The 227926-nt window shown below is 66.0% G+C and carries 203 protein-coding genes, 3 tRNA genes and 3 rRNA genes (2 of these 209 cut by a window edge); 77 read left to right on the top strand and 132 right to left on the bottom strand.

Features of this window, described 5'->3' with window-relative positions; all coding sequences use genetic code 11:
• Together NFH66_RS11200 and rlmKL are read right to left on the bottom strand one after the other, a co-directional pair.
• A protein-coding gene (locus tag NFH66_RS11200; RefSeq protein ID WP_349610377.1) for a glutaredoxin family protein crosses the window boundary here: on the bottom strand, positions 1 to 311 show its 5' portion. Its footprint begins 52 nt before the window's first position; the window shows 311 of its 363 coding nt (coding positions 1-311); it begins with the start codon at positions 309 to 311; the stop codon falls past the left edge of the window.
• On the bottom strand, positions 308 to 2509 hold the full coding sequence (gene rlmKL, locus NFH66_RS11205) for a bifunctional 23S rRNA (guanine(2069)-N(7))-methyltransferase RlmK/23S rRNA (guanine(2445)-N(2))-methyltransferase RlmL (protein ID WP_349610378.1): 2202 nt from the start codon (positions 2507 to 2509) through the stop codon (positions 308 to 310). The genes NFH66_RS11200 and rlmKL overlap by 4 nt, the downstream gene beginning before the upstream one ends.
• 244 nt (positions 2510 to 2753) lie before the next feature.
• Here rlmKL and rmf point away from each other — a divergent pair, with 244 nt between their 5' ends.
• Positions 2754 to 2960 (top strand): ribosome modulation factor, encoded by a 207-nt coding sequence (rmf, locus tag NFH66_RS11210; RefSeq protein ID WP_349610379.1) that lies wholly within the window; start codon positions 2754 to 2756, stop codon positions 2958 to 2960.
• An 81-nt stretch (positions 2961 to 3041) separates the two neighbouring features.
• Here the strand turns inward: rmf and NFH66_RS11215 are convergent, their stop codons facing one another.
• Entirely contained in the window at positions 3042 to 4058 is a 1017-nt protein-coding gene (locus NFH66_RS11215) for a quinone-dependent dihydroorotate dehydrogenase (protein WP_349610380.1), read from the bottom strand.
• A gap of 194 nt (positions 4059 to 4252) precedes the next feature.
• Between NFH66_RS11215 and mgtE the strand changes: the two genes are divergently transcribed.
• On the top strand, positions 4253 to 5605 hold the full coding sequence (mgtE, locus tag NFH66_RS11220; protein ID WP_349610381.1) for a magnesium transporter: 1353 nt from the start codon (positions 4253 to 4255) through the stop codon (positions 5603 to 5605).
• 82 nt (positions 5606 to 5687) lie between these two features.
• Here the strand turns inward: mgtE and NFH66_RS11225 are convergent, their stop codons facing one another.
• From NFH66_RS11225 to NFH66_RS11240, 4 genes are all read right to left on the bottom strand, one after another.
• A complete protein-coding gene (locus NFH66_RS11225) occupies positions 5688 to 10526 on the bottom strand; it encodes an NAD-glutamate dehydrogenase (RefSeq protein ID WP_349610382.1) in 4839 nt (1612 codons plus the stop codon).
• Positions 10527 to 10693: 167 nt separating this feature from the next.
• Positions 10694 to 11821: a tRNA (uridine(54)-C5)-methyltransferase TrmA gene (gene trmA / locus NFH66_RS11230; RefSeq protein ID WP_349610383.1), complete on the bottom strand. Its 1128-nt coding sequence runs from the start codon at positions 11819 to 11821 to the stop codon at positions 10694 to 10696.
• Between the two features lie 58 nt (positions 11822 to 11879).
• On the bottom strand, positions 11880 to 12656 hold the full coding sequence (gene murI / locus NFH66_RS11235) for a glutamate racemase (RefSeq protein WP_349610384.1): 777 nt from the start codon (positions 12654 to 12656) through the stop codon (positions 11880 to 11882).
• 167 nt (positions 12657 to 12823) lie between these two features.
• On the bottom strand, positions 12824 to 13369 hold the full coding sequence (locus NFH66_RS11240) for a hemerythrin domain-containing protein (RefSeq protein ID WP_349611721.1): 546 nt from the start codon (positions 13367 to 13369) through the stop codon (positions 12824 to 12826).
• Positions 13370 to 13535: 166 nt separating this feature from the next.
• Between NFH66_RS11240 and NFH66_RS11245 the strand changes: the two genes are divergently transcribed.
• A complete protein-coding gene (locus NFH66_RS11245; RefSeq protein WP_349610385.1) occupies positions 13536 to 14876 on the top strand; it encodes a replication-associated recombination protein A in 1341 nt (446 codons plus the stop codon).
• Positions 14877 to 15012: 136 nt separating this feature from the next.
• On the opposite strand, the gene lolA is transcribed toward NFH66_RS11245, so the two are convergent.
• A complete protein-coding gene (gene lolA, locus NFH66_RS11250) occupies positions 15013 to 15642 on the bottom strand; it encodes an outer membrane lipoprotein periplasmic chaperone LolA (RefSeq protein WP_349610386.1) in 630 nt (209 codons plus the stop codon).
• Positions 15643 to 15774: 132 nt separating this feature from the next.
• Positions 15775 to 18969 (bottom strand): DNA translocase FtsK 4TM domain-containing protein, encoded by a 3195-nt coding sequence (locus NFH66_RS11255; RefSeq protein WP_349610387.1) that lies wholly within the window; start codon positions 18967 to 18969, stop codon positions 15775 to 15777.
• A gap of 150 nt (positions 18970 to 19119) precedes the next feature.
• Here NFH66_RS11255 and aat point away from each other — a divergent pair, with 150 nt between their 5' ends.
• The 3 genes from aat to infA all read left to right on the top strand — a co-directional run bounded on the left by aat (position 19120) and on the right by infA (position 21150).
• Positions 19120 to 19863 (top strand): leucyl/phenylalanyl-tRNA--protein transferase, encoded by a 744-nt coding sequence (gene aat, locus NFH66_RS11260; protein ID WP_349610388.1) that lies wholly within the window; start codon positions 19120 to 19122, stop codon positions 19861 to 19863.
• A gap of 25 nt (positions 19864 to 19888) precedes the next feature.
• A complete protein-coding gene (locus NFH66_RS11265; RefSeq protein ID WP_349610389.1) occupies positions 19889 to 20626 on the top strand; it encodes an arginyltransferase in 738 nt (245 codons plus the stop codon).
• 305 nt (positions 20627 to 20931) lie between these two features.
• Positions 20932 to 21150 carry a translation initiation factor IF-1 gene (infA, locus tag NFH66_RS11270; protein WP_027961652.1) on the top strand — a complete coding sequence of 73 codons (219 nt, stop codon included), beginning with the start codon at positions 20932 to 20934 and terminating at the stop codon, positions 21148 to 21150.
• 107 nt (positions 21151 to 21257) lie between these two features.
• Here infA and clpA read toward each other — a convergent pair whose 3' ends face one another.
• From clpA to NFH66_RS11290, 4 genes are all read right to left on the bottom strand, one after another.
• Positions 21258 to 23534, bottom strand: coding sequence for an ATP-dependent Clp protease ATP-binding subunit ClpA (clpA, locus tag NFH66_RS11275; protein WP_349610390.1), 2277 nt, complete (start codon positions 23532 to 23534; stop codon positions 21258 to 21260).
• 143 nt (positions 23535 to 23677) lie between these two features.
• A complete protein-coding gene (gene clpS / locus NFH66_RS11280; protein WP_349610391.1) occupies positions 23678 to 24004 on the bottom strand; it encodes an ATP-dependent Clp protease adapter ClpS in 327 nt (108 codons plus the stop codon).
• A 197-nt stretch (positions 24005 to 24201) separates the two neighbouring features.
• Entirely contained in the window at positions 24202 to 25458 is a 1257-nt protein-coding gene (gene icd / locus NFH66_RS11285; RefSeq protein ID WP_349610392.1) for an NADP-dependent isocitrate dehydrogenase, read from the bottom strand.
• Positions 25459 to 25635: 177 nt separating this feature from the next.
• The gene (locus NFH66_RS11290; protein WP_349610393.1) at positions 25636 to 27873 is read right to left on the bottom strand and encodes an NADP-dependent isocitrate dehydrogenase; all 2238 of its coding nucleotides are present in this window, start codon (positions 27871 to 27873) and stop codon (positions 25636 to 25638) included.
• A 285-nt stretch (positions 27874 to 28158) separates the two neighbouring features.
• Between NFH66_RS11290 and NFH66_RS11295 the strand changes: the two genes are divergently transcribed.
• The 9 genes from NFH66_RS11295 (at position 28159) to NFH66_RS11335 (ending at position 36800) form a co-directional block, all read left to right on the top strand.
• Positions 28159 to 28779 carry a pseudouridine synthase gene (locus NFH66_RS11295; protein WP_349610394.1) on the top strand — a complete coding sequence of 207 codons (621 nt, stop codon included), beginning with the start codon at positions 28159 to 28161 and terminating at the stop codon, positions 28777 to 28779.
• The gene (locus tag NFH66_RS11300) at positions 28776 to 29225 is read left to right on the top strand and encodes an NUDIX hydrolase (RefSeq protein ID WP_349610395.1); all 450 of its coding nucleotides are present in this window, start codon (positions 28776 to 28778) and stop codon (positions 29223 to 29225) included. Before NFH66_RS11295 ends, NFH66_RS11300 begins: the two co-directional genes overlap by 4 nt.
• Positions 29226 to 29297: 72 nt before the next feature.
• On the top strand, positions 29298 to 30410 hold the full coding sequence (gene mnmA / locus NFH66_RS11305; RefSeq protein ID WP_349610396.1) for a tRNA 2-thiouridine(34) synthase MnmA: 1113 nt from the start codon (positions 29298 to 29300) through the stop codon (positions 30408 to 30410).
• Positions 30407 to 31048, top strand: coding sequence for a high frequency lysogenization protein HflD (gene hflD / locus NFH66_RS11310; RefSeq protein ID WP_349610397.1), 642 nt, complete (start codon positions 30407 to 30409; stop codon positions 31046 to 31048). The genes mnmA and hflD overlap by 4 nt, the downstream gene beginning before the upstream one ends.
• Positions 31049 to 31094: 46 nt before the next feature.
• Complete coding sequence (gene purB / locus NFH66_RS11315; RefSeq protein WP_349610398.1) at positions 31095 to 32483, top strand: adenylosuccinate lyase; 1389 nt, start codon at positions 31095 to 31097, stop codon at positions 32481 to 32483.
• Positions 32480 to 33655 carry a JmjC domain-containing protein gene (locus NFH66_RS11320; protein WP_349610399.1) on the top strand — a complete coding sequence of 392 codons (1176 nt, stop codon included), beginning with the start codon at positions 32480 to 32482 and terminating at the stop codon, positions 33653 to 33655. The genes purB and NFH66_RS11320 overlap by 4 nt, the downstream gene beginning before the upstream one ends.
• A 42-nt stretch (positions 33656 to 33697) precedes the next feature.
• The gene (locus tag NFH66_RS11325; protein WP_349610400.1) at positions 33698 to 34135 is read left to right on the top strand and encodes a GNAT family N-acetyltransferase; all 438 of its coding nucleotides are present in this window, start codon (positions 33698 to 33700) and stop codon (positions 34133 to 34135) included.
• Between the two features lie 339 nt (positions 34136 to 34474).
• Entirely contained in the window at positions 34475 to 36067 is a 1593-nt protein-coding gene (locus tag NFH66_RS11330; RefSeq protein ID WP_349610401.1) for an isocitrate lyase, read from the top strand.
• A gap of 265 nt (positions 36068 to 36332) precedes the next feature.
• Positions 36333 to 36800, top strand: coding sequence for an outer membrane lipoprotein (locus NFH66_RS11335; protein ID WP_349611722.1), 468 nt, complete (start codon positions 36333 to 36335; stop codon positions 36798 to 36800).
• A 147-nt stretch (positions 36801 to 36947) separates the two neighbouring features.
• On the opposite strand, the gene NFH66_RS11340 is transcribed toward NFH66_RS11335, so the two are convergent.
• On the bottom strand, positions 36948 to 37229 hold the full coding sequence (locus NFH66_RS11340) for a hypothetical protein (RefSeq protein WP_349610402.1): 282 nt from the start codon (positions 37227 to 37229) through the stop codon (positions 36948 to 36950).
• Between the two features lie 222 nt (positions 37230 to 37451).
• Here NFH66_RS11340 and NFH66_RS11345 point away from each other — a divergent pair, with 222 nt between their 5' ends.
• Complete coding sequence (locus NFH66_RS11345) at positions 37452 to 37934, top strand: FKBP-type peptidyl-prolyl cis-trans isomerase (protein WP_349610403.1); 483 nt, start codon at positions 37452 to 37454, stop codon at positions 37932 to 37934.
• Positions 37935 to 38029: 95 nt separating this feature from the next.
• Here the strand turns inward: NFH66_RS11345 and NFH66_RS11350 are convergent, their stop codons facing one another.
• From NFH66_RS11350 to NFH66_RS11360, 3 genes are all read right to left on the bottom strand, one after another.
• Complete coding sequence (locus NFH66_RS11350; protein ID WP_349610404.1) at positions 38030 to 39223, bottom strand: MFS transporter; 1194 nt, start codon at positions 39221 to 39223, stop codon at positions 38030 to 38032.
• Positions 39224 to 39255: 32 nt separating this feature from the next.
• Positions 39256 to 39885, bottom strand: a complete 630-nt coding sequence (locus NFH66_RS11355; RefSeq protein ID WP_349610405.1) for a C40 family peptidase — start codon at positions 39883 to 39885, stop codon at positions 39256 to 39258.
• A gap of 216 nt (positions 39886 to 40101) precedes the next feature.
• Positions 40102 to 42567: a DUF1266 domain-containing protein gene (locus tag NFH66_RS11360; protein WP_349610406.1), complete on the bottom strand. Its 2466-nt coding sequence runs from the start codon at positions 42565 to 42567 to the stop codon at positions 40102 to 40104.
• Between the two features lie 278 nt (positions 42568 to 42845).
• Between NFH66_RS11360 and NFH66_RS11365 the strand changes: the two genes are divergently transcribed.
• The 5 genes from NFH66_RS11365 (at position 42846) to NFH66_RS11385 (ending at position 47561) form a co-directional block, all read left to right on the top strand.
• A complete protein-coding gene (locus NFH66_RS11365) occupies positions 42846 to 44291 on the top strand; it encodes an NAD-dependent succinate-semialdehyde dehydrogenase (protein ID WP_349610407.1) in 1446 nt (481 codons plus the stop codon).
• A 31-nt stretch (positions 44292 to 44322) separates the two neighbouring features.
• Complete coding sequence (gene gabT / locus NFH66_RS11370) at positions 44323 to 45609, top strand: 4-aminobutyrate--2-oxoglutarate transaminase (protein WP_349610408.1); 1287 nt, start codon at positions 44323 to 44325, stop codon at positions 45607 to 45609.
• Positions 45610 to 45726: 117 nt separating this feature from the next.
• Entirely contained in the window at positions 45727 to 46329 is a 603-nt protein-coding gene (locus tag NFH66_RS11375; RefSeq protein WP_349610409.1) for a hypothetical protein, read from the top strand.
• 140 nt (positions 46330 to 46469) lie between these two features.
• A complete protein-coding gene (locus NFH66_RS11380; RefSeq protein ID WP_349611724.1) occupies positions 46470 to 47162 on the top strand; it encodes a molybdopterin-dependent oxidoreductase in 693 nt (230 codons plus the stop codon).
• Positions 47163 to 47171: 9 nt separating this feature from the next.
• Positions 47172 to 47561, top strand: a complete 390-nt coding sequence (locus NFH66_RS11385) for a hypothetical protein (RefSeq protein WP_349610410.1) — start codon at positions 47172 to 47174, stop codon at positions 47559 to 47561.
• Positions 47562 to 47665: 104 nt separating this feature from the next.
• On the opposite strand, the gene NFH66_RS11390 is transcribed toward NFH66_RS11385, so the two are convergent.
• The 7 genes from NFH66_RS11390 to NFH66_RS11420 form a co-directional block, all read right to left on the bottom strand.
• Positions 47666 to 48466, bottom strand: a complete 801-nt coding sequence (locus NFH66_RS11390) for a DUF2797 domain-containing protein (RefSeq protein ID WP_349611725.1) — start codon at positions 48464 to 48466, stop codon at positions 47666 to 47668.
• 43 nt (positions 48467 to 48509) lie between these two features.
• Positions 48510 to 48794 (bottom strand): YeaC family protein, encoded by a 285-nt coding sequence (locus NFH66_RS11395; RefSeq protein WP_349610411.1) that lies wholly within the window; start codon positions 48792 to 48794, stop codon positions 48510 to 48512.
• Between the two features lie 27 nt (positions 48795 to 48821).
• Positions 48822 to 49676 (bottom strand): rhomboid family intramembrane serine protease, encoded by an 855-nt coding sequence (locus tag NFH66_RS11400; RefSeq protein ID WP_349610412.1) that lies wholly within the window; start codon positions 49674 to 49676, stop codon positions 48822 to 48824.
• Positions 49677 to 49853: 177 nt separating this feature from the next.
• Entirely contained in the window at positions 49854 to 50858 is a 1005-nt protein-coding gene (locus NFH66_RS11405) for a metallophosphoesterase (protein WP_349610413.1), read from the bottom strand.
• 1 nt (position 50859) lies between these two features.
• Positions 50860 to 51777, bottom strand: a complete 918-nt coding sequence (locus NFH66_RS11410; protein ID WP_349610414.1) for an NAD(+) kinase — start codon at positions 51775 to 51777, stop codon at positions 50860 to 50862.
• A gap of 65 nt (positions 51778 to 51842) precedes the next feature.
• Positions 51843 to 52712, bottom strand: coding sequence for a carboxylate/amino acid/amine transporter (locus tag NFH66_RS11415; RefSeq protein ID WP_349610415.1), 870 nt, complete (start codon positions 52710 to 52712; stop codon positions 51843 to 51845).
• A gap of 36 nt (positions 52713 to 52748) precedes the next feature.
• Positions 52749 to 53303: a YqaE/Pmp3 family membrane protein gene (locus tag NFH66_RS11420; RefSeq protein ID WP_349610416.1), complete on the bottom strand. Its 555-nt coding sequence runs from the start codon at positions 53301 to 53303 to the stop codon at positions 52749 to 52751.
• A gap of 161 nt (positions 53304 to 53464) precedes the next feature.
• Here NFH66_RS11420 and NFH66_RS11425 point away from each other — a divergent pair, with 161 nt between their 5' ends.
• From NFH66_RS11425 to NFH66_RS11435, 3 genes are all read left to right on the top strand, one after another.
• A complete protein-coding gene (locus tag NFH66_RS11425; RefSeq protein ID WP_349610417.1) occupies positions 53465 to 53872 on the top strand; it encodes a CBS domain-containing protein in 408 nt (135 codons plus the stop codon).
• 359 nt (positions 53873 to 54231) lie between these two features.
• Positions 54232 to 54305, top strand: a tRNA-Gly gene (locus NFH66_RS11430).
• Positions 54306 to 54543: 238 nt separating this feature from the next.
• Positions 54544 to 56397: a tyrosine-type recombinase/integrase gene (locus NFH66_RS11435; protein WP_200587030.1), complete on the top strand. Its 1854-nt coding sequence runs from the start codon at positions 54544 to 54546 to the stop codon at positions 56395 to 56397.
• Positions 56398 to 56444: 47 nt separating this feature from the next.
• Here the strand turns inward: NFH66_RS11435 and NFH66_RS11440 are convergent, their stop codons facing one another.
• A complete protein-coding gene (locus NFH66_RS11440; RefSeq protein WP_349610418.1) occupies positions 56445 to 57038 on the bottom strand; it encodes a LysR substrate-binding domain-containing protein in 594 nt (197 codons plus the stop codon).
• Positions 57039 to 57133: 95 nt separating this feature from the next.
• Between NFH66_RS11440 and istA the strand changes: the two genes are divergently transcribed.
• The 3 genes from istA to NFH66_RS11455 all read left to right on the top strand — a co-directional run bounded on the left by istA (position 57134) and on the right by NFH66_RS11455 (position 59933).
• A complete protein-coding gene (gene istA, locus NFH66_RS11445; RefSeq protein WP_502878638.1) occupies positions 57134 to 58657 on the top strand; it encodes an IS21 family transposase in 1524 nt (507 codons plus the stop codon).
• A complete protein-coding gene (istB, locus tag NFH66_RS11450) occupies positions 58650 to 59423 on the top strand; it encodes an IS21-like element helper ATPase IstB (protein WP_133483961.1) in 774 nt (257 codons plus the stop codon). The genes istA and istB overlap by 8 nt, the downstream gene beginning before the upstream one ends.
• Positions 59424 to 59633: 210 nt before the next feature.
• Positions 59634 to 59933 carry a helix-turn-helix domain-containing protein gene (locus tag NFH66_RS11455; protein WP_003282197.1) on the top strand — a complete coding sequence of 100 codons (300 nt, stop codon included), beginning with the start codon at positions 59634 to 59636 and terminating at the stop codon, positions 59931 to 59933.
• Between the two features lie 26 nt (positions 59934 to 59959).
• Here NFH66_RS11455 and mobH read toward each other — a convergent pair whose 3' ends face one another.
• The 3 genes from mobH to NFH66_RS11470 all read right to left on the bottom strand — a co-directional run bounded on the left by mobH (position 59960) and on the right by NFH66_RS11470 (position 63679).
• A complete protein-coding gene (gene mobH, locus NFH66_RS11460) occupies positions 59960 to 61804 on the bottom strand; it encodes a MobH family relaxase (protein WP_349610419.1) in 1845 nt (614 codons plus the stop codon).
• 203 nt (positions 61805 to 62007) lie between these two features.
• Complete coding sequence (locus NFH66_RS11465; protein ID WP_003292111.1) at positions 62008 to 62928, bottom strand: nucleotidyl transferase AbiEii/AbiGii toxin family protein; 921 nt, start codon at positions 62926 to 62928, stop codon at positions 62008 to 62010.
• Positions 62921 to 63679 carry a type IV toxin-antitoxin system AbiEi family antitoxin domain-containing protein gene (locus tag NFH66_RS11470; protein ID WP_349610420.1) on the bottom strand — a complete coding sequence of 253 codons (759 nt, stop codon included), beginning with the start codon at positions 63677 to 63679 and terminating at the stop codon, positions 62921 to 62923. Before NFH66_RS11470 ends, NFH66_RS11465 begins: the two co-directional genes overlap by 8 nt.
• 229 nt (positions 63680 to 63908) lie before the next feature.
• On the opposite strand from NFH66_RS11470, the gene NFH66_RS11475 reads away from it, so the two are divergent.
• On the top strand, positions 63909 to 64274 hold the full coding sequence (locus tag NFH66_RS11475; protein ID WP_502878650.1) for a DUF3742 family protein: 366 nt from the start codon (positions 63909 to 63911) through the stop codon (positions 64272 to 64274).
• 7 nt (positions 64275 to 64281) lie between these two features.
• On the opposite strand, the gene NFH66_RS11480 is transcribed toward NFH66_RS11475, so the two are convergent.
• The 19 genes from NFH66_RS11480 to NFH66_RS11570 all read right to left on the bottom strand — a co-directional run bounded on the left by NFH66_RS11480 (position 64282) and on the right by NFH66_RS11570 (position 82590).
• A complete protein-coding gene (locus tag NFH66_RS11480; RefSeq protein WP_349610422.1) occupies positions 64282 to 65805 on the bottom strand; it encodes a conjugal transfer protein TraG N-terminal domain-containing protein in 1524 nt (507 codons plus the stop codon).
• A 15-nt stretch (positions 65806 to 65820) separates the two neighbouring features.
• The gene (locus NFH66_RS11485; RefSeq protein WP_003292115.1) at positions 65821 to 66174 is read right to left on the bottom strand and encodes a hypothetical protein; all 354 of its coding nucleotides are present in this window, start codon (positions 66172 to 66174) and stop codon (positions 65821 to 65823) included.
• Complete coding sequence (locus tag NFH66_RS11490; RefSeq protein WP_009397196.1) at positions 66171 to 67577, bottom strand: integrating conjugative element protein; 1407 nt, start codon at positions 67575 to 67577, stop codon at positions 66171 to 66173. The genes NFH66_RS11485 and NFH66_RS11490 overlap by 4 nt, the downstream gene beginning before the upstream one ends.
• A gap of 10 nt (positions 67578 to 67587) precedes the next feature.
• The gene (locus NFH66_RS11495) at positions 67588 to 68532 is read right to left on the bottom strand and encodes a TIGR03756 family integrating conjugative element protein (RefSeq protein ID WP_031688110.1); all 945 of its coding nucleotides are present in this window, start codon (positions 68530 to 68532) and stop codon (positions 67588 to 67590) included.
• Positions 68529 to 68972, bottom strand: coding sequence for a TIGR03757 family integrating conjugative element protein (locus NFH66_RS11500; RefSeq protein ID WP_016446147.1), 444 nt, complete (start codon positions 68970 to 68972; stop codon positions 68529 to 68531). Before NFH66_RS11500 ends, NFH66_RS11495 begins: the two co-directional genes overlap by 4 nt.
• Positions 68973 to 69115: 143 nt before the next feature.
• On the bottom strand, positions 69116 to 69634 hold the full coding sequence (locus NFH66_RS11505; RefSeq protein ID WP_017462901.1) for a hypothetical protein: 519 nt from the start codon (positions 69632 to 69634) through the stop codon (positions 69116 to 69118).
• Between the two features lie 149 nt (positions 69635 to 69783).
• Positions 69784 to 72747 (bottom strand): HsdM family class I SAM-dependent methyltransferase, encoded by a 2964-nt coding sequence (locus tag NFH66_RS11510; protein ID WP_031688111.1) that lies wholly within the window; start codon positions 72745 to 72747, stop codon positions 69784 to 69786.
• Entirely contained in the window at positions 72744 to 73220 is a 477-nt protein-coding gene (locus NFH66_RS11515; RefSeq protein WP_016446149.1) for a MerR family transcriptional regulator, read from the bottom strand. The genes NFH66_RS11510 and NFH66_RS11515 overlap by 4 nt, the downstream gene beginning before the upstream one ends.
• A 190-nt stretch (positions 73221 to 73410) precedes the next feature.
• Positions 73411 to 73905, bottom strand: a complete 495-nt coding sequence (gene radC / locus NFH66_RS11520) for a RadC family protein (RefSeq protein ID WP_003140985.1) — start codon at positions 73903 to 73905, stop codon at positions 73411 to 73413.
• Between the two features lie 195 nt (positions 73906 to 74100).
• Positions 74101 to 74844: a DsbA family protein gene (locus NFH66_RS11525; RefSeq protein WP_016446150.1), complete on the bottom strand. Its 744-nt coding sequence runs from the start codon at positions 74842 to 74844 to the stop codon at positions 74101 to 74103.
• Between the two features lie 13 nt (positions 74845 to 74857).
• Positions 74858 to 77737, bottom strand: a complete 2880-nt coding sequence (locus NFH66_RS11530) for a conjugative transfer ATPase (protein ID WP_349610423.1) — start codon at positions 77735 to 77737, stop codon at positions 74858 to 74860.
• Complete coding sequence (locus tag NFH66_RS11535) at positions 77737 to 78171, bottom strand: TIGR03751 family conjugal transfer lipoprotein (protein WP_016446152.1); 435 nt, start codon at positions 78169 to 78171, stop codon at positions 77737 to 77739. The genes NFH66_RS11530 and NFH66_RS11535 overlap by 1 nt, the downstream gene beginning before the upstream one ends.
• Positions 78152 to 79585: a TIGR03752 family integrating conjugative element protein gene (locus NFH66_RS11540; RefSeq protein WP_349610424.1), complete on the bottom strand. Its 1434-nt coding sequence runs from the start codon at positions 79583 to 79585 to the stop codon at positions 78152 to 78154. The genes NFH66_RS11535 and NFH66_RS11540 overlap by 20 nt, the downstream gene beginning before the upstream one ends.
• Positions 79575 to 80489, bottom strand: a complete 915-nt coding sequence (locus NFH66_RS11545; RefSeq protein WP_033955504.1) for a TIGR03749 family integrating conjugative element protein — start codon at positions 80487 to 80489, stop codon at positions 79575 to 79577. Before NFH66_RS11545 ends, NFH66_RS11540 begins: the two co-directional genes overlap by 11 nt.
• The gene (locus tag NFH66_RS11550; RefSeq protein ID WP_013721889.1) at positions 80486 to 81178 is read right to left on the bottom strand and encodes a PFL_4703 family integrating conjugative element protein; all 693 of its coding nucleotides are present in this window, start codon (positions 81176 to 81178) and stop codon (positions 80486 to 80488) included. Before NFH66_RS11550 ends, NFH66_RS11545 begins: the two co-directional genes overlap by 4 nt.
• On the bottom strand, positions 81175 to 81585 hold the full coding sequence (locus NFH66_RS11555; protein ID WP_023109301.1) for a TIGR03750 family conjugal transfer protein: 411 nt from the start codon (positions 81583 to 81585) through the stop codon (positions 81175 to 81177). Before NFH66_RS11555 ends, NFH66_RS11550 begins: the two co-directional genes overlap by 4 nt.
• A gap of 12 nt (positions 81586 to 81597) precedes the next feature.
• Entirely contained in the window at positions 81598 to 81966 is a 369-nt protein-coding gene (locus NFH66_RS11560; protein WP_003294215.1) for a TIGR03745 family integrating conjugative element membrane protein, read from the bottom strand.
• 22 nt (positions 81967 to 81988) lie between these two features.
• A complete protein-coding gene (locus NFH66_RS11565) occupies positions 81989 to 82228 on the bottom strand; it encodes a TIGR03758 family integrating conjugative element protein (RefSeq protein ID WP_010792128.1) in 240 nt (79 codons plus the stop codon).
• Positions 82225 to 82590 (bottom strand): integrative conjugative element protein, RAQPRD family, encoded by a 366-nt coding sequence (locus NFH66_RS11570; RefSeq protein WP_013721885.1) that lies wholly within the window; start codon positions 82588 to 82590, stop codon positions 82225 to 82227. The genes NFH66_RS11565 and NFH66_RS11570 overlap by 4 nt, the downstream gene beginning before the upstream one ends.
• A gap of 31 nt (positions 82591 to 82621) precedes the next feature.
• Between NFH66_RS11570 and NFH66_RS17755 the strand changes: the two genes are divergently transcribed.
• From NFH66_RS17755 to NFH66_RS11615, 9 genes are all read left to right on the top strand, one after another.
• Positions 82622 to 83014 carry a helix-turn-helix domain-containing protein gene (locus NFH66_RS17755; RefSeq protein WP_434799961.1) on the top strand — a complete coding sequence of 131 codons (393 nt, stop codon included), beginning with the start codon at positions 82622 to 82624 and terminating at the stop codon, positions 83012 to 83014.
• A gap of 58 nt (positions 83015 to 83072) precedes the next feature.
• Positions 83073 to 85952, top strand: a complete 2880-nt coding sequence (locus NFH66_RS11580; RefSeq protein WP_013721884.1) for an SNF2-related protein — start codon at positions 83073 to 83075, stop codon at positions 85950 to 85952.
• Positions 85953 to 86032: 80 nt separating this feature from the next.
• The gene (locus NFH66_RS11585) at positions 86033 to 87019 is read left to right on the top strand and encodes an AAA family ATPase (protein WP_003141003.1); all 987 of its coding nucleotides are present in this window, start codon (positions 86033 to 86035) and stop codon (positions 87017 to 87019) included.
• A 17-nt stretch (positions 87020 to 87036) separates the two neighbouring features.
• The gene (locus NFH66_RS11590; protein WP_349610425.1) at positions 87037 to 89382 is read left to right on the top strand and encodes a S8 family peptidase; all 2346 of its coding nucleotides are present in this window, start codon (positions 87037 to 87039) and stop codon (positions 89380 to 89382) included.
• The gene (locus NFH66_RS11595) at positions 89382 to 91172 is read left to right on the top strand and encodes an AIPR family protein (protein ID WP_013721882.1); all 1791 of its coding nucleotides are present in this window, start codon (positions 89382 to 89384) and stop codon (positions 91170 to 91172) included. The genes NFH66_RS11590 and NFH66_RS11595 overlap by 1 nt, the downstream gene beginning before the upstream one ends.
• A gap of 10 nt (positions 91173 to 91182) precedes the next feature.
• On the top strand, positions 91183 to 92916 hold the full coding sequence (locus NFH66_RS11600; RefSeq protein WP_050378109.1) for a site-specific DNA-methyltransferase: 1734 nt from the start codon (positions 91183 to 91185) through the stop codon (positions 92914 to 92916).
• Positions 92916 to 95654 carry a DEAD/DEAH box helicase gene (locus NFH66_RS11605; protein WP_025297734.1) on the top strand — a complete coding sequence of 913 codons (2739 nt, stop codon included), beginning with the start codon at positions 92916 to 92918 and terminating at the stop codon, positions 95652 to 95654. Before NFH66_RS11600 ends, NFH66_RS11605 begins: the two co-directional genes overlap by 1 nt.
• A gap of 135 nt (positions 95655 to 95789) precedes the next feature.
• A complete protein-coding gene (locus NFH66_RS11610) occupies positions 95790 to 97523 on the top strand; it encodes an ATP-dependent nuclease (protein WP_077566024.1) in 1734 nt (577 codons plus the stop codon).
• On the top strand, positions 97510 to 98928 hold the full coding sequence (locus NFH66_RS11615) for a UvrD-helicase domain-containing protein (RefSeq protein WP_349610426.1): 1419 nt from the start codon (positions 97510 to 97512) through the stop codon (positions 98926 to 98928). Before NFH66_RS11610 ends, NFH66_RS11615 begins: the two co-directional genes overlap by 14 nt.
• Here the strand turns inward: NFH66_RS11615 and NFH66_RS11620 are convergent.
• Genes NFH66_RS11620 through NFH66_RS11645 form a run of 6 tightly spaced genes read right to left on the bottom strand, consistent with a single transcriptional unit; the run spans position 98925 to position 103660 of the window.
• Positions 98925 to 99185: a TIGR03747 family integrating conjugative element membrane protein gene (locus NFH66_RS11620; protein ID WP_502878651.1), complete on the bottom strand. Its 261-nt coding sequence runs from the start codon at positions 99183 to 99185 to the stop codon at positions 98925 to 98927. The genes NFH66_RS11615 and NFH66_RS11620 overlap by 4 nt on opposite strands.
• Positions 99186 to 99199: 14 nt before the next feature.
• Positions 99200 to 99676 carry a Mov34/MPN/PAD-1 family protein gene (locus NFH66_RS11625; protein ID WP_050411167.1) on the bottom strand — a complete coding sequence of 159 codons (477 nt, stop codon included), beginning with the start codon at positions 99674 to 99676 and terminating at the stop codon, positions 99200 to 99202.
• Positions 99664 to 101295, bottom strand: a complete 1632-nt coding sequence (locus tag NFH66_RS11630; protein ID WP_077566026.1) for a ThiF family adenylyltransferase — start codon at positions 101293 to 101295, stop codon at positions 99664 to 99666. The genes NFH66_RS11625 and NFH66_RS11630 overlap by 13 nt, the downstream gene beginning before the upstream one ends.
• Positions 101292 to 102434 carry a CBASS cGAMP synthase gene (locus tag NFH66_RS11635; protein WP_023094209.1) on the bottom strand — a complete coding sequence of 381 codons (1143 nt, stop codon included), beginning with the start codon at positions 102432 to 102434 and terminating at the stop codon, positions 101292 to 101294. The genes NFH66_RS11630 and NFH66_RS11635 overlap by 4 nt, the downstream gene beginning before the upstream one ends.
• Complete coding sequence (locus tag NFH66_RS11640) at positions 102428 to 103429, bottom strand: CBASS cGAMP-activated phospholipase (RefSeq protein ID WP_349610427.1); 1002 nt, start codon at positions 103427 to 103429, stop codon at positions 102428 to 102430. The genes NFH66_RS11635 and NFH66_RS11640 overlap by 7 nt, the downstream gene beginning before the upstream one ends.
• Before the next feature lie 6 nt (positions 103430 to 103435).
• Positions 103436 to 103660: a DUF2188 domain-containing protein gene (locus tag NFH66_RS11645; RefSeq protein ID WP_023093135.1), complete on the bottom strand. Its 225-nt coding sequence runs from the start codon at positions 103658 to 103660 to the stop codon at positions 103436 to 103438.
• 287 nt (positions 103661 to 103947) lie between these two features.
• Here NFH66_RS11645 and NFH66_RS11650 point away from each other — a divergent pair, with 287 nt between their 5' ends.
• Positions 103948 to 104337, top strand: a complete 390-nt coding sequence (locus tag NFH66_RS11650; protein ID WP_034037680.1) for a helix-turn-helix domain-containing protein — start codon at positions 103948 to 103950, stop codon at positions 104335 to 104337.
• Positions 104338 to 104339: 2 nt separating this feature from the next.
• Positions 104340 to 105209, top strand: coding sequence for an ImmA/IrrE family metallo-endopeptidase (locus tag NFH66_RS11655; protein ID WP_349610428.1), 870 nt, complete (start codon positions 104340 to 104342; stop codon positions 105207 to 105209).
• Positions 105210 to 105266: 57 nt separating this feature from the next.
• Here NFH66_RS11655 and NFH66_RS11660 read toward each other — a convergent pair whose 3' ends face one another.
• The 8 genes from NFH66_RS11660 to pilL2 form a co-directional block, all read right to left on the bottom strand.
• Complete coding sequence (locus NFH66_RS11660; RefSeq protein WP_003141008.1) at positions 105267 to 106016, bottom strand: TIGR03747 family integrating conjugative element membrane protein; 750 nt, start codon at positions 106014 to 106016, stop codon at positions 105267 to 105269.
• Positions 106013 to 108169, bottom strand: a complete 2157-nt coding sequence (gene traD / locus NFH66_RS11665; RefSeq protein ID WP_016851988.1) for a type IV conjugative transfer system coupling protein TraD — start codon at positions 108167 to 108169, stop codon at positions 106013 to 106015. Before traD ends, NFH66_RS11660 begins: the two co-directional genes overlap by 4 nt.
• 8 nt (positions 108170 to 108177) lie before the next feature.
• Positions 108178 to 108711, bottom strand: a complete 534-nt coding sequence (locus tag NFH66_RS11670; protein WP_003141015.1) for an integrating conjugative element protein — start codon at positions 108709 to 108711, stop codon at positions 108178 to 108180.
• The gene (locus NFH66_RS11675; protein ID WP_349610429.1) at positions 108708 to 109328 is read right to left on the bottom strand and encodes a lysozyme family protein; all 621 of its coding nucleotides are present in this window, start codon (positions 109326 to 109328) and stop codon (positions 108708 to 108710) included. The genes NFH66_RS11670 and NFH66_RS11675 overlap by 4 nt, the downstream gene beginning before the upstream one ends.
• Positions 109313 to 110032: a TIGR03759 family integrating conjugative element protein gene (locus NFH66_RS11680; protein ID WP_323714599.1), complete on the bottom strand. Its 720-nt coding sequence runs from the start codon at positions 110030 to 110032 to the stop codon at positions 109313 to 109315. Before NFH66_RS11680 ends, NFH66_RS11675 begins: the two co-directional genes overlap by 16 nt.
• A 9-nt stretch (positions 110033 to 110041) precedes the next feature.
• Positions 110042 to 110689: a hypothetical protein gene (locus NFH66_RS11685; protein WP_323714598.1), complete on the bottom strand. Its 648-nt coding sequence runs from the start codon at positions 110687 to 110689 to the stop codon at positions 110042 to 110044.
• A gap of 310 nt (positions 110690 to 110999) precedes the next feature.
• The gene (locus NFH66_RS11690; RefSeq protein WP_349610430.1) at positions 111000 to 112076 is read right to left on the bottom strand and encodes an IS110 family RNA-guided transposase; all 1077 of its coding nucleotides are present in this window, start codon (positions 112074 to 112076) and stop codon (positions 111000 to 111002) included.
• Between the two features lie 178 nt (positions 112077 to 112254).
• Positions 112255 to 112821: a PFGI-1 class ICE element type IV pilus protein PilL2 gene (gene pilL2, locus NFH66_RS11695; RefSeq protein WP_349610431.1), complete on the bottom strand. Its 567-nt coding sequence runs from the start codon at positions 112819 to 112821 to the stop codon at positions 112255 to 112257.
• Positions 112822 to 113040: 219 nt separating this feature from the next.
• Between pilL2 and NFH66_RS11700 the strand changes: the two genes are divergently transcribed.
• From NFH66_RS11700 to NFH66_RS11715, 4 genes are all read left to right on the top strand, one after another.
• Positions 113041 to 113856, top strand: coding sequence for a type IV toxin-antitoxin system AbiEi family antitoxin domain-containing protein (locus NFH66_RS11700; RefSeq protein ID WP_012584753.1), 816 nt, complete (start codon positions 113041 to 113043; stop codon positions 113854 to 113856).
• A complete protein-coding gene (locus tag NFH66_RS11705) occupies positions 113853 to 114710 on the top strand; it encodes a nucleotidyl transferase AbiEii/AbiGii toxin family protein (protein WP_012584754.1) in 858 nt (285 codons plus the stop codon). Before NFH66_RS11700 ends, NFH66_RS11705 begins: the two co-directional genes overlap by 4 nt.
• A 97-nt stretch (positions 114711 to 114807) precedes the next feature.
• Positions 114808 to 115038, top strand: a complete 231-nt coding sequence (locus NFH66_RS11710) for a hypothetical protein (protein ID WP_349610432.1) — start codon at positions 114808 to 114810, stop codon at positions 115036 to 115038.
• A gap of 2 nt (positions 115039 to 115040) precedes the next feature.
• Positions 115041 to 121619 (top strand): hypothetical protein, encoded by a 6579-nt coding sequence (locus NFH66_RS11715; protein ID WP_349610433.1) that lies wholly within the window; start codon positions 115041 to 115043, stop codon positions 121617 to 121619.
• A gap of 187 nt (positions 121620 to 121806) precedes the next feature.
• Here NFH66_RS11715 and NFH66_RS11720 read toward each other — a convergent pair whose 3' ends face one another.
• The 25 genes from NFH66_RS11720 to NFH66_RS11840 all read right to left on the bottom strand — a co-directional run bounded on the left by NFH66_RS11720 (position 121807) and on the right by NFH66_RS11840 (position 144643).
• Entirely contained in the window at positions 121807 to 124077 is a 2271-nt protein-coding gene (locus tag NFH66_RS11720) for a helicase-related protein (RefSeq protein WP_349610434.1), read from the bottom strand.
• Between the two features lie 100 nt (positions 124078 to 124177).
• Positions 124178 to 124483: a hypothetical protein gene (locus NFH66_RS11725; RefSeq protein WP_023124349.1), complete on the bottom strand. Its 306-nt coding sequence runs from the start codon at positions 124481 to 124483 to the stop codon at positions 124178 to 124180.
• 101 nt (positions 124484 to 124584) lie between these two features.
• Complete coding sequence (locus tag NFH66_RS11730) at positions 124585 to 125694, bottom strand: DUF6094 domain-containing protein (RefSeq protein ID WP_031754999.1); 1110 nt, start codon at positions 125692 to 125694, stop codon at positions 124585 to 124587.
• A gap of 65 nt (positions 125695 to 125759) precedes the next feature.
• Positions 125760 to 126410, bottom strand: coding sequence for a hypothetical protein (locus tag NFH66_RS11735; RefSeq protein ID WP_034031706.1), 651 nt, complete (start codon positions 126408 to 126410; stop codon positions 125760 to 125762).
• An 84-nt stretch (positions 126411 to 126494) separates the two neighbouring features.
• Positions 126495 to 126860 carry a hypothetical protein gene (locus tag NFH66_RS11740; protein WP_023434578.1) on the bottom strand — a complete coding sequence of 122 codons (366 nt, stop codon included), beginning with the start codon at positions 126858 to 126860 and terminating at the stop codon, positions 126495 to 126497.
• A gap of 89 nt (positions 126861 to 126949) precedes the next feature.
• A complete protein-coding gene (locus NFH66_RS11745) occupies positions 126950 to 127561 on the bottom strand; it encodes a DUF3275 family protein (RefSeq protein ID WP_053461227.1) in 612 nt (203 codons plus the stop codon).
• 55 nt (positions 127562 to 127616) lie between these two features.
• Entirely contained in the window at positions 127617 to 128168 is a 552-nt protein-coding gene (locus NFH66_RS11750; RefSeq protein WP_023124352.1) for an STY4534 family ICE replication protein, read from the bottom strand.
• A 344-nt stretch (positions 128169 to 128512) separates the two neighbouring features.
• Positions 128513 to 128878 (bottom strand): DUF3085 domain-containing protein, encoded by a 366-nt coding sequence (locus NFH66_RS11755; protein WP_164926434.1) that lies wholly within the window; start codon positions 128876 to 128878, stop codon positions 128513 to 128515.
• Between the two features lie 65 nt (positions 128879 to 128943).
• Positions 128944 to 129741 (bottom strand): GTPase, encoded by a 798-nt coding sequence (locus tag NFH66_RS11760; protein WP_349610435.1) that lies wholly within the window; start codon positions 129739 to 129741, stop codon positions 128944 to 128946.
• 291 nt (positions 129742 to 130032) lie between these two features.
• Positions 130033 to 130749 carry a DUF5983 family protein gene (locus tag NFH66_RS11765; protein ID WP_211926046.1) on the bottom strand — a complete coding sequence of 239 codons (717 nt, stop codon included), beginning with the start codon at positions 130747 to 130749 and terminating at the stop codon, positions 130033 to 130035.
• A gap of 250 nt (positions 130750 to 130999) precedes the next feature.
• Positions 131000 to 131392 (bottom strand): hypothetical protein, encoded by a 393-nt coding sequence (locus NFH66_RS11770; RefSeq protein ID WP_003141051.1) that lies wholly within the window; start codon positions 131390 to 131392, stop codon positions 131000 to 131002.
• Between the two features lie 25 nt (positions 131393 to 131417).
• Positions 131418 to 131654 carry a hypothetical protein gene (locus tag NFH66_RS11775; RefSeq protein WP_010792170.1) on the bottom strand — a complete coding sequence of 79 codons (237 nt, stop codon included), beginning with the start codon at positions 131652 to 131654 and terminating at the stop codon, positions 131418 to 131420.
• Between the two features lie 779 nt (positions 131655 to 132433).
• Positions 132434 to 134449, bottom strand: a complete 2016-nt coding sequence (locus NFH66_RS11780) for a DNA topoisomerase III (protein WP_349610436.1) — start codon at positions 134447 to 134449, stop codon at positions 132434 to 132436.
• Between the two features lie 294 nt (positions 134450 to 134743).
• On the bottom strand, positions 134744 to 135127 hold the full coding sequence (locus tag NFH66_RS11785; protein WP_013721963.1) for a single-stranded DNA-binding protein: 384 nt from the start codon (positions 135125 to 135127) through the stop codon (positions 134744 to 134746).
• Positions 135124 to 135672, bottom strand: a complete 549-nt coding sequence (locus tag NFH66_RS11790) for a DUF3158 family protein (RefSeq protein ID WP_034021438.1) — start codon at positions 135670 to 135672, stop codon at positions 135124 to 135126. Before NFH66_RS11790 ends, NFH66_RS11785 begins: the two co-directional genes overlap by 4 nt.
• On the bottom strand, positions 135669 to 136457 hold the full coding sequence (locus NFH66_RS11795; protein ID WP_015038897.1) for a PFL_4669 family integrating conjugative element protein: 789 nt from the start codon (positions 136455 to 136457) through the stop codon (positions 135669 to 135671). Before NFH66_RS11795 ends, NFH66_RS11790 begins: the two co-directional genes overlap by 4 nt.
• A 188-nt stretch (positions 136458 to 136645) precedes the next feature.
• A complete protein-coding gene (locus NFH66_RS11800; RefSeq protein WP_023101518.1) occupies positions 136646 to 137398 on the bottom strand; it encodes an OST-HTH/LOTUS domain-containing protein in 753 nt (250 codons plus the stop codon).
• A 238-nt stretch (positions 137399 to 137636) separates the two neighbouring features.
• On the bottom strand, positions 137637 to 138830 hold the full coding sequence (locus NFH66_RS11805; RefSeq protein WP_209939216.1) for an STY4528 family pathogenicity island replication protein: 1194 nt from the start codon (positions 138828 to 138830) through the stop codon (positions 137637 to 137639).
• A gap of 2 nt (positions 138831 to 138832) precedes the next feature.
• Positions 138833 to 139393, bottom strand: a complete 561-nt coding sequence (locus NFH66_RS11810; protein ID WP_016446180.1) for a DUF2857 domain-containing protein — start codon at positions 139391 to 139393, stop codon at positions 138833 to 138835.
• A 17-nt stretch (positions 139394 to 139410) separates the two neighbouring features.
• Positions 139411 to 141069, bottom strand: a complete 1659-nt coding sequence (locus NFH66_RS11815; protein ID WP_349610437.1) for a ParB family protein — start codon at positions 141067 to 141069, stop codon at positions 139411 to 139413.
• Positions 141062 to 141298, bottom strand: coding sequence for a hypothetical protein (locus NFH66_RS11820; protein WP_012584779.1), 237 nt, complete (start codon positions 141296 to 141298; stop codon positions 141062 to 141064). The genes NFH66_RS11815 and NFH66_RS11820 overlap by 8 nt, the downstream gene beginning before the upstream one ends.
• Positions 141282 to 142148: a ParA family protein gene (locus NFH66_RS11825; protein ID WP_023093165.1), complete on the bottom strand. Its 867-nt coding sequence runs from the start codon at positions 142146 to 142148 to the stop codon at positions 141282 to 141284. Before NFH66_RS11825 ends, NFH66_RS11820 begins: the two co-directional genes overlap by 17 nt.
• A gap of 40 nt (positions 142149 to 142188) precedes the next feature.
• Positions 142189 to 142407 (bottom strand): AlpA family transcriptional regulator, encoded by a 219-nt coding sequence (locus tag NFH66_RS11830; protein WP_016446183.1) that lies wholly within the window; start codon positions 142405 to 142407, stop codon positions 142189 to 142191.
• A gap of 118 nt (positions 142408 to 142525) precedes the next feature.
• Positions 142526 to 143287 (bottom strand): ATP-binding protein, encoded by a 762-nt coding sequence (locus NFH66_RS11835; RefSeq protein WP_349610438.1) that lies wholly within the window; start codon positions 143285 to 143287, stop codon positions 142526 to 142528.
• Between the two features lie 531 nt (positions 143288 to 143818).
• A complete protein-coding gene (locus NFH66_RS11840; protein ID WP_349610439.1) occupies positions 143819 to 144643 on the bottom strand; it encodes a LysR family transcriptional regulator in 825 nt (274 codons plus the stop codon).
• Between the two features lie 254 nt (positions 144644 to 144897).
• On the opposite strand from NFH66_RS11840, the gene NFH66_RS11845 reads away from it, so the two are divergent.
• From NFH66_RS11845 to putA, 6 genes are all read left to right on the top strand, one after another.
• Positions 144898 to 145155, top strand: a complete 258-nt coding sequence (locus NFH66_RS11845) for an ExbD/TolR family protein (protein WP_280059662.1) — start codon at positions 144898 to 144900, stop codon at positions 145153 to 145155.
• A gap of 397 nt (positions 145156 to 145552) precedes the next feature.
• Positions 145553 to 146461 carry a LysR family transcriptional regulator gene (locus tag NFH66_RS11850; RefSeq protein ID WP_018077868.1) on the top strand — a complete coding sequence of 303 codons (909 nt, stop codon included), beginning with the start codon at positions 145553 to 145555 and terminating at the stop codon, positions 146459 to 146461.
• A gap of 299 nt (positions 146462 to 146760) precedes the next feature.
• Entirely contained in the window at positions 146761 to 147135 is a 375-nt protein-coding gene (locus tag NFH66_RS11855; RefSeq protein WP_349610440.1) for a hypothetical protein, read from the top strand.
• Between the two features lie 58 nt (positions 147136 to 147193).
• The gene (locus tag NFH66_RS11860; protein WP_349610441.1) at positions 147194 to 148009 is read left to right on the top strand and encodes a helix-turn-helix domain-containing protein; all 816 of its coding nucleotides are present in this window, start codon (positions 147194 to 147196) and stop codon (positions 148007 to 148009) included.
• A gap of 364 nt (positions 148010 to 148373) precedes the next feature.
• Positions 148374 to 149864, top strand: a complete 1491-nt coding sequence (putP, locus tag NFH66_RS11865) for a sodium/proline symporter PutP (protein ID WP_349610442.1) — start codon at positions 148374 to 148376, stop codon at positions 149862 to 149864.
• A 79-nt stretch (positions 149865 to 149943) separates the two neighbouring features.
• A complete protein-coding gene (gene putA / locus NFH66_RS11870) occupies positions 149944 to 153609 on the top strand; it encodes a bifunctional proline dehydrogenase/L-glutamate gamma-semialdehyde dehydrogenase PutA (protein WP_349610443.1) in 3666 nt (1221 codons plus the stop codon).
• Positions 153610 to 153702: 93 nt separating this feature from the next.
• Here the strand turns inward: putA and NFH66_RS11875 are convergent, their stop codons facing one another.
• Positions 153703 to 153984, bottom strand: a complete 282-nt coding sequence (locus NFH66_RS11875) for a hypothetical protein (RefSeq protein ID WP_349610444.1) — start codon at positions 153982 to 153984, stop codon at positions 153703 to 153705.
• 247 nt (positions 153985 to 154231) lie between these two features.
• On the opposite strand from NFH66_RS11875, the gene NFH66_RS11880 reads away from it, so the two are divergent.
• Complete coding sequence (locus tag NFH66_RS11880; RefSeq protein WP_349610445.1) at positions 154232 to 154870, top strand: OmpW/AlkL family protein; 639 nt, start codon at positions 154232 to 154234, stop codon at positions 154868 to 154870.
• A 95-nt stretch (positions 154871 to 154965) separates the two neighbouring features.
• On the opposite strand, the gene NFH66_RS11885 is transcribed toward NFH66_RS11880, so the two are convergent.
• On the bottom strand, positions 154966 to 155298 hold the full coding sequence (locus NFH66_RS11885) for a YqcC family protein (protein ID WP_349610446.1): 333 nt from the start codon (positions 155296 to 155298) through the stop codon (positions 154966 to 154968).
• Positions 155299 to 155555: 257 nt separating this feature from the next.
• Between NFH66_RS11885 and NFH66_RS11890 the strand changes: the two genes are divergently transcribed.
• The 4 genes from NFH66_RS11890 to NFH66_RS11905 all read left to right on the top strand — a co-directional run bounded on the left by NFH66_RS11890 (position 155556) and on the right by NFH66_RS11905 (position 158538).
• Positions 155556 to 156575, top strand: coding sequence for a DUF3549 family protein (locus tag NFH66_RS11890; RefSeq protein WP_349610447.1), 1020 nt, complete (start codon positions 155556 to 155558; stop codon positions 156573 to 156575).
• A 24-nt stretch (positions 156576 to 156599) separates the two neighbouring features.
• Positions 156600 to 157037, top strand: coding sequence for an ATP-dependent zinc protease family protein (locus NFH66_RS11895; RefSeq protein ID WP_349611728.1), 438 nt, complete (start codon positions 156600 to 156602; stop codon positions 157035 to 157037).
• 30 nt (positions 157038 to 157067) lie between these two features.
• On the top strand, positions 157068 to 157976 hold the full coding sequence (gene rimK / locus NFH66_RS11900; RefSeq protein ID WP_349610448.1) for a 30S ribosomal protein S6--L-glutamate ligase: 909 nt from the start codon (positions 157068 to 157070) through the stop codon (positions 157974 to 157976).
• A 112-nt stretch (positions 157977 to 158088) separates the two neighbouring features.
• Positions 158089 to 158538, top strand: coding sequence for a hypothetical protein (locus tag NFH66_RS11905; RefSeq protein ID WP_349610449.1), 450 nt, complete (start codon positions 158089 to 158091; stop codon positions 158536 to 158538).
• Between the two features lie 10 nt (positions 158539 to 158548).
• Here NFH66_RS11905 and NFH66_RS11910 read toward each other — a convergent pair whose 3' ends face one another.
• The 8 genes from NFH66_RS11910 to NFH66_RS11945 form a co-directional block, all read right to left on the bottom strand.
• Entirely contained in the window at positions 158549 to 159274 is a 726-nt protein-coding gene (locus NFH66_RS11910) for a SanA/YdcF family protein (RefSeq protein ID WP_349610450.1), read from the bottom strand.
• A gap of 71 nt (positions 159275 to 159345) precedes the next feature.
• Complete coding sequence (gene sufT, locus NFH66_RS11915; protein ID WP_349610451.1) at positions 159346 to 159918, bottom strand: putative Fe-S cluster assembly protein SufT; 573 nt, start codon at positions 159916 to 159918, stop codon at positions 159346 to 159348.
• Between the two features lie 51 nt (positions 159919 to 159969).
• On the bottom strand, positions 159970 to 161226 hold the full coding sequence (locus NFH66_RS11920; protein WP_349610452.1) for a cysteine desulfurase: 1257 nt from the start codon (positions 161224 to 161226) through the stop codon (positions 159970 to 159972).
• Between the two features lie 52 nt (positions 161227 to 161278).
• Positions 161279 to 162640, bottom strand: a complete 1362-nt coding sequence (sufD, locus tag NFH66_RS11925; protein WP_349610453.1) for a Fe-S cluster assembly protein SufD — start codon at positions 162638 to 162640, stop codon at positions 161279 to 161281.
• Positions 162637 to 163389: a Fe-S cluster assembly ATPase SufC gene (gene sufC, locus NFH66_RS11930; RefSeq protein ID WP_349610454.1), complete on the bottom strand. Its 753-nt coding sequence runs from the start codon at positions 163387 to 163389 to the stop codon at positions 162637 to 162639. The genes sufD and sufC overlap by 4 nt, the downstream gene beginning before the upstream one ends.
• Before the next feature lie 73 nt (positions 163390 to 163462).
• A complete protein-coding gene (sufB, locus tag NFH66_RS11935; protein ID WP_349610455.1) occupies positions 163463 to 164905 on the bottom strand; it encodes a Fe-S cluster assembly protein SufB in 1443 nt (480 codons plus the stop codon).
• 72 nt (positions 164906 to 164977) lie between these two features.
• Positions 164978 to 165442 (bottom strand): SUF system Fe-S cluster assembly regulator, encoded by a 465-nt coding sequence (locus NFH66_RS11940; RefSeq protein ID WP_349610456.1) that lies wholly within the window; start codon positions 165440 to 165442, stop codon positions 164978 to 164980.
• Positions 165443 to 165658: 216 nt separating this feature from the next.
• The gene (locus NFH66_RS11945; RefSeq protein WP_349610457.1) at positions 165659 to 166000 is read right to left on the bottom strand and encodes a zinc ribbon domain-containing protein YjdM; all 342 of its coding nucleotides are present in this window, start codon (positions 165998 to 166000) and stop codon (positions 165659 to 165661) included.
• Between the two features lie 131 nt (positions 166001 to 166131).
• On the opposite strand from NFH66_RS11945, the gene NFH66_RS11950 reads away from it, so the two are divergent.
• Positions 166132 to 167040, top strand: coding sequence for a complex I NDUFA9 subunit family protein (locus tag NFH66_RS11950; RefSeq protein ID WP_349610458.1), 909 nt, complete (start codon positions 166132 to 166134; stop codon positions 167038 to 167040).
• 21 nt (positions 167041 to 167061) lie between these two features.
• On the opposite strand, the gene gloA is transcribed toward NFH66_RS11950, so the two are convergent.
• The 3 genes from gloA to NFH66_RS11965 form a co-directional block, all read right to left on the bottom strand.
• Entirely contained in the window at positions 167062 to 167595 is a 534-nt protein-coding gene (gene gloA / locus NFH66_RS11955; protein WP_089681080.1) for a lactoylglutathione lyase, read from the bottom strand.
• Between the two features lie 91 nt (positions 167596 to 167686).
• Positions 167687 to 169270, bottom strand: coding sequence for a GMC family oxidoreductase (locus NFH66_RS11960; RefSeq protein WP_349610459.1), 1584 nt, complete (start codon positions 169268 to 169270; stop codon positions 167687 to 167689).
• Between the two features lie 42 nt (positions 169271 to 169312).
• Positions 169313 to 169882 (bottom strand): twin-arginine translocation signal domain-containing protein, encoded by a 570-nt coding sequence (locus NFH66_RS11965; RefSeq protein WP_349610460.1) that lies wholly within the window; start codon positions 169880 to 169882, stop codon positions 169313 to 169315.
• A 261-nt stretch (positions 169883 to 170143) separates the two neighbouring features.
• Here NFH66_RS11965 and NFH66_RS11970 point away from each other — a divergent pair, with 261 nt between their 5' ends.
• Positions 170144 to 170479: a ribbon-helix-helix domain-containing protein gene (locus NFH66_RS11970; protein WP_349610461.1), complete on the top strand. Its 336-nt coding sequence runs from the start codon at positions 170144 to 170146 to the stop codon at positions 170477 to 170479.
• Positions 170480 to 170663: 184 nt separating this feature from the next.
• On the opposite strand, the gene NFH66_RS11975 is transcribed toward NFH66_RS11970, so the two are convergent.
• Positions 170664 to 171422, bottom strand: a complete 759-nt coding sequence (locus NFH66_RS11975; protein ID WP_349610462.1) for a VIT1/CCC1 transporter family protein — start codon at positions 171420 to 171422, stop codon at positions 170664 to 170666.
• A gap of 197 nt (positions 171423 to 171619) precedes the next feature.
• Between NFH66_RS11975 and NFH66_RS11980 the strand changes: the two genes are divergently transcribed.
• The gene (locus tag NFH66_RS11980; protein ID WP_349610463.1) at positions 171620 to 172864 is read left to right on the top strand and encodes a M20/M25/M40 family metallo-hydrolase; all 1245 of its coding nucleotides are present in this window, start codon (positions 171620 to 171622) and stop codon (positions 172862 to 172864) included.
• Positions 172865 to 173067: 203 nt separating this feature from the next.
• Entirely contained in the window at positions 173068 to 173316 is a 249-nt protein-coding gene (locus tag NFH66_RS11985) for a hypothetical protein (RefSeq protein ID WP_349610464.1), read from the top strand.
• Between the two features lie 62 nt (positions 173317 to 173378).
• Here NFH66_RS11985 and NFH66_RS11990 read toward each other — a convergent pair whose 3' ends face one another.
• Together NFH66_RS11990 and NFH66_RS11995 are read right to left on the bottom strand one after the other, a co-directional pair.
• Entirely contained in the window at positions 173379 to 174320 is a 942-nt protein-coding gene (locus NFH66_RS11990; protein WP_349610465.1) for a ribose-phosphate diphosphokinase, read from the bottom strand.
• Between the two features lie 4 nt (positions 174321 to 174324).
• Entirely contained in the window at positions 174325 to 175905 is a 1581-nt protein-coding gene (locus NFH66_RS11995) for a thymidine phosphorylase family protein (RefSeq protein ID WP_349610466.1), read from the bottom strand.
• 236 nt (positions 175906 to 176141) lie between these two features.
• Between NFH66_RS11995 and NFH66_RS12000 the strand changes: the two genes are divergently transcribed.
• Positions 176142 to 177086 (top strand): 2-dehydropantoate 2-reductase, encoded by a 945-nt coding sequence (locus NFH66_RS12000; RefSeq protein ID WP_349610467.1) that lies wholly within the window; start codon positions 176142 to 176144, stop codon positions 177084 to 177086.
• A 168-nt stretch (positions 177087 to 177254) separates the two neighbouring features.
• Here NFH66_RS12000 and NFH66_RS12005 read toward each other — a convergent pair whose 3' ends face one another.
• The gene (locus NFH66_RS12005; RefSeq protein ID WP_349610468.1) at positions 177255 to 178148 is read right to left on the bottom strand and encodes an MBL fold metallo-hydrolase; all 894 of its coding nucleotides are present in this window, start codon (positions 178146 to 178148) and stop codon (positions 177255 to 177257) included.
• 202 nt (positions 178149 to 178350) lie between these two features.
• On the opposite strand from NFH66_RS12005, the gene NFH66_RS12010 reads away from it, so the two are divergent.
• Entirely contained in the window at positions 178351 to 179325 is a 975-nt protein-coding gene (locus NFH66_RS12010) for a GlxA family transcriptional regulator (protein ID WP_349610469.1), read from the top strand.
• 91 nt (positions 179326 to 179416) lie between these two features.
• Here the strand turns inward: NFH66_RS12010 and NFH66_RS12015 are convergent, their stop codons facing one another.
• Together NFH66_RS12015 and NFH66_RS12020 are read right to left on the bottom strand one after the other, a co-directional pair.
• Positions 179417 to 179794: a thiol-disulfide oxidoreductase DCC family protein gene (locus NFH66_RS12015; protein WP_349610470.1), complete on the bottom strand. Its 378-nt coding sequence runs from the start codon at positions 179792 to 179794 to the stop codon at positions 179417 to 179419.
• A gap of 241 nt (positions 179795 to 180035) precedes the next feature.
• Positions 180036 to 180515, bottom strand: a complete 480-nt coding sequence (locus NFH66_RS12020; RefSeq protein ID WP_349610471.1) for a YbhB/YbcL family Raf kinase inhibitor-like protein — start codon at positions 180513 to 180515, stop codon at positions 180036 to 180038.
• A 68-nt stretch (positions 180516 to 180583) separates the two neighbouring features.
• Here NFH66_RS12020 and NFH66_RS12025 point away from each other — a divergent pair, with 68 nt between their 5' ends.
• Together NFH66_RS12025 and NFH66_RS12030 are read left to right on the top strand one after the other, a co-directional pair.
• Positions 180584 to 181048, top strand: a complete 465-nt coding sequence (locus NFH66_RS12025) for a flavodoxin family protein (RefSeq protein ID WP_349610472.1) — start codon at positions 180584 to 180586, stop codon at positions 181046 to 181048.
• A 243-nt stretch (positions 181049 to 181291) separates the two neighbouring features.
• Positions 181292 to 182305 (top strand): TAXI family TRAP transporter solute-binding subunit, encoded by a 1014-nt coding sequence (locus NFH66_RS12030; protein WP_349610473.1) that lies wholly within the window; start codon positions 181292 to 181294, stop codon positions 182303 to 182305.
• An 88-nt stretch (positions 182306 to 182393) separates the two neighbouring features.
• Here NFH66_RS12030 and fadA read toward each other — a convergent pair whose 3' ends face one another.
• Both fadA and fadB read right to left on the bottom strand, forming a co-directional pair.
• Positions 182394 to 183572 (bottom strand): acetyl-CoA C-acyltransferase FadA, encoded by a 1179-nt coding sequence (gene fadA, locus NFH66_RS12035; protein WP_349610474.1) that lies wholly within the window; start codon positions 183570 to 183572, stop codon positions 182394 to 182396.
• A 29-nt stretch (positions 183573 to 183601) separates the two neighbouring features.
• The gene (fadB, locus tag NFH66_RS12040) at positions 183602 to 185785 is read right to left on the bottom strand and encodes a fatty acid oxidation complex subunit alpha FadB (RefSeq protein ID WP_349610475.1); all 2184 of its coding nucleotides are present in this window, start codon (positions 185783 to 185785) and stop codon (positions 183602 to 183604) included.
• Between the two features lie 353 nt (positions 185786 to 186138).
• On the opposite strand from fadB, the gene NFH66_RS12045 reads away from it, so the two are divergent.
• Complete coding sequence (locus tag NFH66_RS12045) at positions 186139 to 187428, top strand: DUF5924 family protein (RefSeq protein WP_349610476.1); 1290 nt, start codon at positions 186139 to 186141, stop codon at positions 187426 to 187428.
• A 74-nt stretch (positions 187429 to 187502) separates the two neighbouring features.
• Entirely contained in the window at positions 187503 to 187952 is a 450-nt protein-coding gene (slyA, locus tag NFH66_RS12050; protein WP_349610477.1) for a transcriptional regulator SlyA, read from the top strand.
• On the opposite strand, the gene NFH66_RS12055 is transcribed toward slyA, so the two are convergent.
• Positions 187949 to 188479: a preprotein translocase subunit YajC gene (locus NFH66_RS12055; protein WP_349610478.1), complete on the bottom strand. Its 531-nt coding sequence runs from the start codon at positions 188477 to 188479 to the stop codon at positions 187949 to 187951. The two genes, slyA and NFH66_RS12055, sit on opposite strands and share 4 nt — an antisense overlap.
• A 124-nt stretch (positions 188480 to 188603) precedes the next feature.
• Here NFH66_RS12055 and NFH66_RS12060 point away from each other — a divergent pair, with 124 nt between their 5' ends.
• Entirely contained in the window at positions 188604 to 189050 is a 447-nt protein-coding gene (locus tag NFH66_RS12060; RefSeq protein ID WP_349610479.1) for a universal stress protein, read from the top strand.
• Positions 189051 to 189101: 51 nt separating this feature from the next.
• On the opposite strand, the gene NFH66_RS12065 is transcribed toward NFH66_RS12060, so the two are convergent.
• Positions 189102 to 191081, bottom strand: coding sequence for an ATP-binding cassette domain-containing protein (locus NFH66_RS12065; RefSeq protein WP_349610480.1), 1980 nt, complete (start codon positions 191079 to 191081; stop codon positions 189102 to 189104).
• A 123-nt stretch (positions 191082 to 191204) separates the two neighbouring features.
• Between NFH66_RS12065 and NFH66_RS12070 the strand changes: the two genes are divergently transcribed.
• Positions 191205 to 192098 (top strand): TatD family hydrolase, encoded by an 894-nt coding sequence (locus NFH66_RS12070; RefSeq protein WP_349610481.1) that lies wholly within the window; start codon positions 191205 to 191207, stop codon positions 192096 to 192098.
• A gap of 11 nt (positions 192099 to 192109) precedes the next feature.
• Positions 192110 to 192613, top strand: a complete 504-nt coding sequence (locus NFH66_RS12075; protein WP_349610482.1) for a hypothetical protein — start codon at positions 192110 to 192112, stop codon at positions 192611 to 192613.
• Between the two features lie 9 nt (positions 192614 to 192622).
• Here NFH66_RS12075 and NFH66_RS12080 read toward each other — a convergent pair whose 3' ends face one another.
• Both NFH66_RS12080 and NFH66_RS12085 read right to left on the bottom strand, forming a co-directional pair.
• Positions 192623 to 194788, bottom strand: a complete 2166-nt coding sequence (locus tag NFH66_RS12080) for a dehydrogenase E1 component subunit alpha/beta (RefSeq protein ID WP_349610483.1) — start codon at positions 194786 to 194788, stop codon at positions 192623 to 192625.
• An 89-nt stretch (positions 194789 to 194877) separates the two neighbouring features.
• Positions 194878 to 195435 carry an elongation factor P hydroxylase gene (locus NFH66_RS12085; protein ID WP_349610484.1) on the bottom strand — a complete coding sequence of 186 codons (558 nt, stop codon included), beginning with the start codon at positions 195433 to 195435 and terminating at the stop codon, positions 194878 to 194880.
• A 110-nt stretch (positions 195436 to 195545) separates the two neighbouring features.
• Here NFH66_RS12085 and NFH66_RS12090 point away from each other — a divergent pair, with 110 nt between their 5' ends.
• The 3 genes from NFH66_RS12090 to NFH66_RS12100 all read left to right on the top strand — a co-directional run bounded on the left by NFH66_RS12090 (position 195546) and on the right by NFH66_RS12100 (position 198882).
• On the top strand, positions 195546 to 196994 hold the full coding sequence (locus NFH66_RS12090; protein ID WP_349610485.1) for an MATE family efflux transporter: 1449 nt from the start codon (positions 195546 to 195548) through the stop codon (positions 196992 to 196994).
• Positions 196966 to 198018 carry a DUF3080 family protein gene (locus tag NFH66_RS12095; RefSeq protein WP_349610486.1) on the top strand — a complete coding sequence of 351 codons (1053 nt, stop codon included), beginning with the start codon at positions 196966 to 196968 and terminating at the stop codon, positions 198016 to 198018. Before NFH66_RS12090 ends, NFH66_RS12095 begins: the two co-directional genes overlap by 29 nt.
• A 156-nt stretch (positions 198019 to 198174) precedes the next feature.
• Positions 198175 to 198882, top strand: a complete 708-nt coding sequence (locus NFH66_RS12100; protein ID WP_349610487.1) for a hypothetical protein — start codon at positions 198175 to 198177, stop codon at positions 198880 to 198882.
• Between the two features lie 20 nt (positions 198883 to 198902).
• On the opposite strand, the gene tusA is transcribed toward NFH66_RS12100, so the two are convergent.
• The gene (tusA, locus tag NFH66_RS12105) at positions 198903 to 199142 is read right to left on the bottom strand and encodes a sulfurtransferase TusA (RefSeq protein ID WP_349610488.1); all 240 of its coding nucleotides are present in this window, start codon (positions 199140 to 199142) and stop codon (positions 198903 to 198905) included.
• A gap of 45 nt (positions 199143 to 199187) precedes the next feature.
• On the opposite strand from tusA, the gene NFH66_RS12110 reads away from it, so the two are divergent.
• On the top strand, positions 199188 to 199478 hold the full coding sequence (locus NFH66_RS12110) for an antibiotic biosynthesis monooxygenase family protein (RefSeq protein WP_349610489.1): 291 nt from the start codon (positions 199188 to 199190) through the stop codon (positions 199476 to 199478).
• Between the two features lie 3 nt (positions 199479 to 199481).
• Here NFH66_RS12110 and rlmM read toward each other — a convergent pair whose 3' ends face one another.
• Positions 199482 to 200549: a 23S rRNA (cytidine(2498)-2'-O)-methyltransferase RlmM gene (gene rlmM, locus NFH66_RS12115; RefSeq protein WP_349610490.1), complete on the bottom strand. Its 1068-nt coding sequence runs from the start codon at positions 200547 to 200549 to the stop codon at positions 199482 to 199484.
• A 352-nt stretch (positions 200550 to 200901) separates the two neighbouring features.
• Here rlmM and gdhA point away from each other — a divergent pair, with 352 nt between their 5' ends.
• A complete protein-coding gene (gdhA, locus tag NFH66_RS12120; RefSeq protein WP_349610491.1) occupies positions 200902 to 202254 on the top strand; it encodes an NADP-specific glutamate dehydrogenase in 1353 nt (450 codons plus the stop codon).
• A gap of 442 nt (positions 202255 to 202696) precedes the next feature.
• On the opposite strand, the gene rrf is transcribed toward gdhA, so the two are convergent.
• From rrf to NFH66_RS12210, 18 genes are all read right to left on the bottom strand, one after another.
• A 5S ribosomal RNA gene (gene rrf, locus NFH66_RS12125) occupies positions 202697 to 202812 on the bottom strand.
• 81 nt (positions 202813 to 202893) lie between these two features.
• Positions 202894 to 205780, bottom strand: a 23S ribosomal RNA gene (locus NFH66_RS12130).
• Between the two features lie 214 nt (positions 205781 to 205994).
• Positions 205995 to 206070, bottom strand: a tRNA-Ala gene (locus NFH66_RS12135).
• Positions 206071 to 206178: 108 nt separating this feature from the next.
• Positions 206179 to 206255: transfer RNA gene (locus NFH66_RS12140), tRNA-Ile, on the bottom strand.
• A gap of 195 nt (positions 206256 to 206450) precedes the next feature.
• A 16S ribosomal RNA gene (locus NFH66_RS12145) occupies positions 206451 to 207988 on the bottom strand.
• The 16S, 23S and 5S rRNA genes sit together here with 2 tRNA genes alongside, the layout of an rRNA operon.
• Before the next feature lie 601 nt (positions 207989 to 208589).
• Positions 208590 to 210071, bottom strand: coding sequence for a bifunctional 2-methylcitrate dehydratase/aconitate hydratase (locus NFH66_RS12150; RefSeq protein WP_349610492.1), 1482 nt, complete (start codon positions 210069 to 210071; stop codon positions 208590 to 208592).
• Between the two features lie 174 nt (positions 210072 to 210245).
• Positions 210246 to 211145, bottom strand: coding sequence for an LpxL/LpxP family Kdo(2)-lipid IV(A) lauroyl/palmitoleoyl acyltransferase (lpxL, locus tag NFH66_RS12155; protein ID WP_349610493.1), 900 nt, complete (start codon positions 211143 to 211145; stop codon positions 210246 to 210248).
• A gap of 55 nt (positions 211146 to 211200) precedes the next feature.
• The gene (alr, locus tag NFH66_RS12160; RefSeq protein ID WP_349610494.1) at positions 211201 to 212334 is read right to left on the bottom strand and encodes an alanine racemase; all 1134 of its coding nucleotides are present in this window, start codon (positions 212332 to 212334) and stop codon (positions 211201 to 211203) included.
• A 164-nt stretch (positions 212335 to 212498) separates the two neighbouring features.
• Positions 212499 to 213476, bottom strand: coding sequence for an RNA polymerase sigma factor RpoS (gene rpoS / locus NFH66_RS12165; RefSeq protein ID WP_502878674.1), 978 nt, complete (start codon positions 213474 to 213476; stop codon positions 212499 to 212501).
• Positions 213477 to 213590: 114 nt separating this feature from the next.
• A complete protein-coding gene (locus tag NFH66_RS12170) occupies positions 213591 to 214727 on the bottom strand; it encodes a peptidoglycan DD-metalloendopeptidase family protein (RefSeq protein WP_349610496.1) in 1137 nt (378 codons plus the stop codon).
• Positions 214720 to 215706 (bottom strand): DUF368 domain-containing protein, encoded by a 987-nt coding sequence (locus NFH66_RS12175; RefSeq protein ID WP_502878675.1) that lies wholly within the window; start codon positions 215704 to 215706, stop codon positions 214720 to 214722. Before NFH66_RS12175 ends, NFH66_RS12170 begins: the two co-directional genes overlap by 8 nt.
• 52 nt (positions 215707 to 215758) lie before the next feature.
• A complete protein-coding gene (locus NFH66_RS12180; protein WP_349610497.1) occupies positions 215759 to 216439 on the bottom strand; it encodes a protein-L-isoaspartate(D-aspartate) O-methyltransferase in 681 nt (226 codons plus the stop codon).
• On the bottom strand, positions 216426 to 217172 hold the full coding sequence (surE, locus tag NFH66_RS12185) for a 5'/3'-nucleotidase SurE (RefSeq protein ID WP_349610498.1): 747 nt from the start codon (positions 217170 to 217172) through the stop codon (positions 216426 to 216428). Before surE ends, NFH66_RS12180 begins: the two co-directional genes overlap by 14 nt.
• Before the next feature lie 26 nt (positions 217173 to 217198).
• On the bottom strand, positions 217199 to 218275 hold the full coding sequence (truD, locus tag NFH66_RS12190; protein ID WP_349610499.1) for a tRNA pseudouridine(13) synthase TruD: 1077 nt from the start codon (positions 218273 to 218275) through the stop codon (positions 217199 to 217201).
• On the bottom strand, positions 218272 to 218781 hold the full coding sequence (gene ispF / locus NFH66_RS12195; protein ID WP_349610500.1) for a 2-C-methyl-D-erythritol 2,4-cyclodiphosphate synthase: 510 nt from the start codon (positions 218779 to 218781) through the stop codon (positions 218272 to 218274). Before ispF ends, truD begins: the two co-directional genes overlap by 4 nt.
• Positions 218781 to 219515, bottom strand: coding sequence for a 2-C-methyl-D-erythritol 4-phosphate cytidylyltransferase (gene ispD, locus NFH66_RS12200; RefSeq protein WP_349610501.1), 735 nt, complete (start codon positions 219513 to 219515; stop codon positions 218781 to 218783). Before ispD ends, ispF begins: the two co-directional genes overlap by 1 nt.
• Positions 219512 to 219847 (bottom strand): cell division protein FtsB, encoded by a 336-nt coding sequence (ftsB, locus tag NFH66_RS12205; protein ID WP_349610502.1) that lies wholly within the window; start codon positions 219845 to 219847, stop codon positions 219512 to 219514. Before ftsB ends, ispD begins: the two co-directional genes overlap by 4 nt.
• Positions 219848 to 219893: 46 nt before the next feature.
• Positions 219894 to 221075 carry a GNAT family N-acetyltransferase gene (locus NFH66_RS12210; RefSeq protein ID WP_349610503.1) on the bottom strand — a complete coding sequence of 394 codons (1182 nt, stop codon included), beginning with the start codon at positions 221073 to 221075 and terminating at the stop codon, positions 219894 to 219896.
• A 111-nt stretch (positions 221076 to 221186) separates the two neighbouring features.
• Here NFH66_RS12210 and NFH66_RS12215 point away from each other — a divergent pair, with 111 nt between their 5' ends.
• From NFH66_RS12215 to NFH66_RS12235, 5 genes are all read left to right on the top strand, one after another.
• Positions 221187 to 222584 (top strand): coniferyl aldehyde dehydrogenase, encoded by a 1398-nt coding sequence (locus NFH66_RS12215; protein WP_349610504.1) that lies wholly within the window; start codon positions 221187 to 221189, stop codon positions 222582 to 222584.
• 133 nt (positions 222585 to 222717) lie between these two features.
• Positions 222718 to 224604 (top strand): phosphogluconate dehydratase, encoded by a 1887-nt coding sequence (edd, locus tag NFH66_RS12220; RefSeq protein WP_349610505.1) that lies wholly within the window; start codon positions 222718 to 222720, stop codon positions 224602 to 224604.
• Between the two features lie 12 nt (positions 224605 to 224616).
• Positions 224617 to 225582, top strand: a complete 966-nt coding sequence (gene glk / locus NFH66_RS12225; protein ID WP_349610506.1) for a glucokinase — start codon at positions 224617 to 224619, stop codon at positions 225580 to 225582.
• Positions 225583 to 225625: 43 nt separating this feature from the next.
• Positions 225626 to 226510 (top strand): D-hexose-6-phosphate mutarotase, encoded by an 885-nt coding sequence (locus tag NFH66_RS12230; RefSeq protein ID WP_349611731.1) that lies wholly within the window; start codon positions 225626 to 225628, stop codon positions 226508 to 226510.
• A complete protein-coding gene (locus tag NFH66_RS12235; protein ID WP_349610507.1) occupies positions 226507 to 227481 on the top strand; it encodes a carbohydrate kinase family protein in 975 nt (324 codons plus the stop codon). The genes NFH66_RS12230 and NFH66_RS12235 overlap by 4 nt, the downstream gene beginning before the upstream one ends.
• A 7-nt stretch (positions 227482 to 227488) precedes the next feature.
• Here the strand turns inward: NFH66_RS12235 and cra are convergent, their stop codons facing one another.
• On the bottom strand, positions 227489 to 227926 hold the final stretch of the coding sequence (cra, locus tag NFH66_RS12240) for a catabolite repressor/activator (RefSeq protein WP_349610508.1). The gene runs 564 nt beyond the window's last position; the window shows 438 of its 1002 coding nt (coding positions 565-1002); the start codon falls outside the window, past its right edge; it ends in the stop codon at positions 227489 to 227491.

Below are 227926 nucleotides of genomic sequence, written 5' to 3' on the forward strand. Positions count from 1 at the left end.
TCACTAACCTCACTGTCCTTGTCCTCCTCGCTGAGCCGGCACTGAATCTGCTGCCAGGCCTTATCATTCAGCCAGCCACGCGCCTCGAGCCAGGCGGCCAGGCGCTCGGGTTCGAAGCCGCGGTCGAGCTCTCTGCCCGCGGCATCCATCAGCACCGGGATGCGCACCCCGTAACGCGCCATCAAGGCGTCATCCTCGCTGATCTCGATCCTCTCGAGGGTCACCGGCGCGTTTCCAAGCCGCGCCAGCAGGCCTTCCAGCTGCTGGCAGAGGTGGCAGCCCAGGGTGGTATAGAGGGTCAGCCGAATCATGCATCGCTCCCTTCTCGAGGCTCCCGATGGCAGATCAGGAACACATGGTGCAGGTCGGGCTTCCTTGAAAAATCCGGGTCGAAGGTCCGCGCTGAGATCTCCTCTACGGCATAGTGATCCGCCAGGTCGACATCCAGCGTGAAGCGTCGCTGGTTGTTGGAGAACACCAGGGTGCCGCCGGGGGCCAGGCGCGCCATGGCCAGGCGCACCAGCCGGCCGTGGTCGCGCTGGATGTCCAGGGTGTCCTTCATCTTCTTCGAGTTGGAGAAGGTCGGCGGGTCCATGAAGATCAGGTCGAACTCGGCGCGGGCACTCTGCAGCCAGCGCAGGCAGTCACTGCGCACCACGCGGTGCCGCTCGGGGTCGAGGCGGTTGAGGGCGAAGTTGTCCAGGGCCCACTGCAGGTAGGTATTGGAGAGGTCGACGCTGACGCTCTCCACCGCCCCTCCCGCATCGCCGCGGCCCAGGGCCGCCTGCACGGTGGCCGCCCCGGTATAGCAGAACAGGTTGAGGAAGCGCTTGCCCGCGGCCATCTCACCGAGCATCCGGCGCACCGGGCGGTGGTCGAGAAAGAGCCCGGTGTCCAGATAGTCGCGCAGGTTGACCCACAGCCTGGCCGGCCCCTCGTGCACCTCGAAGCGCTCGCCGGTGGCGGCCTGCTTCTGGTACTGGTCCCGCCCGCTCTGGCGCTGGCGTCGCTTGACCACGACCCGCACCGGGTCCACCTCGAGCACCTCGGGGATCACCGCCAGCGCCTCGAAGAGCCGCTTCTGGGCGTGACCGGCATCCACCGACTTCGGAGCCGCGTACTCCTGCACATGCACCCAGCCGGCGTAGACGTCCACCGCCATCGAATACTCCGGCATGTCGGCATCATAGAGGCGGTAGCAGCTCTCGCCGCTCTTCTTGAGCCACTTCTTCAGTCGCTTGCGGTTCTTCTCCAGCCGGTTGGCGAACATCTGTGCCCCCTCCGAGCGTGACGGCCGAGCGGCCGGCGCGTCGTCCTCCGGCTCAGGTACCGCCATCAGCAGCAGCTTCGTCTCCAGGGGGCCGTTGCGCAGCGCGTACTGCTTGTGGGCCCGCAGGCCGATGCGGTGGCCGAGGTCGGGATTACCGGTGAATACCGCCAGGCGCCAGCCTGGGAAGGCGGTGCGCACTCGCTCGCCCAGGCGGGCATAGAGGGTGACCAGCTCCGGCAATTCGCCGAGGCGCTCGCCGTAGGGCGGGTTGGTGATCACCAGGCCCGGCGGCGCCTCAGCGAGACCCAGGGGGCGTACCAGCCCCGCCAGCCCCGCCCCCTGGAGCTCGATCAGTGCCGGGATGCCGGCGCGCATGGCGTTGGCCTTGGCCGCGGCAAGCGCCGCCGGGCTCTGGTCGAAGCCAAAGAGGCGTGAGCGGCAGCGCTTGCGGCCGATGCTGGCCCGCGCCTCGGCCTCGCGCCTGAGCTCACGCCAGGCCGCCTCGTCGTGCCCCGCCCAGCCGTGGAAGCCGAAGCGCTCCCGGGCCAGGTTGGGCGCCATGTCGGCGGCCATCAGTGCCGCCTCGATCAGCAGGGTCCCGGCACCACACAGCGGGTCCACCAGCGGCGCGCCCTGGCGTGCCAGCTCGGGCCAGCCGGCACGCAACAGCAGGGCCGCGGCCAGGTTCTCCTTGAGCGGCGCATGCCCCACGTCGCGACGATAGCCGCGACGGTGCAGGCTCTCGCCGGAGAAATCGATCCCCACCACCAGGCGACCGCGATGAAGGTTGGCGTAGAGGCGCAGGTCGGGCTGCTTGAGTTCCACCATGGGACGCGGCAACCCCCTGCCCTGCAGGCGATCCACCACGCCGTCCTTGACCGTCTGGGCGCCGAAGCGGGTATGGCGTATCTCCTCGCTACGACCGTGGAAGTCCACCGCCAGGCTGGCGGCGAGCGCCAGGTGCTGCTCCCAGGGTATGGCGGCCACCGCCTCCCGCAACTGCGCGGGAGTGCTCACGCTCTGCTCGCGGGTCAAGCACAGGATGACCCGGTTGGCCAGGCGCGACCACAGGCAGAGCCGATAGGCCGTGGCCAGGTCGGCCCGGGCATTCACCGCCCCCACGGTGCTCTTGCCGGGCGTGGCGCCAAGGGCTGACAGCTCCTCGGCCAGCAGCTCCTCGAGGCCGCGGGGACAGGTCACCAACAGATCGAGGGCGGACGTGGATAGGGTCGGATTCATCGGCAATCACCGCGGGGGAAGTAGGGTAAATGTGTGCCATGTCAGGCAAGTGAACGAGCTGTTACAAATCGATGGTCGACAACCCGGATCGAGATGGGCTATCAATAGGGCAGTAGCTACTAAGAACACGCATGCGTTTCCTGTCATCGGGTCTGCCCTTTCCAGATACTGGGCCCGAGGCACGTTACGGCTCGGGCCGCTTCACTCTCCGAGCCAGTCAGATACCTTATCAAGAGGTAGTCCAATGAAACGACAGAAACGTGATCGCTTCCAGCGTGCCTATACGCATGGCTACAAGGCAGGTGTCTCAGGTCGCTCCCGCGATGAGTGTCCCAGCCAGGACATCAATCTTCGCGAATACTGGATGAGCGGTTGGCGTGAAGGTCGTGGGGATCATTGGGCCGGCATGACCGGTGTCTCCGGCATTCACAAGAACCCCATGGTGGTGTGAACCCGCAACCCAATCCTACCGAGGTTCACGCCTCCTCAAGCCCGCGGCACGCCGCGGGCTTTTTGCGTGCGGCCGCCTGGATCAGCCGGCGTCACGCAGGGCCCGCACGCATTCGCCTACCAACGCCGGGCCGCGGTAGATGAAGCCCGAGTAGAGCTGCACCAGATCGGCCCCGGCGGCGCGCTTGGCCACGGCCGCCGCGCCGCTGTCGATGCCGCCCACGCCGACGATCGGCATCTCCGGCAGGCGGCGGCGCAACTCGCGAATGACCCGGTTGGAGGACTCGAATACCGGTCGCCCAGAGAGGCCACCCGCCTCATCGGCGTGGGCCAGGCCCGCCACCGCCTCGCGAGCGATCGTCGTATTGGTCGCGATCACCGCATCGATCGCATTGGCCGCCAGACAGCCGGCCACCAGCCCCACCTCCTCGGCCTCCATATCCGGCGCGATCTTCACCGCCAGGGGCACCCGGCGACCGCTGTCGCGATCGAGGCGCGACCCCACCTCGCGCAACGCCGAGAGCAGGCCGTCGAGGTGCTCGCCGAACTGCAGGTTGCGCAGCCCCGGGGTGTTGGGCGAGGAGATGTTCACGGTGATGTAGTGGGCGTGGGCATGAACCTTCTCGAGGCAGGCCAGATAGTCATCCACCGCCTTCTCCACCGGGGTCGTCAGGTTCTTGCCGATATTGATGCCGATCACACCGTCGAAACGGCTGGCCCTGACCTTCGCCACCAGGTGGTCGACCCCGGCATTGTTGAAGCCCATGCGGTTGATGATGGCACCCGCCTCAGGCAGCCGGAATAGCCGCGGCCGCGGGTTGCCGGGCTGAGGCCTGGGGGTCACGGTGCCGACCTCCACGAAACCGAAGCCCAGCGCGCCCAGGGCATCCAGATGATCGGCGTTCTTGTCGAGCCCGGCGGCGAGCCCCACCCGGTTGGGGAAACGCAGCCCCATCAGTTCCACCGGATCCGCCACCCGCCCGCCTCCCAGGCGAGGCGCCAGCCCCACTCGATCGGCCAGGTCCAGCCCCCGCAGGGCCAGGCCATGGGCGGTCTCGGCGTCAAGGCGGAATAGCAGCGAGCGGGCGAGGGAATACATGGCATCTCCTGGCGGTGGGGCGGATATGGCGAGGGTGGCGGTCACCGGCGGGGCGAGAGTATAGCAGCGCCTCCCCCCGGAAACGACGCCGCAGGGAACAGCCGACGCCGATTTTGTGATCTACTGTAGATCATCAAGAGACACAGGGGTGTGGGGGGTCGGGACCACACTGCCGCGGAGCCAGGGAGATGCTTATGGCCGAGACCACCGAGACCCTAGAGGACCGTCTTTCGCGGATACACCGTGCGCTCGGGGATGGACATCTCGATGCCGTGGATGCCGTGCTGGCCGACCTGGAGCCCGCCGAGATCGCCCTGCTGCTGGAGTCGCTGCCTCCCGCCGCGCGTATCCGCCTGTGGCAGCGGGTACCGGGCGAGGTCGACGGCGAGGTGCTGTTGCATGTGCACGACGAGGTGCGCAGCACCCTGCTCGAGTACATGGATCACGAGGAGATCGTGGCCGCCGCCGCCGGCATGGATACCGCCGACCTGGCGGATATCTTCGAGGACCTGCCCCAGCAGGTGGCCGAGGACATGCTGCGCTCCATGGACGCCCTGCAGCGCGAGCGCCTGGAGGAGACCCTCTCCTTCGAGGAGGACAGCGCCGGCCGCCTGATGCGCACCGACACCATCACGGTGCGCAGCGACGTCAGCCTGGAGACGGTGTGTCGCTTCCTGCGCTGGAAGGAGTCGATCCCGGACAACACTCACCTGCTCATGGTGGTCGACCGCGACGGCCTCTTCCAAGGCACCCTGCCGGTGGCCCGGCTGATCAGCCATCCCCCGGAGATGGCGGTGGCCGACCTGATGGACCACGAGGTGGACAGCATCCGCGTCGACATGAAGTCCCGCGACGTGGCCACCCTGTTCCAGACCCACGACCTGGTCTCGGCGCCGGTGGTGGACGAGTCGGGCCTGCTGCTCGGGCGTATCGTCATCGACGACATCGTCGATGTCATCCGCGAGGACTCCGAGCAGGCGCTGATGAACATGGCCGGCCTCGACGAGGAGGAGGACCTGTTCGCCCCGGTGCTGCCCAGCGCCAAGCGGCGCGCCGTGTGGCTGGGCATCAACCTGATCACCGCCTTCCTGGCCGCCTGGGTGATCGGCCGCTTCGAGGATGCTCTGGACCAGATCGTGGCCCTGGCAGTGCTGATGCCCATCGTCGCCAGCATGGGCGGCATCGCCGGCAGCCAGACCTTGACCCTGGCGATACGCGGCCTGGCCCTGAGCCAGATCAGCAGCACCAATAGCGCCTGGCTGCTGCGCAAGGAGGTCGGCATCGCCATTCTCAACGGCGTGCTGTGGGCCCTGATCGTGGCGGTACTGGCTCTGCTGTGGTTCAAGAGCCTCTCCATCGGCGTCATCATCGGTGCCGCCCTGGTGATCAACATGCTGGCGGCGGGCATCGCCGGCATCATCATCCCCCTGCTGCTCAAGCGGGCGGGCATCGACCCGGCGCTGTCGGGCTCGGTGATTCTCACCACCGTCACCGACGTGGTGGGCTTCATGTCCTTCCTGGGCCTGGCCACCTACTTCCTGCTCTGATCCACCCCCCCACCCCGCTCGCCACCGCAACGAGAAACCCCGCCGATCGGCGGGGTTTCTCGTTGCGGTGGGTGACAATCGCTCAGGAGTCGCGACTGCTCTCGGCCAGGTCGACCAGCTCGCGCACGGCCACGGCGAAGAGGGGGAAGCCGCCCTGGCCACCGCTGCCCACCTGCTCGAGCAGGCGGCGCCAACGCGCATGCATGGCATCATGGCGCTCCAGCCACTCGGCGACCCGCGCCTCCGCGTCGCTGGCCCCCCCCTCCATCTGCAACACGCTGACCGTCAGCGCCAGTTGCTGGCGGTCGATGTCGTCACGGAAGGTCTCACGGGCCTGGGATTGCCAGCTGTCGCGCACCTCCAGCTCGTTGATCCGGCGGATCATCCACGGCAGCTCCAGGCGGTTGCCGACCTCGTAGAAGACCTCGGCCACCCGCTCCGGCGCCACATCCGCCTGGCGCGCGGCCTGGATGATGCCCAGCCCGGCATAGAGGCTGCCGGCCGCCGCCACGCTGACCGCCAGCGGCTCGGGCACGCCGGCCTCCATCCATTCATCACGCTGCGCCTCCCAGGCGGCTCGCTCCTCGCCGCTGAGGCGCTCGCCGATACCCTCGCGGATCGCCGCCAGGCGCGGGGCGAAGTAGTCGATGCACTGGGCAGTATCAGCGCCGGCGCGGCCGCGCAGGAACCAGCGAGTGGCGCGCCGGATCAGCCGCATCAGGTCGAGCATCATGGCGTACTGCACCGCGCTCGGCACCCGATTGTCCAGCGCCTCGATCTGTGACCAGGTCTCGCCCAGCCCGAACACCTCCCGGGCAATGACATAGGCGCGGGCGATCTCGGCTCGGCCGGCCCCGGTGGAATCGATCAGGCGCCGCACGAAGACGATACCCATGTGATCGACCAGGTCGTTGGCCACCTGGGTGGCAACGATCTCGCGCTTGAGGCGATGCTCGTACATCTCGTCGCGGTAACGCTCCACCAGCACCCGCGGGAAGATACGCTCCACATGACACACGATCACCGGGTCGTCGGGCACGTCGGAGACGATCAGGTCACCCTTGAGTACGCTCTTGGCATAGGAGATCAGCATCGCCAGCTCCGGCAGCAGCATGCCCGGCTGGTTGGCGGCACGCTCCTGGAGCTCATCATCCGCGGGCAGGAACTCCAGCTCGCGGTCGAGCTGGCCGGCAGCCTCCAGTTCGCTGATGAAGCGCCGGAAGGGGCCGACCCCCTGCTTCGAGAGCAGCTCCGCCAGGTCGAGCGCCTGGGTCTGGCGGTAATTGTCGAGCAGCACCAGGTCGCGGACCTCACCGGTCATCTCGGCGAGCAGCCGGTTGCGCTGCTTGTCGGTCATGTCGCCACGCTTGACCACCTCATCGATGAGGATCTTGATGTTGACCTCATGGTCGGAGCAGTTCACCCCGCCGGCGTTATCGATGAAGTCGGTATTGACGCGCACGCCACGGGCGGCGGCCTCCATGCGGCCACGCTGGGTCAGGCCGAGGTTGCCGCCTTCGCCCACCACCCGGCAGTTGAGCTCGCGGCCGTCGATGCGCAGGCCATCGTTGGCCTTGTCGCCTACCTGGGCATCGCTCTCTTCGCTGCCCTTGACGTAGGTGCCGATGCCGCCGTTCCAGATCAGGTCCACCTCGGACTTGAGCATGGTGCTGATCAGTTCGTTGGGTGACAGCTTGTCCGCGCGGATGCCGAAGCGCCGCTTCATCTGGGCCGATACCGGGATCGACTTGGCACTGCGCTTGAATACCCCGCCACCCTCGGAGATCAGCGTGGCATCGAAGTCTTCCCAGCTGGAGCGCGGCATCTCGAACAGGCGCTTGCGCTCGGCGAACGTGGCCGCAGCATCGGGCTCTGGGTCGACGAAGATATGCAGGTGGTTGAAGGCCCCCACCAGGCGAATCCGGTCGGAGAGCAGCATGCCATTGCCGAAGACATCACCCCCCATGTCACCGATGCCCACCACGCTGAACTCGTCCTCCTGGGTGTTCACCCCCAGGCCACGGAAGTGGCGCTTGACCGACTCCCAGGCCCCCTTGGCGGTGATGCCCATCTTCTTGTGGTCGTAGCCGTTGGCACCGCCCGAGGCGAAGGCGTCGCCCAGCCAGTGGTCATACTCGGCGGAGATCTCGTTGGCGATATCGGAGAAGGTCGCGGTGCCCTTGTCGGCGGCCACCACCAGGTAGGCGTCATCCTCGTCGTGGCGCACCACGTCGCGCGGGGGGACCACCTCGCCGCCCTTGAGGTTGTCGGTCACGTCGAGCAGGGCGCGGATGAAGGTCTTGTAGCACTCGACCCCCTCACGCTGAAATGCCTCGCGATCGCCCTCGGGTAGCCGCTTGCAGACGAAGCCGCCCTTGGCGCCCACCGGCACGATCACCGAGTTCTTGACCTGCTGCGCCTTGACCAGGCCCAGTACCTCGGTGCGGAAGTCCTCGTGGCGGTCGGACCAGCGCAGCCCTCCCCGGGCCACCTTGCCACCGCGCAGGTGTACGCCCTCGATCCGCGGCGAACAGACGAAGATCTCGAAGGCCGGGCGTGGCTTGGGCATGCCGGTGACCCTGGAGGGTTCCAGCTTGAAGGCGATGTAGTCCTTGACGCTACCGTCCTCACGACGCTGATAGTAGTTGGTGCGCAGGGTCGCCAGGATCAGCTCCATATAGCGGCGCAGCAGCTGGTCGTCGTTGAGGCTGGCCACGTCATCCAGCAGCCGCTGGATGCGCTCCACGCAGGCCTCCACCTCGCCCTCGGCGGGACGCTCGGCGGGGTCGAAGCGCAGCTCGAACAGCGTCACCAGCTCGCGCGTGATCTCCGGATGGCTGGCCAGGGTATTGGCCATGTAGTCCTGGGAGACCCCGAAGCGGATCTGCTTGAGGTAGCGGGCGTAGGCGCGCAGCATCGCCACCTCGCGCCAGTCGAGGTTGGCGCCGATGATCAGGCGGTTGAAGGCGTCGTTGTCCGCCTCGCCGGCCCAGATGCGCTGGAAGGCCTCGATGAAGGGGCCGCGCATCTCCTGGAGATTGACCTCGGTGCTGGTGTGGTGCTCGAGATAGAAGTCGTGGATCCAGTAGCTGGCATCGGTGGCGTTGATCTCGTAGGGACGCTCGCCGAGCACCCTCAGCCCGAGGTTCTCCATCATCGGCAGCACGTCGGAGAGCGGAATCGACGAGTCACGGTGGAACAGCTTGAGGTTGACCCCGCTGCCCTCCTCCTCTACCAGCCGGTAGAGCAACAGCGACAGCGCATCACCGTCATCCAGCTCGCCGATATGGTGCAGGTCATAGACGGCGGTGCGAGCGCTGAAGTCATCGCGGTAGCTGGCCGGGAAGGCATCTCGGAAGCGGTCCATCAGGCGGTTGGCTTGCTCCTCGCCGAAGCCTTCGACACAGGCGGCCTGGAGGTCGTCACGCCAGTTGCGTGCCAGCTTGGCCAGCTTGGCCTCGAGACGCTTGAGGTCATACTCGACCGGGCGCTCCCCCTTGAAGCGCAGGATGAACTGGATGCGCGCCAACACCGACTCCGAGAGGTAGGTGTTGAAGTCACCGAAGCTGGCGTCGAGCTCCTCGCAGAGCATCTCCTGGATGCGCAGGCGCAGCTCGGTGGAGAAGACGTCCCGCGGCACGAAGGCCAGGCAGGAGTAAAAGCGTCCCGGGTGATCCTCGCGCACGAAGAGGCGCACACGGCGGCGCTCGCGGATGCTGAGAATGCCCAGCGCGGTCTGCGCCAGCTCCTGGGTATCGATCTGGAAGAGGTCGTCACGGGGGTAGACCTCGAGGGCCTGCAGAAGCTGCTTGCCGTTGTGCCCCTTGGGATTGAAGCCGGCGATCTCCATCACCGACTTGAGCTTGCGGCGCAGGATCGGCACGTTGCGCGGCGACTCGTTGTAGACGGTGGCGGTAAACAGCCCCAGGAAGCGATGCTCGCCGATCAGCTGCCCACGCTCGTCATAGCGGTCGATGGAGATATAGTCGGGATAGGTGGGGCGGTGAACCCGAGCGTGGTGGGCACTCTTGGAGAAGCTCAGGAGCTCAGGCACCAGCACGTAATGGCCATCCTCGACGCCAAGTTCGGTGCGGATACGCTCCCGGTAGCGGGGCTGATCGAGGCGGAACACCCCGAGTTCGCTGCCCTTGACCTTGTCGAGCGTTTCCTTGCCGCCCTTCTTCTTCACCGCATAGGCGTCATACCCCAGGAAGGTGAAGTTGTCCTGACGCATCCACTCGATGAAGGTGATCGCCTCGGCATGGTCGTCCGGGTTGGTCTGCGGCGGACAGCCGGCACGCAGCTCCTGGAGGGCCTCCTCGACCTTGGCGCACATGGGGTCGAAGTCGGCCACCGCGGTACGCACATCGACCAGTACCTCCTCGAGGCTGGCCTGCATCTCCTGCAGCACCTCGACATCGGAGCAGCGGTCGATCTCGATAACGATCAACGACTCGCGCTGGGCCGGGGCGGTGGCATCCTTCGGCGAGGTCAGCTGCTGCAGGCGATGGCCACGGCCCCGCTCGGTAGCCAGAACGGCATTGTGGATGGCGTGCACGGTGATGCCGCGCCGGTTGAGCTCGATACGCACCGAGTCGACCAGGAACGGCATGTCCTCGTGCAGCACCGCCACGAAGGTGTGGGGCGACTGCCAGCCGTGCTCCTCGAAGTCCGGATTGAAGACCCGCACCTTGGGGTCGCTCGGATCGAACTGCTGCAGGAAGTGCCACACCGAGAGGGTGGCACCGTAGACGTCGTCGAGCCGACGATTCTCCAGGTCATCCAGCGGCACGGCGGCATAGAAGTAGTCGGCGAAGGCGCCGACAGCCTCCGCCTTGGCGGCGTCCAGCTTGGCGCTCAGCCTCTCATGAAGCTGCTTGAGCAGATCTTGTCTGGCTTCGTCATTCGCAACGTGCTGCATCCATCACCTCGGCTACCGGCGGCCGCTGCTGCGACCGGAAGTGTTCGACACGGCCCCGGCGGGACCCTGTCGCCAGCTTACGCGACTCCCGAAGCACGACCCAGCCACTTGACGATCTGCTCATGGAGCATGTTGGTTGCGCATCGCCACTCGCGGGAAAGGCGCCGTCACTCGCATCGCTCGAGCAGGACGCCGCACTCGCAGTGGTGGGTCCAGGGAAACTGGTCGAACAGCGCGAAGCGGGTGATCCGGTGGGTCGCGGTCAGCCGCTCCAGATTGTTCGCCAATGTCTCCGGGTTGCATGAAATATAGACGATACGCGAATAGTCACTCAGTTGGCGGCAGCTGGCCTCGTCGAGACCGGCGCGCGGCGGGTCCACCAGCACGGTGGTGAAGTCATAGGCGTCCAGGGCCCACTCGGCCACCCGGCGCCCGCTCTTCTCGCCCTTGAGCGCCGCGGCGAACTCCTCGGCGGACATGCGCCCCACGGTGACGTTGTCGATGTGGTTGGCAGCCAGGTTCTCCCGGGCGCTGGCCACCGAGGTGCGCGAAATCTCGGTGGCCAGCACACGACGGAAGTTCTCGGCCAGGGCCACGGTGAAGTTGCCGTTGCCGCAGTAGAGCTCCACCAGATCGCCGTCCTGGCTACCCCGGGTGACCTCCCGCGCCCAGGTCAGCATGGAGCGGCAGATCTCGGCGTTGGGCTGGGTGAAGCTGTTCTCCACCTGCTGATAGACGAACTCGCGCCCCTCCACCTCGAGACGCTCCCAGACATGATCCCGCTCGAGCACCCGGCGCTGCTTGCGGGCACGGCCGATGATCATCGCCCCGAGGTGCTCCTGCAGGCGGCGGGCCTCGGCCTCCCAGGCCTCATCCAGCGGACGGTGGTAGACCAGGGTGACCAGCGCCTCGCCGGCGAGGGTGGTCAGGAATTCGACCTGGAAGAGCCGGCGACGCAGCAGGTCGTTGTCGCGGATGGCATCGAGCAGCGCCGGCATCAGCGCGTTGATGCGACGGCTGGCCACCGGAAAGTGGTCCAGGCGGATCACCGTCTTCTTCTTTTTCTTCGGGTCCGCGGGGTCCCCCTCGGACTCGTGTATTTCAAACATGGCGTAGAAGAGCTCATCCCCCTCGTGCCAGATCCGAAACTCGCAGCGCTGGCGATAGTGGCTGGGGGGCGAGGGATAAACCTCCAGGGCAGGCGGGGCGAAGCGCGCGAAGTCGCGGCGGATACGCTCGGCCTTGGCCTCGAGTTGCTGGTCATAGCGGTCGGGGTCGACGACGGGAATGGCCAAGAAGCCTCCAGGAGTTCCAGTGAACGGTAGTAGGGTGTAGAAAGCGGGGCTCGGTCGTTCAGTCCAGGCTCAGCGGCTGCGGACGGGCGAAGCCGAACCGCGCCAGGGCCCTGGCCAGCACTGCGTCGGGGGCGGTGGCAAGGCTAGCCCCGGGGCCCGTCGAGGTAGCCACGCCGGCCACCACCTGAGCCGTGCGCCGGGCGATGGCGTCGCTGGAGTCCACCCAGGCCACCTCGCGGGGAGCGGCGGTCGCCAGTGCGTCGCGCAGCAGCGGGAAGTGAGTGCAGCCGAGTACCACGGTGTCGAGTGCGGGGTCCTTCCACAGTGGCGCCAGGGCCGCCTCGATCACGGCAACATCGGGCGGCTCGCCGGCCAGCTGTCGTTCCGCCTCGCGCACCAGGGAATCCGCCGCGACCCGCCGTACCGTGCAGTGCGCGGCGAAGGCCTCGATCAGACGCAGCGTATAGGGGCGCGCCACCGTGGCGCTGGTGGCCAACAGGCCAATATGGCCACTGCGGCTGAGGGCGGCGGCGGGCTTGATCGCCGGCACCGTGCCCACCACCGGGACCCGCAGCCGCTCGCGCAAGGCGTCCAGGGCCAGCGTGCTCGCGGTATTGCAGGCCACCACCAGCGCCACGCAGCCGCTGGTGCGCACGGCGGCCTCGCACACCGCGAGGATACGCCGCACCAGCCAGGCATCCTCACGTCGCCCGTAGGGCAGCATGGCATTGTCGCAGGCATAGGCCAGGGCCGCCCGAGGCAGCCGCTCGCGCAGGGCCGCCACCACCGAGAGGCCGCCCACACCGGAGTCGAAGACCAGGATCGGACCCGCCATCAGCCTGCCTCCCGGCGCCTCGAGGACGGGGCGGGAAGGCAGGATGTTGACGGGGCTAGAAGGATCGGAGGGAGCATGACGAGACGCTGGCCGCTGAGATAGCCGCCCATTCTACCCCACACTTGGCGGCAAGCCGAGGCCCGCACCCGGCGTCTGGCCGGAGGCGCTCAGGTCACCGGCTCGGGGGCATCGCGCAGCTCGGCATAGAGTTCGGGGTAGGCCTCCTGCAGCCGTTCGAGCTGCGCCTGGGCACCCTCGGGCAGCGCTGCCGCCAGGGCCTTGAGGTCCTCTTCATTGAAGTTCTCGCGAATCAGCGGAAACAGCAGCTCGCGCTCGTCGCGCAGGTAAGCGCGGTGGCTGTCCAGGTAGGCCCTGAGGTCCTCGGCGAAATGATCCATGGGCACCACGGCATCCATCAGGATCATGTCGAGGTCGTTGGACAGGCGCTTGAGCCGGACCTGCAGCGCCCGATAGTCCTGTGACAGACGCTCGGTCACCTCGGCGCTGGAGGGGTCCAGCTCCGTGAGTCGCTCCGTGCAAACCTTCTCGAGCGGCTGGGTGAAGCCTTCCTGATAGTCGAGGATGTAGTCGACAACCTCGCGGACCAGTTGGAAATTGGGACGCTCGCCGTCGGCCAGGGTCTTCTGCTTGAGCTGCAGAACGTGCAACATGCGCGCCATATTGGCATGATCCTGACGCAGCTGAGTCAGCATGGGCATGTCGGGCCCTCCTGTATGGTACATGGGAGAAGGCACTCTCCATTGGATGCGCCATCCGGGACAGGGTTCACCGTGAAGCCCATTCGGCCCCTCGACGCCCCCCCACTCTAGCAGCCCGGCCACCGGCCTGCCGCTTTTCGATCAACGCAAGGAGTCGCCCTTGGATCTCTTCGCAAGCGACCGTGACGACGACGCCCCGCTCGCCTGGCGCATGCGGCCGCGCCGGCTGGACGACTATGTGGGACAACAGGCGCTGGTCGGCCCCGGCAAGCCACTGCGGCGCATGGTCGAGAGCGGCGTGGTGCGCTCGATGATCCTGTGGGGGCCGCCGGGCACCGGCAAGACCACCCTGGCCGAGATCCTGGCCGCCGAGTCCGGCGCTCACCTCGAGCACCTCTCCGCGGTGATGGCCGGCGTCAAGGAGATCCGTGCCGCCGTGGAGCGCGCCAGGGCCCAGCAGTCCCTAGGGATGGCGACCCTGCTGTTCCTCGACGAGATCCATCGCCTCAACAAGAGCCAGCAGGACGCCCTGCTGCCCCATGTGGAATCAGGCCTGCTGACCCTGATCGGCGCCACCACCGAGAACCCCTCCTTCGAGGTCAACTCGGCACTGCTCTCCCGTGCCCGGGTGCATGTGCTGACATCGCTCTCCGAGGAGGAGCTGGTGGAGGTGCTGCAACGTGCGCTGGCCGACGCGGCGCGCGGCCTGGGTGCGCGGCATATCCGGGCCGAGGCGGAGGTGCTTGGGGTGCTGGCCCGGGCCGCCGCCGGCGATGCGCGCCGCGCCCTGGGGCTGCTGGAGAGCGCCTGTGACTTCGCCGATGCCAGCCCCGAGGGCGGCGAGACGCTGCGCCGGGAAGCCCTGGAGGCGGTGCTGGGCCACCAGACCAGCGCCTTCGACAAGCAGGGCGACCACTTCTATGACCTGCTGTCGGCGATCCACAAGTCGGTGCGCTCCTCGCGCCCGGACGCCGCCCTGCTCTACATGGCCCGCTTCCTCCAGGGCGGAGGCGATCCACTGGATGTGATTCGGCGCCTGACCGCCATCGCCTCCGAAGACGTGGGCAATGCCGACCCCCGCGCCCTGCCCCTGGTGATCGCCGCCTGGGACGCCTACCTGCGCCTGGGTGACTACGAGGGACAGCGCGCCATCGCCCACGCCGCCATCCACCTGGCGGTGGCTCCCAAGAGCAACGCCGTCGACCAGGCCTGGCATCAGGCCAAGGCCTTCGCGGCCGGCCAGCCACAACTAGAGGTGCCGACCTACCTGCGCAATGCCCCCACCAAGCTGATGGAATCGCTGGGCCACGGCCAGGGCTACCGCTATGCGCATCACGAGCCTCATGGCTACCCCGCCGGCAGCGGCCACGACTGCTGGCCGGAGGCGCTTCCGCGCGAAAGGTTCTACCGCCCCACCGAGTTCGGTCAGGAGAAGCGCTACGGCCAGCTGATGGCCTGGCGCGAGCAGCTCGACGCCGAGGCGGATGAGGGCGAGACATAGCGACAAGCGGCCAAGCAGAATAGCGTTGCCGCAAGAAAGAACCCCTGCCGGAACGGGAATCCGACAGGGGCTCTCACTCATTGCCTCAACGCCTACCCCACGCCGCCGACCTGCTCGGCGCTTGCAGCCTGGCGCTTTAGTAGGTCTCGCGAATCACGTCGGTGCCATCCGGGATCACAAGGTCGAAGCGCGCCTCCTCGATATCCTGGTTCATCTGCACGTCGTGGAAGGCGATGGCCGTGCGCTGGCCGGTGCTGTCGAGCATCTCCAGGCCGACCAGGCGTTCGCCGCGGAAGGTCATCTCCAGCGCCTCGAAGAGGGTGTCGGGGTCCTTCGGCAGCAGGCTGAAGCGCTCGGCGCTGCCCTGCTGGCTGCGCGTGACATCGAAGCTCTCGACCAGCTCATCGGCGCTGCCGGAGAGCAGCAGGGCCGGCGTATGCGTCACGCGCTGATCCAGCGCCTGCACCGTTGCCTGTTCAAGGTCAGGGTCGTAGAGCACGACCTCCTCGCCATCGGAGACCACCAGCTGCTGATAGGGCGCATCCACCTCCCAGCGGAATTTTCCGGGCCGCGACAGCCACATGCTGCCGTGCGCCGCCTGCAACCGCTCACCGCTGGCATCGAGTATCTGCTGCTCGAAGGTGGCCTCGTATGTCTGCATCGGTTCCAGTATGCGACTGAGGCGCTCCGCACCTTCGCTCGCCAGGGCCGATAGCGGCATGGCGAGGCCAACGACGAGGGTGGCGAGTGTCTTCTTCACTGTCATGTCTGTCTCCCTGGACGGTGCCGATGGAATCCTGTCACTCGGACCCCGCATGCGCCGGCGGGTTGCGTCTCCAGCGGCGCGTTCATGATAGCTGCATGGTCGGAGGCCGATGTCGCCAGACGGCGACATCGACTAACCGCCGGCCGGCGGCGGCGCCAGCACCTCGCGGGCGCCATTGGAGCCCATGGTGGAGACCACCCCGGCCATCTCCATCGCCTCCACCAGGCGTGCGGCTCGGTTGTAGCCGATCTTGAAGCGGCGCTGTACCGCCGAGATGGAGGCGCGCCGCGACTCGGTGACGAAGGCCACCGCCTCGTCATAGAGCGCATCCTGCTCGGCGTCGTCACCATCCACCCCCTCGGCTTCCAGCCCGGTGAGGGCCTCGGCGGAGACACCGCCGGAGAGGATCTCCTCGATATATTCGGGCTCGCCGCGACGCTTCCAGTCCTCCACGACCCGGTGTACCTCATCGTCGTCGACGAAGGCACCATGGACCCGGGACGGCATGCCGGAACCCGCGGGTAGATACAGCATGTCGCCGTGGCCCAGCAGGTTCTCGGCGCCCCCCTGATCGAGGATGGTGCGCGAGTCGATCCGCGAGGAGACCTGGAAGGCCATGCGGGTGGGAATGTTGGCCTTGATCAGGCCGGTCACCACGTCCACCGAGGGACGCTGGGTGGCGAGTATCAGGTGGATGCCGGCGGCGCGGGCCTTCTGGGCCAGGCGGGCGATCAGCTCCTCGACTTTCTTGCCGACGATCATGAACATGTCGGCAAACTCGTCGATCACCACCACGATGTAGGGCAGCTTCTCGAGCACCGGCGGGGTCTGGTGCATCTCCCAGGGCTGCGGCTCCCACAGCGGGTCGGCCACCTGGGCGCCGGCCCGCTCGGCCTCGTCGAGCTTGGCGTTGAAGCCGGCGATATTGCGCACCCCCATGGCCGCCATCAGCTTGTAGCGCCGCTCCATCTCGGCCACGCACCAGCGCAGAGCGTTGGCGGCCTCCTTCATGTCGGTGACCACCGGCGCCAACAGGTGCGGGATGCCGTCGTAGACGGAGAGCTCGAGCATCTTGGGGTCGACCATGATCAATCGCAGCTCGTCGGGCGTGGCCTTGAGCAGCATGGAGATCAGCATGGCGTTGACCCCCACCGACTTGCCCGAGCCGGTGGTACCGGCGACCAGCAGATGGGGCATCTTGCCGAGGTTGGCCACCACCGGGCCACCACCGATGTCCTGGCCCAGCGCTAGGGTCAGCGCCGAGGCCTCCTGCTGGTAGCGGTCCGAGTCGATCACCTCGCGCAGGCGAATCATCGCCCGATGCGGATTGGGGATCTCGATACCCACCGTGGGTCGCCCCGGAATCACCTCCACCACGCGCACGCTCTTGACCATCAGCGAGCGCGCCAGGTCCTTGGCCAGGTTGCTGATCTTGGAGACCTTCACACCCGCGGCGGGCTTGATCTCGAAGCGCGTGATCACCGGGCCCGGCCAGGTGTCCACCACCTCGGCCTTGACCCCGTACTCGCGCAGCCTCACCTCGAGGAGCTCGGCCATCTCGGCCAGCTGATCGACGGAGTAGTTCTGCTTCTGGGGTTCCGGTGGAGTGAGCAGGCGCAGGCTGGGCAGGTCGCCATCGGGCTCGGGCAGATCATCCAGCACCGGGCGCTGGCTCTGCAGGTGCTCCACGGTCCACAGCCGCATGCCCTCCTCCTCGGCGGCCTCCCTGGCCTGATCGGCGGTGGCCAGATGGGGCGTATCCGGATCATCGGCATCGAGCGGCGGCTCGGGCTCGGGGGTTTGCAACTGCGCGATGGGGGCGGGTGTCGGCATCACCGGCGCCGCGTCCTCTTCGGCCTCCTCGGCCACCGCCGGCTCATCCCAGCTGAGCCTCGGCTCATCAGCGTCCGTGCCGTCATCATCGAGGTGATCGCTGCCCAGGGCCGGCTCGCGGCGCTGGTGACTGCCCGACTCCGGCCGCTGGCTCGAAGCCGCCGAGGAGACGGACTCGGCGGGCGGTTGCTCGTCCACCCGGTTGCGGTCGACCAGCGGGGCCTCCTCCTCGCGGCTGGCCCTCAGGGCCGGTCCGTGCCAGGCCGTCGCCGGCTCATCATCATCGGGCAGCATGGGCTCGGGAACACTCTCCGGCGCCCGCCCCTGCGACTCCTGCTCGCTCTCGGGAGTCCGGGCAGCGAAAGGTCCCGCGGCGGCAATGCCCGCGGAGATACCGGCGGCCGAGCCTGCGCCGTCAGTCGCACCACGCTGCGCAGGGATAGCGGAGGCGGATGCTGCCGACGGTGCAGCAGGAGCAGGCGCCACAGGCGCAGAAGACGCAACAGGCGCAGAAGACGCAGCAGGCGCAGAAGACGCAGCAGGCGCGGATTCACGCGCTGCATAAGCGGCGCCGGGCTGCTTGGCCGACGGTGTCCGCTCGGGCACTTCCCAGGGAATCTCGGTATTGCCGTCATCGCCGAAACCGGGCTCACGACGCGGCGCGGGGGCAGCCGTCGGCTCGGGCTGTCCGGCGTGCCGCCCTGGCAGCAGGCACTGCCACCAGCGCGCTCGCACAGCGACGTCTTCCGACGCCGCCGGATCCGCGCCGCTCGCCGAGGCGGCGGCGTCACCGGCCACCTCGCCCTCGGCAAGCGGCGCGGCCGCCTGGCGGGTGAAGGCGAAGCGACTCGCCACCCAGCCCCACAGGCGCAGCGCACCGCGGCCCAGCTCATCCATCACGCTGAACCAGGAGATCCCACTGAACAGGGGGGAGCCACAGAGCAGGGCCGCCAACGCCAGCAGACCGCTGCCGCCCACGCCCACCATGGGCAGCAGGGCCCCTACCAGGCCTTCGCCGAGAATGCCGCCCGTGGAGTAGGGCAAGGGACCTTCCGGGTGATAGAAGTACAGCGCACCGAGGGTGGTAGTCCCCAGCAGCAGCAGGATCAGTCCGCCGCCACGCACCGCCAGCGCCGTGGCATCCCAGACCAGCCGTACCTGCCGGGAGCGCAGCAGCCGCCAGGCGGCAAAGCCCAGCATGCCCGGCCACCACAGGGCACTGACGCCGAACAGCGAATAAAGGACATCGGCCAGCCAGGCGCCCACCGGCCCCATCCAGTTGGCCACCTCGGTCTCGGGGCCACTGCGCGACCAGCCGGGGTCGGCCCCCTCATAGCTGAACAGGGCCAGCAGCAGGAACACGCAGGCCGCCAGCAGCACGATCACCACACCCTCGCGCGCCGCACCCTGCAGCTTCACCCCGAAGCGTTTTGCCGATTCCCTGGCGTTGGTCGCTCGATCTCGCCGCGATGCGGTCTGCTTGTCGACACTCAACTGGTCATCTCCCTTGCGCCACGCCTGGCGCCTTGCGAATGCGTGGCGCCAATCATACCCGAGCGAAGGCACCGCATCACAGTCGCCACGCCTTGAGCGATGGGGCCGCGGACGGCACACTGCTTCCTCTCCCTCAAGGATGCCGACGCGATGCTGCCCTGGCTGCCCCCCTCACCCGTGCATTCCCCCCCCGTGAGCGAGGCACTGCGCGATCCCGGTGGCCTGTTGGCGGCCGGCGGAACACTCGCCCCCGAGTGGCTGCTGGCCGCCTACCGGCGGGGCATCTTTCCCTGGTTCAGCGACAACCAGCCGATCCTGTGGTGGAGCCCGGATCCGCGCATGGTGCTGTTCCCGGACGAGATCCGGATACGCCGCAGCCTGGCCAAGCGCCTGCGTAACGGCGGCTTCACGGTCACCGCCAATCGCGCCTTCGAGGCCGTGATGGCGGCCTGTGCGGCGCCCCGTGCAGAGCAGCCGGGCACCTGGATCGGCGACGAGATGCGTGCCGCCTACGCGCGCCTGCACACCATCGGCGCGGCCCATTCGGTCGAGGTCTGGCGGGGCGGCGCCCTGGTCGGCGGACTCTACGGCGTCGCCCTGGGGCCGGTGTTCTTCGGCGAGTCGATGTTCTCGCGGGTTGCCGACGCCTCCAAGATCGCCCTGGTGCGGCTGGCCGGTGCGATGTCCGCGGGCGGCGGCCAGCTGATCGACTGCCAGATGCATACCCGCCACCTGGCCAGCCTGGGCGCCCGGGATATCGCCCGACAAAGGTTCATCGACTATCTTGAAGAGTGGCTGGGCAGCCCCGCTGGCGATCCCTCATCGGGCGATCTGTGGGTACCCGCCTGCTGGTCCTTCGCGCCCCTCGCCGGGCCTGCCAGCCATTCCGACTGACCGCCCAGAGCCAGGGAGAGCCACCGTGAGCAGCAACACCCCCCGCCAGCCGACCCGGGACCTGCGTTTCTTTCTCACCGTGCCCCACGCCTGCAGCTACCTGGAGGGGCGTGAAGCGACCACGCTGTTCCTGGACCCCCAGGAGTCCCCCGGCCAAGGGGTCTATGATGCCCTGGCCCTGCTTGGCTTCCGACGCAGCGGCCGACACCTCTATCGTCCCCACTGCGAAGGCTGCAGTGCCTGTATCTCGGTGCGCATCCCGGTGGCGGAGTTCTCGCCCAGCCGCACGCAACGGCGCCTGCTGCGGCGCAACGCCGACCTCACCCTCCACCTGCGACCGGCGATCTTCGACCCCGAACACTACGCCCTCTACGCGCATTACATCCGCACCCGCCATGCCGACGGCGACATGTATCCGCCGAGCCACGAGCAGTATCGCACCTTCCTGACCCTCGACCAGCCCTATGCCCGGCTGCTCGAACTCCGCCTGGAGGGTCGCCTGGTGGCGGTGGCGGCCTTCGACCAGCTCGAGCACGGCATCTCGGCGATCTACACCTTCTTCGCCCCCGAGCAGAGCCTGGAGCGACGCTCCCTGGGCACCTATGCGGTCCTCTGCCTTATCGACCTGGCGCGGCGTCGCGAGCTGCCCCATGTCTACCTGGGCTACTGGATCCGCGAATGCCGCAAGATGGCCTACAAGCAGGCCTTCCAGCCACTCGAGCGCCTGGAGGGTCGCCACTGGCGGCGGCTGATACCCGCATGACTGCAACCGCATGGCTATCGCAGATGGCGACACCGCTCAAGGCTTCTCCGGCGACAGGCCTTCGAGGGGGCGCTGTAAATACCTCCCTGTACGCTACCTCGGCCGTCCCTGGTCCTCGGACCCCCTCTCCGACCTGTCCCCGGCGCCTTTCGCTATCGCAGCATAGCTAACTGCGACTGCCCTGACTGCAACCGCCCTTTCTTTGCCTTGCAGGCCGGCATGCGGCACAATACCGCGCTATTCTTTTACCCAGGGGCCACGCTCGCCCCTCGGTCGTGTTTCACCCACAGCGAGGAATCGCCTATATGGCACGTGAAGACCATATCGAGATGGAAGGCGTCATCGTCGATACCCTCCCCAACACCACCTTCCGCGTCGAGCTCGAGAACGGCCACGTAGTGACCGCGCATATCTCCGGCAAGATGCGCAAGAACTACATCCGCATCCTCACCGGCGACAAGGTCAAGGTAGAGCTGACTCCCTACGACCTGACCAAGGGTCGCATCGTCTACCGCTCCCGCTGAGCCCGGCGGTCGAGCGACTCGCTCCCTCCCTGCCGCCGACACGACAACGCCCCGTCTCTCGACAGGGCGTTGTGTCGTGAGTGAACGGCGGGCTGACGCCCGCCCGATCACGGCGCGTCGGCCATTTCCGATTCTGTCTCGAGGTGCAACTCGCCCTCCTCCACACTGACGTGGACCAGCCCCCCGCGCTCTGACAGCACGCCGAACAGGATCATCTCCGCCAGCGGCTTCTTGAGCTTCTCCTGGATCAGGCGTGCCATGGGCCGCGCCCCCATGTCCGGATCATAGCCCTGCTCCGCCAGCCAGGCGCGCGCCTCGTCGTCCACGTCGAGCTGGACACGCTTCTCGTCCAGCTGTGCCTGCAACTCCACCAGGAACTTGTCGACTACGCTGCGCACCACCGAGGTCGGCAGGGAGTGGAACTGGATGATGCCGTCCAGGCGGTTGCGGAATTCCGGCGAGAAGGTCTTGCGGATCACCTCCATAGCGTCGGTGGAGTGATCCTGGGTCTGGAAGCCGATGGAGCGCCGCGAGGCCTGCTCGACCCCCGCGTTGGAGGTCATGATCAGGATCACGTGGCGGAAGTCCGCCTCCCGGCCGTTGTTGTCGGTGAGCCGACCGTGGTCCATCACCTGCAGCAGCAAGTTGAAGACCTCGGGGTGCGCCTTCTCGATCTCGTCGAGCAGCAGCACGCAGTGCGGCTGCTTGGTGATCGCCTCGGTCAGCAGGCCGCCCTGATCGTAGCCGACATAGCCGGGGGGCGCACCGATCAGCCGTGACACGGTGTGGCGCTCCATGTACTCCGACATGTCGAAACGCACCAGCTCGATGCCCATGATATGGGCGAGCTGCCGAGCCACCTCGGTCTTGCCCACCCCGGTGGGGCCGGCGAACAGGAAGCTGCCCACCGGCTTGTCCGGCGCCTTGAGCCCCGCCCGCGACAACTTGATCGCCGCCGACAGGCTGTCGATCGCCTCATCCTGGCCGAACACCAGCATCTTGAGGTCACGATCGATGTTGGCCAGTAACTTGCGATCGGAGCTCGACACGCTCTTCGGCGGGATCCGCGCGATGGAGGCCACCACCGCCTCGACCTGATCGGTATCGATGGTGTCGACGCGTATCTCCGGCGGCAGCAGGCGCTGGTGGGCTCCCGCCTCGTCGATCACGTCGATGGCCTTGTCGGGCAGGTGGCGGTCGTTGATATAGCGATCCGCCAGGCGCGCCGCGCTCTCCAGGGCACCATCGGTGTACTTCAGCTGGTGGTGCTCCTCGAAGCGCGAGCGCAGCCCCTTGAGGATGCGGATGGTGTCATCCACCGAGGGCGCCGGCACGTCGACCTTCTGGAAGCGCCGGGCCAGGGCACGGTCCTTCTCGAAGATGCCGCGGTACTCCTGGAAGGTGGTGGAGCCGATGCAACGCAGCTCGCCGGAGGAGAGCATTGGCTTGAGCAGGTTGGAGGCGTCCATCACCCCACCGGAGGCGGCCCCGGCACCGATCACGGTATGGATCTCGTCGATGAAGAGGACGGCGTTGGGCTGCTTGCGCAGCTCGGCCAGCAGCGCCTTGAGGCGTTTCTCGAAGTCGCCTCGATACTTGGTGCCGGCCAGCAGCGCCCCCATGTCCAGGGAGTAGACCACCGCGTCGCCGATCACCTCTGGCACATCCTCCTCGACGATGCGCTTGGCCAGGCCCTCGGCGATGGCGGTCTTGCCCACGCCGGCCTCCCCCACCAGCAGCGGGTTGTTCTTGCGGCGCCGGGCCAGGATCTGCACCACCCGTTCCAGCTCGTGCTCACGGCCGATCAGCGGGTCGATCTTGCCCATGCGGGCCTGTTCGTTGAGGTTGGTGGCGTAACCAGTCAACGGGTTGGAAGCGGCCTCGCCCCCCTCCTCGGCCTCGTCGGACTCGGACGCCGACGACGACGAGGGCGCCTGGTCATGGCCCGACACCTTGGAAATGCCGTGGGCGATATAGTTGACGGCGTCGACACGCGCCACGTTCTGCTGCTTGAGGAAGTAGACGGCCTGGCTCTCCTGTTCGGAGAAGATCGCCACCAGCACGTTGGCACCGGTCACCTCGCTCTTGCCGGATGACTGCACGTGGAACACCGCACGCTGCAGCACGCGCTGGAAGCCCAGGGTCGGCTGGGTCTCGCGGTCGGCGTGATCCTCGGGAATCAGCGGCGTGGTGGAGTTGATGAAGTCCTGCAGGTCGGACCGCAGCTTGTCGAGGTTGGCCCCGCAGGCACGCAGCACATCGGCCGCCGACGCGTTGTCGAGCAGCGCCAGCAGCAGGTGCTCCACGGTCATGAACTCGTGGCGCTTGGAGCGCGCCACGGTGAAGGCCGTGTTCAGGGTCAGTTCAAGTTCTTTGCTCAGCATGGCAGTCCCCTTCTTGCCGCCCAGGGCATTGCGTCGGATCTTTCTCGGTCCGGCATCATCAACATCGGGTACAAACGCCACCGTTGCAAGCTCGCTCACCAACGGCAGCCGATGTCACACCCGTCGCGACCATGTCCGGGGGGTCAGTCCGCCGCCTCGATATCCGACAACAGCGGATGCTGACACTCTCTAGCATATTGATTGACCTGATGACTTTTGGTTTCCGCGATATCACGGGTAAAGATGCCACAGGTCGCCTTGCCCTGGGTATGCACCGTCAGCATCACCTGCACTGCGGTCTCGCTATCCAGGTGGAAGAACGACTGCAGCACCTCCACCACGAACTCCATGGGGGTAAAGTCATCGTTATGCAACACCACCTTGTACATCGGCGGCGTCGCCAGCTGAGGCTCGGCGCTCTGCACCGCCAGGTCGCCGTCCTCCTCCCCCGGCACAGGGGGGCGCGTCATGCCACACACCACATCTTTCATGAACATAGGGGCCACTATCCATCTCGACAAGCCGGCAGTCAGCGATCATCTCGACCATGGTTGGACGTCGCGCCTCCGGCAGGGTTCACCGCCTGGCTCCATGCCAGGCCGTCTCAACGCAGGGGCCCCCGCCCGCCTGGCAGCGGACAGGGGCCCGGGTCCAGCGTCATCGCGACTCACATATTGTCGGCCACGGCCTGGCCAAACTCGGAGCACTTGAGGAGCCTGGCACCGTCCATCAGGCGATGGAAGTCATAGGTGACCTCGCCCCTGGAGATCGCCTTCTCCATGCCCTTGAGCACCAGGTCGGCGGCTTCGACCCACCCCATGTGGCGCAGCATCATCTCGGCGGAGAGAATCAGCGAGCCCGGGTTGACCTTGTCCTGGCCGGCATACTTCGGCGCGGTGCCGTGGGTCGCCTCGAACATCGCGGTGGTATCGGAGAGGTTGGCGCCCGGCGCGATGCCGATGCCACCCACCTCGGCCGCCAGGGCGTCGGAGAGGTAGTCGCCGTTGAGGTTCAGGGTCGCGATCACGTCGTACTCGGCCGGGCGCAGCAGGATCTGCTGCAGCATGGCGTCGGCGATCACATCCTTGATGACGATCTCCTTGCCGGTCCTGGGGTTCTTCATGGTCATCCAGGGACCACCGCCCAGCGGTTCGGCGCCGAACTCCTCCCTGGCGAGCTCGTAGCCCCAGTCCTTGAAGGCCCCCTCGGTGAACTTCATGATGTTGCCCTTGTGCACCAGGGTCAGCGACTCGCGATCGTTGTCGATGGTGTACTGCAGGGCCTGACGCACCAGACGCTTGGTGCCCTCGACGGACACCGGCTTGACGCCGATACCGCAGTTCTCGGGGAAACGGATATTGGTGACGCCCATCTCCTCGCGAAAGAACCGGATGACCTTGTCGGCCTCCGGTGTACCGGCCTTCCACTCGATGCCGGCATAGATGTCCTCGGAGTTCTCGCGGAAGATGACCATGTCGACGTCGCCGGGCGCCTTCACCGGGCTCGGCACGCCCTCGAACCAGCGCACCGGGCGCTGGCAGACATAGAGGTCCAGCTTCTGGCGCAGGGCCACGTTCAGGGAGCGGATGCCACCGCCCACCGGCGTGGTCAGGGGGCCCTTGATGGAGACGACGTAGTCCTTGACGGCTTCCAGGGTCTCGTCCGGCAGCCAGGTGTCGGCATCATAGACCTGGGTGGCCTTCTCGCCGGCATAGACCTCCATCCAGTGGATCTTGCGCTCGCCGCCGTAGGCCTTCTGCACGGCGGCGTCGATGGCGATCCGCATGGCCGGGGTGACATCGACGCCGATGCCATCGCCCTCGATGAACGGGATGACCGGCTCGTTCGGCACGTTCAGGCTGTTGTCGGCGTTGGCGGTGATCTTCTGACCGCCTTCGGGAACGACAATCTTCTGGAATCCCATTGAGAACTCCCCCTGTAGTAGGTCTGCTCATTGGAGGGCGGAGTATAGCATCGCCCTCCCCACCCGGCCCATGACACCCCCTTCGATATAACGCGAACGGCCCCCGCCCACCTGGTGGTGGACGGGGGCCGAAGGAACCCTCCCGGGGGAGGGGCCAGCGCCCTGGGGCGCGATACCTCAGCCCTTGGCGACCAGCGCCAGGGCGTCGTTCAGGGTCTTGCTGGGACGCATGACCGCACGCGCCAGCTCGGAGTCGGCATGGTAGTATCCCTTGATATCCACCGGCTGTCCCTGAACGCCATTCAGCTCCTCGAGGATGGTCGCCTCATTGGCCTCCAGGGTCTCGGTCAGGCGGGCGAACAGCGTCTTGAGCTCGGCATCCTCGTCCTGGGCGGCCAGCGCCTGGGCCCAGTACAGCGCCAGATAGAAGTGGCTGCCGCGGTTGTCGATCTCGCCGACCTTGCGCGACGGCGACTTGTTGTTCTCGAGGAAGCGGCCGGTGGCCTTGTCCAGCGCATCCGCCAGCAGGGTCGCGCGGGCGTTGCCGAAGGTCTTGGCGAGGTGCTCCAGGGAGGCGGTCAGGGCCAGGAACTCGCCGAGGCTGTCCCAGCGCAGGTGGTTCTCCTCGAGTAACTGCTGAACGTGCTTGGGCGCCGAGCCGCCGGCTCCCGTCTCGAACATGCCGCCACCTGCCATCAGAGGCACGATGGAGAGCATCTTGGCGCTGGTGCCGAGCTCGAGGATCGGGAACAGGTCGGTGAGGTAGTCACGCAGGATGTTGCCGGTCACCGAGATGGTATCCAGGCCACGGATCACACGCTCCAGGGTGTAGCGCATGGCACGCACCTGGGACATGATCTGGATATCCAGGCCCTCGGTGTCGTGCTCCGCGAGATAGGCCCTGACCTTCTTGATCAGCTCGTTCTCGTGGGGGCGGTAGGGGTCGAGCCAGAAGACCGCCGGCATGCCGGAGTCGCGGCAGCGGTTCACGGCGAGTTTCACCCAGTCGCGGATCGGCGCGTCCTTGACCTGGCACATCCGCCAGATGTCGCCCTCCTCGACGTTCTGGGTGAGCAGCACCTCGCCGGTCTCCAGGTCGGTGATGTTGGCCACGCCCGCTTCCGGCACCTCGAAGGTCTTGTCGTGGGAGCCGTACTCCTCGGCCTTCTGCGCCATCAGGCCGACGTTGGGCACGGTGCCCATGGTGGCGGGGTCGAAGGCGCCATGCCACTTGCAGAAGTTGATCATCTCCTGGTAGATGCGGGCGAAGGTGGACTCCGGCATCACCGCCTTGACGTCCTTCATGCGGCCATCGGCGCCGTACATCTTGCCGCCGGCGCGGATCATGGCCGGCATCGAGGCGTCGACGATCACGTCGCTGGGCGAGTGGAAGTTGGTGATGCCGCGTGCCGAGTCGACCATGGCCAGCTCCGGACGCTCATCGTGGCAGGCGTGCAGGTCGCGGACGATCTCGTCGCGCTGGGCCTCGGGCAGGGTGTCGATCTTGTCGTAGAGGTTGGCGATGCCGTTGTTGACGTCGACGCCCAGTTCGTCGAACAGTGCGCCGTGCTTCTCGAAGGCCTCCTTGTAGAAGATCCTGACGCAATGGCCAAACACGATGGGGTGGGAGACCTTCATCATCGTGGCCTTGACGTGCAGTGAGAACATCACTCCCGTCTTCCGCGCGTCCTCGATCTCCCGCTCGTAGAAGTCCAGCAGTGCCTTCTTGCTCATGAACATGCTGTCGATGACTTCGCCTTCCTGCAGCTCGACACGGGGCTTGAGCACCCGGGCCTCGCCGCTGGCGGTGATCAGCTCCATCTTCACGCTGCGGGCGCGGTCCAGGGTCATCGACTTCTCGCCATCGTAGAAGTCGCCCTCATGCATGTGGGAGACGTGGCTGCGCGAGGCCTGGCTCCACTCCCCCATGTGATGGGGATACTTGCGGGCATACTCCTTGACGGCCCGCGGCGCACGGCGGTCGGAGTTACCCTCGCGCAGCACCGGGTTCACGGCGCTACCCATGACCTTGCCGTAGCGCGCCTTGATGTCCTGCTCCTTCTCGCTGCCGGGCTCATCCGGGTAGTCCGGCAGCGGGTAACCCTGGCCCTGCAGCTCCTTGATGGCGGCTCGCAGCTGCGGCATGGACGCACTGATGTTGGGCAGCTTGATGATGTTGGCTTCCGGCGTCTTGGCCAGAGCGCCCAGCTCGGCCAGATGATCCTCGACGCGCTGCTCGTCGCTCAGATAATCGGGAAACTGGGAGAGAATACGGGCCGCCAGGGAGATGTCTCGAGTCTCGACCTCGACGCCGGCGGCATCGGTGAAGGCGTCGATGATCGGCAGCAGCGAGTGGGTCGCCAGCGCAGGCGCTTCGTCGGTGAACGTGTAGATAATCTTCGGCGTTTTTGACATGTTTGCGTTGATCTCTCTGGTCTCTGCGGTAGCAAGAAACGGGTTCGCTAGCGCGCTCACGATGGCTGGAACGGGGGACCCCGGCATGCTCTCCCCAGGTTGTGATCCGGCAGGGATGCGTCGGCACCGACCCGCGGGCGGAGTCTCGGCAGGCCCCGGAACGACGGGGGCACTCCCGGCGAGCGCGAGCATTATACCAGCGAGCCCGCGTCGGCGTATGCGCCATAAGGGTGACTCGCCGAGCGCCCCCTGCCATCCCGGCCGGCTTGCCGGTAAACTTGCCCCATGAGCACTCTCTATCTGCTGCACAAGCCCTACCGCATGCTGTCCCAGTTCACCGACCGTAAGGACGGCGACACAGGGCCGCGTGCCACCCTGGCCGACATCATCGACGTGCCGGGCATCTACCCCGCCGGCCGCCTCGACCACGATTCAGAAGGATTGCTGCTGCTCAGTGACGACGGCGAGCTGATCCACCGTATCACCCACCCCCGCCACAAGCAGCCCAAGACCTATCGGGTGCAGGTAGAGGGGTCCCCCACGGATGATGCCCTGCGGGCACTGCGCGACGGCGTCAGACTCGGCGACGGCATGACCCTGCCGGCGAAGGTGCGCCGCCTGGCGCAGAGCGACCTGCCCGAGCGCAACCCGCCACTGGACCCCAGGCGCCACCCCGTGACCACCTGGCTGGAACTGACCATCGGCGAGGGACGCAACCGCCAGGTCCGGCGCATGACCGCCCACGTGGGCCATCCGACCCTGCGCCTGGTGCGGGTGGCCATCGGCCCCTGGCGGCTGGAAGGGCTGGCCCCAGGGGAGTGGCGCCGCGAGACGCTACATGCCCCGCGCAGGCCCCGGGCGAGGGGTCGCCAACACCCGGGAAGAGCGAAAGGAGGCAGGCAATGAGCCGCTGGCACCCCTATGTGACCGTAGCCTGCGTGGTGGAGCGCGCCGGCGCCTTCTTGATGGTGGAAGAGGATCGCGGCGGCTCGCAGACCCTGTTCAACCAACCCGCCGGCCACCTGGAACCCGGCGAGCGCATCCGCGATGCCGTCCTGCGCGAGGTGGAGGAGGAGACCGCCTGGCGGGTCGGCATCAGCGACTACCTGGGCATCTATGTCTACCAGGCCCCGGACGGCAAGACCTTCCACAGCCACGCCTTCCTCGGCATGGCCCTGGCCCATATGGGCAACGACCTGGACCCGGCCATCCACGCCGTGCACTGGCTGACCCTCGAGCAGATCGAGGCGCTGGAGCGCGCCGGACGCCTGCGCAGCCCCCTGGTGCTGCGCCGCATCCGCGACGCCCTGGCCGGACGTTTCTACCCCATGGACGTGATCCACGAACGCTGAGCTCTCGGCGCCCGGCGCCATCTTCGGGTATAATCCCGCCCCATTTATGTCACACCGATTCCGAGGGCGCCCATGACCGCCACCCCAGGCAAGGTGATCGTCGGCATGTCCGGCGGCGTCGATTCCTCCGTCTCCGCCCTGCTGCTGCTCGAGCAGGGCTACGACGTCGAAGGCCTGTTCATGAAGAACTGGGACGAGGACGACGGCACCGAATACTGTACCGCCAAGGAGGACCTGGCCGACGCCGAGGCCGTGTGCGCGAAGCTCGGCATCCGGCTGCACACCGCCAACTTCGCCGCCGAGTACTGGGACAACGTCTTCGAGCACTTCCTGGCCGAGTACCAGTCCGGGCGCACGCCGAACCCGGACATCCTCTGCAACCGCGAGATCAAGTTCAAGGTGTTCCTGGAGTACGCCGAGATGCTGGGTGCCGAGAAGATCGCTACCGGCCACTATGTCCGGACCGGCATCCACCAAGGCCGCCCGCGGCTACTCAAGGGCCTCGATGCCAACAAGGACCAGAGCTACTTTCTTCACGCCGTGCCCGAGGCCGCCATCGCCCGCACCCTCTTCCCGGTGGGCGAGCTCGCGAAGCCCGAGGTACGCGCCATCGCCGAACGCCACGACCTGATCACGGCACGCAAGAAGGATTCGACTGGAATCTGCTTTATCGGCGAGCGACGCTTCCGCGACTTCCTCAGGCAGTACCTGCCGGCCCAACCGGGGGTGATCGAGACCCCCGAGGGCGAGGTGATCGGCGAGCACATGGGGCTGATGTACTACACCCTGGGCCAGCGCCAGGGCCTGGGGATCGGCGGGCTCGCCCACCACCCCGAGGCGCCCTGGTACGTGGCCGCCAAGGACCTCGAGCGCAACGTGCTCATCGCCGTACAGGGCAAGCACCACCCGCTGCTCTATACCGACTCGCTGGCCACCGAGGCCATGGACTGGGTGGCCGGCGCGCCGCCGCTGAGCGAAGGACGGCTTACCGCCAAGACCCGCTACCGCCAGGCCGACGTGCCCTGTGTCTTCCGGACGCGGGAGGATGGCGGCGTGGAGGTGGTCTTCGATGATCCCCAGCGCGCCGTCACCCCGGGGCAGTCGCTGGTGCTCTACGACGGCCCGATCTGCCTGGGCGGCGGCGTCATCCGCGAGACCTGGAACGCCGTGGAGGTCGCCGCATGAGCGCCTCCACGCCGATCCACCGCGCCCCCGACGACCCCACCACCCGCCAGGCCCTGGCGCTGGCCGGCGTCTTCCAGGCCGCCAGCCTGGTCGACGAACTGGCCCGCACCGGCCAGGTCGATACCCGCGCCTGGGACACCCTGATCCGCGCCACCCTGGACACCAGCCCGGAGAGCTTCGAGGCGACCTACGGCGGTCACCCCAACAACCTGCGCCGCGGCCTGAAGGTGCTCGAGGAAGTGATCGGCCGCCAGCAGGCCAACCCGGTGGTGCTGCGCTACGGCTTCACCCTGCTGCTGCTGATGAACAAGCTGCGGCGCAATACGGCCATGATGGATGCCCTGGGCGAGAAACTGACCCGTATCCAGGGCCAGGCCGAGCATTTCGGCGCGACCCACGAGAACGTCATCGCCAGTCTCGGTGAGGCCTATCAGGAGACGCTCTCCACCTTCAAGACCCGACTCGTGGTCCAGGGCGACCCCTCGCTGCTGCAGAGTCGCATGATGCCCGAGCGGGTGCGCGCCATCCTGCTGGCCGGCATCCGCTTCGCCCTGCTCTGGCACCAGCAGGGTGGCCGGCGCTGGAAGCTGATCGCCCAGCGCGGTGCCCTGAAGAAGTCCCTGGACCGGCTCGCCTGAGCCGCCCCCTACGTTGCACAACGCCTTCACGAACCGGAACACGCCCATGCAAGCCCTGTCGCACTCTTCGCTCCCCCTGTCCGCCCTGACCGCCCTCTCCCCCGTCGACGGCCGCTACGGCGCCAAGGCCGAACGCCTGCGCGAGCACTTCAGCGAGTTCGGCCTGATCCGCGCCCGGGTCATCGTCGAGATCCGCTGGCTGCAGCGCCTGGCAGAACTGCCAGGCATCACCGAGGTGCCACCGCTCTCCGCCGCGGCCACCGCCTTCCTGGAAACGCTGGTCCGCGACTTCTCGGTGGAGGATGCCGAACGCATCAAGACCATCGAGCGCACCACCAACCACGACGTCAAGGCGGTGGAGTACTTCCTCAAGGAGCGCATCGCCGAGGTGCCGGAGCTCCACGCCATCGGCGAGTTCGTGCACTTCGCCTGCACCAGCGAGGATATCAACAACCTCTCCCACGGCGTGATGCTCGCCGACGGTCTCAAGACCCTGCTGCCGGTGATGCACGAGGTGGCCGACCAGGTCACCCGCCTGGCCCATGAGCACGCCGAGCTGCCGATGCTCTCGCGCACCCACGGCCAGACGGCGAGCCCCACCACCCTGGGCAAGGAGATGGCCAACGTCGCCTACCGCCTGCGTCGCCAGCTCACGCTGATCGAGGGCGTGGAGATACTGGGCAAGATCAACGGCGCGGTGGGCAACTACAACGCCCACCTGACCACCTATCCCGAAGTGGACTGGCAGGCCAACGCCCGCACCTTCGTCGAGGGACTGGGGCTGACCTTCAACCCCTACACCACCCAGATCGAGCCCCACGACTACATCGCCGAACTGTTCGATGCGGTGTGCCGCTTCAACACCATCCTCATCGACTTCGACCGCGACATCTGGGGCTACATCTCGCTGGGCTACTTCAAGCAGAAGACCGTCGAGGGCGAGATCGGCTCCTCGACCATGCCCCATAAGGTCAACCCCATCGACTTCGAGAACTCCGAGGGCAACCTGGGGCTCGCCAACGCGATCCTCGGTCACCTGGCCCAGAAGCTGCCGATCTCCCGCTGGCAGCGCGACCTCACCGACTCCACGGTGCTCAGGAACCTGGGTGTCGGCCTGGCCTACGGCCTGATCGCCTACGAGGCCGCGCTCAAGGGCATCGGCAAGCTCGAGGCCAATCCGGCGCGCATCGCCGAGGACCTCGACGCCAGCTGGGAGGTGCTCGCCGAGCCGATCCAGACGGTGATGCGTCGCTACGGCATCGAAAAGCCCTACGAGAAGCTCAAGGAGCTGACCCGCGGCAAGCGCATCGACCAGGCCGGCTTTGCCGCCTTCATCGACACCCTGGCGCTGCCCGCTGCGGTCAAGACCGAGCTCAAGGCGCTGACCCCGGGTACCTATATCGGCAACGCCGCCGAGCAGGCGAGGGGCCTATGAACCCCGAGACCCCGCTCACCATGCTCGGCGGCCTCTCCGCCGCCGAGTTCCTGCGCGACTACTGGCAGCAGAAGCCGGTGCTGATTCGCGGGGCCTTCCCCGATTTCCAGTGCCCGCTCTCCCCCGACGAGCTGGCCGGACTCGCCTGCGAGGAGGGGGTCGAGGCACGCCTGGTCGAGGAGCACGGCAAGCAGGGCCCCTGGCAGGTCAGCCACGGTCCCTTCAACGACGCGACCTTTGCCGCCCTCCCCGACCGCGACTGGAGTCTGCTGGTGCAGGCGGTGGACCACTATGTGCCCGAGGTCGCCGAGCTGCTCGAGCGCTTCGCCTTCCTGCCCCGCTGGCGGCTGGACGACGTCATGATCAGCTATGCCCCCCCGGGGGGCAGCGTCGGCCCCCACGTCGACCAGTACGACGTCTTCCTGCTTCAGGGCATGGGGAGCCGCCGCTGGCAGCTGGGCGGCCGGGTCGCCGACGACGCCCCCATCATTCCCGGCATCGACCTGCGCATCCTCGAGCGCTTCACGCTGGAGCCGGGCGATGACTGGGTGCTGGAGCCCGGCGACATGCTCTACCTGCCACCGGGCTGGGCCCACCACGGCGTCAGCCAGTCCGACGACTGCCTGACCCTCTCGGTGGGCTTCCGCGCCCCCTCGGCCGACGAGTCGCTGGCCTCCTTCGCCGATTTCCTGGGCGCCAAGCTCCCTGACTCGCTGCGCTACTCCGACGCCGGCATGACGCCGCCCGCCGACCCCGGCGAGCTCGACGATGCCGCCATCGAGCGCATGCGCCGCCTGATCCTCGACACCCTCGACGATCCGGCCCGACTGGCCCAGTGGTTCGGCCGGGTGATGACTCAGCCCAAGTACGCCGACCAACTGGTAGCCAATGAAGCGCCCACCGCCCCGGCCGAGCTTGTCGCCACACTACAACAGGGCGAGGAACTGGTGCGCACCCCGGGCTCCCGTTTCGCCTGGCATGCCCTGGACGAGGGTCGCGCCACCCTGTTCGCCGATGGCGATGGCGCCGAGTGTACGCTGCCGCTGGCCCGGCTGATCGCCTCCCAGGCGACACTGGATGCCGAACTGCTGGCCCACCAAGGCGCCGAGGTGCTGCTCGCCGCGCTGCTCGATGCCGGCAGCCTGGCCTGGGCGAGTGAGCTCGAGGAGTAGCAAGGCGCAAGGAAATTTTGGTCCAACCGGGATGTGTTCATCATGCCAAGGGAAACCGTGGAGATTCATGAAGGGAGCTGGGACCAGCTGGGTGCCGCAGCCACCGCAATACGCCGGATCGTCTTCATCGAGGAGCAGGGCGTCTCACAGCAGGAGGAGTGGGACGGTCGTGATGGCGAGTGCCAGCACTTCCTGGCCCTGCTGGAGGGGCAGCCGGTGGGCACCGCCCGCCTGCTACCCGATGCGCATATCGGCCGGGTCGCGGTACTCGCCCAGGCTCGCGGCCACGGCATCGGGGGCGCGCTAATGCGCGCCGTCATCGAGGCCGCCCGCCGCCGCGGCCATGCCGCCGTGGCGCTCGCCTCCCAGACCCACGCCCTCGAGTTCTACGCCCGGCTGGGCTTCGAGGCCCATGGCCCGGAGTTCCTCGACGCCGGTATACCGCATCGCAATATGCAGCTGCTGCTAGGTGACCGCTGAGTCGCCTCCCCCCGCCTTCAAGCGAAAAATCACTACAGGAAGCCTCCCCAGGGCGGCTTCCTGTAGTCGAGTTACAACCCTCCCTTACCCTAACGGGCGATTGTTGTGGCGCGCCGCCATGGGTCATAGTGCTGATCAAGGCGAATGAGCAAACACCTGTTTAAGGCGCTTTTCAGGTCGGCTTCATACAGGCGTTTCGAGTCCGCCGGTGTTCGACCAAGGCAGCAGAGACAGACCGCCTTCGATCGCGGACCCTGATCTCACTTCGCAGGTGCAGCATCGGCATACACCGGCAAGCAACCCACACCCCGAACGATTACCCTGAGAGAGGATGGCCCCATGTCATACCAGGAAGATATCAAGGCACTGTCCCAGCTTCGTGAAGCCATGCAGGGCAAGTGGGCAGACATCAGCCCCGAGAGCGCCGCCCGCATGCGTGCCCAGAACCGCTTCAAGACCGGCCTGGACATCGCCAAGTACACCGCCAAGATCATGCGCGACGACATGGCGGCCTACGACGCCGACAGCGCCAGGTACACCCAGTCTCTGGGCTGCTGGCACGGCTTCATCGGCCAGCAGAAGATGATCTCCATCAAGAAGCACTTCGGCACCACCAAGAGCCGCTACCTCTACCTCTCCGGCTGGATGGTCGCCGCCCTGCGCTCCGAGTTCGGCCCGCTGCCCGACCAGTCCATGCATGAGAAGACCGCCGTTTCGGGTCTGATCGAGGAGCTCTACACCTTCCTGCGCCAGGCCGATGCCTGGGAGCTCAACCACCTGTTCCGTGGCCTGGAGGAGGCCCGTCAGGCGGGTGACAACGCCAGGGCAGCCGAGCTCGAGAAGGCGATCGACAACCACGAGACCCACGTGGTGCCGATCATCGCCGATATCGACGCCGGTTTCGGTAATGCCGAGGCCACCTACCTGCTGGCCAAGCAGATGATCGAGGCGGGTGCCTGCTGCATCCAGATCGAGAACCAGGTCTCCGACGAGAAGCAGTGCGGCCACCAGGACGGCAAGGTCACCGTGCCCCATGAAGACTTCCTGGCCAAGATCAACGCCGTGCGTTACGCCTTCCTGGAACTCGGTATCGACGACGGCGTGATCGTCGCCCGCACCGACTCGCTGGGCGCCGGCCTGACCCAGAAGATCGCCGTGACCAACGAGCCGGGCGACCTGGGCGACCAGTACAACAGCTTCCTCGACGGTGACATCATCGAGAAGGCCGAGGACATCAACAACGGTGACGTGGTCATCAAGCAGAACGGCAAGCTGGTCAAGATCAAGCGCCTTGCCTCGGGCCTCTTCCAGTTCAAGCCGGGTACCGGCGAGGACCGCGTGGTGCTGGACTGCATCACCAGCCTGCAAAACGGTGCCGACCTGATCTGGATCGAGACCGAGAAGCCCCACGTCGGCCAGATCGCCGGCATGGTGAACCGCATCCGCCAGGCGGTGCCCGATGCCAAGCTGGTCTACAACAACAGCCCGTCCTTCAACTGGACGCTGAACTTCCGTCAACAGGTGTTCGACGCCTGGCAGGAAGAGGGCAAGGATGTCTCCGCCTACGATCGCGCCAAGCTGATGAGCCCGGAGTACGACGACACCGGCCTGGCCAAGCTGGCCGACGAATGGACCCGCAACTTCCAGCGCGATGCCTCACGCGATGCCGGCATCTTCCACCACCTGATCACGCTGCCGACCTACCACACCGCAGCGCTCTCCACCGACAGCCTGGCCAAGGGCTACTTCGGCGACGAGGGCATGCTGGCCTACGTGGCCGGGGTACAGCGCCGCGAGATCCGCGAGGGCATCGCCACCGTCCGCCACCAGGACATGGCCGGCTCCAACATCGGCGACGACCACAAGGAGTTCTTCCACGGCGATGCGGCCCTCAAGGCCGGTGGCAAGGACAACACCATGAACCAGTTCTGAACATGGTGACACACTAGACGACTGGAACCCTGGGGAGGCTCACGCCTCCCCTTTTTTACGTGCTCACTGCTGCGGCCAACGGTGAATATCCCCTTTTCTTGTCATCTTATCGGGCTAGAATGAACGGCAGTTGGCTGCCCGGCGCTGGCCAAGCCTGGTGGCCCAGGGTAGACTCGAATTAACCGAACAGTGTTCGCTCACTCGACAGAAAGTCATCGAAGCCATGGCTCTCGTTGAACGCTCCAGGAGGTCAAGCATGATTCCCATGAAACGTTTTCTCCCCGTGCTCGCCATCGGCGCCCTGACGCTGGCCGGCTGCGCCAACACCTCGACCATGGGCGGCAACGTCTATAGCAGCAACCAGGTCGGTGCGGAACAGACCGTGCGCTTCGGCACCATCCAGGCCCTGCGCCAGGTGCAGGTGCAGGCCGACAGCCGCGCCGGTGGCATCATCGGCACCGGCGGCGGCGCAGTGATCGGTGGGCTGCTGGGCAACCAGGTGGGTGGTGGCTCCGGGCGCACCCTCGCCACCGCCGCAGGCGTCATCGCCGGCAGCGTGGCGGGCAGCAAGATCGAGGAGTCCGCCAACCGGGTCAGCGCCTGGGAGATGGAGATTCGCCGTGACGATGGCTTGAACGTCGTCGTGGTGCAGAAGGCCGACCAGGCCTTCCAGGTCGGTCAGCGGGTACGCCTGATCGGCAGCGGCAGCAATATCACCGTCGCCCCCTACTGAGGGATGGTGGCCATCGCGCCCTGAGCGGGGCGAGGGCCGACAGTCACGACAAGGCCCGCGGAGTGATCCGCGGGCCTTGTCGTCTCGCTTTCCTTTGCGGCTTTCCGGGGGCGTTGAAGGGCCTGGCCGGCCGGCCAGGCCAACGGCTCAGTGGAAATCGACCTTGCTCATCGCCCAGCCACCCAGCTTCACGGCGACCAGCACCAGGATGCCGACCACGATGGCGGTCATCAGAACGTCCACCGGACGCACCAAGGTAGTGGCACCGATCACGGCCAGCGCCAGGCTCCAGACCACCGCGTTGTCGCCGCCGGTCTTCATCGCCCCGGGCAGGAGGCAGTCCAGCGAGGCACTCAGCGAGGGCCAGCGCTTGAAGGAGAGAACGAGGATCGCGGCGAAGGCGATCAACCAGATCACGACTTGGGCCATGGAGGTCTCCAGGATTCGAGTGAGTGTCGTTGGAAGATTCGGGCGGTCGCTAGGTTAGCCCCGGCACCGAGGCGACGCAACCATCCGAAGGTCGCCGCCGGTGCGAGTGAACACGGCTCAGGATGGTGGCGCCGATCCTGAAAATGCCCCATCGCCCCTGACAGGATGTGCCCATCGCGTTACCATGCCCCCGACATGCACTCACCGAAAGGTTCTTCAATAATGCAGATTGCGCAGAACTCCGTTGTCGCGTTCCACTACACCCTGACCAACAACGCAGGTGAAGTGCTGGACAGCTCGGAAGGCCGCGAGCCGCTGACCTACCTCCATGGCGCCGGCAACATCATTCCCGGCCTCGAGAAGGAGCTTGAGGGCCGCACCGCCGGCGACAAGCTCAATGCCACCGTGGCGCCCGCCGAGGGCTACGGCGAGAAGCAGGAGCAGCTGGTGCAGGAAGTGCCGCGTGATGCCTTCCAGGGCGTCGAGAACATCGAGCCCGGCATGCAGTTCCAGGCCCAGACCCAGGGTGGTCCGCTGATGGTCACCGTGACCCAGGTCAGCGGCGACACCGTCACCGTCGATGGCAACCACCCGCTGGCCGGCCAGACCCTGAACTTCGATGTCGAGATCGCCTCGGTGCGCGAAGCCAGCGAGGAAGAGATCGAGCACGGTCACGTGCACGGCGAAGGCGGCCACGAGCACTAAGCGACTCACCCAGTGAGCAGCAGCGTATCATGAAGGGGCAGCCGTAGAGGCTGCCCCTTTTGCATGGCGGATGGCGGTTGCATGGCGGATGGCGGTCAGCCGCCGGCGATACGCCCCGGGCGCCGCCGCCACAGCCAGGTGGCGATGGACAGCGTCACGCCCAGCACCAGCCAGGAGCCCAGCGCCACGCCCCTCCAGCCCTCCAGTCTCCAGAACGGCTCCAGCCAGAACACCCCGAGGCTGGCGCCGGTGTAGTAGAAGACCAGATAGAGCGCCGAGGCGCTGCCCCGGGCATGGCGGGCATGGCGCCCCACCCAGCTCGAGGCCATGGAGTGGGCAACGAAGAAGCCGAAGGCGTTGATGGTCAGCCCCACCAGGATCAGCGGCAGGCTGTCGAAAAGCGTGACCAGGGTGCCCGCCATGAAGATGGCGATGCCCAGCATCATGCAGGCCGGCTGGGAGAGATGGCGCACCAGCCGCCCCGAGAGGGATGAGCCGAGGGTGCCACCCAGATAGGTGAGGAAGATCAGCCCCAGCAGGGTGGCGCCGAGATCGAACGGCGGCGCAGCCAGACGGAAGGTGATGTAGCTGTACTGGTTGATGAAGATCAGGAAGTTGAGCCCACCGAGCAGGTATGCCGAGAGCAGGGTCGGATTGCGCAGATGGGCGCCGAGATCCGCGACCGCGCCGGCCAGCTCGAAGCGGCGCGGGGTGAAGCCCCGCGACGGCGGCAGCAGTTTCCAGAACACCGCCACCCCTGCCAGGGTGATCAGCCCCACCGTCAGGAAGCCGGCCGCACTGCCAGCCAGCTCGCCCATGCCTCCGCCCACCACGCGTCCGCTGATCCCCCCCAGCGTATTGGCGCCGATATAGAGTCCCACGGCCGCCAGCATGGCATCCGGCTCAAACTCGTCCCCCATCCAGGCGATGGCCACCGCGGGCAGGCCGCCAAGCGCGAAGCCCTGCAGCGCGCGCAGGACCAACAGGGCCTCGAAGCTGGGCGCCACGGCCAGGGCCAGGGAGAGCAGCCCCGCCGCCAGCAGGCTGAGTCGCATGATGCCGGCTCGACCGATGGCATCCGACAACGGGCCGAATACCAGCAACGAGGCCGCCAGCGACAGCGTGGCCACCGACATGACCAGCCCCACCACCAGCGTCGATACGCCATAGGCCTCGCGCAGGTCGGGCAGCAGCGGCTGCGGCGCGTAGAGGTTGATGAAGACCAGCAGCGAAGCCAGGCTCAATGCCAGGGTGGCTCGCCACCAGTCGGCGCTGCGTATGCCAATCATGAGGAACCCTGGATACCGGGAGCCCGGCCCTCTCAGGCGTCGACGTCGGCCGGCAAGCGCTGGGCCAGGTTGGCCGGCTCCAGGGCACGCCGCGCCTGCCAGAAGTGCCGACGCCAGTAGCTGTTGTCGAGTTTCGAGATCATCACGCCTCGCGATGAGGAGGCGTGCAGGAAGCGCCCCTCGCCGACGTAGATGCCGACGTGGCGGTAGGTGCCTGGCGGCCGGAAGAACACCAGATCGCCCGGGACCAACTCGTCGCGTGCGATCGGGCGCCCCTGGCTCACCTGCTCACCGGTGGTGCGTGGCAGCGTGATTCGGAAGGTCTCCTCGAAGACATTCTGCACCAGCGCCGAACAGTCGACCCCTCCCCGGGAGGTACCGCCCAGGCGATAGGGAGTGCCCACCCAGCGCTCGTGCTGGGCCAGCAGTGCCCGACGCACCAGCGCCGGTGGCGGATTGCCGAGACGGCGCGCCTCGAGGATGGGGTTATCCACCGGCGACATCATGGGATCCCAGCCGCCGGGAAGGCCCGGCAGGTCACGGGCAAAGTAGGGCTGCTCGGCGTCGCGAGAAGCACTCTCCCGCGACGTCGAGGCACAGCCGGCCAGCACGGCCAGCGACACGACAACCAGCAGGGTACGGCACAAGGGGTTGACGACCATCCTGCAGCGACCTCTTCCTTGAGCCACGCCCGCCGGTATCGTGGATCCGGGATGGGGAGCAACGCTGTGGCAGTGACGCCGGCCGAGGCCGGTAGCACTGCCGAAGCGGCCTGTCGGCGGCTCGATTGATACGGGGCTCCCGACAGGTGAAGCCACGACATATTCGGAAACGACTATAAACCAGCATTGCGGAGCTGGCGAGCCTCGCGAAGTGCCTCAGTGCAGCAGGCGGGCATCGCCCGGCAGGGTATCGATATGCATCGGCGCCCAATGACGCGGCCGCGCACCGGGAAAATCCAGGCTCGCCCAGGGTCCCGCCAGCGGTGGAGCGGCGCTGAGCCAGGCCACCAGAGCCTGACGCAGGCCCGCCAGGAAACTCTCGCGCTCCGGGGTCTCCCCCATGAAGAACGAGAAGCCGGCATAGAAGCCCCGGGCGTAGGCACTCCAGCCCGAGTAGTGAGCCGCGGCCAGGCCGTGGGCGCGCTCCAGCACGCTGTCGAAGGCCGCGGCCGGAAGCCAGCCAAGCTGCCGTGCGGCGACCGCCAGATCCACCGCCTGCGCCAGGTCCCAGGCGGTGAGGTCGGTATCGTTGCAGCCATCTTCGTTGTCGCGAACCCGCTGCAGGCGCAACAGATGGGTGCGCTCCTCGTCGCTGCACTCACCGCTCTCCAGGGTGGCGATCTCCGAGGCGAGACGAGCCGGGTTGAGCGTATAGGGGGCGTAGTTGACCTGGTACTCCTGACGGTCTCCATTCTCCAGCAGGAAGTCCAGGAACTCGCTGAGCTCCTCGGCGGAGTGCAGGCCGTAGTGGCCATCGACCCACTCGCGGATGGCCACCGCCTCACGCTCGCTCTCGCGGTGCGGCACGCTCCAGGGCGGACTGTTCAGCGGGCCCACCAGAGACAGCGCGGTAAACTGCGAGAGCCGCGGCCGGGGGCCGGGCTCGCGCCACTCATCGACCCGCCAGTCGAGCCAGTGGAACAGGCTCCCGGGGTCCTCCAGGTGCCAGCGGATCTCCTGGGCGAGAGTCGGCTGGTCCTCCTCCGGCAGCAACGAGTCCCAACTGGCCCAGGCCTCCAGCAGACGACGGGAATCGGGGTAGAAACGGCACAGCGAGCCGCGCAGCGCCTCCGCCAGGGCCGCCAGCCCATCGCTGTCAAAGGCCTCGCTATCCAGAGCCATCTGCAGATAGAAGCCGTACTTCTCGGCCATATGGATGGTCGCCGCATGACGGCTGGCCCGGCGTAGGCCATCGCGCTGGGCCAGCGCGGCGGGGTCCGCCATCCCGAAGGGCGTCTCGGCAGGCGGCAGGGCCCCGTGGGCGGCATCGGCGGCCAACTGGTTCAGGTGGTGGGCCTGGGCCGGCAACCAATAGCGCACCAGCGCCGCGACACCCTCATCGGGATGCAGGTCAAGGTTCTCGGCCAGGAAGCCCAGCGCATCATCGCGGCGGGCCGCGCTCACCGCCATCGGCGGCCCCTGGCGCACGGCCAGTTCCGGCTCGCGCACCGAGGCCAGCGCCAGCACCCAGTGGCGCGGGTCCGCCCGCCAGGCGCGCATCGCTTGGCGCGCCGGCGCCAGCCGCTCCTCGTCGACCAGCCCCTGCAGTGGCACCCGCCAGGGGCTCAACGGCGACTGCAGCAGCAGGCGCCAGTCGCTCTCGAACGCTCCCAGCAGGTCGCGCCCCTCGAACAGGCTGCGGCCCCGCTGATAGGCCCTCGCCAGGGCCGACCAGTCGCTGTAGCGGCGCTGGATCAGGTCGGCGGCGTGCAGGGCGAAGGCCTCGGCCTCCCCGGCCTCCAGCCAGCCCAGGCAGGCCCCCGCCCAGGCCAGGTCCACCAGGCGTAGCCAGTCCCAGGCGGCCCACTCCAGCGGCTCGCCCTGCTCCAGGAAGGCCAGCAAGGTGCGACCGTAGCGGCGCTCACCCGCCTCCAGTCCAGCGCACCAGGCACTCTGGGCGTCGCGATCGAGGGCCAGCAACCGAGTGGCGTCCAGGTCCCAGCCCTGCCGGTCTCCCTGGGCCCCCAACCAGAGCAGGACCCGGATCAGGTCCTCCCGCCCCTGCACCCACCAGTCCTCGTCGAGCCACTCGGCCAGGCCCGCCCAGTCGTGCTCGCCGGCGGGCAAGGCCAGCACCGGGGCAAAGCCGGCACGCAGCCGCCAGGCCGCGGCGCCACCGCTGTCGGGCCAGGGCGCCTCGGGACGATCATGCACCGCCAGCCACTCGCCGAGACGCTCCCAGGTGATGCCCGCCCCCTCGTGCTCGAGCACCGCCAGCGCCTCGCAGGCCTCGGCGAAGTCATCATCGCCGCGCACCCAGCCATCGGCACTGCGTGCGCGGCGCAGCGCTTCCAGCCAGGCATCCAGGTCGCGATGGTGGGCCACGATCTCGCCGGCCAGCCAGTGGGCCCAGGCGCGCGCCTGGGTCTCGTCCAGCCAGCCCGCGGCCGCGCCCAGGGCGGCCAGTTCGAGAGCCGCCAGCAGCCTGGCCGGGTCGGCATCGGCACCACCGGTACCCAGTGACTCCAGCAACCGCCAGCCAAGCTCACCGCGATCGGGCACCGCCAGGATCGACAGGCGAGCACGGGCGTCTTCCGGCTCCACGCTGAGTGGGTCGGGGTCGAAGGCCCAGTCACAGAGCACCAGCTGCTGGGCCCACCAGGCGTTCAGGAGATCGATCAAGGCTCACCTCGAAGTCGGGTCGCAAGGGCCGCCCGCGGCGGCCGGGGGATTTCGACGTGGGAGTCGTTCGGCGTCAGTGTACCGGGCGCCGTGCTGCCAGACGCCATGATGCCAGGCGTCATGTTTTTAGGCGCCATAGTGTAGCGGAAAGCGCCGCCGGCGCCGATGGTTGGCACGATCTTTCATCCGCTACCGCTGCCGGCCGTCATCTGCTTGGCGAAGCGTTTCAAATAATGCACACTGCGTAAATTATGCCAACACACTCATCCGGAGGACCCATGCCAGAGCTGCCCGATATCCTGATTCCCAAGGCTTTCATCGCCGGTGAGTGGCGCGATGCCGAGACGCACTTCGCCGTCACCGACCCGGCCAGCGGCGAGCTGCTGGCCGAAGTGCCCGACCTCGGTGCCGACGCCACCCGCGACGCCGTGGCCGCCGCCGAGGCCGCCTGGCCGGCCTGGAAGAAGCGCACCGCCAAGGAGCGTGCCAACCTGCTGCGTGGCTGGTACGACGCCATCATGGCCCATCAGGAAGCGCTCGCCCGGCTGATGACCCTGGAGCAGGGCAAGCCGCTGGCCGAGGCCCGCGGCGAGGTGGCCTATGGCGCCTCCTTCGTGGAGTTCTACGCCGAGGAGGCCAAGCGCGTGGCCGGCGAGACCCTGCCCAGCCACGGCGCCGACAAGCGTATCCTGGTGTTCCGCGAGCCGATCGGCGTGGTCGCCGCCATCACGCCCTGGAACTTCCCGCTGGCGATGATCACCCGCAAGTGCGCCCCGGCGCTGGCCGCCGGCTGCCCCGTGGTGATCAAGCCCGCCGAGGCCACGCCCCTCACCGCCCTGGCCGTGGTACGCCTGGCCGAGCTGGCCGGCTTCCCGGCCGGGGTGATCAACGTGGTCACCGCCAGCCGCCCGGCCGAAGTCGGCGAGGTGCTGACCAGCGACTCGCGGGTACGCAAGATCTCCTTCACCGGCTCCACCCCGGTGGGCAAGCGCCTGTTGGCCCAATGCGCCGGCACGGTCAAGAAGGCCTCCATGGAGCTGGGCGGCAACGCCCCCTTCATCGTCTTCGACGATGCCGACCTGGATGCCGCCGTCGAAGGTGCGGTTGCCTCCAAGTACCGCAACTCCGGGCAGACCTGTGTGTGTACCAACCGCTTCCTGGTCCAGGACGGGGTCTACGAGGCCTTCGTCGAGAAGCTGGCCAAGCGCGTGGGCGAGCTGAAGGTGGGGAGTGGCCTCGAGGATGGCGTGGTCCAGGGCCCGCTGATCAACGCCGCGGCGGTGGAGAAGGTCGAGGCGCATATCGCCGACGCCCTGACCAAGGGCGGACGCCTGGTCTGCGGCGGCAAGGCCCACGCACTGGGCGGCACCTTCTTCGAACCGACCGTCATCGCCGATGTCAGCGAGGAGATGCGGGTCGCCCGCGAGGAGACCTTCGGGCCCCTGGCGCCGGTGTTCCGCTTCGACACCGAGGAGCAAGCGATCGCCATGGCCAACGCCACCGAATTCGGCCTGGCCGCCTACTTCTATGCCAGCGACTATCGCCGCATCTGGCATGTCATGGAAGGCCTGGAATACGGAATGGTCGCGGTGAACGAGGGCATCCTCTCTACCGAACTGGCCCCCTTCGGCGGTGTCAAGGAGTCAGGGCTCGGGCGTGAAGGGTCCCACCACGGCCTGGATGAATTCACTGAACTAAAATACGTCTGTGTCGGCGGCCTGTGACGGCCCGCCCAACCAACTTTCAGGAGGCAACATGACCAACGCTGAACTCAACGACCTGAAGAAGCGCTACGTCGCCAACGGTGCTGCCAGCCCCTCCGAGCAGTTCGCCGACCGCGCCAAGAACGCCGAACTGTGGGATGCCGACGGCAACCGTTTCATCGACTTCGCCGGCGGCATCGGCGTGCTCAACATCGGTCACTGCCACCCCAAGGTGGTGCAGGCGGTCAAGGACCAGCTCGACAAGGTCATGCACACCTGTCAGACCGTGATGCCCTACGAGGGCTATGTGAAGGTGGCCGAAAAGCTCGCCGCCATCACTCCGGTACGGGGTGAGGCCAAGGTGATGCTGGCCAACTCCGGCGCCGAGGCGCTGGAGAATGCCGTCAAGATCGCGCGTGCCGCCACCGGTCGCAACAACGTCATCTGCTTCGATGGCGGCTACCACGGCCGTACCTTCATGACCATGGCGATGAACGGCAAGGTCGCCCCCTACGCCACCGACTTCGGCACCATGCCGGGCTGCGTATTCCGCGCCGGTTACCCGGTGGCTGAGCACGGCATCAGCGAGGAAGAGGCGGTGCGTCGCCTCAAGATGGTGCTGAAGACCGACGCCAACCCCAAGGACACCGCCGCCATCGTGCTCGAGCCGGTGCTGGGCGAGGGCGGCTTCTACCCCGCCCCGCGGAGCTTCCTCGAGAAGGTCCGCGAGATCTGTGACGAGCACGGCATCCTGATGATCGTCGACGAGGTCCAGAGTGGCTTCGGACGTACCGGCAAGATGTTCGCCATCGAGCACAGCGGCGTGAAGCCGGACCTGATGACCATGGCCAAGAGCATGGCCGCAGGCATGCCGATCTCCGCCGTGGTAGGCACCGCCGAACACATGGACGCCTCCGGTGGCAACTCATTGGGCGGCACCTACTCCGGCAGCCCGGTGTCCTGCGCCGCCACCCTGGCGGTCATGGAAGTGTTCGAGGAAGAGGACATCCTGGCCAAGAGCCAGGCGCTGGGCGACAAGCTGGCCAAGCGCTTTGCCCAGTGGACCAGCGAGTTCGACGCCGTGGTGCACCCACGCAACCTGGGCTCCATGGCCGCCTTCGAACTCAACGACAAGGGTGGCCAGCCGGCTCCCGATCTCGCCGCGGCCCTCTGCAAGAAGGCCAAGGAGAAGGGCCTGATCCTGCTCTCCTGCGGCATGTTCGGCAACACCATCCGCTTCCTGATGCCGGTCACCATCGAGGACGAACTGCTCGAGGAGGGCCTGGATATCGTCGAGGCCTCCCTCAAGGAGCTGGTGGGCCAGCCCGCGACTGCCTGATCGGCGCCTCACTCGTCCGCCATCACCGCCCGGCCTTGAGCCGGGCGGTGTTCGTTCGGGCCTTGTCTTCAGTCGCGCCCCCCGGGAAGATGGCAGCGTCAACCACGAGGCATGACCGTGATTCTGCGAACCCTTTCCCTGTTACGCTCCCTGCAGGGCGCCAGCCAGACCGCCGACGAGGCCCGTGGCCACGTGCAGCAGGCCAGCGACTACCGCTGGTTGCGCCATGAGCTCCGCCACGGCGTGCTCAAGCGCCCCGATGCACGCCTCGCCGATGGCACGCCGGCACTGGCCATCGCCCTCGCCTACCCGGCCACACCACAGCGCCTGTCCGGGGGCAACTGGCCCGCGACGACCGAGGCCCGGGAGCGCTGCCATGTGGCCGGCACCCACGCCTGCCGCGCCGCCGGCGCACCGGCCTACCGCACCCTGGAGAGCCTCTCCCGCGGGGTCGCGGAAGGCGCCATCGCCGTGCTACGCGACGCCGCACGTTTCCAGTACCTGCTCGACCGCGATGCCCTGGGACTCGCCTGGCGCCGACCCGAGGGCTTGCCGGCAGCCCTGTCGGCACGCCTGGTCGAGCCCGGTACCGATACCGGCTGGTTCCTGCTCACGCTGCGCGTGCCCGGCACCACGCCGCCGCCCCACCTCACCGGGGCCTGGCTCGACGAGCGCCTCGACCGCTACCGGCGGATCCTGCCCCGCTCGGCACCGCAGTGACGTAAGCGGGAGGCGTCGAATCGCCCTTGAGCGAAGCAGCCAACGCGATACCTCCAGGAGGCCGCCCCCCCATGCGGCAAACCGTCACCGTCCTGCTACGCTGGAATAACCTAAGACGCGAGTGACGGACGACTCCAGCAATACAACGACAACAATGGCGCGGCGCCGACCGTCACGCCAGCGGCGACCCCAACAAGGAGGCGATCTCGCGCGGCGTGCCCATGGAGAAGGCGCTGGAGGACGAGTCGCTGATCGCCTGGGCGATGAATGGCGAGGACATCCCCTACCTCAACGGCTACCCCCTGCGGGTGGTGTGTGGCGGCTGGCCGGGGTCGGTCTCCGGGAAGTGGCTCACGCGCATCGTGATCCGCAACCAGAAGCACGACGGCGCCAAGATGGGCGCCCCCTCCTACAGCGTGCCCAGGCATCCCGTGGCACCCGGCAGCGTGGTGCCCAACGAAGACTTCGTGACCATCGAGTCGATGCCGGTGAAATCGCTGGTGACCTTCCCTCGCTCGGGCATCGATCACGCCTTGGGAGAGACGATGACGGTGCGCGGCCACGCCTGGGCCGGCGACCTGGCCGTCAGCGAGGTGCATGTCTCCATCGACTTCGGCACCACCTGGCAGAAGGCCGAGCTCAAGGCGGCGCCCAACCGCCTGGCCTGGCAACGCTTCACCACCAGCGTGGAGTTTCCCGAGCCCGGCTACTACGAGGTATGGGCCAGGGCCACCGACGAGGAGGGGCGCGCCCAGCCCATGGTAGTGCCGGGCTGGAACCCCAAGGGCTACCTCAACAACGCCTGTCACCGCATCGCGGTCCAGGTGGCCTAGGAGGTTCCCATGACGCCGTTACAAACGCTCGCCACGCCGTCCCTGGCGCTGGCTCTGCTGGCCCTGCCGCTGGCGGGGATGGCGCAGGAAACGCCGGAGAGCGACCCAGGGACCGGCCTGGTGATGGCCGAGGGGTGGGAGACGGTGCGCAGCAACTGCACCGCCTGCCATTCGGCCAACCTGGTGACCCAGAACAGCGGGACCCGCAATCACTGGGAGAACCTGATCCGCTGGATGCAGGAGACCCAGGGGCTCTGGGCATTCCAGGAGGAGACCGAGGCGACCATCCTGGACTACCTCGCCGAGCACTACGGCCCCAAGGAGGACACCCGGCGCCCGGCGCTGCCCCGCACCCTGATGCCGGACAACCCCTACCCCACCGTCGCCGACTCGGGCTGAACTCGCCCATGACACAACAGGCCCCTCGCGAGGGGCCTGTTGATCTTCGGAGCCCGGACGAGGCTTGGAGTATCCACACCGGCGGCAAAAATACCTACCGGGAGTCAGACAACGACCTTGACCTCGTATCCGGTGTACTTACGCAGGTTGATCACACCGCTGTCGAGGATCAGGTACTGCCCCTTGAGGCCGAGCAGGATGCCCGACAGCTCCGGCGTCTTGTCGAGGTTATGCGAGACCACCTTGGTAGGATACTCGAGCACCGGATAGTCAAGGGCTACCGGCGCCTCGTCCAGCACGCGGATGGCGTCTGTGCCGAAGCGCTCCCGCAGGTTGGCGAGCCCCCCCTCGAGGCGCGCCAGCAGGCGGTCGCGCTCGGCGGGCAGGTCCAACGCCGCGTTGTCGCCCTTGAGCATGGCCCGCCAGTTGGTGCGATCGGAGACCTCCTCCTTGAACAGCATCTCCACGAGGCCGGACTGCTGGCGGGTCTGCACCGCCAGTATCGGCAGCGCCTGGACGGCGCCCTGGTCGAGCCAGCGGGTCGGCACCTGGGTGCCGCGGGTGATGCCCACCTTGAGGCCCGAGGCATTGGCCAGGTAGACGACATGCGGCTGGAAACAGTGTCGCTCGGCCCACTCGGGCTCTCGGCAGGTGCCCTCGAAGAAGTGGCAGGTCTCCGGCTTGACGATGCAGGTATCGCACTGGGCGAGGCGCTTGAAACAGGGATAGCAGTAGCCCTGGGCGAAGCTCTTCTTCGTCGCCCGCCCGCAATGCGTGCAGGCAATGGCACCGCTCCAGGCAAGCGTCAGCGGCCGTCCCAGGCGCGCGTTCAGCTCGAGGCGCTGCTCCCCGGCGCGCAGGGTATAGCGGGCCGGGGAGCCCCCCTGCCCCGGGACGATGGCCATCTTGGTCAGTTGGCCCTGCACTTCACTGGCCACGACCATCGACTCAGTCACGACCGGCGTCCTTGGCCAGACCGGCAAGCGCGGGGTCGACATTCGCCCCGCTGCTGGCGCCGCCGCAGGTGCGCCGCTCGAGGTAGCCCACCCGCTCGCTCTCGGGAACGCTGTTCTCCACCTCGTAACGCATCACCGCTTCCAGGCACAGCTCGGTCTGCTCGCGGGTCAGCATCCGGCCATCGGGCCACTTGCGCAGGGAGACTGCCTGCTTGAGGCTCTCGTAGATGGCAGGGGTCATCTGCTGAATCATGCGCTCGAAGGTCATGTCACTCATCGTCAATATCTCCACGGGGTCGGGGCGTCAGCGCTGGCGGCGGGCGCGCCCGGAATGGTACCAGCCCAGCGCCAGGCCCACGACCAGGCCACCCAGGTGTGCCTCGTTGGCCACATTGCCAAAGCCCACGGCGCCGGCCATGTCGGTCATGGTGAAGACCATCCAGCCAAGCATGAACACCACCAGCATCTGGGGCACGAAGAAGCCGCTGCCGGGGGCGCGCCGCGACATCAGCCAGACGTAGCCCAGCAGCGCGAAGTCCACGCCAGACATGCCTCCGAACAGCGCGGTACCGGCAGCGTACTGGGCCAGGTTGGCACCGATGCCGGCGGCGAGCAGGATCGTCAGCATGCGCCGGCTGCCCTGCAGCGTCTCCACCTGGCGGCCGAAGTACCACAGCCAGAGCATGTTGAAAATAAGGTGCATCCAGCCGAAATGCAGGAAGGCCGGCGACAGCAGCCGCCACACCTGGCCCGTCGACAGCGCCTCCGCGAGGCTACCTACCGAGAGGGTGCCGGCCGGACTGACTCCCAGGGGCACGATGGCAAGCAGCGCGATCACCAGATCGCCGAACACCGCCATGGCGGCAAACACCGCGAGGCACAGGCCCAGGGTCGCCGCGGTGAGCGGCACCTGGCGCAGCACCGACAGCAGCGAGCCAGCACTACCGGGGCGCAGCGGCGGCGTCTCGACCGGCAGCGGCTCACCGCGCTGCCAGCGCCCCACCACCTCCAGCAGCGAGGCGTGCTGGGCCGGGTCGGCCAGCCACAGCAGCTGGCCATCCGCCTCCTCGGTAATGCGATGGCCGATGCGCGCCGCCCACAGGGCGCGGCGCAGTTCACGGGTATCGGCATCGGCGGGCAGCAGCATCACGCGGTACATGTCATCACCTCGAACGGCGAGCCACGTCGGCCGTGGGTGACAGACGGACGTGCATAAAAAATCCGGCGGAGGGGGCCGCCGGACAAGAGCAAGGGATCATTCAAGGGAACACCTACTCAGATGGCGGATGGGCTCGGGAGTTCAGCCCCTGGCCCAGGAATTTTGTAACAGTTTGTATCAAATGAGATCGATCTCCCACGGCTGGGGACGCACTCGCTCTTCCCGAGGCACTCCCAGCCACACGAAGTGGTCGGCATCCAGCTGCGACTCGCCGCTCCATCGATAGGCCACCAGACGCCCGAACTTCACCGCGCTGTAGTCCAGGCAGGCAATATTGGGGGCCGGCAGCGCCGGGACGCCCTCGCACCAGTAGTGTCCGATGAACAGCGGCGGCTCGTCGAGGGCGTAGTGGCTGAGACGGGCACGCTCCTCTGCCCTCAAGGGCCGCTGCTCGAGGTTCCCCGGCAGGTTATCGGGCTGGAACACCACGTCGCCCCAGGTCTCGGGGGACCGCGCCCAGAAGTGGGCGCGGAAACTGCGCCGGGTGAAGCCATCCCCGGAATGGATATCCACCCCCAGCGGCAGGGGAATCTGGGTACCACGCGTGAGGCGATCGAGGATCTGGAAGGCCCGGGTGCCGGGCGCCGTGGACTCGATCAGGAAGGCCTCGTCCATGCGGCCATCGGGCCGGCGCCGGCGGAGCTCATCGATCAGCGCCTGGTCCCAGCAGGCATGCACCACGCGCAGGCCGTCGAGTTCCAGACACAGCGGGATCTCCAGAAACCAGGCCAGGGCATCCTCCCACTCCTGGGGATGATCGCGGTACTGGTCGAGGGTCTCGCGAATGATCCGGTTGTTACGCGGGTTATGCTCGCGCAGCCAGTCGCGCCCCAGCCCGGCGGGGGCACGCTGGCAGTAGGTCAGGGCATTGTACTCGTGGTTGCCCATCACGATATGCGCCTCGCCCTCCTCCACCATGCGCCGGGCGATCTGCACCGCCAGACGGATACGCGGCCCCCTGTCGACCAGGTCGCCGAGGAAGATCACCCTGCGCCGCGGGTGACGGTAGACCCCGCCGCGCTGGTGGTAGCCCAGCTTCTCCAGCAGCGCGGCCAGGGTCGCGCCACAGCCGTGCACGTCGCCGATCAGGTCATAGCCTTCGAGCCTCGCCCGCTTGTTCACATCAATCTCCCAGGCGGTGGCTCCAGCCCAGCTTGCTGCGCAGGACCTCGTAGAAGTTGTGCCCCACCGGATGCACCAGATGCACCGTCTGGGGCTTGCGGCGAATCACCAGGACATCATCGGGCTTGGCCACCGCCCGGGTCTGGCCATCGCAGCTGATATGCGGGTAGGTCTGGTTGGTCTCGCCGATATGGATGCGAATCACGCTTCCGGCATCCACCACGATGGGACGGCTCGACAGGGTGTGCGGAAACATCGGCACCAGGGTCAGCACGTCCAGTCGCGGGTGCATGATGGGGCCGCCGCCGGAGAGCGAGTAGGCCGTGGAGCCAGTGGGAGTAGCGATGATCAGTCCGTCGCTGCGCTGGCTGTAGACGAACTGGCCGTCGAGGAACAGCTCGAACTCGATCATGCGCACCGCCTTGCCGGGATGCAGTACCACCTCGTTGAGGGCGTCACCGCTGCCCATCAGGGTATCGCCACGGTAGAGTTCGGCATCGAGCAGGAAGCGCTCCTCTACCTCATAGCGCCCCTCGAGCACCTCACCCACCCGTTCCTCCAGCTCGTCGGGGGAGATATCGGTCAAGAATCCCAGCCGGCCGCGATTGACCCCAAGCACCAGAGTGCCGCTGTGACAGAGGGTGCGTGCCGCGCCCAGCAGGCTGCCGTCGCCGCCGACCACGATCACCAGATCACACAGCTCGCCGAGCATGCGTCGACTGACCTCGGGGTGGCCATGGTCGAGCAGCACCGTGGCGGTGCGGTCCTCGACGATCACATGCAGGCCGCGCTCATCGAGGAAGCGCATCAACCGCTTGAGGGTCTCGACCACCTTGGCGCTGCCCAGGCGGCCGATCAGGCCGATATTGCGGAAGGGTGGCGTCTCGCGCCCCACCGGGGTTCTCTGTTGGGATGGCATTCGCGGGCCTCTCGCATCGCAGCGGCTCATTATGGCGAGCGACCCGGCCCCGGGCAAACCCGACCTCAGGCCGCAGCAGCCGAGCGCCGGCGCACCCACCACTCGTTGAGCAGCAGGGCCGCCAGGATGATGCCACCGCCGAGTCCCAGGCGGGCAAGGTCGGCATCGCGGTTCCAGATCACCAGGTTGACCACCAGCCCGGCCGGGATCAGCGCATTGTTCATGATCGCCAGCGCACCGGCATCCACCCGCACGGCGCCGAGGTTCCACAGGAAGTAGCCCAGGCCGGAGGCCACCAGACCCAACCACAGCAATACCCCCCACTGCACGCCGGTGGTGGGCAGCGCGGCGGCATTGCCGAGCAGGACGAAGGCGGGCACCGCCACCATCAGGGCCCCGAGATAGAACCAGGCGAACACACTATGGCGCGGCAGCGAATCGGGAAGCTCGGCCGACAGTCGCCGGTAGCCCACCTGTCCGAGGGCGAAGCAGAGGTTGGCGCCCTGCACCACGATAAAGCCCAGCCAGAAACCGCTGTCCACATCGGCGTAGCGGATCACCGCAGCACCCAGCACCGCCAGCGCCGCGGTCACCAGGTAGAAGGGAGTGAAGCGGCCGAACAGCACATCGTCGAGCAGGGTGATATAGATCGGCGTGAAGATGGTGAACAGCAGCACCTCCGGCACCGACAGCAGCAGGAACGAATGATAGAAGAACAGGTACATCACGCCTAGCTGGACCGCCCCCAGCCCCATCAGCAGCCAGCGCTGCCGTCCCTTCAGCAACCGCGGACGCAGGAAGGGCAGGAAGACCAGCACCGCCAGCCCGACACGCATCAGCACCGCAAAGTAACTGTCCACCTGGCCGGCCAGGTAAGCGCCGATCAGCGAGAAGGAGAAGGCCCAGAGAACGGTGACGCCGACCAGCAAGCCCATTGGTAAACCTCGGTCATGAAATCAGGTTGACCAATGCTACCCCGCGTCCCCGCCGCTGCCAAGCGCACCGTGCGCGAGGCGCCCCTGCACCCGCCGCCAGGCATAGATCGCCCCGGGAAGCCAGCCCAGCAGGGTCAGCGCCAGACCCAGTGTCACCCGCCGCGGCGGCTCCCCGGCCAACGCCAGGGCCAGCGGCGGCAGTAGCACCGCCAGCGCCAGCTGCGTGCGGCGCAGGGCCGGCGGTGCCTCGCGGGGCGACTCGGGAGGAACGGCGGCGGACCGGTCGCCGCCGGTGGGCTGCGCGGGCGGCGTGACGATGCCCACGGCATCATCGCCGGCGCTGCGCGCCGTGTGCTCCAGGGCACGCCGATGGGCCTCACGGTCGATCTTCTGGGCGATCGACTCGGCGCCCTTGGCCAGGTCATCATGGTAGCGCTCCCACTCCTCCCAGTCGTGGGGCGTGCCGGCCCGAGGGCGGTGGTCACCGGCCTCCCGGGCGCGGGCCCAGGCCTTCTCCTCCAGGGTGTTGGGGCGTTCACGATCGCGCTCGCCGTCGATTCCCTGCCTGGCGAGGTATTCGCGTGCATCCATGAGTGGTCTCCAGAAGATAAACACTGGTGGAATCTTTGAGAGGAGTGACGCGCGCCGGGTTCCACAGGCGTCACCAAGCGTTGAAGCCGCCCACCGGGGCGAGGCGGACAAGCCGCCATGGTCGGCTATGCTAAGGGCAAACCGGCACAAGGAGACCCGCCATGCCCAACAAGGCACCCACCATCGTGCGTGAGATCATGTCCCGCGACTGCTACCGGGTCACCGGCAAGACCTCGGTCTCGACACTGGCCGAAGGCCTCTCGCGACACCGGCTGCCCGGCGTGCCGGTGGTCGACGACCACGATCACCTCATCGGCTTCATCTCCGAGCAGGATGTGATGGGCAAGGTGCTGGAGAGCGCCTACCTCAACGACCAGCCGCCGCTGGTCAGCGACCTGATGCGCCACGAGGTGCTCTCGGTTGCCCCCACCAAGAGCATCACCGACCTGGCCCAGGAGATGCTAGGCAACAAGCCCAAGGTCTATCCGGTCGTCGAGCAGGGGCGGCTGGTGGGCATCGTCACCCGCCGCGATGTGCTCAACGCCATCCTGCGCATGCGCCACCCCTGAAGCCGCTTCCCGCACTCACCCGCCCGCGGCCCCGCTAGCCACGGGGCATCGGGGGCGGGTGAGTGCGTCACGCTGATCTGCGCAGAATCAAAAAAAGAAGGCCGCCTGCGAAGAGACGGCCAAGATGCGATCGAAACTGCCAGCGAGGCAACAGTGTTAGCGACTGCTATCGCGACTGGCGGTACACGATCAGACAACGGCTGCAGAAAAAGTTCGCGACAGGACCGAATTTTTCTTGTCTCGCCGCAAAGAGAGCCTGGTAAAACAGCCGCTTGGCACCGCCACACGGCCTGGCCGGAAAAATCCAGCAGACCGGACTTGCAAGGCTAAGCAGTTGGTTTTATTATCGAAACCGCCTCGCGGGTGTAGCTCAATGGTAGAGCAGAAGCTTCCCAAGCTTAAGACGAGGGTTCGATTCCCTTCACCCGCTCCACTGCATCATTCTGCGGACTTCCGCAGAAGTCCAAGAGAGTCTGCAAGTCATTGCTCCACAAAGACTTTTCCTCTCTTTGACGTTCTGCCGTGGTCCACTGCGATCCGCCTACAGCCGGGACTTTTAAGTCCACAAACAAGTCCATTTTTGCGGGCGCGGCTGATTCCGGATTGTTGATGGAGGGGCGAGGTCGACGTGACCAGCATCTGGTTCCTGACTCATGTTCAGGAGCAAGAGCATGGCACTCTCAGACCTGGCCGTTCGGCAGGCCAAGGCAACTGGCAAGGCATACACCCTCCCTGACTTGGATGGCCTCTCCCTGGCCGTCACGGCTGCAGGGGGCAGGACTTGGCACTTCCGCTACTACTGGGCGGGCAAGCAGAAGCGGATGTCGCTCGGCACCTACCCGGAGGTGACGCTTCGCGAGGCCCGCAGCCTGCGCGACGAAGCGCGCGCCCTGCTGGCCAAAGGCACCAATCCTCGCGTTCACCGCAAGCAGAAGCGCACCGCTGTCCGGCTCGCCGACGAAAACACCTTCGAGGCGGTGTATCGCAAGTGGCTCAAGCATCGCGGGCTCAGCCTCAAGGAAGGCCGGCAGACGACCCTTTCGATACTTCCGCGCATCTTCGACAAGGATGTGCTGCCCGCCTTGGGCAAGCGGTCGGTCTATGAGATCAAGCGTCCCGACCTCTTGGACGTGATTGCCAAGATCGAGAAGCGCAGGGCGCTCTCCGTCGCCGAGAAAGTCAGGACGTGGTTCAACCAACTGTTCCGCTACGCGCTGGTGATCGTGCCGGGCCTGGAGCAGAACCCTGCCTCCGATCTCGATGTGGTGGCGCTGCCGCTGCCACCCGTCAACCACAACCCGTTCCTGCGCATGGCCGAGCTGCCGAAGCTGTTGCAGCGGCTGCGCAGCTATCGCGGCAGGCGGCAGACCCAGCTCGGGCTGCGGCTGTTGCTGCTGACCGGCGTGCGAACCGGCGAGCTGCGACAGGCGATGCCGGATCAATTCGATCTGGACCGTGGGTTGTGGATCATCCCGCCCGACGTCGTGAAGCAACTCCAGTTGGATATGCGCAAGAAGCGGCAGCAGCCGAAGGACATCCCGCCCTACATCGTGCCTTTGTCGATTCAGGCCATGGAGATCGTCCGGCACCTGCTTGATGAGTTCAAGCCGGCCCAGCGCTACCTGTTCCGGCACGACAGCGACTTGAAGAAGCGCATCAGCGAGAACACGCTCAATGGTGCCCTCAAGCGCATGGGCTATCAGGAACGCCTGACCGGACACGGCATCCGCGGCACGATGTCCACTGCGCTCAACGAGATCGGCTACCCGAAGGTCTGGGTGGATGCACAGCTCTCGCATGTCGATCCCAACAAGGTCAGCGCGACCTACAACCATGCCGAGTACGTGGAGCAGCGTCGCCGCATGATGCAGGACTGGGCCGATCGGCTCGACCTCTTCGAGCAGAACCAGGTCGAGGCGGCCAGCATGCCGCTCACCGTGCATCTGGAAGGCGTGCCCGCGTTCCCGAATGAGCAAACCGCAAGCGCACCCTCCACGCCGGTTGCCGCTTCGCCAATCCTGCTCGTGACGAAGCCGGGTGACGCCATGCCGTTGGTTTCTGCCGCCGCACATCGGCTACCGGCGGTTCCGCCCCCTCGATCGGCCGCGCCGCTGGTGCCTTCGGACATTCAGCGCGAGAGGATGGAGCTGTTCGATGTCTTCGAAGCGCCGCACAACCTTCCCGTCGCGGCGTTTGCCAAGATGGCGGGTAAATCCCGCAGGTGGATCAGCTACGAGATCAAGGCGGGCAACTTGCTGGCGTTGAACGTAGGCAATCGCGGCCAGCGTGTACCGGACTGGCACCTCGACCCACTCAAGCACGAGCTGATCCAGTCCGTCCTGAAGCTGACCAGGGGTGCGGACCCTTGGCAGATCTACCATGCACTGCTGCAACCGCGCTCGATGCTGCGGGGGCATTCGGCACTGGAGGGCGTGACGGCCAGCAATCTCGACAAGCTCGTCATGGCAGTGAGCGCAGCCGTAAAGGAAAGCGAATGGACCCCGCTGCGAGTCGGAGTCGCCTAGCAGCAGGAATGCGGGATCGTGGCGAAACCCCGATCCCCGCGCCTCTGTCAGGACACCAAGCGCGCGCGGCGGGCGAATCTGGCCTGGGTGTCCGACAAGGAAGCGTCGCGGCGGAGCAGGTAAGCCATCACGATCGTTGGTGCGCCGGCCAGCGGCCGCACGGCGATGCCTCGGCGTAAGTAGCTCGCCAGTCTCGCGGCAGGTGCAATGGCGATCCCGTACCCGGCGGCAACCAGCGTCATCGCCAGATCGAATGTCTCCACCGTTTGCTCTCGCTCTTGCAGCGCGTTTTCGAACACACGCTGCACGGTCATGCGCCATGGTTCATCGGCCGTGGACTGCGAGCAGATCAAGGGCTGCTTGAGCACTTCACCGCACGGCACTTCACGGTAGGCCAGCAGGTGGGAGCGCTTGGCCACGGCGACCGCCAGCGTGTCATGCCACAGCGGTTCGCATACCCAGCCAGGCCACTGCCGGGAAACCGCAGACAAGGCGAAGTCGAAGCCGTCGTCCGGCAGCTCCGCGCCTCGACCGGGATCTGTCCAGCCGGCCAGGACGGCATGAGTCTCCGGCTCTTCGGCACGCTGCAGGGCGAGCACGTCGGCGAGCTGGGGAGGCACCCATTCGCCGAGGACGGCCATGTATAGAGCGACAATTACTCTGGCCGGCCGACGACAACTACTGTGACCGGTTGCCCTAAGCTTGACCGCTTGTCCCGACCCACCAGGGAGCCGGTATGGCGGTCACCAGCCAACAGGTCACGCTCTATATGTCGCAACGTCAACAAGGCCAGACCCAGGAGGTAGCCGCCGCCAAGGCCGGCCTCTCCGTTAGAACCGCTCGCCGCCTCGAACGCCGGGCCGAGTCCTCCGAGCCGCAGGCATCACGACACTGGCGAACCCGGCCCGACCCCTTCGCCGATGTGTGGGAGACCACGCTCGTCCCCCAGCTGGCCGCCGCCCCGGGCTTGCAGGCACTGACCCTGCTGGAGTGGTTGCAGGAGCAGCACCCCGGCCAGTACCCGGACAGCCTGCTGCGAACCCTGCAGCGCCGGGTCAAGGGCTGGCGAGCCGCGCACGGCCCGGAGAAAGAGGTAATGTTCCCGCAAACCCATGGCCCCGGGCTGCGCGGCCTCTCCGACTTCACCGAGCTCAAGGGGATTGTCATTACCGTGGCAGGGGAGCTGCTTGATCACCGGCTCTACCACTTCCGCCTGGCCTACAGCGGCTGGTGTTATGTCCGGGTGGTGCTCGGTGGCGAGAGCTACCCGGCGCTGGCTGAAGGCCTGACCCGTGCGCTGGAGCGGCTTGGCGGTGTCCCCGCGGAGCACCGCACCGACAGCTTGTCGGCGGCCTTCCGCAACCTCGGCCGGGAGGCGGAAGCCGACCTCACCGAGCGTTATGCTGCCCTGTGCGCTCACTACGGCATGACGGCCACCCGTAATAACCCAGGGCGCGGCCATGAAAACGCCAGCATCGAGTCGCCACATGGCCACTTCAAGCGGCGCCTGCAACAGCGCCTGACGCTGCGCGGCTCCCAGGACTTCGCTAGCCTCGATGACTACCAGGCCTTCCTCGATGAGGTGACCACCGCGATCAACCGCCGCAACGCGGCCCGGATCACCGTCGAGCGTGGCGCGCTGCAGCCACTGCCCAGCCGGCCCGGTACCGACTACAGCGAGGTGACGGTGCGCGTCACTACCTCCAGCACCATCCAGGTGCGCAAGGTGCTCTACTCGGTGCCGTCCCGGCTGATCGGCGAGAACCTGCGGGTGCACCTTTACGATGATCGCTTGGTGCTGCATCACGCACAGCAAGCATTGCTGACGCTGAGGCGGCTGCATGCCACGCCGGAAAGCGGCCGGTTGCGGGTCATCGATTACCGCCATGTGATCGGCTGGCTGGTCCGCAAGCCCCGGGCGCTGGCGGGGCTGACGTTCCGCGACGACCTGTTGCCGAGTGCGGAGTGGCGCGAGCTGTACGCCCGGCTGACCGCCGCCTTGCCGGTCGCCGAGGCCTGCAAGCGCATCGTTGGCGCTCTGGCGTTGGCCGCCGAGCAGGACCAGGCCGAGGCGATCGCCAGTTACTGGCTGGGCGCCCTGGCGCGCGGGAAGAGCCCGACGCTGGCCGAGCTCCAGGCCCGCTTCGCCGCCACGCCGAGCGCCACGCTGGTTTTCCCCCAGGTGACTCAGCATGACATCGCCAGCTACAACCATCTGGTGCCCAGCGTGCCGACCACAGAGGTGGGCTGCCATGCCTGATGCCCAGACGCTGCCGCTGCTACTGCGACAGCTCCGCCTGCCCACCATGGCCGCCTGCTGGCCCCAGCTGGAAACCCGCGCCCGAGCCGAAAACTGGAGCCTGCCACAAACACTGGCCGCCCTATGCGAGCACGAGCTGGCCGAGCGTGAGCGACGCCGGCTGGCCCGGCACCTCAAGGAGGCCCGGCTGCCGGTGGGCAAGACGCTGGAGTCCTTCGAGTTCGACGCCATCGCGGCCGAGCAGCGCCGGCAACTGAGCGCCTTGGCCGGCGACACGCAGTGGGTCGACCAGGCTCACAACCTGCTGCTGTTTGGGCCCTCCGGCGTCGGCAAGAGCCACGTGGCGGCCGGGCTCGGGCATACGCTGGTCGACCAGGGTTACCGGGTGCGCTACGCCACCGCCTCAAGCCTGGTCCAGGAGCTCCAGGCTGCCAAGCAGGCACTGCGCCTGAGCGACGCCCTGATCAAGCTCGACAAGTACGCCGTGCTGGTGATCGACGATATCGGCTACGTCCAACGCAGCGAGGCCGAGACGTCAGTGCTGTTCGAGCTGATCGCCCATCGCTACGAGTCGGCCAGCCTGATCATCACCGCCAACCAGCCGTTCAGCGCCTGGGACAGTATCTTCCCCGACAGCATGATGGCAGTGGCTGCCATCGACCGGTTGGTGCACCACGCCACGCTGATGGAGCTGAGCGGGGAGAGCTACCGTAAGCGTGCTTATCAACGACAATTACAAGGAGGAAAAGCTGGGTCGTCGGACTGACGACAACTACCCACCCAACCGGCCATTTTAATTGTCGCCAAGCGGCCAAAGTAGTTGACGTCGCATAGCCATGCGAATTTCGGCGGTGATGTCACTCGATTCCACGTCCAGCTCCCCCAGGCGGTGAACTCGTGGCAACTGATCTCGAAGCCGTTGAATGAGTTAAGTTTAACGTGGTTTAAATCGTGACCGTGTTCGACGCTCTTGGCAATGCCAAAGCGTTCGATCCAAAGGGGCCGCCCCACCGGCACCACTACCTACGAAGCGGAACCAGCCATCGCGTTTGGGGCTGCCGTGCGGGAAGAAAGAACCAACCAGGGCATCGCTCAGGAAACGCTGGCCCACATGGCCGGCATCGAACGGTCGCACATGGGCAAGATCGAGCGCGGCGAGCACGTCCCCACGCTCCCTCTCATCCTCAAGATCGCCCGTGCGCTGAAATGCAGTTCCGCCCACTTGATGACTCTGACCGAAGCCAAGCTGGCGGAGTCGGCCCCATCCGCAGATTGAAGCCGGCCCGCACAGCGGTCGCATGCCTACGCCTGATCGTCGTCCTTGGCCCCAAGGGCTGAATCTTCGCGCTTTGCGGCCTCGTTGAGGAGCCGCAGGTATGGGTTGTCTGGCGGCGTCTCCTGGAACAGCGCATCCGGGCTGACGAGCAGGTAGCCGTGCAGCCGGCGCGACTTGCGCGGCCCCGTGACTTCGCAGGTCCAGATGTTCAGCCCGCTCGGCTGCTTGCGGTGCTGTCCCAACTTCTCGAAGCGCTTCTGCACCCACTGCCACCCCTCCAGCTTCTCCTGCTTGGCCAGCGCGGCGACTTGAAGGTACTCCTGCGCGTAGCGCTGGAACACGCCGGGGCTGACGAGGTAGGTCGTACCGGCGACGGTATGCACCAGGGCCTTGGCGTCGTTGATGATGAGCTTGCGCGTCTGGATGCTCTGACGCAGCCAGGCCATGAAGTGCGCCCCGGAGGGCTCCGCGCGATCCTGGGAAGACGCGAGGCTCATCTGCGGCGGGGGCATGGTCGAAGGGGCCGGCTCGGGCTCGGCAACAGGGGAACTCGGGATCTCCGGTGTCGCGGGTGGAGCGGTGTCGCCCAGCAGGTCGAGCAGCGCGGCCACGCCGGCATCCGTGGCTGTGGATGCGATCGGCACCGCGCTCGCGGATGCAGCTTCGATGCCTTCGGCGCGCGGCCCATCGGCCACCGCCGGCGCCTGCGGCTCCGCCTGTTCCTCCTCGACCTGCACACGGCCTGCGAACGGCGCCGGCCGGTCAGCGGCATCCCAGATCATCGCCGGCGAGAGTTTCAGGAAGGTGAAGGCGTGCGACCAGCCGGCGTCGCTGGTGACGGTAGCCTTCCAGATCGCCTTGCCATCCGGCGTCGGTTGCACGATGCCGTGATCCTGCAGCACGTTGAACACCGCCGTGTTGCTCGCCGGGATGCCGTCGATGCCCTGCGACAGCAGATGGGCGCGCAGCTTGTCGGAGACGGTCTTGCTCACCAGCCACAGAGCGTCCTGGGTCAGCCAACCGTCCGCCGGACCGGCCTGGTTCAACTTGAATTCTTCCTTGAGCAGGTAGCGCAAGCCGTCGAGCAATTTGCGTTGCAGCGCATGCTTGGGCGCCGCCAGCGCCTTGCTGGGATCGCCGCCGAGTTCCTGGGCGACCGATGCCTGGTCGGCCTGCACGACCAGTTCGCCGAGCGTGCCGGCGTGCTCGTACTGGCCGGCCAGCACGTACAGCAGCGCGGCCCAGAGGTCGGGATAGCCGCTGAGCCAGTCGAAGATGTCCCGATCGAGAAGGCGCGCGTAGAGCAGCCCGGTGGCGGCGCTGTGCAGGCGGTACTCGCGCTCCTTTCGGTAACGGAAGCGGTAGGGCTTTCGCAGCGGGCCGTGCCAGGGATGCCAGACGCTGCCGTCGGCATGTTCGACGTGCAGATCGACCGCAATCTTGCCGATGTCGTGCAGCAGGGCCGCGTAGGCCGTGCCTGCGGTCCAGGCTTCGGCCTGGGCCGCCTGTGCCTCCGGCGTGACGCCCGCAGGCAGCAGGTATGACTGCCGCAGCTTCAGCGCATAGGCGACGATCTCCAGACCGTGGTCCAGCATGCCGCCCGGATAGGCGTGGTGGTGGTTCTCGGAGGCCGGGAACTGCTGGACCAGCTCGGCGTAGCGCTCCAGTGGGGCGAGGTAGAGCGCGGCGAACTGTCGGCGTGAGAGCGATGTGCGCTGCCAGATGTGTTCCAGTAGTTTCTGCCGGCGCGGCGTGGCCAGCAGCGATGCGGCCGACTCCGGCCGCATCGACCCTTTTGGAGTTTCGATGCCGGAGGTGGGCGGTGTGCCGGCGGTGGGTGGCACCCGTTTGCGCTGGAACAGCGAGAGCATGGCGAACCCCGGATGACGGGCTGCTCAGGGGCGCCTTTTGGCCTTTTCAGGATAGGGCCTTTCCCCTTGGCGCCCTTCCTTTGCCCCTTCTCAGCCCTTTGGCCTTTGTCGGAAGCCTTTGGGTATAGGGCCGCTGCTGCGCGGGTGCCACGATGAATGCGGCATGGGGCAATCCCGGCAAGTGGGGCGCTGCGGGATGTTCGTCAGCTCTGGCCCAAGCCGGTGTCGAGGGCGGCGGATTGCGCTGCGAAGTCGTCGGGACGGCGCTTGCGGAAGGTTTCGAGATTGGCGAGCTTCCAGCGCAGTGCCGGCAGTTGCGCGGCGTGCTGGCACTGCACCAACGACCAGTCCGGTTCTGCGCGCGCCAGCCCGCTCAGAAACTGCTTGTGCGCGGTGCTCAGTCGCTGTGGCAGCTCGCGCCGCATCCTGGCGCGAGCGTCGAGCAGTGTCTCCAGGGAGCAGTCCACTTCGGTCATGCCGACAAAGGCCCGCTCGTACTCGCCGGCGATGTCCTTGTCGTTGCCGAACAGCACTTCGTGGGGCGGCCGGTTGTGGCCCGCCAGATAGATCACGAAGCACTCGACCATGCCGTCGCTGATGCCGCCCGACTCAAAGAGCTGCCACACGTCGAACAGGTCGCGGGGGTGCTGCCGATCCAGCGCGGCCACCAGCTTGCTGGCGTACAGCTCGTCCGGTGCCAGAACCGGCAGCTCGAACTCGACGCCGAACAGATCGCTGGTCCTGGCGCTCAGCGGCCGCCGCTCGACGGGCAGCACACTGCCTCGGAACACGACGTTGACCTCGATCTTCACCTGGTGGGCGTCGTTCTCGACGATCAGCTTGGTGTCCCCCAGGTCCTTGGCGCGAACCAGGCGTGTCTGCACGCCCAGCGGTACAACACGCGTGGCGATGGCGGCCAGCTCCTGGTTGATGGCTTGCAGCGCTTCGTCGCGCGGCGTCTGCCACGGGAGGTACACCACGTCGATGTCCACCGACAGGCGCGGCATGTCCCGCACGAAGAGGTTGATGGCCGTGCCGCCCTTCATGGCGAAGATGTGGTTGGCGAACACGTCGGGCGCGACGGCCAGCAGCAGGCGAACGGTGTCCGCGTAGGTCTTATCCATGAGGTCTCAGGCTTAGCAAGGTGCCGTCATCGAGCCGGCTCATCCAGCGCGTGTTGCTGCCGGTGCGAACCGGGTACTGCTCCAGCAGGGCATCGACATCCACGAGGCTGGTCTCGCGCGCCCAGGTGAGGAACAGGCGCACGGCCTTCACGCTGGCGCAGCAGGACAGCAGTTGTCCGAGCAAGTCCTTGCGGGGGGAACGCAGTCCATCGAAGAGGTTGCGGGCCTCTTCGAGGCTCTGCTTGACGCCGGCTTCGTACAGCAGCTCCAGAACGGCACGCTCGGAGGCAGCCACCCGCAGATCCTCGGGCAGGCCAGGCGGCGTGGTCAGGGTCTTGCTGGCCAGCGTCGTGTCCGGCCAGTCGAACAGGCGGGCGTGGACGTAGCGGGCCGGAAAGCGCGAGGTGAACCAGGCCGGCAACACGAAACGACCGTCGCCCCACAGCACCAGCGTCTCCCGGCTGCCCAGGTTGTGCCGCACACCCTGCAGGGCCAGGGCGCTCTTGCCGCCGACGTGCAGGCCGGGCACACGCTGTTGCAGGAACTTCAGCGCACCGTAGACCCCGAACTCATCGTTCGGGAAGGCATAGACGCCATGGGCCAGGCGCACGAGCCACCCGCCGTCGGCATAGTGGGCGGCGAGCTGGGGCGACACCCCGAACTGGCTCAGGGTGGCAAGGTCGAACGGCGCCCCACGGGAGAGTCCCGCCTGCAGTCGCTTGATTACCTGGTGCCGAGAATTTCGATCCATGTTATAAAAATAACACAGAATCCAATCGACCCCTAGAGCCATTGCAAGAACGTGCATGGAAAGTAGCATAAGGTTTGATTTGTTGTGCATAATCTAATCGACCTACGACCCGAGCCAACCCGGCTCTGCCGGGCGCAACCCGCCCTCCTGATCGCGGTCTATGTTGGAGGGCAGGCCACGACCGGCCGCTCCGCGAGGTGAGGCACCACTGAAGCCGAGGCATATGAGCATGACCGCCAACACGCACAACGGGCGCTGGAGCCACCGGCTGGGCCGGGGGGCTGGCCGTGCCTGGCGTGGATACCTGCGCCGCGAGCAGCGTGTCGCCGGCTGGCTGGTGACGCGCGAGGTGCCTGCGGGCGCGGCGACGGCGGTGCTCTGGATCGTCAAGCTCGCCGTGCTCGGTGCGCTGCTCTACTCCGCGTTCTGGCTGGCCCTGCTGCTCGCCTTTGCGGTGACTGCTGCATGGCTCGTGCAGCACGACGACCCTGATCAAGAGGAACCGCAACCCGAGTGGAGGGAAGGCCCCAACGGCTTCGGGCTTTATGACAAGAGCGACTGGCGCATCGACCCGCATGTGACCGACGACGACTGAACGGCGGTCACTTCTTCGATACGGCGCTCATTGCCATACCAGCGCCACGCCCCCCAGCGCCCTTGGCGTCCGAGGTGGCGGTGGACAACCCCTGCACGATATTTCCCGTGCGAACGCCTGCCCAAGCCAATGCCATGACCCAAAACGTCGGCAGCACGATGAACATCATCGCCATGACGAAGTTCAGCAACATGTCGCCAAAGGCGTTGTTCAAACCGATCAACGGATCGAAGTTCGTGTGAGGCCTGTCCGCGCCAAACCCCCAGCCGTAGAGCGCATCCAGGATCGTGCTGTCGATCCAGCGCGCGAGCTGGAACCAGAAGTCCACGAAGAACAGCGCGAACTGGACGCAGCTCACCGTCACCACCGTCTTCAGGTCGTAGGTGCCGATCAGCAGCACCAGCGGGATGCAGATGACGAGCGCCATCTTGAGCATGGTCAGCACCATCGGCAGCGCCTGGCGCACCACGTCCATCGCAGGAAAGAAGCCCAGCGAACCGACGGTCAGACCCAGGTCGCTCGCGCCGCGCGTGACGATGTTCGGCAGCGTCTTGTCGATCTGGCCGCCGTAGTCGGTGTAGACGGCGCCCTGGTTCATCTTCTGCTGCCTCGGCGCGACCACGGCGCGGATCACCGAGTCATTGACCTCGCTCTGCGACAGGAAGCCCACCCAGCGCCCGATGCGAGTCAGCAGGTCCGGGTCGACCTGTGCCAGCAGCCGGCTGCGCAGTCCCTGGCCGCCATCGGCCCACCACTGCCGGCAGGATGGATAGCCGCCGCCGCTGTCCACCTGTGCCAGACCCGCATCGCGGGTCGCGTCGTAGGGCCAGGCCGTGCGTGGGGTCTTGGCGCGATAGGTGTCATAGAAGCCGGGCGTGTCGAGGAAGTAACTCGACCCGATCCAGGTGACGTCGTTCATCTGCTCGTCGGAGAGCGTCGGCCGGTTCATGAACAGCTTGGCGCGCGACGGCCCGTAGCAGTCGTGCGTGAAGTCGGCGACCTCCTGTGCCAGCACCGGATCGTCGATGCGCGTGGCATCCACATCCATGCGAATCTGACGCAGGTCCGTGCCGCAGGGAATCGCCGCCACCGCGGAGCCCGTCACGGCTTTCGACAGCGCGTGCATGAAGAACCACCACACCGGCACCAGCGCGCTCTGGTCGTTGAGCGCCGTGTAGACGTTGGACCAGCCCGTGTCGTTGGGCAGCGGGACGTTGACCTGGCATTGCGCGGAGCGCGTGGTGTCGAACCTGATCGTGGCGAGATCCACCGGGATGAACGGGATGCCCGCGAACATGATGACCACGATCGCCACCCACACCCGGTTCTCGATGCGCATCGTCGACAGCACACCCTTGTTGCCCTCGTCCGCACCTTCGCTGCGGGCCTTGAGCCATTCCTGGATCACGATGGCCACGAACGGCAGCGCGAACACGCCGCTGGCCACGAGGATGCTCCAGATGCCGTTGTTGACCACCCAAGCCACCAGGGTCAGGTAATACTCCAAGTAGTCCGTGGTGTAGAGCGTCATGCCTGCCTCCCGGTCTCAGCCGTGCCGCAGCAGCTGGCTGGCTTCCAGCGCGACCACGGCGATGACGGCCGCGATCTCCGTGCGCAGCAGGCGCTGATGCGTTTCGCGGGACGGCTCCCGCCGCAACAGGCGCCGACGCATCCACCACCAGCCGTAAGCCGTCGCTCCGTAGAGGCACAGACGCCACACGAAGAAGTGGCCGGCGTGCGCCTGCAGCCAGTGCTGCCAGCCCTCGACGCCGCCGACCACGTGGATGCCGGCGATGTTCACCGCCACCGCGGCAGCGACCACCAGCAAGGTCCACAGCAGCGCCACGCCGACGCGGCGGTTGAACAGCCATGGCAGCCGCAGCCAGGCCAGCCGGCTCATGGCGTACCGCTCCGCGGCTTCTGGATTTCCCGCAGACGGTCGCGCGTGGTGTCGCCCTCGAAGACGCCGCGCGAGCCGGCAGCGCGGGTGCTGTGGCGCTGGATGATCGCCATCGCCGAGTTGCCGGCCAGCGTGCGCCGCAGTTCCAGCTCGGTCTTGAGGTTGTTGATCTCCTGCTCCAGCGCGCTGTTCTCCTGGTCGACCGCCTGCACGGCCAGCTCGTTGGCAGCGACGTTCGGCTCCTTCTTGCCGGTCAGCAACGTGCGTTGCAGCAGCAGGGCCTTCTCCAGCACGCTGGACAGCGCAGCCTCGGACGCGAGGCGCCGGCCCAGCACGTCCTGGTCGGGTTCGTCACGCAGGGCCTCGATCACGCCGCGGGTGATCGGCAGCGAGCTGCTGCCGGCTGCGTCGAGATTGGCCAGCGTCGTCGGCCGGGCGCCCGTCACCAGTTCCTGCAGCGCCTGCAGCTTGGTCTCGTACTCTTCCTGGATCATTGGCGTCAGCCCGACGCCAGGCGTGGTCTGGGTCTTCGTGCAGTTTTCGCAGGTGCGCTGCTCGCGTTCGCCCAACACGCGGGTCGCCCAGTCGGCGGCCGCCTGGGGCGAGGACCAGGTTTGGCAGGTCAGGCGGTTGCCGCAGGCGCTGCGCGCGATCGACGAGGTATCGGTGGCGTTGCGCCCGTTGAGCAGGTTGTAGCCCGCGCGCGTCACGTCGCCGACCACCTTGATCGAACTCTGGCCGGAGCCGCCCGCGTTGCCGCCGCCGACCCAGGGCACGCCGTTGTTCCCTTTGTTGGACTCGGCCTGCTCGATGGCGGAGACGGCATCGGTGCTGCTGACCGCATCCCGCAGCGCCATCCCCTCGGCGAGCTGGTCCCAGCCGGCTTGGCCGCCGGCCATGTCCGCCATCCGATTGGCGATGGCCCGGCAGGTCATCTTCGAGCGGTCGAAGTCCAGGCGCGCCTGGAGGATGCCGTTGGTCAGCAGGTTGTAGAGACCCGGGTCGGCGCGCTGGATGATCAGGGCCGGCAGCGAGGCCACGGCGCTGGTGGCATTCTGGATCACGTTGCTCATGATCGTCTGGAAGCCGTTGGTGATGCCGTTGAGCTGGTTCTGCAGCGTCGTGGTGATGCTCATGTCGCCGCAGATCAGGTTGCTGTTCCAGCCGACGCCGACGCCGATGCTCTGCATGTTGCCGGCACCACCCATCGACACGGCCCGGCCGCCGCCGATGCTGTAGAGCACGTCGTCGCCGATCACGCTGCCGCTGACGTTCACGCCATTGGGGTCGATGCGGGTCTGCGCCCAGGCGACGCCGACGACCAGCGTGATGGCCGCCACGAGCAGCGTGGCCCGCAGGGGCGACTTCGCGCGGTGCAGGAAGTCAGGGAGGGAGGCGTTCATCGTGGGTTCCTCACATGAAATCGACGCTGCCGAGGAAGACCTGGCCACGGCGCCGGCAGCAGGAGTAAGGCCGCCACAGGGCCCAGGCGTAGTCGCCTTGCTGGGCCTGCACGCGGGTGCGGCTGTGCGGGAAGACCACGCAACTGTTCGAGAGCGTGGGCGTCAGCTCCTGCCACTTGCCCGTCGATGCGTCGGTCTCCATCAGCGCGCCGGCCGGCCAGTAGCCGTCGCGGGCGTTGGCCAGCAGGGGCTGATACACGTGAATCTGGTTGCGGCGCGTCACGATGTCGCCCGCGCGCTGCGCGACCACGGCGCCGCTCTTGTGGTCGTCGGTCTGGTGCAGGAAGCCACCGCGGGGATACACGTTGCCCCAGAGGTTCAGGCCGGTGCGCGTACCGATTTCGCGCCGGCCGGGGATGAGCGCTTCGGGGTAGAACGCTTCCGGGATGTTGTAGCGCCAGGCGATCGTGTCGAGCGTGCTCAATAGATACGGCATGAAGGCCGTGCCAGCGCCTTCGCAGGTGTAGCCGGAGGCGCTGGCGAACTGGCTGAACACCATCCCGGCCGGATGGCCGATGACATCGGCGTTCTTGAACTTGGCGAGGTTGTTCTCGTTGTCGTGATTGGTCGTGCCGTCACCGCCAGCCTTGGCACTTGGGTTGGGCATGCTCATCGCCCTGACTTCCAGCCACGGGTTTTCGCCAGTGTTCGAGTAGCTCGACACCACCGCATCGGGGACGTAGTGGCGCACCTTGACGGAAGTGCGAACCGAGCAGCCGAAGGGCGTGCAGTACAGCCAGTAGCAGATACCGACCACGCGGTATTCGAGGCAGTCGGGGGACAGCGCCGACGAGACGATGGTGGCGGTGTCCAGGGCGAACGTCGACGTGGCCGTGCTCAGCAGCAGCGAGGCGACGGTGGCGCGCAGGCGCCGGGATGCCAGCAGGAGGCTCATGGCTGCGTGCTCCGGTAGGCGTTGATGCGCGCGACGGCGCGGGGCACGTCGGGCTCGCCGTAGACCACGTAGCGTCGATCGACCACCACGGCGGGAATCTTGGCGATGCCCAGTCCCCAGGCATCCGCGACACCTTGGTAGGCGTGGCCGATGCGGCGTTGAAGGGCCTCGCCGCCGTCATGCAACCGCTGCCGCACCAGGGCTGCAGCCTGTTGCGGGTCGGCCGGTAGGTGCGCGGCGAGTTCGACCTCGATGCGCGTGGCCTGGTCCAGCTCGATGATCCGCACGCCGGCTGGAGCCTGCACCGGATGACGGCTGTCGGTGACGACGAGCACGTCGGCTGCTGCAGTCTGGGTAAACATGAACAGCACTGCCCACAGTCCGGGCGCAATGCTGATGGTCGGCAGCCGGGGCGAAGCCTTGAAGACGGGGGCCGGCATATCGGGCGTCCTTGGAGTCGATCAAAGTCACAGTCGACTTCAAGTGCCGATCTAGCGCGACAAAGAAACCGCATCCGGCCCCTGCCGGTTTCATACCCTATGCCGTTGTGAGCGTTGTGATTGCCTCCTGTCGGAGGCGGAGATCAGGTGCGGGACGCTGAGGTGCCCGCGAACCCAAGAAACGCATGCTGTAAGCGAATCGGCATCGACGGCTTGGAGCGTGCATGTAGGCTCTGCCAAGTCCCGTCACTGATGTCGCTCGGGGCGAGGCGATCTACCGAGCGCGAAACTCTTCTCAAGTAAGCGTTGACGCCATCCGCGGATTCCGAAGGAGCGCCGGCAAGAACGTACCCCACCATGAAGCCGATAGCATGGTTCTCGCCGTACTTCTCCTGGATGAATCGATCCATGCCCTCGACGACGTACTCTCGACACAAGTGAGTGTCCGACCCGGCGATTCGTTTGCATTCGATGATCGCGTGCGGATCATGCTCCTGCGTGCGCAAGAAAATTTCGACGAACGCCAGCGGGATGTCGGTACGTCCGTCTGGCAGCATCACGTTGCTTTTGGATCGCGATTCCGTGCCAGGCAGCACCATGATCTGCTTCCACGGGGAGTTCTTCAGCGCAATGCGCATCCCGTCCCGCAGGCGCTCGGTCATGATTACCTCTCCAGCGTTGGCATTCACGTCCTCGGCTGCGCATGCTCGCTGCCAACCTGCGGCCAGTGTCAGCAGAATGACCGCCACAACCTCGGGCTCAAGTTCAATGAACTCTCTGCCCAGTGCAGGAGGTGCCTCATAGGGGATCCTCAAACTTTGCCCCCTGAAAAGCTCTCCGCGACCACTGCATCGGCATCTTCCAGTGCCGCTATGCCCATCCAGTAGCGCCGCGCTGCTGGCTTGATGATCACGACTTCGTTGCGTCCGTGTACTCGCAATTCCCGCTCTGCACTGAGCGCGGTCGCAATCTTGACTTTCAGGCGCCTGCCGATACGTGCCAGTACTTCACCCAATTCGCCTTGTGGTGCCACGACGCTCACGCTCGCATTACCCGGCCCTTCTTCCAAGACAAAGCGCACGACGCGCAAGGCCGAACTGCTTGGCAAGTCGAGCACTTCGGCGCGCATGTGCCGCTTATTGCGAACGGAAAGCCAATCCTCGATAACGGACAGGAACGTCTTGGCATACGCCGTGACCTCAGTACGACTGTCCGATGGCTCCACGGATGATTCGCGGCCGGTTTCCCATTGCCACCCGGCGCGAAGGAGGCCGTCTCGAATGACAGTTCGGTCGGCATCGTTCAGTTCGTACAGATCGAAGACAGCTTCGTCCAGTTCAGCCCATCCCCTCTCGTCGGTGCCGTTGGCGCGCAGATTCTTCTCAATCTGCAGCAGGCGCTGGCCAGCCTCAGATTTCACTGCGCTCGTGAAATTAGGCACCGGTAGGAAGCTGAGGTCGCGAGCCAGCAGCTTCCTCTTGTAGATTCCAAACTCTGCAGCGGTCAGATAGAAGAACCATGTCGCAAAAGCAGAACTCAACACGGTGGCAAGCAAATGTGCCGTCCGCGTGTGCCCTCTCGGAAGAGACACTGCGAAGTATGAGTTCGTGAAGACGAGATCCCGCTCGGAGACGGCCGCCAAGACGCGTGGACTCCCCAGAAGCATTTCCTTCACGATGAGAAGCGGGGCTTGATATATCTCCCGCGATCGTGGCCATTGTGCCTTCGATTGGCTGAAAGTCGGCAAATCATCGGGAATGTTGAAGTGCTGCATGTCTTTGACTTGCAGTACATCCAATCCTTTTAGCGGGCGAGCATCGCGCGTCTGATTCTCTGGGGCCCCGCGAATCAATCCAACCTGGAAGGTAGTGTCGAGTAATGAGAGTTGCTCGCCCAGATTTCTGTGGGCCGAAGTCAAGTCATCCAGCAATAGGAGGTCACGGCGCCGGCCAACGGCTGCTGCCTTGAGCTTCAACGGCTGTTCTTGGATTTCGTCGAGTGTCAAAGTGATGACGTCACTCGGCGCCACCTCGAACGAATGAGTCCTTGCACCGCTGGGCGTCCACGGGATCTGAACGACCGTGACCTGATCCGTTCGCTGCTTCGGTCGATGACGGGCAAAGAGAACCACTGCGGGCATGGCCGCTGTCGCGAAGAGCCAACTGCACAAATTGGACAGATTTACCAAGGTGATCGGAGCCACGGCTCGCATCACATGCTGAGCTGCTGCCATGCCGGTGCCGCTGCGGCTGAAGAACGGCATCGCGCTAAGAATGATGCCGAAACGGGTCTTCTCATGTGAGAACTCCGCCGCTCGCAACACGAAATCCAAGCCTTCACCGCGCGGTTGCGCAGGTACGCCCGCAACCCTGGTCTTGCGCCGCGCTTCGGTTCCTGTCTGCCCCCTAAAGCTCCAAGGGGGATTGCCCACGATAAGGTCGAACTGCTTCAGCCCTGTCGGCGTCGCCAGCACGGCCTTGCCATCTCCATCACGTTCGACAGTACGAGCGTCACCGACGAGCAATGTCCTGCCGATCAATGGCTGGAACTTCAGGGACTGCGGTGGTTGCGGGTCAGGGTCCAGCTCAAGCGCAGCCAGGTACAGGCTGAACGCAGCGACGCGAATCGCGGCTTCGCTAATGTCTACGCCATACACCTGCCCGTAGAGCGTCGAGCGGATCAGCTCCCTCGTGGGCGGCTGACCTTGCGAGCGAAGATGAACCAAGCGCCGCAGCGCTTCGACCAGGAAGACACCGGAGCCGCACGTCAAATCCAGCACCGACTCCCGTCCAGATAGACCATCCATGACCTCATCGAGGACCAGCGAGACGACGGACAGTCGCGTGTAGTGCACGCCGTTTCGCAACGCTTCTGTGCGCTTTCCTCCAGTCTGCGGCTCAGCATGTGCAAACTGCTCGTAGATCGAGCTGATGAGCTCGACCGGAATCACGTCGAACTGGTACGGGAAGAAGCTGAGTTGCCCGCTTTCAGGATCGACAGCCTCCAGGAACTCCGCAACCCGCGTCAAATGGTGAGCTGCTGGTGTCGTTTTCACCGACGAGGGCGGAAACATATCGCCGTTGAAGGTCTGGGCCAGCCATGCGAACAGCTTGCTGGTCGCTGGCCGGTCGCGCAGGATCGCCGGCAACGCCGTGCGGCCGCATACCCGCTTCAACCGCGCCGCACTGACGATCTCGCGGTCAATCAGGTACTGGGTGAAGATCACGCGCCCAATCAAGGCCTGCGCCGCATCGCGCGCGAGATTGCCTGCGACCAAATCGCGTTCGAGACATCCAAGGTCAGACAGGAGCTTCTGATCGACGCTGGTCTTGCGATCGATGGCCGGCACCTGGGCCCAGAATTGGCCCGTCTCGATCGCCAGTCGGCCGGCCAACTCGTCCAGTTCATGAAGCGAACCTTCGATGTTCTCGAAACGCCGAATCAAATGTCTCTGGGCATCGCCTTCTTTCGCGGGTGTGCCGAAACCGTTGTACAGGTCGATACGCTGCGGCGAGATCACCCACAGCAACGGCGCGAACCCCTCGTTCCAGACCTCTCGTCGCCACTGGCTGACCAGATCGTCTGCAGGCGCGCTTTGCTCAAACTTGAAGTAGACGGTCAACGACGACGCGCTGCGCCACAATGCGTCCGGAACAAAAACGCGGCCGTGGCGCGAGGACTGCGCCTCGGCCCCCAACCGAAGACCGGGCGCGGGTTGCCCGTCCGGCAGGTAGCCGGTTGCGGCGAGCACCTGTTCCAGCGTGGCAGTGTTCACGCCCTACTCCGGATAGCTTCGGGTGGAAACGGCAACGCTGCCTGGCTCGGCGTCGGGACGATCGGCAGCATGTGCTGCTGAAGCCGCATGATCAACGGATCGAGCGGGATGACGAGAGTCGGTTGCGTCGGCGCCGGTCCAATCCCCTCGGGGCCGATATCGCACAGGGTCGCCGAAGTGGCCGTCACGAACGCCACGGACCCATTCAGCGCCAATGCGCTACTCGTGCCCAGCAACCGAAAGAGCGCGTCAACGCCGACGCTGACGGTGGCGATGTGCACTCCCAACGAGCTGACCAACTCATTGGTAACGGCCAAGCCTAGGAGATCCGCGAAGGTGAATCGGGCAGCCTTCCCGGTCTTGGACGCCAAGTAGGGCACGGTCTTGCGCCAATGCCGCACCGTTTCGACGGACACGCCGGTTAGCGTGCGCATCTGGTCCTGAGTGTACTGGATGGCGGTGACGGCAGACATTCGCGTTGCTGGCAACTAGAAAATATGCAGATTCTGCCATGCAAAGGTGTGCTTCTCAACAGGTAAAGGCCGGTTCAGCCGCCTATCCCACAAGCCTTCCAAGCTTCCGAAAGTCGCGACCATCAGAGCGCATCGCGAACGTGTGGATAGGGGCAAGACGCAAGGCGCCCCCGGAAGGGGCGCCTGCGGACTACAACAAGCCGGCTTCGGCGAACGAGTACGGGCTGCCCTTGCCGACGATGAAGTGATCCAGCACCCGGACATCGACGGTGGCCAGGGCGCTCTTCAGCCGCTCGGTGATCACACGATCAGCGGCCGAGGGCTCGGTGTTCCCCGAGGGATGCTGATGCGCCAGGATCAGCGCCGAAGCGTTGAGCGCCAGCGCACGCTGGACCACCACCCTCGGATACACCGAAGTCTGGTCGACCGTGCCCTTGAACAGCGGCTCGTAGGCGAGCACCTGGTGCTGGTTGTCGAGAAACACGACGGCGAAGATTTCGTTCGGCTCCGCGACCAGTTTCAGGCGCAGGTAGTCGCGCACGGCGGCGGGACTGCCCAGCGCCGGACCGGCCTTGAACACGCGGTTCTCCAGCAGGGTGATGGCCTGCTGGATGATCCAGTCTTCGTGCTGGGCGGCGATCAGGGTGAGCGACTCCGGGCGGGAGTCGGCGATGGCAAGAGACATGGCGAACCTCCAATGGATGAGATCGGAGGGCGCCTGCCCCAGGAGGGCAAACCCTCCGGGGGACGATGGGGATGGAACAGGTGACGAGCGGGCATCCACCACCGCGGATGCGGTGGCTGTTCGCGTCAAGGGATGCGATGCGAACGGGTTTCGATCAACGCGGACGAGCCGCGCCGCAGCCTTGAAGATCGATGGCTACCTGGGCATGTCACCGGCGACGCCGGCGGGCATGTCTGGGGAATGGGCGGGTTCGGCCGCGGTCGTGCTGCCGGCGGCGAGCAGGTCGATGGCCGACAGCAAGGCATCGCCTTCGACGGGACCGTGCAGCAGGAGGGTCTTGCCGGACTCGCGGTCGCGCAGTTGCAGGGCCGGCGTGGCCGCGATGCCCTGCTGTGCTGCTTCCGCCGCCTGGGCACGGATGACGGCATCGGGGCGCTCGCTGTCGAGACAACCCTGCATGGCCGGCGTGAGGTCGGGATAGCGCAGGCCCTCCGGCAGGCCCTGGCCGTCGCCACGGGTGTTTGCGTAGAGCCAGGCCACTGCCTGCCAAAGCGCGGCGTGTCCGCCCGTCTCGCCCGCGCACTCGGCCAGGCGTGCCCCGGCAGTCGCGGCCGGCTCGTGCATGGACAGCGGCAGGTGGTGCCACTGCCAGTTCACCTCGGGATGGGCGTCGATCCAGCGCTTGAGTTCGGGGAAGTAGGCCCGGCAGTACGGACACTCCAGGTCGGCGTAGCCGACCACCGTGAAGCGCGCATCGGCACGGCCATACAGCCAGGGCGGGCCAGCCGGTTTCGGCCCCTCGGACCCGGCGGCGGCCAGGGGCATGGACTCGGTTGCCGGATGCGGCGCGCGCAGCAGCATCCACGAGGCAACCGCAATCGTCACCACGATCAGCAGACCGATCCAGGGATGACGGCGGGCGAATGAGGGCAGGCGCATCGTGTCGCTCCCGTCAGGCCAACGTATCCAGCGCCAGCGGTTCGATGCCCCGCGCACGGTCGATCTTCTCGGCCACGCGGAAGGCGGCGTCCAGCTCGCTGATGCCGTGCTGCTGCATCAACTGGAAGCGTTCGGCCTTCTCTTCGGGCTCGGTCATCGCCATCGCCAGGTAGAGGCTGGGCGGCACGGCGCGGAACAGCACTTCCATCGACTTGGACAGGATGACGCCCTCGCTGAACTTGCCGGCCTCCTTGCGGGCCGAGAGCATCAGCGCCTTCTGCGAAGCGTTGAGTTCGCGGAAGCGCGCGATCTTCTCGACTTCATCGGGCGGCATCGACAGGCAGATCCACCACTCGATCATGTTGAGCATGGGCTCGGCCGCTTTCGGCAGGTCGTCCAGGTTCTGCGTGGCGAGCCAGAACCAGGCGCCGAGCTTGCGCCACATCTTGGTGATCTTGACCACGTAGGGCGCGAGCAGCGGGTTCTTCGTGATGATGTGGCCTTCGTCCGACACGTTGATGATCGGGCGGCCCAGGAACTGGTCGCGCTCGGCGATGTTGTTGACGGTGTTGATGAGCGAGATGTAGGCAATCGAGAGTTGGGCGTTGTAGCCCTCGCGCGCGAAGGTGGCGAGATCCACGATGGTGATGTCCGCCTCGGGCCACGGCGTGCCGGACCGGTCGAACATCTCGCCGTCCACGCCTTGGCAGAACATGTCCATGGCGTCGGCCATCTCCAGCAGCCGTGCGCGCCGCATCTCAGGCAGCGTGGCGTCGCGGGCGCGCTCGCGCAGCGCCTCGCGCACGTCGCGGGTCAGTACCGTGCGCTTCTCCGCTACGCAGCGCTGGGCCGCATCGAGGATGCACTGGCGGATCAGGCTGCGGTCGGCGCGCGTCATGCGCGCTTCTTCCTTGTCCTCGCCGCCGGTGATCATCAGCCGTGCAGTGATCTCCAGTTCGCCGAGCACGTCACGCTGCTCATCGCCTTCCACGGCCATGCCGGCATCGGTCTGGTCTTCGTCGAGCGCATCAGCGTCCAGCGTCTGTACCTGGCTCGGCGTATCGACCAGGCGCCAGGCGTCGGCGAACGGAGCCAGACTGACGCCCGCGCCGGGCGCGAGCTTCACCCGATGCACGGTGAGACCCAGCCGTGCGGCGAAGTCGCCGAACAGGCCGAAGCTGTTGCCCGCCTCGACGATGAACAGGCGCGGCCGATAGATCGCCGTCACCTGATTCAGGATGTTGTTGAGCGTCGCGCTCTTGCCCGAACCCGTGGGGCCGAACAGGAACAGATGCGCGTTCATCTGCCGGTCGAGGCGGTTCAACGGATCGAAGGTGATCGGCCCGCCGCCGCGGTTGAAGAACGTGATGCCCGGATGCCCCGTGCCCTGGCTGCGGCCCCAGACCGGCGCCAGGTTCGCCGTATGTTGCGCGAACATGAGCTGGGTGTACCACTGGCGCTTGTCGGCAGCCGGATCGAACACGCACGGCAGCCAGCGCAGATAGCTGTTCAGCGGCGCCACCTCGTCTTCCTCGCGCACCGGCTGCAGGCCGGCGTTGAGCATCACGTTGACGAGCTGCAGGCCGCGCGCATCGAGCTGGGCCAGGTCGCGGCCGCGCAGGTAGAACGCCAGCGCGCCGCGGTAGAGCTTGTGCGCACTGCCGATCAGGCCGCGCGCCTGCTGCACGTCCTGCCGGGTCTGCTCCGAGGCCAGGGTCTCGCCGACGGCCTTCCTGGCGAGGTGGTTGAGGTGTGCCTCCAGCACGTCCTGGGGCGTGGCGACCAGCGTCAGGCACATCACCGTGTCCTCGGGCATCTGGTCGAACAGCGCGTTCATGGCGTCGCCGCCCTTGCGCGTCTCGCCCGTCAGATGGCCCGTCACGGGTGGCGTGCGCAGGCGATCCATCACGATCACCCGATGCGGCATGCCGTCGAAGAACCACAGGCCGTTCGGCACGTCCGAGCGTGGCTGGCCGAAGAACAGGCGCTGCGCGAAGTCGGTGCCGCTGGCGAGTTCGATCTCGCCCTCCTCCCGCTCTTCCGGGTAGCGGGTCAGCGCGTAGAAGCGTTCCCGGTCTTCGGCAGTGGCGCCGAGCAAGGTCGGGTTCGGGTTGAACCAGCGCAGCAGCCAGGCGTGGATGTCCGCCGCGCCGAGACGCCGGGCCTTCACGCCGGCATTCGCCAGCCCGCCGACGAGGCGGTCGCAGATCGTGGTCAGCGCCTGCTCGGGCGACTGGCCGCGCCGCGAGGCCGGGGCGGCGGACGTGCGGCGGTAGACCACCATGCGCACGCGCCGGACCTGGCCGCGCCACGGCAGGCGCGTCACCGTGGTGTCCTCGAACAGGCCACCCGGCTTGGCGATGGCCCGCAGGTGATGGGCGAAGAAGCGCAGGTAGAAGTCGCTGAACGCGCTGCCCTGCGCACGCGGCTGCAGGTAGTTCGCCAGGGAGCGCAGATAGTTGTCCCAGTCGGCCTCGTCCTGGGCGTAGAGCTGCACCACCCAAGGGTTGTCGTCCAACTCGTCGAAGGAGTCCTGCAGGGCGTTCTCCAGCGCATCGCGCGCCTGCCATAGCCAGGCCATCTCGCGGCCCTCGGTGCCGACCGGCGCCAGTTCGAAGAAGGCCGCCACCGACTGGCCGTCTTCCAGCAACATGCACTTGCTGCCGGGCAGGTACTCGACCCAGGGCAGCAAGTCCGCGAACGACGGCGCGACGCCATAGAGCGCATCGTGGTCGGCCTGGGTGGCCGGTCTGCGCCGGCCCCGGCCGAGCGCGCTGCCCGGCTCGGCGACACCCTGTGCCGCCAAGGCCGTTACGTGCCGTGCCCAGGCATCATCGGTCGCATCCGCGGCGTCAGCAGGCGATGCGCCGGGCTTGCGTGACCACCAGGCCATCAGTAGTCCTCCACGCGCTCGCCCGGCATCGCGTACTGCACGCGCTGGTAGAGCGGGAACACTGTGCTGTAGCCGGGCACCGGCACCGGGTCGGTGCCCGCCAGGTGCGGGAATACGTACATCACCAGGTCGGGGTTCGGCAGGCGGTGGAACTGGCGGTAAATCTCGTTCTGCGCGGTACGGGTGTAGCGCGCCTGCATGCCGGGCGTTGCCTGCACAGCGGCCTCGGTCAGCGGCCGGCGCAGGCCCTGGCGCGCATCGAGCAGTTGCCGCGCGGCCTGGCCGCCGCCCGCGCTGCCGCCGGTCTCCCGATGCCAGATGTCGAGCATGGTGCTGTCGCCGTGCGGCAGCAGCTTCTCCTTGCTGGTAGCGCAGCCGCCGAGCAGGGTGGCCGCCAGCAGCACGGCGGCCGCGTCAATCCAGATCCGAGGCATGGGCTTCTCCGGTGCGGTGGTGGACCCGACGCCCCTTGGCGTCGTAGTCGATGTCGAGCGGCTGCTCCAGATGCACGGCCACCTTGGCGCCGGGCTGCACGTAGACCGCCGCGAAGGCCTGGCCGTAGAGCTTGTTGACCCAATCGGCCATGTCGCGCACGCCGCCCGCGAGGATGCGGCCCATCGCTTCGTTGCCGCTGATGCCGACGGTGCCCAGCGAGCCGTTGCTGTTGGCGACCACGGCCACGCTGCCGTTGTCGGACTTGATGAGCGAGGCCGCGCCGGCGCCGGCCGCGGTGATGAGCGCCTGACTGCCCAGGTACTGCTGGGCGTTGCTGCGCCGCTCGCCGCTGACGCAGGGAATGCCGTAGGGGTCGCTGATCCAGCCCAGGCCGCCTTGGATGCTGGCGCCGTTGTGACCCGAGTTGCCGCCGCTGCTGCCGCCCTTGCCGCTGTCCTCCGGCACCGTGCGGATGGTGCCGTCCTGGAACACGAACGTGACCGAGCGGATTTGCCCGCGCACGCACGAGAGCGTCCAGTCGCCCGAGGCCGTGCCGCTGACCACGGCGCCGGCCACGTCGGGGATGTCGATGCCGTTGGCCGTGAGGTTATCCGGGCCGATCAGCACCTTGAACGGGTACGGGTCGTTGACCGTTCCATCGATCGGCACGCGCCCGATCAGCGCCGTCATGGCAATCGACCCCATGAGCGTCGAGTTCGACGGCACGGTGTAGACCGCCTTCGTGGAGGCACCCACCGCGCGGCTGCCGACGTCGGCGACGGATTCCACTGCGGCCGACAGACTTTTCTGGGCCGACCCGAAGCTCAGGGGAAAGCTCGGCTCCTTGCTGCCGTTCTTGGCGTCGACCTTGGCATCGTCGGGCTCGACCCACTGCGTGCCACCGACGCTGCGGTCGAAGCGCTGGCCGTCACCCTCTTCCAGCCCCAGCCCGACGGGCAGGTCGGACGGGCCACCCTTGCCGGAAAGGCCGTCCAGTTGCCGCTGCAGATCCTGCAGCAGCCCCTGGGTCTGCTGCCTGTCGCTGGCCACCTGATTGCGCTCCTGCTCCAGGCGGTTGCGTTCGCCTTCCAGCGCGCTCTGGATGCGTTGGTCGATCGCGCTTTCCCGCGCACGCAGGCGCTCGTTCTCGGCCTTGTGCTGCTTGTTGTCGCCGAGCGCGCTCTGCAGCTCGGTGCGCAACTGCTTCACTTGGGCCACCAGCGTGGCAACGGTATCGCGCGGCGTGTCGCCTGCGATGCCCAGGGCTTTCATCTCCTCGGGCGTGAGCGCACTGGCCGCGCCCTTGGGGGCGGGCTGGCCGCCGGGGGCGCCGGAGAACAGCTTGATGCCGACGAACACCAGCAGCAGCGCCATCGGGATCAGCAGCCACTTGAGCAGCGGATTACTCTTCATCGCGTGCTCCTCCGGTCGAGCCGGCCGCGGCGGCCGGCGGCAGGTTCACGCTGGCGTCGATCGGGCTCAGCGCCGGCAGCAGCGACTCAGCCAGGCCGTGGCCGCGCGTGACCAGGTAGAGCACCGTGGTGTCGGACGGAGTGCCGGCCGGACCCAGGTTCGGATGCTGGAAGGTCGCCGCCACGAAGTTCCCCTGCAGGGCGCGCGGGTCGAGGTCGAGCCAACGCGCGGCGGTGTTGGTGAGTCGCACGGCCGTCACCCACTGGTCTTCCAGGCGCCACGCGGCCAGTGCCCGCGCCTGCACCGGCAGCGTCGGCAGCAAGGTGTCCAGCGCGAGGCCGCGGCGCAGGTTTGCGCGCCCGATGCCGGCGACCGGCTCGACGGTGCGCAGCGGCGCGTACAAGTTCTGCGCGGCATGGCGCGTCAGCACGACCGATACCGGCGTTTCGCGCCGGGGAACGGATTTGTCTGCGGGCGCATCGGCCTGCTCGTCCGCGCCACTTGCTGCACCGCCGCCGTAGCGCTTCGCGGGGGCCTCCGCTTCCACGATGCGCACCGGCTCCAGCGGCGCCTGGCCGTCCTTCGCCGGCTCGGCGGCGATGTCGAGCAGGATCAGCGCGCCGGATTCCACGTCCTGCAGTTGCAGCCGCGTGGGCGGAATCGGCTCGCTCGCCCGCAGGTAGATCGCGCCGCCCGCACTCTGCACGCGCAGATGGTCGCCGACGCTGGCCGGTACGCCGACGCGCACATTGCGGTCGATGAAGACCACGCGCTCCTGGCCGACCACCAGCGGCACCGGCAGGGGCAGCCGCTCCCAGCGCAGGATTTCCACGGCCTGGCTGGCCGGCACGACACCGAGGATCAGCAGGACGCCGGCCAGGGCCGACAAGGCAACGGGCTTCATGGGGAGTCTCCCTGCAGGTGGCCGGGGGCGTTGGCGGGCACGCCGGCCTGGGTCGGCGTCGGCGGCGGTTCGATGCGCTGGGGTGCGCTGGCGTAGCAGTCCAGCGCCAGGCCGAAGGGGTTGCGCTCGGGGTCGATGTCCAGCCGGACGACCTTGATGGGGTAGCGCACCAGGGCGCGCTTGACCTGCTCGGAGCCGTAGTATTCGTCCGCGCTCACGTCGAGCGTGACGATCCAGTCGCGGTCGGAGACCACCTTGACGCGCGTGGCCGGATCATCGCCGTAGCCGCGGCCGGGAATCTCGTAGATGCCGCGCACGCGCTGACGCAGCTCGCCACTGGCGCGCCGGTACTCGTAGTCCTGCTGCAGGAAGGCCCGGCAGCTCGGCGTCAGGTAGGCCGACAGCGCGCGCAGGTTGCGCGGATAGTCTTCTTCGCCGTTCGTGGGCCAGCGCTGCACCTGCTGCCAGATGTAGAACGAGAAGGCATACACGCTCTCGGGCGGCACGTCCCACCACTTGCGCGTGCTGCCCGAGCGCAGGTCCGGCGGCACATGGATGGTCAGACTCTTCGGCGCACTCCACCAACCGAAGCCGAGCAGCAGCGCCACCACGAACAACGCGCCGGCCCCCAGACGCAACGTCATCACGTGCGCCTGCAGGTGCGCAACCTCGTTCTTGAAACGGCTCATGGCGCACCTCGATCGGCGTTGCGCCGGGTCGTCCAGTAGCCCGAGCGGGTGATGAGGCGCTGCCCGCCCAGGAGCGCTGCCAGCGCCGGGTGCCGCAGGGCCAGCCGCCACTGGAGCTGTCGGTAGAGCCAGGTGTCGGGCCGGCCGCGCTTCTGTGCGCGCAGAAAACCACCGCCGACGAAGACGCCCAGCGCGATGCCGGCGACGATCAGCGTCGGCACCATGGCGATGCTGTGCGTGAGCCAGGCCAGCGGCAGGCCGAGTGCGAATCCGGCTGCGGCCGACAGGCCGGCGCAGATCCACAACTCGTCGGCGGTCAGCCCGCGCACGACCACCGGCTGGCGATTCAGCCGGTGCGGCAGGAAGCTCACCAGCGTGTCTTGCGGGGTCTCCGAGGGGACGGCCATCGCTTGCCGCCCTCACAGCACGCCGGTGGCCTTGGTGAGCAGCCAGATGCCGACCACCAGCAGGATCGCGCCCACGGCGACCGTCAGGCCGAACTGGCCCCAGGTGGCGCGGCCGGTGTGGATCTCCGAGTAGCGCGTGTAGGCGTGATAGCAGACACCGACGAACATCGATGCGACCACCAGCAGCGCGATCAGCAGCACGATGTCGTAGCCGTAGTTCTGCAAGGTCTGCAGGATGCCGCTGCCCTGGCCGCGCGAAGGGTCCTCCATGGTCGGCAGGCCCTGCGCGAAGGCCGACAGCGGCAGGCCCGCGAGCGCCAGCGGCAGCAGCGGAGCGGCGATGCGGGACGGAATGCGATGGGATGTCGTTGGAGTGTTCATGGCGTATGGCCTTTCGTGACGGTCAGGAGAGGAGGAAGAAGGTCAGTACGAGGTACATCGCCACGAAGCGCACGACGACGGCGAGGAACTGACGTTCAGTGATGCGGTGCTCGGCCCAGCCGACGTAGGCGGTGCGCATGGCCCACACGCCCCACAGCAGCAACACGGCGAACACGAAGCCCAGCACCACGGCAGAGACGGCCGAAGGCGCAAAGCCGCCGTTGGCCTGGAAGGCGGCGACCTGATCGGCAGAGGGCGTCATGGCGACGGCTCCTCGTCGTCGGCGCGGTCGCGGCGGACGTAGTCGCCGGCCAGCGGGACGGGATCGCGCGGCTGGGCGCGTTGGGGCACGAGGTAGTCCTGCAGGCCGGCGCGAACGCGGTTCAGGTCGGCACGCAGTCGGGCGTAGTCGAAGTGGTAGCGGGTGCGTTCCTGCGGAGCGGTATTGGCGGCGTGCTCGGCGAGGCGGTCGATCAGGTCGAGTTGGCGGGTGAGCGCGGCGAGCTGCTCACGCTCCGAGGCGAGGCTGTCGGCAGCAGCGGCAGGCTGCAGCGCCGAGAACGACACAGCCAACACCACGGCAAGCGCAGGCCGCGCGGATGTGCGGCGGTTGGTCTGTCCCATCGTGCCATTCCCCGTTGAAGCGGATGGCCAGATGCTGTGGCGCGCTCTCGCTTTGCGCCGCAGGGAATGGGAACTACGGCATGACCGGATTTGTTGGTCGCGCTGGCCGACATTCGCGCAATGCCTGGTGGATTTCTTGTTGGCTAGCGCCTACCACCCTTTGGTAGAATTGAGCAAACTTGGCAATCCAAAGTCACGAAAGACCAAACCAGATGGTTTTCAGATGAGTGAAGTCGAGAGCGAGATCCTCACGCTGGAGGAAGTCGCGGCCTACCTCAAAGCCGGCAAACGGACGGTCTATCGCCTTGCCCAGAAAGGAGAGATTCCAGCGTTCAAGCTTGGGGGAACCTGGCGCTTTCGCCGCTCGGAGCTGGATCGGTGGATCGCCGAAAGCATCAACAAGAAGAAGCCGGAGGCCGAGTGAGCGCGGACCATGCCAGCCGCCGAATCACGCTCGGGGAAGAACAAGGGGAGGATCGCCGTTGACGACACAGCAGCTTCTGACGCCGCACCAGAGCCAGTACTTTGCTTGGCTGCTGACCAGGCGTGCAGCAGGCGACTCGGTGGAGTCGCTGGCTTCGACCTTGGTCGATTCGCAGGTCGATCTGAATCCCCATCAGGTCGAGGCCGCGCTCTTCGCTTGCCGCAACCCCCTCTCACGCGGCGTGATCCTCGCCGACGAGGTTGGTCTGGGCAAGACCATCGAAGCCGGCTTGGTCATCTCCCAACGCTGGGCGGAACGGCGGCGGAAGGTGCTCATCATCGTTCCGGCGAACCTGCGCAAGCAATGGCATCAGGAGCTGCAGGACAAGTTCGGCCTGCAAGGGCTGATCCTCGAAGCCAAAAGCTACAACGCGATCCGCAAGCAGGAGCAGCGGAACCCGTTCCTGTTCGCCTCCGGTCCGATCATCTGTTCCTACCAGTTCGCGAAGGCCAAGGCTGACGATGTCAAGGGCATCGACTGGGACTTGGTCGTCCTCGACGAAGCGCATCGCCTGCGCAACGTCTACAAAACCAGCAACGTCATCGCCAAGACCCTCAAGGAGGCGCTGTCGCGCGTTCACTCCAAGGCGCTCCTGACCGCGACGCCGTTGCAGAACTCGCTGCTCGAACTCTATGGGCTGGTCAGCTTCATCGATGACCGGGTGTTCGGAGACCTTGATAGCTTCCGCTCGCAATTCACTGGCAGAGAGCAATCCTTCAGCAGCCTGCGTGACCGGCTGGCCCCCATCTGCAAGCGCACCCTGCGCAAACAGGTTCAGCCCTACGTGTCGTACACAGCGCGCAAGGCCATCGTCGAGGAGTTCACGCCGTCGAGCGAAGAGCAGGAACTTTCCAGGCTCGTCGCCGATTACCTGCGCCGCCCCAACCTCAAGGCCCTGCCCGAGGGGCAGCGCCAACTGATTTCGCTCGTGCTGTGGAAGCTGCTCGCCTCCAGCACGCACGCGATTGCGGGTGCGTTGGAGACGATGGCCAAGCGTCTCCAGGGTGTGCTGAATGAAACTCCCGTGGTTGCCGATCTCGCCGAAGAACTGGACGAGGACTACGAGTCGCTCGACGAGACCGCCGAAGAGTGGGAAGACCAGGAGCAGGGAACAAAGGCAGCGAGCCGCGCCGAGCGTGATGCCATCGCGCAGGAGATCGAGGAGCTGCGCCACTTCAGAACGCTGGCAACCAACATCCGCGACAACGCCAAGGGCAAGGCGCTGCTCACCGCGCTGGATCGCGCCTTCGCCGAACTGGATCGGTTGGGTGCGTCCAGGAAGGCCATCATATTCACCGAATCCAAGCGCACGCAGGAATACCTCCTCAACTTGCTGGCTGACACGCCATACGGCGACGGCATCGTGCTCTTCAACGGCACCAATAGCGACCAGCGTGCGCAGGCGATCTACAAGGACTGGCTGAAGCGCCACGAAGGCACCGACCGCATCACCGGCTCCAAGACTGCCGACACCCGTGCGGCACTGGTCGAGCACTTCAAGGAGCGTGGCAAGGTCATGATTGCCACCGAGGCCGGAGCCGAAGGCATCAACCTCCAGTTCTGCTCGCTCGTCATCAACTACGACCTGCCGTGGAACCCGCAGCGCATCGAACAGCGCATCGGGCGCTGCCACCGCTACGGTCAGAAGCACGACGTTGTGGTGGTCAACTTCGTCGACCGCAGCAATGAGGCCGATGCACGGGTGTATGAGCTGCTGTCGCAGAAGTTCCAGCTCTTCGAGGGCGTGTTTGGGGCTAGCGACGAAGTGCTGGGTGCGATCGGCTCCGGTGTCGATTTCGAGCGACGTATCGCCGAGATCTATCAGAACTGTCGAGAGCCCGAGGAAATCAAGTCCAGCTTCGAGCAACTCCAGCTCGACCTCTCCGGCGAGATCAACGAGGCGATGGTCAAGACGCGCCAGGTATTGCTTGAGAACTTCGATGAAGAGGTGCAGGAGAAGCTGCGCATGCGGGCCGACGACAGCCGCAACGCGCGCAACCGCTTCGAGCGCATGCTGATGGACTTGACCCGCGCCGAACTGGTCCATTGCGCCGCGTTCGATGACGACGGCTTCGATCTTCGCCGCATGCCGACTGGAATCGAGCACAGCGGCCTCGCGGGCATCGAGCTGGGGCGCTACGAATTGCCCCGCCGCTCCGGCGACGCGCATCTATACCGCATCAATCATCCGCTGGCGCGATGGGGCATCGAGCAGGCCAAGGCTCGGGCACTCGACGGGGCTCGTCTTGTGTTCGACTACCACGCCCACGGTGCAAAGATCAGCACGCTTGAAGCCTGGCGCGGCAAAGCCGGATGGCTCACCGTGAAGCTGATCTCGGTCGAGACACTCGGCAACCAGGAGCAACATCTGCTGGTTGCCGCGGGCACGACCGACGGCGTAGTGCTCGCGGAAGAAGACCCGGAAAAACTGCTGCGCCTGCCCGCGACCACGCAGGCGGCCAGTCTATTCAACGCCCCTGACGCCACCCTGCTGGCCGACGTGGAAGCCCGCAAGACCGCGCTCCTGCGCGACGTCAACGAGCGCAACCTCGGCTACTTCGAGCAGGAAGTCCAGAAGCTGGATGCCTGGGCGGACGACCTGAAGCTGGGTCTGGAGCAAGAGATCAAGGAGATCGACCGCGAGATCAAGGAGGTGCGCCGAACCGCCGCAACCTCGCCGACGCTGGAAGAAAAACTGTCATGGCAGAAGAAGCAGCGCGAACTGGAAGGCAAGCGCAGCAAGCTGCGCCGCGAGCTGTTTGCCCGACAGGACGAAGTCGAAGCGCAGCGCAATGACTTGATCAGCCAGCTTGAAGTGCAACTCCAACAGCAGGTCGAGGAGCGCACGCTGTTCACTGTCGAGTGGGAGCTGGTGTAATGACTAATCAAGTAGCACCGTTAGACCTGCGCATGACCAGGCCGCGGTTGAAGCGTGCCAAGAATTGAGGAGAGCGAGATATGGCTAGCGGAAAATTACTGCGGCAACTCATCAAATCGGGAACGCAAGGCGATGCTTCGGGCTTTCGCGCGGCGTCCGAGGCAGTGATCAAAGAGGAGCGCGAGAAGAACCATCATCTGCTCGCAAATGACCTTGAGCGTTTACTTTACGGCGATCAGGCAACGGTCGGGAAGAGTGCGCGGAAGCTGCAAAGTTTGCCCAGCGTGCCGACAAATAAAGACAACGGCCTTGCGCTACTAGAAGAGCGTGCCGTGATTCGAGAGGAGAAAGACATCATTCTCTCGGATGCTTCGCAGTCGGCACTCGATGAAATCCTGATGGAGCACAACCGGACGGACGTGCTTCGATCCTATGGCCTGCAACCCGCGCAGAAGCTGTTGTTTTGCGGGCCTCCCGGCTGCGGCAAGACGCTGGCCGCCGAAGTCATCGCGCATTCCCTGTCCATGCCGCTCATCCTCGTTCGGCTGGACTCGGTCATCTCGTCGTTTCTGGGAGAGACGGCCGCCAATTTGCGCAAAGTGTTCGATTACGTCGCAACGCATCCCGTGGTCGCATTGTTCGATGAATTCGACGCCCTGACCAAGGATCGTGGCGACAGCGCCGATCATGGTGAGCTCAAACGCTCCGTAAATGCCGTCTTACAGATGATGGACGGTTATCGAGGCGAGAGCATCCTGATCGCCACCACCAACTACGAAACCTTATTGGACAAGGCGGTTTGGCGACGCTTCGATGAGGTTGTGCGCTTCGAGATGCCGAATCTGGAGCAGATCAAACGCTTGTTGGCTCTGAAACTCTCCGGTGTCCGCCGCAATTTCGAGCCCGACGATGGCCAGGTGGCATCCGTGTTCAAGGGCATGTCGCACGCCGACATCGAGCGGGTTCTTCGGCGCTCCGTCAAGGAAATGATCCTGTCCGGCCGGGAGTTCCTGGAGAAAAGCCACCTCGATACCGCGCTTGCCCGTGAGTATCGTCATAAGAGTTAAGGGATGGAGGGGGAGGCATGGCCTATGAACACTTGCGCTTGGAGCGAGAAGCGCCCTCAACGGAGCGCCATCCGAGGCGTCATCCGGGAATTCGCCCTCCTGCCGATCCGAGAGCGCATGGTGCCGCGTTAGCCGGGCGGCTCGACCAAGCGCGGCAACGTGCGATGGCAGAGGACGTCGGCGGGTTCGACGACCGTAAGCTGCTCAAGATTCGGCTGCGCGCGGGCGACAAGAGCGTGCCCGCCTTCGATGCCATTCCTGGCGTGGAGATTGTCAGCCAGGAAGATGAATCCATCGTGCTGGCATTCGCCACTGATGACGGCTTGAGCGAGTTCGAGAGCCGCCTGGCCACCCTTGCACGTGATGGCGTTGTTACACGCAAGGAACTGTTCTACGTCATCGAAGACTTCGACCACTGGACACCCCAGGACCGTACCGGCGCGGCCTTGCTTGAGCAAGGATTTCCAGCCGCGCCAACCTTCATGCTCGATGTCGAACTATGGCCCCAGGAGCGACAGGACAAGCGCCAGCAAATGGTGCGTGCCTTTCTCGACTGGTTGCATGCACAAGGCATTGAGCGGCTGGACGACATCCAGCAACCCTCGCTCGTCATGGTCCGTGTGCGCTGCAACGGTGCGCAGGCCGAGCAGATCTTGCACCATCGCGATGTGCGCACTGCCGACCTGCCGCCCCGCTTGGGTGTGGCCGTACAACTGCTTCATACCGACATCAACCAATTTTCTCCGATCGATCCCCCTTCTGACGATGCTCCGTCCATTGCCGTGCTGGATTCAGGCTTGACGCGCGGACATTCGTTGCTCGGCGCAGCGGTCGGCGACGCGCAGGGCTACCTCGCACCGCATCGCAGTGCGGATGACACCGATCCCCACTGGCACGGCACCTTCGTCGGCGGGCTTGCGTTGTACGGCGATGTCCATAGCGTTATTCAGCAAGGGCAGTTCGTCCCGCAGCTTCGCCTGTTCTCCGGCAAAGTGTTCGAAGACGACGGACAAGACCAAACCGAGTTCGTCGAAAAGGCGGTCGAGGAAGCCGTGCGCGAACTGCATGCGCAATACGGCTGCCGGGTCTTCAACCTAAGCTATGGCGACCTGAACAAGGTCTACGATGGCCGTCATGTGCGCGGGCTCGCCTACACGCTGGATCGGCTGACGCGTGAGCTGGGGGTCCTGTTCGTAGTACCAGCGGGCAATTTGTTGTCATCCCAGTTGCCAGCCGATACACGCGCGAGTTACCCGGACTACCTGTTCGAAGGCCACGCCCGCCTGCTGGACCCCGCCACATCGCTCAACGCGCTGACCGTTGGCGGCTTGAGCCTGAATGAGGCCACACGCAATGCACAGCGCCATCCCAACACGATTGAAGACCACGTGTTGGCACGGGCGGAGCAGCCGTTTCCATTGACTCGCAGCGGCCCTTCTGCCAGCGGCGCCATCAAGCCCGACGTGGTCGCGCATGCCGGCAACATCGCCTTGCGGCGCACTGGAGGTGGCACAGACCATGCCGGTCTGGGAGTGGTGTCGCTCAACGGCGGCTTTGCCTTGGGGCCGGCGTTCAAGGAAGACATCGGCACCAGCTACGCCGCCCCCCAAGTCGCCCACCAAGCCGCGCGGCTACTGGCCGAAGTGCCAGACGCTTCGCCCAGCCTGCTGCGCGCACTGATCGGCGCCCATGCCCGCTGGCCGCAAGCCTGCGAAGCGCTGTTGAACCCCGGCAACAATGCTGAAGGCCGCGACAAACTCCTGCGCCTCGTCGGGTATGGGCGCGTGGACGATGCGGCGCTGTTCCGCTCGCTTGATCACACCGTCACCCTGCTTGCCGAAGAGCGCGTCGGAAACGACCAGCACCACTTCTTCGAATTACCTCTACCAGACAGCTTCTGGGACGGTGGCCGCCGCACGCGTGAGGTGACCGTCGCGCTCGCCTACAGCCCTGCCGTGCGCACCACGCGGCTGGACTACCGAAGAGCCAAACTGTGGTTCCACCTGGTGACGGCTGGCAGCCTGGATGAGGTCACCCAAGCCTACCGGCGCAATCGGGAAGAAGGCATGGGCGAACGCGCCAACGGCCGCTGGCTACCCAACGACACCCGCAAGAACGGCACGTTGCAGGTCTCTCGATGGCGCTTCAAACAGGCGCTGGCCAACGGTCACAAGGTGTTCGTCGTGGTGACCCGGCAAGACAGCCTTTGGTCCGATGGGCGCGATGGGGACGAGCCCTATGCCGTCGCCGTGGTGCTGGCGGATCGGGAGCAGGCCAACGCTCAGCTCTACGCCCAGGTGCAAGCAGCGCTGCAAGCGCGTGCCCAGGCACGTGCGCGCGCTCGGATTGGCGGGAGGGCCTGATGCCGGCGCTCGAACCTCAGTACTTGGCCATCTTGAAGCAGGTGCTCGCCGCCCGCTTCGTGCCGTTCCTGCCGCCATTGCTCGGCAACGTCAATCCCGCCGATCACGCGGCGAAACAGCTTTCGCGGGCCTTCAGCGCCTTCGTCCTCCACAAACTGCTCGACATTACGCCGCAGGTGGCGGCCGCCTCGGTCGTGGATGATTTCAACGACAAGGGCATCGACGCGATCCACTACCACGCGCCGTCGGAGACTCTGTACCTGCTGCAAACCAAGTTGAAGGAGTCCGAGCAGTTCAAGCAGGAGGATGCGCTGCCGTTCTGCGAGGGCATTCGCCTGTTGCTCAAACAGGACTTCGCCGCGTTCAACGGGAATGTCCAGAATCGGAAGACCGACATCGAGGGCGCACTCGATGTGTGCAGCCACATCAAGCTGGTCGTGCCCTACACGGGCGATGGTGTATCGCAAGCGGCTCGCGACGCCTTGCAGGCGCTGCTCGATGACGAAGACCTCGACGAAGAGCGGCTGGCCAAGCAGGTGGAGTATTACACGGCAACCGAGATCGTCTGCGATCTGCTGGCGGAACAAGCCTACCAACCCGTGCACACGGATATCGCGTTGCACAAGCACGCGAAAGTCGAAAGCCCGCGAGCCACGTACTACGGTGTCGCGCGGCTGGCGGACTTGGTGACCCTACACCAGATGCACGGCAAGGCCCTGTACGAACGCAACATCCGCTACTTCCTCGGCAGTAGCAAGTCCGATGTCAACAAGGCCATCAAGACGACCTTGCATGACGCCCCGCTGGACTTCTTCTATCTCAACAACGGCGTCACGGCCGTCTGCGACCAGATCGAGCCGAAGGCCAACAAGAATGGCGTCAAGAAGTTCAAGGTTCGCGGCCTGTCCATCATCAACGGCGCGCAAACGGTTGCGTCGGCTGCCGAGTTCGTGCGCCAGCATCCGGGCAAGAGCATCGATGACGCCAAGGTGATGCTCACTTTGATCAAGGCATCGGCGGATGGCCAGTTTGGGAAGAGCGTGACCAAGGCTCGCAACCACCAGAACCCGGTACAGACCGCGAACTTCGCCTCGCTGGACGAGAACCAAGAGCGGTTGCGGCAAGAGATTGCCCACCTTGGCTTCGGCTACCACTACCGTCCCGAGGCCGTGGCAAATGGCACCAATGCCATCACGCTCGATGAGGCGCTGCGAGCACTGGCCTCGCAACAGAACGACCCACGCTACGCCGTGTGGCTCAAGAGCGAACCGGTGCGACTCGCCACCCCCGACTCCGCCGAGTACCAGGCGCTGTTCACCGTCGCGCTACCGGGCGTGACGCTGGTCAATGCGGTCCTGTGCCACCGCGCGATTCGCACCCTCGTGGTGGACTACGAACAGAAGGCCCCGGCGCGTAGCCAGGAACGCCTGATCTACCGTCATGGCTTACACGTCATCACGGCGGTCATGGTGAAGCGCCTGCGCAGCCGCATCGGCACGGCAGCCGTCATCGACCCGACAGCGATTCCCGCGCTGATCAGCCAGCCGCTCGATCAGCTCAGGCAGCAGGCTTTCGACCTTGGCCAACAACGACTCATTCTTGAGGGGCCACTGGCTTACTTCCGCAACCAGGGCAACGTCGTGAACTTCCTGGCCGACCTGATGGAGGCACACTTTGCGCTGGGTGCCGATCCGGCCATAGCGCCACTACGCAATATTCAGAATGCAGCGGACGCGTATCCGCGCAAGCGCCTGATCGACTACTTGTCGAACCGCGCGCCACAACTATGAGAGCGATGTCATGAGCAAACAAAAACTAGAACTTACCTGGATCGGCAAGGAGAAGCGGCCCAAGTTGGAGCCACGCATCCTGCTCGAAGATCCAGAGAAGTCATATCACGCCAAGCATCGCGTGTCGGACAACGATATCTTCGACAACCGACTGATCTTCGGTGACAACCTGCTTGCGCTGAAAGCATTGGAGCAAGAGTTCTCCGGCAAAGTGAAGTGCGTGTTCATTGACCCACCGTACAACACCGGTAGCGCATTTGCACAATATGATGATGGTCTTGAGCACTCGATTTGGCTTGGCTTAGTACGGGATCGGCTAGAAATCATCAGGCGTCTGCTTTCGGACGATGGCTCGCTATGGATTTCTATTGATGACAACGAGGCTCACTATCTTAAGGTCTTGTGCGACGAGATTTTTGGTCGCAAGTGTTTCGTTACGTCATTTATCTGGAAGAAGGTCGACAGCCCAAATGACAACAAGGGCGCCCTTTCCCCAGATCATGAATACATTCTTTGCTATGTAAAGAATCCTGACTCGATTAATTTTCGACCGAAGCAGGATGAGTCAATCTTAAATGCATACCGGCAGCCGGACGCGGAATCGGACAGGCCGTACCGTGACCGTCTCCTAAAGAAAAACGGGAAGAATAGTCTTCGGATCGACCGCCCGTCGATGTATTTCCCGATCAAGGGGCCAGACGGCGTGGATGTTTACCCCATTCACGATGACGGCCAAGAAGCCCGATGGGCAATGGGGAAAAAGGGTGTTGATGAGCTGATAGCGAAGGGAGAGCTTGTTTGGAAGCAAAGGGAAAGCGGCGGAGTACTGCGGTGGGTTCCTTACACAAGAGAATATGCTCCCGACGCTCCTACGCGCCCTTGGCCAACAATCTGGTCAGACTTGCACACGACTCGACAAACTAAGGCTCATCAAAGATCTGTTTTGGAGGGCGTTCAAGCATTTGAAACCCCGAAGCCAGAAGACTTGGTTTCCCGTATTCTTAGTATTTCAACGAATCCAGGAGACTGGGTTCTTGACTCATTTGCGGGATCTGGTACCACTGGAGCAGCCGCTCATAAAATGGGACGGCGCTGGATAATGGTGGAGCTTGAGGAAACTTGCCATACACACATCATTCCGCGTCTCAGGAAGGTAATTGACGGCGAAGATAAGGGCGGCGTCACAGAGGCTCTAAGTTGGCACGGCGGCGGCGGCTTCCGCTATTACCGTCTTGCCCCCAGCCTGATCGTCAACGACCGCTGGGGCAACCCGGTCATCAATCCCGAATACAACGCTGCGCAACTGGCCGAGGCGCTGGCCAAGCTGGAAGGCTTCAACTACGCGCCATCGGAAACTCACTGGTGGCAGCACGGCCACTCCAGCGAGCGCGATTTCATCTATGTCACCACCCAGAACCTGTCCGCAGAGCAACTGCAAGCCCTGTCCGATGAAGTCGGCCTGGAGCAGAGCCTGCTGGTGTGCTGCGCCGCTTTCCACGGAGTCACGGCGGCCAAAGCGGCGGAACGCTGGCCGAACCTGACGTTGAAGAAGATTCCGAAGATGGTGTTGGCCCGCTGCCATTGGGGCCGTGACGACTACAGCTTGAATGTGACCAACCTGCCGATGGCGGAGATTGAGAAGGCCGAGCCTGCGCCCTCTGGCACTAGCGTCAAGAACACTAAGAGCAGAAAAGTGGCCCTCGCCAACGCGGGACAGGGCGGCCTGTTTGGGGAGAACGAATAATGAGCACCCGCGTCCTGCACGCCGTTACCGGCCGTCTGTCTCTCCGCCCGCCCCAGGCCGACTCCCTCATCAAGCTCGCTCGCGCGCTCGATGCTGCGCCCGAGCTATTGGGTCACGAGCGTGATGTCTCGGCCATTCTCTCCACGTTGAAGGCCGAGTTCAGCACGCTGGAGGACTTTGAGCGTGAGTTCCCGTCGCTGTGCTTCGCGCTGGCCACGGGTGTGGGCAAGACGCGCCTGATGGGGGCATTTGTCGCCTACCTGCATCTGGCGCACGGCATCAACAACTTCTTCGTGCTTGCGCCCAACCTGACGATCTACAACAAGCTCATCACGGACTTCACGCGCAACACGCCGAAGTACGTGTTCAAGGGCATCGCAGAATTCGCGCAGCAACCGCCGCTGATCATCACCGGCGACAACTACGACCAGACCGGCGCGGCGGTGGGCGATCAGTCGATGGGCTTCGCTCACGACGTGCGCATCAACATCTTCAACATCTCCAAGATCAACTCCGAGGTGCGCGGCGGCAAGGAGCCGCGCATCAAGCGGATGAAGGAAGTGCTGGGCGACAGCTACTTCAACCATCTCGCGAACCTGCCTGACCTCGTGCTGCTGATGGACGAGTCGCACCGTTACCGGGCCAGCGCTGGGGTGCGCTCTATCAACGAGCTCAAGCCGCTATTCGGTCTGGAGGTGACGGCGACACCGTTCGTCGAGTCCAGCCGTGGGCCGGTGCCGTTCAAGAACGTGGTGATGGACTACCCGCTGGCGAGGGCGATGGAGGACGGCTTCGTCAAGGAACCTGCCGTGGTCACCCAGCGCAACTTCGACGCCAAGGCGCACACGCCCGAGGAGATCGAGAAGACCAAGCTGGAAGACGGTGTGCGCCTGCACGAGACGACCAAGGTCGAGCTGCTCACCTATGCCCGCGAGAACGGCGTCAAGCCGGTCAAGCCCTTCATGCTCGTCATCGCTCGCGATACCACGCACGCGGGGCAACTCTTGGCGCTGCTGGAGTCGGAAGCCTTCTATGAGGGGCGCTACCAGGGCAAGGTGATTCAGGTCGATTCCAGCCGTACCGGCGCTGAAGAAGAGGAGATGATCACGCGCCTGTTAGCCGTGGAGAGCGTGGATGAACCGACCGAGATCGTGATTCACGTCAACATGCTGAAGGAAGGCTGGGACGTAACCAACCTCTACACCATCGTGCCGCTGCGCGCCGCCAATGCCCGCACGTTGATTGAACAGTCCATCGGGCGTGGCCTGCGTCTGCCCTACGGCAAGCGCACGGGCGTCGCGTCGGTGGATCGCTTGAACATCGTCGCGCACGACAAGTTCCAGGAGATCATCGACGAGGCCAACCGCGGCGACTCGCCGATTCGCCTGAAGCAGGTCATCCTCGATGCGCCGAGCGCCGACGACAAGAAGGTCAGCGTGCAGGTCGAGTCCGGGGCGGCGGCGCGTCTCGGTTTGACGGAAGCACCGGTCGTGATCACAGGGGCTTCAGCCACTGACAGTGGAGCGGAAGTCCCCGCGCCCAAACCGGTGTTCACCACGGAGGCGGAGAAGCAGGCCGCGCGCGTGGTCATGGACGTCATCGGCAAGTACGAGGTCAAGCGCGATCTGGTGCCCACCAGCAGCGCGCTGCTGAAACCAGAAGTGCAGAAGGAAATCCTCGCGGAAGTGGCAGAACGGTTGAAGCCGCTGCAAGGCGAATTGCTGGCGGGCGTGGATGAATCAGTCCCCGCACTTGACTTGTCCGCCGTGGTGGCGAAGACCACCGAGATCGTGGTGCAGCAGACCATCGACATCCCGCGCATCGCGGTGGTACCGACTGGCGAGGTCACGACGGGCTTCCACGCCTTCAAGCTGGATGTGAGCCAGCTTCATCTCCAGCCAGGCCAACGCGAGATCGTCGGGCAGATGCTGCGCACCAACGAGCAGTTCACCCTGGCCGCCGAGGTCGGACTCAAGGAGCAGCGCCCGGAGGACTACATCGTCCACGCGCTGGTGGACTTCGATGACATCGACTACTTCACCCACGCCGACCTCCTCTACGACCTCGCAGGCCAGATGGTGCAGCACCTGCGCAGTTATCTGTCCGAGGACGAAGCCATCAGCGTCCTCGATCGTGACCGCCGCTTGATCGCACGGGAAATCCACGCGCAGATGATGGCCCACTTCTGGGAAGAGGCGACGGAGTACGAGGTGCAGGTCAGTCGCGGTTTCACCGAACTCAGGCCTTGCAACTACACCGCTACGGCAGGCCAGACGGCCCACCACTTCCGGGAGACCGTGACCGAGACCAGTCGCATCAAGCAGATGCTCTTCGGTGGATTCGCCCGTTGTCTGTACCCGCTGCAGAAGTTCGATTCGGACACCGAACGGCGCTTCGCCATCATCCTGGAGCGCGACGCGACGAAGTGGTTCAAGCCCGCGAAGGGACAGTTCCAGATCTACTACAAGCTCGGCACCGAGCAGCCGGAGTACATCCCCGACTTCGTCGCCGAGACGGACGCGACCATCTTCATGGTGGAGACCAAGGCACGTGCCGACATCAACACGCAGGAAGTTCAGGCCAAGGCCGCTGCCGCCATGCGCTGGTGCAAGCACGCATCTGATCACGCGGCGAGCGTAGGCACCAAGCCCTGGAAGTACCTGCTGGTGCCTCATGACGAAGTCAGCGAGTCGAAACGGCTCGCGGATTACCTGCGCTTTGAGGTCAAGGCTAATTGAGTTGCCCTCGATCGATTTCGGTGAGCAAGAGCGATTCCGGCAAGGCACCCAGGCGGCGGGAATGATGGACTTCGCCGGGCTCTTCGGCGCGCAACCCTCGTGGCCACGGCCGCACGATCACCAGAGAGGCAGCCCATGGCACGAATCAGAAAGATCGAGATCGCCAACTTCCGCGGCATCCAGTTGCTGGCCTGGTGCCCGACGCCTGGCATCAACTGCCTGATCGGCCCGGGCGACAGCGGCAAGTCCACGGTACTGGACGCGATCGATCTATGCCTGGGGGCCAGGCGTAATGTCCAGTTCTCGGATGCGGACTTCTTCGGCCTGGACATCACGACCCCAATCAGCATCACGCTGACGCTCGGCGACCTCGATGACAGCATGAGAACGCTGGAGAGCTTCGGTGCGTTCCTGCGCGGATACCACGCCAACACTGGCGTCGTCGAAGACGAACCCTCTGCCGGCGCGGAGGTTGTGCTCTGCCTGAACCTGACGGTCGCCAGTGACCTGGAGCCCTCGTGGACCCTTGTCTCCGACCGCGCCGCACAGCAAGGCATCGTCAAGACGCTCGCATGGAAGGATCGCGTCGCCCTGGCGCCCACTCGGATCGGTGCCCTGGCGGACTTCAACCTGGGATGGCAGCGCGGCTCCGTACTGAACCGCATCTCGGAGGAACGAGCCGACGCTTCAGCCGCTCTGGTCAAGGCCGCAAGGGATGCGCGCAGTGCCTTCGGAGACCAGGCCGAACAACAGTTGGGAGAAGCGCTGGGGATCGTCACCACCACTGCTCAGGAACTGGGCGTCAACATCGGCGCCAAAGCCAAGGCGCTGCTGGATTCGCATTCGGTGTCGTTCGGTGGCGGCACCATCTCCCTGCACAACGAAAGCGGCATCCCGCTTCGCAGTCTGGGCGTCGGGTCCACCCGTCTGCTTGTCGCTGGCCTCCAGCGCAAGGCGGCCGGTCAGGCGTCGATCGTGCTCTCGGATGAACTGGAGTACGGGCTGGAGCCGCACCGCATCGCGCGGTTCCTGGGCTCCCTCGGTGCCAAGGAGGCCGCTGCCCCGCTGCAGGTGTTCCTCACCACCCACTCACCCGTGGCACTGAGAGAACTGTCGGGCGGCCAGCTCTTCGTGTTGCGCCGTGGTCCCCAGGGCCACGAGGCTCGCCTGGTCGGCGCCGACAATGACATCCAGAGCACGATCCGCCTCTACCCCGAGGCCTTCCTGGCTGGCTCCGTGGTCGTATGCGAGGGAGCCAGCGAGATAGGCCTGCTGCGCGGCCTGGACTTGTACAGGCTTGACCAGGGGAATGCGTCACTGGCTGCATTGGGCGTGGCCCTCGTCGACTGCGGTGGCGGGGAGCCGGATCGACCGTATGCCCGGGCCGCAGCGTTTCAGTCTCTGGGCTACCGGGTGATGGTGCTGCGCGACGACGACAAGAAGCCCACATCTGCGGTCGAGCAGGCTTTTGTCGAGAACGGTGGCACCGTCGTCGCCTACCGCGCGGGCCGGGCGCTGGAGGACGAGCTGTTCGGCAGTCTCACGCCGGTTGCCTGCCAGAGGCTGATCGGCTACGCCAACGAATTGCATGGCGACCTGATCGTCGAACACCTGCGCACCGTCTCGAACAACATGCTCACGTTCCAGCAGGTCTGGGACGAGATCCAGAACACCGGCCACCTGTCGGCCGAATGCAGGGCCATCCTTGGTCAGGCAGCGCGCATCCGAAAGGCGGGCTGGTTCAAGTCCATCTCGTGGATGGAGGACGTGGCGAGGACCATCGTTGCACCGGACCTGCATCTTTGCGATCAGGGCTTCCGTGCTCTGATGGACCAGGTATTCGGGTGGGCCACTGATGGACCACGTTGAAATCGACCTTCGTGCAATCGAACGCGGAACCGTCACCGCACCGGCCGGCTGCGGCAAGACACAGTTGATTGCCCACGCGCTTGCCGGGCATCGGGGCAACAAGCCCATCCTCGTGCTGACACACACGAATGCCGGGGTCGCGGCCCTGCGTGGCCGGCTGGACCGCGCCGGTGTGCCAGCCAGCGCCTATCGATTGAGCACGATCGATGGCTGGGCCATCCGGCTCATCTCGACCTTTCCCGGCCGCAGCGCCCACGATCCGGAGATTCTGCGGCTGGCTGCACCTGCGCGGGACTACCCGGCAATCCGCGACGCCGCCTGGAAGCTCCTGCAAGCCGGGCACGTCAGTGAGGTGCTGAAAGCCTCATATGCGCATCTGATCGTGGATGAGTACCAGGATTGTTCGGTGCCTCAGCACTACATCGTCTATTTCCTCTCGTTGATCTTGCCGACCTGCGTGCTGGGCGACCCCATGCAGGCGATCTTCGGATTCCGGGGCAATGCGCTGGCCGACTGGAACCAGCACGTGTGCGCGCATTTTCCTGTCGTCGGGGAACTGGCAACGCCCTGGCGATGGCGCAACGCCGGCGCGGAAGCGCTGGGACAATGGTTGCTGGAGGCCCGCCGGTTGTTGGCGGTGGGGCAGTCGGTGGATCTGCGTAGTGGGCCACCGGAGCATGTGACCTGGATGCAGGCCGTACCACCCAACGACCATGCCCAGCGCCTAGCCGCTGCGAGGACGGCATCGCCAACCGCTGACGGGCGCGTGCTCATCATCGCCGATAGCCGCAACCGAGCAGCACAGCAGAACTTTGTGAGCCAGACGCCGGGCGCTTCGACGGTCGAGGCCGTCGATCTGCAAGACCTCATCGCCTTCGCCAGCAACTTTGATGCGGGGGCACCGAATGCCCTCGCGCAGTTACTGGCGCTGGCGCAGAGCGTCATGACCAATGTGGGCGTGGCGGAGTTGACGCGGCGCCTGGAGTCGTTGGCAAAGGGAACTGCAAGGAATCCTCCGAACGAGGCAGAAAGCCGCGCACTGGCGTTCGGGCGCGCGCCCTCTCTCGCTGCGGCCGCCGCGCTGTTGTCGGAGCTGCGGGCACTGCCGAACGTGCGTGTGCATCGGCCGGCCATCCTCTACGGGGTGCTCAAGGCGCTCCGAGAAGCCTCGTCGGGGGCCGTCCCTCTGACAGAAGCGGCCCGGCGCGTGCGGGAAGAGAACCGGCTGTTGGGGCGCCCGCTACCAAAGCGCGCCGTCGGCAGCACGCTGTTGCTCAAGGGGCTGGAAGCCGAAGTCGCGGTGCTGCTAAATATCGAGGGCATGAGTGCGCAGAACCTCTACGTCGCCATGACCCGGGGGTCGATGAAGCTCGTAGTGTGTAGCGCCAGTCCAGTGATCGGTTAGAGACACTTCTTGAATGTCGCCGCCGCAATGCACACCGCCACGCAGAGCAATGCGGCGCTGGGCAGCAGGATCAGCAGCGGGTTCACGCTGACCGGCAGTGCCAGGTAAGTCACCCACGGCAGTACGGCCAGCGGGATCAGGCTGGCCCTGGCGCGGTGATAGATGAACCCCGACTCGCGGCCCGCGCCGAAGCGGCGGATGTCCCGGCGCACCAGGCCGTCCACCAGCCCGACGAAGGCGGCACGCTGCGACGACATTGGTTTGTGTGCCGCTATTCCACAGGGGAGAATACTGATCCTTGGCCTGAGCCTGGCACCAACTCAATATACAGGGCATTTCGGCCAACAATGACAGCGAGCGTTGGTCGCTTATCCCGACGCTTGGCCGACAGACGGTTCCACTCCGATCTATCGAGGCCCGACGGGTTGGGGTTGTCTTCCGGATGGGTGTGCCATTCGCCCAAATAGCGGATGGTTCCCTGGCTCGCCGTCCATCGAGCCAGTGCAATGGCTTCGTGGCCGAATGGCATTCTCTCGAACAGGTAGCGAAACCGTTTGTCCCATGCCGTGGGAACCGTTGCATGCTCAATGAGCATGTGAGTTCCATGGACCGAACCGAGTAGCAGCCCGCCAGCTTCGCAGTCAGAATCACTGGCCTGGACATGCTGGCGGAAGGTCTCCAGCGTGGACTTCGAAAAATGCAGCAGCGTTCTGTTGTCGTCGGCCGCCCAAGAACTCATGAATTGCATAATGGGCACTCCCGATCCCGCGGCGGATCGCAATCGGGTGTGGCAAGCTGCTGGGCGCGGTCGATCAACCTGGTTCGTAACGCGGGGGTATAAACGCCGTTGACCCAATCGAGGGTCATCTCAGCGCCCAGGCTGGCAGCGTGCACCGACACCGAAGCGGGGAATGGCACGTACAAGCCTTCGCATCCATGCCCCGCCAGAATGGCAGGAAGAGGATCAGTGATAGAACGGAACTCGCCTCTTCTGTTGCTATGCCAAAGACATCGATAGCACGCATCAGATGCTTTCGTCCTCAGGAGCGCACGGACAGCCGTTCCCGGCCCCTCGATCCAGACCGAAAGCATGGGCGTCGGAGGCGGATAGTGGCCGCACAGCCAATGCCCGAGAGATTCTTCCCCGGTGGCATCTATGAGCAGGTCCAGCTCTCCCAGTTGGGCATGCCTGACATCCACGGGCAGCGCGCGAATCTCGGCGCCTGGCGCCAAGCGCTTGAGTTCCTTCGCCATAGCCTCGGCCTTGTTCGACAGCAGGTCCGGGAATCCGAGGCGATGGCGCCCGATGTTTTGCGGGAGAAAGCAATCGAAATCCACCAACGTGAGTTTTCCGCCACATGTCCCCGCCCCAGCCTTGACAAGCATGTCCGACAGATAGCCACCAATCGTGCCGCATCCAACGACGGCGATGTTCTTCCCTGCAAGCGTCTTTGAGTTCGGCATGTTCCGCTGGGCAAGGTACCGATCGTCAATTCTGACCACCGAAATGGGCATCACCTTCAACCCATAGCTCGAATCCCTGCGATCTGCGAGCTTGCTCTTTTGGACAGGACTTTGGCGGTCGTAGAGAACCGCAAAGCCATAGGTCATCAGCGGAGACTCGATGACGATCAGAACTCCGTTGGCCTTCTTCCTCTCCCCCTCCTTGATACGCTCGTGAATCTTGCGCCGGCACCGGGGATCAAGAGTGCTCTGCCACGCCAGGATATCCCCGACTGTTTCAGGAGGCCAATTGCTAGTCAGAGGGCGCGGTTGAGCACCGGTCTTTACTCGGTAAGTCAGCACCGTTCTATCGGTGACCTGGTAGCCGAGCGACTTCAGCTTTTCAGTTGTTCGATCTTCGTTGTCGGTGATGAACCACAAGGGGCACCCATTGGCATGCGCGACGATGCAGTTCTGTCGCCCTAGATCCTCGCCTTGCATGTCCACGAAACAATGCCAGCCGTGCCAATAGGCGAAGAACTCTTCCGCGAGGTCTTCGATCATCTCCCCCTGCATGATCTGCCCGAACACGACGGCCGCGCGTTGCAGGCACGCCAGCGACTGTCCGACAGGATCGTAGATGTCCAGAACGACGGTGCCCTTGGCGAGATAGCAAAGCCCGCCATCTGCGCCAAGATGAGGAACCGCTGCGGGCAGCTCAGGAGGGATTTCCAGCAGCCGGATGCGAGGCAAGTCGAAGAACGTGGGGTCGAGCTGGACTTCGCACGGACAACCCTTGTCCGCTTGGGGCGAGGTCAACCGCCCGTGCAGCCTGAACCAGCCGTCATCCGTCTTGCCAACAAACGCGAAGCCTCGCTGCTTGAAGGCCTCGATCACGTCTGCGACCGCTGCGGCGCTGCTCATCCAGCTTTCGTTCGTCCGATGAGTTCGCTAGGACCGGCAGTAGCGGGAGTCGCGGCAATCGTGGCGGCAACGGACACCACCTTGACCCGATCCGGCTCGTTCGGAAAACGCGGGCCGAATTCGCCTCGCATCCAGATGCAGGCCTGTGAAGGACTGCCGGCGCCGGTTGCTCCGCGAAGCACCTTCTCAAACTCTTCGAATGCTTTGGCCGCATCTTCGACACCCGCTTGGCCAAGTCGCTCCGTGAGCGATTCGGACTCTTCCACGGGGTTGTTCACTCCCCCACGCAACCGGGCTGGCAGTGCCGCGACGACATCCAGCAGAGCGAGGTCGTCGCGCCTATCGCGTTTCTCAAAGAGCGGGGCCGCGGCGGCCATCAACAGGATCGAGGCAGGTCCTCCGCTGGACCACTTCCAATCGCGGAACGCCTTCAAGTAACGAACCACGCGGCGGAACTGCTCCCCCTTGGCCTCCACTTCGCCCAGGAACCATTCCTTCACGGGCCTCGGGTCAGAGGACATCCAGTTGCATTCACGATGGGCCAGGAGAACCTTGTCAGCCGGCAGCGCGGTCCAGGCATCGCGCTCTGCCATGTTCACCGCTTCCGTCAGCGAGTCGTAGCCATATCGCTCCATCGAAGCCTTTGCGAGCGTGACAAATTCCTCGTCGGGAATGGCGTACAGAGGAATATCAATGTGGGCATACGCAGCAATGACGATGCGGATGCATGTCGGCTTGTCGGTGACAAGCTTCCACCGCCTTTCCTCGACCAGCGGCTTCAATGCTTCTTCCGCAGCGGCAAAGAACACCGTCGCCGCAGTGCTGGGACGCTTCGTCTGCGAGACGAAACTCATTGGCAGATAGCAGCCATCATCGACATCCGCCTGCTGAGGGTGTTGTGCCGGGGAGTTCAGCGTCTTGTATGCCCACGACCCTTGCGTGAAGAAGCGCGGCTGTGGCACGTCTTCCGTGTATCCGTTTGCCCTAAGCACGCGGGGGATGCCTGTGCGCAGGCAGTCCCTGACGTCAGTGCGTGCGCTGGCGATCCAGGCGCGCTGCCCAGGCGTCAGATCCAGCTCGTCGTGCATGCAGGATTCGTCATCAAGGGTGGTGAAGAAGAGTGGGCTCAAGTTCAGCATGCGGCCTCCTGAACATTCTTGTTGGGGCCGTGATAGAAGATGGGAGCGCCGGCCTGGTGCGCTCGAAATGGTTGGAAAAGAGGATCGCCGAGCGCACGCTGCGCCGCGTGGTTGCCGCGATCCTTGAGCGTGTTCGTGGCGCCAATGGAAACCCGATCCAGCGCCTTCACGTCCTTGCTTTGATCCGGTGTCGCCTTGTCGTCGATCTGGAAGTAGTTGTTGCCCAGCGCCTGCCGCAGCATGTAGTCCACCGACGACTCCTGGGCGGAGATCACGAGGTCGAAGAGTCCCCCACGCCACTTGCCGAATCCGCGGTCGAGGCTGGCGCCGCCGCGAACGGTCGCACCGATGGTCATCGTGCCGATGGCGAGGACCCGAACCAGCGCATCCTGTTTCGGCGCCAGGAACGTCTTGACTTCGTGCAACCCGAAGAGGCCCGGGGCGTTGCCCACCAGCCCCCCATCCGCGAAGACACCACGGTCGTTGCGCGCCAGAGGAAAATAGACCGGCGCGGCAGCAGTCGCCAACGCCACATCAACGACCTTCATGCGGTGATCCAGCTCAAAGGACGGATGGTGCGGTGTCTTGAAGAACTGCCCACGCCCCGTTGAGTAGTTGACTGCCGGCACGAGAACACGATGCTTCAGGTCGCCTATCGTGGTCCCCTGGAAGCGCTCGGTCAGCACTTCTTTCAATCCCGCTGAGTCATGCTTTGCGGTCAACCAGAATCCAAGAAGCTGCCGTGGAAGGCTGCGGCAACCAAAGATGCGGCTGCCCTGTTCTTCAAACAGTGCCTTGAGTTCGTGGGCCGGAATTTCCGCAGCCAGCCCCAAAGCGAGCATCCCTCCTGCCGATGTGCCGCAAATCAGATCAAAGTGCGAAGCGATCGGACGACCCAGCGCGGTTTCGAGTTCGGCGAGAACCGTGGCGGTGTACAGGCCGCGATAACCGCCCCCTGACAGGGCGAGCACATGGTAGGTAGGGATGCCCGTCATGGCACTTCAGCCCTTCGGCGGGAAGGAGTCGTTGCCGTGGCTGTCCTTATCACGGATACGGCCATCCGGACGATGGATGACGAGTTCGGACTGCTGGTTGCGTGCGATATCCCTCGCTGCGTCAATGGCCTGTTGCTGCGTGTCGTGCACGGAGGTCGCCCGCTGATTGCCGGCTCCCTTGACGGCCCAACCGTCCTGATGAGGAACAACATGCTGATTCTTGCCTGCCATGATGGCTCTCCTACAGTGGAACTATCGAAGTCCCAGCCGCTCGGCTGGGTTGTCAATGGCCACCCGCTGTAGCACAATTCGTTGCTCACGCAGACAACAGGATGGCCAAGCCAATCCAACCTGGAGCAGGCGTAAAACCTACGTCTGTTGTCTGGCTGGACAACAATGTATCAGAGCACGTGTGCCGGTGCAACTGGCGTGCGGCGTGCGCCTTTGAACATCAACCGGATGTGGAGGGGCAACAGAGGGCTTGGCCCTTCTTCCCGCAACCGCAAGGATCAGAACTCATGTCGCAAACAGGCCTAGGCGTCGCCCTCAAGACGCTACGCGAACGCAGAACCCTTTCCCTGCGTGAGATCGGCCAGCTATCGTCAGTTGATCATGCTTATGTCCACCGCCTCGAAACAGGCGAGAAGACAAACCCATCCCAAGACTTGGTTGAGAAGCTGTTGAAGGTTCTCAAGCCGGGAGAAAGAGATGCCGCACTCGTGATGTGGCTGGTTGACCACGCAGACGCTGATCCAAGCCTCGTTGAATTCGTGCTACAAGATCCCTCGATCAGCATCGACGTTTTTTCGGCCGCGGCTGGCGTCAGGCATCGGGGAAATGCAAGGCCTGACCCCGCGACGCTCATCGCCCGAATCAAAAGGGCCTTCGATGACGACGAGGACGACTGAACATGGACGAGGCGGATGTCAGGCAGAGAGCGCGCGCGTTTGTCGCGAGAGTCGATGTTTCGAACATCCGAGCAGACCTGTCCCCGTATGTGACCGCTGCTAACGCCAAGGTCAAGAAGGATGAGCTTGGCGAGGGGGAGTCTGGCTATACCGTTACCAAGCCGAACGGGAAGCACATCATCACTGTGAATTCGCTGGAAACCGAAGAGCGCCAGCGCTTCACTGTCTGCCACGAAATAGCCCATATCGTGCTTGGCTTGGAATCGAGTCACGACGAGGTGCCGTCATGGTCCTATGCAAAGCGACATCCGAACGAGATCGCCTGCGACACGTTTGCCGCTGAACTGCTGATGCCCTATCAGCAATGGCTCTCCGCTGTTCCCAAGGAAGAGCCCTCCCTGGATCTCATCCAACACATGGCCGACTTGTTCGGCACATCATTCCCTGCAGCGGCGTCAAGGTTTGCCAGTCTTAGCGATATGCCGTGCGCATTCGTCACCATGGAGCGCGGTGCGGTGCGGTATGCCGCACGCTCAACGGCCTTGCGGCAAGCAGGGGCCTGGATACCTCCCAGGTCGGTCATTCCAGCAGGCTCCGTGGCTCACCGAATTCGCTCTTCAGGGAATAGCGCTACTGAGACGGGGGAAGTTTCACAGGACATCTGGTTCGACAACTGGGAAAAGGGCCTTGACCTCTGGGAACTTTCAAGACATTACCAGCGCACCGATACCACCATCTCCTTGCTATGGTTCGACAGCGACGATTTGCCGGAGGTTGAGGTGAACCGCTTCGGCGCACGTGTCGAAGACGATGGAGGCTTGGCTGAACTGACGGGAGAACTGCCATGGCCGGGGCGAAGCAGGCGCCGCTGAAAAGCGATCACGGCCAAGACCGCAAGGGGGTGACTCTTATGCGCCATTTGCGCGTTCTTACAGGTACTTCTTGAACGTCGCCGCCGCAATGCACACCGCCACGCCGAGCAATGCGGCACTGGGCAACAGGATCAGCAGCGGGTTCACGCTGACCGGCAATGCCAGGTAAGTCACCCACGGCAGCACGGCCAGCGGGATCAGGCTGGCCCTGGCGCGGTGATAGATGAACCCCGACTCGCGTCCCGCGCCGAAGCGGCGGATGTCCCGGCGCACCAGGCCGTCCACCAGCCCGACGAAGGCGGCCATCAGGAACAGCGGCAGGGTCAGGCACAGCACCAGCAGCCGCACGAGGAAGACCAGCGTCGTATAGGCCGCCGCGATCAGGTAGCTCTCCACGTTCACATAGACCAAGCCGATGTAGTAGCGGAAATCCTTGGTCGGACGATGGCTGCCGGCGCTGGCCTGCGCCGAGGCGTCGCGTATCCAGTCCAGCAGACCGCTTTTCACGAACAGCCAGTCGTAGCCCTGCTCGACCAGCCGGTGCGCGGTGCGCCCCGGCTCCTGCACCAGCGCGCTGCGGGTGAAATGCGTGGAAAGCTGATCCAGCTCGTAGTGCAGCATGCCCTGCGCGTGGCGCCAGCCCTGCTCGGGCCAGAAGAAGTGCATGCCGACGCATTCGATCAGGATGCACAGCAGCAGCGCGCCGCACAGCACGCCGAAGAAGCGGAACGGCAGCGTGACCAGGCCGGCGATCAGGCCTTGCTGTCGTTGCTGCTGGCGTTGGGCCGCGACGGCCGGATCGCTCATGCTTCGGCCTCTTCAGCCGCGGCCATCTGCTTGAAGTCGTCCAGCAGGTCGTCGGGCAGCGCCTTGTCCTGCAGGCCGGGGATGCCTTGGTTCTCCCACCAGTCTCCTGCCTCGACGTAGTGCTGTCGCATGTAGCCGGCCAGCTCCTGCAGATCCTTCGGCATGGCTTCGTCGGGGTCGGGCGCAGGCAGCGGCATGCGGACTTTCCAGAGGTTGCCGCCCTCGGTCAGCGCGAAGCACTGCCCCTTGGGCAGCGCCACCACATGCGCCGGCTCGATCAACGGCACGCTGTTGCTGCTGATGCGGTCCTGGGTGTTGGACGTGAACGCGGTATTGCCGTGCGGATCGGAGCTGTCGGTGGCGCCGCTCATCAGCGCCGTGGCGTACACCTCGACCTTGGGCAGTTGTCGCGTCAGCAGCTCGGCGGTGGCGGTCTCGCGCACGCGCAGCATGAACAGGTTGTTGAAGTTGCCGACCACCTGGCCGGCCTTGGCACGATTGCCGATGCGGGCCTCGATGTCGCTCAAGGTCTGCGTGTAGGCCGTCACCTGCACGCCGGCACCGCCGCCCTTGTTGACCATCGGAATGAACTCGTCGCCCATGAGTTCGTTGAATTCGTCGGCGTGGACGTTGATCGGAATCTTGGCGCCCGCCGCGGCGCCGGGCAGCCCGTCGTCGACGCCGAACTTGTAGATGTGGCCGGCGACCGAGACCAGATCGCTGAACATCGAGTTGCCCACCGCCGCCGCGACTTCGGCGTCGGACAGCGCATCCAGCCCCACGTAGACCACCGCGCGTTTGCGGATGACCTGCATCCAGTCGAAGATCGGCCGCGGGTCGGACAGGTCGGAATAGTTCGGTGCGAGCAGTTGCGCGATCTTGCCGGTGGTGAGCTTCTCCAGCAGCGGCAGCAGCGAAGCGACGATCTTGTCGAAGTAGGTCCGGTCGTAGCGCACGGCGCTGCGCAGGCCGTCGAGCACCGGGTCATAGATGCGCACTTGGGACAGGTACTGTTCGAGGGCCACCACGCGCTTCTCGCGCCCGATCATGTTGCGCGGGATGTTCTTCTCGTTCAGCTTCGCTTCGAGCTGAACGATGACCTCCCAGGCCTTCGGCTCGTTCTTGGCGAAGTAGTGCTGGGCGTACTCGATGAACAGCGCGTCGATGTTGATGACGTGGCGCTGGATCAGCAGGTAGTCCGGCCGCTGCCCCAGCTCGACCAGGGCGCGCGCGATGATGTTGACGAAGCGCCAGGCGAATTCGCGGAACGCGGCGCTGTTGCCTTCGCCGGAGAGCTGCCCGGCGATCCGCGTGGCCACCTCGGAGATCCGCCCGAACCGGCCCACGGCGTTGTAGCGCGCCGAGATGTCCGGCCAGCCCAGATGGAAGACGTAGAACTCGCCTTCGCGCCCGGCGCGCTTGGCCTCGACGTACATGCGCTTCAACAGGTCCGCATCGCCCTTGGGGTCGAAGACGATCACCACCTCGTGCTCGCCGCGGACCTTGCGGCGGATGTCCTGGGTGATGAACAGCTCGGCCAGCCGCGTCTTGCCCACGCGCGTGGTGCCCAGCACCAGGGTGTGGCCGACGCGCTCGCCCAGCGGCAGGGTGACGTCGACCTCGTGCGGCTCGATGCCATGCAGGCGTGGCAGTCCGCCGACCGACGGCAGTGGTCGCGCCGGGTTGAGCGGGCTGTCCCAGGCCAACGCGCGCGCCAGCGTCGAGACGGGAAACGGCGCGAACTCAAGCCGCTCCTCCAGCCGCCGGGCGGCCCGGTAGATCGCCGTCGGCTCGACGTAGCGGCGGAACTCCGGCCGATAGGTCTGCATCAGCCGGTGCGTGTGCCGCTGTTCCCAGCGAAAGCCCTGGCCGACGAACAGCCGTTGCTGACTCACCGGCACGTCGCGGCTGGTCATCACGTAGCGCGGCAGGCGGCGGATGTTGCGGCGATAGCGCAGGATCGCCCAGGCATCGCGCAGGCGAATCGCGCCGAAGGTCAGGAAGGCCAGCGCCGAGCCCAGGCCGAGCAGCGGGTTCAGCGCGAGCGACCACGGTGCCACCAGGCACAGAATCGCGGCGCCGGTGCAGACCGCCACGGTATAAAGCTCCACCGCTGGCCGCAGCAAGACCTCGACCGCATGCGGTTGGGCCATTTGCGCACCTACTGCTCGACACCGGTGGCCGTGATGAGCACCGGGTAGTGGCGCAGGCCCAGGCGCTGGGCCAGGTCATCGCCGGAGGCCGGCGACAGGATCAGGCCGGGCGCCAGCCTGCGCAGCGCCGTCAGCGCAGCCATCGACTCCACGTTGACCACCAGGCCCACGGCCTGCAGCTCTCGCAGCGCCGCCTGCCGCTGCCGCAGCCAGGCGCGCGAACGCTCGTCGTCGCCGATCAGGAACAGCGCCGTCAGGCCCGGCGCCCGGATGACGCGGCGCTGCACCTCGCCCGGCGACAGTTGCGTCGAGCGCACCGGCAGCATGGCGGCTTCGGCGTCGGCCGTGTTGCCCGCGCGAGGGGTCGGCATCGGGGCCGGCGGCGTGGCCTGATCCGGCTGAGGATTCAGCGACTGGTAGTACGGCAGCGCGGAGTCGCCGCCGCGGTCTTCGACGACGATCAGCGGCCCGGAGACGGTCTGGGCGAAGATGGTGGTCGTGGACAGCAGCCCGATGGCGGCGATGAGGACGGTGTGGTTCATGGCGTGGTGGCCTGGAGAGTTGGAACGGGAACGCCGGGGTCGAGTACGCGGGTCAGGTGCCGATGCACACTGCGCCGGTATCGCGCCGCGGGTGCCCCGCCGGCGGGCCGGTGGTAGCGGCCGATGGCAAGCAGCCAGTCCTCGCCCGGCGTGTACTGTTCGCGCAGGATTTCCGCAGCGATGGCGAGGTTGCGGTACGGGTCCAGCAGCTCGCAGGGCTGCGTGTAGCGATGCGTGTGGTAGCCGAGATTGACCTGGCCGAGGCCGGCGTCGATGCGATTGGCCGGCGTGTGGGCGAGCGCACGGTGCAGCCCCGCGCAGGCCTCGGCGCGGGTGGCATAGCGCTGTGGCGAGCCGGCGACGTTGAGCGTCCACGGCCAGGGGATCAGGCGCCCGCGCAGCATGGCGCCACTCTCCTGCAAGGCCACCGCATATAGCACCGCCGCCGGCACGTCTGCACGATGCGCCGCCAGTTGATAGGCCGGCGGCGGCACTTCCCGCGCCAGGGCGGCCAACGCCCAGCCGCCGGTGGCGAGCAGCAGCATGGCGCTGGCGCAGCGGATGGCGACGCGGGATGGCCGATGCTCCCGGCCTGGAGCACCTATTGCCGCTGCCATTGGCCGTTCACCTCGCGCACCACGGCCGGCAGATCGCCGGGCAGGCCCAGCGACAGCCAGCGCCCTGCATCGTGGTTGAGCGTGATGGAGCGGGCGCGCACCCTGGCCGGGTCGATGCCCGCCTGGGTGGCCCACTGCCGGATGCGCGCGTCGTCCTGACGGCTGCCGACCATGTAGAGATCGAAGGCCGTGCCGGCCGCCTGCAATTGCTGCACGCGCTGCGCGCACGGTGCGCAGTCGGCCTTGACGAAAACTGCCAGGCGGCCGGAGCCGGTGTTGCCGGCACCCGGCGCCTTGGCACCGGGCAGGCTCACGCGCGGCTGGCCAGGAAACAGGCGCTGCCACGCCGCGTCGTAGGCGCGCTGGTAGGCCAGCGTCTTGCCGACGCGCCGGGCCTCGGCCTGCACCTGCAACTCCGCGTAGCGCCTGCGCTCCTCCTCGCTGCGGGCCTCGATGCCCAGTGCCGTGAGCGGATCGAGCTGGGGTGAATAGACCCCGAGCGGCCCCTGCATCAGTTGCCGGTAACGTGCCCACTCCTCGGAGCGAAGCCCCCACTCCCGCGCCAGCCTCTCGTCGAGCGCGGCATCAGCGCCCGGCTGCACCTGGGCGGGCACCATGCGCGAGTTCGTCACCGGGGCCGGTTGGGCGGATGCACCGAAAGCGGCGAACAGGACAACGGCAGCGAGCAACGACCGCAGGATCATGGCGACCTCCTACGGCACCGCGATGCGCTGCGTCTGGCCGTTCACCTGGAACACGCCCGCCTGCGCCTCGATGGACTGCAGTTGCCAGCCGCCCTCGGCATCGCCCTCGCGCAGCAGCCGGGCGCCCGCGAGCGAGGCCGCGGCGGTGGAGGTGATCGACAGAAAGCGCTCGCCTCCCCGCAGCTCCATGCCGAGCACCCGGAACGGCGGCTCCGGCACCTTGGGCTTCGTCGCAACCGGAGCGCGCGGGCGAGCGGCGGATGCCACCTGCCGGGTCTTCTCCAGGCGGGTTTCGATTCCGTTCACGCGCGCCTGCAGCGTCTGCAGGTCGATGGCCAGGGCCCTCGCCTCATCGTCCTCTTCGAGGCGCGTCATCCGTTCGTCCAGCGCCTGCCGCGCGGTGGCGAACTCGGCCTGGCTGATCGGCGCCGGCCGGCGCTTGTCCGCATCGGCCTGTTGTTCGAGATCGGCCACGCGCAGGCCCAGCGCCTTGACCTGCGCATCCTGCGCGCTGCCCTGGGTCTGTTCGGCGAGCCGCGACAGGCCGACGCTGTTGATGAGTGCCACGGCACTGATGAGCAGCAGCCAGAAGGCCGCGGCGATCTTGAGCCAGCGCGTGCGGGAATTGCGCTCGGATGGCGCCTGGGGAAAGGTCATGGCTGCATCTTGTATGGATGCCTCCCGGCAATGAGTAGTAACCCGCATCATTTCGTGAAGAAGTCGGCTGCTGCCTTGTATCCGGCCTGTTGTGTGGACTCTGGGTTGCCCCATGTGCCCACTGGCCCCGATGTAATCCGCTGACGAACGCCTCATCTCCTTGGCGGACTGTTCAAGTCCTTCCAGCCATTCAGGCTTGGCTCGTCCCGGTCTGACCTGTTTCACATCACGCTGCTTCGTTGCTGCCTCAATTGCCTTCAAAGGCTCTCACATACCCTTTCTTTGGTTGGGTTGATGTTTGGCTGCCTGCTCAAGCCGCTTGCGGCCTGGTGCTCTGGTGGCCCCGTTGGTAATCCTGCTGGCGGGCCGTCACGGCCCAGATCGTTCGGGCCATCTTGGCCGCCTGCGCCACGATTACGACGTTGTCCGGGCGCCTGGCCTTGAGCTGCTCCAGCCACGGCCCTGGCTCCTTGGCGTGGCAGAGCACGCTCCTGGCTCCGTGGATAAGCAAGGTGCGCAGGTAAGTGTCACCCCGCTTAGAGATGCCCAGCAGCAAGACCCGCCCGCCCGTGCCGCGCTGCTTGGGCACCAGGCCCAGCCAGGCGCAGAACTCACGCGCCGACTTGAAGGCACTGGCCTGGCCCATCGTGGCAATCGCTGCCGTGGCCGTCAGCAATCCCACGCCGGGTATCTGGGCCACGCGCTTCATGTCCTTGTCGCCGCGCAGGACTGCGGCAAGGCGCACTTCAATGGCCTTGATGTCGGCCGCCAGTTGCTTGATGCGCTGCACCTGCTCGCGCAGGCTCTCAAGCACGTACTGCGGGATGTCACCGGCCAGCCGCTCCAAGGTGGCTTCGATCTCGCTGAACAAGGCGTTCTTTCCCTTGGCGAGAGCCGCTCCAAATTCGTAGAGCAGTCCCCGCAGCGCGTTGATCTGCATGACCTTCATGCGCATGAGCAATTCACGCTGGCGGTGCAATGTGAGTGTGGCCTGCTGCGCCAGCGTCTTCATGCCCACGAACTTGGTGCCCGGCTGCTGAATGGCCAGCCAGATGGCCCGCGCGTCCGTGGCGTCGGTCTTGTTGCCGCTCACGAAGGGGCGCACGGCCTTGGCATGGATCAGCCGCACGCTGTGGCCCAACGCCGTCAGCTCGCGTGCCCAGTGGTGCGCGCCGCCGCACGCTTCGATGCCGATCAGGTTCGGTGCACGGTTGGCGAAGTGCTCCAGCACCTTGGCCCGCTTGAGCTGCATGTTCACGATCTCCCCCGTTCTCATGTCCACGCTGTGAAGTTGGAACACGTTCTTGGCGATATCCAGACCGACGACCTGACGGCCATCGATCAGGCCGATGATTTGCCCTGCACCCTGCACTGCATTACGATTCATGACGGAGCCTCGCTGGTGTTTGTGAAGACCTCGGTCTATCACGCCTTGGGCACTTTGATGCCGTATCCAGTCGAGGCTCCTCCTTGTCCAGCGGACAAGCCAGCTTCCCGCAACCGATACGTTGCTCATCTGCGTGCTCCTGCTGTGATCGACTTCCCCGTAGGGAGGGAGGCATCCATTACATCTCCTCGGGCCGGTCGGCGTCCGGCACGGGCGTGGCGGCGCCGGGCGGGTTGGCGGAAAGGAAGGCGGGAGCACTGTGCCGGCTGAAGCAGACCTGGCGGGTCAAGTCATCGACCGACAGCTCCCAGGCGGGGCCGGCAAGGGTCAGCAAGGCATCGCGCAGCATCAGCGGACCCAGGCGCAGGTGTGCGGCGGGCAGCGGCAGCGCGTAGAGCGCGGCGGCCTCGGCCGCATCGCAGAGCCGGTAGCCGGAGCGCAGCAACACGTGGCGCATGGCATCGCCCACGCTGGCATCGAGCATGGGCGGAATCGAGACCTCCACCGCCTGCTGCAAGAGATCGCGCTGCGCAGGTTCCGGCACCAGCTCGACCAGGGTGTAGCGTCCGTAGCGGGCCACGGGGATCAGCGTGGGTGCTATGGCATCGGGCGGTACCCTGACCGCCTCTTCCACGAGTGGCGGGCTCGGCGGCGCCGCGGTGGTGGCACATCCGGAGGCCAGGACGCAGACCGCCAGCAAGCCGGGCGCGACCGGGCGGCGAAGGAAACGGTTGGACAGTCGCATGTGACGGCTCCCTGGAACGTGGAACCGTCACCATCGCCGCGGCAGGTATTCGCATCAGCAAACAAAGGGAACCGCGATTCAACCGACTTCCTGGATGGCGGATGGTCAGGCGCGGCCTCCCTGGGGATTCAGGGAAGCGGCTGGCGAAGCCGGGTGAGCAATTTGTTCGCGTTAAATCACGAATAATGATATGTTGCGCGAAACGCTTGAGGAAACTCCATGGCCGCCCCCAGCCCCTTGTCTGCCGTACTCGACGCGGCCGAACGTTCCGGCAAGCTGAACCTGCGCACAGAGGACATTCGCGCAGAGCTGCCTGGCGTCAGCCCAGCAGCACTGCACCAGGCACTGCATCGGCAGCAGCGGCGTGGCCGGCTCGTCCGCCTGTCCCGCGGCTCGGATCACTGGCTCATCGTGCCCCTGCAGCACGCCGCCTCCGGTGCCCCACCCCCGGAAGCCTGGCTGGACCGCTACATGAGCAAGACGCTGGGTGTTCCCTATTACGTCACGCTGCTGAGTGCCGCCGAAACCTATGGAGCGTCGCCTTACGCGGTGATGGTGACGCAGGTGATGGTGCCCGAACGTCGGCGTCCCATCACGGTCGGTCGCCACGAGGTGGTGTTTCACACCCGCGCACGGATCGAAGACATGCCGACCCGCTGGCACGAGACGCCGGACGGGCGCTTCAAGGTCGGTACACCGGAACTGACTGCGCTGGAACTGGTAGAGCGCGTGGCCCTGGTCGGCGGCATGGCCCGAGTTCGAGAGGTACTGCGGGAGTTGTGGGTGTCCTGCACGCCGCAGGGGTTGATCGAGGCGCTGAATGCCCTGCAGGAAGTCCCGACCGCACAACGTCTCGGGGCCTTGCTTGCCCTGGAGGACCAGGGCGCCCTCGGGTCGCGGGTCGCCGAATGGTTACGCGACAAGGCGCTGCGTCTCATCCCCCTGGAGCGAGGACAAGCGCCGGATACATCGTCTGAAGTCGATACCACTTTCAAGGTGCGACTGACCTTTGATGCCAGGAGCGCCAATACATGATCCAGCATGCCCACCTGACGGCCTGGCAGAGCCATGCGCCGTGGCCCAAGCGCAGTCAGATCGAGCAGGATCTGCGGCTATCCCGTGGTGTGGCGGCCATCTTCGCCGATCCTGTCCTGGGCGAACATTTGGCGATGCGCGGTGGCACGGTCCTACACAAGGCGCACCTGGCACCGGCCGCACGCTATTCGGAAGACATCGATCTGGTGCTCGTCAAGGCGATGGATACGGAAACGCTGGATCAACATCTGCGCCGCGTGCTGACGCCGGTGCTGGGACAGCCGGCCGACTCGCTGATCGCCGACGCCTGGCTGGCGATTCGCAACGTACTGCGGCCGTCGAAGATTCTGCGCACCGCCTATCGATTCGTGCCAGTGGGCCTGCGGCGCGAGGAAACCATCAAGGTCGAGGTCAACCTCAACGAAAGCGCGTCGCTGTACCCGCTGGTTGGCGTCGAACTGGACACGCTGGACGAAGAAGGCGAGCGCATTCGTGCCGTCGTGCGCTCCTACGACATCAATGAAATGTTGGGCACCAAGACGCGGGCGTTGATGCAGCGCGAGCAGGGACGCGATCTCTTCGATCTTTTTCATGCCTGGCAACTCAGTGAGGCGGGTACCACCCCCTATCCGGTGGACGGCGCCATGGCGATGGAAGCCTTCGCCTGGTATCTGGACAAGGAAGGAACTCGAATGGACTGCGACGAAGCCAATGCACTGCTTGATGCCAGGCTGCGTAAGGCGGCCTTTCGTCGCGACATGGACACGCTGTTGCGGCCGGGATTGCCCAAATTCGATGTTGATCAAGGTGCCGTAATTGTGCGGGCGGCTTATTTCAAGCACTTGAAGCCATAGTGTTATGGCACGGGAGATTAGGTTCTCTACCGAGTTGCACGAAGCATTGAACGACCTTTCACGGCGACCGGAGGCCGAAATAACCGGGGACATCAGCATGCCATGGCTGCCTTGGAATGCTTGCGACGCGATGTCACTGGCAGCAAAGATATGCTCGGGCAAACGCATCAGCAAACAAGGGGAAGCCTATGCGCCTTGGCCAACGCGCAGTCAGATCAAGCAGAACCTGCGCCCGCCCCGAGGTGTCGCCGCCGTCTTCGGCGACGAAGTACTGCGCGAGCAGACGCTTACAGTGGTTGCACCAATTTGGCCAAATGAATCGAACTGATTATGAGTGATGATGACGCTGGCGCAGCACCAATAACCATCGACAAAGTTCGAGCATCAAAGGCGGGCCATGCCTTTCATGAAGCTTGGGCCGCGCGCTCCGCTCTTGAACTCCTGCCGCCGTCGACCGACCTTACCGCTATCACGCTCGAGGGTTTCGATGAGCGAGACGAACAGAGCTTGGGAACTGGTGCGGTCGAGATTGCCGATCTCGTCCGGTACCACGGCGCCACCGATGTTGCCCGGGCGCATCGAGTCACGGTCGTTCAGTTCAAATACTCGATCGCAAGCGCCGACACGGCAGTGCGAGCTGCTGACTTGGCATCAACTCTTGCCAAGTTTGCCGCGACCGATGCCGAGCTTCGGGCGATGCATGGGGATGATCATGTTCTCGCCGTGGTCCGGTATGAATTTGCTACGAACAGGCCCATCCACGAGAACTTGGGGAAGGCGATCGCAGCGGTTGTCGCAGGCACGCAAGAAGCCGGTGATGTAGCCCGCCAAGCAGGCCAGATCAGTGAAGCTCTGAAAGAGTATCCCCATCCCTTTGCAGACCTACTGCGGCGAATGGAAATGGTCGGTAGCAAGGGAAGCTTGATAGAGGCTGAGCGTGCGATTTCAACAACGCTCGCCGCATGGAGCGAGCCAGGGGATCCGGATGCGGAGAAACGCCTGCTGAAGTTGCGGAATCTCATCAGGATCAAGGCCGGTCCCGGTAGCGAGACGGACAAACGCGTTGACCGGGTAGCGGTTTTGGCTGAGTTGGAAGTGGAGCACGAGGATCGGCTGTATCCCACGCCCGACGCGTTCCCCGAGGTTGAGGTAGTCATTCAGCGCGATGTTCTTGGCGACATTGCGACCCTCGCCCGTGAAGCTGGTCTTCCTCTCGTTGTCCATGCTGCGGGCGGGATGGGCAAGACTGTCTTGATGCAAGGCCTCGCCGACCGATTGCGAGCCGATGGCCCCGTGGTGCTCTTCGATGGCTTCGGCGCCGGTCGCTGGCGGGATCCTGCTGACGGTCGGCACCTCCCGGAAAGGACGCTTGTCCACCTTGCCAATCTCATGGCCGGACAAGGCCTGTGCGACATTCTGTTGCCAGTGGCGGACGTTACGGGCTTGCTCAGGGCATTCCGCCGACGGCTCGCTCAATCGGTGGAGACGGCTCGGCGAACTCGCAGCGATGCATGTGTATCACTAGTGCTCGATGCGATCGACCACGCCGGGCTTGCCGCGCGGGAAACCGCGACATCATCCTTCGCACACCTTCTCATGCGCAGCATCAGCGTAGAGCCAATCGACGGCGTTCGCATCGTCGTATCGTGCCGGACTGAACGGCTCGCGCTGGCAACCGGCGATACCTCGCATCGTCCTTTCACAATTCCACTGTTCACTGACGCGGAAGTACGAGCCCTCGTCGAGCGGCGTGTGCCGGATGCTTCGGCCGACGAGATCGCCGCTTTGCTGACACGGTCAGGTCGCAACCCACGCTGTCTCGACAACCTGATCGCGGCCGGACGGCCGTTTGATCCCGTGTCTTTCCCTGACGCCCCGGGAGAGCCGCAAGATCTGCTCGACGTGCTGCTTCGCAAGCGTCTCACCGAAGCGCGCGAAACCGCACGCGCTCGTGGTGCAAGCGATGCGGACATTGACCTCCTGCTCACAGGCATCGCCTTGCTGGCGCCCCCAGTTCCTATTGAAGAGCTTGCTGCGGCTCACGGCTTGATCGCGGAGCAGGTTGAGAGCTTCGCGGCCGACCTCGCCCCCTTGCTTGAGCGAACGCCACACGGCCTGATGTTCCGCGACGAGCCGACCGAAACCCTGATCCGATCGAGCTACGGCGCGAGCCAGGCCGGTCGAGATCGCGTTATCGCCGCTCTCCAAGAACGCCAACTCACTTCAAACTATGCAGCCCGGGCACTGCCCGCGTTGCTCACCTCGCTACGCGATGCCGATCAGCTCATCCAACTCGCCTACGACTTGCGTGTTCCCCGAGGCGCTTCACAGGTAAGCGCACGCGACATCCGTCTGTCGCGGATCACTGCCGCGATAGCGCTGGTGGGAGAGCTGAAGCGGCGCGATGATCTTCTCCGTCTGCTGCTGGAAGCATCGCTCGTTGCCGCGGGCCATGAGCGATCCGACCGCTTCCTATACCAGTATCCTGATCTCACCGCGGTAGCGGGTGACCCAGAAGCCTTGCGACGGCTTTTCGCGACCAATGTTGGCTGGCCTGGAGGGAAACACGCCGCGCTTGCACTTGTGAACGCCTTCGCCGGTGACCGAGACGAAGCCCGTCGCCATGCTCGGCGATCAATCGATTGGCACAATTGGGCCGCGCATAGCAAACGTAGCGCGCGCTTTAGCGAATCGAGCACCACAAGGCAATGGGACGACATTGGCTTCGCCTATGTCGAGATGCTGGCGGGCAATGACGTGCGCGTTGCAGAGTTCTTCGCCCGTCGAGAGGACGGTGTGGCCTTCGCCAAGTTTAGCGACTTGTTCGATCTTCTGGATCGACACCAGTGTTCGGCGCATCCGCCCAAGACGCGCGTCGCAACGCGGCTGTTGCGTTGTCGACTGCCATCTCGCGCACTCTACGCCGCCGCGCTTCCATTCGTCGGCCGTGAACCATCCCACGCCAGAAGGCTTGTCACGGCACTTGCAGCCGCATCTTCTGGGACTGGCAAAAGCGAAGCCTTGGCGATGGCCAGCGTACTGGCATCGGCCCTGGCGATAGTGCTCGGCATGGAGAAAGAGGCAGCAAGCATCCTCGCTGGAGCTGCACTTACACCACCAAGCGTTTATGACTATTCCAGTCACTATCCGAGCGACCGTGCGATCCACGTGACCGTACTGGCCGCCGGTGTTCGAGCCGCCTTGAGCCGGAAGCGCGCCGCCTTGGCTGACATAGCGCCAGCGGAATTCATCGGGTTGGTGCCTGCAAGTGCTCGATCGCGGGGCGCAGCAACCTTCAGTCGGGTGCTTAACCAGAAGCTAGCGGCTCCCAAGTTCGATGGAACTCGGCACCGACGGAAGAGGCGCAATGAACTCGACGAGGAAAAACGATCAAATTACTCGCGTGCGCTTGGCAGCCGAATCCTGCCGATGCTGAACTATGCGCAGGATGTCGCCGACATCATTCGACCGCCAAATGGAAAGGCGCGGGACGAGATGGTGGCCGCGGCCTTTGACCGACTTGTCCATGAAGTCGCGCAGTCATCCGACTATCCGTATCGGGACGGGAAGGCATATCTCGCGCGAAACGGCTTCCGAGTGATTTTCGACCTTGCTGACTCGTTAGGTGCGCTCAATGCCGCGATGGCGAAGCGCATGGTCGAGTGGGCAGCGAGCGCGCCGGGCCTATTCACGCCGGAACTTACCCAGGCGGTTGCTCGACTATCGCGCCTCCCACAGTGCCATGATGCAGCGCTCCTCCTTGCTGGCCATGTCGAGCGCAAGATCCAACTCGATACCGATGTCGGATCCCGCATCTCATCCTACGGTGACCTCGCTCGCGCAGCCTGGCGAGTGAGCACCGAAGAGGCTGCGGCCTATTTTCGCCGTGCGCTCGATCTTGCCGAGGCCATTGGATCGGATGACTTCGATCGTACCAATCACTTGCTGGAGCTGACCGGCCACTATTCGGGTCCCGAACTTTCGCCGGCGGCGGTGCACACCCTGGCGCGTATCCTCGAACTGAATCAGAACGAGGATGGCAAATTCCCCTGGACGGAGTACGCGAAAACGATGGTGCCGATTGCTGGTCGGGCGATGTTGGCTACGTTGGCACGGCTGGATGATCGTGACGCTGCTCGGCTCGGACTGTCGCTCGGCCCAGCGTTAACTGTCCTCGTTCGTGATTCGAAGCTTTCAGTTGAAGCCGCCGTCGCGCTATTTGGTTTGGCTGCTCCAGTCGAAACGTGGACGTGGCACATCTCGGGCTTCGCGTCAGAGGTCATTGGTCGCCTACCTCAAGAGCGGCGGGAATGGTTCTTCGACCTCCTTCTGGTCGAGATCGATCGTGAGGATCAACTGTCTCCCGCACGGGAGACGATCGAAGGGCTACATGACCTCGCTGAGCGCAGTCTTCCTGCCACTTCTCATGCTCGAACACGAATTGAGGGCCTGCTCACTCGCCTTGGACCCCAATCCGAATCGCGAACGGTCATCTCCCCGTCAACCGCGATGGAGCCGCCGGTCGTCTTCCCGGTGGACCTCACGGACTCGGACGACATTGACCGCCAGATTCTCAGCGAGGAGATTGATCAGTCGGGACGGCGCTGGCCGGTTCGGACACTGATTGATCTGGCCAAGCGAGCAAACTCTCCCGCCGAACGCCTCGGGTTTGTCCGCGCGGTCGTTGAAGCAACCGCTGCCACGCTTGCCGACAAAATCCACGCGCTGGACGACTACTTGGAGGAATGGGGTAGGTCGTCGGCGGCTATGCGCGATGCTCTGCCTGACTTGGGACTGCGCCTTGCCACCAAGCACGCCGCCGAACTTGCCAGTTCAAGCACCGACGCGTGGGGCAACTGGCGGGGGCTGGAGCAGCATTTTCATGCCGACCGTGCAGTTCTTGTCGAGCACGTAGTTGCAGCGCTCCGGAGCACCGCGGACAGTCTTGGTGGTAATGCCTGGCTCGCACTCGCCGCGAGACTGGCGTCTGACGTCAGTGCCAGCGCCATTGCGGAAGGCCTCGAACGGTTTCTGGCGAACACAGATGAAAAGCTGCCGTCCGAAGTGGGGGACGGGCCGTGGGACGCGCGTTTTACGGTTCCGTCTGACGAGGCGACATTCGTGGCGGGACTCGTGTGGGCGAGGCTCGGCCATCCCATCGCAGCAATGCGCTGGCGCGCAGCCCATGCGGTGCGGCGCCTGGTGGTGGCCGGACGGTTCGATGTCATTGAACGACTGATCGAGCGATTCGGGTCTGCTTCGAGCTTGCCGTTCGGCGATGTGAAGCTGCCTTTCTACTTAATGCATGCGCAGCTCTGGCTGTTGATCGCACTCGCTCGCGTAGCGAAAGACGCTGCTTCCGCGTTTGCCTCCCATCGCGCGTTCTTCGAGCGAATCGCCTTTTCCGCTGAGTTCCCGCACGTTGTCATGCGTGCGTTCGCGATAGACGTACTTCGCGAGCTTGCGCCTGCACTCGCACCCCAAGAGCGCGAAGCTCTGATCGCCAAGCTTGGCCTCGCAAACCGGTCGCCCTTCCCATCGGCTCCTCGAACCGACTACCGCGAGTTCCGGTATGCGCCTAGGCCAGACGCCTCGCCGCGCCCAGAGGATGGCTTCCACCTCGACTACGACTTCAACAAATATCAGGTCGAGCGTTTGTGCCACGTCTTCGCTTGTCCAGGCTGGGAGGTGGAGGACCGCATCAGCGCGTGGGTGCGGCGTTGGGACACAACCGTGCGAGGAATGCATGATTACCCGCGTGGCAGAAGCGATGACGCATCTTGGTCTTCGGGGTATGTTCCGGATCGAGATCCGTACGGGGGATATCTCGGATGGCACGCACTCATGCTTGTCGCCGGTGAGTTGCTGGCGACACGGGCGGTTGTCGGCGAAGACTGGGGCGGTGATGCTTGGGCCGCGTTCCTGGGGGAGTACACGCTGTCAAGAAGCGATGGTCTCTGGCTTGCCGATCTCACCGATCCGTTTCCGCTCGACCTTACCAAGGAGGCGGACATGCCTATGCCGGAGAGCGGTGAGAGAGGCACCGTTCGCGAAGACAGCAATCTGCTGGCACCGTTGCTCGGCTTACTGGACGGCAAGGCGGCGACGGATTGGCTTCCGGTCGCAGGACGTTGGTCGATCGGGCGAGACACAACTGTCACGCTTCAAAGCGTACTGGCGAATGCCGGCGATGCGCGAGCGGTGGTCTTGACCGTGCTGTCAGCTGAAGCATTCTTTAGATGGTTGCCGGACGATGAAGATGAGATTGCCCGTCACTTCGGCGGCGACGGTCACACGGTTCAGCCATGGGTCGCAAAGACACCGAACACCGAGCGCCAGCTCGATCGGCATGATCCTTATGGTGCCGCCACCGCACTCGACAGGCCTTTCCCATCGGATTGGACGCGAGAGCTGTTGGGGACAGTCGCGGATGATGAGGTAGTCCGCAGTTGGTCAATCGGCGGGAGAACAGCGTATCGCGCAGAAGCTTGGGGTGCTGAGGGCGGACGGGGTGAATACGCCTGGAGCGAGACTGGGTACCGCTTGTTCGTCGGTCGTGACGCATTGCTTTCCCTGCTCAAGGTGTCCGAGCGTAGTCTTGTCGTCGCACTCACGCTCCAGAAATACCATAAAGGGAAATCGAGCGGACGTGCCGGAGACTCCAGCGGCTTTACCCATCGGTCGCTGGTGGTTGTCATCGATGAACGTGGCCAGATTTGGTCGCCGCGAGGCCTCTCTCGACAAGCCAAGGGAGCTCTTGCGACGCTCGACCCCGATCAGCGACGCGATTTCTATCCGCGGTTCCGCGCAATCGCGGGCCTGCCCGATGAGCGGCGCCGTCGGCGCGACAACCTACTGGATCTCGACGGCATTGACTTGGCGTTCATCAAGAATCCGAATGGAAGTTAACCGGCTCACTGCCGACCGATACTGAAATCCGGTCGTATGACCGCTGTGGCCGAGCAAGAGACGCCCTCGTGGCATCAGCCTGAACGACCGCGGTGGGTCGATTGGAGTCCCTCATTCCCGGCTCCAATCGCAAGTTGAACGAGTAAAAAACAGCGGCCCCCGAAGGGGCCGCGAAAGCTCGTCGAACTCAATGCACCAACTGCCGAGCCAGTGCCACCTCCACCGAGTCGCCATCCTGGTTCAGGACATCGAGCCCGGATTCAGGAACGTCGCCCGAGGTGGATTGCGACACCATGATCTTCCGGGCCATCAGCCCCAGGCAGGTCATCTGCGAGGAGTTGGCGTAGCCGAGGTAGATCACGCGCACCGGCTGCTTCTGGCCGATGCGCCAGGAGCGCCGGGCAGCCTGCTGCAACGAATACACGTTGTAGCCGGACTGGAGGAACACGATGGTCGGGAACTCCAGCAGATCCAGGCCGGTTTTCACCAGCTCGGGATTGGTGATGAGCACGTCGATGCCACGGTCCAACTGCTCGGCGATCCAGTCCTCACGGCGGGAGGCATCCACGCTCGCGCGCAGCACCGCCACCTTGAAGCCTTCCTGCTCCAGCAGCACCTTCAAACGCGACGTGGTGTCGCGCGTGCCGGTGTAGACCGAATAGACCAGGGTCTTGCGACCTTCTGCCTTCTCTTGCTTGCAGATCTCGATCAGCTCGCGCTCCTTGGGCATCACCTCCAGCTCGTTGAACTGAGCCGGAACGAACGCCAAGGTGTTGCGCGTGCGCGGATGCACCACTGTCTCCGACCGGAAGCAGCAGTCCGGCCAGGCCAGCAGCACGTTGAGGACTACACCGAGCAGCGTCGTGTCGCGCTTCGCCAGGGCCTGCTTCAGCTCCTGGGTCAGCCGACCCGCCAGATCGCGGTAGGCCGCGGCTTGCGCCGTGTCCATCGCGACTTCGCGGAACTCCTCGTCGTAGGGCGGCAGCACGTTGCCACCGATGTCCTTCAGCTTGAGGAAGACTGTGAACGGCAGGACGCAACGCAGCACGCCCTTGGGACCGAACCCCGGCGCCTTGACCGTTCGCACCGATACCTTGGTGCCCTTGGCCGTCTTGTGCGCCGTGCCGGTGCTCTCGGAATAGATGTCCTTGAGCACGCCGTGATCGCGCATGAACGCCATCGCGGCCGAGGTCATGCTGCCGCTCTTCGTCGGCCGGTAGCCGTCTTCTATCATCCGCCCCGGCAGGGCTCGGAACAGCAGGTGGAACAGGTCGTCGCCGTAGCCGCCCATCAGTGTGCCGGTGAGCAATAGCGTCTTGCGCGCCTTGGCCGCCAACACCCCCATGGCCTGGCCCTGAGCGGAGCCGCCGTTCTTGTACTCGTGCGCCTCGTCGGCGATGAGCAGGTCGAACGTGCCTTGGGGAAGCTGCCTCTTGATGAACTCGGAAGGCTGGTAGCCGCCCTCGCCGAAGCCGAACTCCATGTTGGCCATCGCGCGTTCCATGCGATGGGCTTGCCGGTCCGAGAAGACCAGCTCGCCGTTGCCATCCATCAGGTTGATGAACTCGTGGATGTTGTCCCCGAGCATCGACGCAAGGAAAGCGTCGCCGAACTTCTGCATCAGCTTCTGCGCGGTGACTTCCCCGATGGTTGGAATACGCTTCAGCGCCTTGAGCACGGTCGAGGACTGGTCGCTGGCGGACAGGCCTCTGGGACGGATCAAGGACCACAGCGGTGCATGGCAGTGGCTGCACTTGCGGCGGGACTCTTCGGCTTCGAGTTCGACCGGGTTGATCGGCTCGCCGTCGAGGTCGGTGATGACATGCCCGCAATCCGGGCAGCCCCCCACGTCGCCGTGAGGAGTGCGCCGTCGAACGAAGACAGGTTTCCAGTGGAACCCCATCCGCATCCGCACGCGGCCCAGGACGAAGAACTCCTGGCCCTGGGCCGGCACGCCCAACTGCTCGCGCAGTTTCAGCAGCTTGACCAGCGTGTCCGGGCCATTGAGCACCCAGACCTTGGCACCGGCCACCGTCTCCTGGATTTCGCGCCGCCACTTGTAGACCAGGTGGGGTGGCGAGAGCACCAGGGTGCGGCGGTAGCCTTCGGCGTTGAGCACGGCGGCGGTGGCAATACCCACCGTCGTCTTGCCGCAGCCCATCTCGCCGTTGACGATCGCGGCGCGTTCGCCGCGGTCGACCAGCAGCTCGGTGACGGCATGGACCACATCGGCTTGCGCGGGGAACAGCTTGCGCTTAAGCGCGGCGAGGATAAGTTGCCGATGCACCCGCACCTGGCCGGTGTAGACCGGCGGATTGGCACGGTTGAGCGAATCGAGCAACTCGTCGCCGAACTCCGTTACGAAGTCCTGCAGGCTGAGCGTGAGGGGTGAAGCGGCCGCTTCGAGCAGGTCGCCCTGCACAGCGGTTTCGGGAACGGTTTCGAGATCGAGGGACATGGTGATGCTCCAAGGCAATGGGGCATGTCACCTCCCTCACGGGGCGGTGACATGCCCCTGGGTGGGAAGAATGAAGCGGCGCGAGACCGCGGGATGCGGATCAGTATTCGCTGGGCAGCAGCAGCGTGGTGACGCTGCGATCCCATTCAGTGATGATCCAGAGCTTCAGGTCGCGCGTGACCTGGTAGGACGAGAACAGACGATCCTCACCGGACTTCAGCGCGGCGTCGTTCTGCCGTCGATCGCTGTCGTCCAGGTCGCCCCAATCGCCATGAAGATGGCGGCGCAGGTACGGCGAGGGGTTGAGCCGGCCCTGTCGGACCAGCTCGTCGACGCCGGCGGTCATGACCACCTGCCCTGGCGAAAAGCGTGCTTGTGACGCGAGGTTGAGGACTGCGAGTGCCATGGTGGTTTCTCCTTCTGGAAGAAGGGGCCACGGCACCCCATCGGGGCAACGTGACCCCGGTGGGTGGATGAAAGCGACGGCGAACCGTCAGGGAACAGCGATCAGCGGATGGTCAGCACTTCGCCCCACGTAGGCGAGCCCAGCGTCAAGTCCCATGCACGAATGACCGGCACGAACTTGTCGGTGAGGATGCGCGTCTCGGCCACGGAGCCGTCGTCGCGTTCGGTGTATTCCGTCTGGAGGGTCTTCTCCTTGTGGGTATCACCTTTGACGACGAGCACGCGCCCGCTCTTGGACTTCACTACGCCAGAGATCGCGCCTGCGGCCAAGGCCAAGGCGAGATGCCAGTGCGACAAGGCCCGCGCGGGCGGACGCAGCGATTGCTGCGCGGCGCCCAGGTGCGTATCGAGCGCCGGCCAGAGACCTTGCAGCCGGCCGACTTCATCGGCGAACTGCTCGGGCTCCATCGTCACGCGATAGAAGTGCTCCGGCTCGGCCGGGCTGGCAGGGACGGTGTACGGCAGGAACGGCCATTCGAGCGGCAGCTCCTCGGCTTCGGCGTCGCCCTGTCCGATCTGCAGCAGCAGACCACGCACGGCCTTGACCGACTCCGACGCCTGGTCGCGCTGACGAATCCTGCGGCCGAAGATCACCACCTGCTTGAACTGCGTTTCCACCGCACGGTAGATGCGTAGGTCGGCGAAGTGGCGCGTCAGCCATCCGACCAGCTCGGGGTCGAGCACGTAGGACGGCACGATGAAGATCAGCACGCCGTCGTACTGCAGCAGCGGCAGCGCGCGCTGATAGAAGAGCTTTTCCAGCCGCGCACGGCCCTGGCCCTGATAGCCGATGTTGCCGTTCACGTCCTTGCTCAGGTCGCCATACGGCGGGTTCAGCCACAGCAGCCCGAAGGACTGGCGCGAGATCAGTGTGTCCATCAGGTCACCGTGGATGCAGCGATCGACCAGTTGCCGTGCGTGGCGGGCACGCTCAGCGTCGTACTCGACGGCGAAGGCCTGGACCTGCTCGCGCCCGAGGGCGTGGGCGGCTTCGGCAATCGCCACGCCTTCGCCGGCGCAGGGATCGAGGATGGACATGGAGCCGGGAGACGGCGCCAGTGCGGACAAGGCCCGCTCCAGCGTCGGCTCGTCGGTGGGGAAGTAGCCGTTACGGATGAAATTGCGCGCCAGGCGCGGAAACATGAGTGCCATGGATTTCTCCTGATGATGGATGAGGGAAGGCGGGCACGCGCGGCGCGCATGCCCGTGGGGATGGCTCACGCCACACGCCGAAGCGGTGCGTTCGCGGCCAGTTCGTACTGCGTGGCGCCAAGGGTGCCGTTGCGGATCAGCTCGCCCAACGCCTTCGTCAGCGCCGGGACATCGAGGGCCAGCCGATGGCCTTCCAGCGGCCCGAGGGCCAAGGGAAGACCGGTCAGCATCCGCCGTGTCTGCAACAGCTCCAGCACGGTGTCGCGCCAGTGGTCGAGCAGTGGCAGCGGGCAGGTGTCCTGCACCAGCGTCCACAGCCGGTCGAGCCGGTGAGCGGAATCCCTGGGCAGAAGCGCCAGCGCGCTGGCGTTGGCCTTGTCTGGCTTCACGCAGCGACGATCGAACAGCCACACGTTCGTCAGCGAACCGAACAGCGTTCGCCGATAGGCGCGGGTGATGCGCTTTTCCAGGTTCTCGACGTTGCCGACGAAGACCGAGATGGATGCGCCCTGCTCGGTGATGACGTGGAACTGATCCAGTCCCTGTTCATCCCGGCCGAGGGTCAGGCGGGCGAGGAACTCCTGAACGGCGGTGTCGCGCGCCCAGATCGAGAGAAAGACGAGATTGCCCTGCTCGTCACCGACGCAACCGTCGGCCATGAGGTCGGGGCATTCGTCGATGCGGTACAGCGGTTTCGCGGAAGAAGGTGCAGGCATGGTGATGTCCTCTTGGAAATGAAGGAGCAACCACAGCCCGCGGGGCCGTGCTCGCCCCGGTTGGGTGAAGGAAGATGCGTGCCGCTAGACAGCGCGCCCCGCGTGGAAGCGGTGAACCCGCTCGCGCCACTCGGGGCTTTGCACCGGCGCCATGTCGAGATAGCGCAGCGGGCACGAGTAGTAGTACGGATGCACGGACTCATCGAGGGACTTGTAGCCCCAATCGCCGCCCGAGCTTTCCAGCAGATGGCAGCCGATGTAGCAGACGGACTCACCGGCCACGAGGCCCATGACGCCCGCCTGCCTGGCGGTGACGCGAACCACGGTCCACAGAACGTCGCCGTCCAGCGTGTGGTCGATGACTTCGCAGCAAGCGTGTTCGGACGCCTGCGGAGCGATCAGCTCGCGGATCAACTGATCGCGCGTCTGACGAACGAAGGTCCAGCCCATGAGGGTCTCCTTGAAGCAAAGGCCGGAGCCCTCCCCGTCGGGGGAGAACCCCGGCGGGTGGCGGAATGCCGCGTAAGGCGGCGGATGGATCAGGCAGCTTTGAGGTGCCAGTCCTGGGACAACGGAGCGAACTCGTAGCCCAGCTTGTCGAGACGGTCGCGCTGCTGACGCAGCACACGACGATCCACGGTCGCATCGAGCTTCACGGTCTCGCCCAGGGGCCACAAGGCACCGAACAGCGCCGCGTCGTCTGCCTCGGCCGAGGCCGCAGCGGACACGGGAGCCGGTTCGCTGCCGAACGGCGTGGTATCGACCAGGGGATCACGCGGACTGCGCGGCTTCGCCTTCGGCTTGGCCGGGGGCGTTGCCGGCACGGGCGCCTGCGCCTCCTCGTCGACCGGATCGACTTCCTGCGGACTCAGCCGGCGGGCTTCGTCGCGGCTCAGGGCGTCGATGTTGGACAGTGTCATCCCGCCCAGATGGGCGCGGATCTCGATGACCATGCGGCCGTTGGCGTTGTACGTGGAGGGGCGAATCTCGACGATGACGAAATCACCGTCGTACTTGCCCTCGCGGTACTGATCGAGTTCGGCGTTCTTCACGACGAACTCGCCGATCGAGGTCGCCAGGCGGCCGACGTTGAAGTCGCCGTTCCTGCCGTGGATGGTCTTGATGGCCAGTTGGCCGGGGATGGTGATCATGAAGGTCTCCTGCTGACGAAGAGAAGACAAGGCCCCGGGGATGGGGCCTTGCGGATCAGAACGACTCGGCAACGGCCAATGCGGGGGCATCGGCAGCGTCGTCGGCAGCATCGGCGTCGGGCTTGGAAGGCTCCGGTGCCGAGGCTTGCTGCGCGGCGGGCGCGTCGGACGTCACAGGGACTTCCGGGTCGCGCTCGTCGGTCTCGGTCGGCTTGGGTTCGGCCTTGTAGACGAGCTTGCCGTCGACCTTGATCCAACTGACGAACAGCAGGCGGGCCTTGAGGCTCACCCCCTGCTCGCCGGCACGCTTGCCCTTGGAGTAGGTGAAGGTGTCGGCCCACAGGTCGCCCAGGCGGAAGCCGATCATCACCTTCTTCTCGGCGTCGACCGCCTGAATGCAGCGGCGCACCAGGTGCTGCGCTTCCGAACCCGATACGCGCGTGTCGAAACGCACATACGAGACGTCATCGCTGGGACCGTTCAGAGCCGCGATGTCGCAGGCCAGGAACGCATCGCCTTTCTTGGGCTTCACTTCGCGGATGCGATTGAGATACCCGAGGCCGGTGATGTGCAGATCGAAGTAGGACTTTTCGGTGGAAGTGGTCATGGTGAATCTCCTGGGAACAATGAGGCGGAGACACACCCGACCCAAGGCGGGGAAGGTGTGGAACCCCCGCGTGGGTTGATGGAACAGCTTGGTGGCATCGCCATCGAGAACCGATGGCCGTTCGCGCATGGATGCCGGTGCGAACTGGTGTGATCAACGCGGTCGGAACCGCGTCGCAGCCTTGAAGATCGTGGCTGCCTGGGCATGTCGCTGACGGACGTCAGCGGAACATGGCCGGAAGCGTGGCGCCGGGATGGCGCGCGGGCGAGCGGCAATCGGCACTCGCGGCTGTCCACATTGCCGGGAAGAAAGAGGCTCCCGGAGCGGGGGCCAGGGATGGGCGGTCAGTTACCGCTGGGCGTGGGAAGAACCGCCTGCAGCGACAGGTGTGTCGTGGTAGCGGACACGTCGAGGTCGTCCTCGCTGCGCAGGATGCGCGCAAACACGCCCTCCTGCGGATCGAAGAACTCGCCAAAGTCATCGCCGCCGAACTCGGCACGCGCCAGTTCCCACCAGTCGTCGAAGCCATCGACATCCGGGTTGCAGCCGGCGGCATAGGCGATGGTCTTCTGGCGACCATCGGGTCGGCGCTCGCCGCGCTCGGCCAGGAAGTACACGCCCTGATCCTTGACCAGGATGACGCGGCATTGATTCGCCACCGCTTCGGCGAGCACGGGCCGCAGCTCCGTGCCTTTGAATCGAACAGTCATGGGTGTGATCTCCAGGGGGCAGGAAGAGAGGCTTCCCGCCGCGAGGGCGGGAAGCTGCTGAGAGGTCAGTGCCGGACAGCCTTGCGACTCGACAGGCACTGCACGCGGATGCGCCTCCAGCTCCCGTCGTCGATCAGCCGTTCCAGCGTCTCGCCGAGGATGTCGAAGAACACCTCATCGACCCGTTCAATCAGCTCGCCGTCGCGGTGCAGCTCCACCGCGTAGAGGTCGAGGCCACGCTCATACAGCACGGTGACGCGACCCTGGAACTTCATCGTGGCGACGGTGAAGCCGATGGCCGGTGGCGTGCGGATGATGTCGGCGGGCAGCGGATCGACCCAGGTGATGTCCCGCGCACTGGCATCCACCAACAGGTGGGTGATGCGCCGGAAACCATCGGGAGCGGGCAACTGCTCCAGTTGGACGATCAGTTCCTGCAGCTCGGGGCAGCGCGGCTCGGGGATCGGCAGCTTCGCCGGTGCGGAACCGAGCACGAACCGCTTCACCGTGTAGGGCTGGCCGTCGGCGGTGAACTCGGTCTGCTCCTCGGGCGTGTCCGCCCGCTGACCGTCGAAGCGGCGTCTGACATAGGGTTCGACCTGCACCTTGGCGCCCTCGTCGGGCACTTCGGTCACGAGGGTGCGATCGAGCACCGCGAACTCGGCCCGTGCCGTCTTGACGATGATGGCCTCGTCGGTGGTGGCGATGACCTTGCCCTCGAAAGGCTTCGGGTCGATGTGAAAGCCCAGCGTCGAAACCTTGGGCTGGCCGTCGAAGATGTTGAACTTGAACGAACGGACGTTGGAAGGCACATGACCGACGACGAGCGTCGGCATCTGTGCGCGGATGGCTTGGGTATCCATGGGGAGACTCCTTGTGGCAACCAAGGGACTCCCGCCCGCAAGGGAGGTCGATCCCTTGAGGGTGAGGTGGATGGACGCGGCATGCGTCCGGCGAAAGAAACGACCAGCGCGGCGGACCGCACCGCAGTCTCGAAGGTCTCGACTGCCTGGGCATGCTGCCGGCAACGCCAGCGAACATGCGGCCAGCGTGCGGCACATGGCGGCGGCCGTCCGCCGGGAATCGGCAATGCGCCGGCACCGCGTTCCGCGAAAAAGAAGAGCCCCGACGTGGGGGCTCGAATGGGTTGCGGGTTACTCGTCGTCGTAGAGCGTCAGTCCGTCCAGCACGGGCGCGTCGGCATCGAAGATCAGCAGCCGCACGTCGGCGAGCGCAGCCAGGTGCAACACTTCCACGAGGGACTCCGGCATGCCCTTGGCCCGGTGCTCCTGCCGCAGCTCTTCGGCGGTGATGCTCTCGACATGCTGCAGGTTCGCATCCGTCCAGGGCGTGGCGATCAGCTTCATGCCGACCGCCGGGCTGTAGGGAATGCGGAAGGCCACGAACAGAAAACCGCTCGGCGTGGCGATGTCCGCCAGTTCGGCGAGGAAGCGACCGGCCTCCTCGGTGATGTGCGCCGAACTGATTTCCCAGGCACGGCTGTAGAACCCGGTCTCGAAGCGCAGGCGGCGTACCACCTCGCGCGCGGCTTCCTCGGAGTAGGTATCGCCGACGTGCAGCGGCTGGCCGGCTTCTTCGGCCATGACGGCGTAGACGAGGTTTCGGGCGATGCCGTGGCTGGGGCACTGCGCGTCCAGCTCGGGCGGCACGTTCTGGCCCTCGGTGATCAGCGCGAAGTCGTCGCAGAAGACGCAGGCATGGCGCTCGACCTGGCTGTCCGGCAGGTGCGACTGCGAGATGTGCAGCGGCAGATAGCTCAGCGGGCAGTCGTCGTCGTAGGAAATCGCCAGCAGCCGTTGCACGGACAGGCCATCGTAGCCGCGGACGAAGGGGTTTTTGAAATGGGACATAGGATTCCTCCAGCAGAGGATGGCCGAGGCAATCCCCTGCCGGGGATTGAACCCCAGCGAGTGGATGAAGTGGCAGCCAGTCAGCAGGCCGCGGCGTCGGGCCGCCCTGGTGGCGGGCGGTGCAGGTCAGTGGAAGATGGTGATTCGGGACATGGCCGCTCCTGCGAAAAGAAGGAGGGACATGGCCCCGAACGGGGACGCATGTCCCTCGTGGGGTGGGATGAAAGAACGGTGGGTTGCCAGGCGCGGCTCACCAGCCGTTGTAGTGCAGCGTGAGGTCGGCGATGACCTGGCGCCGTTCCAGATCGAGGCCGCCGAAGTCGGACAACCCCTCGAAGCCGCAACGCTTGAGCATCGCGCCGCCCTCGCGGGAGTTGTAGAAGCTCACCATCGCGGACAGGAACATGCGTTGACCGCTGCTCAGCACACCCAGGGCGTCGTTGAGCATCAGCATGTTGGGCCGCAGGTCCCACTTGGTCGTGGCACGCTGCAGACCTTCGCGTGTGCCGTCGCCGAACCACTCGTGGCCGGCGATCTGCGCGCCGCGCTTCCAGGCCTCGAAGAAGGCTTGCGGTGCAGCGTCGAAGTGCGCCTGTTCCAGCGCCATCTGATCGAGCACGTCTTCGGGTAAAGACAGATTCATGAGAGAACTCCTTGAAGGGTGGGAATCAGGGGTGAGCGCGCTGTGTCCAGGCATGGGTATCCAGGGCACGCTGTGCTGCGAGGTGGGTCGGGAAATACTCGACGGACTCCCGCGATACCGGGCCTTCGTCGTCTTGCGTGCCGATGTAGTGGCCGGCCGCGCTGCGCAGCACCTGTAGCGGCAGACGCTTGCCGGTCCAGGCCAGCGCCAGCGCACCACTGCGTACTGCGGTTGCAGAGGAAGATGCGGAAGGTTCAGACATGCCGTGCTCCTTGGTGGGTCGAGGAGCACGCATCCCGTAGAGGATGGAGTTCCCCTCGGGTGGTTGAGAAAAGTGCATCGTCGCCAGGCCGGCGAGCGTCCGCGGTGGGCGATGCGAAGCGGACTGGATCGGTCAACGCGGCGAACCGCGTTGCAGTCTTGAAGACCGGGACTGCCAGGGCATGCCGCTGACGACTGTCAGCAACGCATGGCGTGAGGATGGGCGCGAAGCATGGCTGCCGTCGCAGGGAAAACCGAATCGCGGACGGTCCGCTTTAGGGCAGGCCCGCGTCACGGGACAAGGCAAGGACCAGGGCGCCGAAGGCCACGCGGGCCTTCGGCTGGAGAGGAAGGAAAACCACCTGTGGGCTGCGTCAGCGCGGGCCGTCGTCAAAGCCGTTCGCTGCGTCAGCAATCGCACCCGGCCCGTTTCGTGGCTGGGGCCGGAAACCTCTGGCGTGCATCCACACACAAAGGGAGCCCGATGTTTCGCCGGCGGGCACCGGCACGGAATACCCTCGGCCCAAGGGGCCTCCTCACGGCTCGCGCGGCGGCAAGGCGTCAGGAAGCCCCTCATGACCGAGGCAAGGCACACCGATCAAGGGAATGGCGGCGGGCGCGATTCGTGGAGCAATGACCTTCTCGCCCCGTCGCCCGATGGCGGGCAGACGGGGCGCGCACACCGTTGCAGAAGGAGACGCGCGCTTTGGAGTCCCGCGCGGTGCGGGACGTTTGCCTCGCCGCCAGTGAAGTGGCCGGCGCGGCAGGGGGAAGCGAGGATCAGGACGCCTTGGAGGTAGCGCGCCGCTTGCGCGGTGCGCTGCGCCGGCCCGTCGGGGACTCGATCGGCAACGTGCCCTTGCAGTCCGGGTAGCGCGAGCAGGACCAGAACGCGCCGCTCTTGCCCGTGCGCTGCTGCATCGGTGCGCCGCACTGTGGGCAGGCCGGCGTCGGCGGCAGCTTGAGCGAGAGCGTCGCGCCGCGGTACTGCTGCACGAGCTGACCGACCCACACGGACTGCTTCTCGATGAAGGTGTCCAACGCCATCTGGCCGGCCTCGATCATGTCGAGCGCCTGCTCCCACACCGCCGTGGTGCCGGGGTCGGCGATGGCCGAGGGCACCGCGTCGATGAGCGTGAATGCCGCGTCGGAAGCGCGGACGGCGCGGCCTTTCTTGACCAGGTAGCCGCGACCGATCAGACCGTTGATGATGTTGGCGCGTGTCGCCTCGGTGCCGATGCCGGTGGTATCTCGCAGCTTCTGTTTCAGCCGCGGGTCGGTCACGAACTTGGCGACGGTCTTCATGGCCTTGATCAGCTCGCCCTGCGTGTAGGGCTTGGGCGGCAGCGTCTTCAGCGCCTTGAGATCCACCTTCCCGACCGGGCAGGACAGGCCCGCATGCAGCGCCGGCAGCACCTGGCTGCGCTGCGCATCCTCGCCATCGGCATCGTCCGGCCCCGGCGTCGCCAGCACCTCGCGCCAGCCGGTGACGGCGATCTGCTTGCCCACGGCCGCCAGCGACTGACTGCCGCACGAGAACTGCGCCACCGTCCGGTCGAACTCATGGTGCGGGAGGAACTGCGCGAGGTAATGGGCGCGGATCAGCCGGTAGACGGCCAGTTCCTTCTCGTTCATGGCCGACAGGTTGGCGGGCTCCAGCGTCGGGATGATGCCGTGGTGAGCCGTCACCTTGCCGTCGTTCCAGGCGCGCGAACGCTGGTTGCGGTCGAGCTGGCCGATCAAGGGCCGCAGGCTGGGATCGGTGGCGAGCAGTGCATCGAGCACCGCCGGCACTTCCGCGAGCATGCTTTCGGGCAGGTATCCCGAGTCGCTGCGCGGATAGGTCGTCGCCTTGTGCGTCTCGTACAGCGCCTGCGCGATGTCCAGCGTCTCCTGCACGTCGAGGCCCAACTGCTTGGAGCACACCTCCTGCAGCGTGCCCAGGTCGAACGGCAGCGGCGGTGCCTCGCGCACGCGCTCGGTGTCCACCGACACGACCTGCGCATCGCGTGCGGCGCGAATGCAATCCGCAGCCTGCTGCGCCACCGGCTGCTGAAGGCAGCGACCCGCTGCATCGGTGCTGCCTTCGGGCGGTATCCAGCTCGCGGTGAAGGACCGGCCGGCATGGGATAGCAGCACGTCCACGGCCCAATACGGCACAGAGACGAAGCGCGCGATCTCGCGATCACGATCCACCACCAACTTCAGCGTCGGCGTCTGCACGCGCCCCACCGACAGCACGCCGGTGTAGCCGGCCTGCCGACCTAGAAGCGTAAACAGCCGGCTCAGGTTCATGCCGATCAGCCAGTCGGCACGCGAGCGGGCCAGGGCCGAGTAGTACAGCGGCAGCGTCTCGGCGGACGGCTTGAGCGCACCCAGCGCCTTGCGGATCGACGCATCGTTGAGCGCCGACAGCCACAGGCGCTGAATCGGCCCGTGGTAGCCGCACAGGTCGATGATCTCGCGGGCGATCATCTCGCCCTCGCGGTCGGCGTCGGTCGCTATCACCAGCTCGCCCGCCTTGGCGACGAGCTGCTGCACGACCTTGAATTGCGCCGCGGTCGCCGCCTTGGGCTCGACACGCCAACGCTCAGGAAGAATGGGCAGTTGCTCGATGGCCCAGCGCTTGTATTGTTCGCCGTAGCCTTCGGGCGGAACCGCCTCCACCAGATGACCGATGCACCAGGTCACGACGACACCCGCGCCGCTGTAGCAGCCGTTGCCGCGTTGACCGGCACCCAGCACACGGGCGATGTCCTTGCCCTGGGACGGCTTCTCGCACAGGAACACGCGCATGAAGCCTCCTTGGAAATGTGCGGTTCATCGGATGGGCGTCAGCTTGGCGGGGCCAGGAGATGCCGGCAGCAAGGAAGCCGATTGGCGCAGACACCGCTTTGTGATCGGCAGGCGGTCCGTTGCCGCAGCGGTGCGCATAGACCGCAGGAGCTGGCACAGCAAAAGCGTCGTTACGGGAGGGCGGCTGGAACTCTGTGGACGACCTTGGAGCTATCCCCTGGGGATAGCTCGCTGGTGCATCGCGGGCGTATGACGGTTGCTACAGCCGCCCTCGGGGGAGCGGCGATGGGCGAACTACTGTCCGCCGGCCGGCTTGGCGCTGAGCGCCACCGACTCGATGCGGTACGGCAGGATGCCCACGCGCCGGGCCTCGACCTTGAACGTGACGCGCTCGTTCTCGTCGGCGTCCTCCCATTCGTCGCGCACGGTGCGGCCCTCGACCAGCACCCGCATACCCTTCTGATACAGCGTCTTCCAGTGATCGGCGTCGCGGTGCCACAGCTCCACCGGCGCCCAGAAGCCGCCGCGATCTTCGTACTCGCCGTCCTTCTTCGGGATCGGGTTGTCGAAATAGACGTTCAGGCGAAGCAGCCGGCGCGGCTCGTCGTTGCCGTTCGGGAATTCGCGGTAGTCCGGCGCAGAACCGATGTTGCCCTCGCCGACGAAGTGCGTGCTCATGGTGACTCCTTGGTGGTGGGTGGAACGGCCGCGGTATGCCCGTGGACACGTCGCAGGTAAGCCGCTTCGGCCTGGGCGGCCTTGCTGGCGCATTCCAGGGCTTGGCGAGCGATGCTGTGGGTCAGGCTGATCTGCATGTTCAGCACGATGCGCTGCAGTTCCATCGCGTACAGCTCGTCGATCAGCGAGGCCGGCGTCGCGGGGTTGGCCAGCAGGGCCTCCCACAACGCCACGCCCATGGAGGAACGGTCGAGGTTGCGCCAGCGCAGGAAGGTCGTCCCTGCGCCAGTGGCCTGCTGGGCCAGTTGCACGTGGAGCAGGCTGAAGGGGTAGGCGCGCGCCTGGGGCAGCACGCGCCGCTGCGCCAGGCCAATCACGTCGTCGCGCAGCGCCGCGCACTGGCTGGCCCAGGTCTCCAGACTCCCCTTACCCTTAAAAGGCTGTAAAAGGCCTTTTAGGTAGCCTGCGTGTTCCAGCCGCTGGAAGTCCGCCTGTTCCAGCGCCACGAAGCGCGTGGAGTGGCTGATGGGGGGCGATGCCGTCATGCGTCAGTACCCTCATCGCCCGCCGCACCATCGGCTGCGCCATCCGTGTGAGCCGGCGCATCGGGCTCGATGGCGGGCGCAGCAGGCGGCGTGCCGGGCTTGGTCGTCCGCCGCGCGATCGGTGGCGCGAAGCGCGAGCGGCGCGTGCCTTCCAGCACGTCCTGCGGCAGCTCGCCGAACTTCTCCAGCGCCGCTCGCGCCGCGGCGTTCTTCGCCGCGAAGTCGTCGCGCGTCGTGCCCGAGTAGCGGTACTGCTGGGCCAGCGAGAACAGGCTGCGCAGCGCGTGCGCGCCATCATTGAGCCAGCGCTCCAAGGTGCTGCGGTCGATCAGCGCCGTGTGGTGCGCCAGGATGAGTTTGCGTGCCAGGTCGTCGTAGTCGGCCAGCAGGTACACCGCCATGAAACCGAGCTGAGCATTGACGAACAGCGGCAGCTTCACCGGCTGCACGTTCATGTTCTCGCCCAGCGACAGCGCCGCTGGCACGTCGGCCAAGGCCTGATCCACCTGTTCGCGCAGGGTCTGCAGACGGGTCCTGGTGTCGGCGAGCTTGTCCTCGATCCGCAACATCCACCAGTCCGAGTACGGGTCGTCCTGCTCGGCGCCGCGCTTCATCTTGTTCATGGCGCCGATATAGCCGTTGAGTCCGATGATGCCGGGGCGCCCCTCGGTCGGCGCGCGGCCGTGCCAGATGCGCGAAGCGTGGTGCGTGTGCAGCGTCAGCGACATCGCGCTGCGCAGCGATCCGAGATTCAGTTGCAGGGGTTCTGTGCGTTCGTTGGCCATGGGAGCGACTCGCGGTGAAGGGGCGAGTCGCCAGCATCGGCATCGGCCGGAAGGCTGTCAGTCAACAAACCGCAGCCCATGTGCGCCCGGTTTGTTCTGCACGGAAGGCTGTGTGTGCCGGCTATCCCCTGGGGATAGCTCGGCGGACTTGTTCGCGGCTCGCGCGGAGGTGAGACCGCGTTGCGGGGCTACGCCTCGCGAGGTCTGTACCAAGCGGCCCGTTGCCCCTCCACCTCACGGTAGCGAAGCTCGAACAGGCGGCACTCGTGCACCACCTGCCGCCAACTGCTGCAGCCGTACTTGGCTGGAAGTTGCTCGGGATGCCGGTCCGCGATCCAGCGGCCAGCGGCGGCGATGGGTGTCCAGCCCTCGACGGCCAACTGCGCGGCGGCCTCGCGCAGCGCGCGGACGATGCCGGCGGCCGGCCAGTCCACCGTGCCGTCCGGCGCGATGCCATTGACCACCAGGTCGTGGAACACATCCGACTGGACGAACTCCGCTGCCAGGCGCCGCGCCTGATCCATGTGCTCGGCCCAGCCGCGCAGCTGCTCGAAGTGTTGATCGATGCGCGTGTAGGCGGAACCGAGTTCGTCCTGTGCAACGCGGCACCCGTCCACGGTCCATAGATCGTGCTGATCGATGAAGTGGTGCACCAGGGTGTTGCGCAGCGATACCAGGTCTTTGAGGTCGGCCTGGGTGTTGGCGTAGTCCTGCGCAGACAGGCTCAGTTGCACGCGCGTGCGAAAGGAAATCACGTCGCCGGGAAGATCGTCGTCGCGTTCCTCGCCGCCATTTCCATCGGTGACGACATACGAACCAAACAGTTGTCCGACCAACGTGCCCAGGGTCTTGGTCGCGGCATCTTCAATCCGCGCTGCGCGAATGGCCTCCAGCGAATGCGCCGGGCCTGAAATCTCGTGGTGGGCCACGATGGCTTTCATGAGGCGCTCGTATTGTTGAAGGCGCAACAGGCATCTGCCCAGCAAGCGCTGAACGTCTTGCTGTAGTGGTTGCAGTGCGTTTGTGGCGGGGGAAGTCGTCGTGTCCATCGTCGGCCGGGCTCGTGCGTGGCTGTCCTCGTCTGATTCACAGGCGACAGTTTCGCCTGTCATTCGGCGGGCGACAATCGAGCGCGGCGGAAAGATGTCTGTTCCAGCTATCCCCTGGGGATAGTCAACATCAGCGATCACGCAAGGCTTCTCGGAGCTGAGCCAGGTAGGCACGTGCGACCTCGGGGTCAGCCGCACGGGATGCCGGCGGTGACGAGGGCGCAGGTGACGGGGGCGCTGGCGGTGCCGATGCACTTTCTCCGGCCCAGGCCTTGAACTCCCCGCGGATCGCCTTCTGGATGATGCCAAACAGGTAGCCGGCCGGGTTGCGTACCGCGCTGTTGTGGCAGCGTGCCGCCCACTCGTCGAGAACGGCCTGCCTCAGCGCCTCGTCCACCTGCTGCAGCGCCACCAGCGCGCCGGCCTGCTGCTCGTCCTTCAAACGCAGGAAACGGTCCGGCAGCCGCAGGTTCTGCAAGGCCCTCGCGCGCGGTACTGTACGTACTTCATTTATACGATCATTACGTACTGTACGGTCCTCCTTCGGAATCCGAAGAGAGCCGTCCGGCGCGGGTTTCGGCCCTGCTTCGGATTCCGAAGACGGGCGCGCAGCATTCCGAAGAAGGGCTTCCTGGCCTTCTTCGGATTCGTGGTCCGCACCCTCCTGTGGATAACCTGGCGTCGTCCAGCCATGCAGCGCCATGCGCTGCGCCAGCACCTGCAGGCGGGTCGGCAGCGTGCGGCCGCTGAGCAGCGGGTCTTCGGCAATCTCCTTGAGCGTGTTCATGCCCACGATCTGCACCGCCTTGGCGGCATGGGTCAGCGCCTGGCTGACCAGACCGAGGTAGTCGGCATCGAGCTGCATCGCCTCGAAGGGCGACAGCGGTTCGTCGTGCAGCACGTAGAGGTTGCCTTGGATACGGCCGGTCTTCGGGTCGCGCCGTCGTCGCACCAGGCTCAGCCAGCGCGTCAGCCGCAGCAGCGTCAGGGCGCGCGCCACGGTCTCGTGCGATGCCTGCGCCGCGCAGGGCATCGAGGCCAGGTAGGGGCGCAATTGGTCGTAGGTGGGAAAGGCGGTCACGCCGTCGTCGTTGAGCTGCAGGCGGAACACCTGCCAGGCGTTGCGCTCCAGCGGCGTCAGGCGTCGGTCGAGGAACAGTCGGCGCGGCACGCTCTCATGGCGGTTGCCGCTGTAGAGGAAACCGTCGGCGGCCGGCGCCGTGCCCTGCGCCGGTTCCTTCGGCTCAAGGTGCCGCAGCGCCTCGTCGAACAACGCCGACAGCGCAACGGGGCCTTCGCGCCGTGGTGCGCCGCCCGTGGTCATGGCTACACCAGCCCCTGGTCGATCCAGTTGCGTATCGCCGACCAGATCACCGACATGGGCAGGGTCATGGCCTCGGCCAGGTCCATGGTCAGCGCCAGCATCGCCATGTCGTCGGTCAGGGCGACATGGCGCTCGGCGACGCCGGCCTTCCAGCGCTCCCACAAGGCCACGTCCTGCGCCTCGTCGAGTACCGGATGCCGGCCCTTGCGCTTGGGCAGCCCGAGGATGTCGCGGCGCAGCGCCACTTCCTGATGCGTGAGGCCGTAGAACTTGCTGACCATCTCCGTGCTCGCCCCCAAGCGCAGCATGCGGTCCACCGTGGCGATCTCCCGCTCCACGTCGTGCACCTGGCTCAGCAGCCGCTTCAACACTTCCCGGTTCACCGATACCGAACACCACGACACCGTGGCATTCACCAGCATGCTCACGAGCTCGGGGTGTTTCAGCGCATCCAGCTCCTCCTCGCCGAAGCCCATGGCCTTGCAGCGGCGCAACTGGCCGTTGCGCAGGTCATGCAGGGCCTGGGCGATCACGGCCTGGTTGAGCGGGTGCGGTGCCGACATACGGGAGCCTCCTGCGCTCAGGAATCCTGGCTCGCTACGCCGGCTTCCAGATCCAGCAGCCGGCGCGCCAGGCGCAGCAGACGGAACAGCTTCACCAGCGCAGCATCGCTCAGGCGTGTGGCCGAGCCGCCATGGCCATGGAGCAGCGCCGCCAGCTCATCGGCCAGCCGCGCGCGGTCCAATCCGTTCGCGGCGGGCGGCGCTGCACTCAGCGCATGCAGCAGGGTCAGCACCGCCCGCGCGAACACCGGCAGCGCCTTCGCCTGGCCCACGGCCGGCGCCACGCAGACGAAGCCGATGCCGCCGTCGCTGGCCTCGATGTGGTCGGCTACCGCTGCGTCCCCGGCGATCTCGCGCGCGAATTGCGCGATGTGCACGCGCAGGCGATCCGGCACGTCCAAGCTCGGCTCGATGTACCAGACGTCCGAGATGGGATAGAGTCCGCCCGCCTGCACGGGGATCGCACGCAGCGCATCGGCCTCGAAGTCGGGCAGCTTGTCGCCGAGCTGGTCCGCGACCATCCGTTGGATGGACTGCAGGCGCTCGGTGGTCGGCGCCGGCGTCACGATGTGCCCTTGCAGGCGCTCGTCGCGCTGCCCGTGCTGCTCCTCCGGCGCCTCGAGCGGTGCAGGCGGTGTTGCTGCTGGCGCCGGAGGCGCGGCTGGCGTGGTGTCGCGCGGCACAGACGAGGCGGGTGGCTGCTGAGGCGCGGAGACCGGCGGGGGAGGTGCAGCAGGCACGACAGGCGCTGCCGCTGGCGTCGGCGCCGCCGGTTCGCTGGTCAGCGCACGCTGGCGGCTTTCGCTGTCGTTGATCTCCAGCGCCAGCGTGTCGTAGTCCGCCTCCAGCAGCTCGGCCATCTGGCCCACCAGCTCGTCCTGTACTCGCTGCGGCGAGAAGTCGTCCGGCTGTGTGTCGAACTGCGTCAGCACGTCCTGAAACAAGGTGGCGAAGTCCACGGCCACAGTGCGGCCCAGCGCCCGCCGCTCCCAGGTGCGCTCGCACGCCTTGCGCAGCACTGCGAGCCGGTCCACCTGATGCCGGCCCAATCCGCCGTACAGCAGCGTCGGGATCGCCGGCAGCAGATAGCGCACCGCATCGTTCATGCGGCTGATGTGTGACTGCGGCACCGGATAGCCGTCGGCCGTCAGCCGCCGCGCGAGTTCGCTCTGTGACAGCGCCTGGCCGCTTTCCTGCTCGTAGAACTCGCGCGCCTTCTCGATGCCCAATGCCCGCTCGATGAAGGTCAGCCCGCCGCGCAGCTCGTTCTCGGCCAGATGTCCGGTCAGCGCCACGATTTCGCCGCGCGCCGGCCACGGGCGGAACAGGCACGCAATGCGGAAGAAGCGTTCCTCCTTGGTCTCGCTCCACAACTCGCGCAGGATCGCCAGCCGCGTGTTGCCGCCGTTGCGAATGATGTAGTGCGCCTCGCCCGGCCTGCGCGTGATCGCGGGGGGCGCGTCCAGCCCGCGTTCGCGGATGGACGCCTTGATCTCCGCATAGGCCGGGTTGCGCGTCACGCGCGGGTCGTGGTCGTAGGGCCGCAACTGGTCCAGCGTCACCACCATCGGCGTGTCGGCGATGGGGTCGCTCAAGGTCGCGGCCGAAGGGCCGCTGCGCTCGAAGCCGGTGGCCAGAAGCTTGGCAGCCATGTCCTGCGGCGTCAGCTCAGCCACGGCCGTTCTCCTGCGCCTGCCGGTCGGCGCGGCGAAGTTGCGCGCGGGCATTGCGGTCGGCACGGTGGTCGCTCGCCGTCGAACTGGTGTAGATCGACGCGCAGCCTTGCTTCGTGAATTTCAGGTGCCCGCCGGACGTGCGCACCACGCGCCAGCCTTCGCCCAGCGCGAACTCGATCAGCGCGCGCAGCCGTTCACGGCCGCGCGCCAGTTCATGTGCGCTCGCCATGGCTGGCCCCTCCCGCATCGGCCCGGCCGGTGACCAGCGCGAAGCACTCCCGCCACGCGGGGAACAGCTCGCCGGCCAGCGTGCGCATGGTCTCCAGCGCCGCGGGCGCCGTGCGCCCAGCCGGCTGCCGGTACTCCACCCGGTGCACTGGCAATCCTCGTGTCGCAGCGCGCGGATAGGCTTCGATGGCCGGCACGTCGGTGCCCAGCACCTGCACGCCGGCCTGTTCCTGGAACACCTGTCGCAGCGCCTGCTGGACCAGCCGCGCGTTCGACGACACCGGATGCACACGGTTGATGAGCAGGCGCAGCGGCGGCGGCTCGATGCCCAGGTGCCGATACGGCGCGATGTCCTCGATCAGTTGCAGCGTGCCGCGCCGCAGCTCGCGCGCCGCGAGGATTTCCGGCGTCACCGGCGACAGCGCCAGGTCGGACGCCAGCACAGCCATCTCCAGCAGCACGCTGCGCGCGCCCTGGGTGTCGATCAACAGCAGGTCATAGTGCGTGCGGAAGACGGGCAGCAAATGGCGCAGTCGCAGGCGCCCATCCGGAGCGTGCAGCAGCAGCGTGTTCAGTTCACCGCGGTCGTCGTTGGAGAGCACCAGGTCCAGGCCCGCGATCGCGGTGCGTGACACCAGTTGCTCGATGCGCCGCTCGTTGAAGGCCAGCATCTCGTAGATGCCGCCGGGCGCGCGCGCGTCCAGCGTGAAGTAGCTCGACAGCGTGGGCTGCACGTCCAGGTCCAGCAGCAGCACGCGCAGCCCGGCATCGGCGATAAAGCCGCCCAGGTTGGCCGCCGTCGTGGTCTTGCCCACGCCGCCCTTGGTCGAAATGATGGACACCACCTGCATGGGCTTCTCCTCGTCGAATGGCATGAACCGAGAAGAAGCGTCAGGCGCGTTCTTTGAGGCGATCGGCGATCCACTGTTCGATCTCCACCGAGTCCCAGCCCACCGCGCGCACGCCCAGGCGCAGCGCCTTGGGGAACTTGCCTTCCTTCATCAGGCTGTAGATGTGCGCGCGCTTGAAGCCGGTCTTGGCTTCGACCTCGGCGCGGCGCAGGATGCGGTGCTCGGTCGGTGCCGCCGTGGCGGTGGTCTGCGAAGACATGAGGGTCACTCCTTAACGCTCAGTGGCGCTGATTGGCGTGACTCGCATTAAGAACGCCGCGCTGAGGAAAGACACCGCAAATGCGGCATCCGCGACCGCAGATACGGTCTGGCATCGCTCAGGAATTTGTGCTCTGCAGATTGCGCCGAGCCAGTGCGAACTTGGCCTGCAGCGTGCGCTCGGTGATGCCCATCGCGTTGCCGTGGTGCGCCACCATCGCGCTGATGATGGCTTCCTGCGTCAGGAAGCTGGAATACGGCATGCCGCTGGGCGACTTGCCCAGCAGTAGCGTCAGTAACCCGCCAACGATGTTCAGGTAGGTCGATTCGCTGCGCGGCCCAGGCGTGCTCGCACGCTCCGCGTCGGCCGTGTAGGCGGCGTGCGTCTTCAGCAGCGCCTCGTGCTCGGCGCGCAGCGTCTCGTGCACGCCCAAGTGTTCCGCCAGCCGCGCCTTGATCGCTTCCCGCTCGGCCATCAATGCGCCCACTGTGTCCAGGCTGATCGCCGGGTGAAGCGCACGCTCGATCTCATCGAACAGAAACGCCGGTTTCTCGCCGGGGTAGTAGTGCGCCATCCAGGCTTTCAGATCGACGTGCCGCACGGTCAGCGACGGGTCGTCCATCGTCAGGCCCTGCGTGTCCCGCGCCAAGCCGTCCTTGCCATACGGCAGCTCGCCGTGAGCCAGCGCATCGAAGATTCTTTCGGCGTTCAACCGCAGCATCGGCCAGCGCGGAAACTCCGTTGCCTCCGGCAGAGGCCGCTGTCCCAAGGTCGCCAGGATGCGCTGCTCGAAGCGCAGCAATCCGCTCCAGCGGATTGCCGCCTCGATCGGGCGGTAGTAGGTCTTGGCGCCATCGGCCAGGCTGCTCGACTTCGGCATATCACGCGCCTCCATTCGTCATCGCACCGAGTCCACACACACGCACCCGCCGTACAGGCGACGTGCGTGGCTGTCCAGAAATCTCCGGGCGAAACGAGCAAGTGGCGAAGCGGCGAAGACCGTGGCATCGACGATGCCGCCGGTTTCGTTGCGAGATGTGCGTCTTGCCGCGCATGGCGCCATCACTCACAATTCGCAAGCCGCGAAACATGCTGTCACCAGCATCATTCGCGGGCACCATGCCTGACCCGGATAACCAGGCCAAAGTCTTTGCAGGGGAAAAGGCCCAGTAAAGCGCGATCAGCTCAACACGCCAGAGCCGATGCGCATACGGCAAGCACTGTTGCGCCGCGCGTCTTCGCTGTGACGCGCCACGATGGGCATGCGAGTTTCATCGCAGGATGCCAACCGCAAGCGCGAGCAACGCCTGGATGCAGCGCGCCCGTGCACAACGTCAATGGAAACCCGCTATGACAAAACAGGTCTGGCGGTTTGACCAAAATGGAATCGGCCAACCCGCCTGAAACAGCCTCATGCGAGCCGTTGCGTATCCAACGGCATATGGCCGACACGCTGCGCACGGTCGATGAAGTGGTGCAGTGGCTCCGACATCGCGCCCTCGGGATGTAGCAGGTAGGTCGTCAGCGCCGCCGAGTCTTCATCCAGCGGCCGGACGATCACGTCCGCCTGCCGGCATGCCACCACGTGCGCCTCGGTGGAAAATCCCACGCCATAGCCGGCCGCCACCAGGGCCAGCATCAGCGAGTGGGTCGTCACGTACTCGGCCACGACCGACGGTGTCTCCACCAGGCGTAGCAGGCGCTCGCATTGCCGGCTGCACTCCGCACACACCTGCGGGTGGCACAGCACCAGCGGGTCTTGCCACACCGGCATGGCGACCACCCCGGCCTCCATCTCGCCGGCCATCGCAAAGGCCGCGTCGTACAGGTCGTTGCCCAGCCCGCCCACCACCTGCGACAGCGGCGCCTCGAACAGCCGGATGCCCACTTCCGGCGCCTCCTCCCGGCACAGCGCGAGCAGCGCCGACAGCCGGGTCCGCCCGACGCCGCCGGCCAAGGCGATGCGCAGGGTGCCCCGGTGTCCCGCCGCCACCGCCCGCGCCTTGGTCTGGGCTTGCTCAAGGGTCAGCAGCACGCGCCGGGCCTCCTCCAGGAACACCTGCCCGGCCGGGGTCAGGCGCACCCCGCGCTCCAGCAGCGTCACGCCCAAGTCCGCCTCCAGTTGGCGGATCGTTCGCGACAGGGGTGACTGCTCCACATGCAGCCTTCGCGCCGCCCGGCCGAAGTGCAACTCCTCGGCCACGGCGATGAAACAGCGAAGATGGCGTAAGTTCATGTACTTCCCCCCCAGAAAGTGGAGTCCATTCCTCTGGCCGTAGGGAACCGCATGAGTGCTTCCCGGTGGCGATGCCGGTCACAGAGGCTTTCCAGTTGCCGCCATCCGGCCTTCAGTCGCTGGCGAGGCTGCGAGTGTCCAGGCAAGGCCGGGTTATTCCATCGGTGTTGCCATATCACACAAAACCACGGACAATCAATAATAGTTCTTATTAGCATCTGTGTCTGAATGGAGTGAAGCCGATCAAGCCCGACGTGGCGAACCTGTCCGTCACTACCCACGGCAGCGTGTTCTGGAACGACGAACGCATGGGCGACGAGCAGCTCGCGCAGCGGCTGCAGGCCTCCGCGCCGCGTCAACCGCAGCCCGAGGACTTCATCCGCGGCGACCGCCTGGTGGATCTACGAGCGCGTCGCCCAGGGGATGGCGGCTACGCAGAAGTCCGGGGTGTTGGAGCTGGGTTCGTGACCGACCAGGCCACGACCGGGGTGAGCCGAAAGACACCCCCATGAAACTGCATCGGCACGCCCGCCCTGACGCCGGCGTGTCGTCGTCGGCTGCACCGATCGCGAACTCCGACACGCGTGAGCGCCTGCGCGCGGTGCTCGACACACCGGCTGATTTACCAGCCTTGCGGACGCAGCATCGTCTTCGCGGCCCTGGTTCGCAGGAACGCCTGCGTCATATTGCTTGGCCGCCCGCCCTGGCATGGCAGCAGCAAACACTGGCCATCAGCATTCAGTGTCCGGCTGTGTGCGCCGGCCAGCTCCGCGCGTGTCGGCGACGGGCCTGGTCCCGACAGGCATGAGTGCTTCGACGCGATGCAATCGAAGGAGGTACTGACGGGATGCGGATGTAGATGCTGGCGCCCGAGATGCCGAACCAGAAGAAGACAAACAGGAGGTGGCCTTGGATTTCAGATTGCTGCGTTACTTCGTCGCAGTTGCGGAAGAACTGCATCTGGCCCGTGCAGCCGAGCGTCTGGGCATCGAGCAGTCGCCTGTGTCGCGTGCGATGCGCGACCTGGAAAGCCAGCTTGGCGTGCAGTTGTTCGACCGCAGCACACGCCTGACGCGGCTGACCTGGGCCGGCCAGGTGTTCCTCGGCGAATGCCGGCGCGTGATGGCCACCGTGGAGCAGGCAGTCAAGAGCGCCAAGGCGGCGGCACAGGGCTACCAGGGCCATCTGCGCATCGCCATCTGCGACAGCCTGGCGCAGCCCCGCATCGCCACCCTGCTGGCACGCAGCCGTGAGGAGGAGCCCGAGCTGGAGATTCGCGTCTTCGAGCTGCCGTTCGCGCAGCAGCTCAAGATGCTGCACGACGATCTGCTGGACATCGGCTTTGCGTTGTCAAACGCGGTGCATGATGGCCTCGTCGCCGAGCCGGTGTGGACCGACCCGCTGTCGGTGATCGTGCCCGCACGCCATCCCTTGCTGGCACACGTGCAGGTGCCGCTGCCCGAAGCCTTGAAGTTTCCGCTGGTTCTGTGCCACCCCGAGGCGGGCTCCGGTTGCCGCCACCAGATTCAGGCGGTGCTGCAGGACACGAACATGCCGCTCAAGCTGGTGGACGAAGTGACCAGCCTGGGCGTGATGCTGACCCTGGTCGGCGCCGGCTACGGCATCGGCTTCGCCATCGCCTCGCAGGTGCAGACGCTACAGCGCCCGGACATCTCCATTCGTCCCCTGGCCGGCATCCCACCGATGCTCTCCACCTACCTGCTGCGCCGCCGGGGCGAACCCTCGGAGCCCATGAGGCGATTCATCGAGCGGGTGAAAGACGGGGCCGCGCCGGTCGATGATGAGCCGGTCCTTTGAGGACGCAGCTCGCCTGTCCGTTGCGGCCTGTGGCGTTATGTGCCGGTGGACAGATAGACTTCGGAATGAAATCCGATGCTCTGGCTGTTGATGGATGTGCTTGGCTCGCTTTGGATCACCCGCAACGGCCTGCGTTGACCAGGCCGAAGACTTGAGTCCACAATCGAGTCCATTCCGTGACGCCTGGATCGGAAAAAACGTTCGTAATAAACGAGTTAGCGACCGGGTGCTGTTCCCTTCACCCGCTCCATCTTATTGACCTTCCGTGGCCGTTCCCCCGGGTCACCCTGGTGCGTCCCATGGCCCTGTTCCTGCTGGTCTTCGCCGTCTGCCTACTGATCTTCGGTGGCATGATCGGCATCCTGCTGCTCTCCGGCACGCCGCGCTTTCGCACCGATCCCGTGCAACTGCTCAGGCTCTTCGAACAGGCCCTGGAGGGCCGCGTGAACGAGAGCGAATGGAACGCCATCATGGGCTACCCGATCCGCCACGACGACTATCTGGACGGCGTGCGCCGCCGCGCCCAACGCCTGATGGATGAGCACGGCAACCACGGCCGCGCTGCTCGCGGCAAGCCGCTGCTGGACGCGACGGGACATGGTGAGCTCGAGGCGCTGCGCGCCCACCTGGCACGCCGTCAGGCCCTCCAGGAGCGCTCAGGCAGCGAGCAATGAATCAACCTGCCGCACGGAGTAGGATGCGCTTTCGCCCGCCCGCCGGAGGGAAGCCACCATGCCTAGCGTGATCCACCAGACGCCCCTCGATACCGCCACCCGCCACCATGCCCACGACTTCCACCAGGTGGTGATCGGCCTGCGCGGCCGCGCGGAGTTCGAGATCGCGGGGTTGGGCGGCGCCATCTCGGCGCTCTCCGGCTGCATCGTGCCGGCCAACCATGTGCACTACTACGCCGGCACCGGCGACAACCGCCAACTGATCCTCGACCTGCCGACCCGATCCGCCGCCCTTACCGGGCCCCAGCACCGGCTCGCCCGCCTGTTCGACGCGCCCCGTTTCTTCACCCTGGACGACCCGCTCAAGCGCTACCTGGAGTTCCTGCTGCTGGAACTCGAACACTCGGCCCACGACGACGAGCAGGGCGAGCGCCTCGCCGCCACCCTGCTAGGCTGCCTGTACGGTCGCCTGGCCCGCAATGAGCCGCCGCCCGCCTCGCGGCTCAACCTGGAGCGGCTCGAGCGCTTCATCGAGGCGCATCTTGCCCGCCGGCTGAGCGTCGCCGACCTGGCCCGGGAGGCGTGCCTCAGCGAATCACACTTCCGCGACTGCTTCCGTCGACAGACCGGCCTCACGCCCTGGCAGTTCGTGCGCCGGCGGCGCCTGGAGGCCGCCCGGCGCCTGCTCGAGGAGAGCCGGCTGCCGTTGGCGGAGATCGCCGCCCTCACCGGCTTCAGCACCCAAAGCGCTCTTTCCCACGCCTGTCGCGAGGCCTATGGCCAGCCACCGAGCCACCTGCGCGGGCGCCTGGCCGCCACAACCCGATCCACCGCCGGCACGCTGCGCCGGGCCGCCTCCCCCGCCACAAATTAAGACAAAAGTCTAACAACCTGATGCCGATGCCCGGCAATTACCGTGATTTTCGCAATAACTCCCGCGGAATCCATAAGCATCATCGACGCCAAGCACCTACAGTCAGGAGAAGGCCAGGCTGCGACAGCTTCGCCCTCATGGCGCCGGTACAACCGGATAGGGGTTCTGGTCCCGAACGCCACACAACCGATTGACATCACAGGAGGCCTCCTCCGGAAAACACCGCCACCAAGCCTCGGGGCATTCGGGCGTGGCGAGATATCCACACAACAAGGTCAATAAAGCGGTGCCTGGCTGCCGACCCCTCGGCACTGGCACCAATCATTCGGAGCCAAGCTCCACCCTGATGAACTGGAGAGTTTTCATGGAAACTGGTGTATGGATCAGCCTGCTGGGCTACTTCGCGCTCATGATCGCCATCGGCGTTTATGCGATGCAGAGAGCCACCTCGTCCTCCGAGGACTACATGCTCGGGGGACGCGGCCTGAGCCCCAAGGTAGCCGCGTTGTCGGCCGGGGCCTCGGACATGAGCGGTTGGCTGCTGCTGGGGCTGCCCGGAGCACTGTTCGCCTCGGGCCTCGGCTCGGCCTGGATCGGCATCGGCCTGCTGGTGGGCGCTTTCTTCAACTGGACCCTGGTCGCTCCCCGCCTGCGTGAGCAGACCGTCCACTACGGCAATGCGATCACCATCCCCGAGTTCCTGGCCAACCGGTTTCCGACCCGGGCCCTGTCATTGCGGACGGTGTCGGCCATCGTCATCGTCGTATTCTTCGCGGTCTACACCGCCTCTGGCCTGGTGGCGGGAGGCAAGCTGTTCGAAAGCGCCTTCGCCGGGGTATTCGACTTCGGCGGCATGAGCAACTACACCGCGGGGGTGATCATCACCCTGGGCATCGTGCTGGCCTACACCGTCATCGGCGGCTTCCTGGCCGTCAGCCTGACCGACTTCGTGCAGGGCTGCATCATGATGCTGGCGCTGGTGATCATGCCAGCGGTGGTGCTCTTCGGCGAGGGCGGTGGCGGCTTCTCCCAGGCTTCCCAGACGCTCAACGAGGTGGATCCTACCCTGCTGACCTGGACCGAAGGGCTGACCATCGTCGGCTGGCTGTCGGCGGTGACCTGGGGGCTGGGCTACTTCGGCCAGCCGCACATCATCGTGCGTTTCATGGCCATCCGCAGCCTCAAGGAGGTCCCGGTGGCACGCAACATCGGCATGTCCTGGATGGCTATTTCGCTGATCGGTGCCGTGTCGCTGGGCATCTTCGGCCGGGCCTATGCCGTGCGCAACGGCATAGACGTCGAGGACCCGGAGACCATCTTCATCATCCTGGCCAACCTGCTGTTCCACCCGCTGATCACCGGCTTCCTCTATGCCGCGCTGCTGGCGGCGATCATGAGCACCATCTCCAGCCAGCTGCTGGTTTCCTCATCGTCACTGACCGAGGACTTCTACCGGCTCTTCCTGCGCAAGCAGGCATCGGACAAGGAGACGGTAGCGATCGGCCGCCTGTGTGTGGTGCTGGTGGGTATCGTCGCCGTGATCATCGCCTCCAACCCCGATTCCCAGGTGTTGGGCCTGGTCAGCAACGCCTGGGCAGGCTTCGGCTCGGCCTTCGGTCCGCTGATCATCCTCTCGCTGATGTGGCCGCGCACCAATGGCGCCGGTGCCATCGCCGGCATGGTGGCAGGTGCCCTCACCGTGATGATCTGGATCTCGCTCGGCTGGAACGGCTCCTTCATGGGCGGGCCCGGCGTTTACGAGATCATCCCCGGCTTTATCGCGGCCTGGGTGGCCATCATGGTGGTGAGCCTCGCCACCCCCGATGCCGGTGAGTATCAGCATATCGAGCGCTAGGTCTGGCCCCAGATGTCGCGCTGAGTCAAACAATGCCATGTGGCCCCGCTCGCGGGGCCACATGCAGGAGAGAGCAACCATGAACCACGCCAACCCGGCTTCTCAGCAGGTCGAAAGCGCCCTCCGTGCGCGTATCCGCGATCACTATTCAATCGATGAGGCCAGTGTGCTGAAGGGGCTGCTGGAGCAGCTCCGGCTCTCCGCGGAGGAGCGCCACCGGATCGCCGAGGCCGGCGCTGGCTACGTGGCCCGCGTGCGCAAGGAGACCTCCCCCTCGATGATGGAGGCGTTCCTGGCCGAGTACGGGCTCTCCACCGCCGAGGGCGTCGGCCTGATGTGCCTGGCCGAGGCCCTGCTGCGGGTGCCCGATGCCGAGACCATCGACGACCTGATCCACGACAAGATCGAGCCGTCGGACTGGGGCGCCCACCTGGGCAAGTCTGCGTCATCGATGGTCAACGCCTCGACCTGGGCGCTGATGCTGACCGGCAAGGTGCTCGACGACGATCCCAAGGGGCCGGTGCGCGCGCTGCGCGGCCTGGTGCGCCGCATGGGTGAGCCCGTGGTGCGTACCGCGGTGGCCCAGTCGATGCGCATCCTCGGCCGCCAGTTCGTACTCGGCCAGACCATCGAGGAGGGCCTGAAGAACGCCCGCGACCTCGAGAAACAGGGCTACACCTACTCCTATGACATGCTCGGCGAGGCGGCGCGCACCGACGAGGATGCGCTGCGTTACCACCAGGCCTACGCCGCGGCGATCGAGGCGATCGCCAAGCAGGCCAAGGGCGACGTGCGCGGTAGCCCCGGCATCTCGGTAAAGCTCTCCGCGCTGCATCCGCGCTACGAGACCACCCACCGCGAGACCGTGATGGAGGTCCTGGTGCCTCGCACCAGGGCGCTGGTGCAACAGGCCGCGAAGGCCAACATCGGCTTCAACATCGATGCCGAGGAGCAGGACCGCCTGGACCTCTCGCTGGACGTGATCGAGGCGCTGATGGCCGATCCCGGCCTCGACGGCTGGGACGGCTTCGGGATCGTGGTACAGGCCTACGGCCGCCGCGCCGCCCCGGTGATCGAGGCGCTCTACGACCTCGCCGAGCGCTACGACCGCAAGATCATGGTGCGCCTGGTCAAGGGCGCCTACTGGGACTCCGAGATCAAGCTGGCCCAGGAGATGGGCGTCGAGACCTTCCCGGTCTTCACCCGCAAGGTCAACACCGACGTCAGCTACATGGCCTGTGCGCGGCTGCTGCTCGAGCGGCGCGACCGCATCTACCCGCAGTTCGCCACCCACAACGCCCACACCTGCGCCGCCATCGTGGCCATGGCGGGTAACGACAAGGACAGCTACGAGTTCCAGCGACTGCACGGCATGGGCGAGTCGCTGCACCACATCGTCAAGGAGACCGAGGGCACCCACTGCCGCATCTACGCCCCGGTGGGGGCCCACCGCGACCTGCTCGCCTACCTGGTGCGCCGCCTGCTGGAGAACGGGGCGAACTCCTCGTTCGTCAACCAGGTGGTGGACGACTCGATCCCCCCGAGCGAGGTGGCCAGGGACCCGGTGGCTGGCCTGCTCGAGCTGGGCGACACCATCTCAAGCCCCATGATCCGCCAGCCCGGCGAGCTGTTTGCCCCCGACCGGAAGAACTCCCTCGGCTACCGGGTCAACGAGCCCGCCTCCATCCTGCCGCTGCTCAAGGCCCGCGAGGCGTTCGCCGACGCTACCTGGAGCGCCGGTCCCATGCTGGCTGGCAGCCCCGCGCCCAAGGGCAAGGCGCGTGACGCCCTCTCCCCCGCCGACAGCGGCCGGATCGTCGGCCAGGTGCATGAGGCCACGCCGGAGGAGGTGACGGCCGCCCTCGACGCTGCCGAGGCAGGCTTCAAGGAGTGGTCGGCCACGCCCGTGGCCGACCGCGCCCAGGTGCTGCGCCGCACCGCCGACCTCTACGAGGCGCATATTGCCGAGCTAACGGTGATCTGCACCCGCGAGGCGGGCAAGATGCTCTTCGATGGCATCGCCGAGGTGCGCGAGGCGGTCGACTTCCTGCGCTACTACGCCAACGAGGCCGAGCGGCTCGAGGAGGAGGAGCCCGGCAACGCCCGCGGCATCTTCGTCTGTATCAGCCCCTGGAACTTCCCGCTGGCCATCTTCACCGGGCAGGTCGCCGCGGCCCTGGCGGCCGGCAATGCGGTGCTCGCCAAGCCCGCCGAGCAGACACCGCTGATCGCCGCGCGCGCCGTCGAGCTGATGCGCGAGGCGGGCCTGCCCGAGGCGGCGCTGCAGCTGCTGCCCGGCGACGGACCGAACGTGGGCGCGCCCCTGACCGGCGACCCGCGCCTCGCCGGGGTCTGTTTCACCGGCTCCACCGAGGTGGCACAGATCATTCACAAGACCCTGGCCCGGAACGCCGGGCCGGATGCCATCCTGATCGCCGAGACCGGCGGCCTGAACGCCATGATCGTGGACTCCACGGCACTCACCGAGCAGGCGGTGCGCGACATCCTGATCTCCTCCTTCCAGTCGGCCGGCCAGCGCTGCTCGGCGCTGCGCATGCTCTACGTCCAGGAGGAGGCGCGCGAGCGCTTGCTGCACATGCTCGACGGCGCCATGGACGTGCTGACCATCGGGGATCCCTGGAACACCGACACCGACGTCTCACCGGTGATCGACGCCGAGGCCCAGGCCGACATCACCGCCTATGTGGCAGAGAAGGAAAAGGCCGGCAAGGTGTTGAAGAAACTGCCCGCACCAGATGTCGGCACCTTCGTCACCCCGGCCGTGGTCGAGGTCGGCGGGATCGAGGAGCTCGAGCGCGAGATCTTCGGCCCGGTGCTGCACGTGGCCACCTTCAAGGCGCGCGACATCGACAGGGTGGTCGATGCCATCAACGATCGCGGCTACGGCCTCACCTTCGGCCTGCACACCCGCATCGACGACCGGGTGCAGCAGATCGTCGCACGCATCCATGTCGGTAACATCTACGTCAACCGCAACCAGATCGGTGCCATCGTCGGCTCCCAGCCCTTCGGCGGCGAAGGGCTCTCGGGCACCGGGCCCAAGGCGGGCGGGCCGCTCTACGTCAACCGCTTCCGGCGCACCGCCCGGGAGGAGCGCCTGGCGCCCCCCGAGGGCGACGCCGTGGGCCGCGAGGCGCTGCAGGCGGCGCTGGATGGGCTGGATGCACGCAACTGGGCGGCGCGCCCCGATCGCGTCGAGGTGCTGCGCCGGGCGCTCTCCGGCAAGGGTGGGGTGATTCGCAAGGCGCTGGCCGAGACCGCGGCGCTGGACATGACGCCCCAGACGCTGCCCGGACCCACCGGGGAGAGCAACCGCCTGTCGATGTACCCCAAGGGCATGGTGCTGTGCCTCGGGCCGACGCTGGAGATCGCCATCGCCCAGGCGGTGCAGGCACTGGGCTGCGGTTCCCCGGCGCTGGTGGTCGCCCCGGGGGCGAGCCAGGCCGTGCGGCCGCTGGTCGAGGCGGGGACGCCGGTGGCCGGCCTCGACGGCAGCGTGGCCGCCGAGACGCTGACCGAGCTTGAGGGCATCGCCAGCGTCGCCGCGGCCGGCACCAGCGACTGGTCCCGCGCACTGCGCATGGCGCTGGCCGAACGCGCGGGGGCCATCGTGCCCCTGGAGACCCAGGTCATCGCCCCGGCGCGCTACGTGGTGGAGCGCCACCTGTGCATCGACACCACCGCCGCCGGCGGCAACGCCAGCCTGCTGGCGACGGCCGAGTAGCGGGGGGCACACCGACAGGGCAGGCCCTCGCCTGCCCCTCACCCACCAGCGGGCCGCCCTCGGGCGGCCCGCTGCGTTTCTCGGCGTGCCGGACTACCCCGAGAGCGACCGCCCCGCGAGCAGCAGGGTGAAGGCGACCAGGGCCCCTAGCCGCCAGGCGGGCGACGGCACTCGCCGAACCCTTTCCATCGCCAGCGGCGCGGCGAAGGCCGCCCCCAGGGTGGCGACCCCCAACAGGATCAGCGGCAGCCGCAGCGACATGGGCAGGGTGGCGATCAGTTGCGGCTCGAGCAGCAGCCACACCGCCAGGCCGGCGGCCAGCAGCAGCCCCAGCAGGGTCAGTCGGCTCTCGTCCCGCGGGCTCGCGTCTCCCATTCCGACTCCTCCAGTGGTTCGTCCCTCCGTAAGTGAAGCCGATAGTGACGAGTTCGGCGACCTGTCGCCAGGCGACGACGCATCACGAAGGGCGAGCCTCACGCCAAGGGCAACACCGGGGTGGCAGTTCGCCGCACCGCATTATTCCCTTGCGCTGGATCAATTTCACCACCGAATACTGCGGTTAAACTGAACTTATCTTTCCTTGCGGCGTTGTGCCGCAGCCGATCCAGCAGGAGCCGAAACCATGCGCAAGAGTGCCCTCTCCCCCCTGATCGCCGCCGGCGTGGCCGCCGCCGCCCTCACCGCCAGCACCCAGGCCTTCGCCTACGGTGCCGGCGACTTCTTCACCCGGGTCGGCGTGGCCAAGGTCGCGCCCAAGAGCGATAACGGGAAGCTGGATACGGGTCTTGGCGTTCTGGAAACGGACGTTCAGGACGATAGCGCCTTCGCCTTTACCCTGGGCTACCGCTTCACCGACAAGGTGGGCGTGGAGCTGCTGGCCGCCGAACCCTTCGACCACGACATCGAGCTGAACGGCGCCAACCTCGCCTCCACCGAGCACCTGCCGCCGACCCTGACCCTACAGTACTACCCGCTGGGCGGCACCGACGCCTATGTGCAGCCCTATGTCGGTGTGGGCGTCAACTACACCCGCTTCTCCGACGAAGAAACCAAGATCCCTGGGGTCAGCCTCGAGCTGGATGACTCCTGGGGCGCCGCCGGCCAGCTCGGTGTCGACCTGCTGATCGACGACCACTGGGCCCTCAACGGCGCGGTCTGGTATATGGATATCGACACCGACGCCAAGGTCGGCGGCGCCGATGCCGGCAAGGTCGAGATCGACCCGGTGGTGGTGATGGGTGGCATCAGCTACCGGTTCTGATCCACGCCTGACACCGAACGCAGCGGGGCCCGCCATTGGCGGGCCCCGCTGCGTCATGGCCCGGCGACCCGCCGAGCCCACCACCGCGTCGCGGTTCAGTTCTCGGTGACCAGGCGGTCGATCTCTTCCACCGCCTGACGCAACAGCAGGCGGTCGCTGGCACGCACTCCTTGCTGGGCCAGGAAAGCCTCCAGGGCCGGCGCCACATCACAGCGAGCCGGCAGCGCGGCGCGCTGCTCCACCAGGGCATCGAGGCGCGCGATGAACACGAAGCGCAGCCACTGGGGCAGTACCATGGTATCGAGGCAGAACGGCTGCTGACTGTCGAACGCCGCGGGATCGGGCGTCTCCATGCGCCACAGGTTGGCGGCCTTCATGGTCGCCTCGAGCCGGCGCAGGGCCTGGTCGAGCTCGTCGTGAACCGTCATCGGGCAAACTCCATTGGCGTGTGGCGCCATTATCACGCTCTCGGCGGCGAGTGACCACCCATCACCCGGCCCTGCCCCATTCACAGTTTCCGTGAACGGGGCTGTGGATAACCGCTGGAAAGAGTCCGCCAGCACCGATGCCATGGGCAATCGCGACTCCCGATCAAGATTTGACCATTGCCCCGGGAACCTCGGCGAACCTACTGACAGCCCACCGGAGCCGCGGTAGAGTGCACGCTCTGACAAGCGGAGATGCCATGCAACCCATCCACACCCTTCACGACTTCTTCGTGCACAGCGGTGCCGAGGTGCAGCTCTACCACCTGGGCCGGCGCGTCGAGCCCTGCGAGATGGCGACCCTGGCGGCCCTGGAGGCCGATGAGTCGCCCTGGCCGGCCCCCTGGCAGGGCCAGGCGCGGCTGGGCCTGGTCTTTCGCCTGGGCGACATGCCCGACCCGCTGATCTGGTTCCTGGCCCTGCCCCTGGACGAACAGGGCCGCCTCGACCCGGCATCCCGCGATGCCTTCGTGCAGCGGCTGCTCGAGACCCTGGGCCACAGCGTGGCCAACGTCGGTCGCGAGGACGGCGCGGTGGTGGATAACCTGATGAAGGACAACCCCCTGGCGTTCACCCCCTCGCTGCCCTTCCAGGCCATGCTCCATGCCCGCGCCAGTCGTGACCTGGGCCGCTCGGCCAGCCAGCACCTGGAGCCGGTGGAGGCCTACCTGAGCGGCCAGCAGGCCCTGGACTGGCAGGCGCTGGGGCTCCAGGGCCTGGCCGACTTTGCGGTACGCATGGGCGGCGAGGAGCGCCATCAGCTGGCCGTGATCCTGCCCGAGCTCCCCCACGAGGTGCTCACCTCACTATGCTACTGCCTGGAGCATGTGGCCATCGACGCCGAACTGGCCGCGGCGCTGCGCGCCCGGGGCGAGGCGGCAGCGGCCGCGGGCGACGTGGAAGGACTGTGTGCCTGCGTGCGCGCCGCGTCGGGTAGCGAGGCCGCCGGCGCCTGGTTCGACAGCCTGCTGGACGATACCCACGCCTGTGGCCCCGACCTGCTGGCGGCCATCGCCGCGCGCGGCTGGTCCCTCCTCGAGGATGGCCAGCGGCTGCCGCGCTATCTGGAACGCCTGGCCTGCTGCGAGCAGGCAGACTTCATGAGAGTGGCCCGCGACCTGGCCCTGATTCCCAGGCTGCGACTGCCGGTGCTGATGATCCTGCGCGAGGCGCCCGCCGACTCGCCCATCGGCCGGCGGCTCGCGGCCTTGACGCGCTGAAGGCGAGAACCAACCATGACGATGATGAAGGAACTGCCCTATACCCCCAAGGCGGTGATCGGCCGCCGCGAGATGGTCTCGCTGCCAGAGATGCACCTCGTGCTGTGCGCCAAGGCGGATACCGGGGCACGCACCTCGGCGCTACACGCCGAGGACATCGAGTCCTTCGAGGAGGACGGCCACCTGTGGGTCAGCTTCACCACGCGCAGCGGTGGCCCGGAGACGCCCCCCCATGTGTTCCGCATGCATCTCCACGATCGCCGCAAGGTGCGCAGCTCCAACGGACTGGCGGAGTGGCGCTACGTGATCCGCACGCCCATGCGCCTCGGCTCGCTTTCGTACCAGGTGGAGCTGTCCCTGACCGACCGGCGCGAGATGCGCCACCCCATGCTGCTGGGCCGCCGCGCCCTGCGCCGCCTGCTGGTGGCACCCGGCGCCGCCTTCCTGCACGGCGAACCTTGAACCGACCGGCTATCGACCCGGAGCTACTCGATGCATATCGCGCTGCTGTCACGCAATCGCAACCTCTACTCCACGCGGCGCCTGGTGGAGGCTGCTGAGGCACGCGGCCACACCGCCCGGGTGGTCGACACCCTGCGCTGCTACATGAGCATCGCCGCCCACAACCCCTCGATCCACTACAAGGGGGAGGAGCTGGAACCTTTCGACGCGGTGGTCCCGCGCATCGGCGCCTCGGTAACCTTCTACGGCTGCGCGGTGCTGCGCCAGTTCGAGATGATGGGCACCTATGTGCTCAATGACTCGGTGGCCATCAGCCGCTCGCGGGACAAGCTGCGCTCGCTGCAGCTGCTGTCGCGCAAGGGCCTGGGACTGCCAATCACCGGCTTCGCCCACTCGCCGGACGATATCCCCGACCTGATCACCATGGTCCGCGGCGCGCCGCTGGTGATCAAGCTGCTCGAGGGTACTCAGGGCATCGGCGTGGTGCTGGCCGAGACCAACCAGGCAGCGGAGAGCGTGATCCAGGCCTTCATGGGCATGAAGGCCAATATCATGGTCCAGGAGTACATCAAGGAGGCCCGCGGCGCCGATATCCGCTGCCTCGTGATCGGTGACAAGGTGGTGGCGGCGATGAAGCGTCAGGCCGCCGAGGGCGAGTTTCGCTCCAACCTCCATCGCGGCGGCACCGCCAGCGTGATCCGCATCACTCCCGAGGAGCGCTCCACGGCGATCCGTGCCGCCAAGGCCATGGGCCTGCGTGTGGCCGGGGTCGACCTATTGCGCTCCAACCACGGCCCGGTGATCATGGAGGTCAACTCCTCGCCCGGCCTGCAAGGCATCGAAAGCGCCACCGGCAAGGATATCGCCGGGCTGATCATCGAGCATCTGGAGAAGAACGCTGCGCCGGCCCGCAAGGCACCGCCTAGGCCCAAGGGGTAATTGCAGTATCGGCAACACCCTGGCCCAATAGGCATCAGTGGATCCATTCACGGGGGTAGCAAAACAGTGTTTTCCCCGTCACAATCTGCGTCACCAAAGGGGGTGACCGCTCATGTTTCTCGACAATCGCCAGGTGGCGATGGACAACGTGCTGGAAGCGCTGGCCGACAGCATCGACTACTTCCAGGACAACCTGGAGCGTCTGCGACCCTCGCTGCGCGACTCGCTGAAGCCGCACTATGAGGCGCGACGCCAATCCATCAGCGAGCTACAGGGGCTGGTCCGCGACCATTTGAGCATGCTGCCCCGGGACGCCGACGTCGAACGTGACGACTATATGTGGCTGTGGAGCCGGCTGAAGAGCTTCGTCGGCAACGAGAGCCAGGTGGTGATCGGCGAGCTGCTGGAACAGGAGCGGGTGCTGATGCAGGCCCTCTCCAACCTGATGACCCACCCGCTGCCCGATGCCCTGGAGCCCAAGGTAGAGGAGTGCTGGAAGAGCTGCCGGGTGCTGATCCGCGAGCTCTATGCCCTGCAGAAGAGCCATACCAGGCGGCGCTGAGGACTCCCGCTCAGCGCCGCTCTGCTAGCGGCCCCGGCGTGTCGATGGCCCAGCCCCGCTGCATGGCCTGCGGCACGATCTCCAGCGGCTCCCGGGGCCCCAGGAAGTGGGGCTCGCGCCCCCACAGGTAGAGATCTCCCAGGGTGGCCAGTCGCGCCACCCACTCCCGCGCCGCCAGACGCCACTGTCCCTTGATCCGGTGTGACGACACCGCGCAGCCATGGGCCTCGATGCCCAGCGCCTCGGCGATGAACAGCGCCCGTGGCAGGTGCCAGGCCTGGGTAATCAACAGCGCACGCTCCACGCCGAACACCTCCCGCGCCCGGGCCAGGGTATCGAAGGTACTGAAGCCGGCGTAGTCCAGCGTCATGGCGGCCTCGGGCACCTCGCGGCCGCGCAGGTCTCGCCACATGGTGATGGGTTCGTTGTAGGAGAGGGTGCGATTGTCGCCGGAGAGCAGCAGGTGGTCGACCCGGCCCAGGCGCAATAACTGCGCCGAGGCGCTCATGCGCGCCTCGAAGTAGGGATTGCGGACGCCGCTGCGGGTCCAGTGGGAGGTGCCGAACACGATACCCACCCGCTCGACACGACACAGCGGCAGCTCATGCGCGATGCGTTCACGAGTCTGGCCCAGCACCCAGAAGTTGGTGGCCAGCAGCAACAGCGCCGCCAGCAACACCGCCGTGCCCAGTGCCACCAGCAGTGCCCGAAGGACCCGCCACGCTGCCCGCCTCATCGGCATCTCCCGTTCCCTGTGCACCCGGCGCGCCCCGGCCGACACCCCGGGGAGGCCTCGAACACGAGTCGCTAGAACATGCCGAGCTCGAGCTTGGCCTCGTCGCTCATCATCTCACGGCTCCAGGGCGGATCGAAGACGATCTCGGTATGCACCTTGCTGACCTGGGGGGCACCGAGGATCTTGTTGCGTGCATCGGCGGCGATCACGTCGCCCATGCCGCAGCCCGGCGCGGTCAGCGTCATGCGGATGGTGACGATGCGCTCGCCGCTGATCAGCCGCTCGAGGCGACAGCCGTAGACCAGCCCCAGGTCGACGATATTGACAGGAATTTCCGGGTCGAAACAGGTGCGCAGCTGGTCCCACACGAACTGCTCGATCTCCTCGTCGGAGGCATTTTCGGGCAGGGTCGGACGCGGCAGCGCCTCGAGGCCCAGGGCATCGAGGTTCGCCCCCTCGATCAGGTAGAGGCGCCCCTCGTAGCCGACACTGACCGTACTGCCCTTGGCCTGCATCACGCTGACCACGCTGTCCTCGGCAAGGGTCACGGTCTTGCCGAAGGGAATGGAGATCACCTCCACGTCGCGCTGCAGGGGCAGCTCCTGCCCCTTGTGGAGGCTCGCTATCTGCTCGATATCGCTCATGGCGTTCCTTTTCTGGCGGCTCCCTGGCCGGCCGGGGCTTACCCGACGTGGTTACCTGACCATGCCGATGACGCGCGTGAGGGCCTCGGCGAAGACGTCGACCTCTTCCAGGGTGTTGTAGGCGGCGAACGATGCCCGGCAGGTGGCGTCCACGCCGAAGTGAGCGAGCAGCGGCTGGGCACAGTGGTGACCGGTGCGGATCGCCACCCCAAGCTGGTCGATCAACAGCCCGATGTCCTGGGCATGGGCACCGTCGACCGCGAAGGAGAGCACCCCCGCCTTGTCCGGGGCAGTACCCAGGATGCGCAGGCCATCGATGGTAGAGACTCGCTCGGTGGCGTGGGCCAGCAGCCGCCCCTCCCAGGCGCCAATGGCGTCGAGGCCCACACCGGCTACCCACTTCAGGGCATCGCCCAGGGCGACCACCTCGGCGATGGCCGGGGTGCCCGCCTCGAACTTATGGGGGAGCTCGGCGAAGGTGGTACCGGCCTCGAAGGAGACCGTGGCGATCATCTCGCCGCCGCCCTGCCAGGGCGGCATCGCCTCGAGGAGCTCGGCCCTGCCGTAGAGCACCCCGATCCCGGTGGGGCCATAGACCTTGTGACCGGAGAAGGCGTAGAAGTCGGCATCGATGTCGCGCACGTCCACCACCTGGTGCGGCACGGCCTGGGCACCGTCGACCAGGATACGCGCCCCGTGGGCGTGGGCGATGGCCGCCATGGCCTTGACCGGGTTGACGGTACCGAAGGCATTGGAGACGTGGTTGACCGCCACCAGCCGGGTGCGCTCGGTGAAGAGCGCACGGTAGGCGTCGAGGTCCAGCACGCCGCGCTCGTCCACCGGGATCACCTTGATGGTGAAGCCCAACTCGCGGGCCAGCAGCTGCCAGGGCACGATATTGGAATGGTGCTCCAGCCGCGAGATCAGCACCTCGTCGCCGGCCTTGAGGTTGGACCGCCCCCAGCTGTGGGCCACCAGGTTGATCGCCTCGGTGGTGCCGCGGGTAAAGATGATCTCGCGGGTCTCGGCGGCGTTGAGGAAGCCACGCACCGTCTCCCGGGTACCCTCGAAAGCGGCGGTGGCCTCGTCGGCCAGGGTGTGCAGGCCGCGGTGGATGTTGGCATTGTAGCCGCCGTAGTAGGCGTCGAACGCCGCGATCACCTGGCGCGGGGTCTGGCTGGTGGCCGCATTGTCGAGATAGACCAGCGGCCTGCCATGCACCTGGCGGGACAGGATCGGGAAGTCGGCGCGGACCGCCGCGACGTCCAGGGTCGGGGTCGCGGGGGCGCGAGTGGCCAGGTCAGTCATGGCAGGCTCCTCCTCAGGATGGCGTGGTCGCTCATCATCCTTACTCATCACCCTATTCATCACCCAAGGCCACGGCGGCTTCCACCAGCCCGGCCAGGTTGAAGCGCTCGGGCAGCTTGCCGGCCACGGCGAGCTCCACGCGCTCGGCGATGGCGTCCAGGCCCACCTGCTCCAGCACCTCTCCGGCGAAGGCCAGGGTCAGCAGCCCGCGGGCGGTCTGGCGATCGATGCCGCGGCTGCGCAGGGTGTAGATCGCCTCCTCGTCGAGCTGGCCTGTGGTGGTGCCATGCGAGCACTTGACGTCGTCGGCGTAGATCTCGAGCTCGGGCTTGGCATCGATCTCGGCGCGGTCGGAGAGCAGCAGGTTGGCGTTGCTCTGGAAGCCCTCGATCTTCTGGCTATCGCGCTTGACCACCACCTTGCCGTTGAACACGCCATGGGCGCGATCGTCGAGGATGCCCTTGTAGTTCTCGTTGGAGAAAGTATGGGGCGCGTTGTGGTTGGCCAGGGTATGGCTGTCGACATGCTGGCGACCCTGGCCGTAGAACAAGCCGTAGAAGTCGCAGGTGGCGTTCTCGCCATTGAGTTCACTGATCAGGTCGGTGCGCACCAGGGCACCCCCCAGGTTCAGGTTGAACGAGGTATAGCGACTGTCGCGGGCCTGCTCGACATGGATGGAGGCCACGTGCAGGTCGGACAGCGGCGCCTCCTGCAACTTGTAGTGGGTGAGGATGGCGTTGCGCTCGAGGATCACCTCCTCCACCAGGTTGGTGAAGTTGGCGGCACCCTCCTCGCCCACATGGTGCTCGACCAGGGTCGTCTGGCTGCGCCCGCCGGCCTGCACCAGGATGCGCGGATGGCTCATCACCGGCCGCTCCCCGTTCCTGGACAGGAACTGCAGGATGATCGGCTTCTCCACCACCGTGCCCGGCGCCAGGCGCAGTACGGCCCCCTCTTCCATGAAGGCGGTATTGAGGGCCGAGAAGGGTGAGAACTCGACCCCGGTGAGACGGCCCAGTGGGCCACCCACCGCCTCGTGATTCTCGGCCAGGGCCGCCGAGAGCGGCTGCAGGGAGACGCCTTCCGGCAGGTCATCGAAACGCGACAAGGCCGGGGCGAAGACGCCATCGACGAAGGTCAGGCGATACGCATCGATGGGCAGGGTCAGGGCCGCCGCGCTGGCCTGGGAGAACTCGGCATCGCCGGCCAGGGCAAAGTCGCCCCGGGCGATGGCGCGCACGTCGGTGTATTTCCACGCCTCGTCGCGGCGCGTGGGGAACCCCATCGCCTCGAAGCGAGCCTCACCGGCCTGGCGCCGTGCGGCGATCCAGGTCGGCTCCTGTCCTCTCGTCTCGAGGCGACCGGCGCGGAACTCGGCCAGACGGTCGAGAAAACGCTGTGTCTCTTCACTCATGCGGCAGACTCCTCCAGCACCCAGTCATAGCCACGGGTTTCGAGCTCGCGAGCCAGCTCCGCGTCGCCGCTCTTGGCGATACGGCCGTCGATCAGCACGTGCACGTAATCCGGCACGATGTAGTCGAGCAGGCGCTGATAGTGGGTCACCAGCAGGATGGCGCGCTTCTCGTCACGCAGCGAGTTGACGCCGTCGGCCACCACGCGCAGGGCGTCGATGTCGAGGCCGGAGTCGATCTCGTCGAGCATGGCAAGCTTCGGCTGCAGTACCAGCATCTGCAGGATCTCGTTGCGCTTCTTCTCGCCGCCGGAGAAGCCCTCGTTGACGGAGCGCTGCAGGAAGCTGGCGTCCATCTGCATCTGGGCGATCTTCTCCTTGATCAGCTTGAGAAACTCCGGGGCAGGCATCTCACCCTCGCCGCGGGCCTCCCGCTGGGCGTTGAGCGCCGACTTGAGCAGGTAGATGTTCTTCACCCCGGGGATCTCGACGGGGTGCTGGAAGCCCAGCAGCAGGCCAGCCTGGGCGCGCTCCTCGACCGCCATCTCCAGCACGTCCTGGCCCTCGTAGGAGATGGAGCCCGAGGTGACCTCGTAGCCTTCCTTGCCGGCGATCACCGAGGAGAGGGTGGACTTGCCAGCACCGTTGGGGCCCATGATGGCGTGCACCTCACCGGCGTTGATGGTCAGGGTGAGGCCCTTGAGGATTTCCTTGCCCTCGACCGTGACGTGCAGATCCTTGACTTCGAGCATCGTGATTACCTTTTCGGTTCGGGCGGGCCGCCACCGCGGCCCGACACGGTGAATTCATTGCCTGGACGGCGACTCAGCCCACGGAGCCCTCGAGGGTCACCCTGAGCAGCGCCTCGGCCTCGACGGCAAACTCCATGGGCAGCTCCTGGAAGACATCCTTGCAGAAGCCGTTGACGATCATGCTCACCGCATCCTCCTCGGAGATGCCGCGGCTCTGGCAGTAGAACAGCTGGTCCTCGCCGATCTTGGAGGTGGTGGCCTCATGCTCCACGGTGGCGGTGCTGTTGCCGATCTCCTGGTAGGGAAAGGTGTGAGCGCCGCATTTGTCGCCGATCAGCAGCGAGTCGCACTGGGTGAAGTTGCGCGCCCCCTTGGCCCGCGGGCCGATCTTCACCAGGCCACGGTAGGACTGGTTGCTGCGGCCGGCGGAGATCCCCTTGGAGATGATGCTGGAGCGACTCCCCTCGCCGATATGGATCATCTTGGTGCCGGTATCGGCCTGCTGACGGCCGTTGGTCACCGCCACCGAATAGAACTCGCCCTTGCTGTCGCGGCCACGCAGCATGCAGGAGGGGTACTTCCAGGTGATGGCGGAGCCGGTCTCGACCTGGGTCCAGCTGATCCGCGAGCGGTCGCCGCGGCAGTCGCCGCGCTTGGTGACGAAGTTGTAGATGCCGCCCTTGCCATCCTCGTCGCCGGGATACCAGTTCTGCACGGTGGAGTACTTGATGTAGGAGTCGTCCAGCGCCACCAGCTCGACCACCGCGGCATGCAGCTGGTTCTCGTCACGCATCGGCGCCGTGCAACCCTCCAGGTAGGAGACCTGGGCACCCTCCTCGCAGATGATCAGGGTGCGCTCGAACTGGCCGGTATTCTCGGCGTTGATGCGGAAATAGGTGGAGAGCTCCATGGGGCAGGTCACGCCCTTGGGCACGAAGACGAACGACCCATCGGTAAACACCGCGGAATTGAGGGCCGCGAAGTAGTTGTCGGTCTGGGGAACCACGCTGCCCAGGTACTGCTTGACCAGCTCCGGGTGCTCCCTCACCGCCTCGGAGATGGAGCAGAAGATCACACCGGCTTCGCCGAGTTTCTCCTTGAAAGTGGTCGCCACCGAGACGGAGTCGAACACCGCGTCCACCGCCACGCCGGCCAGGGCGGCCCGCTCATGCAACGGGATACCCAGCTTCTCGTAGGTCTCGAGCAGCTTGGGGTCGACCTCGTCGAGGCTCTGGGGGCGATCCTCGGGGCGCTTGGGGGCACTGAAGTAGGAGATCGACTGGTAGTCGATGGGAGGATAGTCGAGATGCGCCCAGGAGGGCGGCGTCATCTTCAGCCAGGCACGGTAGGCCTTGAGGCGCCACTCGAGCATCCACTCCGGCTCGCCCTTCTTGTTCGAGATGAAGGCGATAGTGTCCTCGTCGAGGCCGGGCGGCAACGTGTCGCTCTCGATGTCGGTCACGAAGCCTTCCTTGTAGTCGCGACGGACCAGCTGTTCCATTTCCTGACTTGCCATGATCTCTCCCCTCCCGGGCGGTTGGGCCGGCGAGACAGGCTCGCCGATTGAATCCGATGAAACTTGAGTGGCTCAGGCCGTGTCGGCGGCCAGGCTCACGCTCTGGATGGGCAGCTGGACCGGCAGCTTGATCGGCACGGTACTGGCCAGATGGGCCAGGGTCACACTACCGAGCAGGGCGCGCACACCCAGCGAAACACGCTGCCAGTTATCGGCCACCCCACAGGTGGCGGCCAGATCGCAGTCGCCTTCGGCGTGACTACATTCGGTCATCGCCACCGGCCCCTCGATGGCGGTGATGATGTCGATGGCGGTGATCTCGAAGGCGGGCCGCGCCAGGGAGTACCCCCCCTGGGCACCACGGCGTGACTCCAGCAGCCCCGCCTTGACCAGCATCTTCAACGTCTTGCTGACGGTGGGATGCGGGAGTTGTACGGCCTCGGCGAGCTCGGCTGCCGCCTGGGGCTGCTCGGGATGACGCGCGATCTGGGCCATCACCACGGCGGCGTAGTCGGTCAGCCGCGAGAGCTTGAGCATGACGAGCCTCCTGAGGACGAGCGGCCCGGCGAAATGCCGTGCCTCAATTGCGGACCATTTTAGTCCTATATGAATTCGATGTGAAGCCCGCGGCATGCTTTCCGTGCCGAAGTGGAGAGTTGGCGACACGATGGACGCAATTAGCACTAACAACGACTATCATTACCATTTGCATCAACTAGCGGAAGGCCGTATCCCGAGGCTCGCCCTCGTCTCTCACGCCTTCTTTACGAACGCAGACTTCAGCTTCATGGGACCGACACCCTCGACCTTGCAGTCGATATCGTGGTCACCCTCCACCAGGCGGATGCCCTTCACCTTGGTGCCCACCTTCACCACCAGGGAGGTGCCCTTGACCTTGAGGTCCTTGATCACGGTCACGGTGTCGCCGTCGGCCAGCAGGTTGCCGTTGGCATCGCGTACCTGAAGCGTGTCGTCATCGCTCCCGACGCCGGCATCCCCTGACCACTCGTGGCCGCACTCGGGGCAGACATACTGGATACCGTCCTCATAGGTATAGGGGGAGGCACAGGCGGGACAGACGGGAAGATCGCTCATGACGGGCTCCTGACGAGATAGCGGAAAGCCGCCAAGCGTACACCGCGCCGCGCCGGGTCTCCAGCCGACACATGACGGGTGCGGCCCGGCCTGGCAGGATTGACGCTCCCCATCGGTGAAAAGGAAACAGCATGCAGGAGGGCCCGACCACGGTTTTCGGCGGCACCGGCTTCCTCGGCCGCGCCATCGTGCGCGAGCTGGTGGAGGCGGGCCGGCCGGTGCGCATCGCCGCGCGCCACCCGAGGCTTCCCGAGTGGCTGGAGCCCGGCGATCACGTCGAGGCGGTGGCATGCGACCTCCGCGACGAATCCCAGGTGGCCACCGCCCTCGCGGGCAGCGCGGCGGCGATCAATGCGGTGAGCCTCTATGTGGAGCGCCGGCGTTCGGGCCTGACCTTCGAGGCGATCCATGTGGCGGGGGCCGGGCGGCTGGCGAGGCTCGCCCGTGACGCCGGCCTCGAACGGCTGGTGCACGTTTCCGGTATCGGGGCCAGCAGCGACTCCCCTTCCGCCTACGTGCGTGCCCGCGCCAGCGGCGAGGAGGCCGTGATCGAGGCCATGCCGAAGGCGATCCTGCTGCGCCCAGGAGTGCTGTTTGGCCCCGATGACGCCCTGCTGGCCGGCCTGGTCCGGCTGGTGCGCCTCCCGCTGGTGCCGCTGTTCGGCCGCGGCACGACCCGCCTGCAGCCGGTCCATGTGGACGACGTGGCCCGCGCGGCGGTACGCCTGACGGCCTCGCGGCCCGTCGCGCGCCGACTGTTCGAGCTGGGAGGTCCCGAGGTGCTCAGCTACCGCCAACTGGTCGAGCGAGTCGCGGCGCAGCTCGAGCGTCGCCCACGACTACTGCCGCTACCCTTTCTCGCCTGGCACCTCGTCGCCGCCCTGCTCGCCCCGCTGCCGTCGCCGCCGCTCACTCGCGACCAGGTGTGGCTGATGCAGCGCGACAACCTGGCCGATCCGGACGCCGGCAGCTTCGCCGACCTCGGCATCGTGCCCCGCACCCTGCACGACAGCCTGCCGCGCTGCCTTGGGGGTGGCTAGGCCAGGCGCGCCGGAACGGCGTCAGTCGCCCAGTGCCGCCAGGCGATCCGCCTGGACCACCTCGATCCAGTAGCCGTCGACGTCCTTCACGAAGACCACGTTCTTCATCTTACCCTGGTCGGAGCGCTTGACGAACTCGACATCGTTGGCGTCGAACCACGCCTCGGCGGCCTCGAGGTCCGGGACGCTGAAGCAGATGTGGCCGAAGCCCTGAGGCTCGGCATTGCCATCGTGATAGATGCGCCCCTCCTGGTTCTCGGTGCCCCAGTTGTGGGTCAACTCCAGCAGGCCACGCTGGCTAAAGGTCCAGACGGTACGCTCGCCGCTCTCCTCCGGTACCGCCTCGCCGGCCTCCGGACGGGCCAGGAAGTAGAGCGAGAATTGCATCTCCTCGAAGTCGAGGCGACGCATGACGCGCATGCCGAACACCCGAGTGTAGAAAGCGAGCGCCTTCTCGGGGTCCTTGACCCTGAGCATGGTGTGGTTGAGGCGGAAGCCATCGGAGTCGGAGGTGGGGGCCTTTACTCCGGGGTATTGTTCACCGGTGAAACTCATGGGATCTCCTTGCCGTGTAGCTCGAAATCGTGCTGCCAATAGGAAGCATTCTGCGAAAAGGCGCCTCCGGCCTCGGCCGGGGGCGAAGGGGTCAGACAGCGCCGCGCTGCATCAGTTCCCCGATATACTCCGCCTGACGGATCGCCAGGGAGACAATAGTCAGGGTGGGGTTCTCCGCCGCCGAGGTGGTGAACTGACTGCCGTCCGATATGAACAGATTGGGGATCTCGTGAGCCTGTCCGAACCCGTTGCAGACGCCGTCCTCGGGGCGCTCGCTCATCCGGCAGGTGCCCAGGTTATGGGTCGAGGGGTAAGGTGGCACCTCGTAGATGTCCCGAGCCCCCACCGAGCGGTATAGCTCGGCCCCCTGGCGGTAGCCGTGCTCGCGCATGGCGATATCGTTGGGATGATCGTCGTAGTGGACATTGGCCACGGGCAACCCGTAGCGGTCGGTGACGTCAGGGTTTAGGGTCACGCGGTTGCTCTCCTGAGGCAGGTCTTCACCCACCAGCCACATGCCGGCCATGTTCTCGTACTGGTCGAGCGCGCCGGTGAAGCGCGGTCCCCAGGCACCGGGGTCGAAGAAGGCCGCCATAAACGGAAGACCCAGCGACAGTGTTTCCATTTCGTAGCCGCCCACGAATCCCCGCTCAGGATCGTGTCGTGACTCATCGGCGATGATGCCGGCCATGGTGGTACCGCGATACATGTGCACGGGCTCGTCGAAGGTGGCGTATACCGAGCCAGTCATGTGGCGCATGTAGTTGCGTCCCACCTGGCCGGAGCCGTTGGCAAGTCCCTCGGGGAACATCGTGCTCGCCGAGTTGAGCAGCAGGCGCGGCGTTTCGATGGAGTTGCCGGCCACTGCCACCAACCGCGCCTTCTGCCGCTGCTCGTTGCCGTCGGCATCGAAGTAGACCACCGCCGTGACCTTGCCACTATCATCGTGCTCGATGCGTGCCACATGGGACTCGGGACGAAGCTCCAGGTGGCCGGTCGCAATCCCTTCTGGCAGTTCGGTATAGAGAGTCGACCACTTGGCGCCGGTTTTGCAGCCCTGGAAACAGAAGCCCCGCTGTTGGCAGGCAGCACGTCCATCGCGGGGCGCGCTGTTGATGGCCATGTGCCCGGTGTTGCATGAGTAGCCTAGGTTCTTCGCTCCGTTGTACATCACCTTGAAGTTGTTGTTGCCAGGCAGCCCCTTGTTGTCGTTAGTGCGGGTCACCCCCATGCGCTGTTCAGCACGGTCATAATAGGATGCCAGGTCGTCATAGGTGAGTGGCCAGTCGAGCAGGTTGGCCCCCGCGACGTCCCCATAGGTCGAGAGAGCCGCAAATTCATGAGGCTGGAAGCGAAGGCTCGCTCCTGCCCAGTGAACCGTGGTCCCACCTACTGCCTTGACAATCCAGGCCGGCAGGTTCGGAAAGTCCTTGGCGAGTCGCCAACTGCCGGAAGTGGTGCGGGTGTCGAGCCAAGCAAGCTGCGCAAAAGAGGCCCACTCATCGGCAAGGAAGTCCGCGGTGGTGTGCAGCGCACCGGCTTCCAGCACCACCACATCGATACCCTGCTGAGCAAGTTCGTTGGCCAGGGTACCGCCCCCGGCCCCAGACCCGATCACGACAACGACGCTGTCATCGTCATGGGCAAAAGTCTTCTGGTTATCGGTCATTGCCATCTTGGCGCCTCCACATACGATATGTTGTTGTTCTGGTCCGCGTCAGGCCGTCGGTTCCTCGAATGGCAGATAGCCACCCTGGGGCTGGGGAGGATCGGGCAGCCAGTTGAGGTCATTGAACCCCTTGGTCAGATAACCGCCGTCGCCCTCGGCCCCTTGATAACCGAAGTGGGCGAAAGCCAGGGGGTTGTCGTAAAGTGAAACAACGGCATCGCCACGGATGGTTTCGAAGAAGGGCGTGCCGGCCAAGGGAGCCAAATGCTCGAGTCGTGCGGCATCATTCAGCGCGAGCCAGTCTCCGCCGGCAGACCGGTCGAGCTCGACGATGCCATCGTGGAGGATGCCAAGCATGGCACCCTTGGCCGACTTGCGATCGAGACTCTTCACCACGTGGGCGTAGACAGCATCTTCAAGACCCGGATGGGGGAACATCTGCTTGGCGACCCCCAGCAGCACATCACCCTGGCGAGTGCTGAGGGTGTCGAGAGGCATGGCCCAGCTCCGCGAAGGGGCGAGCAGCGCAATTGGTCCTGCGGTAAAGGCCAGGGTGCCGGCTAGGACTCCTCCGCTTCCCTTGAGGAAGACGCGGCGTGACAGGGTGGGTGAACGCATGGCTGACCTCTCCAGGTTGGGATGCGACGATCACAGGAATCGCGCACCACGCTTTTATTGTCATCGGGTGACCGGCGGAAGCGGACACCTGAAGTGAGAATAGAGTCAGCAGCACCTCACCAGGTAACAATGGGGTACTACATCGACGATGGTCTAATGCTAAAGGACTACCACAGGCCTCAATGTCAGAGTGGGGCCATCTCGGCAGGGTGCCGCTGCGCGGCCCATGCCAGTGAGCGAAATGAATTAAAGAGAAAAATCATGTGCCACGTCTACGCATCTACCGAGCCGGAACGCTACGAGTGCACCACCCGCTCGGTGCGCCTTCAGGGAAGCGTGACCAGCGTCCGACTTGAAAACGAGTTCTGGGAGATCCTCGACCAGCTGGCCCACGACCAGCAACTGTCTACCGGACGGTTCATCAGCGAGCTCTATGGCGAGGTCATGGCAACCAAGGGAGCGGTACCCAATCTCGCTTCCATGCTGCGGGTGGCCTGCGCGGTGCATCTGCACATTCGTGCCGAACCAGTGGCCCACTGCGCCCGAGCCTTGCCGCTCTCCGACCGGCGACCTGCGACCGGGGTGTCATTCACTTGAGCTCGACCCGGCAGCGGTTATCGTTGTTGAGCTTGGGTATCCCGCCACGCTCGATGCACGCCTAACGCCTGACAACCTACTGGGTAGGAGGTCGCCTCGCGGTCGGCGAAACGACCTGGCGGACTGGCGGCATCAAGCATGTCTAGCCCAGCGCCGGGGCTTCGCCTCGCTCCGCTTCAAGCCATCACACGCTGACGCCGAATAGCGCCTGAGCCAGGTGCCCGGTCAGGAAGGCCAGCCCCGCCGCGGCCCCACCCATCAGCAAGGTGCGCACCCCGGAGGCCAGCACCGGCTGGTGGTAGACCAGGCTCTTGCCCATGCCGATCAGGAAGAACATCAGTCCGGCGAGCGCAAGGCTGGTCAGGAACTGGGCATCGGTGGTCAGGCCCGGCACCGTATAGGGCAGCAGCGGCACCGCGCCCACCACCAGGAAGGCAACGAAGGTCGTAAGCCCGGAGCGCAGGGGGCTCAATCCCTCGGTCTGCAGGCCGTGCTCCTCGCGCAGCATGGTCTCCACCCACAGCTCGCGGTCGCTGCAGATGGTCTCCACCACCCGCTCCAGGGTCTCCCCCGCGAAGCCCTTGGCGATAAATATCTGGCGGACCTCCTCGCGCTCGCCGTCGGGGATCACGTCGATATGCAAGTGCTCGTCGCGGCGCACCCCGTCGATATGCTCGCGCTGGGCGTTGATCGCCTCATAGTTGCTGATCGCCATGCTGAAGCCGTCGGCCAGCAGGTTGGCGAAACCCAGCACCAGCGCCACCGTGGCCGAGAAGCCGGCACCGAAGGCTCCGGAGACCACCGCGAAGGTAGTCACGCAGCCATCGATGCCACCAAGGATGGCGTCGGGGAGACTCTGCCCGGTATTGCCACCCTGCAGTCGTCGGCGAATCGCCTCCGGGTGATGCTCCGCCTCCAGGTCGCCACGCTTGTGCCCTTGCATGCTGATTCCCTCCCTCTGATTGATGACATCGCCATCCAGCTGACAGGACCGCTAACGCCGCGCGGCCCTGCAGAGCAGGGTCTGCTCCATGGTAAGCTGAGGCGATACCGTTCCGGTAGCCAGCCTGATCACGCCTCGATAGCCACCACGACGCCGGGCGCCGGTCATGACGCCCGGCATGCAAGGAGAAGCAACGAATGAGCGATACCCCCTGGACTTCCGCCATGCCCCAGGAGCAGTTCGAGCTGATGCGCGAGATCCTCGCCGCACCGAGCCCTGTGGGACTCGAAGGGGCCATGACCTATGGCGTGCTCAAGCCCTATTTCGAGCGCTTTGCCCTCGCGGGCTGGCAACTGCACCAGTTCAAGGGCCACGCCGGCGTGGTGCTGGACACCCACCCGGGCCGCGATGACCTCTTCAAGGTGATGGTCATCGGCCACGCCGACAAGATCCGCATGCAGGTTCGCTCCATCGGCGAGGATGGCAAGATCTGGATCAACAGCGACTCCTTCCTGCCCAACGTCCTGATCGGCCACGAGGTCACCCTGTTCAGCGAGGACCCGGAGGTACCAGGCAGCTACCGCCGCATCCAGGGTGGTACCGTGGAGGCGCTGGGCGCTATCCACTTTTCCGATCCCGCCCAGCGCGATGGAAGCAAGGGCATCAAGAAGGAGCAGCTCTATCTCGACCTGCAGATCCACGGCGACAACAAAAAGCAGCAGGTGATGAACCTGGGCGTGCGTCCCGGCGACGCCATCCTGCTGGAGCGCCCCATCCGCCACGGCTTCAGCCCGGACACCTTCTACGGCGCCTACCTCGACAACGGCCTGGGCTGCTTCGTCACCGCCGAGGTGGCACGCCTGATCGCCGAGGCGGGCGGCACCGAGAAGGTCAGGGTGATGTTCGCCATCGCCAGCTATGAGGAGATCGGTCGCTTCGGCAGCCGAGTGCTGGCCGGCGAACTCGAGCCCGATGCCATCATCGCCGTGGACGTCAACCACGACTATGTCGCCGCACCCGGCATCGGTGACCGCCGCATGCAGCCGCTGGAGATGGGCAAGGGGTTCACCATGTCGGTAGGCTCCATCGCCAGCGAGCAGCTCAACCGCATCATCGAGGGCACCGCCCGCAAGCACGCCATTCCCATGCAGCGCGACGTCGTCGGCGTCGACACCGGTACCGACGGCATGGCCGGCGTGCTCGCCGCGGTGGACTGCGTGGCCACCTCCATCGGTTTCCCGATTCGCAACATGCATACCATCTCGGAGACCGGCAACACCCGGGATGTGGTGGCGGCGATCCACGCCATCACGCGCAGCCTCCAGGCGCTCGACGCCCTGCCCAATCCGCAGCGCGAGTTCCTCGACCACCATCCGCGCCTCGATCAGGCCGGTCCACTGACCCATCGTGGCGGCGAGAAACCGGCCGATCCGCAAGACTGAAGGCTCCCCGCCGGCTGCCATGACACCGCCCACGGGCCCCACACGCCAGGCGTGCGGGGCCTCTCACTTGGGGCATCCATCATGCCGGCGAGGAATGATGCAGCGCCGTCATGGGGGGTAACACAACGGAATCGGGATTCGCTCTCCATTCGCCTTCGCCGGGGCTATGATGGCATCCACAGTTACCTATCAGTGAGAGCGTCATGCAAGCCTTCCTCGTCGATGTCTTTGCCATCCATCCCCGCGGTCAGGAGCAGCACCTCGGCGGCGGCATCTTCCACGCGGCCAACGCCGACGAGGCCGAGACCCTGGCGACCCGGGAATTCTGGCAGGAGCGCCTGGACGACCAGGGCTACGACATCGGTTTTCAGACCGACCAGCCCGATACCGGCTGGAAGGTGATGAGCCTGGAAAGCCTGCGGGCCTTCATGCCGCACCCCGCCTTCGCCTGATCTGCACCAGACCCGCACGACAGCGCCGCCCTGTGGGGCGGCGCTGTCGTTTCAGCGATTCATTACCCCTTGCCGGCCGGGGATTGCCACTGCCCGGCCAGGACCTCGACAAGCGCGGCGGCAAGTGGCGACGCCATGCCAATGGCGTTGCTCTCGTGAGCGATGCAATCGGTACTCCACACCTCGCCGACCCCGGCCGCGCGAATCACCGCCAGGGCATCGCCGGCAAACAGCGCGTGGGTGAGCGCCAGGTCCACCGAGGCCGCCCCTGCGGCCAACAGCGCCTCGGCGGCACGCGCCACGGTGCGGCCAGAGCTCGCCACGTCGTCCATCAGTACCACCGCCCGCCCGGCCACCGCCACGCCTTCGGGCAGGCGAATGCTGACATCGCGGTCGCCGCGGCGCTCCTTACGACACACCCCGACGTCGCCACCGGTGACCGCCGCGGCCTGGGCCACCCACTGGCGAGCCTCCTCATCCGGACCCAGCAGCAACGCACCGGGGCGCTTCTCGGCCACCAGCTCGGCCAGGCGCGGCGCACCGGAGAGCGCGATGGCGTGTTCGAGGGGGATCGCCTGGTCGAGACGCTCGATGCGGTGCAGGTGGGGATCCACCGTGATCACGGCGTCGAACAGCTCGGCCAGGAAGCCGCCGACGATACCCTGGCTGACGATCTCGCCGGGCTGGAAGGCGATATCCTGGCGCATGTAGGCGAGGTAGGGCGCCACCAGCACCAGGCGCCTCACGCCCTGACGGCGAACGTGGCGCGCCAGCAGCAGCAGTTCCACCAGCTTGTCGTTGGGCCGGTCCAGGCTGCGATAGACCACCAGGGTCTCGGGCATGCTATTCCCCTCGCCGACGGCCAGGGTCAGCTTGAGCTCGGCATCGGGGAAACGGTGGCGCTCGACGACCAGCGCCGATAGCCCGGCGGCGGCGGCCAGGCGTCCGGCGGCGGCAGCCTCATCGGCAAAATGCAGCAGTGCGCGTGCCTCGCCTCGACTCACGGAATCACATCTCCACGTTCAAGCGCGTCAGCTCATCACGCTCCCCCAGGGTCACGGCGCTGTCACGCTCGCTGGACTGGTGGGCCAGTGTCAGCTCGTTGCGGAAGGCGGCGTAGACAATATAGAGCGCCTGGCCGGCCCTGACCGTGTCGCCCAGGCGCACCGCCATGTCGACCCCCGCCCCGACCGCCTTGGGTGCCCCGGCCAGCCTGGCGATGCGCGCCAGCTTAAGGTTGTCGATGCCCACCACCACGCCATCCTCGGGCGCCACCACCTCGAAGCGGTGCGGTGCCAGGAGCTGATTCTCCGCGTCGAAGGGCTTCGCCCCCTGGGCCTCGATGATCGCCTGCATCTTGTCCAGGGCACGCCCGGAGTCGAGGATATCTCGGGCGATACCGAAACCATCCCCGCCGCGCACATCGGGGTCGAACTCGAGCATCCGCCCGGCCAGCCGCAGCGCCTTCTGACGCAGGTCCATGGGGGCGTCGGGATGGTTGGTCAGTACCTGCATCACGTCGCGGGCCTCGAGCATGGGGCCGATACCGCGACCGATGGGCTGGCTGCCGTCGGTGATCACCACGTCCAGGGTCAGCCCCATGCGCCCGGCCACGAACTCGAATAGCTTGCGCAGCCGGCGAGCCTCGGGCATGGAACGCACCTTGGCAGAGGGGCCCACGGGGATATCCAGCAGCAGGTGGGTGGAGCCGGCGGCGACCTTCTTCGAGAGGATCGAGGCGACCATCTGGCCCGGCGAATCGATGGAGAGCGGGCGCTCCACCGAGATCAGCACGTCGTCGGCCGGCGACAGCTTACTGCAGCCGCCCCAGGCGAGGCAGCCGCGATGGGTACGCACGATCTCGCCCAGGACTGCGAACGGCAGGTCGACGTTGGCCAGCACCTCCATGGTATCAGCGGTGCCCGAGGGCGAGGTGATGGCCCGCGACGAGGTCTTGGGACACAGCAACCCATGGGCGGCAACGATGGGCACCACCAGCATCGAAGTGCGGTTGCCGGGGATGCCACCAATGCAGTGCTTGTCGACCACCGGATGCTCGTGCCAGTCGAGGCGACGCCCCACCCGGCACATGGCGTCGCTGAGGTAGAAGATCTCCTCGCGATCCAGTTCGCCCAGATCGCAGGCCACCACGAAGGCGGTCAGCTCGATCTTGGAGTAGCGCAGATCGGCGATGTCCTGGATGATCGCCCGATAGTCGTCGCGGGTGAGGCGTTCGCCACGGATCTTGCGACGCAGGGCAGGAATCGACGCCGGCGGCTCGGCCTGGGAGACGCTGACCGGCTCCCCCTCCGCCAGCCCCAACGAGGCGAAGGCATCCTCGGACAGTCCCAGCTGCTGGCAGTCGACGATGGTCGGGTCATCGACCACGTTGAGGCTGGCCAGGATGCGCTGCCCATTGGCGCGCACCTCCACCTTGGAGAGGGCCTGGAAGCCTTCGGCGCGGTAGAGATGGCACTCGCGATGCAGGTAGGCCACGTTCTCGCGATAGGTGTCGATCCCCACTCGCTTGAGGGCCAGCGGCGAGAGGGTATCGTCCAGCGGTGCCTGCGCGGGGGAGCTCTTCTTCATGGCAACGTCCAGGGAAGCATGGCGGCCGGGGCCGGGCCATCACGAGCATATCGAATGCCTTCATCCTACCAGCCGCCACGACGCAGCGTCATGGCATCGTGCTGGTCTTCCTGATGCACTACGAAGTGTCGATGCGGCTATGGCGCGGCGCGAACACTGAGCCTGGGCGCCGTGCCATAGCCGCCGCGGCGGTGTAGCCTCTACCGGATAACGTCTGGACACGGAAGGAGAGAGGGATGCGTTTCGCGATCATGGGTAGCGGCGGTGTTGGCGGTTATTTTGGGGCACGCCTGGCCGAGGCCGGCCACGCGGTCACCTTCATCGCCCGCGGCGAGCACCTGGCGGCGATGCGCCGCGACGGGCTCGAGGTCTCAAGCATCGAAGGGAACCTGCACCTTGACTCGGTGGACGCCACCGACGACCCGCGTGAGGTCGGCGAAGTGGAGGCGATCATCGTCGCGGTCAAGGCCTGGCAGGTCAGGGAGGCCGCCGAGGCGATCCGCCCCATGCTGGGGCCCGAGACCCTGGTGGTGCCGCTGGAGAACGGCGTCGAGGCCGCCGACACCCTGGCCGAGGCACTCGGTGAGGCGCACGTGCTGGAGGGGCTATGCGGGATCCTGGCCTGGCAGGAGGCCCCGGGGCACATCCGGCATGCCGGGGTCTCCCCCTTCGTACGCTTCGGCGAGCGGGACAACCACCCGAGCAAGCGCGGCGAGCGCCTCAAGGCCGCCTTCGACGCCGCGCATGGGGTCACCGCCGAGATCCCCGACGACATCCAGGCCGCAGTGTGGAGCAAGTTCCTGTTCATCTGCGCCATGAGTGGCATCGGCGCCATCACCCGCGCCCCCATCGGCGTGACCCGCCGCCTGCCCGAGACCCGCGAGCTAATCGAGGCGATCCTGGCCGAGATCGCGGCGGTGGCCCGGGCACGCGGCATCGCCCTGCCCGCGGACGCCGAGGCTCGTGCCCTCCATTTCATCGATGCCCTGCCGGCGGCCAGCACCGCCTCCATGCAGCGTGACATCATGGACGGCCGCCCCTCCGAACTCGAGTCCCAGAACGGCGCCGTGGTGCGCCTGGGCCGCGAGGCCGGCGTCGCCACCCCGGTCAACGCCCTGATCCACGCCGCCCTGTTGCCCCAGGAGTGCAAGGTGCGAGGTGGCGGTGAGAGCCACCCCTGAGCGAGGTAAGCGAACGGAGGCTCGCCTGACCCAAGCGCCAACAACGCGCCATCACGCAAACCTTGCATATGCCCGCCCACCTGGCGCTCTTAGCGCGCGGCCCAAATATCCTCAAAGCTTTGGAAATGAAGCTGCCTGTCTATAACGACAGGCAGCCTTCGGGGGAGTTTAGAAGTTGATCGTGACACCATCCTCGGGGATTTCTACACGATCTTCGATGCTGTTTTCCTGCACGTACTCTCTCAACTCGTCGCGTGTCAACGCCATATGGTTGATGGCATCCATGTGCGTGGCGACTATCGTGGCCTCTGGAGCGGCCTGGGTAGCGCGCAGCACGTCTTCCTTACCCATGATGATAGCGCCTTCATAGTCGCTCAACAGTGCATATCCAGCGTTGAGCACGACGATCTCAGGATCGTACGCCTCAAGCGCCAGGTCGACTTCGTCGCGCCAGATGGTGTCGCCTACCAGGTAGAGGGTCTCCTGGCCTGGCGCCTGGAAGACCACGCCCATGGCGTCGCCGAGGAAGGTCGCGACGTCAGCCGAGGCATACATTTCATCGGTGCCGTGCTGGCCACCTGTCCTGCTCAGGGTCACGCCATCGAACTCGGCCTTGTAGGAAAGGACGCGCACGTTGGTGAAGCCCTGCTCACGGATCATCACCGCATCGGCCTGGTGCTGCGCGAAGAGCGGGATATCCTTTGGCAGCGCCTGCTGCGCGGCATCATCCCAGTGGTCCAGGTGGGTGTGGGTGACGATCACCGCGTCCACGTCGGCGATAATCTCCTGCGCCGGCATCGGCAGGTCCACCAGGGGGTTGCGCCGCGTGCTGCGGTAGGTGCCCTCGAATCCCGGATAAGTGCCCTTCTTCGACAGCATCGGGTCGAGCAGGAAGGTCGTGTCACCATAGGTGATCTTCACCGTCGCATTGCGGATCTGCTGCAACTGCACGGCGTCGGTCGTCGCCTGCGCGGTCTCCCCCGATTGTGCCTGGGCAGTGACTGCACCAGCGGTCAGGCTCAGTGCCATCGCCAGCGAACTGGCAAGCATTTTCATCGTCATGTGGATCTCCAGTGAGTGGCCCTTACAGGTGGAACGCTATTGTGAGGGCAGCCGCTCATGCCGGAAACTGGCCTAAATGACAATTAGAGATAAAATTGGGCCAATAGTGAAACGAGTTGTATGCAAGCGGCTCTCGCTGGATATTGACCCGAAAAAGTCCATTCGATACATTTGGGCCATTCCTGAGAGATGAGGCAAGTCCATGTCGTGCGTGCGCGTTGTCGTCCTGGCCTTCGACGGTGTCAGCCTGTTTCATCTTTCCGTGCCCGGCATGGTCCTCGGTGCAGATGACGGTTCCGGCCTGACTCACTACGACGTGACCTATTGCGCAGAGATACCCGGCCGGATACGCAGCGATCAGGGCATGGTGATCGAGGTGCCCCATGGGCTGAAAGCCATGGACGAGGCCGATATCGTCATCATTCCGGCCTGGAGTGATCCAGACGTACCGGCGTCCCGCGAGCTCATCGACGCGTTACGACGTGCCCATGGGCAAGGCACGCTGATCGTGGGGTTATGCCTGGGCGCCTTTGCACTGGGGGATGCGGGGCTGCTTGACGGACGTGAGGCAACCACGCACTGGGTGGCGCGCGATGTGTTTGCCCGGCGCTTTCCCGATACCTTGTTCCGCCCGGATGTGCTGTATGTCGCCGCTGACAACATCATCACCTCCGCCGGCACGGTCGCCGCCATTGACTGCTGTTTGCAGTTGATTCGCCAACGTCATGGCTGCGAGGCGGCGAATCATGTCGCCCGGTTGCTGGTCACGCCGCCGCACCGCCCGGGGGGGCAGGCACAGTACATCGAACGCCCCGTCCCGAAGCTTACCGACAGTCATCGTTTGCCCGGTGTGCTGGAGTGGGCGCGAGAGCATCTGTCGGAACCGCTGTCGCTCGACACCCTCGCCGGCGTAGCGAAGATGAGCCGGCGCACCTTTACCCGACGCTTTCGGGAGGCAACTGGCACCACCGTCACCAAGTGGCTGAATGCCGAGCGGGTCGCCAGAGCGCAGCAGCTGCTGGAGACCACCGACCTGCCGATCGAGCGCATCACCTCGGAGGTCGGCTTTGGTACGACCCTGGCACTACGTCAGCAGTTTGCCGCTCAGCTAGGCACGTCGCCGTCGCATTATCGACGCAACTTCTGCAACCTGTTGCGCTCGGCAGCACCGCAGTAGGGCGATGCTCCGTCAGGGACTCATGCCTTCGCCAGGCAAGACTGACCGATCAGAACCTCATCTCCACGGCGAGGCGTGACGCCAACGCGGTTCACGGCAGGCGCCCCTGGCGCGCCAGGCGGCGCCGAACCCAAGCGTCATAGAGCCGCCGTAGCAGCGGCTTGAGGCCAGGCAGGCCGATCAGCCAGGCGACAGGGCGCAGGCGCGGCACCCGGCGCATCAACAGGATATAGGCATCGATGCCCTCGCGGATGCGCCCGCCCTCGTCCTCCACGTGCAGGGAGAGCAGCGCCGCCTGCGGATCGACGCCCCTGTCGCGCAGCGCCTGCTGGTGCTCGGTGACATCGCACCACTCCACCTGCGCCCCCGCCTCCTCGCCCCAGTGCTCGTAACGGGCGCGATCGCGACGGCAGCGCGGGCAGATACCGTCGTAATAGACCCTCAGGACACCACCATCTCGCTCCGGCATCACAGACCTCCGCTTTCCGCACCGACATGACCAAGCCCCTGCACATCGCCCATGGGAAAACTCCAATTCCCCCTCATGGCCGGCGATCGCCTCACCATGGGCGCCTCCCCTTACGAAAGCAATGCCACCAACAAGAGCGTCACATGAGGCAGCGCATCCCGATAGCCCTTACTTCCAGGGGCAAGACGCACAGGCTCCCCGGCAGCGAAGGATGCCGGGGAGCCCTGCGTTGGCGGCTGGCTCAACCGCGACGGTAGGTGCCCACCAGGCGATTCATGCCCAGCAGGTGCGGCTCGACCTTGACCAACAGGTCATGCAGCGAGAGCCCTTCGGGCAGGTCGTCGGTGGGCTTGTCCAGCGCCAGGATCCAGAAGTAGTAACGGTGGATGCCATGCCCCTCCGGGGGCATGGGGCCGCCGTAACCCAGCTTGGCGAAGTCGTTCTTGCCCTTGGTGCCCACACGGCTCGCCTCCTCGAGGCTGGTGGTGGAGGCCGGGATGTTGTAGAGCACCCAGTGCACGAACCCGTAGGTGCCATTCTGCACCAACGGGGCGTCCGGGTCGTGGCAGATCAGCGCGAACCCCTTGGTGCCCTTCGGGGCATCCTGCCAGACCAGTGCCGGCGAGAGGTCATCGCCTTCACCCGTATGCTTGGCAGGAATGGTCCCCCCATCCTCGAAGGCGGGACTGGAGAGTCGCAGGGTCGACAGGGCGAATGCCATGGATGATCCTCCTGATGAAAGCGAACAAGTGCCGATGTAGCCTGGGAAACAACCGAGGAGCTGTCAACATGTCCAAGCGTCTGCTGATCGTCGCCCACGTCCCCTCCCCCAACACCGCCAGGCTGCGCGAAGCCGCCGAACGAGGGGCACGCCACCCCGAGGTCGGGGGCATCGAGGTGGTGGTCAAGGCCCCGTTCGAGACGGGCCCCGACGACGTGCTGGCCTGTGATGCCATCCTGCTCGGCACCCCCGAGAACCTCGGCACCATGAGCGGCGCTCTCAAGGACTTCTTCGATCGCAGCTACTATCCGCTGCTGGACAAGACCCAGGGCCTACCCTGCGCGCTCTACGTGCGCGCCGGCCACGACGGCACCGGTACCCGCCGCGCCGTGGAGAGCATCGTCACCGGCCTGCGCTGGCGCTGGGTCCAGGCCCCCCTGATCCTGCGCGGCGAGTGGCAGGAGGCCTTTCCCGAGCGGGTAGAGGAGCTCGCCATGACCATGGCCGCGGGGCTCGAGGCAGGGATGCTATAAGCTTATTCGATCAAACTCCTCTGAAGGTCGCCCCCCCTCTCCTGCCACCTGCTATACCTCAAGAGAGCCTCCCCCCTAAACGCAGGGAAGGAAGGGGCCGTTCGACACCCCTTGGCCGACACCGACAACACGATAACACCCCAGCCTGTCGACCAGATGCGAGACGAAGTCGCTTGCCTGGCTTCCCCCTGAGCCATCCGGTTCGGGTGTGCCTCTGGCCGACTCACCGTTGCGAGGTGAGTCATGCAAATCACCGCCCGACGGCTGGCCATCGCCATGGCCAGCCTGCTTCTCAGCCTTCCGCTTTCCGCGCCCGCCGAAACAGCCCTGATCATCGCCACAGCGAGCCCGGCCGGCGTCTACCATGTGGTGGGGCGCGCCCTTTGCCGAGCCATCGACACGCCCTGCCGGGCACAGCCAAGCGATGGCTCCAGCGCCAACCTGCGCGCCCTGCGCCGGGGAGAGCTGATGTTCGCCCTGGCCCAGTCCGACATTCATCAATATGCGGTGCAGGGCATCGAGGGATTCCGCGAGGCCGGCCCGGACACCTCACTGCGCTCCATCTTCTCCCTGCACAGCGAACCCTTCACCCTGGTGGTGCGTCGCCGCACCAACATCAGGGGATTCGAGGATCTGCAGCACCGTTCGGTCAACATAGGCAACCCCGGCTCAGGGCAGCGCAGCACCATGCTCCGGCTGATGGACGCCCGTGGCTGGACGCGCAGCGACTTCCGGCAGGTTCACGACCTGCCGGCCGACCAGCAGTCCATGGAGTTGTGCCACGGCAACATCGACGCCATGGTCTACACCGTGGGACACCCGAACGCCTCGGTAGCCCAGGCAATCCGCCTCTGCGATGCCGAGATCGTCGACGTCGAGGGGAGCTTCGTTGACCTGATGGTCAACGCCTTCCCCTACTTCACTCGCGCCTCGATCCCGGCCGGCCTGTACGCTCCCGAGCAGAAGGAAGTGCACACCTTCGGAGTCAGGGCCACCCTGGTGACCACCCAGGAGACCGACCCCGACCTGGTCTACCGACTGGTCGCAAGCGTCTTCGACGACTTCCCTCGCTTCCAGTCGTCACATCCCGCCCTCGGCGAACTGACGCCCCAGATGATGATCGAGGATGGGCTCAGTGCGCCGCTGCACGAGGGGGCCCTGCGCTACTACCGCGAGCGGGGATGGCTCCCGGCAGAGGCCCTGGCCACCCCGAACGCGGCGCTTGGGCGACGGGTCGACAGCGCCCAGGCGAACTAGCTCCCGCACCAATGCCGGCGAGTCGTCCCAGAAGAGAACGGCGGCGCCCCAAAGGGCGCCGCCGCTGTTTTCTGTATCGAGTCGGCCCTTACTTCAGGCGCTCGAACACCGTGGCCACGCCCTGGCCCATGCCGATGCACATGGTGGCCAGGCCCAGGGTGGTGTCGCGCTCGCGCATCACGTTGAGCAGGGTGGTGCAGATGCGCGCGCCGGAACAGCCAAGGGGGTGCCCCAGGGCGATGGCACCACCATGCAGGTTGACCTTCTCCTCCATGACATCACGCAACCCCAGGTCCTTGAGCACCGGCAGCGCCTGGGCGGCGAAGGCCTCGTTGAGCTCCACGGCGTCGAGGTCGTCTACGCTGAGGCCGGCGGCCTTGAGCGCCTTCTGCGTGGCCGGCACCGGGCCATAGCCCATGATTGAGGCGTCGCAGCCGGCCACACCGGTGGAGAGCACCCGGGCGATGGGCGCAAGGCCCAACGCCTGGGCACGCTCGTAGCTCATCACCGCCATGGCCGAGGCCCCCACCGAGAGCGCCGAGGAGGTGCCCGCGGTGACGGTGCCACCGCGGGGGTCGAAGGCCGGCTTGAGTTCGGCCATCTTCTCCAGGCTAGCATCGGCGCGAATCACCTCGTCGCGCCGTACCAGGATCCGGCGGCCCTCGGCATCGTGGCCCTCCACGCCGATGATTTCGCGGTCGAAACCGCTCTTCTCCATGGCCGCCAGGGCACGCTGGTGGGAGCGCACGCCGAAGGCATCCTGCTCCTCCCGGGAGACGCCATGCATCTTGCCCAGCAGTTCGGCGGTAAGTCCCATCATCATGGCCGCCTTGGCGACATGCTTGCTGGCCGCCGGGTTGACGTCGACACCGTGGGTCATGGGCACGTGCTCCATGTGCTCCACGCCACCGATCACGTAGAAGTCACCCATGCCGGCCTTGATGTTGGCCGCGGCGATGTGCAGCGCGCTCATCGAGGAACCGCACAGGCGGTTGACCGTCTGGGCCGGCACGCTGCGCGGGATGCCGGTCAGGATCGCCGCGTTGCGGGCGATGTTCATGGACTGCTCCAGGGTCTGGTTGACGCAACCCCAGATCACGTCATCCACCTCGGCCGGGGCGAGGCCGGGATTGCGCTCGAACAGCGACTGCATGACGGCGGCGGAGAGGCTCTCGGCGCGCACGTGTCGAAAGGCGCCGTTCTTGGCCTTGGCCATGGCGGTACGCACACAGTCGACCACCACGATATCTCTCGGATTCAAGCTCATTTCTTGCGACTCCTGTAGGGGTGGTGGGGTCAGGCCTGAGCCTGGACCTGTGTGGCGTAGAAGCACTCGCCGGCAGCGGCCATTTCGCGCAGCTTGTCGGTGGGCGCATAGAGGGCACCCAGCTCCTCGGCCAGGCCGTCGGCCAGTGCGACGAAGGCATCCACGCCCATGGCATCGATGTAGCGCAGCGCCCCCCCGCGGAACGGCGGAAAGCCGATACCATAGATCAGTGCCATGTCGGCCTCAGCGGCGCTGCCGACGATGCCATCCTCGAGGCAGCGCACGGCCTCCAGGCACAGCGGCACCATCATGCGCGCGATGATGTCGTCGTCGCTGAACTCACGACTCTCCCTGGCCACCCCCTTGACCAGCTCGATGGCCGCCTCGTCAAGGACCTTCTTCGGCTTGCCCTTGCGATCCTCCTCGTAGGCGTAGAACCCCTTGGCGTTCTTCTGCCCCAGGCGATCGTTCTCGTACATCAGCTGAATGGCGCTGCTTTCGCCCTCGCCTCCCAGGCTGCCCATGCGCTCGGGGAAGCCCTTGGCCATGACCTCGCCGGCATGCACCGCGGTATCCAGGCCCACCACATCGAGCAGGTAGGCGGGCCCCATGGGCCAGCCGAACTTCTCCATCACCTTGTCGACCCGGGCGAAGTCGGCGCCCTGCTCCATCAGCCGGCTGAAGCCGCCGAAATAGGGGAAGAGCACCCGGTTGACCAGAAAGCCCGGGCAGTCATTGACCACGATCGGCGTCTTGCCCATGGCACGGGCATAGGCCACGGTGGCCGCCACCGCGGCGTCACTGGTCTGCTCGCCGCGAATCACTTCCACCAGCGGCATGCGATGCACCGGATTGAAGAAGTGCATGCCGCAGAAGTTCTCGGGGCGCTTGAGGTTGGCCGCCAGACGATCGATGGAGATGGTGGAAGTGTTGGAGGCCAGGATGGTCTCCTCACCCACCTCGGCCTCAACCTCGGCCAGCACCGCCGCCTTGACCTTGGGGTTCTCGACGACCGCCTCGACCACCAGGTCGACGTGGCCGAAGTCGCCGTAGGAGAGGGTCGGGCGGATGTTGGTGAGGCGCGCGGCCATCTTCTCGGTGGAGAGCTTCTTGCGTTCTACCTGCTTGGTGAAGAGCTTGCGCGCCTCCTTGAGGCCAAGTTCGACGGCCTCCTCCTTGATGTCCTTCATCAGGATCGGCGTGCCCTTGGAGGCGCTCTGGTAGGCGATGCCGCCCCCCATGATGCCGGCGCCGAGCACGGCGGCCTGCTTGACCGGGCGCGCCTGCTTCTCGTAACGACTCCCCTTCTTCTTGACCACCTGGTCGTTCATGAACAGGCCGACCAGGTTGAAGGCCACGTCGGTCATCGCCAGCTTGGCGAAGGCCTTGGCCTCGATGGCCTGGGCCCGGGCACGCTCCTCACCGGCACCCTTCTGGATCACCTTGATCGCCTCCACCGGCGCCGGGTAGTGCGGGCCAGCCTTGCCCTTGACGTAGCCCTTGGCCGTCTCGAAGGCCATCATCTGTTCGATGGGGCCGAGCTTGAGCGGCTGCCGCTTCTCCTCGCGGCGGGCACGGTAATCCAGCTCGCCGGCGATGGCGCGGGCCAGGATGTCGCGGGCCGCCGCCTCGAGCGACTCAGCCGCCACCACGGCATCAACGGCGCCCATCCTGAGGGCGGCGTCGGCCGTGTTCTGGGTGCCGCCGGCGATCCATTCGATGGCGTTGTCGGCACCGATCAACCGCGGCAGGCGAACGCAGCCGCCCCAGCCGGGCAGAATGCCGAGCTTGGTCTCGGGCAGGCCGATCTGGGCGGACTCACTCATCACCCGGAAGTCGGTGGTCAGCAGCACCTCGCAGCCGCCGCCGAGCGCCAGGCCATTGATGGCGGTGACGGTAGGAAAGGGAAGATCCTCCAGGGCGTTGAAGATCCCGTGGACCCGCATCAGCATCGCTTCCAGGAAGTCACCGCCCTTGCCGAACATGGCCTGGAACTCGGTGATATCGGCGCCGACGATAAAGGCCTCCTTGGCGCTGGTGAGCAGCAGGCCCGCCAGGCCGGTCTCGCCCTTGAGCGCCTTGACCGCCTCCTCCAGTTCGGTGACCACCGCACTGGAGAGCTTGTTGACCGACTCATCCTTGAGATCGAAGGTCAACGTGGCGATATCGTCATCGCCGCGTACCACCCCGATGGCATTACCCTGATAGATCATTCCGTGAACCTCCCGATTTCATACGGACGTTTGAATGCCCACAGCTTGGGTCAGCCTGGCGCGCACGTCAAGTCTCTTCCCCGGTGACTCAGGGCTTTCCCAGATAATTAGCAGGTCAGTATCCCGGGGCTGATCTGGCGACAAGCCTACGAGGAGGCGCTGTAAATACCTCCCTGTACGCTACCTCGGCCGTCCCTGGTCCTCGGACCTCCTCTTCGGCTTATCCCCAGCGCCCCTTGCCTCCGGTAACTGCGATAGCCCTTCCCGCTGACTCAGCAGTATGGCAGCCAGGCCAGCCAGCTATGCTGCTAGGATAACGGGCTTATCGAGCCGCCAGCTCAAACGAGACAACCATGCCCACCCCACACGATACGCCATCCGCCAGCCGCATCACTCGCCTGCAGGCCCGCACCGAGGCACTTATCCACCGCCTGCGCCCGTGGAGCTGGCTATGGCCCCCCATCGCCTTTGCCGCCGGCCTGGGCAGCTTCTTCCTGGTCGAGCGCCAGCGCTGGCTGGGTGCCCTGCTGGCGTTGGGAATGCTTGGGGCCTGGCTGCTGCTGCTCTCCGAAAGCCTGATAGGACGGCTGCTGGCGCGCCGCGGCTATCCCACCCTGCCCCACGGCGCGACCCAGTTCATCGCCCAGATGATCCACCAGGAGACGCTGTTCTTCTGCCTGCCCTTCCTGCTGGCCACCACGGTGTGGAGCAGCGGCCAGGCGCTGTTCACCCTGTTGGTCATCAGCATGGCGCTCTTCTCCATCGTCGACCCCCTCTACTACCGGATCGCCGACCGGCTGCGCTGGCTCTATTTCGCCTTCCACGCCCAGTGCGTCTTCCTGGTAGTGCTGGTCGCCCTGCCCACGCTGCTCCACTTGACCACCTACCAGAGCCTGCTGCTGGCCATCGTCGCCATGCTGCTGTTCAGCCTGCCAAGCTTGCTCCACCTGACCGCCAACCAGCGCGGCAGGCGCTGGCTGACGGCGCTTACCCTGCTGCTGCCACTGGCCGGTGCCGCCTGGCTGGGGCGCATCTGGGTGCCACCGGCCAGCCTGTGGATCACCGCCACGGCGCTCTCGCCGGGCTTCGACGAGGCCGCACGGATGCCCAACGGCGAGCTGCGCCTCACCCCCGAGGCGCTGAGCAGCCAGGGGCTGTTCGCCTATACGGCAATCCGTGCCCCACGCGGCCTGCGCGAGGAGATTCATCATGTGTGGCGCCAGGAGGGCCGGGAGGTCGACCGCATCCCGCTGGTGATCGAGGGAGGCCGCGAGGCGGGTTATCGCGCCTGGAGCCATAAGCAGAACTTCCCGATGACGCCCACGGGGCGCTGGCGCATAGACGTGATGACAGAAGGCGGCCAGCGCATCGGGGTGATCCGCTTTCGCGTGGCCGAGGATGAATCGGCCACCCTGGCCGATGGTCGTCCGCGCCGGCCAGCGGGCCTGCCAGGGCTGGCCTGGCAACCCTCTATACCCAGCGATGGTGGGGCCGAAAGTGAAGCGGACGTCTCGCCACAAGGCGTCACCGAGCGGCCCCCCGCCACCGGCGAGGGCGGCAATGAGAGTGGCGATGAGAGTGGCAATGACAACGCTGACAATGACGCCCCCGAGGCGCCGGGAACTGCACGGAAAAGCGAATGATAAGCCCGCTTGCAATCCACGCAGGGGGTTCCGACAATTCAGGCATACTTCCTGAGCCGAAGGGCCGCTATCCCATGCAAGAGAACATCGGGTTCCAACTCAGCCGACTGCCTCGCCTGTGGCGCGCAGTCATCGACGAACGCCTCGCTCCCCTGGGGCTGACCCAGACCCGCTGGGTCACGCTCTACCACCTGTGGCGACTGGGCGACGGCCAGCCCCAGTGCGACCTGGCCCGCACCATCGGGGTCGAGGCGCCTTCGCTGGTGCGTACCCTCGACCAACTCTCGGAACAGGGCCTGGTGGAACGCCGCCCCTGCGGTCAGGATCGTCGCACCAAGCGAGTCTATCTCACCGCCGCAGCCGCCCCGCTGCTCGAGCGCATTGACGACGTGGTGCGCCAGGCGCGCAACGAGATGCTGGCCGGCCTCGAGGAGGCCGAGGTGACGACACTCATCGAACTGCTGTCACGCATCGAGGCCAATGGCCTGGCACTGCAGGCGCGTGGCGATGCAGCGGAGCACTAGATGACGGGAGGCGCCGGCGGCCCGGATGCCTGGGGATCATCGGGACGCCCCGCCAGGCCATCACGCAGCGTCTCGAAATCCGCAAGATAGGTCGAAAAACGCTCGTAGCCCTGGGATTCATGCCACCACAGGATCAGGGCCCGGGCATTGGACTCCACCACCAGGGCGTCCTGGGGAAGCCGCTCCAGCAGCCGCTTGAGCGTTGCCTCCAACGCGTCGGGCAGGGGCCGCAGGGGCTCCACGCGCCAGCGCCAGTCGTGGGCGAAGGGCTTGAGTGCCGCGGCCGCGTGCGAGCCGCGCACCAGCATGAAGTCCGGCCCCGGCCGCTGCGGCGGGTAAGCCCAGCGATACGCCGGCATCGGCACCTTGTCGCCATGCAGCGGCGATACCTGCAGCGCTACCTTGAGCCCGCTCTGCATGGCGGCGTTGCGCAGTGCCACCACTCGCTTCTGTCTCGGGCTGGGCTTGAGCCACATCACCGGCGAGATTACCAGCAGCATGGCCAGCAGGATGAACAGCCAGATCATGGGTGCCTCTCTTTTCATATAGATAGATGCGAAATGCTTGATGTAGACCGTTGTCTTGCGGAGCCAGCCGGCCTAGAGTGAAGGCACTCTGTTAACCGCGCCACATGCGTCGAGGAGCCTTCCCATGAGCAACGAGTATCGTCACATCCTGGTCGCCGTCGACCTGACCAAGGACTCCCACAAGGTGCTGGAGCGCGCCGCCCAGATCGCCGACCGCAACCAGGCCAAGCTCTCCATCATGCACACCCTGGAGCCGCTGGGCTTCGCCTATGGCGGCGACATCCCCATGGACCTGACCAGCATCCAGGACCAGCTCGACGACCATGCCAAGCACCGTCTCGCCGAGATCGCCGACCCGCGCGTGGCCAAGGAGGACCAGCACGTGGTGGTGGGCATGCCCGACACCGAGATCCACCGCTTCGCCGAGGAGCACGACATCGACCTGATCGTGGTCGGCTCCCACGGCCGTCACGGCTTCGCCCTGCTACTGGGCTCCACCTCTACCGGCGTGCTCCACGGCGCCCAGTGCGACGTGCTGGCCGTGCGCGTGGGGCAGAAGAGCGCCGAGTAACCACCTGCTGCCACCGTCACCCACTCTGCAAGGCGCCTCCGGGCGCCTTTCTCATGTCTCGCCGGACGCCTGTGCCTCCAACTCCATCCACCGCTCCATGGCGGCATCGAGCTCGGCCTGCCGGGCGGCGAGCGCCTCCAGGGTCGCGGTCACCTTGCCGGCCTCCTGCTGATAGAACCCCGGGTCGCCGACCCGAGCCTCGAACCCGGCGACCTCCCCTTCCAACCGTTCGATCTCCGCCGGCAGACCATCGAGTTCGCGCTGCAGCTTGTAGGAGAGCTTGGCGGATTTCTTGGCGACACGCCTCGTGCCAGCTGACGCCTGATCGGCCGCGGCCGCCTTTTGTGCCCCCAGGGCAGCAGCCTGCGTCTCCCCCGGTGGCGCCGGCGACGGCTCCGCCACCGGCTCGGCGTGCTGGCGCGCAGCCCCTTCCCAGGGGGCCGGCGGCAGAGTGCCGCCCTGGCGTACCCAGTCGCTGTAGCCACCCACGTATTCGCGCACCCGGCCCTCGCCCTCGAAGGCCAGCACGCTGGTGACCACGTTGTCCATGAAGGCGCGGTCGTGGGAGACCAGCAGCAGGGTGCCGTCGAAGTCGAGCAGCAGCTCCTCGAGCAGCTCCAGGGTCTCCACATCGAGATCGTTGGTGGGCTCGTCGAGCACCAGCACGTTGGCGGGCTGGGTGAACAGCTTGGCCAGCAGCAGACGATTGGACTCGCCACCGGAGAGCGCCTTGACCGGCTGACGCACCCGCTCCGGGGTGAACAGAAAGTCCTGCAGGTAGCTCATCACGTGGCGGTCGCGGCCGCCCACGGTGATGCGATCGCTGCCCTGGGCGACGTTGTCGTAGACGGTCTTCTCTGGCTCCAGGCCGGCTCGCAGCTGGTCGAAGTAGGCCACCTGCAGCTTGGTCCCGAACTGCACCTTGCCTGCGCTCGGCGCGAGCTCCCCGAGCAGGATCTTGAGCAGCGTCGTCTTGCCGGCACCGTTGCGGCCGATAAAGCCGATGCGGTCGCCGCGCTGCACCTCCAGCGAGAGGTCGTGGATCACCGCCGCGCCGCCGAAGCGCTGGGTGACGTGCTCGAGGCTCACCACCCGCTTGCCGCTGCGCTCGCCGCTGTCGACGGAGAGCGCGGCCTTGCCCTGGCGCTCACGGCGCTCACTGCGCTCCCGGCGCAGCTGCTCCAGGGCCCTGACCCGGCCCTCGTTACGGGTGCGCCGGGCCTTGATCCCCTGGCGGATCCAGGCCTCCTCCTGGGCAAGCTTCTTGTCGAACTCGGCATGCTCGCGGGCCTCGATCTCCAGCTCGTGGCTCTTCTGCGCCTGATAGGCGGCATAGTCGCCGGGATAGCGGCCCAGGCGCCCGCGATCCAGCTCGAGGATCGCCGTGGCCAGCCTCGACAGGAAGGCACGGTCGTGGGTAATGAAGAGCACGGCACCATTGAAGTCCAGCAGCTGCTCCTCCAGCCAGGCGATGGTGTCGAGGTCGAGGTGGTTGGTGGGCTCGTCGAGCAGCAGCAGGTCGGGCTCGGCGACCAACGCCCGGGCCAGCGCCACGCGCCGGCGCCAGCCACCGGAGAGCGCCGCCATCTCCGCCTCGGCGGGCAACCCCAGCCGGGTCAGCACCACATCGATACGCTGGTGGAAGGACCAGCCGTCGATGGCCTCGAGCCGCGTCTGCAGCTCGGCCATGCGGCGCATATCGGGCTCGTCCTCGTGGATCAGGTGCTGGTACTCGGAGAGCAGCTCGCCGGCCTCGGGCAGGCCGCCGGCCACCATGTCGAAGATGGTCTGGCCTGAGGCCTCGGGAAGCTCCTGGGCCAGCACGCCGATCTTGAGCCCGGGAGCGCGCCAGATATTGCCGCCGTCGGGCAGGGTCTCGCCGGCCACCAGGCGCAGCAGCGTCGACTTGCCGGTGCCATTGCGCCCCACCAAGGCCAGGCGCTCGCCCTTCTCTAGTACCAGGTCGGCGCCGTCGAGAAGCACATGGGTGCCGTAGGCCAGTTGCAGCTGTTCCAGACGTAGCAGGGTCACGCGGGGTCCTCCTCGATCGACAGGGCGCCCAGTGTAACGCAAGCGCGCATGAACGTGGCCGTGGCATACGCGCGACGGGTAGAATAGCGCCCCCTGCCGACCTCACCGCACAGGAGCCAAGGCGTGGCCGACACCTCCGACGACTTCCTCCCCGAGACGCTGCGCATCACCTCGCCCAGACCGCTGGTCGACATCGGCGCCAACCTGACCCACGACAGCTTTGCTCGGGACCTCCCGGCGGTGCTGGGGCGCGCCCGGGCGGCCAACGTGACCACGCTGATTCTCACCGGCACCGACCGCGAGCACGCCGAGCAGGCGGTGGCCATGGCCCGTGAGCACGCCGGCGGGGGGCTGGCGCTGCATGCCACCGCCGGGGTCCACCCCCACGATGCCAACCGCTGGGACGCGGGGCTTGCCGCCGCCATGCGCGAGCTGCAGCGCCAGCCCGAGGTGGTGGCGGTGGGTGAATGCGGTCTCGACTTCAACCGCAACTTCTCTACCCCCGCCGAGCAGGAGCGCGCCTTCGAGGCACAGCTGGGACTGGCCGCGGAGAGCGGCAAGCCACTGTTCCTCCTCGAGCGCGACGCCGGGCGACGCATGCGCGAGATGCTGCATGCCTTCCGCGACGAGATCACCGATGCCGTGGTGCACTGCTTCACCGCCGATCGCGCGACCCTGTTCGGCTATCTCGACCTGGACCTGCACATCGGCCTGACCGGCTGGCTGTGCGACGAGCGCCGGGGCCACCACCTGCGCGAGCTGGTCGCGGAGATCCCCGCGACGCGGCTGATGGTGGAAACCGACTGCCCTTACCTGCTGCCGCGCAACTTACCTGCCAAACTCAAGGGCAGGCGCCACGAGCCGGCCCTGCTGCCGTGGATAGTGCGTGAGATCGCCCACTGGCGCGGGGAGAGCGAGGCCGAGCTGGCCGCCGCCACTACCGCAACGGCCCGACGCTTCTTCCGGCTGCCGGCCGACGCCACCCGTGAAACACGCCACGGCGACACGACATCATGAGGACACCCGACATGCCACCCAAAGGCGACGACACTTCGATCCCCGGCTTTATCGCCGTGGAGACCCGCGATGAAGGCGGCCTGCCGCTGGCAATCGCCTGGACGCTGCCCGACGGCCGCATCAAGCACACCCTGATCCAGCCCGATGACGAGTGGCTGGAGGACGAATTGGTCTCGCTGGGCGGCTACAGCCTCGAAGAGCTCGGCAGCATGGGAGTGAGCCCGCTGGACATCATCCGCGAACTGGAGAACGATCATTTCAGCGCCACCCTGTTCACCGCCGGTGTCGGCGACGACGAGGCGGCCCTGTCACGGCTCTTCGATACCTACGGCCTGGACCCCTTCGTCGAGCTGGCCCCTGCGGAGAGCCTTTATGCCGGCCTCACCCCCGGCGACTGGTCGCGGGCGCGGGGCGAGCTGTTCGGCGAACTGGGGCTCGAACCCTTGCGCCCGGAGCACGAGGTGGAGGTGATGCTGCGGCTGCATCAGCGGCTCCACGGCGGCGAGGCGGACTGACGCGCCCGACTACCGCCCCAGTAGCTCCCGGGCGTGCACCACGATGTCCTCCACGGAGGGCAGGGTCACGGTGGCGGCGCGCCCCAGGGGAATGAAGCTGTCCTCGGCGGTGAGCCGCGCCAGCCGCTTGCCCTCCAGGCCTCGTTCCACCAGCCCGGTCACCAGCTCTTCGCTCACCGAGCCGGAGCGACGGCACTCATCGACGATCAGCACCCGCGCGCAGTCGGCCACCGCGGCATGCACCGCATCGTGGTCGATGGTGGTGAGCCAGCGCAGGTCGAGGATGCGCAGCGCCACCCCTTCGTCTTGCAGGCGTTCCGCGGCCTGCCGCGACAGGTAGACGCCGTTGCCGTAGCTGATGATCGCCAGCTCCCGCCCGTCACCCCACTGACCCAGCTCACCCACCGCCAGGCGATGCTCGGGCCCCGGGTCCGGAAAGCACCAGGCGCCATCGCCCTCCTCCCGCAGGTCGCGGGTATGGTAGAGGGCGATGGGCTCGATCACCACCACCACCCGCTGCTCCTCGTCGGCCAGGCGCACCGCCTCCTGCAGCAACCCTACCGCATCGGCCCCGTTGGACGGGCAAGCTACCAGCAGGCCGGGAATGTCGCGCAGCACGGCGATGGCGTTGTCGTTGTGGAAGTGGCCGCCGAAGCCCTTCTGATACCCCAGCCCGGCGATGCGTACCACCATCGGATTGGTGTACTGGCCACTGGAGAAGAAGCTGAGCGTGGCCGCCTCGCCCCGCAGCTGGTCCTCGGCGTTGTGCAGGTAGGCCAGGAACTGGATCTCGAGGATCGGTACCAGGCCATTCTGGGCCATGCCGATGCCGAGCCCGAGGATGCTCTGCTCATCGAGCAGGGTATCGATCACCCGGTGCGCCCCGAAGCGCGCCTGCAGCTTCTGGGTCACCCCATAGACGCCCCCCTTGCGGCCGATGTCTTCTCCCGCCATCACCAGCTGCGGGTAGCGACTCATCAGCCGCTCCAGGGAGCGATTGAGCCGCCGCGCCAGGGTATCCGGAGTGACATCGGCCTCGCCTCGCCAGGGCCCGATCCGCGACGGGCGAGGCGGCGGCACGATACTGGCCATCACCTGCTCCGCATGCTCGAGGCGCGGGCGACGGATCACCTCCTCGGCACGTCGCGCCACCCGCTCGCGCAGCTCGTGATAGCACTCGGCGATGGCGTCCCGACTCAGGATGCCGTGGCGGCGCAGCAGGCCGGCGCTGACCAGCAGCGGGTCCCGGGCCTCGTCGGCCTGGATTCGGACCGACGAGAGGTAGGCCTGCTGGGCATCGGAACCGGCATGCCCGAAAAGGCGGACACAACGCATATGCAGGAACACCGGCCGCCGCCGGGTACGCGCGACCTGCACCGCCTGACGCGCCGCACGCCAGGTGTCGAGCAGGTCGAGGCCGTCGCAGGCCAGGTAGTCAACGCCGGGGCGTGAGGTCATGCTCGCCGCGATCCACCCCTCGGGGGTAGGGGTCGAGATGCCGATGCCATTGTCCTCGCAGAGCCACACCAGCGGCATCGGCAGGCCCTGATAGGCACTCCAGGCCGCGGCATTGAGAGCCCCCTGGGCGGTGGAGTGGTTAAAGGAGGCATCCCCGAAGCTGCACAGTACCACCCCGTCATGGGGCCATTCGCCCCGACTCCCCAGGCGTCTCGCCAGGGCCAGCGAGTGGGCAGCGCCCATGGCCTTGGGCAGGTGGGAGGCGATGGTGCTGGTCTGGGGCGGCACATTGAGGGTCTTCGATCCAAGCACCTTGTGGCGACCACCGGAGATCGGGTCCTCTGCACTCGCCGCGAAGCTCAGCAGCAGATCGCGCAACGGATCCTGCCCCGGCACCATGCGCGCTCGCTGGATGAAGAAGGCTGCGTCACGGTAGTGGAGAAAGGCGGGATCGGTAGCTCGCAACGCCATGGCCACGGCGGCATTGCCCTCGTGGCCGGCGCTGCCAATGGTGTAGAAAGCCTCGCCGCGCGCCTGCAGGCGACGCGCCTGGAGGTCCAGGTGGCGGCTCATCAGCTGCGATTCGAAGAGCTCGACCAGGGCTGCGGGAGAGAGCCCCGCCTGCGCAAGGGTCAAGGCCTGCCCAGGCGCGGGCCAATCGTCCCGGTCCAGGGCCTCGAGGAAGCGCTGTTCCTGGGGGAGCGGTTCGGGGTACACGATGCCTCCAGCGGCCGGTGATCCAGCCTCTACCCTAGCCTGTCCGCGATCACGGCGAACAGCGCCCGCCGCTCACGCTTGCCAACGCTTCAGGCTGGCTCGACCAGCAGCCGAGCGCGGCCGGCCGCCAGCGCCTCGGCCAACGGCGCCCCGTCGCAGTAGAAGACGGTCAGGGCGGTGCGCAGCGCTTCGGCCCTGGCAGGCAGGCCCTCCCGCAGGTAGCGCCGGGCACGCGCCTCGACCTTGGCGTGGAAGGCGTCACGATCCACCTCGGCGTCGCCCTCGAGGTTGTCGACGCTGACATGGAAGCGCAAGCCGCAGGCCCGGGAAAAGAGCAGCTCCAGCGCCTGGGGCGCCAGTTCCACGGCTTCGAAGTCACGCTGCTGTTCGGCGTCCCGACCGTCGGGCAGGTACCAGTAACCGTAGTCCTCCAGCTGACGGCGCCGAGCTCCGGCGATACACCAGTGGCTGATCTCGTGCAGCGCGCTGGTGAAGAAGCCGCGGGCGAAGATTACCCGGTGCCAGGGACTCTCGGCGTCGGCGGGCAGGTAGAGAGGCTCATCGCCCCCGCGTACCAGGCGAGTCCGCTCGGCCTCCTGGAACAGGCCATCGAACAGGGCGATGATGTCCTCGAGGCGGTGTGTCACTTGGCCTCCATGGTCATGAGGTGAGCCGCCAGTATACCCGCCGCCGGGCGGGTAAAAAATGCTCGGCCTTGCTAGCATGGAGCCTTAGCCGACTGCATGGAGCGCACGTCTTGAGCCGCCCGCTGGCCACTCTCTTCGATACCGCACGCCGCGAGACCCGCCCGCTGCTGGCGCTAGCCCTGCCGATCTGCGGTGCCCAGTTGGCCCAGGCCGGCATGAGCGTGGCCGACGTGATGATGACCGGACGCCTGAGCGCCACCGACCTGGCCGCGGTGTCGGTGGGCTCCAGCCTGTGGCTACCGCTGATGCTGTTCATGACCGGTACCCTGATGGGGCTGACGCCCACCGTCGCCCAGTTGCTGGGCGGCCGGCGCAGCTCCGAGATCGGCCCCAACGTTCACCAGGGGCTGTGGGTGGCGCTGGCGCTGGGGGCGCTGGCCGCTACCCTGCTGTGGTTCGCAGTGGGCCCGATCTTCACCCTGATGGACGTGCCCGAAGCGGTGGCGGAGCGCTCCCGCAGCTACCTCTTCGCGGTCGCCTTCGGCATGCCCGGAGCCGCCCTCTTCCAGGCCCTGCGCGCCTTCTCCGACGGCATGAATCACACCCGTCCCTCGCTGTGGATCAGCCTGCTGGGCCTCGCGGTCAATGTGCCCAGCAACTTCGTGCTGATCTACGGCGGCGAGGGTCTCAGCGACCTGCTGGGCAGCTGGCTGCCGGGCTGGATCCAGGCGCTGCCAGCCCTGGGAGCCCTGGGCTGCGGCATCGCCACGGCGCTGTCGCTGTGGACCATGTGCCTGGCCATGGTGCTCTATACCCGCCACTCGCGAGCCTATGGCGAGGTCTCGCTGTGGCACGCCCCCAGCCCCCCTCGGCGGCGGATGATCGGCGAGCTGCTCTACGTGGGGTTGCCCATCGGCGTGGCGATCTTCGTCGAGGTCACGCTGTTCACGCTGATCGCCCTGTTCATCGCCAGCCTGGGTGAGATCACCGTGGCCGCCCATCAGGTGGCGCTCAACTACACGTCCATCCTGTTCATGCTCCCGCTGTCGCTGAGCATGGCGCTGACGGTGCGCGTGGGCAACGTGCTCGGCCAGGGCCGCCCGAGCTATGCTCGGCGGGTGGCCTGGCACGGCATCACCGCCTGCCTCGCCGTGGCACTGTTCAACGGCCTGCTGCTGCGCTTTACCGCGGAACCGGTGATCGGTCTCTATACCCGCGACGCCGAAGTGGCCAGCCTGGCCCTGTCGCTGGTGCTGCTGGCCATGATCTACCAGGTCTCCGATTCACTGCAGGTCAACCTGGCCGGTGCGCTGCGCGGCTACAAGGATACGCGTATCATCATGGTGATCACGCTGGCTTCCTACTGGCTGGTGGGCATGGCCGGCGGTCACTGGCTGGGGACCCGCGGCATTCCCGGACTCGTCGAGCCTCTCGGTGTGCACGGCTACTGGGTTGGCCTGATCGGCGGGCTCACCGCCGCCGCGGTGATGCTCGGCGAACGCTTGAGACGCATCGGCAAGGCGGTGGCCCATGGCGAACGCGACCCGCTCCATCCATGACATCCTACGCCGCGTCGGCGTGGGCATCGTCCTGGCGGTAAGCCTGGTCGGCTGCGGCGGCAACGACGCCAGTGACCGCCTGCTCCGCGACTACCAGAGAGCCCTCGCCGAGCGGCTCGACCTGGCACCTCCCGAGCACGCCGAGCCCCGCAATATCGGCGCCTTCCCCAAGCTGCGCGAACGCCGCGTGAGCATTCCCGAGACCCGCGAAGGCATGCTCGATATCTACGCCCTGCGCGAATGCCACATCACCACCCTGGTCGCCGAGCGCAACAGCACCCTGGGCCGCGTGGCGCCGGCCAGCCAGCGCTGGCAGTACGAACTCGAGCTGTGGCAGCGCCTCGAGTCATGCCTGTCGAGCGACGTGCCGGGGCGCCTCGCCGCGGATGATCTCGCCCGCCTCGAGCGGCTGGCCGTCACCAAGCGTGCGCAGCTGCGGCGCGCCACTTGGAACGGGCTCTTCGGCTCCGAGGAATGGGCGCAGAGTTTCTCTCGGGTCAGCTCGACGCTGGAGCCGGAGGCCCTGGCGCCGCCGGACGAACAACTGGCCGCCCTCGGCTATCTCCACGAACTGAGTCGCGCCCCCTTCGAGGCGGACAGGCCGCTACCCGACCCCGTGGCGCTGGAGGAGCACCTTCAGGCACTCAACGAGCGTCCCTACACGGCCGAGCTGCTGCGCACCCTGCTGCTCGCCGAACAGCGCCTCAGCGAAGCCAACGCACTGCTCGACCGGGCACTCTCCATCCCCGGACACTGCCCTACAGGAGTCTTCACCGCCGACCTGCAGCAGCCCCACGAGACCCGACGGCTCGCCGACTGGCTGGACGCATTGGATGACGCGGCCACGGCCTGGCTCACGGGCCTGGCACCGCTCTTCGCCAGCCTGGAAGCACCGCCCGACGCCGTGGAGGCATACCGCCGGGCGTGGCTCTCGCGACAACGCTCCGAGGCGCCGTTACCTCGCTTTCGGCAAGCCATGCGAGACCACCTGGAGCGACGCCGACGCCTGGCATCGCGCTGCTGAGCCCCCTTGCGGCGACGGACCCAGGCCACAGGGCTTAACCTGGGAGAGGGTCTATGCTATTGGTGGTGCCTAAGTGACGCAGAGAGCTTCCGCGCCGGCCCGGGGAGTGCACCGTCCGCCCCGGTCCCGTGATCACGCAGCACCTGGAGAGACACCATGGGAACCCAGCTGTCACCCCGCTCCGCCCGGGTCATCGACCTGGAAGCCAGGCGCCAGCGTCGGCAGGCCAGACGCCGCCTGATACGACTGGCACCGGAACTCGATGGGCTCGAGATGGTGTATCGCCTGACTTCCAGCCCGGACACCCTGTATGGCATGCCGCTGCTGGCCTGGGGCCTGCGCGAGGATGGCGAAGTGGTCGGACTGGTGGCGTGGATGGAGTCGTTGACGCCCTGCCAGCGCCTCGATGACGACGATCAGGGCCGCTTCGTCGGCTACCGCGACCCCGAGACCGAGGAACTGTTCGAGGCGGCGCCGGAGCACAAGCTGATGGAGCTGGAGCACGCCGCCAACTACTTCGACTATGAGGAGACCGAGCAGGTTACCCTGATCCAGCAGTTGCCCGAGATCCAGGGTACCCACGCCCTGTGCATGGACGACGGCGATGCGCCCTGGCAACTCAAGCAGGTGTTTGGCTGGCGCCTCTACAGCGACGGCACGATCGAGGCGCTGCTTGCCGACGAACGCCGCGTCGAGGAGACGCCGATCCTGCTCGGCGATGCCTGCCTCTATCCCGGGCACAGCCGCCACCGCCTGGTCTACTTCTTCCAGCGCCAGATCGCCAACCGCATCCGCCAGGAAGACCCTGCGACCCTGGAGGCGCTGGCCCTGATGGTGATGCCGGAGGGTGCCCCCGACGCCTGACCGCCAGGGCCGGGACAGAATTAACCTAAACGGATAATGTAGAGGTAGCTGTCCCCGAGCTGCTGCTGGTCGACCAGCTCATGGCCCAGGAACTGGCAGAACCTGGGCACATCACGGGTGGTAGCCGGGTCGCTGGCGACCACCTTCAGCACCTCGCCCGCCTGCATGTCACGGACCTTGTTGTGCATTAGCATGATTGGCTCGGGACAGTAGAGCCCGGTGGTATCGAGCTCGGCGTGAAAGTCGGGTATCTCTGCCATCGAGGACCTCGTGGGTTGCTTAAGAAATCAGTCGGAGCCTGCAAGATGATCAAGATCATTATCGAACGCCGCATCATGCCCGGTCTCGGGGAAGAGTACGAGGAAGCCGCCCGCGAGGCCATGCGCGAGTCCCTGGGCGCCAGAGGCTTCGTGGGTGGCGAGAGCCTCGTGGAGCTGGGGCACAGCGACCGGCGTGTGATGATCACCAAGTGGCGCGACCTGCGCGCCTGGAAGGAGTGGTACTCCAGCGAGACCCGCACCCGGGTGATGCAGCGCCTGCTGCCACTGCTCACCGAGGAGGAGCGCATCCGCATCTACGAGCCCACCACCTACTGAGCCTCACGGCCTCAGGCGGACATGCACCGTCACCTCTTCACGATCATGGTAGAGGTGACGGCAGGCAATCTCGGCGTCGACCCTGGCGGCCCTCAACGCCTCGGCGAGCCGTCCCAGGCAGGCTTCCACTTCGGGCCAGCGTCGCTTCATCGGCAACTTGAGGTTGAAGACCGCCTCTCGGCACCAACGCCTAACCAGCCAGCGCTCCACCATCGCCTCGACCCGTGACGGCTTGTCGACGATATCGCAGACCAACCAGTCGAGGCGATACGGAGGCTCCCAGGTAAAACCATCCTCTTGCAGGTGCTCGACCTGCCCGGTAGCCATCAGCGTCCGGTCCATGGGCCCGTTGTCGATGGCATAGACATGCATGCCGCGCTGGACCAACTGCCAGGTCCAGCCTCCAGGCGCCGCCCCCAGATCCGCCGCTTGCATGCCCTGGCCCAGGCGATCACCCCACTCATCCCGCGGCACGAACTCATGCCACGCCTCTTCCAGCTTGAGCGTGGAACGGCTGGGCGCCGCTTTCGGGAAGCGCAGGCGACGAATGCCACCCAGCAGTTCGCTGCGATTGCCAGGAAAGCTCATGCCCAACTGCACACGATCACCGGCGCTCCACAACAGGTGTAGCCGCCGCCCGCCGGCCTTGCGACGCAACGCCTTGCGCTTGGTCAGCAGCGAGCTCAGGGGCCTCTCCAGCGCCTTGGCCAGCCCAGCCAGCGCCTTGCCCTCGTTGGTATCCGGGGTCTCCTGCCACAGGCTCTCGAAGCTCCAGCCACTGGCGACCACCTGGTCGATGATCGGCGTTAGCCGGTCATCGCGCGACAGCGTCAGTGGCGGCAGGGCCACCAGGCTCTGCCGGGCGAAGACCAATCCTGTCAGCGGCAGATCACGATGCAAGCCATTGGCCGCCTCGCCTTCGGGCAGCAGGAAACGCACGAAGCCATCGCCCTGAACATGATGAGCTTCCCCTTCCCTGCCCAGCGCCGCAACCTTGTCGGCCAGCTCGGCTGCCAGATCGGGCTCGAAACCGGGACGACAGTAGCAGAGCAACTCTCCCGGATAAGTCATCGTCTTCTCCATGCCGCACCTTGTTTCTCAGTATGCCGATGGCCCCGCCCCTGCCGAGACAACCGGCGGCGAAGCACCTTAGCACCGCGCTTCCCACGAGGAAAGCCGATGCAGGGTGGCAAGCATCCCGCGGCATACCGTTTAAATATGATTTATGAAAATATTTCGATGCATGAATTGGGTGCAAGAGTTTACCGGACTTACAAGCGCGTTTGGCTCATAACAATGTCTAACGAGCGCATAGCCCATACATTTGCTGCATAATGGTGCATTGCTATATAGTCGTTGCCCGTGGAAACCACTTTCAGATTGGCCTGTTGCGGCCGCTCATTCATTCACACAGGACACGATGATGCCCTACGTTCACGATACCCTGGCAAACCTTCGCAAGAGCAGCCCCGCCCAGACCGAGTTCTACCAGGCCGCCGAAGAGGTCCTGGAGTGCCTGCGCCCGCTGTTCCAGCATAGCCCCCACTACCTGGACCACAGCATCATCGAGCGCATCGTGGAGCCCGAACGCCAGATCATGTTCCGTGTCTGCTGGACCGACGACGACGGCCGCGTCCAGGTGAACAAGGGCTACCGCATCCAGTTCAACTCCGCACTGGGGCCCTATAAGGGTGGGCTTCGCTTCCACGCCAGCGTCACCTCCGGCATCATCAAGTTCCTGGGTTTCGAGCAGATCTTCAAGAATGCCCTCACCGGCCTGCCCATCGGTGGTGGTAAGGGCGGCTCGGACTTCGACCCCAAGGGCAAGTCCGATGGCGAAATCATGCGCTTCTGCCAGGCCTTCATGTCCGAGCTGTATCGGCATATCGGCCCGCACACCGACGTTCCCGCTGGCGACATCGGTGTCGGCGGTCGTGAGATCGGCTACCTCTACGGCCAGTACAAGCGCTTGACCGGCCGCTATGAAGGCGTGCTCACCGGCAAGGGGCTGGACTGGGGCGGCTCCATCGGTCGCAAGGAAGCCACCGGCTATGGCGCAGTCTACTTCGCCCAGAACATGCTGGAAGCCCGCGGCAAGACCCTCGAAGGCAAGACCTGCCTGGTCTCCGGCGCCGGTAACGTGGCGATCTACACCATCGAGAAGCTCTACGAGATGGGCGCCAAGCCAGTGACCTGCTCCGACTCCCGCGGCACACTGCATGACGCCCGCGGCATCGACCTTGACCTGCTCAAGGAACTCAAGGAGGTCAAGCGCGCCTCACTGGAGGCCTATCTCGAGCAGCATCCCGAGGCGACCTACATTCCGGCCGGCGAGTACCCCGAAGATGGTCACGCGGTCTGGCGTATCAAGGCCGACGCCGCCTTCCCCTGCGCTACCCAGAATGAGCTCACCGCCGCCGATGCCGAAGCTCTGCTGGAAAACGGCATCTACTGCATCAGTGAAGGCGCCAACATGCCCTCCACCGCGGATGCCGTGGATCGCTTCCTAGGAGCGAAGATCGCCTACGGACCCGGCAAGGCCGCCAATGCCGGCGGCGTGGCCACCAGCCAGCTGGAGATGGCCCAGAACAGCAGCATGGAGCAGTGGCCGCTGGAGAAGGTCGACGACAAGCTCAAGGAGATCATGGCCAATATTCATCGCCAGTGCGCCGATACCGCCGAGGAATTCGGCGAGCCCACCAACCTGGTGCTGGGCGCCAACATTGCCGGTTTCCGCAAGGTAGCCGATGCGATGATCGACCAGGGTGTGGTGTAAGACACACTCCCCGGAGTATCAGCATGCAAAAGCCCGGACCGACTGGTCCGGGCTTTTCTGTGCTGCCTGCAGTGCCGGCGCGCTCGGCGCATACTCCGGCTCAGACGTGGGGCATGAAGCCACGGCGAGCATGCGCGGCACATTGGGGTTCCGCCAACTTGATCATCCCCCGCCACAGCCCTCTCAGGAGAGGCCGGACGACAGGACGTGAGGTTCCGCTGCGGTCCCAGATGGTAGGGAAGACTTCGACCGACTTGATCATGGCAAGGACCCCTTACGCTATTGATGATGACGGTGATTATACCTTGGTATGACGACTAAAGTCTAACCTCGACCATCAATGCCCAGAAACACCGGCCGTGCATGACGGCCCCAGATGCACAAATCTCCACATGCAAAAAGCCCCGAACTCACAAGGAGCTCGGGGCTTTTTTCAATAAGTGCCTGACGATGACCTACTCTCACATGGGGAGACCCCACACTACCATCGGCGCTGAGCGGTTTCACTGCTGAGTTCGGCATGGGATCAGGTGGTTCACACTCGCTATGGTCGTCAGGCGAAAAACGCGGAATCATGCTGACACGCTACGTCTCGTGCGTATCCGGTGTCGTGGTCATCACAGACCCCTTGGGTGTTATATGGTCAAGCCTCACGGACAATTAGTATCGGTTAGCTCAACGCCTTGCAGCGCTTCCACATCCGACCTATCAACCAGCTGGTCTCGCTGGGTCCTTCAGGAGGCTCAAGGCCTCGGGGAGATCTCATCTTGAAGGGGGCTTCCCGCTTAGATGCTTTCAGCGGTTATCCTGTCCGCACATAGCTACCCGGCAATGCCACTGGCGTGACAACCGGAACACCAGAGGTGCGTCCACTCCGGTCCTCTCGTACTAGGAGCAGCTCTTCTCAAATCTCCAACGCCCACGGCAGATAGGGACCGAACTGTCTCACGACGTTCTAAACCCAGCTCGCGTACCACTTTAAATGGCGAACAGCCATACCCTTGGGACCGACTTCAGCCCCAGGATGTGATGAGCCGACATCGAGGTGCCAAACACCGCCGTCGATGTGAACTCTTGGGCGGTATCAGCCTGTTATCCCCGGAGTACCTTTTATCCGTTGAGCGATGGCCCTTCCATACAGAACCACCGGATCACTAGAACCTACTTTCGTACCTGCTCGACGTGTCTGTCTCGCAGTCAAGCACCCTTATGCTCTTGCACTCACTGCACGATTTCCAACCGTACTGAGGGTACCTTCGTGCTCCTCCGTTACGCTTTGGGAGGAGACCGCCCCAGTCAAACTACCCACCACACACGGTCCTCGATCCGGATAACGGACCTGAGTTAGAACGCCAATGATGCCAGGCTGGTATTTCAAGGTTGGCTCCACCCGAACTGGCGTCCGGGTTTCCAAGCCTCCCAGCTATCCTACACAAGCAACATCAGCGTCCAGTGTGAAGCTATAGTAAAGGTTCACGGGGTCTTTCCGTCTAGCCGCGGGTACACAGCATCTTCACTGCGATTTCAATTTCACTGAGTCTCGGGTGGAGACAGCGTGGCCATCATTACGCCATTCGTGCAGGTCGGAACTTACCCGACAAGGAATTTCGCTACCTTAGGACCGTTATAGTTACGGCCGCCGTTTACCGGGGCTTCGATCAAGAGCTTCGCTTGCGCTAACACCATCACTTAACCTTCCGGCACCGGGCAGGCGTCATACCCTATACGTCCGCTTACGCGTTTGCAGAGTACTGTGTTTTTAATAAACAGTTGCAGCCACCTGGTATCTTCGACCGCCTCGTGCTCCGGCCGCAGGGCCTTCACACTAACGCGGCGTGCCTTCTCCCGAAGTTACGGCACCATTTTGCCTAGTTCCTTCACCCGAGTTCTCTCAAGCGCCTTGGGATTCTCACCCTGACCACCTGTGTCGGTTTGGGGTACGGTCCCACTGTATCTGAAGCTTAGAGGCTTTTCCTGGAAGCGTGGCATCAATGACTTCCTGACCGTGGTCAGTTCGTCTCGTCTCTCGGCCTTGAGGATCCGGATTTGCCTGAATCCTCAGCCTACTGACTTTCACCAGGACAACCAACGCCTGGCTCACCTAGCCTTCTCCGTCCCCCCATCGCAATACAGTGAGGTACGGGAATATTAACCCGTTTCCCATCGACTACGCCTTTCGGCCTCGCCTTAGGGGCCGACTCACTCTGCTCCGATTAACGTCGAACAGAAACCCTTGGTCTTCCGGCGGGGGAGTTTTTCACTCCCCTTGTCGTTACTCATGTCAGCATTCGCACTCGTGATACCTCCAGCAGACCTCTCGATCTCCCTTCATCGGCTTACACGACGCTCCTCTACCGCTCGTCATTCGACGAACCCGTAGCTTCGGTACCTGGTTTGAGCCCCGTTACATCTTCCGCGCAGGCCGACTCGACTAGTGAGCTATTACGCTTTCTTTAAAGGATGGCTGCTTCTAAGCCAACCTCCTAGCTGTCTGAGCCTTCCCACCTCGTTTCCCACTTAACCAGGATTTCGGGACCTTAGCTGACGGTCTGGGTTGTTTCCCTTTTCACAACGGACGTTAGCACCCGCTGTGTGTCTCCCACGCGTCACTCACCGGTATTCGGAGTTTGCCTCGGGTTGGTAAGTCGGGATGACCCCCTAGCCGAAACAGTGCTCTACCCCCGGCGGTGCTACGTGAGGCGCTACCTAAATAGCTTTCGAGGAGAACCAGCTATCTCCGGGCTTGATTAGCCTTTCACTCCGATCCACAAGTCATCCAAATCTTTTTCAACAGATCCTGGTTCGGTCCTCCAGTTGATGTTACTCAACCTTCAACCTGCTCATGGATAGATCGCCCGGTTTCGGGTCTATTCCCAGCGACTGGTCGCCCAGTTAAGACTCGGTTTCCCTACGCCTCCCCTATTCGGTTAAGCTCGCCACTGAAAATAAGTCGCTGACCCATTATACAAAAGGTACGCGGTCACAGAACGTGTCTGCTCCCACTGCTTGTACGCATACGGTTTCAGGATCTATTTCACTCCCCTCTCCGGGGTTCTTTTCGCCTTTCCCTCACGGTACTGGTTCACTATCGGTCAGCCAGGAGTATTTAGCCTTGGAGGATGGTCCCCCCGTCTTCAGTCAAGGTTTCTCGTGCCCCGACCTACTCGATTTCACATGATCAGATTTTCGACTACGGGGCTATCACCCACTATGGCCGCGCTTCCCAACGCGTTCGTCTAATCCGTCACATGCTTAAGGGCTGGTCCCCGGTCGCTCGCCGCTACTGGGGGAATCTCGGTTGATTTCTTTTCCTCAGGGTACTTAGATGTTTCAGTTCCCCTGGTTCGCCTCCCACCACCTATGGATTCAGTGTGGGATACCCAGCTTATGCTGGGTGGGTTTCCCCATTCAGAGATGCCCGGGTCACAGGTTGTTTGCCACCTCGCCGAGCCTTATCGCAGGCTTCCACGTCTTTCATCGCCTCTGGCTGCCTAGGCATCCACCGTATGCGCTTCATCGCTTGACCATATAACCCCAAAGGGTCTGGTCCGCGATGACACACGACATTGCCGGATACGCTTGAGACGTATCTCGTGCTCTTTCCTTGCGGAAAGAACGTTTGTCAGCATGATTCACATTGTTAAAGAGCAGACTGTCAATCGACAGTCATAAACCTGACATCCGGTGATGCGATGCTGGCTTATGACTGCGGATCCGATCAGCGAAGACTGTGGGGAAGATGGTGGAGCCAAGCGGGATCGAACCGCTGACCTCCTGCGTGCAAGGCAGGCGCTCTCCCAGCTGAGCTATGGCCCCTCTGATTCCCATACGCGACATGGGGAAATTTTATTCAGGACAAGGCGTTTTGCGGCGACGCATAACCTGCCATGCGAGTCACAAAACAACGCGGTACTGGATAAAATCTGGTGGGTCTGGGCAGATTTGAACTGCCGACCTCACCCTTATCAGGGGTGCGCTCTAACCAACTGAGCTACAGACCCAACACCATTTCTCTCGCTGGCTGAGCGAGGCCGGCTTGCCGACCTCACCCTCCTGTCCATAAAGGTCAGGGGGCGCACTCCAACCAACTGAGCGAAAACCCTAGGGTCACGCTGGGCCTATACCCAAACAGTCTTTTGCTCTGGTCGATCAGGTAATTCATTGTGGGCACTTGCCGACAGTCGGCGACATATCGGTAAGGAGGTGATCCAGCCGCAGGTTCCCCTACGGCTACCTTGTTACGACTTCACCCCAGTCATGAACCACACCGTGGTGATCGCCCTCCGAAGTTAGGCTAACCACTTCTGGTGCAGTCCACTCCCATGGTGTGACGGGCGGTGTGTACAAGGCCCGGGAACGTATTCACCGTGACATTCTGATTCACGATTACTAGCGATTCCGACTTCACGGAGTCGAGTTGCAGACTCCGATCCGGACTGAGACCGGCTTTTCGGGATTGGCTCCACCTCGCGGCTTCGCAACCCTTTGTACCGGCCATTGTAGCACGTGTGTAGCCCTACTCGTAAGGGCCATGATGACCTGACGTCGTCCCCACCTTCCTCCGGTTTGTCACCGGCAGTCTCCCTAGAGTTCCCGACCGAATCGCTGGCAAATAGGGACAAGGGTTGCGCTCGTTACGGGACTTAACCCAACATTTCACAACACGAGCTGACGACGGCCATGCAGCACCTGTCTGTGCGTTCCCGAAGGCACCAAGGTATCTCTACCAAGTTCGCACGATGTCAAGAGTAGGTAAGGTTCTTCGCGTTGCATCGAATTAAACCACATGCTCCACCGCTTGTGCGGGCCCCCGTCAATTCATTTGAGTTTTAACCTTGCGGCCGTACTCCCCAGGCGGTCGACTTATCGCGTTAACTGCGCCACAAAGGTCACAAGGACCCCAACGGCTAGTCGACATCGTTTACGGCGTGGACTACCAGGGTATCTAATCCTGTTTGCTACCCACGCTTTCGCACCTCAGCGTCAGTGTCAGTCCAGAAGGCCGCCTTCGCCACTGGTATTCCTCCCGATCTCTACGCATTTCACCGCTACACCGGGAATTCTACCTTCCTCTCCTGCACTCTAGCCTGACAGTTCCGGATGCCGTTCCCAGGTTGAGCCCGGGGCTTTCACAACCGGCTTATCACGCCGCCTACGCGCGCTTTACGCCCAGTAATTCCGATTAACGCTCGCACCCTCCGTATTACCGCGGCTGCTGGCACGGAGTTAGCCGGTGCTTCTTCTGTGGGTGATGTCCTCCCTCGAAGGTATTAACCTCGAGGCTTTCTTCCCCACTGAAAGTGCTTTACAACCCGAAGGCCTTCTTCACACACGCGGCATGGCTGGATCAGGCTTTCGCCCATTGTCCAATATTCCCCACTGCTGCCTCCCGTAGGAGTTCGGGCCGTGTCTCAGTCCCGATGTGGCTGATCATCCTCTCAGACCAGCTACGGATCGCGGCCTTGGTGAGCCATTACCTCACCAACTAGCTAATCCGACATAGGCTCATCCGATAGCGCAAGGTCCGAAGATCCCCTGCTTTCTCCCGTAGGACGTATGCGGTATTAGCCTGAGTTTCCCCAGGTTATCCCCCACTACCGGGCAGATTCCTATGCATTACTCACCCGTCCGCCGCTCGACGCCTGGAAGCAAGCTTCCATCGTTTCCGCTCGACTTGCATGTGTTAGGCCTGCCGCCAGCGTTCAATCTGAGCCATGATCAAACTCTTCAGTTTAAGATCATAAGTGCTTGAAGCAGCACCAAACTTGACTCAAGGTTCAAACGTTCTCAAATAGACCCGAAGATCTATGACGAGTCGCTTGCCTTGATGGTTCAATGATATGAATCACCGAGCCATCGACAAGCGCCCACATGAATTACCTGATCGATTGTTAAAGAGCGGCTTCGACCCTTTCGAGTGAAGCGTCTCGCTTGCTGCCGACCGAAGCGAACTCCGTCTCGTCAGCGCCCTGCGAGGAAGGCGTATTCTACCGTTTCGCCTGGCGGTGTCAAGCGGTGTTTGGCGAAGCGTGCTTGCCGTGACTGCTGACTGCCCCGCCCCTCGAGGCGGCTGCGAAACCGTGGCGGGCATTCTACCGAATGCGCGGTGATTGTCAATTGGAATGTTTCGAAGCGATGCAACTTGTTTCGAAAAAAATCCATGCAGAACAATCACTTCTGCCACTTCCACCGCCTGCAACGTTTGCTCGTCGCCGGCAGCGGATGCGTACTTTACGGCTTTCCCGGGTGGGGTGCAAGCCCCTACAGAGAAAAATGTAGTCCTATTACACCACCGGCGCCATGATTCTTTCCGCCAGCCTGCCGCCTCCCCGCCGTCAGATCACCAGAAGGTCCATGAAGCGATGGACAGGGGTCGCCTGCAGACGCTGTCCGTCCTGGCAAAGTGCCAGTATCTGCTCGCAGCGGGAACGCGGGAAGCGCGTCTCGAGGTTGCGCCGGAATTTGGCCTCCAGCACCGGAATACCCTCACCACGACGCCGGCGATGACCGATGGGATACTCCACGGCGACCTGCTCGGTAGCGGTGCCATCGGTGAAGAAGATCTGGATGGCGTTGGCGATGGAGCGCTTTTCGGGGTCCAGGTAGTCGCGGGTATAGCGGGGCTCCTCGACCACCTCCATCTTGCTGCGCAACGTATCGAGCTCGGGGTGCGAGGCATGAAAGTCATCCTCGTAGTGCTCGGCGGTCAGCTCACCCAGCATCAACGGCACGGCGATCATGTACTGCAGGCAATGGTCACGATCCGCCGGGTTGGCCAGGTCTCCCTCCTTGGAGATGATGCGGATAGCCGACTCATGGGTGGTGATGACGATGCGTTCGATCTCGTCGAGGCGCCCCTTCACCCGGGGATGCAGGGTCACCGCCGCCTCACAGGCCGTCTGGGCATGGAACTCCGCCGGGAAGGAGAGCTTGAAGAGAATGTTCTCCATCACGTAGCTACCGAACTCACGCTGGAAACGAAAGCGGCGCTCTCCCTCGGGCTTGGTGGCCAGGTCACGATTGGTATGACTGAACAGCACGTCATAGAAGCCCCACTGGGGGGCGCTCAGGGCACCGGGCACACCCATCTCGCCGCGCAGGGCGATATCCGCCAGGCGCACTGCCCGGGAGGTAGCGTCCCCCGCCGCCCAGCTCTTGCGTGAACCAGCGTTCGGTGCGTGACGATAGGTACGCAGGCTCTGACCATCGACCCAGGCATGGGAGAGCGCCGCGAGCAGCTGCTCGCGATCGGCACCGAGCAGCTTCGCCGCCACCGCCGTGGAAGCCACCTTGACCAGTACCACATGGTCGAGCCCCACCCGGTTGAAGGAGTTTTCCAGCGCCAGCACCCCCTGGATCTCGTGAGCCATGATCATCGCCTCGAGGACGTCACGCATCGTGAGTGGTGCCTCGCCCTGGGCGACCCGTTTCTGGGCGAGGTGATCGGCCACGGCGAGGATGGCGCCGAGGTTGTCCGAGGGGTGCCCCCACTCGGCCGCCAGCCAGGTGTCGTTATAGTCGAGCCAGCGCACGATGGCCCCGACATCCCAGGCCGCCTTGACCGGGTCCAGCCGGAAGGAAGTGCCTGGCACCCTGGCACCATGAGGCACTACGGTGCCCTCCACCAGGGGCCCCAGATGCTTGGTGCACTCCGGAAAGCGCAGCGCCAGCAGGCCGCAACCCAGAGTATCCATCAAGCAGAGCCTGGCGGAATCCCAGGCCTCATCGCTCTCGATCCGGCTATTCAACATATAGTCGGCGATCTTCTGCAGTTCGGCGTCATAGTCGGGCCGTACATTGGCTTCCACAGTACTCATCTCGACCTCCTCGGGTATCGATAGTGGCTACCCCACTATAGAAGACGTACCGGGCCTTTGAACTGCACCCCGAAGGTTGGATTGAGTGTCCAACTTGCGAGGCGCAGTTCAAATCTTCGGGATGTTTCTTATGGCTTACCGCTAACGGTTCCCGGGTTCTATTGAAGCATTGCTTCAATAGAACCCGGGTTCGCCTTCCGGCCGGGTCTTGAAGCGCCGGTGCAGCCACAGGTACTGCTCGGGGTGCTTGCGGATTGCCGCCTCGATCACCGCATTGATGCGCGTGGCGTCGGCCACCTCATCGCCGCTGGGGAAATCCGCGAGCGGCGGCAGGTATTCGAGGGTATAGGTGCGGCCGTCCAGGTTGCGGTGAAAGACCAGTGGAATCACGGCTGCCCCGGTCATGCGGGCGATGCGCGCGGTCATCTTCACCGTGGCGGCCTGGATGCCGAAGAAGGGGGCGAAGACGCTGGCGTCGCGGCCGAAGTCCTGATCCGGCGAATACCAGACCGCATGGCCGGCCTTGATCCGGCGTACCACGCCGCGCAGGTCATAACGATCGAGTACCGCATCGAAGTAGGGCGCGCGGGCATGCCCCATGAAGCGGGCGAAGAGAGGATTGTCGTGGGGGCGCTGCACGGCATCGGCGCGGAAGTAGAGCGAATGCAGGGCGGCTCCCAGGTCCAGGGTCGAGAAATGCACGCCGAGGATCAGTGCGCCCTTGCCCGCCGCCTGCAGCCGGGCGCGGTGCTCCTGGCCCTTGAATACTACCCGATGACGAAGGTGCTCCGGGTCGCGACACCAGCCGGTCGCGGTCTCCATCAGACCGATGCCGTTGGCGATAAAGGTCTTCCTGACCAGTCGCCGCTGCTGGTCGTCATCGAGCTCCGGGAAGCACAGCCTGAGGTTGGTCTCGGTGATATGCCGACGCCGCCCGGCGAGGCGCAGCGCCGCCAGCCCGATCAGCTTGCCGATCCACAGCTTGAGCCGCCAGGGCAGCCAGGCTGCCAGGTACATGGCCCCGATGGCCAGCCAGACATGCCAGTAGCGGGGATGGGCAAAATTCTGTCTCATGGGGACAGACCCCAATTAACGGACCGCTCCATGTGAACCCTCTCCTTCTACAAGGTTAATCGGGGTCTGTCCCCGGCTGTTCGTCCCCGACTGCTCCATGATACCGCCTCGGCACCCTTGGCAGCACCCCGGTGAGCAGGGTGTAGCTGATGGTATCGCAGTGTCGGGCCACCTCGTCCACCGGCAGCACCAGGCCGTTGGCCGCCCTGCCCCACAGCACGACCTCGCTGCCGATGTCGGCCTCGGGAATAGCGGTGATATCGACGGTGAGCATGTCCATGGAGACCTTGCCGGCGATGGCGGCGCGCTTGCCTGCCACCAGCACTGGCGTGCCATCCATGGCATGACGGTCGTAGCCATCACCGTAGCCACACGCCACCACACCGATGCGCGTGGGGCGCGGGGTGAGCCAACGCCCGCCGTAGCCCACCGGTTCGCCGGCGGGAAGCTCGCGCACGGCGATGATCGCCGAGCGCAGGGTCATCACCGGGGCAAGCCGGAAGGTCACGTCATTGGGAACCTCCAGCGGGTCGCTGCCGTAGAGCATTACGCCTGGGCGATTCCAGGCGCCGTGTGCCTCGGGGCGGGCCAGGGTCGCCGGCGAGTTGGCCAGGCAGAGCGGCGCACCCAGGCGCTGGGCCAGGGACTCGAGTCTCGCCATCTGGCGTTCGAAATAGCCGGTGTCCACCAGGTCGGCGGTGGCGAAGTGGCTCATCAGCTGCAAGTCGCAGGCGTGCCCCGGGGCAGCCAACAGGCGCTGCCATACCGCCTCGACACGCTCGGGAGAAAAGCCCAGGCGGTGCATGCCGGAATCCACCTTGACCCATACCGGGATCGGCTTCGCCGGGCGGTATGCCAGCAGCGCCTCCAGCTGCCAGTCGCTGTGCATCGCCATCCACAGACCCAGCGCTTCCACCCGGGCGAGCTCGTCGGCGGCAAAGATGCCCTCGAGCAGCACGATGGGGGCCGTGATACCCGCCTCGCGCAGGGTCACGGCCTCCTCGATGCAGGCCACCGCGAAGGCGGGAGCGACTCCTTCCAGGGCGCGCGCGCAGGCCACCGCACCATGGCCATAGGCGTCGGCCTTGATCACGGCGACACAGCGGCTCTCGGGAGCGCACTCACAGGCGAGACGGTAATTGTGGCGCAAGGCGTCGAGGTCGATCTCGGCGATCAGCGGCCGGGCCATGGCGGACTCCTGAACGGAAATGGATGGGAAAACCGGAGATTATCGTTGCAAGCGCGCGGCAAATCACGAAAAAAGCCACCATATGAATGGTAGCTTATCGCTGTTAATCACTAAATATGGCAAGAAATATGGCGAATCTTACGGCCCAAGACCACCCAGGACTATCAGGCGAAGATGGCATCCAGGCTGAGCCCCTGCTTCTCGAGCACCCGGCGCAGCTTCTTCAAGGCCTCGACCTGGATCTGGCGGACCCGTTCCCGGGTCAGGCCGATCTCCTCCCCCACCTGCTCGAGGGTGGCCGCCTCGTGGCCGCGCAGACCGAAGCGACGCACCACGACCTCGCGCTGCTTTTCGGTGAGTTCGGAGAGCCATTCGTCCACGAGCTGCTTGACGTCGCCGTCGAGCAGGCTCGACTCGGGGCCATGGTCGTTGTCGTCGGCCAGGGTCTCGATCAGCGGCTTGTCGCTGTCACCGCCCACCGGGTAGTCCACCGAGGAGATGCGCTCGTTGAGCCCCATCATTTTCTTGACAGCTTCCACCGGCTTGTCGAGGTGGTCGGCGATCTCCTCCGCAGTGGCCTCGTGATCGAGCTTCTGGGTCAGCTCGCGGGCCGCGCGCAGATAGATGTTGAGCTCCTTGACCACGTGGATGGGCAGGCGAATGGTGCGGGTCTGGTTCATCAGCGCCCGCTCGATGGTCTGGCGGATCCACCAGGTGGCATAGGTGGAGAAGCGGAAGCCGCGCTCGGGGTCGAACTTCTCCACGGCACGGATCAACCCGAGGTTACCCTCCTCGATCAAGTCGAGTAGCGAGAGGCCGCGGTTGAGGTAGCGCCTGGCGATCTTCACCACCAACCGCAGGTTGGACTCGATCATGCGCGAGCGGCCCAGCGGGTCGCCCTTCTGGGCCAGGCGGCCGTAGAAGACCTCCTCCTCGGGAGTCAGCAGCGGCGAGAAGCCGATCTCATTGAGGTAGATCTGGGTGGCGTCGAGGCTCTGGTGGCTGTAGCGGTCCTCGCGGGTCAGTGCCTTCTCGAAGGCCGCCTCGTCGTCACCCTCCGGCTCGTCGATGGCATCGACGATGTTGTTATCCTTCTCCTCGAGCGTGTCCAGATCCACATCCTGAAGGTCCCGTTCAAGCATGCTCATCGATGGCTACCCCGTACTTGCGTCCTGTCGCCGATGCCCTAGAGCATCGGCGAAACCGATTATTATTGTGTGACAGTCACGCCGGGACGTATCCAGCGGGGCGCGGCCTCAGCGTGAGGGCAGGTAGCCCAGGGGGTCCTGGGGTTGGCCATCCTTGCGCACCTCGAAATGCAGCCTGACGTCCTCGGCATCGCTGTCGCCCATGGTGGCAATCACCTCCCCAGCCTCGACCACGTCATTCTCGCTTACCCGCAGCGTGTCGTTGTGGGCGTAGGCACTCAGGAACTGGTCGTTATGCTTGAGCAGAATCAGCTTGCCGTAGCCCCTGACACCGCTGCCCGCATAAACCACGATCCCGGGCCCTGCCGCCTTGACAGGTTGCCCCTTTTGTCCGGCGATATCAATGCCGGCGGTAATCGCGCCACCATCGCCGAACTGACCGACCACATCGCCACTTGCCGGCCACTGCCAGGGCACCTCGGCGACCGGTGAATAGGTCCGCGAGCCGCGATCCACACCCTGGGTGCCGCCGGCAACGGCGGTGCCTGCATCGGCCTCGGTGGCCTCTTCACGCGGTGCCTGACTGGCCACTTCGCGGGCAGGTTCTTCCCGGTCAGCGGCCTCGGCCACTTCTGGGGCCTCACTCGCCTCGGCGACCTGCCCGGCCTCACCTTCGGCATCGCGCTCGCTACGCTCGGCCAGGTCTCGCTCGCTCAGGCTGCCATCGGCGCCGGGGCTATCCGGCGAGTAGACCGGTCCCGGACCACTGTCGTCGTCGGCAGCCGCCTGGGACACGTCCTCGCCGGCGGTGGCAGCGGCGCGATCGGCGCGGGACACGGTCTCGATCTCACCGCTGGGCAGCAGCCACTCCATGTCGCCGGAGTCGGCCTCGGCCTGGGCGCCGCCGAGCGGCGTGGCCACCGCCACGGCGCTTGCGCCGTCGTCAGTCGGCCGAGCCGCCGGCACTCCTCCGTCCGCCCCGCCTTCGAGCACCAGGCGCTGGCCCGGCTGGATCTCGTAGGGCGGGCCAATGCGGTTGAGTCGTGCCAGATCGCGGTAGTCCATGTCATGGCGCCAGGCGATGCCGTAGAGGGTATCGCCCCGCTCAACGGTATAGTGGCTCGCCCCGGAGTCCGAACGGCTCGCCGACAGATCGCGCACCGGCACCTGCCCCGGAGAGTCCTGCTGACTGGCACAACCGGCCATCGCCAGGGCCAGGCCCGAAATCATCAATACCTTACGCATCAGAGCCTTCCTCCTTGTTTGCCCCTTGAGAGCTTGCCCCTCGAGAGTCTGCCATATCAGGGCTTGCCCCATGTGAACGCTTCCCACGCATGGTTGCCGGGCGTCGCCCGGCGCGGTCGAGCAGCAGCACGCCGATCGCCCCCGCCAGCATCAGCGCCACCACGGCCACCAGTTGCGGGGCATCACCGGTGAGCAGGGCGTAGTCGCCCGGTGTCAGGTAGCGGTAGTCCAGTGGAATCATCTGTCCCTCCGGGCCGAGCTGGTAGCGTATCAGCTCTCGCCACGGCCAGAGTACCGGCAACGAACCGATGATGAAGCCCACCAGCAACTGCAGGGTACCGGTATGGAAGCGGTCGAGCAGCCAGGAGAGCAGCCGTGAAAAGGCGAACAGCCCGACGGCACAACCCAGCCCGAACAGCCCGATCAGCCCCAGGTCGAAGCCGCGGATGCCGTCCATCACGGTGCCATAGAGGCCCATGGTCAGCAGCAGGAAACTGCCCGAGACCCCGGGCAGGATCATGGCGCTGATGGCAATCGCACCGCCTACCAGCAACATCACCTCACGGCTGCCCAGCTCGGTCACCAGCGGCATCAGCGAGGGCAGGCCGTGGGCCAGCAGCAAGCCACCGACCAGCGGTAGGATATGCCACCAGCGCCAGTCGGCAGGATGTCGGCTGACCACCAGCGCCGAAGCCAGCACCAGCCCGAAGAAGAAGCCGTTGAGCAGCAGGGGGTGGGCCTCCATCAGCCACACCACCAGGTGAGCAACGCTGACCAGGCTGACGGCGATGCCCAGCAGCAGCGGCAGCAGGAAGGGCAGATTGAGATGGGCCACCAGGCCAGCACTCCCGCCCCGGCGCCAGGCGCCGAAGGCGCTGGGCCCGAACTGCTTGATGGTATGGATCAACTCCTCGTAGATGCCTGTGATAAAGGCGATGGTGCCACCGGAAACGCCGGGGACCGCGTCGGCGGCGCCCATGCCGGCGCCCCTGAGGATGATACCGAGGTATCGCTTCAACAGCGGACTCCTTTCAACGAATGACGCCCTCGAGTAGCGGCACAAAGCGCACCGGCTCCAGCCGTCGCTGCTCGAACTTGTTGTCCTGGCGCTGGATACGCGTCAGCCACTGGCGGCCGCGAGCATCGGACAGCGGGGTAATCAGCACGCCACCCTCGGCGAGCTGGGCGAGCAGCGCTGCCGGCAGCTCGCTGGCACAGGCGGTCAGCAGGATGACGTCGAAGGGCGCGGCCTCGTCCCAGCCATGACCGCCGTCAGCGAGGCGCAAGTGAGCATTGTGCACGCCCAGCAGACGCAGCCGCTCGGCGGCGCGACGGTGCAAGGCATTGATCCGTTCGATGGACCAGAGTTCCGGCACCAGCCGCGAGAGGACCAGGGTCTGGTAGCCGGAGCCGGTGCCGATCTCCAGCACTCGCTGTGGCGATGCCTGCAGCACCAGTTCGGTCATGCGCGCCACCATCCACGGCTGGGAGAGAGTCTGGCCATGGCCGATGGGCAGAGAGGTATCCTCGTAGGCGCGGTGGGACAACGCCTCGTCCAGAAACAGGTGGCGAGGCTCACGGCCGAGGGTCTCGAGCACCCGAGGATCGCGGATGCCCTGGGCAACCAGGCGTTCCAGCATCCGGTCGCGGGTACGCTGGGAGGTCATGCCCACCCCGCGCACCAGCTCGGCCAGGCGTTCAGGTGAGTGCATCCAGCCAGCCCTTTACATCCGCGATAGCCGCATGCCGGGTGAGGTCGGTCTGCAGCGGGGTAATGGAAACGAAGCCAGCCTCCACAGCGGCGAAGTCGGTATCGGTGCCATCGTCGGCGTTCGCGCCCACGGCGGCGATCCACCAGCGCACCCGACCACGGGGATCGCGTACCTCCTGGGGCCGTGCCGCGGGACCGCGATAGCCCAGGCGGGTCACCCGGAAACCCTGGATCTCGTCCCAGGGCAGGTCAGGCACATTGACATTGATCAGGCTGCGCGGCGGCAGCGAGAGCTGTTCCGCGGCCCCCACCAGGCTCGCCGCCACCCGGCCGGCCGTCTCGAAGTGGCGATGGCCCACCAGCGACATGGCGATGGCCGTCATGCCCAGGTTGCGCCCCTCCATGGCGGCGGCGACAGTGCCGGAGTAGAGAACGTCATCGCCCAGGTTGCCGCCATGATTGATGCCCGAGATCACCAGGTCGGGCTTCTCGTTCCAGACGCCGTTGACACCCAGGTAGACACAATCCGCCGGCGTGCCATCCACGCTGTAGAAGCCGTTGTCCAGCGCCGACATCGCCAGCGGGCGGGTCAGGGTCAGTGAGTTGCTGGCCCCGCTCTTGTCGCGGTCCGGCGCCACCACACGCAGTTTGGCATGAGGGGCCAAGGCATCGTGCAGGGCGCGCAGTCCGGGGGCATGCACGCCATCATCATTGGAGAGCAGCAGTCGGCGCATCTGGAATCCTCGCGTAGGCGCACCCGTCACAGGGTCGGGTGCGCGATCAATTCTCGAAGTACTGCGGTAGCGAAGGCGCCGCGGGGCAGCGTAAAGGCGAGCCACAGCTCGCCTTCACCGCGCTCGAGGCTCGCCTCCACCAGGCGCAGGCGCAGCGGCCGACGCCCCAGACGCACGCCGGCCGCCTCGAGGCCTGCGCACAGCGCCGGGAAGCGGTTGGCCAGGCGCACCTCGCGAGCCAGCGCCTCCCCCCTCGCCACCGACACCCCGGTGCCCCACAGCACGCCACTCGGGTGCAGGTCGAGGCGCGCCGCGCGGTCCTCGAGCCCGGCATCGAGCGACTCGACGGTGAACTGGCTGGCGGTGCCGTCGAGGTTGGCCACCTCACCCGCCAGCAGTCGGTCCCAGCCGCCCTCGTGGATACGCTCGGCAAGCTGCTCGTTGAACAGGAAGCTACGCGCCGCCGAGAGCAACATGCCGTCGCGGTCATCGCGCTTGCGCCAGCCGCGGGCCAGCAGTGAGCGGGCGCGCAGCAGGTTACGCCCGTCCGGCCCGAAGCGCTGCGGGCCAAAATAGTTGGCTACCCCACGCTCGAGCAGGCGCTCCCAGCGAGCCGCGAAGGCAGCGTCGCTCACGACCGGCCCGGTCAGGCGCAGCCGGAAGCGATTGGCTCGATGCACGCCGCGCTTGAGCTTGCGCGGATGGCGCGCCATCTCCAACACCCGCACACCACTCGCAGCCAGGGCCTCGCGCAATCCCGCCGGCGCCTCGCGGCCCGGCAGCTGCACCGATAGCCACTGGCGGGTCACCGCGACCCGGTCCTTCATTCCCGAGTAGCCCACCGCCCGCGGCGAGGCTTCACATAGCCGTGCAAGCTCCTTCACCGCCATGGCGGTGGTCAGGCCGCGCTTCTCGATATAGAGCCAGAGATGTTCGCCCTCCCCCTCGGGGGTGAAATCGAGCACCTCCTCGACCATGAAGTCCTCGGGGCGCGCCCGGTAGTCCCCGGCCACTGGTGGACCAAGCTCGGCATCGAGCACCCGCGGCCAGGCCGGCGGCCAGTCGATGGCATCGACCCGAGGTTGTGTAGCGGTATCACTCACCGGCGTTCGCCCGACTGTCCTAAAATCGTCCCCGAGACCGGCAGCAGCAGCACTACCGCCGCGGCGGCAATGCCCTCGCCACGGCCGGTAAAGCCCAGACGCTCGGTGGTGGTGGCCTTGACGTTGACGGCTCCGCGCCCGACCCCCAGGTCAGCGGCAATATTGGCCGCCATCGCCTCGATATGGCGAGCCATCCTGGGCGCCTGGGCCATCAGGGTGGCATCGAGATTACCGACCCGATAGCCGGCCGCCTGCACCAGGGCCACCACGCGGCGCAGTAGATCGCGACTATCGGCGCCCTCCCAGGCCGGGTCGGTATCGGGGAAGTGCCGCCCGATATCGCCCAGCGCACAGGCGCCCAGCAGGGCGTCGCTGATGGCATGCAGCAGTACATCGCCATCGGAGTGTGCGACAAAGCCGCGCTCGAAGGGGACGGCAACGCCGCCGATCATCAGGTGGTCGCCCTCGCCGAAGCGGTGGACATCGAAACCATGGCCGATTCGCATCATCTCTCCGCAACGCCCGCCGGCGTCGTCTCGCTGTACGCCGAGGCCTGGGCGGCCAGGATCATGCCGGCCAGGGCCAGGTCCTCGGGATGGGTGATCTTGAGGTTGTCGCGACGTCCGGGCACCAGCCGCGGTGCCTGGCCCAGGGCTTCCACCGCGGAGGCCTCGTCGGTGACCGCCACGCCGGACGCCGCGGCGTCTCGCAGCGCCCGTAGCAGCAGGCCGTAGCGAAAGCCCTGGGGCGTATAGGCGTGCCAGAGGCCCGCGCGGGGCTCGGTAAGGGCGACCCGACCGTTGCCGTCGTCGCGCTTCATGGTGTCGGCCACCGGCGCTGCCAGCAGCCCACCTACCGGATCGTCTGCCAGGACGCGCATCAGCCGACCCAGGTCCGCCACGCTGACGCAGGGACGCGCCACGTCATGGACCAGCACCAGGTCGTCGCCATGGGCCTCGGACGCGATGGCGGCCAGGGCGTTGGCCACGGAGTCGGCGCGCTCGACGCCCCCGGGCACCCGGCGCCAGTCGGCGAAGGGTACCCAGGCGGGGTCGAACCAGCCATCATCGGGATCCAGGCAGAGGCAGAGCCTGGCCTCGGGCAGGGCGGCGTGCAGCCGTACCAGCGTATGAGCCAACACCGGGCTCCCCCGCAGCGACAGGTACTGCTTGGGGCGATCCGCGCCCATGCGCCGCCCCCGCCCCGCCGCCGGCACCACCAGCCAGGGAGCCGCACTCACCGGCTCGCCCCCAGGCGTGCGGCGGGCACCGGGTTGACCACCGGCGAGGCCTCCACCGTCACATCGGGCACCCAGAAGAACTGCTCGTCGGTGCGTACCATGCCGATGTCGCTGCGCGCGCGCTCCTCGATGGCGTCGAGGCCGGTCTTGAGGTCGAGCACTTCGGCGGCCAAGCGCGCGTTGCGGTCACGCAGCGGCTGGTTGGCCGCCTCGAGCGTCGCCACTCGCTGGCGCACCTCGCGCAGTTCCTCGATACCACCCTGGCCGAGCCACAGCCGATACTGCAGCAGCGCCACCAGGATCGCCAGCGCCAGCGCCAACCCCTTGAGCATGGAGCCTTCCCGTTACGTCGTTACGATGGCGCGTATTATGCCATCTTCATTGCTCGCCGGCAGGACCAATCTTCGCCTCATCGCGAAACGGCAGCGCCTGCTCGGCGGCCCGGCAGTAGGCACGCACCTGCACTCGCTCCTCAGCGCAGAAACGCGCCACGGCGTCGCGCAGGCGCGGGTCGGCGATATGGTGCAGGGAGGTGAGCAGGCGCGGCGCGAAGCCCCGGGCGAGCTTGTGCTCCCCCTGGGTGCCCGGGTCGAAGGTGGCAAGCCCCCGGGCCAGGCAGTGCTCGATGCCCTGGTAGTAGCAGGCTTCGAAGTGCAGGCAGTCGGCCATCACCTCGCTGCCCCAGTAGCGGCCGAAGAGGGTGCGCGCGCCCTGCAGGCAGAGGGCCGCGGCCACCGGCGTGCCTTCGAGCCGCGCCTGGACCAGCAGCAGGCTCTCGGGCATCGAGGCATGCAGGCGGCGGAAGAAGTCCAGGTTGAGGTAGCCGTGGCGGCCGCGCTCCAGGTAGGTGATCTCGTAGCAGCGGAAGAAGTGCTCGAGGGCCGCCTCGTCGATGGCCTCCCCCTCCAGGCGGTGCAGGGTCAGCCCCTGGTCGGCGACGATGCGCCGCTCCCGGCGGATCGCCTTGCGCCGCTTCGAGGTCATGGCGGCCAGGAAGCCGGCGAAGTCGCCATACCCATGATCGCACCACTGGAACTGCACCCCGTGGCGCGCCAGCAGTTCCGGCCGCGCCGCCTGCCACTCGGCCACCTCGGCCTCCTCGGCGAACAGCAGGTGCCAGCTCGAGAGCTCGCCTATCTCCTGGTCATTGGTCAGCTCCCAGGCATCGGCCAGGGCCGCGCGGGCCGCGCGCGGCTCGACCCCCGGCGCCAGGGCCAGCCGCGGGCCGGGCGCCGGGGTGTAGGGAATCGCCGTCAGCGCCTTGGGGTAGTAGCGTCCACCGGCGCGCTCCCAGGCATCGGCCCAGGCCCAGTCGAAGACGTATTCACCGAAGGAGTGGTGCTTGTGGTAGAACGGCATGATGCCGACCAGAGACTGACCCTGCCACAGCGTCTGGTGACGGGGCACCCAGCCAGTGGCCGGGCCCACCGAACCGCTGGCCTCCAGGGCGTGCAGGAACTCGTGGCGCAGGAACGGATGATCGTCGCCGACCAGGGCGTTCCAGTCGCTGGCGGACACCGCCTCCATGGCGGGCAGGGTCTGACGCGTCAGCATGGTCATGCAGTCACTCCGTTCATGGGGCGTCGTGGTGCCTTCCCCTGGCGGCGAGATGGCGCCACCATTGTGCCCAGACCACGATCGACCTTCCATCTCCGCAAACAGGATCTCAGCATGCGCGATGCCCATGATCTAGAGGCCCACCTCGACGCCCAGCGCCGCGCCTTCAACGCGGCCCCCTACCCGAGCCTCGCCACCCGCCGCGAGCGGCTGGCGCGGCTTGCCACCCTGACCCGCCGCCACCGCAACGAGATCGCCGAGGCCATCAACAAGGACTTCGGCCAGCGCGCCGAGATGGAGACCCGCCTGGCCGAGGTGGCCACCATCCTCCAGGGGGCCGGATACGCCCGGCGCAGGCTGCGCCGCTGGATGCGCCCCAGCCGCCAGCCGGTCGGCTGGCGGCTGCAGCCGGCCCGCGCCCGGGTACACAGCCAGCCGCTGGGCGTGGTGGGCATCATCTCACCCTCCAACTATCCGTGGAGCCTCGCCTGGCTACCCGCCATCGATGCCCTGGCCGCCGGCAACCGGGTGATGATCAAGCCCAGCGAACACACCCCAGCCACCTCGGCGCTGATGGCGCGCCTGGCGGCTCGCTATTTCGAAGCGGAGGAGCTCTGCGTGGTGGAGGGTGATGCCGAGGTGGCCCGCGCCTTCGCCGCCCTGCCCTTCGACCACCTGCTGTTCACCGGCGGCGGGCGCATCGGCCGCGAGGTGGCCCGGGCCGCCGCCGCCAACCTGACCCCCATCACCCTGGAGCTCGGCGGCAAGACGCCGGCCATCGTCGCCGACGACGCCGACCTGACCCGCGCCGCCGAGCGCATCGCCTTCGGCAAGTGGCTCAACGCCGGCCAGACCTGTATCGCCCCGGACCACGTGCTGGTCGAGGCCTCCCGGCTCGGCGACTTCATCGAGGCGATGCGCAAGGCGGTGAAGACGTTCTACCCCCGGGGCACCGCCAGCGAGGACTACACGGCCGTGCTGGGGAGCCACCAGCGGGCGCGGCTCGAGGCGACGCTGGAGGAGGCCCGCGACCACGGCTGCCGGGTGATCGCCCTGGGCGAGCGCGTCGAGCTGCCGGGGGGCGGGGTCAAGCTGCCGCCGACCCTGGTGATCGACCCCCACGAGGGCCTGTCGCTGATGCGCGAGGAGATCTTCGGCCCCTGGCTGCCGATCGTCGGCGTGCGCGACCTCGACGCCGCCATCGACCATGTCAACGCCGGCCCCCGTCCGCTGGCGCTCTACGCCTTCACCGACGATGCCGGGCGGCGCCGGCAGGTGCTGGAGACCACCCACTCCGGCGGCGTGGTCTTCAACGACACCCTCTGGCACAACGCCGTGCCGGCACTGCCCTTCGGCGGCGTGGGCGAGAGCGGCATGGGGGCCTACCAGGGCGAGGCCGGCTTCCTGCGCTTCAGCCTGGAGCGCAGCGTCTTCCTCCAGGCGCGGCGCAGTGCCGTGGGGCTGCTGAATCCCCCCTACCGCCGCTGGCTGCTCAGGCTGCTGGGGCTCTAGCCGGAGGCGTCGCCAGCCAAGAACCTAAGGTAATAAAACTACAAATATTCCAAGACTCCGGCTAGAATGGCGAGGAATCCGGATATAATTTTGGTAAACTTACCAAACACGCCACAAGAGACCGAGGTGCCCCATGGCCACGCCGACCCCCGAACTGAACGCCACCGTCGCCGATGTTACCCGACGCATCCGCGAGCGCTCCGCCGAGCGCCGCGCCCTCTACGAGGCGCGCATGGCCGACCAGCATCGGCGCGGCGTACATCGCGGCGAGCTCTCCTGCGGCAACCTGGCCCACGGCTTCGCCGCCTGCGGCGCGGAGGACAAGGGCCGCCTCAAGCTGATGAACAGCGCCAACCTGGGGGTCGTCTCCTCCTACAACGACATGCTCTCCGCCCACCAGCCGCTTGCGGCCTTCCCCGCGACCATCAAGGCCGCCGCCCGCGCCATGGGCGGCACCGCCCAGTTCGCCGGCGGCGTGCCGGCCATGTGCGACGGGGTGACCCAGGGCCAGCCCGGAATGGAGCTGTCGCTCTTCTCCCGGGAGGTGATCGCCATGGCCACCGCCGTGGCGCTCTCCCACAACATGTTCGACGCCGCCCTCTACCTGGGGGTCTGCGACAAGATCGTTCCTGGCCTGTTCATCGGCGCGGCGCGCTTCGGCCACCTGCCGGCGCTGTTCGTGCCTGCCGGCCCCATGGAGAGCGGCCTGCCCAACAAGGAGAAGGCGCGCATCCGTCAGCTCTACGCCGAGGGCAAGGTGGGCCGCGACGAGCTGCTCGAGGCGGAGTCCGCCTCCTACCACAGCCCCGGCACCTGCACCTTCTACGGCACCGCCAACTCCAACCAGCTGATGATGGAGATGATGGGCCTGCACCTGCCCGGCGCCTCCTTCGTCAACCCGGGCACGCCGCTGCGCGAGGCGCTGACCCGCTACGCCGCCGAGCAGGCGATCCGCAACACCGAGGTCGGCGGCGACTACCGTCCCTTCTACCAGCAGATCGACGAGCGCGCCATCGTCAACGCCATGGTCGGCCTGCTGGCCTCCGGCGGCTCCACCAACCACACCCTGCACCTGGTGGCCATGGCCGCCGCGGCGGGCCTCACCATCACCTGGGACGACTTCACCGCCCTCTCCGCGGTGACCCCCAGCCTGACCCGCATCTACCCCAACGGCCAGGCCGACGTGAACCATTTCCAGGCCGCGGGCGGCATGAGCCTGCTGATTCGCGAGCTGCTCGGCGCCGGGCTGATCCATGGCGACATCCCCACGGTGTTCGGCAGCGACCTGACCGCCTACACCCGGGAGCCCTTCCTCGAGGACGGGCAGCTGACCTGGCGCGAGGGCCCCACCGAGAGCCTCGACCGGGACGTGCTGCGCGGCGTGGCCGCCCCCTTCGCCCCCACCGGCGGCCTCACCGTGCTGGACGGCAACCTGGGCCGAGGGGTGATCAAGGTCTCGGCAGTGGCCGAGGAGCACCGGAGTGTCGAGGCCCCGGCGCGGATCTTCGAGGACCAGAACGAGCTCAAGGCGGCCTTCGAGGCCGGCGAGCTGGATCGCGACGTGGTAGTGGTGGTGCGCTACCAGGGCCCCAAGGCCAACGGCATGCCGGAGCTGCACAAGCTCACCCCCTATCTCGGCGTGCTCCAGGACCGCGGCCACAAGGTGGCGCTGGTCACCGACGGGCGCATGTCCGGGGCCTCAGGCAAGGTGCCGGCGGCCATCCACATGACCCCTGAGGCCCTGGACGGCGGCCCCCTGGCGAGGCTGCGCGATGGCGATATCGTCCGCCTGGACGCCAATGCCGGCACCCTCGAGGTCAAGGTGGACGCCCACGCCTGGGCCGAACGCGAGGTCGGCGAGCCGCATCTCGACCACTACCACGTGGGCCTGGGCCGCGAGCTGTTCGCCGGCTTCCGCCACCTGGCCAGCGGCTCCGAGCAGGGCGCCTCGGTGTTCGGCGGCTTCGAGGCCGACGACCTGGCCCGCCAGGCCGGCCAGATCCACGACGAGGATGCCTGAGGGCCCACGGCAATGACACGACCCGCACTTATCGGGGACATCGGCGGCACCAACGCGCGCTTCGCCCTGGTGACCCCGGGCGGCTTCGCGCCCCACGACATCCTGAGCCTGCCCTGCGCCGACTACCCCGGCCTGGTGGAGGCGGTACGCGACTACCTGGCACGGGTCGGCGCCACCGGCGACGGGGCCCCGCGCGAGGCCTGCCTGGCCTTCGCCTGCCCGATCCGCGGCGACCGGGTCACCATGACCAACAACCCCTGGTCCTTCTCCCGGGCCGAGGTCCAACAGGCGCTTGGTCTCTCGCTCTTCAAGGTGATCAACGACTTCACCGCCCAGGCGCTGGGCGTACCCCACCTGGGTGAGGAAGACCTGGTCGAGGTGCAGCCCGGCGAGGCGATCCCCCACGCGGCCCGGCTGGTGATCGGCCCCGGCACCGGCCTCGGCGTGGCCGGGCTCTTCCCCGGCCGCCACGCCTGGATCCCGCTGCCCACCGAGGGGGGCCACGTCACCTTCGCCCCCACCGACGAGCGCGAGCAGAACCTCCTGCGCCACTTCCGCAACCGCTACGGCCGGGTCAGCGTGGAGCGCCTGCTGTGCGGCCAGGGACTGCTGGACCTCTACCTCGCCCACTGCTCGCTCAAGGGCGCCAACCCCGTGCACACCACCCCCGCCGAGGTCACCGCAGCGGCCGACAGCGACCCGCTGGCCCGAGATACCCTGCTGCGTTTTCTCAAGATCCTCGGCGACGTCTGCGGTGACGCCGCCCTGATGCTGGGCGCCCGCGGCGGGGTCACCCTGTGCGGCGGCATCCTGCCCCGGCTGCGGGAGTGGCTGCCGCGGAGCCGCTTCTGCGAGGCCTTCGCCGCCAAGGGGCGCATGGGCCCCTACACGGCGGCGATCCCCGTGCACCTGGCCACCGCGCCCTGGCCGGGGCTGCTGGGCGCCGCCGAGGCCCTGCATAATCCAGAGGTCAAATGAATCGACGGAAGAAGTCGAGTAACGCGACGGAAGAGGTCGAATGATGATTCCGCAAAGCCTGCGAACCCTGCTCGACGAGACCCGCGGTCGACGCCGCGCCGAATGGGCCGGCCGCGAGGTGTGGCTGGCCAACGAGGGCTGGGGGGAGCTGGCCGTCTCGCTCCAGGGCGCCCAGGTCCTTCACTTTCAACCTGCGGAGCGTGACGGCGACGGCTGGCTGTGGGTGACGCCGACGCCCCAGGCCCTGCCCGGAGCGATCCGCGGGGGCATCCCGCTCTGCTGGCCCTGGTTCGCCGACGACCGCTATGCTGACGAGTCGCCGGACCGCTCGGGCCCCTTCCATGGCCCGGCGCGCAAGGCCGACTGGCGGCTGGATGCGGTGGATGACCACGAGGAGGGCGTGGAGCTGCACCTCTCGCCCGAGGGGCGCCTGCATACCCAGCTGGCGCCGCGGCTGGTGGTCCAGGCCAATGCCCGCCGCCTCCACCTGGAGCTGATCACCGAGCACGTCGGCGAGACGCCGGTGAAGATCAGCGGCGCCCTGCACAGCTACCTGGCCGTGGGCGACGCCTTCGCCTGCCGCGTCGAAGGGCTGGCCGGTGCCCGCTACCTGGACAAGCTGGCCGGCTTCGCCGAACACGATCAGCAGGGCGAGCTCGGCGTGCGCGGCGGGCTCGACCGCATCTACCACAGCAACGCCGAGCTGGTCCTGGACGACGGCTCGCGCCGCCTGCGCATCGCCCGCCAGGGCAGCGACTCGGCGGTGATCTGGCACCCCGGCGAAGCGCTGCCCGACGACACCCCCGCCGAGGCCGCCCGCCGCTTCCTCTGCGTGGAGTCCGCCAATACCCGCCTCGACCCGGTGTGGCTCGTCCCCGGCGCCCAGCACCTGCTGGGCACCACCCTCAGCCTGGAGCTTCCCGCATGATGCCCGTGATCGCCTTCGGCGAGGCTCTGGTCGACATGCTCTCGAGCCGACTCGGCGACCCGGCCGCCGACGAGACCGAGACCTTCACCCCGTACGCCGGCGGCGCGCCCGCCAACGTGGCCGTGGCCTGCGCTCGGCTGGGCGTGCCCAGCCGCTTCCTCGGCATGCTCGGCGAGGACCGCTTCGGCGACTTCCTCGCCCGGGAGCTGGCCGCCCATGGCGTCGACACCTCCGGGGCGGTGCGCACCCGGGAGGCGCGAACCGCGCTGGCCTTCGTCTCCCGGGACGCCGCGGGGGAGCGCACCTTCGACTTCTACCGGCCACCGGCCGCCGACCTGCTCTACCGGCTCGAGCACCTGCCCCAGGGCGTGTTCGCCGAGCCCGCCATCCTGCACCTGTGCAGCAACAGCCTGACCGAGCCGGAAATCGCCGAGACCACCCTGGCCATGGCCGAGATGGCCCGTCGCGCCGGCTGCCTGGTCAGCGTGGACGCCAACCTGCGCCACAACCTGTGGGCGACCGGCCAGGCCGACATCAGCCTGGTGACCCGCCTGCTCGACGCCGCCGACCTGCTCAAGCTCTCCACCGACGAGCTCGACTGCCTGCGCGCCGACCACCCGGAGGACGCCTGGCTGGCCGAGCGGCTGGCCGCCGGGGTCAAGGCCGTCGTGATCACCGACGGGCCCGGCGAGGTTCGCCTGCTGGGCGCGGGCCTCGAGAGGCGCGTGACGCCGCCCGCCGTCGAGGCGGTGGACACCACCGCCGGCGGCGACGCCTTCATCGGCGGGCTGCTGGCCGAGCTCGCTGAACACCTCGGCGAGGCAGGCATCGACGGCGACTGGCACCGCGACGCCGACTTCCTGGCCCGGGCCGTGGAGACCGCCTGCCGCTGCGGCGCCCACGCCGTGACCCGCCCCGGCGCCTATGCCGCCCTGCCCACCCGCGAGGATCTGGCACGTCTCAAAGGCTGAACCGCCGTCATGAGACCGGCCGGCGATCCGGCCGCCGCCAGCGCAGCCGCCGGGCGATGACCGTCTCGCCCGGGCGGTAGTCGCCGCGCGCCGCGGCGAGGGCGGCCTGCAGGGCGGCCGCGGCAATGCGGTCGTGATCCTGCACCGCCGAGTTGACCGGCTGCGGCAGGAAGTCCAGCAGCCGGCTGTCGCCGAAGGTGGCCAGGCGCAGGTCCTGGGGCAGCCCCCCCTCCTCCAACAGCACATCGAAGACCCCGTCGAGCAGGGTGTAGGAGGCGGTGATCAGGGCATCGGGCAGGCCGTGGGCAGCGATCAGCTCGCGCAGCAGCCGCGCGCCTTCGTCGCGCTCGTAGCGCTCCCCGCTGGCGATGACCGGCTCGACATCCTGGCCCGCCAGGGCACGCTCGAAGCCGGCCCGTCGCTCCCGGGTGATGGAGATCCCCGG

This window comes from Halomonas sp. H10-9-1, from assembly GCF_040147005.1.
Classification (GTDB): domain Bacteria; phylum Pseudomonadota; class Gammaproteobacteria; order Pseudomonadales; family Halomonadaceae; genus Halomonas.

Bases quoted from the DNA above. Each gene is read 5' to 3' on its own strand.
- rlmKL (WP_349610378.1), bottom strand. From the start codon at position 2,509: ATGAATCCGACCCTATCCACGTCCGCCCTCGATCTGTTGGTGACCTGT.
- rmf (WP_349610379.1), top strand. From the start codon at position 2,754: ATGAAACGACAGAAACGTGATCGCTTCCAGCGTGCCTATACGCATGGC.
- NFH66_RS11215 (WP_349610380.1), bottom strand. From the start codon at position 4,058: ATGTATTCCCTCGCCCGCTCGCTGCTATTCCGCCTTGACGCCGAGACC.
- mgtE (WP_349610381.1), top strand. From the start codon at position 4,253: ATGGCCGAGACCACCGAGACCCTAGAGGACCGTCTTTCGCGGATACAC.
- NFH66_RS11225 (WP_349610382.1), bottom strand. From the start codon at position 10,526: ATGCAGCACGTTGCGAATGACGAAGCCAGACAAGATCTGCTCAAGCAG.
- murI (WP_349610384.1), bottom strand. From the start codon at position 12,656: ATGGCGGGTCCGATCCTGGTCTTCGACTCCGGTGTGGGCGGCCTCTCG.
- NFH66_RS11240 (WP_349611721.1), bottom strand. From the start codon at position 13,369: ATGCTGACTCAGCTGCGTCAGGATCATGCCAATATGGCGCGCATGTTG.
- lolA (WP_349610386.1), bottom strand. From the start codon at position 15,642: ATGACAGTGAAGAAGACACTCGCCACCCTCGTCGTTGGCCTCGCCATG.
- aat (WP_349610388.1), top strand. From the start codon at position 19,120: ATGCTGCCCTGGCTGCCCCCCTCACCCGTGCATTCCCCCCCCGTGAGC.
- infA (WP_027961652.1), top strand. From the start codon at position 20,932: ATGGCACGTGAAGACCATATCGAGATGGAAGGCGTCATCGTCGATACC.
- clpA (WP_349610390.1), bottom strand. From the start codon at position 23,534: ATGCTGAGCAAAGAACTTGAACTGACCCTGAACACGGCCTTCACCGTG.
- clpS (WP_349610391.1), bottom strand. From the start codon at position 24,004: ATGACGCGCCCCCCTGTGCCGGGGGAGGAGGACGGCGACCTGGCGGTG.
- icd (WP_349610392.1), bottom strand. From the start codon at position 25,458: ATGGGATTCCAGAAGATTGTCGTTCCCGAAGGCGGTCAGAAGATCACC.
- NFH66_RS11290 (WP_349610393.1), bottom strand. From the start codon at position 27,873: ATGTCAAAAACGCCGAAGATTATCTACACGTTCACCGACGAAGCGCCT.
- NFH66_RS11295 (WP_349610394.1), top strand. From the start codon at position 28,159: ATGAGCACTCTCTATCTGCTGCACAAGCCCTACCGCATGCTGTCCCAG.
- NFH66_RS11300 (WP_349610395.1), top strand. From the start codon at position 28,776: ATGAGCCGCTGGCACCCCTATGTGACCGTAGCCTGCGTGGTGGAGCGC.
- mnmA (WP_349610396.1), top strand. From the start codon at position 29,298: ATGACCGCCACCCCAGGCAAGGTGATCGTCGGCATGTCCGGCGGCGTC.
- hflD (WP_349610397.1), top strand. From the start codon at position 30,407: ATGAGCGCCTCCACGCCGATCCACCGCGCCCCCGACGACCCCACCACC.
- purB (WP_349610398.1), top strand. From the start codon at position 31,095: ATGCAAGCCCTGTCGCACTCTTCGCTCCCCCTGTCCGCCCTGACCGCC.
- NFH66_RS11320 (WP_349610399.1), top strand. From the start codon at position 32,480: ATGAACCCCGAGACCCCGCTCACCATGCTCGGCGGCCTCTCCGCCGCC.
- NFH66_RS11325 (WP_349610400.1), top strand. From the start codon at position 33,698: ATGCCAAGGGAAACCGTGGAGATTCATGAAGGGAGCTGGGACCAGCTG.
- NFH66_RS11330 (WP_349610401.1), top strand. From the start codon at position 34,475: ATGTCATACCAGGAAGATATCAAGGCACTGTCCCAGCTTCGTGAAGCC.
- NFH66_RS11335 (WP_349611722.1), top strand. From the start codon at position 36,333: ATGAAACGTTTTCTCCCCGTGCTCGCCATCGGCGCCCTGACGCTGGCC.
- NFH66_RS11340 (WP_349610402.1), bottom strand. From the start codon at position 37,229: ATGGCCCAAGTCGTGATCTGGTTGATCGCCTTCGCCGCGATCCTCGTT.
- NFH66_RS11345 (WP_349610403.1), top strand. From the start codon at position 37,452: ATGCAGATTGCGCAGAACTCCGTTGTCGCGTTCCACTACACCCTGACC.
- NFH66_RS11350 (WP_349610404.1), bottom strand. From the start codon at position 39,223: ATGATTGGCATACGCAGCGCCGACTGGTGGCGAGCCACCCTGGCATTG.
- NFH66_RS11355 (WP_349610405.1), bottom strand. From the start codon at position 39,885: ATGGTCGTCAACCCCTTGTGCCGTACCCTGCTGGTTGTCGTGTCGCTG.
- NFH66_RS11365 (WP_349610407.1), top strand. From the start codon at position 42,846: ATGCCAGAGCTGCCCGATATCCTGATTCCCAAGGCTTTCATCGCCGGT.
- gabT (WP_349610408.1), top strand. From the start codon at position 44,323: ATGACCAACGCTGAACTCAACGACCTGAAGAAGCGCTACGTCGCCAAC.
- NFH66_RS11385 (WP_349610410.1), top strand. From the start codon at position 47,172: ATGACGCCGTTACAAACGCTCGCCACGCCGTCCCTGGCGCTGGCTCTG.
- NFH66_RS11390 (WP_349611725.1), bottom strand. From the start codon at position 48,466: ATGGCCATCGTCCCGGGGCAGGGGGGCTCCCCGGCCCGCTATACCCTG.
- NFH66_RS11395 (WP_349610411.1), bottom strand. From the start codon at position 48,794: ATGAGTGACATGACCTTCGAGCGCATGATTCAGCAGATGACCCCTGCC.
- NFH66_RS11400 (WP_349610412.1), bottom strand. From the start codon at position 49,676: ATGTACCGCGTGATGCTGCTGCCCGCCGATGCCGATACCCGTGAACTG.
- NFH66_RS11410 (WP_349610414.1), bottom strand. From the start codon at position 51,777: ATGCCATCCCAACAGAGAACCCCGGTGGGGCGCGAGACGCCACCCTTC.
- NFH66_RS11415 (WP_349610415.1), bottom strand. From the start codon at position 52,712: ATGGGCTTGCTGGTCGGCGTCACCGTTCTCTGGGCCTTCTCCTTCTCG.
- NFH66_RS11420 (WP_349610416.1), bottom strand. From the start codon at position 53,303: ATGGATGCACGCGAATACCTCGCCAGGCAGGGAATCGACGGCGAGCGC.
- NFH66_RS11425 (WP_349610417.1), top strand. From the start codon at position 53,465: ATGCCCAACAAGGCACCCACCATCGTGCGTGAGATCATGTCCCGCGAC.
- NFH66_RS11435 (WP_200587030.1), top strand. From the start codon at position 54,544: ATGGCACTCTCAGACCTGGCCGTTCGGCAGGCCAAGGCAACTGGCAAG.
- NFH66_RS11440 (WP_349610418.1), bottom strand. From the start codon at position 57,038: ATGGCCGTCCTCGGCGAATGGGTGCCTCCCCAGCTCGCCGACGTGCTC.
- istA (WP_502878638.1), top strand. From the start codon at position 57,134: ATGGCGGTCACCAGCCAACAGGTCACGCTCTATATGTCGCAACGTCAA.
- istB (WP_133483961.1), top strand. From the start codon at position 58,650: ATGCCTGATGCCCAGACGCTGCCGCTGCTACTGCGACAGCTCCGCCTG.
- NFH66_RS11455 (WP_003282197.1), top strand. From the start codon at position 59,634: ATGCCAAAGCGTTCGATCCAAAGGGGCCGCCCCACCGGCACCACTACC.
- mobH (WP_349610419.1), bottom strand. From the start codon at position 61,804: ATGCTCTCGCTGTTCCAGCGCAAACGGGTGCCACCCACCGCCGGCACA.
- NFH66_RS11465 (WP_003292111.1), bottom strand. From the start codon at position 62,928: ATGGATAAGACCTACGCGGACACCGTTCGCCTGCTGCTGGCCGTCGCG.
- NFH66_RS11470 (WP_349610420.1), bottom strand. From the start codon at position 63,679: ATGGATCGAAATTCTCGGCACCAGGTAATCAAGCGACTGCAGGCGGGA.
- NFH66_RS11475 (WP_502878650.1), top strand. From the start codon at position 63,909: ATGACCGCCAACACGCACAACGGGCGCTGGAGCCACCGGCTGGGCCGG.
- NFH66_RS11480 (WP_349610422.1), bottom strand. From the start codon at position 65,805: ATGACGCTCTACACCACGGACTACTTGGAGTATTACCTGACCCTGGTG.
- NFH66_RS11485 (WP_003292115.1), bottom strand. From the start codon at position 66,174: ATGAGCCGGCTGGCCTGGCTGCGGCTGCCATGGCTGTTCAACCGCCGC.
- NFH66_RS11490 (WP_009397196.1), bottom strand. From the start codon at position 67,577: ATGAACGCCTCCCTCCCTGACTTCCTGCACCGCGCGAAGTCGCCCCTG.
- NFH66_RS11495 (WP_031688110.1), bottom strand. From the start codon at position 68,532: ATGAGCCTCCTGCTGGCATCCCGGCGCCTGCGCGCCACCGTCGCCTCG.
- NFH66_RS11500 (WP_016446147.1), bottom strand. From the start codon at position 68,972: ATGCCGGCCCCCGTCTTCAAGGCTTCGCCCCGGCTGCCGACCATCAGC.
- NFH66_RS11505 (WP_017462901.1), bottom strand. From the start codon at position 69,634: ATGACCGAGCGCCTGCGGGACGGGATGCGCATTGCGCTGAAGAACTCC.
- NFH66_RS11515 (WP_016446149.1), bottom strand. From the start codon at position 73,220: ATGTCTGCCGTCACCGCCATCCAGTACACTCAGGACCAGATGCGCACG.
- radC (WP_003140985.1), bottom strand. From the start codon at position 73,905: ATGTCTCTTGCCATCGCCGACTCCCGCCCGGAGTCGCTCACCCTGATC.
- NFH66_RS11525 (WP_016446150.1), bottom strand. From the start codon at position 74,844: ATGCGCCTGCCCTCATTCGCCCGCCGTCATCCCTGGATCGGTCTGCTG.
- NFH66_RS11530 (WP_349610423.1), bottom strand. From the start codon at position 77,737: ATGGCCTGGTGGTCACGCAAGCCCGGCGCATCGCCTGCTGACGCCGCG.
- NFH66_RS11535 (WP_016446152.1), bottom strand. From the start codon at position 78,171: ATGCCTCGGATCTGGATTGACGCGGCCGCCGTGCTGCTGGCGGCCACC.
- NFH66_RS11540 (WP_349610424.1), bottom strand. From the start codon at position 79,585: ATGAAGAGTAATCCGCTGCTCAAGTGGCTGCTGATCCCGATGGCGCTG.
- NFH66_RS11545 (WP_033955504.1), bottom strand. From the start codon at position 80,489: ATGAAGCCCGTTGCCTTGTCGGCCCTGGCCGGCGTCCTGCTGATCCTC.
- NFH66_RS11550 (WP_013721889.1), bottom strand. From the start codon at position 81,178: ATGAGCCGTTTCAAGAACGAGGTTGCGCACCTGCAGGCGCACGTGATG.
- NFH66_RS11555 (WP_023109301.1), bottom strand. From the start codon at position 81,585: ATGGCCGTCCCCTCGGAGACCCCGCAAGACACGCTGGTGAGCTTCCTG.
- NFH66_RS11560 (WP_003294215.1), bottom strand. From the start codon at position 81,966: ATGAACACTCCAACGACATCCCATCGCATTCCGTCCCGCATCGCCGCT.
- NFH66_RS11565 (WP_010792128.1), bottom strand. From the start codon at position 82,228: ATGACGCCCTCTGCCGATCAGGTCGCCGCCTTCCAGGCCAACGGCGGC.
- NFH66_RS11570 (WP_013721885.1), bottom strand. From the start codon at position 82,590: ATGGGACAGACCAACCGCCGCACATCCGCGCGGCCTGCGCTTGCCGTG.
- NFH66_RS17755 (WP_434799961.1), top strand. From the start codon at position 82,622: ATGCTGTGGCGCGCTCTCGCTTTGCGCCGCAGGGAATGGGAACTACGG.
- NFH66_RS11585 (WP_003141003.1), top strand. From the start codon at position 86,033: ATGGCTAGCGGAAAATTACTGCGGCAACTCATCAAATCGGGAACGCAA.
- NFH66_RS11590 (WP_349610425.1), top strand. From the start codon at position 87,037: ATGGCCTATGAACACTTGCGCTTGGAGCGAGAAGCGCCCTCAACGGAG.
- NFH66_RS11595 (WP_013721882.1), top strand. From the start codon at position 89,382: ATGCCGGCGCTCGAACCTCAGTACTTGGCCATCTTGAAGCAGGTGCTC.
- NFH66_RS11600 (WP_050378109.1), top strand. From the start codon at position 91,183: ATGAGCAAACAAAAACTAGAACTTACCTGGATCGGCAAGGAGAAGCGG.
- NFH66_RS11605 (WP_025297734.1), top strand. From the start codon at position 92,916: ATGAGCACCCGCGTCCTGCACGCCGTTACCGGCCGTCTGTCTCTCCGC.
- NFH66_RS11610 (WP_077566024.1), top strand. From the start codon at position 95,790: ATGGCACGAATCAGAAAGATCGAGATCGCCAACTTCCGCGGCATCCAG.
- NFH66_RS11615 (WP_349610426.1), top strand. From the start codon at position 97,510: ATGGACCACGTTGAAATCGACCTTCGTGCAATCGAACGCGGAACCGTC.
- NFH66_RS11620 (WP_502878651.1), bottom strand. From the start codon at position 99,185: ATGTCGTCGCAGCGTGCCGCCTTCGTCGGGCTGGTGGACGGCCTGGTG.
- NFH66_RS11625 (WP_050411167.1), bottom strand. From the start codon at position 99,676: ATGCAATTCATGAGTTCTTGGGCGGCCGACGACAACAGAACGCTGCTG.
- NFH66_RS11630 (WP_077566026.1), bottom strand. From the start codon at position 101,295: ATGAGCAGCGCCGCAGCGGTCGCAGACGTGATCGAGGCCTTCAAGCAG.
- NFH66_RS11635 (WP_023094209.1), bottom strand. From the start codon at position 102,434: ATGCTGAACTTGAGCCCACTCTTCTTCACCACCCTTGATGACGAATCC.
- NFH66_RS11640 (WP_349610427.1), bottom strand. From the start codon at position 103,429: ATGACGGGCATCCCTACCTACCATGTGCTCGCCCTGTCAGGGGGCGGT.
- NFH66_RS11645 (WP_023093135.1), bottom strand. From the start codon at position 103,660: ATGGCAGGCAAGAATCAGCATGTTGTTCCTCATCAGGACGGTTGGGCC.
- NFH66_RS11650 (WP_034037680.1), top strand. From the start codon at position 103,948: ATGTCGCAAACAGGCCTAGGCGTCGCCCTCAAGACGCTACGCGAACGC.
- NFH66_RS11655 (WP_349610428.1), top strand. From the start codon at position 104,340: ATGGACGAGGCGGATGTCAGGCAGAGAGCGCGCGCGTTTGTCGCGAGA.
- NFH66_RS11660 (WP_003141008.1), bottom strand. From the start codon at position 106,016: ATGAGCGATCCGGCCGTCGCGGCCCAACGCCAGCAGCAACGACAGCAA.
- traD (WP_016851988.1), bottom strand. From the start codon at position 108,169: ATGGCCCAACCGCATGCGGTCGAGGTCTTGCTGCGGCCAGCGGTGGAG.
- NFH66_RS11670 (WP_003141015.1), bottom strand. From the start codon at position 108,711: ATGAACCACACCGTCCTCATCGCCGCCATCGGGCTGCTGTCCACGACC.
- NFH66_RS11675 (WP_349610429.1), bottom strand. From the start codon at position 109,328: ATGGCAGCGGCAATAGGTGCTCCAGGCCGGGAGCATCGGCCATCCCGC.
- NFH66_RS11680 (WP_323714599.1), bottom strand. From the start codon at position 110,032: ATGATCCTGCGGTCGTTGCTCGCTGCCGTTGTCCTGTTCGCCGCTTTC.
- NFH66_RS11685 (WP_323714598.1), bottom strand. From the start codon at position 110,689: ATGACCTTTCCCCAGGCGCCATCCGAGCGCAATTCCCGCACGCGCTGG.
- NFH66_RS11690 (WP_349610430.1), bottom strand. From the start codon at position 112,076: ATGAATCGTAATGCAGTGCAGGGTGCAGGGCAAATCATCGGCCTGATC.
- pilL2 (WP_349610431.1), bottom strand. From the start codon at position 112,821: ATGCGACTGTCCAACCGTTTCCTTCGCCGCCCGGTCGCGCCCGGCTTG.
- NFH66_RS11700 (WP_012584753.1), top strand. From the start codon at position 113,041: ATGGCCGCCCCCAGCCCCTTGTCTGCCGTACTCGACGCGGCCGAACGT.
- NFH66_RS11705 (WP_012584754.1), top strand. From the start codon at position 113,853: ATGATCCAGCATGCCCACCTGACGGCCTGGCAGAGCCATGCGCCGTGG.
- NFH66_RS11710 (WP_349610432.1), top strand. From the start codon at position 114,808: ATGCCATGGCTGCCTTGGAATGCTTGCGACGCGATGTCACTGGCAGCA.
- NFH66_RS11715 (WP_349610433.1), top strand. From the start codon at position 115,041: ATGAGTGATGATGACGCTGGCGCAGCACCAATAACCATCGACAAAGTT.
- NFH66_RS11720 (WP_349610434.1), bottom strand. From the start codon at position 124,077: ATGTCCCTCGATCTCGAAACCGTTCCCGAAACCGCTGTGCAGGGCGAC.
- NFH66_RS11725 (WP_023124349.1), bottom strand. From the start codon at position 124,483: ATGGCACTCGCAGTCCTCAACCTCGCGTCACAAGCACGCTTTTCGCCA.
- NFH66_RS11730 (WP_031754999.1), bottom strand. From the start codon at position 125,694: ATGGCACTCATGTTTCCGCGCCTGGCGCGCAATTTCATCCGTAACGGC.
- NFH66_RS11735 (WP_034031706.1), bottom strand. From the start codon at position 126,410: ATGCCTGCACCTTCTTCCGCGAAACCGCTGTACCGCATCGACGAATGC.
- NFH66_RS11740 (WP_023434578.1), bottom strand. From the start codon at position 126,860: ATGGGCTGGACCTTCGTTCGTCAGACGCGCGATCAGTTGATCCGCGAG.
- NFH66_RS11745 (WP_053461227.1), bottom strand. From the start codon at position 127,561: ATGATCACCATCCCCGGCCAACTGGCCATCAAGACCATCCACGGCAGG.
- NFH66_RS11750 (WP_023124352.1), bottom strand. From the start codon at position 128,168: ATGACCACTTCCACCGAAAAGTCCTACTTCGATCTGCACATCACCGGC.
- NFH66_RS11755 (WP_164926434.1), bottom strand. From the start codon at position 128,878: ATGACTGTTCGATTCAAAGGCACGGAGCTGCGGCCCGTGCTCGCCGAA.
- NFH66_RS11760 (WP_349610435.1), bottom strand. From the start codon at position 129,741: ATGGATACCCAAGCCATCCGCGCACAGATGCCGACGCTCGTCGTCGGT.
- NFH66_RS11765 (WP_211926046.1), bottom strand. From the start codon at position 130,749: ATGTCCCATTTCAAAAACCCCTTCGTCCGCGGCTACGATGGCCTGTCC.
- NFH66_RS11770 (WP_003141051.1), bottom strand. From the start codon at position 131,392: ATGAATCTGTCTTTACCCGAAGACGTGCTCGATCAGATGGCGCTGGAA.
- NFH66_RS11775 (WP_010792170.1), bottom strand. From the start codon at position 131,654: ATGTCTGAACCTTCCGCATCTTCCTCTGCAACCGCAGTACGCAGTGGT.
- NFH66_RS11780 (WP_349610436.1), bottom strand. From the start codon at position 134,449: ATGCGCGTGTTCCTGTGCGAGAAGCCGTCCCAGGGCAAGGACATCGCC.
- NFH66_RS11785 (WP_013721963.1), bottom strand. From the start codon at position 135,127: ATGAGCACGCACTTCGTCGGCGAGGGCAACATCGGTTCTGCGCCGGAC.
- NFH66_RS11790 (WP_034021438.1), bottom strand. From the start codon at position 135,672: ATGACGGCATCGCCCCCCATCAGCCACTCCACGCGCTTCGTGGCGCTG.
- NFH66_RS11795 (WP_015038897.1), bottom strand. From the start codon at position 136,457: ATGGCCAACGAACGCACAGAACCCCTGCAACTGAATCTCGGATCGCTG.
- NFH66_RS11800 (WP_023101518.1), bottom strand. From the start codon at position 137,398: ATGAAAGCCATCGTGGCCCACCACGAGATTTCAGGCCCGGCGCATTCG.
- NFH66_RS11805 (WP_209939216.1), bottom strand. From the start codon at position 138,830: ATGACCACGGGCGGCGCACCACGGCGCGAAGGCCCCGTTGCGCTGTCG.
- NFH66_RS11810 (WP_016446180.1), bottom strand. From the start codon at position 139,393: ATGTCGGCACCGCACCCGCTCAACCAGGCCGTGATCGCCCAGGCCCTG.
- NFH66_RS11820 (WP_012584779.1), bottom strand. From the start codon at position 141,298: ATGGCGAGCGCACATGAACTGGCGCGCGGCCGTGAACGGCTGCGCGCG.
- NFH66_RS11825 (WP_023093165.1), bottom strand. From the start codon at position 142,148: ATGCAGGTGGTGTCCATCATTTCGACCAAGGGCGGCGTGGGCAAGACC.
- NFH66_RS11830 (WP_016446183.1), bottom strand. From the start codon at position 142,407: ATGTCTTCGCAGACCACCGCCACGGCGGCACCGACCGAGCACCGCATC.
- NFH66_RS11835 (WP_349610438.1), bottom strand. From the start codon at position 143,287: ATGCCGAAGTCGAGCAGCCTGGCCGATGGCGCCAAGACCTACTACCGC.
- NFH66_RS11840 (WP_349610439.1), bottom strand. From the start codon at position 144,643: ATGAACTTACGCCATCTTCGCTGTTTCATCGCCGTGGCCGAGGAGTTG.
- NFH66_RS11855 (WP_349610440.1), top strand. From the start codon at position 146,761: ATGGCCCTGTTCCTGCTGGTCTTCGCCGTCTGCCTACTGATCTTCGGT.
- NFH66_RS11860 (WP_349610441.1), top strand. From the start codon at position 147,194: ATGCCTAGCGTGATCCACCAGACGCCCCTCGATACCGCCACCCGCCAC.
- putP (WP_349610442.1), top strand. From the start codon at position 148,374: ATGGAAACTGGTGTATGGATCAGCCTGCTGGGCTACTTCGCGCTCATG.
- putA (WP_349610443.1), top strand. From the start codon at position 149,944: ATGAACCACGCCAACCCGGCTTCTCAGCAGGTCGAAAGCGCCCTCCGT.
- NFH66_RS11875 (WP_349610444.1), bottom strand. From the start codon at position 153,984: ATGGGAGACGCGAGCCCGCGGGACGAGAGCCGACTGACCCTGCTGGGG.
- NFH66_RS11880 (WP_349610445.1), top strand. From the start codon at position 154,232: ATGCGCAAGAGTGCCCTCTCCCCCCTGATCGCCGCCGGCGTGGCCGCC.
- NFH66_RS11885 (WP_349610446.1), bottom strand. From the start codon at position 155,298: ATGACGGTTCACGACGAGCTCGACCAGGCCCTGCGCCGGCTCGAGGCG.
- NFH66_RS11890 (WP_349610447.1), top strand. From the start codon at position 155,556: ATGCAACCCATCCACACCCTTCACGACTTCTTCGTGCACAGCGGTGCC.
- NFH66_RS11895 (WP_349611728.1), top strand. From the start codon at position 156,600: ATGAAGGAACTGCCCTATACCCCCAAGGCGGTGATCGGCCGCCGCGAG.
- rimK (WP_349610448.1), top strand. From the start codon at position 157,068: ATGCATATCGCGCTGCTGTCACGCAATCGCAACCTCTACTCCACGCGG.
- NFH66_RS11905 (WP_349610449.1), top strand. From the start codon at position 158,089: ATGTTTCTCGACAATCGCCAGGTGGCGATGGACAACGTGCTGGAAGCG.
- NFH66_RS11910 (WP_349610450.1), bottom strand. From the start codon at position 159,274: ATGAGGCGGGCAGCGTGGCGGGTCCTTCGGGCACTGCTGGTGGCACTG.
- sufT (WP_349610451.1), bottom strand. From the start codon at position 159,918: ATGAGCGATATCGAGCAGATAGCGAGCCTCCACAAGGGGCAGGAGCTG.
- NFH66_RS11920 (WP_349610452.1), bottom strand. From the start codon at position 161,226: ATGACTGACCTGGCCACTCGCGCCCCCGCGACCCCGACCCTGGACGTC.
- sufD (WP_349610453.1), bottom strand. From the start codon at position 162,640: ATGAGTGAAGAGACACAGCGTTTTCTCGACCGTCTGGCCGAGTTCCGC.
- sufC (WP_349610454.1), bottom strand. From the start codon at position 163,389: ATGCTCGAAGTCAAGGATCTGCACGTCACGGTCGAGGGCAAGGAAATC.
- sufB (WP_349610455.1), bottom strand. From the start codon at position 164,905: ATGGCAAGTCAGGAAATGGAACAGCTGGTCCGTCGCGACTACAAGGAA.
- NFH66_RS11940 (WP_349610456.1), bottom strand. From the start codon at position 165,442: ATGCTCAAGCTCTCGCGGCTGACCGACTACGCCGCCGTGGTGATGGCC.
- NFH66_RS11945 (WP_349610457.1), bottom strand. From the start codon at position 166,000: ATGAGCGATCTTCCCGTCTGTCCCGCCTGTGCCTCCCCCTATACCTAT.
- NFH66_RS11950 (WP_349610458.1), top strand. From the start codon at position 166,132: ATGCAGGAGGGCCCGACCACGGTTTTCGGCGGCACCGGCTTCCTCGGC.
- gloA (WP_089681080.1), bottom strand. From the start codon at position 167,595: ATGAGTTTCACCGGTGAACAATACCCCGGAGTAAAGGCCCCCACCTCC.
- NFH66_RS11960 (WP_349610459.1), bottom strand. From the start codon at position 169,270: ATGGCAATGACCGATAACCAGAAGACTTTTGCCCATGACGATGACAGC.
- NFH66_RS11965 (WP_349610460.1), bottom strand. From the start codon at position 169,882: ATGCGTTCACCCACCCTGTCACGCCGCGTCTTCCTCAAGGGAAGCGGA.
- NFH66_RS11970 (WP_349610461.1), top strand. From the start codon at position 170,144: ATGTGCCACGTCTACGCATCTACCGAGCCGGAACGCTACGAGTGCACC.
- NFH66_RS11975 (WP_349610462.1), bottom strand. From the start codon at position 171,422: ATGCAAGGGCACAAGCGTGGCGACCTGGAGGCGGAGCATCACCCGGAG.
- NFH66_RS11980 (WP_349610463.1), top strand. From the start codon at position 171,620: ATGAGCGATACCCCCTGGACTTCCGCCATGCCCCAGGAGCAGTTCGAG.
- NFH66_RS11985 (WP_349610464.1), top strand. From the start codon at position 173,068: ATGCAAGCCTTCCTCGTCGATGTCTTTGCCATCCATCCCCGCGGTCAG.
- NFH66_RS11995 (WP_349610466.1), bottom strand. From the start codon at position 175,905: ATGAAGAAGAGCTCCCCCGCGCAGGCACCGCTGGACGATACCCTCTCG.
- NFH66_RS12000 (WP_349610467.1), top strand. From the start codon at position 176,142: ATGCGTTTCGCGATCATGGGTAGCGGCGGTGTTGGCGGTTATTTTGGG.
- NFH66_RS12005 (WP_349610468.1), bottom strand. From the start codon at position 178,148: ATGACGATGAAAATGCTTGCCAGTTCGCTGGCGATGGCACTGAGCCTG.
- NFH66_RS12010 (WP_349610469.1), top strand. From the start codon at position 178,351: ATGTCGTGCGTGCGCGTTGTCGTCCTGGCCTTCGACGGTGTCAGCCTG.
- NFH66_RS12015 (WP_349610470.1), bottom strand. From the start codon at position 179,794: ATGCCGGAGCGAGATGGTGGTGTCCTGAGGGTCTATTACGACGGTATC.
- NFH66_RS12020 (WP_349610471.1), bottom strand. From the start codon at position 180,515: ATGGCATTCGCCCTGTCGACCCTGCGACTCTCCAGTCCCGCCTTCGAG.
- NFH66_RS12025 (WP_349610472.1), top strand. From the start codon at position 180,584: ATGTCCAAGCGTCTGCTGATCGTCGCCCACGTCCCCTCCCCCAACACC.
- NFH66_RS12030 (WP_349610473.1), top strand. From the start codon at position 181,292: ATGCAAATCACCGCCCGACGGCTGGCCATCGCCATGGCCAGCCTGCTT.
- fadA (WP_349610474.1), bottom strand. From the start codon at position 183,572: ATGAGCTTGAATCCGAGAGATATCGTGGTGGTCGACTGTGTGCGTACC.
- fadB (WP_349610475.1), bottom strand. From the start codon at position 185,785: ATGATCTATCAGGGTAATGCCATCGGGGTGGTACGCGGCGATGACGAT.
- NFH66_RS12045 (WP_349610476.1), top strand. From the start codon at position 186,139: ATGCCCACCCCACACGATACGCCATCCGCCAGCCGCATCACTCGCCTG.
- slyA (WP_349610477.1), top strand. From the start codon at position 187,503: ATGCAAGAGAACATCGGGTTCCAACTCAGCCGACTGCCTCGCCTGTGG.
- NFH66_RS12055 (WP_349610478.1), bottom strand. From the start codon at position 188,479: ATGATCTGGCTGTTCATCCTGCTGGCCATGCTGCTGGTAATCTCGCCG.
- NFH66_RS12060 (WP_349610479.1), top strand. From the start codon at position 188,604: ATGAGCAACGAGTATCGTCACATCCTGGTCGCCGTCGACCTGACCAAG.
- NFH66_RS12075 (WP_349610482.1), top strand. From the start codon at position 192,110: ATGCCACCCAAAGGCGACGACACTTCGATCCCCGGCTTTATCGCCGTG.
- NFH66_RS12095 (WP_349610486.1), top strand. From the start codon at position 196,966: ATGGCGAACGCGACCCGCTCCATCCATGACATCCTACGCCGCGTCGGC.
- NFH66_RS12100 (WP_349610487.1), top strand. From the start codon at position 198,175: ATGGGAACCCAGCTGTCACCCCGCTCCGCCCGGGTCATCGACCTGGAA.
- tusA (WP_349610488.1), bottom strand. From the start codon at position 199,142: ATGGCAGAGATACCCGACTTTCACGCCGAGCTCGATACCACCGGGCTC.
- NFH66_RS12110 (WP_349610489.1), top strand. From the start codon at position 199,188: ATGATCAAGATCATTATCGAACGCCGCATCATGCCCGGTCTCGGGGAA.
- rlmM (WP_349610490.1), bottom strand. From the start codon at position 200,549: ATGACTTATCCGGGAGAGTTGCTCTGCTACTGTCGTCCCGGTTTCGAG.
- gdhA (WP_349610491.1), top strand. From the start codon at position 200,902: ATGCCCTACGTTCACGATACCCTGGCAAACCTTCGCAAGAGCAGCCCC.
- NFH66_RS12150 (WP_349610492.1), bottom strand. From the start codon at position 210,071: ATGAGTACTGTGGAAGCCAATGTACGGCCCGACTATGACGCCGAACTG.
- lpxL (WP_349610493.1), bottom strand. From the start codon at position 211,145: ATGAGACAGAATTTTGCCCATCCCCGCTACTGGCATGTCTGGCTGGCC.
- alr (WP_349610494.1), bottom strand. From the start codon at position 212,334: ATGGCCCGGCCGCTGATCGCCGAGATCGACCTCGACGCCTTGCGCCAC.
- rpoS (WP_502878674.1), bottom strand. From the start codon at position 213,476: ATGCTTGAACGGGACCTTCAGGATGTGGATCTGGACACGCTCGAGGAG.
- NFH66_RS12170 (WP_349610496.1), bottom strand. From the start codon at position 214,727: ATGCGTAAGGTATTGATGATTTCGGGCCTGGCCCTGGCGATGGCCGGT.
- NFH66_RS12175 (WP_502878675.1), bottom strand. From the start codon at position 215,706: ATGGGCGCCGCCGACGCGGTCCCCGGCGTTTCCGGTGGCACCATCGCC.
- NFH66_RS12180 (WP_349610497.1), bottom strand. From the start codon at position 216,439: ATGCACTCACCTGAACGCCTGGCCGAGCTGGTGCGCGGGGTGGGCATG.
- surE (WP_349610498.1), bottom strand. From the start codon at position 217,172: ATGCGCCGACTGCTGCTCTCCAATGATGATGGCGTGCATGCCCCCGGA.
- ispF (WP_349610500.1), bottom strand. From the start codon at position 218,781: ATGCGAATCGGCCATGGTTTCGATGTCCACCGCTTCGGCGAGGGCGAC.
- ftsB (WP_349610502.1), bottom strand. From the start codon at position 219,847: ATGCTCAAGGGGTTGGCGCTGGCGCTGGCGATCCTGGTGGCGCTGCTG.
- NFH66_RS12210 (WP_349610503.1), bottom strand. From the start codon at position 221,075: ATGACCATGCTGACGCGTCAGACCCTGCCCGCCATGGAGGCGGTGTCC.
- NFH66_RS12215 (WP_349610504.1), top strand. From the start codon at position 221,187: ATGCGCGATGCCCATGATCTAGAGGCCCACCTCGACGCCCAGCGCCGC.
- edd (WP_349610505.1), top strand. From the start codon at position 222,718: ATGGCCACGCCGACCCCCGAACTGAACGCCACCGTCGCCGATGTTACC.
- glk (WP_349610506.1), top strand. From the start codon at position 224,617: ATGACACGACCCGCACTTATCGGGGACATCGGCGGCACCAACGCGCGC.
- NFH66_RS12230 (WP_349611731.1), top strand. From the start codon at position 225,626: ATGATTCCGCAAAGCCTGCGAACCCTGCTCGACGAGACCCGCGGTCGA.
- NFH66_RS12235 (WP_349610507.1), top strand. From the start codon at position 226,507: ATGATGCCCGTGATCGCCTTCGGCGAGGCTCTGGTCGACATGCTCTCG.